We start from the raw sequence: 230,686 nt of genomic DNA, 5'->3' as shown, positions 1-230,686 counted from the left end.
CCGGGATTCGGGCTCGAGTTCGAGCGTCGAATCCTGTCCCTGCCCTACCGATCCGGCGAGATCGAGCTACCGGTGCACATTCTCTCCGTGGACGGGAGGTACGAGGATGCACCCGTCCTGTTGCTCAGCGGCGGCGTCGACGGCTGGAAGATGGACATGCATCCGTTGGTCAGTGCGTTCGCGAAGAACGCCGGAGTGACTGTTGTTGCCTTCGACCAGCCGGGAACTGGTGAATCACCGGTTCCTCTCGACGCTTTCGGTGACGAGGTGATCGACGGACTGGTGGCGACGGCTCGCGCCCTCGGCAATGGCCAGGTGGCACACCTGGGAGTCTCCTTCGGTGGCAACTTCGCCGTGCGGTCGGGGTTGACCGGCGCCGTCGATGCGGTGATCAACATCGGCGCCCCGGTCAAGGGCGCGTTCGAGACCGCGAACGCGGAGCGCCTGGTCTACGGCATGGGTGACATCGTCGGAAACGCACTGGGTTTCGATGCACCGGCAACCAAAGAGGCGCTGGTACAGGGTCTGCGTGCTTTCGATCGCAGTGTCTTGATGACCGCCGACGACGGCCGGACCCCGATGCTTGTGGTCAACGGGGCCGACGACGTTCACATCCCGCTCTCGGATACCACTCTCTTCGAGGAGCGCCCGAACACGCAGGTACACGTCATCCCGGATGCGGGGCACTGCGCAGTGACCAAGCTGCCCGAGTTGACGCCGATGATGATCGACTGGCTACGAGATGCCCTGTCAGGAACCGCTCCACGAACCGGTAGATGATCCGCCGCCGAAGCTGGCAAAACGATACGTCGCAAGAACGGCCTTGTGATCGGTCGGCCACGGCGTCGGTGAAGCGATGAAGTTGTCCTGGGAGTTCTCCTCCACTCTTTTGTTGTGCACGATCGTCTTTCGGGGTCCGATGATTCCTACAGATCCCAACTTCAGGTCGGAAGCGCGATCGGCGAAGATGTAGTCGATCCGATCGCGTTCGTCTGCCTCGGGTGCCCAGGTGAGCTGTGAGGTGTCGACGTCGGGATTGTCGGACGGCCAGGTGAAGCCCGGGTGTGTGGCCGGGTTCGGGTACTTACTGCGGTAAGCGTCGACGAATCCGGCTTGGTCGAGCAGGCGGGTGGATTCCCAAGGAACGACTACACCGTTGTGGTCGAACAGATTTCGCGTGCCGTCGGTCCAATCCAGGGCCGACGGTTCGTTGAAATCGCCACCGAGGATGACGGATCTGCCCTTGGCCCGTTCTTTTGCCGCATCGTCGACGAACGTCGAAATCGCCTTGGGTCGTCCCGAATTGATGTTCACGCGCTGAACCGTCTCGGGGTCCGTGACCGGACCGGACGGCATCTTGTTCCAGCCGAACTCGGAGAACTCTCCGGGCTTGGGAACACCCGCGCCGTATCCGCGCGGTAGATACGTCGCGTAGGACGTGTAGGCCAGATGTGCCGAGTAAGCAGCGATTTGTTTGCCGTCGACCGTCACGACTGCCTTGATCATCGAGTTCAGGTCGGCTGTTTCCTCGATCGGAAACTTGGAGAGAATCCCCACGTCGGAGGACGCTGCTCCGTAGAAGGTGGTTCCTGATTTGGTCAGCATGTCCGCCAATGCAGTTGTCGCAGTGCCGGCTTCCGACAGGAGAACTATCGACGCCTGTGTCGAGATGATCATGTCGGCGATCAGCTGCAGGCCACCGTTGATCTTGGTTCCGCCGTGCCAGGTGTTGAGGGAGAGCACTTTGATCTCCTGCGCGGGGCTCGCCCCCGCGACGGAGGTATTGGCACCCAATGTAAATGCGCTCGCGGTGACTGTGCCCGCGGCTACCGCCATCGCCTTGACCATCTGGCGGCGCGTCAATCCATTCATCAAATCCCGGCTCTCGTTGTCGTGTGCTCGAACCCCCGGAAGATGATTACCATCGCTACCTAAACGGACAGTTAACCAATTGTAAAATGGCAGATTTCCACAGAACGCCGTGCGGGCAATAGTCTTCTGATCGTGGTACTCAGTGAGCGTTTCCCCGGTAACAAGACCTTCGCGAAGGTTCGTGTCCTGCCGCCGGTGGTGAAGCTGCTCCTCCTCTCGATGGTGCTGTTCAACATCGGGTTCTATCTGGTTGTCCCCTTTCTGGCGGTGCACCTTTCGGAGGACCTCGGATTTGCGGCCTGGATTGTCGGCCTCGTCCTCGGATTGCGGATGTTCAGTCAGCAGGGCATGTTCTTCATCGGTGGAAGCCTCGCCGACAGGTTCGGCAAGCGTCCGATCATCCTGCTGGGCATAGCCGTTCGTGTAGTCGGTTTTCTGATGCTCGGTCTGGCAGAAAGCATGAGCGCCGTGATCGTCGGCGTGCTCCTGGTCGGCTTTGCTGCCGCGCTCTTCGCGCCCGCAGTGGAGTCGGCCAACGCGGAGTACGGACGCGAACTCGAGTCCGCCGGAGTTATGCGTCGTACCGATTTGTTTGCAGTGGAACAGATGTGCAGCCGCCTGGGAACAGTGATCGGTCCGGCGCTGGGAGCTGCTCTCCTGATGTTTCCGTTCTCGTGGACGGCGTCGAGCGCCGCGTTGCTCTTCGCGATCATGTGGGTCGGGTTCTTCATCTGGTTCCCCCGACCGGGCGATGCCCACGACGGCCCGGTGTCGACCTATACGCTGCGCGACGTCTGGCGAAGTGTCCTGACCAACAACAACTTTCTGCTCTTCGCGACGCTCTGCAGTTTTCAGCTGGTTGCGTACAGCCAGCTGTACCTGATGCTTCCGGAACAGCTCGAGCGCGGAATCGGTTCGCAGTCGGCGCTGGGATGGTTCTACGTGGGCGCGGCGGTGTTGGTGATCGTCGGGCAGGGACCGACGGTCGCGGTTGCCCACCGCATCGGGCATCGGCGCGCGATCACCTTCGGGCTTGTGCTCATTTCGGTGTCGTTCCTGGTTCCGCTGGTCACCGGCGTCGACTCCGCAGCTTCGGCGTCGACGCAGATAGTCGGTCTGGCGGTGTGGATCGGGCTGCTGCACCTGGGACAGATGTTGATGGTGCCGCCGATGCGAGACACCATCGCGATCCTCGGTCGTGAAAGCAACCTCGGAGCGCACTTCGGCATGCTCAACACGATCGGCGGTCTGCTCGCGCTCCTGGGAACCGTGGGAGTCGGATTCGCGTACGACCTCGTCGACAACGGCCACGCAGCGCCGGCGTCACCATGGGTGACCGTTGCGCTCTGCGTGGCCGTGTCGGCTGTGGTGTTGTGGGTGTGGTCAGGCCGAACGAAAGTTATCGACCCGCGATCGTCTGATTGATCTTTGCGACGAAATCTTCCAGCACAAACGGAATGGTGAGCGGGTTCGGCATGGACACCGCGTCACTGACGATGGGGTCCAAGCTGATCAGGCCTCCGGTCTCGACCACGTTCAGATTGGTGAACGCCGGCTGCGACTCCATCTCGGCGCGAGCCTTCTCGTAGTTGTCGAAGAGCAGGTAGTCGCACTCGAGAAGGTCGTAGTTCTCGGCGGAGATCTCGTAGTTCAGCTTGCCCGCGAACCGGTCCTTCAGTGCGGCAGGCGCCGTGAACCCCAGTTGCGTGAGCAGCTGAGCGCGCGCAGCCTCGGGGCTGAACGCTCGAAGATTTCCATCGCTCCAGCGAATGACGAGAGCTGCTGTCTTGCCTTCGAACTGGGGGTTCTCCGCGCGGGTGCGAACGATGAGGTCTTCGACTTCCTGGACCTCCTGCTTTGCCTGCGCGGGAACGCCCACAGCCGTACCGATACGGGTCGTGACTTCCTGCCAGGGCAGAACCCAATCCGTCTGATCGGCGGCGTGCAGCACCGTCGGCGCGATGGCGCTGAGCTGCTTGTACAGATCCTCGTCGATCGCGTTGTTGACGGCGATGATCAGGTCAGGCGCTGCAGCCACGATCGTTTCGATGTCGAAATCGGTGGTGGCGTTGGCCAATGGCGTCGGCTCGGCGCCCTGGACTGCGGAGTCGGCCCAGACGCCGATTCCGTCGTCGGTCGATCCCTTCCACACCGGGACCAGGACGGGCGTCAGCCCGAGGGAAAGCAAAACGTCCGCGTCGCCGATACCGACCGCTGCGATGCGGCTGGGTGCCTGCTCGATGGTGGTGGAGCCGAACTTGTGGTCGATCGTCACCGGGAAGGCGTTGACCTCGGCGTGAGCACCTTCGGTGCCGGGAGTGGATTCGTCTTTCGCACTGTCGCCGCAGGCAGCAAGGGCGAAACCGGCTGCTGTTGCGAAAGTGACGGACAGCATGGCACGGCGGTTCAACATAGGGTTCACGGCAACCTCGGGTTTCATGGTTATGGGACCCTAACCATAGTGGAGTTGCTGTGTCGGCAGTGTTTGTTAACCTCCGCCCATGACGGCGGTTCTCGACTACACATCAGCAGGATCGTTCACCCGCATCGACGGGGTGGACATGCTCGCCCTCGAGTCGCTCCCCACCGACCCCATGCAAATATGCCGGGTAGTGCCGTACCTGGTGGTCCAACCCACCGATGCTCAGTCGCTGAATCTGCCTGCCGACCGATTCGACGAAAACCAGATCCGGCCGGCAAGCGTTCTGCTTCAACGCCTGCTTGCGCTCGATCCGGCACCGGTGACCTCCGCCCGAGAACCCGACAAGCGGCTCGTCGGAACCTGTCGGCACTTTGCTGTTTTGAGTTGTGCGTTTCTGCGCTATCGCGGAATTGCCGCTCGCGTCCGCTGTGGTTTTGCCACCTACTTTCAACCGGGACAGGGCGTGGACCACTGGATCACCGAGTACTGGGACGACGCCGGCAAGCGGTGGATCCGCATCGATTCGGAGATCCTCGGACAAAACGTCCTTCCTCACGCCCATGATCTGCAGCCGGGAGAATTCCTCAGTGGTGGTGAGGCGTGGCTGGCGTATCGACGCGGCGTGATCGACGGGTCCCAGTTCGGGGTGTACGGCACCGAGAACTGGGGGCCGGCCGAGATCCGCGGCAACGCAGTGAAGGATCTTGCCGCGATGAACAAGGTCGAAACTCTGCCGTGGGACGAGTGGGGTCGTATGACGGACGCCTACGACGGAAAGACAGGCGCCGACTACGACCTACTGTTGGACGATGTCGCCGCGGTGTGCGCCGCCGACGATCCCGTTGCCGTGCGAGCACTGTACGAGCACGATGACTTGCGCGTGCCGGACAAGCTGATTCGTTTCTGAGATGCTGGTGCGATGAATCCGGAGCATCGCCAACTCGATTACGGACTTCGATTCGACTGGGGGTTGCGCGGCGCCGAAGCGATTGCTGCCGGCGTCGATGTGGCAGTGGTGGTAGACGTTCTCTCGTTCACGACGACGCTGAGCGTTGCCGCCGACGCGGGAATCGACGTACTTCCCTTTTCCTGGAATGACGAGCGCGCGTTCGATTACGCGCGTGATGCCGATGCGGTCCTGGCGGTGAGGCGAAGCGTAGCCGCGGAGGGTCAGATCAGTCTGTCTCCCAAGACGATTCGCGAAGCCGAGGTGCCGAGTCGGCTGGTGCTGCCGTCGCCGAACGGGTCGACTATCGCGTTTGCGTTGGCATCTCAGGTTGCGGTGTGTGTCGGCGCTTCGTTGAGGAACGCTTCCGCCGTCGCTGATTGGATTGTGCACGAACATGGTTCGAGATCGAGGGTTGCGATAGTCGCGTCCGGTGAAAAGTGGCCCGGTGGAGAGTTGCGTCCGGCGGTGGAGGATCTGTGGGGCGCCGGTGCGGTTGTCACGGCGTTGACCGTGACTGGTTGGGAAGGGTCCCCATCGCCCGAGGCGCAGATGGCGGCGACTGCCTGGACGGCGGTGTCGGATTCGTACGAGGAATGGTTACGGGACTGCGCCTCAGGGCGCGAGTTGATCGTCATGGGGTTTCCACACGACGTCGCCATCGCCTCGGAACTCGACGACAGCGACACCGTACCCGTTCTCGAAGATCGTGTGTTTCGAGGTCAGCGCACCGGGCGTCGGTTGAACAAACTCCGTGCCCAGAGGTAGGAGAGGAAGGTGATTGCGACGCACCATCCGATCGCGAGTATCGCGTTGTTTCCGATGGCTTCGCCGAGAAGAAGTCCTCGAAGAGTCTCGATGATCGGAGTGAACGGCTGATACTCGGCGAACCATCGCAACACGGTCGGCATCGAGTCGGTGGGGACAAAGCCGCTTCCCAGGAACGGCAAGAGGATCAACACCATTGGAAGGTTGCTGGCCGTCTCGACACTCTTGCTGACGAGGCCGAAGGCGACCGACAACCAGATCATGGCGATGGAGACCAGGACGAGGAGTGCAAACGTCGCGGCCCACTCCACGAAGCCTGCAGTGGGCCGGAAGCCGACGGCTATCGCTACGGCGATGACGACAACGAGGCTCACGATCGTCTGAAGGAGGCTGCCGAGAACGTGACCGGTCAGGACGGACGTGCGCGTGATCGCCATCGTTCGGAATCGTGCAATGATCCCGGCGGTCATATCGGTTGCGACGGAGATGGCAGTACCTTGTGCCGCTGATGCCACGGTCATCAGAATGATCGCCGGTGCAACGTAATTGACGTACTCGGCTCGACCGCCACCGCCACCGCCGGGGCCGAGGCCGTTCCCGAGCGTTCCGCCGAGCACGTAGACGAACAGCAGTAGGAAAACGACTGGCATTCCGACGAGCATCACCGTCATCGACGGATATCGAAGGATGTGTCGAATGCTGCGACGCAGCATGGTTTTCGAGTCCTGATAGGCAAGCGTCATGGTGGTCATCGCGCGTCGGTCCTTTCGGTGGCGGTCAGAGTCAGGAACACGTCGTCCAGGTCGGGTGTGTGCACGGAGAGTTCCTTGACGTCGATCGAGTGAGCGTCGAGTTGGTCGAGAAGAGAGCGCAGCGAGCGGACACCCCCGTCGCTGGGGACCTGGAGGACATAGGCGGCATCGTCACGTGATGATTCGTCGAAAACAGCTGCAGCAGAATCGAGCTGATCTCGGTCGAAGAAGTGAAGACGAATGTGGCCGCCGGGGATGTGCCGTTTGAGTTCCGCTGCCGTACCTTGGGCGACGATCCGTCCCTGATCGAGGACGGCGATGTGGTCGGCCAGTTGATCAGCTTCCTCGAGGTACTGGGTCGTGAGGAAGATGGTGACACCGCCCTCGACCAACTCCCGGATGATCTGCCACATGGTGCGTCGGCTCCGGGGGTCGAGGCCGGTGGTGGGCTCGTCCAGGAAGATGATCTCCGGTCGTCCGATCAACGTCATTGCCAGGTCGAGCCGTCGACGCATGCCGCCCGAGTAGGTCGACGCCAGCTTGTCCGCGGAGTCGATCAGATCGAACTTCTTCAGGAGTTCTTCAGTGCGCGTTCGACGTTCGTCCTTGCCGAGATGGTGCAGGTCGGCCATGAGGAGAAGGTTTTCCTCACCGGACAGATAGTCGTCGACTGCTGAGAACTGCCCGGTGACGCCGATGCGCGAACGCACCGCGTCGGGATCGTCGGAAGGGTTGTACCCGGCGATGCGGATGTTGCCGCCGTCTGCCGGAACGAGGGTCGAGAGAATTTCCACGATGGTGGTCTTGCCGGCGCCGTTGGGGCCGAGGAGCGCAAAGACGGTTCCGCGGTCGACGGAGATGTCGATTCCGTCCAGTACCGTCTTGTCGTCGTAGGCCTTCTTCAGGCCCGTCGCGGTGATGGCTGGTTTACGGGACATCAGCGTTCCTTTCGCTAGATCTTCTTGTTGGATTCTTCTCGGGGCTCCGAACGTCGAATGACGATGTCGCCGTAACTGGTGTGTGCCCGGACGTCTACCCGGCGTTCAGTGGAAGCCGGACCGTGCGTGGCATTCATCTGGTTGTCGACGCGGCCGAAGGACGTATGAGCGTCGAATCGTGCGGCGGTTCCGGATCGAACGCCGATATGGATTCGCCCGGCGGCCGTCTTGGCGGATACGACTCCACTCTCGATGGTCTCGAAACGGATGTCGCCGTTGGCGGTTGCGGCGCTCGCGTCGGATTCGGCGTGCTCGACGGCGACACTGCCGTTGGCGGTCTTCGCCTTCAGTGCGCCGGTGATCGTGCCGATGTTGATGTCGCCGTTGGAGTTCTTGACCTCCGCGTTGCCGTCGACGCGGCCGATGCGGATGCTTCCGGACCCGGTGCTCGTGTCGATGTCACCGGCCACGTGCTCGACGATGATCGCGCCGGCCCCGGTGCTGACGTTGAGCGGCCCGGTGGTTTCCAGTGTGCAATCGCCCGCGGAAACCTTCACCCGTGATCGTCCGAGAGTGCCTTCGCTACGGAGGTTGGCAACTGCGGCAGTGCCTTCGAGTTCCGAGCCGGAGGGAAGCTGAACGGAGATGTCCACAGATCCTGTCTTCCCGAAGATGCCGAGGCCGCGCTGTTTCGGAGTCTTGATCTGCAGCCGGCCACCTGCGAATTCGACGCGCGTTTGTTCGGCGACTCGAACGTCGACCTCGCGAGACGAGTTGCTGGGCAACACTTCCACGACAGTGTCGTTGCGGCTGCTCGCCGTGATCCGGATTTGTGCGACTGCCACGTCGAAGTTCAAGGTGATGGGGTCAGGTGTGCTGAATGTAGGCATGGTGATACTCCCGATGAGGTTGTCTCGGTTGATGAAAGAGGGTGGTGCGAAAGATGAAGCCGGTGTCAGTGCACCCAGCCGCTGAAGCTTTCGGAACCTTGGGACGTGCGCTGTCTCGGAGTGCTTCTGTTCGCGCCGCCTTCCAGAGCCGTTGCAGCCGAGCGAACCAGCCACGCGTTGACGGAGATACCGGCTTCCCGGGCCGCCGCCTCGATCCGGTCTTTGAGGTCTTGCCCCAGCCGCAAGTTGATTCGAGTCATCGAGGCGTCGTCGGACTCCGTGACGGGGCGCGGTGCCGGAGTCGGGTCCTCTTCGACGGGGGCTGGAACCGGTTCACTGATGGCTGGTGCCACCACGAATTCGGGTTCGCGTCCCCGCAGGCGCAGGTCCACCGAACCCGGGGCGAGGTCACGCGTGATCTCGGCGGCTGCCGCAGACAATGCGTCGAGAAGGGTGAGTCGCACTGCTGATTCCAGCGGTGCGGTCAAACGATCGGCGAGTGCCTTTGCGTCTTCTCCGCCTGCTTCGGCCGCCACCGCGAGTTCGTGGCGAAGGTTGTCTACGTACGGTGTCAAGTCCATGGCATCACTATGGCACCACTTTGGTGCCACCGCAATAGTTTGGTGGCACATTCGTGTGAATTTGGTGAGAATTGCCAGGTCATCGGGGTGGTTGGCGATTCGGTCCGCGGCAGGCTGGCACACTCGTAAGGGTGAGTCCTGCCGAATCGAACCGCCGACGCCGCATCGTGCTCTGGATTGCCGGGGTGCTCGGCGTCGTGATCGTGGTTGGGGTGGTGGTGGTCGCGATCGCACCATCGCGGTACCTGCCCTGGGACACGGCTGAGTTCCCGGCGGTGGACGCGAGTGCGCTCACGTCTGATCAAGGTCGGGTGCTCGAGCTACTGCAATCCGAGCATGAGCAGGACCGTCCGGGCACCTTCTATTCCGACGGCATCGACGAAGAGTGGTGCGCCGACTTTGTCAGCTGGATCATGAGGGAAGCGGGTCGACCGTTGTCCAACCCGAACTCCGGAAGTTGGCGCATCCCGGGGGTGTACACCTTGCAGGAGTATTACCAAGGGATCGGCGCGTACGCCGAGAACGGCAGCGGGTACACCCCGAACGTGGGTGATGTGGTGATCTACGACAGTTCGAGATGGGTCGGTCAGCACACCAACATCGTTGTGGCAGTGGACGGCAACTCTGCGATCACGGTTGGCGGCAACGAGTTCGGCAAGGTGCGGGTTCATGATCTGGACTGGCAATCCGACTCTGCCGTCGTGGGATTCGGAAAACTTCACCCCTGATCGCTGTTCTTCGGAGTCAAGGCGAACCACCGCGCCGACGCACGTGCCTCGTCGCCTGCGTCGATGTGCAGCGTGTTCGTGCCGGTTCGCACGCTCACCTGCTCACCTCTCTTGATGGGCTGGGTGTACTCGAGGATCGCGCGAAAGGGCCCGCTTCGTAATCTGTCGGGCAGCGCATCTTCCACGGGCTGCCAGTAGATTGCGTTGTTCACGTGATCGAAGGGGTCGAAATCGCTCGAGCGCAACGGGAACGGCGTATCCGCTGACGGCGTCGTGTCCGGGGTCGGGTCGATCCACCGACGCCAGTGAAGATGCTGGTCCACGGCCGTTGATGCCAGGGCAGCGGTGAACTTCTCACTGATGGATGCCGGCATTCCCGTCTTCGGGTCGATGTTGATCCAGAACGCCTCGGTTTCGATCAACCCGCCGCCATCGGATCTGATGCGAACTCGCATCGAACACCACTTGTTCGACAGGCCTGAACACCAGCGCTGTAGGTGAACTCGATCCGGCCAGACGACCGGTTCGAGTACATCGATCACCGTTCTTCGTACCATCCACAGCGGGTGTGTATCCATGGCGCCGCGGTCGACGAGATTGTCGAAGCCCGCGTCTTGGAGGTAGCGCGCGATCGCGTCGAGGCGCAGTTGTTTGTCGGTGTGGATGTCACCCGTACGCACCGGCCACGAGGCCTGGAAGATGCTTCCGGTTGTCGGTAGTTCGGCCATCGCTACGTGGTCGTCGACTTTTGTACGGTTCATCGGATGTGGGCTCCCGGTGTTCGCTTGGTTGGGTGGCTTCACGCTTGCGTTACCCGATGGTGGGATCTTGAACCATCGGAGTTCATCGTTTTCTGAATCCAGTTTTCGATGTACTGTCGCACGTATGGATATCGAGGGCGTAGATGTGGTGACCAACGTGGCGGTGCTTGCGAGGTTCGGGCATGCACTGTCCGACGAGACTCGGACACGGATACTGCTCGAACTGAAGACCGCACCGCGGTATCCGTCCGACCTCGCTGAAACGCTGGCTGTGACCAGGCAGAAGCTGTCCAACCATCTGGCGTGCCTGCGCGGTTGTGGCTTGGTGGTGGCCGTCCCGGAAGGGCGCCGGACCAGATACGAACTCGCCGATGTACATATCGGTCGGGCCCTCGACGACCTGCTCGGGGTCGTACTCGCGGTGGATCCGTCGTACTGCCCGGACAGCGAATCAGAGGGGTGCTGCTGATGGTTGCGCCCGTTGACGGTGTCGGGCTCTCGACTTACCGGCGTGCGCTCTTGTCGAGAAGAATTCGCATCTTCGTGGCGATCACGATCAGCTACAACGTCGTCGAAGCGATCATCGCGCTGGCGGAGGGCACACGGGTGTCGTCCGCAGCACTGTTCGGTTTCGGCCTTGATTCGGTGATCGAAGTGTCCTCGGCGGCAGCTGTTGCCTGGCAGTTCTCGGCGCCGGATCCGACGAGCCGTGAGAAGACGGCACTGCGAGTGATCGCATTCTCGTTCTTCGGGCTCGCTGCGTACGTCTCGTTCGACGCGATTCGGTCGCTGTTCGGTCTGGGGGAAGCTCAGCACACGAGCGTCGGAATAGTATTGGCTGCGGTGAGTTTGGCGATCATGCCGGCCCTGTCCTATGCGCAACGCCGAGCCGGTCGGGAGTTGGGTTCGCTGTCGGCGGTCGCGGATTCGAAGCAGACGCTGCTCTGCACTTACCTCTCTGCTGTCTTGTTGGTCGGTTTGCTGCTCAACTCGCTGCTCGGCTGGTCGTGGGCGGATCCGATTGCGGCACTGGTCATCGCCGTCATCGCGGTGAAAGCAGGCATCAACGCGTGGAAGGGTGATCCGTGCTGCCCGGTTGTGGCTGTGCCCGAGAGCGGTGACGAGTGCGACTGCTGCTGAGTGAACACAGGTTTTGTCGAGTGAGCACTCGCTGCGGTGCGTTAGAGCGGGTGTTCACTCGATGAAAGGCGTGCCGACTTCTGCGCGGCCCTTGATGTGCGCGGCGCGTTGCTCGAGAAGGCGCCGCAGATACGGGCCGACAGCCAACCTCAGTGCCAGGTGTCCGAGCACTCCGAAGGGGGCCGTAACCGTGAAGCGGTCATGCATCCGCGTCCACCCACCCGGCTGAACGTCGAAGACGTGCCGGAGAGCGATGACGAGTGCGACTACTGCTGAGTGGGCACAGGTTCAGCTGAGTGAACACCCCCACAAGTACGCCACAGCCTGTGTTCAGTCGAGGAAAAGGGTGTCAGGCCTGGTTTGCGATCCCGGCAAGCGGGTACGGGTCGGTGACCTGCGGTTCATCCGCGACGGGTGATGTTTTCGCCTTCCAGCCCCTCGAGACTGAGTAAGGGAAGTGCATTCTGTCGAAAGGAACGCTGATGACTGCTCCACCGCGGGAACCCGCGAATCACCCTGTCCGGCAGGGTTTCGCGGTAGGTACGACGTTTGCAGCAGCAATTCTGCTGCTCACCGCAGGCATTGTCGCTCTGCTTCAGGGCATCGCGGCCGTTGCCGACAACAATCTGTTTGTCGTGGGTATCAACTACACGTACAAGTTCGACATCACGACGTGGGGTTGGATCCACATCATCTTGGGCATCATCGGGATCGTGGTGGCCCTCGGCCTCTTCACCGGTGCAGTGTGGGCCAGGGCGGCGGCAATCGTCATTGCGTCGCTCTCGATCATCGCCAACTTCTTGTGGATGCCGTATTACCCACTGTGGTCGATCCTGGTCATCGCGCTCGATGTCGTTGTGATCTGGGCGGTCGCGACCTGGGACAGGGACAGAGTCTAGGCACCGAACAACCCGAGAGCAGTTGGTCCCGACCGAGTCGACTCGGTCGGGACCATCGCTCGTGCGTGGGACATTTCGACAGGGTGTGGCTCGGATCAGTCTGGGAGTCGACGCATTTCGGCGACGGTCAGGCCGAGGGAATCGAGACGGGCCATGATGCTCCGCATAGCCGTGTGGTCCGCGACGGGTCCGTACAAACTGGTGAACCCGCCGGCCGCACTGGCGACACTGAGTTCAGGAAATGCGGCCTTGACGCGGTCCGACACTTCGCCGTCGATGAGGAATTGATACCGAGTGGGAGCATTCATCAGTATCCGCTCCATTTCGTAGGGCCATGAGGTTCGAGAAGGCAGCGCTCCGAGCCTCGAAATCGCATGTCGTCAAGTGCAATCGGCGTCGCTGCCCGATCCAGGACTCCGCATCCGTGAGATCCAGTCTTACTCGCGTACGCGCTCGGGGCGTCATCCCCTACGGGTGAATGTCGTCGCGGGTCCGTTCATCCCTTTTGTGTGAGGCTCCGTAGAGTCGCCACCCCTAGTGTCGACCGGGAGAGAGAAGAGGTCGGCATGGGATCTGTCATCGGGGATCTGTTACCCCTCGCGGTCGGCGTTGCGGTATCGCCGATCCCGATCATCGCGGCAATCTTGATGTTGTTGTCCAAGCGTGCCGGCAGCACGAGCGTCGGGTTCGCGCTGGGCTGGATACTGGGAATCGTCGTCGCCACCGTGATCTTCGTGCTTCTGTCCAGCAAGCTCGGTGACTCCGAAGGTGATCCGTCAGCGACAGTGTCGTGGATCAAGCTGGCGTTGGGTGTATTGCTTCTTGCGTTCGGAGTCAAGCAATGGCGCGGACGCGGAGGCGAGCACGAAACCCCGAAGTGGATGCACGCCATCGATGACATGACCGCTGTCAAAGGCCTCGGCTTGGGCTTCGCTCTGGCTGCGATCAATCCGAAGAATCTGATGATGTGTATCGCGGCCGGAATCTCGATCGGATCCGCGTCATTGGGCTCCGGAGAAGTTGTTGTCGCCATTCTGGTTTTCACGATCATCGCGGCCTGCACAGTGTGCGTGCCCGTGATCGGCTACCTCGTTGCCGCGGAGCGACTGCGTGGTCCGCTGGCCAAGCTGAAGGTGTGGTTGCAGGAAAACAACGCCACGGTGATGAGTGTGTTGATCCTGGTTATCGGTGTTGTTCTCATCGGCAAGGGCATCGGCGGTCTCTGACAACTGGAGGTAGTTATGGGATCGCTGCTACTGCAACAGATCCCGCTGGCGCTCGGGATCATCATGAGCCCGCTGGCGGTTGTCGCCGTTGTGGCCGTACTGTTTTCCGAACGAGCGCGTATCAACAGCATTGCGTACCTGATCGGGTGGTATCTCGGAATAGTTGTCGCGCTGGCCGGTTCGTACGTCATCTTGACCGCACTCCAGGTTCATCAGCGCACACACCCTCCGCTGTGGGTGCCCATCATCCATCTCGTTCTCGGGGCAACTCTGCTGGCGGGTGCCTGGTTCGTCTACTCACGCAGTCGTCGCGGGGTTCAGGCGATGGCGGCTGCAGTTGCCCCTGGCGACGTTGTGGCTGCGGCCCCTCAGCTGCCGAAGATGCTGCAATCGGTTGAGCACTTCCAACCAATGCGATCCGGTGTGCTCGGTTTCGCGCTGTTCGTTCTCAACCCCATCGACATGTCGTGTGCCATCGCAGCAGCGATGAACCTTCGTCTCAGCACCGTGGCACCGACGTCGCAGATCGTCTCGGCCGTGATCTTCTCGTTGGTGTCCGTGACCTCGGTCGCGGTACCTGTTGCCCTCCTGCTGATCAAGAAGGACGAGGCAACCGAACCGCTGCTGAAGATCCGCACCTGGATAGCCACCAACACGCACTTGCTGAACGTCGGGCTCCTCGTCCTGATCGCGGCGATGCAGATCAGTAAAGGGGTGCAAGGACTATGAGTGCTCCGCACACGCGGACCTGGTGGGTCTTCGGATCGTTGTCCGACTATCAACGCGCTTGGCTTCGCCCCGACATCATTGCGGGCCTTACGGTGTGGGCTGTCCTTGTTCCGGAAGCGCTCGCGTACGCCACCATCGCCGGAGTTCCGCCGGTGGTCGGGCTTTATGCTGCGGTTCCGTCATTGATTCTGTATGCAGCAGCCGGCAGTTCGCGCCATCTGATCGTCGGGCCGATGTCGGCGACCGCAGCGTTGTCCGCGGCGATGATCGCGCCATTGGCTTCAGGAAACGACGGCCGATTCATCGCGCTGTCGGCGGCATTGGCGATCGTGACCGGGCTCGTCGGACTGCTCGCAGGATTCATGCGCCTCGGATTCATCGCGTCCTTCATCTCCGAGCCGGTTCTCAAGGGATTCATCGTCGGTCTGGCGCTCACGATCATCATCGGTCAAGTACCCAAACTCCTGGGCGTGGACAAGGGGGAGGGAAACTTCTTCGTCCAGACGTGGACAGTGGTGAAGGAACTGGGTGAGGTCGACCTACCGACCGTGATCATCGGATTGCTCAGCCTGGCAATGGTCCTGGGCGTCAAGCGATGGCTTCCGCTCGTACCGGGTTCGCTCCTCGTCGTGCTGCTGGGCATTACCGCAGTAGCGTTGTTCGGCCTCGACGATCGTGGCATCGACATTGTCGGACACATCGACGCGGGCCTGCCGTCGATGGGTCTGCCGAGTGGTGTGGGAGCCGAGGACTACCTCGACCTGGTCGGACCGGCGGTCGGCGTTCTGCTCATCGGTTTCGCCGAAGGTCTTGGCGCTGCAAAGACATACGCGGCCAAGGCCGGCTACACCATCGACGCCAATCGTGAACTGGCAGGACTGGGTGCGGCCAATCTCGGATCGGGTCTCTGCTCGGGAATGGTGGTCAACGGCAGCCTGTCGAAGACCGCTGTCAACGGAGGAGCGGGCGCCAAATCTCAGGTCAGCGGACTGGTGGTCGCGGCACTGACGCTGGTGACACTGCTGTTTCTCACCGGCCTGTTCGAGAAGTTGCCAGAGGCGACGCTCTCGGCTGTGGTCATCGCAGCAGTGATCGAACTGGTCGATTTCTCCTCTCTCGCAGCGCTGTACCGGGTGTGGACGAAGAGGTTGGGCAGTATCTACGGGCACGCTGCCCGGGCCGATTTCGCGGCGGCGATCGCGGCGATGTTCGGGGTTCTCCTCTTCGACACGTTGCCCGGTCTGATCATCGGAATCGCCGTCTCGATGTTGCTGCTCCTGTATCGGGTCTCCAAACCGCACGTGGCCGCTCTGGCCAAGGACGGCACGCGCTGGGTCGACATCAGTGGGCATCCTGATCTGACGACACTCGACGGCGTCGTAGTGGTCAGGGTCGAAGCGGGGATGTTCTTCGCCAATGCCGATCACGTGCGTGATCAGATCACCGGTCTGGTGACCGCCGGCACCACCATGGTCGTTCTCGACGCCGAGACGTCACCGTTCATCGACGTCAGCGCTGCGCAGATGTTGGCTCAGCTTCGAGATTCGTTGGCACGCAGGAATGTGAGCTTCCGAGTGGCACGCGACATCGGGCAGTTCCGCGACGTTCTGTCCGGTGCCGACCAGGGCGCGCTGAAGGTCGACGTCTATCCGACCGTCTCGCAAGCGCTTGCAGGTCGAGACAACACCTCAGCGTGATGTCCGTAGCCAGATTCCCAGGGGACCGGAATCTTTGGCCACTGATCCGACGATCGACGACGCGACAACCACGATGGCCGAGAAGATGAACAGCCAGCCGATGACGGTGAACATCACGCCCAGAAGACCGAACTCGTCCTGCGACGTCTTTGTCATTCGGGGGAGGAAAAGAGTGCCGGCCACGTGCAGTCCGGTCAGGCCCGTCGCGGTGAGCAATCCTGACCCGACGCACATTCGAGTGGTCATGCGATTGGCCGTCAGCAGCATGGGCACGGCTGTCCACACGAGTGCCCACACGACGTAGACCGCTGTGAATTCCAGGACTCTGCCCACTCCCGGAACGCCATTCAGTTCACGGCACAGGGCCGCACCGACCACCGACGCGGCCACGACGCACACTACCGCGAACCACCGCCACGCCTGACGGAGTGTCGCCGTCGGCACGCTCCAGATCCGTCCGTACATCCGGCCGAGAGCGCGAGCGTAGGACGTGGAACTGATCAGCAGCATGAGCAAGCCGACAATCCCGAACGCTGCCGCGGTAGAGGTACTGGTCAATACGGTGTCGGGGAGTTGGACGCCGAGGTCGTCTTTGGCGGCATCAGCCAACGGCTTCAGCTTCTCCAAGGTCGACGCTGCAATCATGACCGGGAGCAATGACGTAAAGGCCTGGGCCGCCAAAGTCATGGCGCTGTCCACGAGCCCGACTTCGAAGACCCCGATGGTTGCATCAGTCGCCAACCGTCGACTGGGTGTACGTCTCGCCCACACGGTCAATCGATCGCGCGTATCGGAATACAGCTTCGGGGGCATGGAAGCAGTCTTGCTCAGATGAGTCCGCCGCGTCGCGCAGCCTTGAGCGCGTCGCGTCGGTTGCTCACTTCCAACTTGCGATAGATCCCGCGAAGATGCGTCTTGATGGTGTTGACGGAAAGGAACAGCGTGTCGGCAATGGACTCGGTGGTGTCTCCGGAAGCCAGTTCACGGAGCACGGTGTATTCGCCTGGCGTGAGGATCGGTGCACTCACCAATTCTTGTGGGCGAATGCGGCTACGTACCTGTTCGGCAAATGCTTCCTGATCGCCGAAATGTCCACTGAACTCGTCGAACACCGGCCGCAGGGATGCGCCGTAGTCGAGGAAGGGGCGTAGCAGGCTACCGGCTTCCGCGGCGCGCAGCGCTTTGTGGAGGGAGCGAAACGACTTGCGCTCGTGACCTGTTGCAGCGTGGATCCCGGCTTCGAGTGTCCAGGCGTAGACGTGATGTGCGAGCAACGGGATTTCGGAGGACCCGAGAGCTTCGGAAACTTCGACGAGTGCTTCCGCGAACTTGTTGGACGAGAAGGCGACGGCACCCCGTGCGAGATGTATCTCCGACGTTTCTCCGAATTGATCGGCTGCGTCACGCACGAGTCTCGCTGCCCATTCCACCTCACCGACGGAAAGGCATGCGTGGACGACGGGTGGTAGAAGAGCCAAGGTCGCGAACGCGAAGGTACGTAATTCGATCGCGCTGAGCATCGCGTCGCGGACATCGGCGGCGGTCGAGCGTCGGTCGGTCGAGCCGTCGAGACTGTGAAGGCCGAAGGTTACGACGGAGTGCCACCCGAACACCGGCGCGCTGGCGCCGAGAACGTCTGTGCTCCGGTAGTTTCCGATTGTCGGGATGCGGTACGGGAGTTCGCTCGAAGCGCAGAGGTATGTGGCAAAGGCGGCCACCGACGCGGACAACTCGTACTCCGCAGTCGTCGTGATGCGATGTTCGACCGCGTAGTCGAGAGCGTAGACGGAGTGAGCCCTCATCGCCCCGATGTCTCCGCCGAGAGAAGCTACGTAGCCCAGTCCGGTCAGCGACTTCAAGACGAATCGCGCCCTGCCCCGTATTGTCCCGAGTGCGACGGCTTGAGTGTATTCGACAGTCGCCCTGTCGAACTCACGTCGCAGTAAGTGTGCCGTCGCCAATTCCATGTGTGCGTAGGCTTCGATGTCGGAGTGGGTGCTTTTCTGGCGCCGCTCCAGACGTGCCGCCAGCGGCTCGTTGTCGGAAGTCGCCGTAACGCAGGAGATTTCCAGGCTCATCGCCAGGAACAATGGATCTTCTGCAATCGGTGGATGAGTTGCCTCGAGAAGATCGAGGCACGTGGTCGCCGAGGTCACGTCACCGGAGTGGAGGGCGGCCGCCGCCAGCACCAGTCGGGTGATCGGGGATTCCGAAACCTGCGTCGACACCGATTCCAGGACTCGCACGACGTCCCCGCAGTGCCCGTCGAGTACGAGGCCCAGCCCGCAGCGTTCGAGAAACGCGAGAATGCGGTGTGGGTCTCCGATCGACACCTCGAGTTCGAGCGCCTCGAGTTCGAAGTGATTGCTTTCGAACCAGCTTGCTGCTCGCAGGTGTACGCGGTTTCTCTCGACGTGATCGACGCGACGGAACTCTGCCCGAAGGTGCTCGCGCAAGAGAGGGTGATAGCTGAACCACGTTGTGTGGTCGGCGGAATCGGTACGGGTCACGGGGAAGTTGAACTGAATCAGCGAGTCGATCTCGGATCGAGCGTTCGAGTCCGTCAGAGTTTCCGCCAGTTGGGCGGAGAAAGAATCGACTACCGATGTTCGCAACATGAACGAGGTGACATGTTCGGGCAAGGACGTCAGTACCTCGTCGACGAGAAAGTCGGCGATCGGGCGGGGTGTGTGCGTGAACTCGTCCAGCGCATCGCCGATGTCACTGCGGCCGGCCAGAAACGCGGCGGTCAGGCGAACGACGGCGCCCCACCCCTTGGTGAAGTTCTCGACGATTGCGAGTTCGTCGTCGCGCAGCGTGATGTCGTACTCGCCGAATATCGCGGTGATCTCGGAGCGATCGAAAGCGAGATCGGTGGATGCAAAGCGGGTGAGTCGGCCGTCGAGAGCCAGACGATGCCACGTGAGCGGTGGTTCGTAGCGGGCGGCAACGATAATCGACAGGTTGCCCGGGGTCTGTGTGAGTATCCGATCGAGGAGACCGATCGACATCGGATCGTGGAGGGTGTGAACGTCGTCGAGGATCAACGTTGTTCGGCGCTCGTGCGTTTCGAGGGTTTCCGCAAAGTGCGCGAGCCACTGCTCGACGGGCGGCCTGGATCCGGTCTGCACGGGGAGCCTCTGGCCGGCCGCATCGACGGAGGTCGCGATCGCCTCGGCGAGGGATTCACACAGTATCGACACGTTGTTGTCGCGCTCGGCCAACGTCAGCCAGGCCAGCGCAACATCAGGGGAGGCTCGAGAATATTCGCGAGCCCAATCGGCCAGAAGTAGGGTCTTCCCCGCACCGGCCGGAGCCGAGAGCAACCCGACAGGCCCGGGGCCTGAGCCTTTGGTGGCAGTGGATGCGGTGAGTTTGCGGTGCAGGCGCGGACGCGCGACCAGTCCTTTCACGGCAGTTGGCGGGTGAAAACGACCGTTGAGTGCGGCGCCTGGCACGTGCGCTTGCCCGACGCGGTGAGACGCGTCGAGCGTTACTGCAGCGGCATCACGAAATGGGCTGCTCATCCGACTCCTGTTCGACTGGCTGCACTGGACGTGACCGCTGGATCGAAATTTTGAACGAGTTAGATGATGTGAAACTACCCAATTCGGACACCAAATAAGCGTCCAAGTCGAAAATTCGGACCAAAGTCCCTGATTTAGTGGAGTGAATTTCGAACAATGAATGGTGTCGCCAGTTCTACCGCCCGAACGGCGGGGTGCGAGCAAACCTCGAATAGCGGTCGAATACCTTTTCCAGGCCCACGAGATCCGGATCTGACAACAAGGCTGCCAGAAGTACACGTGCCTGCCCGGCTCGAAGATCGGTGGAAAATACAGCGCCTGCGGCGATCAAGTCGTGCCCGCCACCACCGCCACCGTAAACCGGGGAGATTGGCCCCGAGGGCACCCGAGTTGTCACGGCTACCGGAATGTGAGCGCCGACGCAGTCTCGTACGGCCTCGACTATCGTCGGATTGGCATTTCCCGAACCGAGTCCGTCGAGAACAAGTCCCTGCGCCCCGGCGTGCACGCAGGCGTCGATCTGTACGCGGTCTGCCCCGGGATACACGGCGATGATGTCGACGCGGGTGTCCGAAATCGGATGCCACGGCAATGGTTCGGGAGTGCGCAGCAGGAGCGGATCGATGTGCACGCGGCGGAAGGCATCGAGTGCCGTCGTATCGGACTTTCGCGTACCTGCGGCTGGATGGACCGAACCGCCGAAGGCGATGAGGACACCACGCCCGTGTGACGAGATGTCCAGTCCGGCTGAGATCGCCGCGGCGAGATTCGAACGAGCGTCGGATTCGGGATGGTCGAAAGTGCGCTGCGCGCCGGTGAAGACCACCGGGCGTTGGTCGTCGTGGTGCAGGTCCAACAAGAACGCAGTTTCCTCCATCGTGTCGGTGCCGTGAAGCACGACCACCGAGTCGAGTCCGGGATCTTTCAATTGATCGGCTACGGCGTCGCGAACACGATCCATGTCCGCGAAGGTCATGCTCGAGCTGTCCTTCGACATCACGTCGACGACTCGAAGCTCGATGTCGGTCTGCTCGTTGCCGACCAGATCTGCACCGGTGATTGCGGGCCGGCTGATTCCATGCGCATCCCGGGTGCTGGCGATGGTGCCACCGGTAGTGACAACTGCGACTTTCGACACTGTGGTCCTTTCACGTCAAGCTGCGGGGTGGTGGATGGACAACTCGCGAATACGATTCCTGGCGGCGTACCAACCAATCATCAAGAGCGGTGCGATGATCGCGATGGATCCGACGGTCCACGTTCCAACAGGGTTGTCGAATGCCATCAACACGATAACGACCGCAAGAAAGACCAGTGTCGCGATCCCGGTGTACGGTGCGCCGAATACGCGGAAGGAAGGGCGAGTGACTTTGCCTTGTTTCGCAAGTTGCCAGAGCCTCAACTGGCACAGCACAATTACCGCCCATGCACTGATGATGCCCAGTGCCGCAAGATTGAGGACTATTTCGAAGGCTTGCGCTGGGACAACAGCATTGAGCCCGACGCCGAACAGGATGACCACGCCGGTGAGTGCGATTCCCCCGTACGGCACTCCGGCTTTGTTCATTCTGGCAGCGAAGGCAGGCGCCGAACCGGCCGTCGCCATCGAATGGAGTATTCGTCCGGTCGAATACAATCCGGCATTGAGGGAAGACAACGCCGCCGTGAGAACGACCAGATTCATGATCGCATCTGCGCCTTGGATGTTGATCGAACCGAAGAATGTGACGAATGGACTTTCACCGGCGTGGTATTCGGTGTACGGGAGCAACAGTGAGAGCAGCAGGACCGACCCCACGTAGAAGACGAGGATCCGAATGATCACTGTGTTGATCGCCTTGGGTATCACCTTCCGGGGATTTTCGGTCTCTCCAGCCGTGGTCCCCACGAGTTCAATTGAAGCGTAGGCGAACACGACGCCCTGAATCACCACGACTGCCGGCAGTATTCCGTTGGGGAACAGCCCACCGTTGTCGGCGATCAGGCTGAATCCGGAGGAATGCCCTTCGATGGGCGTGCCGAAGAGTACGAAATAGACACCGAACCCGAGGAATGCGGTCAAGGCCACGACCTTGATCAACGCGAACCAGAACTCCAACTCTCCGAAGACTTTCACGGACACGAGATTCAGTCCGAGAACCAGCAACACCGCGATCAGAGCGAACATCCACTGATCGATGTGTCCCAGTGGCGCCCAGTACTTTTTGAAGAAGTTCATGTACAACGCCACAGCCGTGACGTCGACCACGGCAGTCATTGCCCAGTTCATCCAGTACAACCAGCCCGCAGCGAAAGCCATCTTTTCGCCGAAGAATTCGCGTGCGTAGGAAACGAAGGATCCGGAGGTCGGTCGGTGCATCACCAGTTCGCCGAGTGCCCTCAGGATCAGGAACGCGAAGAATCCGCACAGCGCGTACACGAGAACCAAGGCCGGGCCCGCCTGTTGTAGTCGCCCTCCCGCACCCATGAAAAGGCCGGTTCCGATCGCACCACCGATCGCGATCATCTGAATTTGTCTGGGGCCGAGCGCTTTCTGATACCCAAGATCCTCCTCAGTCGCAGCTTCGGCGCGGCCTGTCTCTTCCCGTTCGACGGTCATCAAACCTCCTCCGCAACAGCGGTGGCATGAGGCTTCTCGCCCGAAACGCGGAGATTGGCGAGATGTTCGGGGCTGAGCAACCGATCGAGTTCCTCTCGGTCGAGCAGGCCGGCTTCGATTACGAGATCTGCGACGCGACGCCCGGAAATCAACGCCTCCTGGGCGATCCGAGTGGACGCGGTATATCCGATGTAGGGGTTGAGCGCGGTGACGAGGCCGATGGAGTCTTCGACTCGGGCGCGCAGCAGTTCGGTGTTAGCCGTGATGCCGAGTACGCACCGGTCCGCCAAAATGCGGCAAGCCGCACCGAGGTGTCGCATTCCTTCGGACAGTGAGTGCACGATGATCGGCTCGAAAGCGTTGAGTTGGAGCTGACCGGATTCCGCAGCCATCGTGATCGTCACGTCGTTGCCGATGACTTCGTACGCGACCTGATTGAGGACTTCGGGAATGACAGGATTGACCTTGCCCGGCATGATCGACGAACCTGCCTGCACCGGTGGAAGATTGATCTCGTTCAATCCCGCTCGCGGGCCCGAAGAGAGCAGTCGGAGATCGTTGCACACCTTGGACAACTTCACAGCGACCCGCTTGAGGACGCCGGAGAGGTGGACGAACTGGCCCACGTCTTGGGTCGCTTCGACCAGATCCGTTGCCAACACCAGCGGCAGTCCGGTCAGTGCGCCCAGGTCGGAACAGGCCACCTCGGCGTAGCCGGCGGGTGCGTTGAGGCCAGTGCCGATAGCAGTCGCGCCGAGGTTGATCTCGTGAACGAGAAGAGCGGCCTCAGCCAGACGCGCCCGATCCTCCTCGATCATGACCGCGTAGGTCCCGAACTCCTGACCCAGAGTCATCGGCACGGCGTCCTGCAGTTGGGTGCGTCCCATCTTCACTGTGTCGGCGAACTGAAGAGATTTGGTCGTGAATGCGTTCTGGAGTGTAAGAAGTGCATCCAGCAGGTCATCGATCGCGAAGATCGTCGAGATATTCACGGCCGTGGGGTAGACGTCGTTGGTCGATTGGCTCAGGTTCACGTGTTCATTGGGGTGAAGCCGTTCGTAGTCGCCGCGCTGGTGGCCGAGGATTTCCAACGCGCGATTGGCGATGACCTCGTTCGCATTCATGTTCGTCGACGTGCCGGCGCCACCCTGGATGACGTCCACCACGAACTGTTCGTGCCACCGCCCGTCCACGATCTCCTTGCATGCCTGTGAGATGGCCTCCGCGCGCGGGCGGTCGAGGATGCCCAGCTTTTCGTTTGCGCTGGCTGCGGCCCACTTGACGTAAGCGATGCCGCGGATCAGATGCGGGTTCGTGGAGATTGTTCGACCAGTGATCGGGAAGTTCTCCATTGCGCGCAAGGTGTGGATACCCCAGTACGAATCGGCTGGAACCTCGCGATCGCCGAGCAGATCGTGTTCTGTTCGCGTTTCGAGCACTTGATCAATTCCTCGTGTCTCTTCGCGCAAGCATCACTCTGCGCGGTGGGTGTATTTCGGGATCGCAGCGCTGACGGTCGAGTAGTAGTCCCGCCCTGCTATCGGGCTATCAGGCTGTCTGACAGGTGTAATTGTTACCTCGCTCACTCCGGCACGTCAACCCTTCATCAAGTGCGATGTTTGACGCGGGACTTCGGCAGTCGCAACAATGACGGCATGAACCTGTCAGACAGCTGGGCCACCAGGCGACCCGTCGCCTCGCGGGTGAGTGCTGCCGAGGCGGTTCTCGCCGACCTCCGTGCCGCAATAACCTCCGGCGAACTGGCAGTCGGAGAGCGTCTCCCGTCCGAGGCGTCCCTGGCCGAAAGACACGGGGTCAGTCGATCGGTCATCCGTGAAGCCCTGCGCTCGTGCCATGCCCTCGGGCTCACCGAGACGAAATCCGGGCTCGGCACCTTCGTCGTCAGCGATTCGATAGCGCGAGACCTCGACTTCGGCAGCTACGCGGCCAACGAGTTGGTCGAAGCGCGGCCGCATGTCGAAATTCCGGCCGCAGGGTGGGCTGCCCAACGGCACACAGTGGAGGAGTTGACGGCCCTCCGCGGACTGGTCCAGCAGATGCGTGACGAGGATGATCCGCTCGTATGGGTCGCACTCGATGCGCAGTTCCACGGACTGATTGCGAAAGCCAGTAGGAATCGGGTCTTCGAGTCGGTAATCGTCGATATTCGTGAAGCGTTGACAAGGCAGTCCGAGACACTCAATCTTGTTGCCGGTCGCCAGGAAAGGTCGAACGAGGAACACGAACGAATAGTCGAAGGAATCGCGTCCGGCAGTTACGACCACGCCTCCAGGGCGATGGCCGAACATCTGGACGCCGTCAGGATGACGCTCGAAACACTTGTCCAAGAAAGTGATTCGTTGTGATGGCGCGGCCGCGCAGGTCTGTCCTCGCCTGCGCAATCTTCGCGGCATCGGTGACCGGAGCGTTGGCTGGCTGCAGTTCGTCCGACACCCCGCTGACGCCGACAACCGCGGCGTCAGCACCAACAACGGCAGCTGTACCGCCTACGGGTGTAAATCCACCATCGACGCCGGAATCCGAACGCGCGCTCTTCGATGCTGTGGACCGCAATGATCCCGCAGCTGTTACCGCTGCCCTGACTGCCGGCGCGAACATCGAAGCGCGCGGCGAGGGCGAACGGACTCCACTCGTCGAGGCCACCAAGAACAACGCCGTCGCTGCGGCTTCTACGTTGATTCTTGCCGGAGCAGACGTGAACGCGAAGGATTCCATGCAGGATTCGGCCTTCCTGTATTCCGGAGCCGAGGGTTTGAACGAGATTCTGGCGCTCACGCTCGCCCACGGCGCGGACGTCGACAGCGTGAACCGTTACGGCGGTACGGCGCTGATTCCCGCGAGTGAACACGCGCATGTCGAGACCGTCCGGATGCTGATTGCTGCCGGGGTTCCGGTCAATCACGTCAACGATCCCGGGTGGACGGCGCTACTCGAAGCCGTTGTGTACGGCGATGGTTCGGCGCGCTATATCGACGTGATCACTCAGCTTCTCGACGCGGGGGCAGATCCCTCGATCCGGGATGCATCGGGGAAGACCGCGTTGGACAATGCCGAAAGTCGTGGTCAGTCAGACGTTGTGGCGCTGCTTCAATCGCGGAGCTGACGCCAACGAGTCGGGCTCAGCCCGTAGGCCTGTCGAAAGCGTCGGCTGAAGTGTCCGGCGTCGACAAACCCCGCCCGGTGCGCAACGGTCGCGATCGGCAGATCGACGGTAGCGGGTCGAGCCAGTTCGTCCCGAGCCTTCTGCAGGCGCTGGGTGATGATCCACTGTTCGATCCGAAAGCCGTTGTCCGAGCAGATCTTGTACAGCTGTCGCAGTGAGATGTTGTGGGCGTGAGCAATTCGTGCGGGATTCAGTGTCGGATCGTGAAGGTGTTCACGGATGTATCGACGGATCGAAGTCATGGCAAGGGCCGATCTCGGAGCGGATGCGTCAGGATTCGCATGTGCGATCGAAGCGACCAAAGCACGTGCGAGTTCGATCGAGGCCTCGCCCAATTGTTCGGCGGCAGGATCGGTCTCCAACAGAGCGGCGCTGCGGAACAATTCACGAACGTGCGCGATCATCACGGGGTACAGATTGCTGTGATGAGGCCGGGTAGCTGCGTCCCGCACGGTGTCGATCGGCAGTCCCAGCCGATCCATCGGAACGTAGAGGCACTGGGAAGCGCCCGTTCCCGGCCAGGAGAAATCGTAGGTCGACGTCAGGTCCGTCATCAACAGCTCACCGGCGGGCACTCTGCGTTGTTCGTCGTGCTGATCTAGATGGCCGATCCCGATCTCCTGCAGGGCAATCGCAAGGACGGGCATCGACGCGGACCGGACGTGACGTGGTGTTCGGGTCAACCGCATACCGGTCGACTCGGAGCGGAACAGTGATGCTGCACCGAGGTTCCACACGTTCATTCTCGCGCTCACCCGTTCCGGGTTCTCCAAGTGGATTGCACACGGGACCGAGGCACGACCCATCGCGTCGACAAAGGCGTCCGCGCGTTGGTCAGGCTCCAACACGGAAGTATCCAGGAGCAAAGCCATGCAGCCCTGATACCCCGCGATGCGGACGCTCAACCAGAAGTTCTGCAGTGTGAGCTCAAAAGTCTGCACGGACAGTCACGTCCGTCGCAGCAGGTATTTCTAGGATCGAAACGGGCGTGTCCCGGCCTACCGCAGTTTCTCGCTTTTCGACGAGAGTGAAGGAAACGCATGAAGATCTCACGTGTATTCACCGCAGTTCTGGCGTTACTCATGACAGTCGCGGCTGGAGTGATCTTCGGCTCCGGCGCTGCGGTGGCGAGCCCCAAGCCAACCGTCGTTCTCGTCCACGGCGCTTTTGCCGACGCGACCAGTTGGGACGGCGTTGCCGCCGACCTACGTTCGCGTGGCTATCGCGTCGTGGCGCCGGACAATCCTCTACGCGGGCCCGCTTACGACGCGTCCGTGATCGAGAAGACGGTTGCGGACATCGACGGACCTGTCGTGCTCGTCGGACACTCGTACGGCGGCGCGGTGATCACCAATGTTCACGACCCGAAGGTGCAGTCGTTGGTGTACATCGCGGCGTTTGCTCCGGTTCAGGGTGAGCCGGTGCAGATCACGATCGATCCCATCAGGTTTCCTGGCAGCCAATTGCTTCCTCCGGCTCTGGGATTGAAGATCGTCGACGATCCTCACGCGATCGGCGGGAAGAACGTCGACGGCTACGTCACGGACGAGTATTTCCATTCCGTCTTCGCTCAGGATGTTTCCGACGAGACAGCGGCAACGATGTTGGCGCATCAGAAGTCTGCGGCTTTGTGGGCGAACCTCGAGCTCGGCGGGCCACCGTCGTGGGCGAACACACCGAGCTGGTATCTGGTTGCCGGTGAGGATCGCGTGATCCCAGCATCGGCGCAGCGGTTCATGGCAAACCGGATGGGCGCGAACACCAGCGAACTCCCGACCTCGCACGCATCGCTGGTTTCCCGGCCAGGGGCAGTGGCAGACGTGATCGTGGCGGCCGCTCACGGGTGAGTGTGCGACCGCCACGAAAGTAGAACAGGGTCAGGCGGAAACGATTACCGAGGAGCCGTGTCCGAACAGACCTTGGTTGGCGGTGATACCGATGCGGGCGCCTTCGACCTGACGGCCTTCGGCCTGTCCACGAAGCTGCCAAGTGAGCTCGCACACCTGCGCAAGTGCCTGTGCGGGAACGGCTTCGCCGAAGCACGCGAGACCGCCGGACGGATTGACCGGGATGCGGCCTCCAATACTGGTGTCACCCGCACGCAGGAGGTGCTCGGCCTCGCCCCGCTTGCAGAGGGCAAGGTCTTCGATCCAGTCCAGTTCCACGGAGGTAGCGAGGTCGTAGACTTCGGCGACGTCGACGTCCTCGGGAGAGATCCCGGCCTCTTCGTATGCGGCGTAGCCGATGGATTCCTTGAACGTGCGCTCCGGAGCGGGAACGGCGGAGCTGGAATCGGTGGAGAAGTTCGGCATGTCCATGATCGTCTGGGGGAACGTCGGCGTGACCGTCGAAATAGCCTTGATGCGAACAGGTTCCGCGATGCCCATCTTGCGGGCGTATTCCATCGACGTCAGCAAGATTGCGGCGCCGCCGTCGGACGTCGCGCAGATGTCGAGCAGGTGAAGGGGATTGGACACCACGGGGGAGGCCAACACGTTCTCGACGGTGACTTCCTTGCGGTAGCGCGCATTCGGATTATTGAGTCCGTGCTTGGCGTTCTTGACCTTCACGTTGGCGAAGTCCTCCGCGGTGGCGCCGTAGAGGTCGATGCGACGACGCGCGTTGAGCGCGAAGTACGCCGGGTTGGTCATACCCATGAGGCGGAAGCGCAGCCAGTCCGGGTCGTCCCAACGCTCACCGGCGACGGGAGCGAGGAAGCCCTTCGGCGTGGTGTCGGCGCCGACGACCAGGGCAACTTCGCTGAGGCCGGCCAGGATTCGTGCGCGAGCGGTGTCGAGTGCCTGGGCTCCCGTCGCACACGCGGCGTACGACGTGGCGACGCGAGCGCCGTTCCAGCCGAGTGCCTGGGCGAAGGTGGCTCCGGCGACGTATCCGCCGTACCCGTTGCGGACGGTCTCGCCGCCGACGATGAAGTCGACATCCTGCCAATTCACACCCGAATCGGCGAGCGCGGCGCGAGCGGCCGCAACGCCGTATTTCACGAACGACTGCCCCCACTTGCCCCAGGGGTGCATACCGACACCGAGTACTGCGACGTCCTTGCTCATGACTGCAACTCCTGATCGGCGGCGACAGGCTTCCAGCGCCACGTCGTACGTACTCCGGTTTCGTCCGTGTACAGCGGCTCGACAACCAATTCGACGGTATTGCCGACCTTGAGATCGTCGACGCCGAATCCGTCGGCCACCTGGCCGAGGATGACGATGCCCTCGGGCAGTTCGACTGCTGCGAGAGCAAAAGGCTCGTACGGATCCGAGCGCGGGATGTACGGCGGCGGGGGCTGGTACTGCGCGTCGGTGTACGACCAGACAGTGCCGCTACGGGAGAGTTCCACATCGTCGAACTCCTCGCTGAAGCAGCTCGGGTTCTTGCAGAACGTCGCCTCACGAGGGAAGGAAATGGTGCCGCAGGATTGGCACTTCGTGCCGATCAGAGCAGGTTCGTCGCCGGTGGTGAACCAACCCTCTACTGCAGGCGTCACACTCCCGTTCGGCGCCGGCGTTGCAGTCTCGCTCATGCAATCCTCATCTGGTTGGCGAGCCTGATCCGGGGGATCGTGGGCCCGCTGTGCCGCTTACTGGAACAGGTTGCAGTATTACACGATTTCGGCCGCTGACGGGCAAAAATTTTCGCTGAGTGGGACGCTGCCGGAACGCAGACGGCCCCGCCGGGCAGACGAGTCTGCAGGCGGGGCCGTGTGCGTGAAAGTAGCTGTTTACCTGTAGCGGATCAGCGAGCGCGAACGGGTCGACCGAATCGACGCGCCGGTTTCACCCGGGCCGCAGCGTCGAGGATGGAGGTGATCTCGACCTGATCCAGAACCTTTTCGCGGACACGGTCGTGCGCAGCGCCGCGTTCCAGTTCCGCCTTGTCGATGGCATGCCAGCCCTCGCGGTCGACGACGTCGGACTGTCGCGCCCGGACCAGACGATCGACTGCGGAGTCGTCGGCGACCGGGTTGGTCAGGCGTCCGTCGTTGAAGTCGTCGACGAGCATCCTGATCGTTTCCTGCGCGCAGGACTTGTTGGTGCCGATGAACCCACTCGGTCCGCGTTTGATCCAACCGGTCGCGTAGACCCCGGTGGCGGGATCACCGTTCGGAGCTTCGAGGACTCGGCCGTTCTCGTTCGGAATGACCGACGCACGCTCGTCGAACGGGACGCCGGGGATGGGCACTCCGCGGTAGCCGATCGAGGTGAGGACCAAGCCGGTATCGATGGTCTCGGTATCGCCGGTTGCTTCGATCTGCACGGTTCCGTTCGCGTCGACAAGTGCGTTGCGAGCGAACTCGATTCCGCTGACCTGATCGTCGCCGGTGATCGAGGTCGGCGTGAGCAGGTAGCGCAACGTGATGCGCTTGTTGCCGACGTCGACGTGATCGCGGTTCTTCAGGGCTTCGAGGAGACGCAACTTCTGCTCGACGGCATGCGGGAGTTCGCCGCGTTTTGCCAGTTCTTCGGTGGCCGAGTCGAGAACCATGTCGTCGGGTCCGACAGAGAGTTCGATGTCCGGCAGTGCCATCAGGCCGGTGAACTCGGGGACCGTGAACGCGGACTGCGCGATTCCGCGTCGACCCACGATGACAACTTCTTCGACGCGACTCTTCCGCAGAGCGGCGAGTGCGTGAGCGGAGATGTCGGTACCGGCCAACTTCTCGGGATCGGCCGTCAGAATGCGAGCGACGTCGAGCGCGACATTTCCGTTTCCGATGATGACCGCGCGGCGATGTGAGAGGTCGAAGACGTCGTCGGCGTGATCGGGGTGGCCGTTGTACCAGGCTACGAAGTCGGTGGCCGAGGCCGTGCCAGGCAGATCAGCGCCCGGAATGCCGAGACCACGGTCGGACGAAGCGCCGACTGCGTAGAGCACCGCATGGTGATTTTCGAGCAGTTCGCTGTGCGAGATGTGCTTGCCGATCTCGACGTTGAGGTAGAACTCGAAACCCTTTTGTGCGGCGATCTTGTCGAACAAGCGAGTGACCTGCTTGGTCTTCTGATGGTCCGGAGCAACGCCGGCGCGAACCAAGCCGTAAGGCACAGGAAGGCGATCGAAGACGTTGACCTGCACGTCAGGCTGAGTCAGCAACTCGTCCGCGGCGTACATCGCCGACGGTCCGGAACCGACGATCGCAACGCGCAACGGCGGTCGGCCCTTGTCGACGTGGGCTGCCGGGATGACCTTGGCGAGAAGCGGCCTGGGTCGCTCTTCCTTGTAGAAGTCCGCATTGATGGACAGGAAGACTCGCTGCGGGTCGGTCAGCTTCGACTCGGGGACGATGGCGTCGACCGGGCAGGCCGAGACGCATGCGCCACAGTCGACGCAGGCCTGCGGATCGATGTGCAGCATCTCGGCGGTGAGGAAGTCCGGCTCGTCCGGCGTCGGATGGATGCAGTTGACCGGGCAGGCGTAGACGCACGAGGCGTCGCTGCAACAGGACTGCGTGACTACGTGTGGCATGGCGCTATGAGTCCGATCTCGACTGTCCGGGAGCTACGCGGCGGCGTTGTGCGAGCTGCGGTGAGGTTCGCTACGGAAGCGTGATGCGCGGCCGTCCATCTTGCAGGCCTTCCACACCAGGCGCGAGGCACGGTTCATCAGGCCGGTGTCGGTGGCCAGCATGCGGACGTCACCGAAGTAGTTGCGCAGGGTCTGGCGCGACTCGGGCAGATCCCAGAACAGGTCCTTCTTCACGGACTTCGGGATGTCGAACTGCTTCCAGAAGGACTTCGGCGGGATGACGATGGCGTCACAGAGAATGCGCATGACGATCGGGAACAGCAGCGAGAGGACAAACCGGTTCGGGCGTGACATCAGCGGGATGCGGCGGCTCAGAAGCTTGTGCGCGAACGAGATATGACGCGCTTCCTCGGCTACGTGGATGGCCATGACCGACTGCATGATCGGGTGGATCTGGCCGCCGGCGCGCAGGATGCTCTTCTGAATGTGGTCGATGGGCTCTTCACCTGCGAGGACACCGACGAAGAACAGTTCGGGGAACGGACCCGCAGCGAGGGGAATGAAGGGTGCAAGCATCTTCATCGGACGGCTCATCCCGGGAGCGTCGGCACCGATGCGGTTGACCATCTCCTGGAACATCATCGTGTGGTTGCACTCTTCGACCGACTCGTGCGTGCAGTAGCGCGCCTCGGCCGAATCGTTGGGCAGTGAGAAGACGTACTGCATCATGCCGCGGATCAGAATGTTCTCGAACTGGAGACCGACCTTCGCGACATTGGCCTGGCGCCACATGCCGATTTCGATCTGCCTGGCCTCGGACTGCGACTGATACCACGGGTGTGCACCCAGCGGGTCAGTCTCGGCCGGGAGGATCCAGCGGCGATCGTTCGGGACGACGGCAAACTCGGGGGAGTCCCAGTCGATGTCGAGGTACGGGTCGAAGTGCTTGTGCACCGAGCCCTCGGACAGGAGTCGAAGCGTCTCGTTGTACGAGTCGTCGGATGCTTCTCCGCGCTTGTCGAGCGGCGATGTGAGCGTCATGGCGTCTCCTCTTCGTTTCGGTCACCGCTGGTATTTCTCGCGGTGTTCGGTGGAATCGAGGGCCGGTTGTGTGATCGCTGGCACTCGGTCTGGATTTAATGTAACCCGAGGTATCAGGAAAAGCTAGTGGCAGATACTCCTGAATCCCGACGAATTCTTGACACGGCCGAAACGGCGCCATAACTTACTTTTGAGTAATTTCCGCGGTGCGTCCGAAGTGGGCTGTTCAGGGACGGGTTCGCACCGAATCGCACGCGAAGATCGAACCGAGGCCGACGTGATCAGATCGATTCTCAGCAATCTTGCATTGAGACCGCCGACGCGTCTGCGCTCCCTTGTTCCGTCTCGCGGCGTCACGCTTTCCGACAAGACCATCGTCCTGACGGGAGCCTCGTCGGGGATCGGTGAGGCGACAGCTCATCTATTGGCTCGTCGGGGAGCCGAGATGATCCTGGTCGCGCGCGGTGAGGAAAACCTCGAACACGTACGGGACGAGATTCACCGCAGGGGAGGATGGGCACACATCGTGCCTGCGGACCTCTCCCGCGGTGAAGCCGTTGACGAACTCGCGGAGACGATCGCGGATCGATTCGGGTCGGTCGACATCCTCGTCAACAATGCGGGTCGCTCGATCCGGCGCACCGCGTTGGATTCGGTCGACAGATTCCACGACTACGAGCGCACCATGGCGCTGAACTACTTCGGGCCGACAAGACTGACGTTGCGGCTACTGCCCGCAATGCTCGAGGCGAAGTCCGGACACATCATCAACGTCGGAACCTGGGGAGTCACTGCGGGCGTGATGCCCAGGTTCAGCGCCTATCACGCGTCGAAGTCTGCTCTCAGTGCATTCGGCCGAAGCCTCGGCGCGGAATGTCACGGCACCGGTGTCGATGTCACCACAGTGCAATTCCCACTCATACGAACACCGATGATCGCGCCGACGGCGGATTACGTGAGCCAGCCGGCGCTGACGGCCGATCAAGCTGCATCGTGGATCTTGAGGGCGATCAATACGCGTCCCGTCGAGCTGTATCCGCGGTACGCGGGGCTGTTACGAGCGATTGACGTTGTATCCCCTTCTGCCACTGACGCTCTCGTGCGAAGGGCTGGGATCTGAGGGGCTGGGATTTGAGGGGTTGGGATCTGACCAGAAACGTGCACCAGCACCGGGGCATGGTTCGTCCCCGGTGCTGATGTATTCGATTGCCGCGATTCACGCCGCTGTGGGTGGGCTGTTCCCGCCGATCGGCTGCTGATACGGATCGATCGACATCGGTGGATAGAACACCGTCTTTCGATCCGGTCCGATCTCCACCCGCCATTCCGTGTGGTGCAGTGTCCGGTGGTGATGACCGCACAACAAGATCAGGTTGTCGAGATCTGTTGGGCCACCATCGTTCCAGTGAACAATATGATGGGCATCGCACCACCCCGACGGAGTCCCGCACCCCGGAAACGCACAGCCACCATCCCGAACCGCAAGAGCCCGCCGCTGCGGAACGGTCGCCGTTCTCGCTTCCTTACCGCAGTCGAGCGGAACACCACTCTCATCCAGGAGGATCCGGGTGACTGTGCAGTCGCACGCCAACATCCGGGCGGTGTCGATGCTGATCGGGCCCACCCAATCCGTCCACGCAAATCCCAGCTCCTCGGTGGACGGCAACAGGTCTTTCAGAACTTTAAGGTCGGTCATGTCTTTCGCGGACGCGGTGACCGTGATGTGCGGTTTCACTCCGCCTTCGATCGGGCCCAACCCCGCCCGCTCGTACCGGCGCAACAACTCGCAAAACCCGTCCGCACGCCGTAATGCCGGAGTACGCGTGTCCTTCACGCCGTCCTTCTCCGGCGTCGGAGCCGACAGACTCGACAACAACGTGATCAACCGGGCCCCGTTGATCGCATCCAGATCACCCTTCACAGTGACCCGCCCGTACAAGCCTTTCGAGGCGTAGAACTCGTTACGTTCGGAATCCTCACCGACCGGAACCCCGTCCTCGCGCTTGCCGTACTGCTTCTCGATCCGCCGAATCGCCGCCCGCACCGCATCACAATCCGCAATGTTCTTCGACGCCAGGCCAAGCAGGATCCCGCGAGCCTTGTCCACATCCGCCAGGGTCATGTTCTTCGGCGGATGCTGACAAAACGACGCCACCTGACGCGCCTTCAACGCATCCACGTCACCGCGATGAAACGCATCCGCGACAACAGGTTCGAGCATCAACAACCGCGCCAACCCGACCAGCAGACTGCACTCACCGATCTCCAAATTCGTCGAACCATGCAACCACTGCGCGATCGCCCGAAAACCCTTCCCACCGAGAACCTCACGGGAAAACATCTCCACGATCAGCAACACCAACCGCGACTGCAACTCGTGCCGGACACGCACCAGATCCAGAACCTCCCCCTTGAGGCCCTCGCCATCCAGCTGCCACGCATCCCGACTGTCCATGCCGAAAGCATAATCGAACAAAGTTTCGAACACAAGAGAATGTGGATCGAAAATTGCTGCTATCAAATCGATTTCGACATTTCGGACAGTCGGTTATAGGCGGGTCGCCGACGAAGTCCACGTGCGCCGACGAGTGCGAGCGCCACCATCAACCCGGAGCGCAACAGCATCACGTCGGAATTGTCTGAGCCCCAGCACATTGTGTAATCGGCGTCGATCATGTTGCCGCCTGTCCCCGGCAAGCGCATGGGTCCAGCCGAGCACCAGGCCCAGGAGTGTCATCGCCAGCGTGATGGGAACGAAGACCACCAGGACCCGCAAGAAATGCCCTCGAACAAGGCTGGTGGATTCGCGAAGATCGACGAGTGGTGGAAGCGCAGGAAACGACGGACACCGATTTATTACTCATCGGTCTGGTGTCGAGTGCGCATCTGCAGTCCCGAGCCAAAACCAATCTTCAGCGCTTCCGGCGGCCGAACAATACGCCGACAGCCGAGATCATGATCAGCGCCACAAGAACGACGACGATGTACGACCTGTCCGCGGCCGGTGCCACCGTTTCGCTTTCTTTGGTCACTGCATCAGTGAATGTACAGCTTATGCCTGGAGGGAACCATCCCCAGAAGTCTGTAATTCCTGCCGCTACCCTCTCCGCCCGGCCGGGAAGGAGATAATTGAATCGTGATGGGATTCCATAGTGATCAATGCACCAGCTGGGCTGATGTTGGAGGCGCAAAGAAAATGCGTCCAACAAATAGACCAAGGTTAGTGCGATCAGCGATATTGCTAAAGACGCTTGGCTTGCTCGTAATAATCGAATCTTCACGACTCGCCCGCAACAGTCACGTCATCATGGGGTGACGATGGTATTGGTTGCTGCGATCCACCGAATCCAGCCGTGCTCAAAATTGACCTGTCGACTTTGGGAGTCGCCGAGCTCTCCTGACATCGGTAGTTCAAATCGACCATCCTCGCAGCCCTGCCTCCCATAGTCAGCAAAGATAGCACCGTGGACACTTTCTCCGTGCCGAGAAACAATCGATCGTGAGATCGGGGAAGTGGTTACTGCTAGTCCGCGACAAACAGCTCGCTATTCTCATCGAATGGATCAGGCAGTGTCGAACTCGCAGGCAACGAGAAGGTCCGGTGCTCTTCGTTGGGTTGTTTTGGTAAACGCACTTATCGCAGCGTCGGCGTCGGCGATGTATGTCGCAGCGAAATGCCATCTCGCCTGGCCCGAACCTGCGGATAGTGCACTCTCGATCGCCGGTGCGGTCGTTCTCTGGGTCCTCACGGCGAGTGTTGCAATCGTGCTGCTCGGAGTGTGCTGGTGGCAGCGACGCCGATGGTTGTGGTCCGATGTCGCTGTTCCGGTTCTCGTGGTGATCGCACTCGGGATCGCGGCCGCGGGGCAGCCACATTTCGATCAGTATCGGGCAGACTTCGAAACCGTTGCACAGCAACTACTTCAAGAACCTGACGATCCCTATTCCGATGGGTATCATCGTGATCTACGAATCGGCAGATTCGATATCTCCTATGCCAACGTCAGCAGTGAAGGCCACGTCTATTTCTATGACGCACGAGATGGATTGGACATCTTGGACAATCCCGGCTGGGTGTACGCACCCGATGGTGTGTCCGACAAGACCTTCAATCAGCTCCGGCTGGAAGACATCGGGGGCGGATGGTACCGATTCCCTCAACTTGTCGTTGACAGCTATTGAAACTCAAACCACCAGACCCTCCGCTCGAAGTCTCGGGCGAATGTGGTGACGCCGACCAGCATTCCTGAGGCGAACGGTAGTAGGAGTACGAGAAGCGTCGTCAAGGTGAGAGCGGTGTCGGCACGGCAACCGCCACCTCCGTCGTACCAGCGTGAGCAGATGTCGCCGAAGTCCCAACTCTCGCCCGAACGCTGAACGAACCAACCTGAAATCGCCGTTGTCAGGATCAGAAGGAATATCACCATCGATGACCATACGATCTGCCCTCGGCATTGCCGCCAGGTCGCGCACATCATCGGCGAATGCAGCTCGGTGAAGTGTGTATGCGTCTCATGATGAAACAATACTGTCCGTTTGACGATTCGCACTGATTGCGAAAGCCGATACCCCGGACCTGCTCCGAGGTATCGGCCTGAGGTCAGAGGCAGAAGAAACTGAGCGAACTGATTGCCGCGTTCTGCTCGAGCTGGCCTGCGTCTCCGACGTTGCCGGCGGCGACTGACAGATCTTGAAGGGAGAGAATAGCGTCCATTGTCATTTCCTTTGTTGATCGGCGTTCTTGCCGATGGATTTGATCGATCGAGTTTGCTTGCGGTGTTGATTTAATTCCAGGTTTTTCGCCTGGTACTTCTGTGCTCCAATCTGCCGTGGGTGATAACTTCCGAACAATTAGGCGATGTGGCAGTTCGACGCGCACATCAGTGGAAACGACTGTCGGGCAGTTGCCGATCCGGTATATCGGAGCAACGCCAGTATTCCTGCAGATCCGGTTGCCCAGTCTGTTGAGAGTCTCAGGTTCTGTTCACCTGGAAAGTGCAGGCCTCCTGCGTGATTGAGGCTGTGCAAGCCCAGAAGCTGAAACTGCTGTGCAAGCGTCTGTTCACAATCGGCGCCGGCGTATGGAGTCTTGGAGAGTTCGCTGAGAAACAGCATCAGCCCGGCTCGCCCGTTGAGTAGTCCGGCTTGGGCAGTGAATTCGACTGTGGCGGCGCGGGATATCGCACGCACCGCAGCTGCGTAACGCGGTTCGTCGACATGGCGCAGAAGTTGTAGAAGTACCAGGCCCACACCGACAGACCCGGATCCGAGATACGGCATCGTCCGGCGCTCCTCTCTCAGCTGCATCGACCCGTCAGGGCACATCGACATCACAGACAGATCGATGTCGACGAGCTGGCGTGCGTGTTCCAGCGATCGAGGATCACCACTCAGTTCGTAGTGGCGAGTCCAGAACAGTGCTTGTCCGCTCGGTCCCCGCATCAGCCCACCTCGGCCGGCCACTGCCCAAGGTGTTCCGCCGGCGTCGCGGACATGCAAGCGAGCAGCTGAAATTCGTTCGCGCAGAGTCTCGGTCACGACAGCGAGAGTGGGTGACACAGTCGGTCGTGAAACCGATTCCTCGAGTAGGAGGCAACCGATTCCGGAAAGGCCGCTGAAAAGGCTGGAGTCGATGTCGTCGAGTGGGGCTCGACGCAAAGTCTCGACCCACCTGTCGGCTGTCGAATGTCGCCCGTGATGCCGAAAGGTGTGCACCGCACCCGCGAGCCCGTCGAAGAAGCCGAACTTTGGTTGAGTATCCGAATCAACTTGATGTTCAGTCCATTCCAGAACTGACTCCAAGGTGTCTGCGGGAAGTACATCGGCGAGCAGGTTTCCGCACGAGCCGTGCGCAATGCCGTAGCCGTTCACCTCGAACTGGGCGATGTCGCCGGGAAAGAGTCGATCAGCGCGGGCGAGATCAAGCGAGGCGAGGATGCCGCAGCGCAATAGAGCGGCCGCCCGTTGCAGGTTTTCCCCGGGCGACGTGTCCCAACGATGCGGGCGATTCTTCGGCGCCGGCGCCTGTACGTCGAGCATCGAATAGAGCGAGGCACCGAAGGCGCGGGGAAGATCGAATCGAGACACCGCATAGTCGATGAGTTCGGGAATCTTGTTGCGATCGAGAGGGAACAATGTAGTAAGTGGAACAAAGAGTCCCAGCTCGATGCAGCCCAACGAGTATCGATCCGCCGCGATTCCTGTCAACTGTCGAGGTGCTGTGTATCCGGGGGCTCCGGTGGACCGGGGCGGATGCTCGTCGATGTTGTGGGCCATCTCGAAGTCGATGATCCGAATACCGGACGGTGAGCACATGACGTTGCCAGGGTGAAGATCGGCATGAACGATTCCGGCGTTGTGGAAGCTCTCGACTGCGGTAGTCAACTGTTGTGCAATGTCGAGTGCCCAGGTTCTGTATTCCGTTCGGGAACTGAGTGTCTGGTCCGCGCGTATCAGTGGGTGGCGGAGCGCAACTTCCTGATTCAGGGGAGTGCCGGCAGCGCGCTCGGTGACAAGGAAGTGGTGTCCCTCGCGCTCGAACAACCTGATCGCAGAAGGTGCGTACGGGTTGTCGGCAAGGTGGGTCAACTTGTCGTACTCGTTACGGATGCGGTCGATTGCGTACCGGCCGTTGGCGTCCGGGGCGGTAAAGGGACGGCCTTCTTTGATGACCAGATCGATGCCGGCGTCGTCGAACGCGGAGTAGATCCCCCCGCTGTTGCTGAAGTGCAGGGCTTCATTGATCGAATAGGGGAATTCGTCATGTGATTTCAGCTTGTCTTGCTGCGCGCGAACGAAGTCCGGGATTTGTACCCAGTCCGGAGTTCTGAAGGAAGTGCCGCGCACATCGGGTTCGAGCGATCCGTCAGGACGCCGAATTGCGGGGACGCGATCGCCGAATGAATCGTAGGTCTGCATGGGCAGATACGCGCCGTACCGTAAGTAGAGCGGTCCCCGGTTCCATCGCACATCGCTGAGGATGTACGGCCCGTCGGCACCGGTGACAAGCTTGTCCAGTTCGGTGATGACACGTTGTGTGGCAACACCATCCGCCGGATAGATCGTGATGAATTTTCCGCTGGAAGTTCGATTGGCCTGCTTGCTGTTGGACAACATGAGGTCTGCTGCCGTCCGAAGAAATTTGAACGGCACATGATTGTGACCGCAATACACGGAAACGGTATCGAGCAGCTCCTGCGCGTTGGCTTGGGTAGCGGAGCAGTGAATCTTCCATCCTTGTTCTGGCAGCAGACCGTCGGGCGGTTGGAAGTAGTTCCACGGTCCACTTTGGGGACCGCGCCGCCAGAGCGACCAATCCACCGACTTCGCGGGGATAAAGTGCTGGTCAGTTGATGTATCTGGTCGGGTGACCGTTCTGATTCGGTCGTAGAAATGCGGGTCGGCACGCGTGAAGGCAACGTATCGCAGGTCCACGCCAAACCTCCCAGTCAGTCCCCCTGCGGTTGTCATCGATTGGTGCCACGCCCCGAATCCCCTGTGGCTTGGATTGCTTGTGGCGGAAGGTTATCCGATTCCGGACATTTCGGGCGAAGATTGAAAACCTATCATTCGAAAGTACTAATGAATGGCGTGGGCCAGGCGAGGTCACTGATCGCCCAGCTTTTAGTCGGCCGCATTTGTTTCGAGTTCGGAGGCCCCCTCTTGACGAGAGGATCAAGTCGGTGGTAGTTCTTTAGCGAGCGCTAAGTCAGGGTGCTCCCTCGATCTCGGTCCGGTACCCGGCGCCACGAAACACGGGTGCCGGACCGCCCCAGCAATGCACGTCCTCGAAGGGAACGAAGATGACCAAGGCAGTGATCGTCGATGTAGTCCGGATCGCGTCCGGCAAGGGAAAGCCGGGCGGAGCACTGTCCGGGACGCACCCTGTCGAACTGATGGCCCACGTTCTGCGTTCCATCACCTCGCGAAACGGCCTCGACCCCGCCCTGGTGGACGACGTGATCGGCGGTTGCGTCGGCCAGGCCGGTGAGCAGGCGCTCAACATCACCCGCAGCGCGGTCCTTTCGGCAGGGTTCCCCGAGTCGGTACCCGCCACCACGATTGATCGCCAGTGCGGATCAAGTCAGCAAGCTGCGCACTTTGCGGCGCAGGGCGTGATCGCCGGGGCCTACGACATCGTGATCGCGGCAGGCGTCGAATCCATGAGTCGTGTCCCGATGGGTACCACGACGATGGGGAAGGACGCTTCCGGTCCGGGCGTCGCGGCTCGCTACCCCGAAGGCCTGGTCAACCAGGGAATCTCTGCAGAATTGATCGCCGCCAAGTGGAAGCTTGACCGCGACGCTCTCGACGCATTCTCCGCGCAGTCCCACCAGCGGGCAGCAGAGGCAGCGGCGAAGGGGCTCTTCGACAAGGAGATTCTGCCGATCTCGGTGACCAACGCCGCCGGTGAGACCGTCTCGCATATCGTCGACGAGACGGTTCGCGCGTCTACTACCGCCGAGGGACTCGCCGGTTTGAAGCCGTCGTTCTACTCGGAGAAGTACGCGCAGCGCTTCCCCGAGGCGCAGTGGTCGATCACTCCCGGTAACTCGTCGCCGCTCACCGACGGCGCGTCCGCAGCACTGATCATGAGCGAAGAAATGGCGTCGAAGCTGGGGCTGACGCCGCGAGCTCGTTTCCATTCCTTCTCCGTTGCGGGCGATGACCCGATCTTCATGCTCACCGCACCCATCCCAGCCACCCACAAGGTGCTCGCTCGCGCGGGTCTGAGCATCGACGACATCGACACCTACGAGGTCAACGAAGCCTTCGCTCCCGTACCGCTCGCCTGGGCTCACGAGTTCGGCGCCGACCCGGCAAAGCTCAACCCGTGGGGCGGCGCGATTGCACTCGGCCATGCCCTGGGGTCCTCGGGTACTCGCCTGCTGACCACGATGGTCAACCACCTCGAGGCCACCGGCGGACGCTACGGATTGCAGACCATGTGCGAGGGCGCCGGCATGGCCAACGCCACAATCATCGAACGCATCTGAAACACATAACCTTTCGAAAGGAACTCTCATGATCGTCAACGACAGCGTCGCCGTCGTCACCGGTGGAGCATCCGGCCTCGGCCTGGCCACCACCAAAGCCCTTCTTGCCGACGGCGCCAGCGTCGTCATCATCGACCTTCCGTCGTCCAACGGTGAAGCCATCGCCAAGGAACTTGGCGACCGGGTCCGCTTCGCGGCGGCAGACGTCACCGACGAGGCTGCGGTCACCGCGGCACTCGACGTGGCCGAATCCCTCGGACCCCTGCGCGTGGCAGTCAACTGCGCCGGAATCGGCAACGCAGTCAAGACGGTCAGCAAGAAGGGCGCTTTCCCGCTCGACGCGTTCAAGAAGGTCATCGACGTCAATCTGATCGGCACCTTCAACGTCCTTCGTCTTGCTGCGGAACGTATTTCGAAGACCGAGCCGATCGACGGTGAACGCGGCGTCATCATCAACACCGCTTCGGTCGCAGCGTATGACGGCCAGATCGGGCAGGCTGCGTACTCCGCGTCGAAGGGCGGCGTCGTCGGTATGACGCTTCCCATCGCCCGTGACCTCGCGTCGCTGCTGATCCGCGTCAACACCATTGCACCCGGCTTGTTCAAGACCCCGTTGCTGGCTGGACTGCCCGAAGCAGCCCAGGCGTCGTTGGGTCAGCAGGTGCCTCACCCCTCTCGCCTGGGTGATCCCAGCGAGTACGGCGCGCTTGCTGCGCACATCGTTTCCAACCCCATGCTCAATGGTGAGACGATCCGCCTCGACGGTGCAATCCGTATGGCACCGCGGTAATTTCGGCTATCACATGACTGGCGAGGTGGAGTCGGTGAGCTCGGTGGCAGTGGACTGGAGGTCCTTCCCGCCGCTGGTGATGACCGACATCCTGATGGCTTCGCTCGAGCTTTTCGACGAGAATGGTTACCACGGCACGACGGTGCGCCAGATTGCCAATCGTGTCGGGGTAACCGTTCCCGCGCTCTACTATCACCACGCGAACAAAGAGGCAATTCTCGTCGCTTTGTTCGAGGTCTCGATGAGTGAGCTGAATACCAGAACCGAAGCGGCAGAAGCGGAGGCCGGCGAAAATCCGGTACGACGCTTCGCCTTGGTGGTGGAGGCGATAGTTCTCTATATGACCCACCGGTCGCGGCATGCTGCGTTGGACACCGAGATCCGGCATGTCTCACCGGAAAGCCGAAGTCGATACGCCGCCAGTCGTAAGCGGCTCGAGTTGCTGATGCGCAGGATCGTCGACGACGGTGTGGCATCGGGAGATTTCGCGGTCACCGATACCGAAGAGACCGTCCGGGCAATACTCGGTATGGCGCAGTCACTGCCGCGTTGGTTCCAGACCGGCGGTCCGATGTCGCCGTCGCAATTGGCGCAGAAGTACGTCGACATCGCTTTTCGCACGGTCGGTTATCGTCCGTAAAGTGCATTGCTCGTTAAATTAAGGTGGGCAACAGAGTGAAAACCTGTTGCCCACCTTCAGTATTCATGCTTCAGCATTCACTCCGTGTCAGAGGCGAGTGACTTCGAGTCCGCCCTCGTGGTAGTCGGCGCGAAGGCGTTTCTTGTCGAACTTGCCGACGCTCGTCTTCGGAACTTCCTGAACCACAGCCCAGTTCTCGGGGAGCTGCCACTTGGCTACCTTGTCCGAAAGATATTGCTGGAGTTCGGACATCGTGGTCTCGGATCCGGCGCGCAGAACAACCGCGACCAACGGGCGCTCGTCCCACTTCTCGTCCGGCACGCCGATGACGGCAGCTTCGGTGACGTCAGGGTGACCCATGACGGCGTTCTCGAGGTCGACCGAGGAGATCCATTCGCCGCCGGACTTGATGATGTCCTTGGAGCGGTCGGACAGGCTCAGGAAGCCGTCGGCCGTGATGGATCCGACGTCACCGGTCTTGAGCCAGCCGTCGTTGAACTTGTCTTCCGCATCGACGCCGTAGTACGACCCGGTGATCCAGGGGCCGCGCACTTCGAGCTCGCCGACGGAAACGCCGTCGTGTGCAACAACTTTGCCGTCATCGTCGATGAGACGTGCCTCGACGGATGCCGGGAAGCGGCCCTGAGAGTAGCGGTACTTCCACATCGCGTCGCCGGTGACACCGGCCGGCGGGCGGGCGACGGATCCGAGTGGGGAGGTTTCGGTCATGCCCCAGGCGTGCAGGACGGAGACGTTGTGGTCGGCTTCGAATGCGTGCATGAGGGCCGGCGGTACCGCGGACCCACCGATCAGAACCTCGCGCATCGAGGAGATGTCCTGCGGGTTCTGCTCGAGGTAGAGGTGCAGGCCCTGCCAGATGGTGGGGACGGCTGCGGCGAACGTCGGCTTCTCGCTGGCGATGATCGCAGCCAACGGGGCAGGCTGGAGGAAGCGGTCGGGCATGATCAGCGAAGCACCGATCATGAATGCGGCGTAGGGAAGTCCCCACGACATGGCGTGGAACTGAGGCACCACGGCGAGTGCACGATCGCCCTGCGCGAGGTTGGGGCCGTCGCTCATGCAGACCTGCATGGAGTGCAGGTAGATCGAACGGTGGGAGTAGACGACGCCCTTGGGGTCACCCGTGGTGCCGGACGTGTAACACATTGCGGCAGCGCTCAGTTCGTCGACCTCGGGCCAGTCGAACTCGGTGGGCTGATCGGCGATCAAGCCCTCGTAGGTGTGAACCTGCACTCCCTCGGGAGCTTCGAGTCCTGCAGTGGAGGAGCCGGTGACGACGATGTGTTTGACGGTGGTCAGCGACGGAAGCTGCGGAGAGAGAAGCGGAATCAGGGACGGGTCGACGATGATCACGCGGTCCTCGGCGTGATTGGCGACATGGATCAACTGCTCGGGGAACAGACGAATGTTCAGGGTGTGGAGCACAGCGCCCATCGAGGGGATCGCCAGGTACGCCTCGAGGTGCTCGGAGTTGTTCCACATGAACGTGGCGACTCGCTCGTCGCCCTCGACGCCGAGCCCGCGCAGGGCGTGCGCGAGCTGAGCACAGCGCTTGCCGACGTCAGCGTAGGACACACGGCGCGGGCCGGACTCGGTCCACGTGACAACCTCGGAGGCGCCGTGAACGGAGGCACCGTGGCGGAGAAGTTGAGCAATGGAGAGGGGGGCGTCTTGCATGGTGCTCAGCATGGGCTGCTCCTGTGTGGTGTGTGAGACCGGTGCTTTTGCCCACGGGTCGTCACAAACGATGTGCTGTGGCTGCCAGATTAGTCACAGCCCCGAAGTGCTCGCTAGTGACCCACTGCACTGGCGAAGAACCACGCTATGAGTAGCGCTCCCGGATCGACTACTCCGCGAGCGGCTTCGCCCACATAACTTGCACGTCCGCGGTTCGCGAGCATGGTTTCGGTCGACTCCGCCCCGGCCGCTGCGGCTTCCGCTGCGCTCGCCAGCGCAGCATCTCGATCGGCTTCCGAGCTCACGGATTGCTCCAACGACTCGACCGCCGGAACTATCGCGTCGACCATCGTCTTGTCGCCGACGCGTGCGCCGCCGAGCGAGGTGATGTTGTCGAGTCCCGCTCGCGCTGCAGCCGCGATCGCGCCGAGGTCGAGTTCGGAGTCCGCCGAGTCTGCGGCCACGCGGAAGAAATGCCGGAACCAGATGCCGAACAATGCGCCGGAGGTGCCACCGGCGTGGCCGAGGTACGCCTGTGAGACTGCATCGAATATCGTTGCGGTGGAGTACGTGTCACGGATCGCCGAGATGTCGAGTTGATCCAGTGCGGCCACCATGTTGGTCCCGAAATCGCCGTCGCCCGCTCGTCGGTCGAGATCGGTCAGTGCCGGTTCCTGATCCAGTACCTTCTCGGCCCAGTCCGCAATCCAGCTTCCGACGAAGCTGCTTTCGGCGGTGCGTGAGGTGTCGGGTGTGAATGTGGGACCGAAAGATTCGCGCGTGCCCATGCCGGTGTACTCACGCGCTATAGCATTCGGCCAGGCGGGCGCTTTTGTTGGTGCGTCCCATAATTCGAGGATTTCTTTGTCTGTGCGAACAAGGGTGATGGACGCGCCTGCCATGTTCAATGCAGTGACGAAGGTTCCGATCAGTGTCCGCTCGATGTGAATTCCCTGTTCGTCCAGATAATCTCCGAGTTCGGCGAACAGAAGTTGCAACTCCAGCGGGTGGGTGGCGCCGAGACCGTTGACGACGGCGATGACGCGGTCGCCTTCGGCGAGACTCAGGGACTTGATGATCGGGTCCGTCAGCCGCCGCACCAATTCCGGTGCGGGCAGGGCGTCCACGCGTTCTGTGCCGCGTTCGCCGTGGATGCCGATACCGAGTTCCATCTGACCCGCCGGCAAGTCGAACGACGGCTCGTCAGCCCCCGGCAAAGTGCATGGGCGAAGGGCGACGGCCATGCTCCGAGCGGAGTGCGCGACGTGTTGTCCGATCCGGGTCACCTCGGCCAGGTCGTCGCCGCGGGCGGCGGATGCGCCGCAGACCTTCTCCACCACGATGGTTGCCGCAGTACCGCGTCGTCCCGGACCGCTGCCGTCTGCGCGTTCGGTCGCGACGTCGTCGTCGACCAGGACGACGTCCGTATCGATCTTGTCCTCGCGTAGCAACTCTCGGGCGATACCGAAGTTCATCACGTCGCCGGTGTAGTTCTTCACGATGTGAAGGACGCCGCCGCCGGCGTCGGCAGCCTTGGATCCCTCGTGGATCTGAAGTGCATTGGGTGAGCTGAAGACCAATCCGGGGCAGACGGCTGTGAGCATTCCTTCGCCGATGAATCCGGCGTGCATGGGTTCGTGGCCTGAACCGCCGCCGGAGACGAGCGCGACCCGTCCACGGGGAAGTGGCCTTGCGCGTGTGAGGTACCCAGGGTCGGGATTCCACGCGATGTCGTCGGTGGATGCGATCAACCCACGGAGTGCGTCGGGAACAAATGTCTTTGCGCTGCGCATGAACATCACTTCAGAGTAGGTCTAACGTCGACTTCGGGCACGGATCACGATCGACGAGAGGTGGACGGCGTGAAATTGGGGTTGGTACTTGCCGGTGGCGGCGTTGCGGGAATCGCCTGGGAAACAGGTTTTCTGTTGGGCCTTCAGGACAAATCACCGGACACTGCCGCTGCGCTGCTGACGGCGGACGTGTTGATCGGCACTTCCGCAGGTTCCACGGTGAGCGCTCAGATAGCGAGCGGCGTGACACTGCAAGAGCTTTTCGACGCACAAACAGCGGAGGCCACCGGGGAGCTCGACCCGAAGGTCGATGTCGAGGTACTCGGTCAGATGTTCGTCGACGCGATCGCAGGATCGCAGGACCGGGCCGAGCAGCTCCGTTTGCTCGGCGAAGCAGCGATGAGAGCCGATACCGTCGAACCTGCCGTGCGTCGCGCGGTCATCGAGGCGAGGCTGCCCAATCGGTTGTGGCCCGACCGGGAGTTGCGCATCCCGGCGATCAACGCACAGACCGGTGAGTTGAGGGTGTTCGGCAACGCTGACGGCGTAGAACTGATCGACGCAGTCGGAGCAAGTTGCGCCGTACCAGGGGTGTGGCCGGTAGTCGTGATCGAGGGCGAGCGGTACATGGACGGCGGAATGGCGAGTGGCTCGAATGTTCATCTGGCTGCCGACTGCGATGTGGTCGTGGTTCTTTCACCCGCAGCCGACCCCGCCCCGAATCTTCTGGGCGGCAGTCTACGAGAGGAAATCGACGTGATGACGCCCTTGCCCGTGCTGCCTGTCTTCGCCGACGACGCCGTCGTCGAAGCGATCGGAACGAACTCGCTTTCACCGACAACCAGGCGCCCCGCAGCCGAACTCGGCCGCGAACAGGGCCGTCGAACCGCCGACGAGATCGCCGCGTTTCTGGTGACGGCATGAGCGCCGCACGGATTGCCGTCGTCGTGCGCCCGGAGCAATCTCCGGAAGATCTGGTTCGACATGCCAGGTATGCAGACGAAGTCGGTATCGACGAGGTCTGGTTGTGGGAAGACTGCTTCTTCGGCGGAGGAATAGCCACTGCTGCAACTGTATTGGCTGAGACCGATCGCGTGGGTGTGGCGATCGGTGTGCTGCCGACCCCGATGCGCAACACCGCGATCACGGCGATGGAGATTTCAGCGCTGGCCAGAGTTCATCCGGATCGACTACGGGTTGGCTTCGGTCACGGCGTTCAGAGTTGGATGCGGCAGATCGGGGCCAAAGCCGAATCGCCGTTGACCCTCCTGCGGGAGCAGTTCGGAGCAGTCGAGCGGCTACTGGGCGGTGAGTCGGTGACGGTGTCCGGTCGATACGTGAATCTCACGGACGTCACGCTGGCGTGGCCACCGGAGACGGTGCCGCAGTTGCTCGTCGGCGCCACGGGGCCAAAGACTTTGGCGCTCAGTGGCGAGTTGGCGCAGGGCACCGTGCTCTCGGGTGGGACGACCCCGGACGGCGTGCGTCGGGCGATCGCTCACATCGGGGCGTCGGATCACGAGGTCGTCGTCTACGTCATCTGTGCTTTCGGTTCCGGCGGTCGTGAGCGCGCCCTTGCCGAGGCCGCAGCGTCCGGTAGCGAGTCGCCGGAGGATGCGATTGCCGTGGGCAACGCGGCCGAAGTCGCGGCAGCAGCACGGCGATGGGTTGCAGCAGGTGCAACCACCGTGGTACTCCAACCGACTGTTGACGAGCCGGATGTCCGCGAGTTCATTCGCTTTGTCGCGCAGGAGGTTCAACCCCTGGTGGCGTAGTTCAGAAGGTTACTCTGGACAGAACCGCGTCGATGTCGGCAGTGCTCACGTCGCGATGCGTCACGAACCGAACCTTCCCGGCAACGGTGACCGCGCCGACATCGACACCGGCGAGCTGAGCAACGGTGACCGACGGATCAGCTGTCGCGGCCAGAACGATGTTGGTGGCAGGTTCGTCGACGGCCCAACCGCGTTCACGAAGCCCCGACGCGAGGCGCTGCGCGTTGTCGTGATCGTCGGAGAGGCGAGCTTGCGAGCGCAACGCGACGATGCCGGCTGCGGCCAGCACTCCGCCCTGACGAACGCCGCCGCCGAGCATCTTGCGGATCCTTCGGGCTTCGGTGATCAATTCGGGTGATGCGGCGAGTATCGAGCCGACCGGCGCACCGAGTCCCTTACTCAGGCACACCTGTACGGTATCGGCGCCGGAAGTCAATTCGGTGGGCGAAACATCGAGTGCAACAGCGGCATTCCAGAGACGGGCGCCGTCGAGGTGAATCTTCAAGCCGCGTGATCGCGCTGCGTCGACCAGCTTCGTCCATTCGGTCGGATTCATGACGGCACCGCCGGCGAAGTTATGAGTGTTCTCGAGACAGAGCAGCGTGGTGTTCAACGCGAAGTACGGGCCGGGGGAGCCCGCCGCCTTCACGACAGTCTCGGGGGTGGGACGTCCGGGTCCGCCGTCGTGCGGCAACGCCATCGGCATTCCCTGGGCGAGCCAGGCAGCGGTGCCCAATTCGGAGCCCAAGACGTGAGAGTGTTCCGGTGCCAGGAACTGATCGCCGCGGTGAAGGTGCAGCATCAGCGCAATCAGGTTGCCCATCGATCCGCTCGGCACCCACAGTGCCGCCGGTAAACCCAGAGTGTGCGCCACCTCTTCCTCGAGCGCCGCCATGGTCGGGTCGTGATCGAGGACGTCGTCACCGACCTCGGCGTCGGCCATCGCCTTCCGCATCTCCGCATCAGGCTTGGTGACGGTGTCCGAGCGTAGGTCGATGTACGACGAAGTCATGGCTCATTCGATCAAGCCGCGTGTTCCGGCGTCAAACCGCGGTATTTCCAGGACGGCTCTTCCGGCCTGATAAATCGATATCGCTGAGGATGCCTTCCGTGTGATGATGAGCGTCGGCAATAGCCGGTGACGAGAACAAGAAGTGGAAGGGGACAGGCATGCGCGACTGGAAGCAAGCGTTGCACCTGCGCGGGCACTCACCCCGCGGTATTTCCCATCCCGCATTCGGGGAACAGAGCGGCGCTGGATATATGCCGTTCCCCATTTCTTGCATTTGCTCCTGACCCGTCTTCGTGTCCAGGAGTTTCACTCCTCGACACGAACTGAGAACTCTCATGCGGAACCCGAACCGCGCACTTGCTCACAGTTGGATGAACCGCCCCGTCCGGGTACTCAACGCCACGTACGAGTACCTCGGTGAAGTGAGCGCCGATCGTGCGGTCGTCCTGATCGCCACCGGCTCCGCGCAGTCCGCCGAAGACGTGACCCCGATATTTCCGGTGCGCTCCAAGCACGTCGAAATCCCACTTCCGAGGACGATCCTGCTCGCCGAGTACGTGTACGTTGCTCACCGGGTGACGGTCACCGATTCCAGTCGGGCCACTTTTGCCGGTGTCTTCGACCGGGACGGTCGTCAATGTGCGTACTGCGCCGCCCGGGCAACGACCATCGACCATGTCCAGCCGCGGAGCCGTAACGGGCCCAACACGTGGGGAAATCTGGTGGCGTGCTGCAGTTCCTGCAATCAGCGCAAGGCGGATCGCACTCCGGCCGAGGCCGGTATGCGGCTGCTGTGGGAGCCGAAGGCACCTCGGCGCATCGAGAAAGTGCAGCAGGAGATCTGGCGTGAATTGAGTCGGACGTGACAGTCGAAGGGAGCCAGTGATGTGCGCTGACGAAATCTCCAATTTGGCTGAGCTTTTGCCGATCTCGGACGACCGGACGTGGTGGCAGGCGGAATGCCGAGGAGACCCCGAGCCGGACCGGTGGTTTCCCTTTCCGTCCGAGGGATACGACTACGCGACCGACGTGTGCAACAGGTGCCCGATTGCGGAATCGTGTCGCGAATTCGCCTCTGCCACTGGCCAGACCGGAATCTGGGGAGGAGTGAAGTTCGAGCAGGGCAGGATCGTCGCGGCGTGAGGGATCAGATTCCCGGCTCCGCGGCGATCGTACCGGCCGATACCGCCCGGCACAGAGCGTCGTGGTCACGTTCGGTTTGATCGGCGTAGAGCCGAGCAAACCGGGTGAGGGCGGTATCGACCGCGTCCGAGGTTCCCAGGTAACCGGAAATCAGTGACGCGCCACTGGTTCGTGCGTGTCCCTTGGCCAGTAGGCGACCGCAGATCGCGACATAGTCGGTCAAGGCCGCTGCATCGATATTGTTCAGGTCCACAGAACCTTTCATGTTCCGGAACTGACGGACGTAGTACTGGCGGTCGTCCACGGTGCACCACCCGAGCAGTGGATCACTGACCGTCTGGAGAGCCTGCTGGTATTCCGCGACGCGTCGTCCTTGATGGTCGTGCCAGGCCGAGTCACCGTGCACGAAGGGTGCAACGACGGATCGGCGAGCCTGCTTGAGCTGCAAGAAGATGACGTCGTCCGGGATGCTCCCTTCGCACAGGGCCACATAGGCGCGCAGAGCGACACTCCCGACTCCGACAACCCGGTGCGCGACGTCGATGACGTTGTATCCCGAGACGACTCGGCGCCAGTGTGGTGCAAGGGTTTCGAGATACTCGTCCAGACCCTCCAGGAGGAAGTCGGTGTCCTGCGGCGTGAGTCGTGTTGTGAGCGGCGGGTTCTCGACCAACTGGCGCCGTCCGTGATCCTCGACGGTGAACCGCGGCACCGCATGGTCACTCGTACGCCGCCGGGCGCGCTCCGCGGCGCGCCTGATCTCGGCCAGCAACCCAGGATCGGTGACGTGGTCGGTGAGTCCGTCGAGATCGACCCGGTCGAAGGAGCGATCGAACAGCGGACGCTCGGAGAGCTTCGCCAAGTGGAGGCGATACGCGGACACACACGAGGTTGTTGCTGTTTCGCATTGAGCTTCGGTGAGACCGTTCTGCCGACCGGCCACCCAGATGCTCGCAGCCAGCCTTCGTAGATCCCATTCCCAGGGGCCGGGATGTGCTTCGTCGAAATCGTTGAGGTCTATGACAAGTTCGCGTTCCGGAGATCCGTAGAACCCGAAGTTTCCGACGTGCGCATCTCCACAGATGACGGGAGTGATGCCGGTGGACGGCAGCTGCGCCATGTCCTCTGCCATCAATCCGGCGGTACCGCGCAGGAATCCGTATGGCGAAGCGACCATTCGCCCCACACGGATCGGAACCAACCAGTCGAGTCTTCCCTCGTGTGCCGTGTTGACCTGATCGACCGGGTCACGTCGATCGGATGGGGGCGTCCAGTCGCCGAGCGACGATCGCGCCACTCGCTTGCGCAGGCCTTTCCCGATCTTGCGACGCTCACTGCGGGGCGTCTGACGCGCCCGCAAAGTCGCCCTGCCGTCCGGTTCGTTCTCGAGAGCCAGCTGACCGGCAGGCCTGTTCAGCGGGTCCATGTCGGGCTCTCTTTCGTCGGGCGTGCGAAACTCGCGCTCGATCTTATGCCCGCCGGATTGTGCGCCGCGCGACGAGTTCCTTAACTACCCGCCTGGGCAATCAACTCGACAGCGCGGTCGGCGCACAGTTCAGGATCCGGCATTCTCCCGATACCGAGGCATTCGACAACGGCGAACGACGTATCCGGTGTCGTTTCCACGCCGAGCGCCCACCCGAAGTAGTGATTCCAGGCGAGTACGGCTCGGTGGCCACTGTGCTGCGGAATCTCGCTGCCCAGAACGAGTACTGCGTCGAACGCGGGGCCGTCGCACCAGATGACCGATTCGGCGAAGGTGGAGCTGGCGACGGCGACTACGTACCTGTGACAAGTCGATTCACTCGGAATGGCGATGTGTGCACGCATGGTCGCTCCTCCGACTCGGTTGCGATCGGAGGGTTCCCCGTTGCCGGCGCGGAAAAAACGCTTGTCAGATTACGTCCCGGCCACAGATCTACGACGCAGACGGTGCCTGAGATGTTTTTGTGCTGCCCGCGCGACCGAGCGAGTCGAGAGATACTGTTCGGCCGGTATCAACCGGGAACCGAACAAGTAGAACCTTCGGGCTTCGTCGTGGTCGTGGGTGGCCGCGGAGATGAGCAGACGTTCGATCGCGGTGAACTTTCGCCCACCGGCGTAACCGCTCATGTAGTCGATGTGATTCGTCATACTTGCTCTGGCGCTACGGTATTCGGTCAATGCAGCGGTCACGTTCCGATGTGAGTCGAGTGTGTCTGCCGGCGTCTCCGTCAGCATGTGCGCGGTCGCATCGACCAGCATCTGAGCGGTCTCGAGTGCCCACGAGCATCCGATACCCCACAACGGGTCGTTGGTTGCCGCAGCGTCGCCGATGAGTGCGAACCCGTTACCTACGGGTTCGGTGAGGGTTGTGGAGAAGTGTTTGGTACCAACGATCTTCCCGACGATGTGCTCTCGCCGAACAAGCGGAGCGCCGGGTAATGCGTTGGCGTACTCGAGGAAAGCAGTAGACAGGTCGTCAGCGAACGAGCCGAGCTTGTCGAGGGCAGGGAAGACCACCAGCACGCTGATTCCGCCGTCGTTGGGGAGCAGATAGGCGACGTCGGGATCCATGAACCACGACAATGACGTTTCTCCGCCGGGTCGTTCAAGTCCGGAGAGTTGGGCGAAATAGCTGAAACGCCCGTTGGATGCAGTCACGGAGTCGCAACGAGCGGATCGTGCGACGGTCGAATCCTTGCCGTCCGCTCCGACGGTCAATCGTGCTTCGACAGTGAAGGCCGAACCCTGTTCGGTGCCGTAGACGCCTGCAGTAGTGCCGTTCTCGGTCAGCAGTCCGGAAACGCGATACCCGAGAAGAAGGTCGACGTTCGGGTAGTCGTTCGCGAGTTGGTGCAGTAGGGGGTCGAGAGTTTCCCTTCGGACGTTGAACCCAGGTGGCGGTGAGTTCTCTGCCGCGTCAGGGGTGATCACTCCCCACGGGGTCCAGAATGTCGGAACGGTTTCCACCATTCCCAGGGCGAGGAGTTTTTCCGTGGCGCCGAGTCGTTGCAAGATCGGGGCACCGCACGGTTGCAGGTGGTGAGTGCACAGGACTTTGTGCGCCCGGATGTCGGAGCGAGCGTCGAGAAGCGCTATCCGCAGACCTTGCTGGGCGTACATGATGGCGGCCGCGCATCCCGCGATGCTCGCGCCGACAATCACAACGTCATACTTTTCCCGTGCCTTCGAAGTCACTCGATCAGCTTAATGCATAAGGTTATAACTTAAATATGACTGGATTCAGTCATCGTGTTCGGGCGTTAAGTCCCGAACTGCGGCCCGGATGGACTGTTCACGAAGCTCGTTCTCTCTGCGCAGTTCACGACGCCGTCGCCCGGCCTCGAATCGCTGCCTGGCGATTGTTCCGGTCGGCCGGAGTTGGGGTACCTCAGCCGGTTTCCCGTCGCTTCCCATCGCCACCATCGTGAAATAGCAACTATTGGTGTGGCGAGATTTTCCGAGAAGAATGTCTTCGGTTTCGACTCGAATTCCGATTTCCATCGAGGTGCGCCCGGTGTAATTGACGGAAGCGCTGAACGTGACGAGTTCGCCGACATGCACCGGTTCGCGGAACACCACACGATCCACCGACAGAGTCACGACGTAGGTCTGGGCATATCGACTCGCGCACGCATAGGCAACCTGGTCGAGAAACTTCAGAATCGTTCCGCCGTGCACGTTGCCCGAGAAGTTTGACATGTCCGGCGTCATGAGGACGGACATGGACAAGGTTTGTTTCGATGCTTGCTGCGATGCTTGCTTCAATTCAGGTAGGGAGTTCGATTCAGACATCAAGCGGGCCTCTTCGGTTCGGTGGACGGTGAAGAGACCGTATCCGGCCAAGAGGGTTACCCGCGCGTTCGGAAGAGCGCGGTGTCAGAGTTCGGGACAGTGCCCGTGTGGAGGACGTATTCGCTGGTGGCGACGGGGCCGGCCGCGCTCGACCTGAGATAGGCCTCGAGCGTCGAGCGGAGGTGCGCTGACATCAAAGCCCAATTCCCTGTGCTTCGAACGGCCTCGCGAAAGTTCTTCAACGCCGGTGCCTGGTCGCACAGTTCCTCGACGGGATCCGATCCGGCTGGTAGTTGCCACTCGAGCAGGTGCGAGGCCGAGCTCACCGACTCCAATCCGGCTGCTGCCTTCTCGAATTCGCTCGAGCTCGACCATGTCGTCGGTAGTGGTGTGATGCCATTCCACGCCGAGGCGGCCTCCCGGCGGAGTGCTGCTGCCCACCCGTTCTCCGACCACGTTGCGACGCAGATCTTTCCGCCTGGCCGGGTCACCCGCATCATCTCTGCGAGGGCAATCGAGGGGTCGGGACAGAAGATGATCCCGAAGATGCTGACGCAGGCGTCGGCACTCGAATTCGGCCAGGGTAAAGACTGCGCATCGCCGATCGTGAAGTTGGGTTGGGTAGTGCCGGGGTGGGGAATCCAGCGTTCGCGTGCGACCTCGAGCTGGCTGGCGGAGAGGTCGAGTGCGTGGACCGTCATGCCTGACTGAGCTGCCGGGAGCGCAAAGTTCCCGGTTCCGGCGCAGACGTCGTACACCGTGCTCACATGCCCGATCGAGCGCAGTGCCTCCGTCGATGCCGGTGAGAGTTGCTCGGCAAGAGGCGAATAGGTCGTACCGTTCCAGTTTCCCCGATTCACGCCAAGCTCCTTTCGACGGCGTCGATGACCGTGTCGAGCGCTGCGCCTGCCGCGTGCGCTGCTTCGTCGGGGTTGCGTTCCTCGATGGCTGCGATCAAGGGTCGGTGCTCGTCGACGTGGAAACCTGGACCGACACTGACTGCGGACAGCGAATCCGTCACGGCGGCAAGGACTCCCCGGTAGACGTCGATCAGTGCGGAATTGTGGGACGCCTCGACGATCGAAAGGTGCAGGGCCATGCCGGCTTCGACAGTGAAGCCGCCGACATGACCGGGGTGGGCATTCCAGGCTGCATGTATCCGCGCGAGATCTTCGGGGGTGTGGCGCTGCGCTGCAAGTCGCGCGGCTTCGACCTCGAGTCCGCGTCGCAGGCTCAGTACGTCGAGAACGTCACCTCTGGCGAGCCTGCGCCCGAGTAGTCCTTCGACCGGCGACGTCGCCATGACGTACACGCCGCCACCGTGACGAACGGACAGAACTCCGGCGTGTGCAAGCGCCCGTACCGCTTCGCGCATGGTGTTTCGGGCGACTCCCAATTCCTCGACCAGTGCGGTCTCCGGCGGGAGTTTTGATCCGACGGGCCATCGGCCGGTCGAGATCGCCTCCTCGATCGCCGCGGCGACGATGTCTACCTTGCGTCCGGAATCGGCCATGTATGTCACCTCGGATAAGTGGGTCAATGACTTGATCGAGGTTAGCGTGCCCGACCAAGTGGGTCAATGACTCGGAAATTACCCGCGTACGTCCAGGCTGCGGGCGTAGTGCTCCTTGAATACCTCGAGATGTGCCCAAGATTCCAAGCCGCTGACACCGTCGATCCCGCGGATTCGTTCGGACAGCGCATGCAGGTCGCTCGAGGAGTTGGCGGCAACCGTCGCGATCACGTCGTATCGTCCGAGGGTCCGGGCGAGGAATTCGATTCCGGGCAGCGACTCGATCTCCGATACCGCGTTGTCGTCCCGTGAGCCCAGATTGACGCCGATGCCCATCGCCAGCGTTCGGCCACCACCTCGCCGCTTGACGACAGCGCCGACGCGCAGTGCCGTGCTCGCGATCAGATGATTGACCCGGTTGCGCACGGCGCTCGGCGACAGTCCGGTGTGTTCGGCCAGCTTGAGAAAGGGCATTCGCCCGTTGCGCTCGAGCAGTTCGATCAACGCGACATCTGTCGAGTCGAGTCGGATATCGGCTTGTAAAGCGGTCTCGGGCATGAAGATTCCCTTGATGACGTCGACGTAGACCAGCGTGCTCACGGATCGAACGCCACGTTGTGAGCGGAGTTCGGCGATGGCACGGTACAGATCGTCGTGACTGGGCACCCGAAGTTCCGCAATCACGTTGTACTGCCCGCTGACTGCCGAGATGTAGACGGCGGCCTCGGATGCGATCAACGCGTCCAGCACCGGGGTCATCGGTCCGGACACTGCGATCGAGACGTGTGCAAGCGCCTTCAGCCCGAGAAGTTCGGGGTGCGCGACGGCCACTACGGACACCGTTCCCGAGTCGAGTAGCGCCTGCACTCTGGTGGACACCGCCGCTCGTGGGGCGTCGACCGCCACGGACAGTTCGCGGTACGTCGCTCGCCCGTTGCGCTGAAGTGCGGCAATGAGCTTGGAATCGAGATCGACCGTCATGGTTGCCCCAACTTTTCCAGAGATTTTTCTGTATGAGCTTCCTATTAGAACAGTCGCATGTGGCCATGGATGATGTGGATAAGTGCAGAAATGCTCAAGAACTCATACAAAAAAGTTGTATACCGCCTGGTCTGAAACTTTGATGCATTGCATAGCTCCAGGTCAGGGCGTAGTTTTCGCTCAACACGCAGTGACCTGCACCACCATCTCGACGAAGGACCACCATGCGCAAGTTGCACACGCACGAAGCCTCGCCTCTCGACGCCACTGGCACGATCTTCACCGGCGCCAAGATCCACACCGTTGACGACAGCACGGTGGGAGCCGAAGCGTTCCTGGTGTTCGGAAACCGCTTTGCAGCGGTGGGAACGCTCGAGGAATGCCGCACCGAGGCGCGTCGGCTGAGCACTCGCACAACCGCGGTGGTCGAACTCGACGGCGCCACCGTCGTCCCCGGCTTCGTCGATCCACATGCACACCCGTTGATGTACGGGCAGATGCTCAGCTGGGTGGACTGTGGGCCGGAGAAGGCACATTCCATCCCCGGAATCATTGCGCTACTTCAGGAAGCGGCGCTCACAGCACCTGCGGGCGTCCCGATTCGCGGATACGGCTACGAGCACCGCAACCTGATCGAAGGGCGTCACCCGCTCAAGGAAGAGCTCGATCAGGTGGCCACCGATCGCGAGGTCTACCTCATGAACGCGAGCGGTCACGGCGGCGTCGTCAACTCCTTCACTTTCGACAAGCACGGTATCGACGCGAGCACCGAGAATCCGGCCGGTGGCGAGTTCTTCCGAGATGAAGACGGCGAACTCACCGGTGAGCTCTCCGACGCCGCGTGCAACATTCTCACCAGCGTCAACGGAGTGAAGGTCGGCCATCACGGCCCCAACTTCCATCTCGAGGACGAGCCGGAAGAGCACCTTCGCCAGCTGTCGGTCGCTCAGGACAAGTTCCTGGCCGGTGGCGTCACCACCATCGGTGACTGCCAGGTGACCCGGCGTGAATTCGACATGTACCTGCGTCTGGCCGAGCAGGATCAGCTCAAGACCCGCGTCAGCATGTACATGCTCAGCCACCTCCTCGATCACGTCATCGACACGGGAATGCACGGAGCCTTCGGCAATTCGCGGCTCGCGTTCGGCGGCATCAAGTTCTACGCCGACGGCACACTCGGAGGCTGGACCGCATACTTCCCCGACGGCTACGTGGGCGACCCGTGCCGCACCGGGCAGCTCTACCACGAGCCGGCGGACTACTCGGAGCTGATTGCCAAGGCACATTCGGTGGGTCTGCAGACCGCCACGCACGCTCAGTCACCGACCGCCATCGACATGGTGCTCGATGCCATCGAAGCTGCGCAGAAGGCTCACCCCGACGCCGACGCTCGTCACCGCATCGAGCATTGCGGACTCCCGACGGCCGAGCAGATCGCAAGGATGAACCTGGCCGGTGTCTACCCGGTGAACCAGCCACAGCACTACTACAACTGGGGCGAGGGCGTCACCGCTGCGATCGGCACTCCGGGCGAGCGGTTCAACCCGCTCGGCGAGTTCATCGCTGCCGAAGTTCCCGTGACCATCAGCTCCGACGCCCCCGTCGCAGAGCCGAAGCCGCTCGAAGCAATTCAGGCAGCCGTTACTCGTGTGACGCGTCAGGGCCATCAGCTCGGCTCCGATGCACTCCGCATCACCGCCGACCAGGCATTGCAGGCTCACACCCTCAACGGTGCGCGTGCGCTGGGCCGCGAAGCAGAGCTGGGCAGCATCTCGGTCGGCAAGCGGGCCGACTTCGTCATTCTGGGCGCGGATCCCCTCGAGGTTCCGGCCGACGCGATTGCGCAGATCGAGGTCCGAGAGACCTGGATCGACGGCGAACTCGCACATTCAGGTCATAACCACCTATTGTCGAGCACTTCGACCACCGAGGAAAAGTAATGAACCGAGAGCAACAGATCGTGAAGGCCCGCAAGGCGGGATTCGCAGCCTTCGTCGGTACAACTATCGAGTGGTACGACTTCTACGTGTATGCCACGGCAGCAGCCCTGGTGTTCGGTGACATCTTCTTCCCACCTGGAACCGATCGCCTGACCGGCGTTGCGGCGGCGTTCGCGACATACGCCGTCGGTTTCTTCGCTCGCCCGCTCGGCGGAATCGTGTTCGGCCATGTCGGTGACAAGATGGGCCGACGCACCGCATTGGTTGTGACTTTGACGCTGATGGGTGCAGGCACGTTCCTCATCGGCATGTTGCCCACTTACGCGTCCATCGGGTTCTGGGCGCCGTTACTGCTGGTACTGCTCCGCTTCGTCCAGGGCTTTGCCGTCGGCGGCGAATGGGGCGGCGCGGTCCTGATGGCCGTCGAGCATGCACCCGAGGACAAGAAGACCTTCTACGGCGGTTTCGCTCAGCTGGGCAACCCGGCCGGCGCGCTCCTGGCCACAGGTTTCTTCAGCATTCTCTCCACCTTCGGCGACGACGCTCTGCGCGAGTGGGCTTGGCGACTGCCGTTCCTCTGCTCGGCGCTGCTGATTCTCGTCGGCTTGGTCGTTCGCCTGAAGGTCGAAGAGTCCCCGGTTTTCGAATCCGAGGTGAAGTCCGCGGACGTACCGGAAATGCTCCCGCTCAAGTACGCGCTGGTGACCAACTGGCGCCCGATCATCCTGGGCATCGGCATTCTGCCCGTCGCAGTCGGCGGCTACTACCTCGTGACGACCTTCATCACGGCATACGCAACCGACCCCGATGTCGGATTGTCGGAGACGTTGATTCTCAACGCGCTGAGTGTCGCTGCAGTGGTCGAATTGATCGCGACTCTCGGCGTGGCGTGGCTCGGCGACAAGGTGGGACGCGTCCGCGTCGTCATCTGGGGCCTTGCGGCAGTCGCGATTCTCGCAGCGCCGCAGTTCCTGGTGCTGAAGTCCGGATCCGTGTTCCTGATCTTCCTGACCTTCGCCGTCATGCGACTGGTGCTGGCGGCCACGTACGGCCCGATCGCCGCCGTCCTGTCGCAGATGTTCAAGCCGCAGGCCCGCTACACGAGCATTTCGTTGGCGTACCAGGGTGCAGGCGCGATCTTCGGTGGGTTGTCTCCGCTGGTGTCGACGCTGATGTACAAGGCAACCGGCAGCATCTGGCCGGTCATCGCACTGCTGATCGGCATGTGCGTCCTGAGCATCGTGTGCCTGCTCTTCGCTCCGCAGCACGTGGACGAGGCGACCGATACCGACAGTGCTCAGCAGGGACTGAACAAGGAATCGGCTTCCGCCTGATTGCCGAGAGTCGGCTTCCGCCTGACTGCCGAGAGTCGGCTTCCGCCTGACAACTGAAAACACGACAGCCGGGGCAGTACACGATTTCCGTGTACTGCCCCAGCTGTCGTTTCAGGTCAGTTGTCGTTCAGCGCCGGTTACGCGCCGACGAGATGGCGATGAAAATGATCGCTGCGTCGGTGGGCCTGGCTGAGATTTCTGATCTCACGCAGCCAGAAGTGAGACGCCAGCGTGTTACTGCTTCCGTAACCAGTGCCGGACGTGTCTTCGTCGATCAGGGCGACAAGCGCTTTGATCAGGCTGGTGACCTTGAGGTTGTTGGTCTGAGAATGTCGGAGCAACAGCTCGGCGGCTTCGTCGGTGCTGCAACGGTAGAGGGTGCAGACGATTTCGATACCGCGCTCGCGGATCCGGCCCGAAGTAGTCGGGATCCGTAGACCGTTCGTCGAGTTGCTGTTCGTCTGGTTGTTCGTGTCGTCGGGGTGAATCATGGTGTTGATCAAGGTATTCCTTTGAACCGCAGGGTCTTTGGGCCCGTGCGGTGTGTAGCGCATGTTGATACTGGTGCAGTCGGTACGCGATTGGCGGCGGACTCCGTCGGAGCCTTCGGCCTGGTCAACAATCTGCGGGACTGATGAAAGTGCGTAGTGATCAAAGGCGCGGATTTGCACCGAACTGGAAGTCTGCCCCTGGAACGAATACTGGAACTGTTGTTCCGGGCGAAGCGACCGGCTGCCTGACTGACGGCTGCCCTCTGATAACCCCACCGTACGTCATCGTTGGAGTTTCAGCTAATTCTATTTCGAGCGGCTGAGAGCACTGTGGCCCGTATTACCTGCTCAAGAGGCGTTTACGTGGCCGATTATTGCTTGCTTGGTGATAGCCCAGGCGTCGGTCGTCGGGTTGCCGAACTCGCCGTGGCCGACGCCGGGAAGTTCGATCAGATCGACCACATCGCCTGCTGCTCGGGCGGCACGGGCATAGCGCCGACTCTGTTCGACCGACACGACCTTGTCTCCGAGTCCGTGGATCACCGTGACGGGGAGGCCGGTGGGGAGGTGCTCGATCGGTGATGCGATGCGGTAGCGATCGGGATGATCGGTAGGCATGCCGCCCAGAAGATTTCGAACAAATCGATCTTTGCCCGCGGTTGCGGCGAGCGTCATGTCGAAGACGCCGGCCATGATCGTCGTCGAGCGAACCGGCACCGAGAGGTTTGGTTCCGGGGCGTCTGCACCCTGTTGGGATCGCGATGCGACCCAGGCGGCAAGTTGTCCACCCGCGGAGTAGCCGGCGATGTGTACACGGCTCAAATCCAGTCGCCCGGAGGCCTTTTCCTGAACGATGCCGGCCAGGGCGTTGGTGGCCGTAACGGTATCGGAGAGCGTGGTCGGCCAACCACCCTGACCGCCGACGCGTCTGTATTCGATGTTCCAGACCGCAATTCCGTACGGGGTCAAGGTTTTTGCCCACGCGCCCGCGTACTCGAGATTGCTCTTCTGGGCCCATCCGCCGCCGTGGACGAGTACGACGACCGGCAGGTCGCCGTCCGATCCTTCTGGAAGATACAGATCGCCGAAAGTGTCTGCGGCCGCGGCGTAGGCGATGCGGACCGGAGCGACATCGCGGTCGAGGCCGGTCGCACTGCTGACAGATGTGAGGAGGGCGAGTGCACAGACGAGCACTACGGCGAGATACCCGGCCAAGCGGTCGCGGGAGCGGTGCGCGATGACCTGATTCCTCTCGGCAGGCGACGGACGATAATTCGGAAATCAGTCTATCGGTGCCAGGTGAATTTATGGTGTGAGCGAATGGGCCGTGCTCGCGCGCACGCGGAGTTCGCTACGCGTATAGCTCTGAACTGGGGGTTCGTCACCGTTGACCAGGGCCAACAGTGCATGCACGGCCGCTGCCGCCTGTTCTTGGGGGAAGAAGTCGAAGGCAGTGATCGGGGGCTGGGAAACCAGCAGGGCAGGTTCGTCGCTGTCCTGTGCAATCAAGACGTCACCCGGAATCGACAGCCCGAGATCGAGGGCCGCTCGCGCCGCTGCCGGGGCGCAACCGAGAATCAACGACAGGATCGCGTCAGGCGCAGTCGGGGAGTCGAGGGCCTCGCGGGTGGCCGCATACGCGGCGCCGATGAGGCCTCCGACGGTGCTGGCGCCCGCAAACGACGTCAAATCCTCGCTGGTGCGTGGTGCCACTCCCCGGGCGCGGCACCATTCGAAGTAAGCGAAAGTCGTTGCGCGGGTCCACTCCGAATGATCTCCGGCGGTCAGGACGAAAATGTCCCTTGCGCCACGTTCGGCGAGGTGGTTCAGAAGGGTTTCCGTGGTGGAGGCGAGGTCCGGTGAAGCGGAGTATCCGAACTGCCCGGAGTGTCCAGGACCCACTGCGACAGAGGGGATTCCGATCTTCTGCAGAACCTCGACGCGTGGGTCGTCGACCATCGGGTCGACGACCAGTACGCCGTCCATCTCGATGCGCCGCAGTCCGTTCGGATCTTTCATCGACGGCAGTAGTAGGAGTGAGTGATCGGCGTGGAATGCGGCCTGGGTCGCGGCGGTCGCCACGCGCCCGTACCAGTCGAAATTGAGGTACTCGGCCGATGACAGTTGGTCGGGAGCGGGGAGCATCAGTCCGAGGGTGGCAGTCCGACCCGACCTGAGATTCTGGGCCGACCGATTGGCACGGTATCCAAGGCGGTCGGCAACCTCTTGAACCCGAGCGCGAGTGGCCGCGTCGACCCGGCCCTTGCCGTTGAGTGCATAGGAGACGGTGGACACCGCGACGCCGGCGGCGTTGGCGACATCACGAAGCGTCGGCGAAACAGGGGTAGCCACTGCGGATCGTTTCTACTCGTTGGTCGGTTTGTCTCCAGCCTATCGATGAATCGTTTCGGCATGTTGCGTGCACCGGTGCAGGGGCACCTCAAAGCAAACCGTCGAATCGTTTCAGCGCAGGTATTGACACTGATGAAACGATTCGGCACTCTTTTAGGAACACCGGGCGAACGTCGAGAGAAATTCGGGCGAACCTCGGGAAACCTGACCAGGCAGGCGCATACTTGCCTTAACTCGCGGAGCCTTCCCATGACCGAAAAAACCGACCCTCCCGGTGCAGGAACGCATTCTGAATCCGGTGCTCCCACGTCATCCTCGGGCCTGCGCGCCGGAACTATCAATAGCCGTCATCTGGTCTTCTTCGTCATCGCCGCAGCGGCGCCACTGACGATCCTGGTGGGATTCGCGCCACTGGGCCTGATGGTTTCCGGCGCTGCGCTTCCGGTGGGGTACGTCGTTCCCGGGATCGTCTATCTACTGTTCGCCGTCGGCTTCACGGCGATGAGCAGGCATATCCGCGGCGCGGGCGCGTTCTACGCCTACATCACCGAAGGGCTCGGAAAAACAGTCGGCGCAGGCGCCTCTGTGCTGGCTTACATCGGCTATCTCGGTGGCCAGATCGGATTCGTCGTCGCTTGCGGCATCTTTCTCTCGTCGACGATCGAGTTGTTCTTGGGAGTAACCGTTTCCGTCTACACCTGCGCATTGGCGGTCGCAGTTCTGGTCGTGGTGGTGGGATATCGCAGGGTCGATATCGGCGCGAAGGTGCTGGCCGTTTTGATGGCGCTCGAGCTCGGCGTCCTCGCAGTCTTCTGTGTGGCGGTTCTGTTGAAAGGCGGCCACGAAGGACTGTCGCTCGACAGTTTTTCGCCGTCGACCTTCATGACAGCCGGACTGGCGAGCGTCTTCGTGTTGACCTTCACCTCCTTCGTCGGTTTCGAGCAAACGGCGATCTACAGCGAGGAAGTTGTCGATTCCAAACGCACAGTGTCGCGTGCGACCTACACAGCAGTCACTGTTCTGGCTGTGGTCTACGCATTCTGTGCTTGGGTGATCGTGCAGGCCGTCGGCCCGAGTCGGATGGGCGACCTACTCGGCGGTGACCCGTCCGAGCTGATCTTCGATCTCAACAATGAATTTGCCGGCTCCATGATGACCGACATGATGCATCTGTTGATCGTCACGAGCTTCTTCGCGGGTTGCCTTGCCCTCCACAATGCTTGCAGTCGCTATCTGCTCACCATGGGGCGCGCGAGAGTCTTTCCTGCCGCGCTGGCACGGGTTTCGCCGACCACTGGAACGCCGAGCGTCGCCGGAATCACACAAGGCGCACTGGTATTCGCGGCAATCGCCGGCTTTGCGCTGACGCCCGCAGACCCGTACACCCAAGTAGTCGTGTGGACGAATACACCAACGATCATCGGTGTGCTGGTGTTGCAGGTTCTCACTTCCGTCGCCGTGCTCAGGTTCTTCTCGCAGGATTCTCGCGGTGAAGGTCTGTGGCAGAGGTTGATTGCACCCTCGCTCGCTGCAGTGGCGTTGATCGTCGCGCTCGGATACCTCTTGATGAACATGAGAGACCTGACCGGGTTGACCACCGCGCAAAACTTCTTGTTGGCAGCGCCATTGCTGTTGGCTTTCGCATTCGGCGTGGTCCGCGGGATGCGCGTACGTGAACACTCGGTCGAGGAGTTGTCGGCATGAGCGAATACGCATGGTCGGTCCCCGGAGGGTTGGTCGAACGTCCCGGAATTGTTCCGGGCGCTCCAGAGATATGGGTCTATGCGGACAGGTTCTCGTACTTCGGTGGTGACACCGTCTCGATCCGAGTGCATACCACCGCAGAAGAATACGACCTCGAAATTGTTCGAGACGGCGCCCGGCCGCAACAGGTCGCGCAATACGTCGGTCTGCCGGGCAAGCAGCAGCAGACGCCTGCCGACGCGTACGCAGTGGGCTGCGACTGGGCGGAATCCCTTGCCGTCGAGATAGATCCGAAATGGACGTCCGGCATGTACTTGGTTCTGGTCCGGATGCTCCACGAAGGGGTGACTATTGAGCGGGAGGGCTTCTTCGTCGTCAAGGCGCGCGAACCCGAGCATGCCGACTTCGTACTCATTCACACCACCAGCACGATGTTGGCCTACAACGACTGGGGTGGGGCAAACCACTACCGAGGTGTTCCGGACGGCTCCGGCGATGTGCCGACACCGATTTCCTCGACGCAGCGTCCCGTCGCGCGGGGGATGTTGCGCAAACCCGAGGGTGCAGCACGCAACATCCACACCGACACACCGGGAATCGGATGGATTCCCCGTCACCCGCCGTACGAATGGGCGTGGGTGAACGGCTACTCGCGTCACCATGCGGACGCCTTCTGGGCCACTTACGAGAGACCGTTCACGGTCTGGGCGGAAGAGCAGGGGTTCCGCGTCCACCACGTGACACAACACGATCTGCATAACGATCCGTCGGCGCTGCAGGGATATTCATGCGCAGTTGTCGTCGGTCACGACGAGTACTGGTCCTGGGAGATGCGTGACCGCATAGATGATTTCGTCGAAGAGGGTGGTGGTCTGGCGCGATTCGGCGGGAACTTCCTGTGGCAGGTACGCCTCGAAAACGACGCACAAGTCTGTTACAAGAATCCGTTCGACGATCCGATGCGAGAAGTCGACCCGACCCGGGTGACGACGGCGTGGGATTCGCCCGAGGTTGCCCGACCGGGAGCGTGGACGATGGGATTGACCGGCATGGCCGGTGTCTACAATCGTTACGGTGCAACAACTCCCAGGTCTTCGGGCGGTTTCACGGTATACCGGCCGGATCATTGGGCGTTGAACGGAACCGACCTGTACTACGGAGACAACTTCGGGATCGCCCCGATCTGTGTTGCCGGATTCGAGATGGACGGCGTGGATTTCACGTTCCGGAAGGGCCAGCCGTATGCGACCGGCGTCGACGGCGCTCCCGAGGATCTGGAGATCATCGCGATGGCGCCGGCAGTTTCGGGTTCGCGGGACAAATGGAACGGGAAAGTTCCGATCGGTGCGCCTTTCGCCGAAGTGCAGGGAATCATCGAATGCTTCTATGGCAGTGAGCCTCCAGATCACCTTCGTGATCTCGAATACGGATCGGGAATGGTCGCCTGTCACAAGCGAGGTCTCGGCTCCGTGTTCAACGCAGGTTCCACCGAATGGGTGAACGGGTTGATCCATCACGATCCGTTCACCGAACGAATAACTGCAAACGTACTGAATCTGTTTGCTGCACGAATTTCCAGCTCCAACACGAAGGAAAAATGACATGAGTGTCAACGACATTCGAATGTTCGGGCCAGGGCAGGGGACGCGGTTCATCCCGGAGTGGGGTGACGACGCGAGCCCGAACTGGTCGGAATCCGAATGGAGGTCATTCGGAGATCCGAACGGGGCATACTTCGGCGGTGGTTGGGAAGGCGAGCCCGGCACGCTCTTGTGCGACCCGTATCCGTACGACGAGGTCTGCATCATGATCAGCGGCCGGGTGGCGCTGATCGACCTCGATGGAAACCGTCGCGAATTCTCTTCTGGGGAAGCATTTTTCGTGCCGCAGTCGTTTCGCGGTACCTGGGAGACGGTTGAGCCGTCGAAGAAGTTCTTCGTCGCGCTCCCCGGATCGCGCTCATGACGGTGGAAACTTCGATGACTGTCGCAGCGTTTGGTCACGTGGTCAACGGAACGTGCGAGAGCCCGGCAGGTAGACTTTCCGTGCTGGTCGATCCGGTGACCGACAATGTATACGCCCGTGCTGCCGTCGGTTCCGCCGATGACGTCGACCGAGCCTGCCGTTCGTCCGAGAAGGCTGCGCGGTCCTGGCGCCGGTCCACCCCTGCGCGCCGTCAGGAGTTGCTGCTGGCCCTCGCGGACGCGCTGGAAGCAAACGCGAAATATTTCCTCGAGGTCGAATGCCGCAGTACCGGCAAGCCTCTCAGGCAGGTGCGAGACGACGAGATCCCGCAGTGTGTTGACTTTCTGCGGTACTTCGCGGGTATTGCCCGCTCTCTGCCGGGCGTTGCCGCAATGGAGTACACGGAGGGTGCTACGTCTTATGTCAGACGTGAACCCATTGGCGTGATCGGTGCGATCGCTCCTTGGAACTACCCGTTGATGATGGCGATCTGGAAGATCGCGCCGGCACTCGCGACGGGAAACACCCTCGTGCTCAAGCCGGCCGAGGAGACGCCGGAAACTGCGGTGATGCTGGGAGTGCTTGCAGCGCAGATCTATCCGCCCGGGGTGTTGAACGTAGTGTGCGGCGATCGCGATACCGGAGCCGCGCTCGTCGCTCATCCGGTTCCTCGGATGATTGCGCTGACGGGATCGACGAGAGCGGGGATTTCGGTCGCAAAGGCCGCATCGGAAGACGTCAAGCTGTTGCATCTCGAACTCGGAGGCAAGGCACCCGCCGTTGTTTTCGCCGACGCGGACCTCGACGGCGCAGTCGCGGGGATTGTTGCCGGGGCCTTTTACAACAGCGGTCAAGATTGCACCGCTGCGACGAGGATTCTCGTTCAAGAGGAGGTTGCGGAGGAGTTCACCGAGAAGTTGACGGCTGCGGCCGCGGACTTGAGGTTGGGCGGACCGGAATCGGGTGATTGTCTCGGCCCCCTGGTCAGCCGCGCTCACCGTGATCGAGTGGCGGAGTTGGTAGAGAGACGCTCAGCAAATACGAACGTATGTATTGGCGGGGGAAAGCCAGCTGGACCAGGGTTTTTCTATCTGCCGACTGTTATTTCCGGGGTGCAGCAGGAAGATGAGCTGGTCCAGGAAGAGATATTCGGGCCGGTTGTCACCGTACAGACGTTCTCCACCGAGGCTGAAGCGATCGAACTTGCGAACGGGACCAAGTACGCTCTCGCGTCGAGCGTGTGGACGTCCGACCACGGCACCGCGATGAGGATGACGGCTGAACTGGACTTCGGCTGCGTCTGGGTGGGAGCCCACGGAATGCTCGCCGCTGAGATGCCTCACGGTGGCTTCGCTGGGTCGGGTTACGGCAAGGATCTGTCGGAGCTCGCACTGGCGGAGTACACGAGGGCCAAGCACGTCATGCATGTGACGAGCGTCTGACTCCTCGGCAATATCCAACGACGGCCATCTGCCCGCGCTGCGGGCAGGTGGCCGTCGTCGTGCCTCGGTGGACCTGCAAGATGCTGTTTGAATATGTTGCAGTGCAACATATTTGGAGAGAATTTTCGTTGATCCGGGTCGCGAATGCCGGTAAAGTGACGTGTGCAACATTGCGCACTTCGGCGCACATTCAACCCCACTTTCAATTCTGACTCCAGGAGACTGCCATGGGTTCATCCGACACCGATCTCAAAGCGCTCGACAGCGTTATCACCGTCGCCGGTGCATTGGCGGCGATATTCGGCGGAATCGCCGGAGTTGCCGGGCTGGCCACTTTTCTCGGAACCGGCGGCGGTTCTTAGGTTTTCAGCTGACATCAGTGAGGCTCGGACCGTTCGATTCTGACGATCAGATCCGCGCGTGGCCTGACTGCGCTGATCAACTCGGCGTTCGGCTGATCTACCCGTTTCACCCACTCTGCAGCCGCTTCGGAACTCTTTCCGAAGCGGCTGTGGCGTTTCACCAAGCGCTTCGTCCGAGTTTCCTCCGGAACGTCGAGATACCAGACCTCGTCGAGTGCTGCTCGCACTTCCTGCCATCCACCACTGGGTAGGAGGAGATAGTTCCCCTCGGTGACTATCAGCGGTGTACATGGGTCGACAGCCGTTGTGCTGCCTATTGATTCGTCGAACTCGCGATCGAAGGCCGGAGCATAGACCGTCGAGTTCGAGGCTCGGAGTCGGCGTAGTAGAGCCGCGTAGCCGTCGACGTCGAAGGTGTCCGGTGCGCCTTTGCGTTCATGCCTGCCGAGTCGGTCGAGTTCCCGATTGGCAAGATGAAAACCGTCCATCTCGACGATGGAGCAACGAGAACCCAATTTCCGCACAATTGCCTGTGACGCCGTCGATTTTCCGGCTCCCGGTGCGCCCGTGATGCCGAGGATTCTCCGACCGTCGTCGGTGATCAGGGAAGCAGCGCGTGAAGCAAGTTGGTCGAGCGTCAGCGAGACGGTCGGCGGTGAGGTCGTCACGTGTTGCTCCGATCAGTCCGAAGGGCCGGTGCATCGAGAGTACGCCGGAGGCTTTCGGCCATTGACAGTCTGAATGGACTGTGAAACTGTGAGCCATGCCACTCGAGAAGTTGGAGGTGAGACCGTGACCCTGCGCGATGCGCAGCGCGAAGCGACGCGCCACCGGATTCTCGATGCGGCAACGGATTTACTGATAGCGGACGGTTATTCATCTCTGACGGCGCAGTCGGTGCAAACCGCTGCCGGAGTCAGTCGGGGCGCTCTGCTGCACCACTTTCCGAACATGCAGGAGCTCACTGCGGCGTTGGTGTCGAACATCGTCGTACGGAACGAGGTGGCGGTAAGAGCTGCCATGTCTCGGCAGGATTCGTCGGTTGACACGATCGAGAACTCGATCTCCGCTCTGTATTCGGCGTTGACTCAGCCGCCATTTCAAGCGGAACTCGAACTGTGGTCCGCAGCGCGGACGGATCCGGTGTTGGCCGAGGTGCTCCGGGAATCGGAGCGAATCGCCGGACGGGATCTGCGGCGAGTTGTCCACGACGCTTTCGGTCCCGAAATTGTTGCTTCCGAGAACTATTCGCAGATTGCAGATCTGACGGTGCTGATGCTCCGTGGTTTGGCGCTGTCCCGGGCAGTGCAGAAGAGCGACGCGTCTGCGCGTCGTTCGATCAGTCAATGGGCAGGCATCGTTCGCCTGCTCCTCACCCAGAACTAGCGTAACTCGTTCCGAGCGAGGCGCGCTCTGTCGACAGGACCGATGATGACGGATTTTGCGACCCTGAAGTACGAGACGTCCGGCGGTAAAGCGTATATCACGCTCAACCGCCCCGATCGGCTCAACGCGATCGACGACCGGATGCCGTCTGACATTCGAAACGCGGTGGCAGCAGCCAATGACGACGACGAGGTCCGTGTGATCGTCTTGCAAGGTGCGGGCAAGGCATTTTGTGCCGGGTACGACCTCAAGAAGTTTGCCGAAGGTGACCTTGACGGAAAGTGGAACCAGGGCCCGGTCTGGGACCCCATCAAGGACTTTCGCGGGATGAAGCAGAACACCGACGACTTCTTCACGCTCTGGCGATCGCTCAAGCCGACGATCTGCAAGGTTCAGGGATATGCGATTGCCGGTGGAAGTGACATCGCGCTGTCCTGCGACATGCTGATCATGGCCGACGACGCTCGCATCGGATACCCGCCTGCGCGTGTGTGGGGTTGCCCGACGACGGCGATGTGGGTGTACCGGCTCGGCGCCCAGCGTGCCAAGCGAATGCTGTTGACGGGAGACACCATTGACGGTGTCACTGCGGCTGACTGGGGATTGGCGCTCGAAGCGGTGCCGGCCGACGAATTGGACTCGGCGGTGGAAGCGTTGGCGGATCGCATCGCCGGTGTTCCGCTCAATCAGTTGGCCATGCAGAAGATGATGATCAACCAGGCGTACGACAACATGGGATTGCAAGGCACCCAGGTACTGGCAACCCTGTTCGACGGAATTACGCGTCACTCCCCGGAGGGGCGCTGGTTCAAGGATTTTGCCGAGCGCGACGGATTCCATGCCGCGGTTCAGTACCGCGATTCCGGACGCAAGATTCCAGACGGAGGCGGGCCGCTCCCCGCGTCCGACACCCCTCCTCGATAGAAAGTGGATGTGAGATGAGCAGTGTTCTCGAAACGTCGTACTTCCCCGCTGACGTGTCTGACCCGATAGAGGAGCAAACGGTGGGTGGGCTGCTGCGAGAGTGCGCCGCGGACTCGCCGAATCTGATTGCAATCAGAGAAGTGGTTCCGACGCAATCGCATTCGCTTTCCGGGGCGGCTGAAACCGATCGCACGTGGACCTTCGCGGAGCTTCTCGACGAAGCAGAGGGGTGTGCGCACTACCTCTTGTCTCAATTCGACTGCGGAGATCGGATCACTGTCTGGGCTCCGAACGTTCCGGAATGGATGATTCTGCAATACGGCGCCGCGCTCGCCGGGATGGTTCTGGTGACCGCCAATCCTGCGTTGGGTGCGGAGGAGCTGGCGTACGTCTTGTCGCAGTCCCAGTCTCGGGGGCTCTTCCACACCGGAAAGTTTCGCGGTGGCGATATGGCAGCGGTTGCATCCGAGGCGATTTCGATTTCGGGAGAAGAAGTTCTCGCAGTCAACTTCGAGGAGTGGGATCGCCAGGTTCGAGGTTGGGCGGGCGAACGGGGCGCTCTGCCGGAAGTCTCGCCTGACGACAATGCGCAGATCCAGTACACGTCGGGAACCACCGGAGTTCCCAAAGGTGCTCTGTTGCATCACCGCGGATTGGTCAACAATGCCGATTTTGTGAGTCGGAGAGGCCGATTCCCTGAGCGGGGTTCGGTTGTGTCGGCCATGCCGCTGTTCCACACCGCCGGGTGCGGCATCCTGGTTCTCGGCGCCGCGCAGCGAAGAATGTCCATCGGCCTGATCCAGTACTTCGATCCGACTGCGGTTCTCGATGCGGCGGAACGCTTTCACGCTGACGTGGTCAGTGGAGTGCCGACGATGCTGATCGCGATGATCAACGACGCCAGCTTCGCGAGCCGCGACTTCTCGGCCTGTTCGGTGGTCGTATCCGGCGGGTCGTCGGTCCCGCCCGAACTCGTCAGCACGGTGGAGTCGGCCTTCGGGGCGGGGTTCAGCATCGTCTACGGACAAACCGAGGCCAGCCCCGTCATCACACAGACCAGCCCGGCCGACACCCCCGAGGACAAGTCGGAGACGGTCGGACTCGCGTTGCCGCAGGTCGAGGTGAAGATCTCCGACGTCGTGACCGGGGGCAGCGTGCCGCTCGGCGAACAAGGCGAGATCTGTGCGCGCGGGTACCTCGTCATGACCGAGTACTTCCGTAATCCGGAGGCTTCGGCCGACACCGTGGACAAGGACGGTTGGTTGCATACCGGCGATTTGGGGACGATGGACGAACGTGGATACGTCCGGGTTACCGGCCGCCTCAAGGACATGATCATCCGCGGCGGTGAGAACATCTATCCGCGTGAGGTCGAGTCCGTGATCTTCACACATCCGAAGATTCTCGACGTGGCGGTCGTGGGTGTGCCCGACGAGGTGTGGGGTGAGCGAGTTGTCGCCGTTATCCGCTGGAAGGACGAGTCCGACCAACCTACCGCCGCCGAGCTGGTCGAGTTCTGCACCGAGCGACTGGCGCGCCACAAGGCGCCCAAGGAGTGGTTCAGCGCGGAGGCGTTCCCACTGACAGGGTCGGGCAAGATCCAGAAATATCGAATTGCGAGCCTGGTCGGCGAAGGCGTGTACGGCGTCGTCAACTGATCGGTGCTCATAGCACGTCGGAGCGATTCTGTCTGGGTTATCCCCGTAAATCGCTTCGACGTGCCCTGTTTATCCTGGTGCCGTGAGTTCAACCTTCGGTGAGACCGGACACAACGCCACCTCCAACCGCATTCGCGCCACAGCGTTTGCGTCTAAGGTGATGTCCGCGTCCGACGCCGTGAAGTTCATCAACCCGGGCGACACCGTCGCGATCAGCGGTTTCGCGAGCGCCGGTACACCCAAGGTTGTCATTCCGGCCCTGGCCGAGCGTATTCACCGGACCCGCGGCAACGGATCGAACTTCACGATCAATCTCCTGACCGGCGCTTCTGTGTCCACCGAGACCGAAAGGCTGCTCGCGGAGGTCGACGGAATCGCGCTGCGCATGCCGTATCAGTCCGAGGCCACCGCACGTCGCCGGATCAACGACGGTCGTATGGACTACGTGGACATCCATCTCTCCCACGTGGCTCAGCAGGTGTGGGAGGGCTACTACGGCAACGTAGACGTCGCGGTGGTCGAGGTCGCCGGTATCACCGAATCAGGGGAGTTGATTCCCTCCGCGTCGATTGGCAACAACAAGACCTGGCTGGACGTCGCCGACAGGGTCATCCTCGAAGTCAACTCGTGGGTGCCCGAGGCGATGGAAGGTATTCACGACGTCTATTACGGCACCGCGCTGCCGCCGCATCGCAAGCCGCTCGAGATCATTCGTGTCGAGGACCGGATCGGCCAGACCACGTTCCGAGTGGATCCCACGAAGGTTGTGGCCGTTGTCGAGACCAACTGCCGTGACAGCGCGAGCCCTCTCACTGCACCCGACGCCGTCAGTGAGGCGATCGCCGGCCACGTCCTGGAATTCTTCGACTTCGAGGTGCACGCCGGACGGATGCCGGCCGATACGTTGCTTCCGCTGCAGGCGGGCATCGGCAATGTCGCCAACGCGGTGCTTGGAGGGCTCGATCGGGGGCCGTATCGCGGCCTGACCTGCTACTCCGAGGTCATCCAGGACGGGATGCTGAAGCTGATCAAGGACGGAACCGTCGCGCATGCGTCGTCGACGGCTTTGGCGCTCACCGAAGAGGGCATCGAAGAACTGACCGCGAACATCGACTTCTACCGCCACCACATCACGCTCCGTCCGCAGGAGATCAGCAACCACCCGGAGGTGGTGCGCAGGCTCGGAATCATCGCCATGAACGGCATGCTCGAAGCCGACATCTACGGCAACGTGAACTCGACGCACGTCATGGGGACGAAGATCATGAACGGAATCGGCGGCTCGGGGGACTTCGCCCGCAACGGCTACGTGTCCATGTTCCTGAGCCCGTCGACGGCCCGCGGCGGTGAGATCTCGGCGATCGTGCCGATGGTTCCGCACGTCGACCACACCGAGCACGACACTCAGGTGTTGGTGACCGAGCAGGGGTTGGCGGATCTGCGCGGTCTGTCGCCGCGGCGACGCGCGCGCCTGATCGTCGACAAGTGTGCTCACCCGGAATTCCGGCCACTGCTCCACGATTACATCGCTCGCGCCGACGCTCAACCGGGTGCGGGGCAGACGCCGCACATCCTGGGCGAGGCATTCTCGTTCCATCAGCGGTACATCGACACGGGTTCGATGCGCCTTTCGTGAAGCCAGGCAATGCTGCCGGCAGTGAGAGAATGCGAGGGTGAGCCGAACCGGGGTACCTGACGACGCCATACGCCGGGTTGCCGCGGCGGGGGCCGATGACGCCGGTGGCCTGCCCGTCGAACTGCTGGGTGATTTCCTCGACGTGCTCAGCGACGCTGTCTGTGAAGGGAAACCGCTGCAGCGTCGCCAGCTGCACCGCTTCCGCGCTCGCGGGGAAGAAGCAGCGCAGCAGGGTGTCGCCCTGCGAGCCCTGCTCGATCTGTATCTCTCCTCGGCCTGGCGTCTGTGGCGTGAACTGCCTGCTGTTATTGCGGCACAATCGGATCCGAATGCCGTCGTCGCGGCCGGCGAAGTGATGCTGCGTGCCGTCGACGATGCAGTCGCCGAACTGGCCGAAGGTTTTCAGTTGGCCAGGCGTTCTCTGGTCCGCTCGCAGGTATCGGCACGCCGCGAGTTCGTCGACGACTTGTTGACCGGCGGCGCTGACGTCGTCGGATTGTTGGATCGCGCTTCAGGATTCGGTCTCCACCTCAGTGGTCCGCATGCCGTGGCGGTAGTGACCGCCGCCCGTGAGTTCACCGACGACAACCCTTTGGTGCGCGCCGTCGAACGTGCCGTTCTGGGTAGCAAGGGTGACGCCGATGCGTTGGTCGCCAGCAAGAGCGGCAAACTGGTGGTCGTTTTCGCGGCGCCGGATCGCGATGCCGTCGACCACGTGCTGGCAGGGATTCGGTCGGCTCTCGGGCCGGGGACCGATGACGACGGGCGAGTGCAGTTGCAGCGGCGTCCTTTGGACGGCACGTGGCAGATCGCTGTCGGGCGCCCTCGAACCACCGCTTCGGGCGTGGTGGCGTCGTACCGGGAGGCGCTGGACGCACTGGACCTGGCGCAGCGCCTGTCGTTGACCGCACCGATCATCGATGCTCGTGACCTGCTGGTCTACCGGGTTCTGGTCAACGACAGACCGGCGGTCACCGACCTGATCCACACCCTTCTCACACCGCTGCTCGAGGCGCGTGGTGGCGCTGGACCGATGATCGACACACTGCTCGCGTACTTTTCCGCCGGCGGCAATACGGCTAAGACCGCCCGAGACCTGCATTTGTCCGTCCGCGCCGTGACGTACCGGTTGGACCGCATCCGTGAACTCACCGGTCAGAACGTCAACGATCCCAACGACAGCTTCGCGCTCCACGCTGCCGTACTGGGTGCGAAGCTGCTCGACTGGCCGGCCACCGAGCTGACCTGATCAGCTTGCGCGGGCGCGTTCTTCGTAGGCAGCACGTGCCGCGGTGTCGACGTCGCCGAGAAACTGCGTCTCGACGCCGAACAGTCGGCTCAATGCCTCGTACGGCCGCCGGGGGAAGAAGCCCTGTGCCTGCACGAGCAGCCCGGACACCCGCGTAATACGTACGCGTGGACGCGGTTTGGTGATCAAGCCGACGACGGCTTCGGCGATTTCCTCCGGCTGAACCTCTCGGAATCCCTTCATTCCCGAAGTGCCCGAGGTGAGTTGGGTGTTGGTGAGCGTCGGCAGCACGGACGAGATGTGAACTCCGGTGCCACGAACTTCCTTGCGGACAGAATCGGTGAAGCCCAACACCGCATGCTTGGCGCCGCAGTACGTCGACAAACCGGGGCACGGGAGTTCGCCTGCAAGCGAAGCGATGTTGATGACGTGTCCACGTCCGCGCGGAAGCATCCGTCGCAATGCGAGCTTGGTTCCCGTGATCACGCCGAGGACGTCGATCTCGATGATGCGTCTGGTCACGGAGTCGTCCTCGTCGACGATCCGTCCGACCGGCATGATGCCCGCATTGTTGACCAGCACGTCGATCGGGCCGAGTTCACCTTCGACGGTGTCGAGGAAGTCGAAGAACGAGGCGGGGTCGGTGACGTCGAGGCGCCCGAACGTGCGGATGCCCAAATCCTTGGCTGCTCGCGCGAGAGTGGCTTCGTCGATGTCGCCGATCGCGACCGTCGCACCCAGGCTGATCAGCCGCTTCGCGGTGGCGTATCCGATGCCCCGGGCGCCGCCGGTGATGACCACTACCTGACCGTCGAAAGGTTTGTTCATTTACTCCAGCGTCTCCAAAGACAGGGGTTGGTTGCAGTGAGATGAATCTGCAGTGAGATGTGATTGTGGACCAGTCGAAACCGGGTTGCTAGGGCTTCTTGGCCGAAGTGAGACGATAGATTTGTGACTAAGTCACAATCAGGATGACAAGTCGGGGAGGCGCCATGGACACATCGGAGTTGGACGGCTGGATTGCAAATCTCGCGCCCATCTATCTCCAGCCGGAGGTGATCGACGGTTTCGTTCAACGCATCGACGACGCCATTGCGGTGGCCAATCCTGAAGTGGCGGGTGATCGGGAGCTACGACGCGATGTGGATGCGAGCACTGCGGCGCAGCTTCGCGTCATCGTGGCCGCGATCGCGGGCGGTTCCCAGGAGGTCACGCCGCCGCCGGAGTCGGTTGCGCTTGCACTCACCGTTGCCAGGCGCGGTATGGATCTTCGAGTCCTGCTCAAGATCTACGGTGCCGGACGCCTCGCGATGCTGGGCTTCGTCGACGAGTCGATAGAAGCACTTCCGATCGGTCCGGAACTCAAGCGCGCACTTCTGGTCCGAGTGTGGGGTTCGGCGATGAGATGGCTGGAAGTGACCACCGAATTGTTGGTGGCAACGTATGCGAAGGAGCGTGAGAGCTTGGCGCGCGGCGCTTTTGCGCGTCGGTCCGAGACGGTGCACGCGATTGTCGCAGGCGAAGCACTTCACTCCGATGAGGTGTCGCAGATTCTCGACTACCCGATGCGGCGCCACCACACTGCGTTTGTTCTCTGGACGGACGACACCGATCCGGCCGCCGACGTATTGGCCCGATTGGACTCGTATGCGCGTTCCTTTGTGGACGAGTCGAATGCCGAGCGCGTGCTGACGCTGCCTTCGGGGGCGCGCGAGGTGTGGTCGTGGGTCGCGCATTTCGACGACCATGAGTGGGCGGCGCTCGATCGTGCTCGGAATTCGGACCTCCGTGTCGCGGTGGGGGCCAGCGGTTACGGAATGGAAGGATTCGCGCGCAGTCACCGCGAGGCTCTCGCCGCGCAGCGCATCGCGGTCCGTTCGACGGGTTCGCCGGGGGTCACCGTCTACGAAGATGTTCAGGTTCCCTGTCTGCTCACCGAAGATCTGGACGAACTGCGTGCGTTGGTGGCCCGGGAATTGAAAGGACTCGCCGGCGCAGACGGTGTCACGACGCGTATCCGTGACACCGTTCGGGTCTATTACGAGAACAATTGCACTGCAGCCGCTACCGCCGTGGCGCTCGGTCTGCACAAGAACACCGTGCGGTATCGACTCGATCAGGCCGAAAAGCTGTTAGACCGCAGCGTGGACCAGCGTCGGCTGCCAACAGAGTTGGCGCTCATCGCGCTGGAGAGCTACGGAGCCGCCCTCCTGGCGAACCCGTGACTCGCTACTGCATGTCGTCGAGCCCGGGGAGCGAATAGCCGGAGCTGTCATCCCAATCGGCGGGGGTGTCGTCGAGTGAAACGTCCCAGTCTGCGTCGGGCACCGCTCGCCGGAGTTCGGTCAGAGCGTTGAACCAGTAGACGAGCGAAGGAATTACCTCGGTCGGGTCGCTCGAGATCTTTGTCGAACCGTTGAGCAGAGTGTCGGGGATATCCGACGGATAGAGGTCCAGGACCTCGTAGTCGAACGGAAATTCGTCGTTGTGGACGGCGATGAGTCGGTCGACTTCGGCCTTCTCGTCGTCGGTCAGCGGTGTGGTGCGGACAGCGGAGTAGTACAACGAGGTGCTCATGCTTGCCAGGCTAGAACAAGATGCCGTCCAGCGGCGGTTTCGGACGCAACACCCTCAGATTGCATGGTTTCGGCAATTTCAGGTGTGAAAGTCGTCGATATTTCGACCGGGATGGATAGAAGTCGGCAAGGAACACTGGAGAAGACGGCGAGACGGCCGTCCGAACCCAGTGAAGGAGCTCCCCGTGACCGCAGTCATCAGTGCCATTCGGGTAGGTGGTCAGCGATGAACGTTCCCATGTGGGCGTGGGCCGCGTTCGCCGCAGTCATCGTCGTCATGTTGCTCATCGACCTGCTCGCCCACCGCGGCGCGCACGTCATCGGCTTCAAGGAAGCGGCCTGGTGGAGTGCACTCTGGGTCGGTTTGTCTCTCGTATTCGCGGTGGTCGTCACCCTGACCTTGGGGGTGAACTCGGGCGTCGAATTCACCACGGCCTGGCTGTTGGAGAAGAGCCTCTCCGTCGACAACCTCTTCGTGTTCGCCCTGATCTTCGGTTACTTCAAGGTGCCCCGTGAATACCAGCACCGCGTGTTGTTCTTCGGTGTCATCGGCGCCCTGATCTTCCGCGGTATCTTCCTCGCCGCCGGCGTTGCCGTGGTCAGCAAGTTCACGGCCGTGCTGTTCGTCTTCGCCGCCATCCTGCTCTACAGCGCCTACAAGCTGCTCAAGGACGACGACGAGAACTTCGATCCGGGAACCTCGCTGGCGGTTCGCTTGCTGCGCAAGATCATGCCGGTCCGTGAGGAATACGCAGGAACCAAGTTCTTCGTCAAGGAAGCCGGAAAGCGCGTCGCAACACCACTGTTCGCCGTCGTCGTCGCCATCGAAGCTGCCGACCTCGTGTTCGCAGTCGACAGTGTCCCGGCAGTGCTGGCAGTGAGTGACGATCCATTCATCGTGTACTCCAGCAACGCGTTTGCGATCTTGGGTCTGCGTGCCCTGTACTTCCTGCTCTCGGGCCTGCTCGAGAAGTTCCACTACCTGTCCAAGGGTCTGTCGATCATCCTCGCCTTCATCGGCGTGAAGCTGATCATGCAGGCCAGCCACAAGGTGATCAGCACGTCGATCCCCGAGATTCCCTCACTGGTCAGCCTCGCGGTGATCATCGTGGTGTTGGCAGGCTCGATCATCCTGAGTCTCAAGAAGCCGCTACCGGAAGAGCCTGAGGCCGAAGAGGTTGCGACCGGTGATGCACCGATCGACCTCGAGAAGTCAGGTCCTGACGGCAGCATCGAGAAATCCGGCGTCCAGCTCGCAACCGGCGAGCGCGACGACGATGACGACAAGGTAGATGCTCGGCCCAGAGGCTGACGCCTGATCGGCTGAACGAATCGAAAAGGGAGACCACACAACGACGTGTGGTCTCCCTTTGTCAAATCATCACCAACTGCTTCCCCCGGTTGTGCCCCGAAAGCTGCCCGATCAAGGCCGCTGGGGCATTTTCGATGCCCTCGGTGACATCGTTGCGGTAGCGCAGTCCACCTTCGGCGATTCGAGCGGACGCCCACGCCCGGTACTCCGGGTACCGGTCGTAGTGGTCGTAGCAGATGAACCCTTCGATGCGTAGACGTTTGCGTAGTACAGGGCGTAGGGGAGGCCCGACTTCGCTTTCATCCTGGTTGTATTCGCTGATCATTCCGCACACGACGACCCTTCCGAAATCGGCCATGCGATCGAAAACCGCTCGCGTGATCGAGCCTCCGACGTTGTCGAAATAGACGTCGACGCCCTTCGGGCACAATTCGTCCAACTGCTCGCCGATGTTCGCCGTCTTCCTATCTATGCAGGCGTCGAACCCCAATTCCTCCACAACGTATTCGGTCTTCTCACCCCCGGCGATTCCGATCACCCGGGCGCCCGCCAGCTTCGCGATTTGGCCTGCAACCATGCCGACTGCTCCGCCGGCCGCCGAAACCACGACTGTGTCTCGCTCTCGGACGTCGGCGACCAACCGCATTCCGCAGTGTGCGACAAATCCTGGCTGTCCTAGAATTCCGAGTTCATCTCCTAGGGAAGCTCGATTCTCCCTCGGTATGCGGTCCAGGGCAGCGCCTTTGATTGTGTGATAAACCTGCCAGTGCGTGCCGCCTCGAACCAAATCACCTGCCGCAAAGTCAGGATGCCGCGAAGAAATCACTTCGCCGACTGCGATGCCGTCCAAACCGGAGTGCGCAGGCACTACTCCAGCCAAGACGACGTCGCCGATACCGGCAACAGCTCCCAACGGCCCGGGGGCAGAGCTGGTGGACGGTAGGCGTCTTCGTATCGCCGGATCGATCGAAAGATAGTGGGCGCGGAACAGAACTTCGCCGTCCGCGGGCGGCCGGATCGGAACCTCGTCGATCCGAAAATCTTCTACGACAGGCAAGCCGCGGGGAGCTCGAACGACTCGCACAGCGCGGTTCACATATTCGGTCATGCGCAATTTCCAATCTGCTTCGACACCGGTTCGCATCACTTCTCGGGACGATTGCCCGGAATTGATCTCGCCGCCTTACTGATTCACGGCGAAGACGTCTGGGAATTCTGTCCTCGAGCAGCAAGGAGCGCACCTTCCCGCCCGCTCAGTGAGAATGTGGCAACCCGACGTCCGGAGCGCGACTTCATTTCCCATACAGCGGGCGGTTTGTTGGTTGCCTCGTAGTCCGACTGTGAAGCTCTGCGCAGTTCAGTTCAGCGCAGCGCTGACGCTCGTCACCAGTGGTATTCGGCTGTGGATTTTTACGAGGGCGTCAATGATCTGCCAGATCTTGTGTGAGTGATTTTGTCGAGGACGAGAGGTTGACTATGACTTCGCCGGTGGGTTCGGAGCGTGCGGTTCATGACACAACGGATTGGCTCAGAACGGGATTGGTCGATCCAACGGAGCCAGGCTTCCTGTCCGATCCGTACGCGCGGTACGCGATTGCGCGAGAAGTTGCTCCGGTACAACAGCATTCGAATGGCGTATACATGCTTTTCGCCTACGACGACGTGAAACGCGCACTGGCGGACAAGTCGCTGAGTTCGTCGGAACAGTATGCACTCGAGGCACCGCGCAATATGCGGATCAAGGCGGCCGGTGGTAGCGACGCCTACTTGTTGCGCCCATCGTTGTCGAAGCTGGATCCGCCGGACCATCTGGCATTGCGCAAGCTACTGGCGCGCCCGTTCACGCCCAGGGCAATCAAGCGTTACGACGCGCGGGCGAAGGAAATCGTCGACGAGTTGCTTGCCGATCATGGACGGGGCTCCGAGATCGAGCTGGTGACGGAAGTTGCTCATCCGCTACCGATTCGCCTTGTCTGCGAAATTTTCGGTATCCCCGTACCTGCCGACACCGATACGATGTTCGAGTGGACCCGTAAGGGACTCAACCTACTCGATCCGTTTCTGACTGCCGAGCAGACCAGCGACTACATTTCCGCTCAGCGTGATTTCTCGGCACACCTTCAGGACGTTATCGCTTGGAAGCGCAACAATCTTGGCGACGACATCCTGTCGGACTTCATCTCCGCCGGCGACGAAGGCGAGATAATCGGGCCGGATCAAGTTGCCGCAACCGTGCAGACTTTGGTCATCGCCGGACTGGACACCACAGTCAATCAGGTCGGTCTCACCATGAATGCACTTATGGGCCATCGTGATCAGTGGGAACGACTCGTCGACGACAGGGCACTGCTCGATCACGCGGTAGAAGAAGTCCTGCGCTATGAGCCGACGGCGCAGTTGATGATTCGCATTGCTCCCGAGGATTACGCGGTGGGAGATGCGGTGATTCCGGCCGGAAATCACATTGTGACGTGGCTGGCGTCGGCAAACCGCGATGAAACTCGATTCGGTCCGAACGCGGACAGATTGGACTGGTCGAGGTCAAATGTCCGGGACCACATCACGTTCGGTCACGGTGCGCACGCTTGCCTCGGTGCGTGGTTGGCCCGGCTGGAGATCAAGACCATCCTGAATGCGTTGATCGACAAAGCGCCGAAGACCGAGCTCGTCGACGGTGGAGTGACGTGGGGTGGCACGGCCTTTATCCGCGGTGTCTCCGAACTGCGATTGAACCTTTTCTGATTGCACGAATTCGTGAACAGACCACTCGGTGGGCAAGTCGGTGTCAGATGGTCGACGTCTTGTTAGTCTGGGCCGGTGCCTGATCCCGCAACTGCGTGTTACCCGGCATTGCCCGCGACAAGTTGGGCAGTGCTGGGAATGCTCACATTCGGAGAAGAACTCAGTGGCAGCGATCTGAAAAGCTGGGCCGACTGGAGCATCGGGTTCTATTACTGGAGCCCGTCGGTGAGCCAGGTCTATACCGAGCTCAAAAAGCTGGAAACGCTGGGATTCGTCAGTTCGCGGGAGGTTTCGGAATCGGGTGGGCGTCGTCGACGAGTGTTCACGATAACCGAATCCGGTATCGAGGCTCTCAGATCATGGTCACGCCGATCGGAGATCGAAACCCCCGTTCTCAAACATGGAGTGATGTTGAGACTGTGGGTCGGCCACCTCAACGACCCCGATCAGCTCAAGTCGATAGTGCTCGATCACATCGACAACCTCGAGGCAAAGAAGCTCAAGGCAATCGAACACGCCGATAACTCGGAGAATGAACCCGCCTGGGCATTTACCGAGATGAGTCTGCGATGGATAGGCCGCCATTTTCAGATGGAGATCGACCTCGCCGCTCAGTTGCTCGATGACATCGATGAGGCCGCCGCTCGATTCGCGCAAGGCGACGCCAACGCTCTCGGCTTGCCGCAGCCCGTCAATGCCGGTAGTTGGAAGTTGATCTGAGCGTGCGGAGGTACAACTCTCCAGATTCTGCCCCACGCCAATAGAATTGTGCTGTCGAGGTTTTCGTGCCCAGTCTTCGTGCCCAGTCTTCGTGCCTAGTCTTCGTGCCTACTGAGCTCGCATGCTTTCGGTGGTCCGGACGCCCGCATTTCGCCACAGGGAAGCGGCTGTTTCCCGAAGAAGCCCGGTGAGAGGCGAGTTCCGCTCGTCGAGCGGCATTTGTCGGAGCGGTCCGCAGATCGACAGCGCGGAGGTCGCGACGCCGATCGGGCCGATCGGAGTGGCGATCGTGCCGAATCCGTCGATCGGCGTGTCACGGCCGTATCCCACGCCGGTTTTTCGGACCTCGTCGGCCGCCTCTCCTCGCTCGTTGTTGAAGGTGTGGAGGACCCTGCCGACGAGAGTTCCGTCTGCGCGCGTGCTGAAACCGATCCGATTCGGAATCATGCTGGCGAAACGACCTGCCATGTGGGCGCGGCACACCACATTTGAGCCGTCGAGAATCGTCATCTCGACGATCAGTCCGGTACGCCGGTGCAATTCGTACAGGTGCGGATGCGCAGCTGAGTGAAGTCTGTCCTGGTACACGGCCAACGAGCCGAGTTCCACGAGCCGCAACCCGAGCGTGTAATCGCGGCCGCTGCGGTGCAGCCACCGAAGTTGGACCAGATGGTCGAGTATGCGGTGGGCTGAAGACCTTGGAAGCCCGGTTCGTCGGACAATCTCGGCGAGGGTGAGACGATCTCGACCGCCGAACGCATCCAGTAGCAGAGAGACTCGGTCGAGGAAGGCGTTCGGCGTTGCGGGATCGACCTCGAGCTGGAGCGACATGTGTTCCCTCTGCTATCCCGTAGTCAAGTTGGACAACTGCCCTGGACAAGGCTATTTCGATTAGGAATGATGACATGTTTTTTCTGCTTTGTGAAGAAGGCCACCCTGTGGATCGGACGCCTCCGGTGCTCGTCGGCGGAAACGGACCACTGATCGGGAGAGCGGGTTCCTTGCTTGGTGGTGGGCGATCTACGTTGACGTGATCACACGCCAAGTGGACAAACGCGGATGCCGGCGCAGACGTAGCGCCACCCGCCGGGCTGAGAGACCAGGAGACGATATGACGATTCAAGCGGAAGTCACCACGATGCTCGCAACCCTCAACGCTGGATTCCCGGATGTCACCAGTGTCCCGCCGTCGGAGCTACGAACTCTGATTCGGAACCGACGTGCGCCGCTGACGGGTCTTCCCGACATGCTTTCAGTCGAGAATCACGTAATCGACGGTCCCGGTGGAGATCTGGCAATTCGCGTCTTTCGTCCGCATGGAACCTCGAACGACGTTCCTCTCGTGGTCTTCGCTCACGGGGGCGGTTTCGTGTTCTGCGATCTGGACAGTCACGACGAATTCTGTCGATCGATGGCGCAGGGAGTCGGCGCAGTAGTGGTTGCCGTCGACTATCGGTTGGCGCCGGAGCATCCGGCACCGGCAGCCCACGACGACGTCTACGCCGCGGTGGCGTGGGCCAGCGAGCATGCTGCCGAATACGGTTCCGACGCAGGTAAAATCGCACTTGTGGGCGACAGTGCGGGAGGGAACCTCGCGGCGACCGTGGCTATTGCCGCTCGGGATCGGGGTGGTCCGGAAATCGCCCTTCAGGTTCTCATCTACCCCGTGATCGACGACGACTTCGAAACCGAGTCGTATCGGCTCTACGGCACGGGTCACTACAACACCACCGCAGCGATGGAATGGTACTGGCAGCAGTACGCGCCTGAAGGTCGCGACGACGCCCGTGTGATTCCTACGCGTGCGGAGACGCTCGCCGGTCTTCCGTCTGCTGTCGTCGTGACAGCCGAACTCGATCCGCCGTGTTCGTCAGGTGACGCGTATGCGCAGATGCTCGCGACGGCTGGCGTTTCGGTGCGCCATCATCGCTTCGAAGGATTGTTCCACGGCTTCCTCACTATCCCGTCTTTGTCACTGACCGAGCCTGCGCGACAGAAGCTTTGGGCGATGACGCGCGAGGCGCTCGGTAGCGAGTAGGCAGATCACTTCACTGTCAGGAGTCTCTCGGTGAGATTGCCGAACGTGTGACAGATTCTGTCGTGGACCACGGCCTCGGGACATTCGGGGTCGAACCACCGGTCCACCACTGCCCAGTGAATCGGATGATCGAGGTACTGGGTCTGCAGTGAGCCGAGGTCGGTGAACTCCTGCTCCCAGACATGAGTCCATGGTGTGTGCCCGATCGCTGCGTCGACTCGGCTGAGACGCCAGGCGCAGATCGACGAGATATGGGTAGGCATCCTGAGCAGATCCCGTTCGAATTCCTCGAGTACGTCCTGGGGTGTGCCGGGGGATACCCGGATGAACAGCGCTCGGTACACCTGACCGGCGGCGTCGGCGCCGGAACGTCCCGTGGTCCCGGACGAGTACTCGGCACCGTGGAAGTGGTCGACGGCGGCGCAGCGCAGGCTGTCGTCGACCGCATCTCGGGCTGTCTGCCAAGCCATCTCGTCTTCGAACTGAAGATGGACGATCAGATCTCCGCCGTTGATGACGCCGGGAAGTGTCGTACAGACGAGACGACGCAGCGCGTTCGACGATTCGGCAACTGCGGCAATGTTCTTCACTGCATCGGTCCACTCGTCGGCGCCCGCCCCGTTGGCGGCGTGCACGACTCTTGTCACGTTATACATTGCTCAGTCCTTCGATGTCCTTTGCTGCGGCGGCCATGGAGCGACTCCGTTCGATTATGAGCGGAGCCATTGCATCCCACCACTGCCTGAGGGTGGAGTCTCTGCGGCCCTGGCGCGTCATCGACCACCAGCCGGCCGTGCCGTCGACCGTCCAGGTGACGGTCAAGGTGTTCGGGTCTTGATCGCACCACAACGGAGGGCTGACGAGTACGTCGGCGAGTGTCATGCCGCGACGCTGTGCACTCGGCAAATACTGGTCGAGTAGCGCGTCGACGAACTGTCGACCGCATCCCGGTTTCGTGACTATCCGATCGATCACGTAGAGCGTTTCATCTGCCATTGGTGAAGATTACTTTCCCCTAACTCGTTGTGATGCTTTCGATCTCACACAGCGGGAGATAGCGGATTTGGTCATGTGCCCGGCATTTCGACACCTCCCGTCAGGCGGGAATCGTTGCTGTGCAACAGAATCGGATGATGCAACATGGCGGACAACGATTGCGTGAAATGCAGTCGAACTCAGGTCGAACACATACGTCATGTGTTCGATGTCGTGAAGTGGAAGAGCCTTGGAGGAGCAGTTGAATCACTCGCTGGTAGGGAAGACCGCGCTGGTGACCGGGAGCAGTCGAGGCATCGGCAGGGCGATCGCCAGGCGACTGGCGGCAGAGGGGGCAACCGTGGTCGTCACCGCACGGTCGGCTCGGCCTACCGCGGCAGTCCGTGCCGACAGTAATGTCGTCATCGGCGGTACGTTGTCCGAGACCGTCGAGATGATCGAGTCGCAACACGGTCGTGCACTTGCCATTCCGGCCGATCTCGAGGATTCCGAGGCTCGCGACGGATTGATCGAGAAGGTCGTCTCGCGGACCGGAGGTATCGACATCCTCGTGAACAATGCCGGGTTTGCCGACTACGCGCCGATCGAGAAGATGTCGCTGGCGACGTTCGATCGGACCCTCGACCACTACATTCGCGCGCCGTTCGCCCTGTCGAAGGCAGCCATCCCCTACATGCGAGAGCGCGGCGCAGGCTGGATCGTGAACATCGGTTCCTCGACGGGACTGAATCCGATCAGGCCCTTCCGCGACTACAACAAGACGTCGGGTGACGTGATTTACGCGTCGATGAAGGCAGCACTGCACAGGTTCACACAGGGCCTCGCCGCGGAGGTGCTGGACGACAATATCGCGGTCAACTCGGTGGGGCCTTCCACTGCGATCTCGACTCCCGGCGCCGACGCACTCATTCCGGATGGATACGAAACCGAGCCCGTCGAGTATCTTGCCGAGACGGTACTGGCCATGTGTTCTCTTCCCGCGGCCGAGCGGACCGGCCTTGTAGCCTTCAGTCTTCATTTTCCCTGGTATCAGGATCTGGTCGTGAAGGCGCTCGACGGGCAAGGGCTGATGCCCAGACGTGAGCCACCGACGTGGTGCAATCCCAACATTCTGCCCGAAGGAATCTGAAGTCTTTGTCGAGCAATAGTTTCGGCGACACAACCCGAGGAGTGGAGATGTCCCACGCTGAACGCCGGTTCGGTACCGGCACGGCCGTCGTGACCGGTGCGGGGGCCGGTATCGGTGCAGGGTTCGCCCGTCACCTTGCGCGGCTGGGAATGACGGTGGTCGTTGCCGACATCGACGAGGAGCGTGCGTCGCTCGTCGCCGAGGACATTCGCGCGGCCGGTGGGAGAGCTGACGTCCATGGGGTGGACGTAGCGGATGCCGATGCCGTGAAGAGGATGGCGGACAATGTGTTCGATCGTCACGGCAGCGTCGAGTTGCTGGTCAACAATGCCGGAGTGGAGACGGCCGGGTTGCTGTGGGAAGTCAGTGGTGCGCGGTGGAGACGGTTGATGGAGATCAACGTCGACGGCGTCTTCTATTGCCTTCGTGCTTTCGTGCCATTGATGTTGAAGGTGGGTAAGCCGGCGTGTGTGGCCAATCTGTCTTCTGTCGGCGGGATCAACAGCGCCGCGGTGCAAGGACCGTACATCGTCAGTAAGTTCGCGGTGCTGGCGATGACCGAGAGCTTGCACCAAGATCTGTCGTTGGTCGACTCTCCGATTCAGGTCAGTGCTGTTGTTCCACACTCGATCCGGAGTGAGATCTTTCGTGCGGCCCAGCGTGACGCGCCGACTACGAACGTCACGGCAAACGCTGTCTTCGATGCAATGCAACAGGCGAACGTCGAATCCGGACTCGACCCGCTCGATGCCGCCGAGCACATGACCGAAGCAATAGCGCGTGGGGACTTCTGGGTGTTCTCCGACGACGACGCGTGTCGGCAGTTCACCGACCGCCGAGCCGCTCAGCTTCGAGACCTGCTACCTCCCGCCGATCCTCGCACAATGCTCACACGCATGGGCATCTCGTGAATGCGGAGCTGTTCGGAGCAGGCCTGTTCACGCGCTGCCGTTGACAGACGTCGACGCACTCTTGGGGAGGCCTGACCAACCCACCAGGCCGACCAGAGCGAAAGCTACGGCGGCAGTGACGAAGGTGACGGTGAAGGCGGATTCGCTGGGCAGAGCGGATACGCCCTCTGGCAGGTTCGCGATGGTCATCGAGGCGAGAATCGTAGTCACCACTGCACTGCCCATGGCGCTGCCGGTGGAACGGGAGATCGAGTTGATGCCGTTGGCTATTCCACTCTGGTGTCGCGGAACGCTCGACATGATGATCGCGGGCATGGCCGCGTAGCCCAGGCTCACGGCGGCGCCGATCACGATGCCGGCACCGATGACCGACGCGGTGTGCGTGTGGTCGTACGCGAGCCAGGCGAACGGCACCGCACCACAGATGGCGGTGAGTCCCAGGACGAAGCGTGGCCCACGCACTCTGATGAGCCGCCCACCGATCGGTGCTGCGATCAGCGAGGCAATCGCACCCGGCAGCAGGAATTCCACCGACGCACGCAGAATGCTGGCGTCGAATCCGTATCCCGTGAGGGCGTGGGGAAGCTGCACGAGATAGGAGATGCCCAGGAAGTTGGCGAACATTCCGAAGCCCAGCATGACCCCCGCCAGATTCGCCATCATCACGGGCCGGTGGACGAACATTCGCATGTCGACCAGTGGTTCGTCGACGATCTTCTCGATCCAGACCCAGACTGCGAACATCACGATCGAGCCCAGGAAAACACCGATGGTCACGGGTGAGAACCAACCCCATTGGTGGCCTTGCGAAATCGACAACAGGAGCAGAAGGAGTGCAGCGCCCAGGCTCAGCGCGCCGATGACGTCGACGCGCCCGCCGCTCTTGTGCTTGGTTGCCGGAACCAGCGTGATGACGGCGACGAGGGCAAGCAACGCGAACCCGGTGGCCATCCAGAAGGCATTGCGGTAGTCGGCATCCGGAGCCGATGTGAGAAGTCCGGTGGCTACGAGGGCGAGCCCGCTGCCGAATGCGAGAGTTCCGCTGACCAATGCCATCGCGCCGGGAAGCTTGTGTGGGCGGACCTCTTCGCGCAGGACCGACAGAGCCAGCGGGAAGATGGCGGTGGCGGTCCCCTGGAGGACGCGTCCGAGGATGAGAAGTGGCAGATTGTGTGCCAGTGCGGCGACGATCGAACCGATGACCATGACGACCAGAACGCCGACCAGCGTGCGCTTCTTGCCGTGCTGATCGCCGTAGCGGCCCAACAGGGGAGTGAAAACGGCGGCCGACAGCAACGTCGCCGTCGTCACCCAACTGATGCCGGCCGCGGATGCGCCCAGATCGGACTGAATACGCCCCAAAATCGGGACGGGCAGTGTCTGCATCATCGAGACGATCATCGCGGCCAGGCTGAGCGCCCCGATGATGACGGCCTCGCGGCGCGGCGATGTTACGACGGATACATCCGGGGTGTCGTGGACCGTTGGCTGCGCAGCGCTGTCGGTCGTCACTGAATTCGTCAAGTGGGTCCTTCTCGGGAATTACAAGAGAAATTGCTTAATGTGCCGAAGTAATTTTCTCTGGATGGTAAGTCCGCGAGATCGATCCCGTCAATGCTGGTCAGTGAGCCCCTGGGGTCAGTTCGGTGTATTCAGGACCAACTCGGCGTGTTCCGGACTAGAAGGGGTAGACCGGGAGTGCGCTCTGCGCAGTCACCCACTGCGTTTCGGTGAAGGCGTCGAGGTTTGCGCCGATACCGCCGACGCGGCCACCGTTACCCGAAGACGCCATACCGCCGAACGGGATGACTGCTTCGTCGCCGACGGTCTGATCGTTGATGTGTACGAGGCCGGTGGGGATTTGTTGGGCGAGCTCGAGCCCGCGCATGGCGTCGGAGGTCAGAATGCCCAGTGACAGTCCGTACTCGGAATCGTTGGCTATGGCGACGGCCTGTTCGACGGTGGCGAAGGAGGTGACCGGTGCGACTGGCCCGAAGACTTCGTCGGCGAATGCCGGCGCGGTGAGTGGGGTGTCGGCCAGCACGGTGGGCCGGTAGAAGAGATCTTCGTAGGTGCCGCCGGCCGCCAGTTTTGCTCCGGCCGCGATGCTTCCGGTGACCAGGGAGTGGATGTGGTCGCGTTGTCTGGAGTCGATGATGGGTCCGAGTGCGACCTGACCGGTGAACGGGTCGCCTACCGGAAGCTTGTCGGCGTGTTCGGCAAGGAGTGCGGTGTAGTCGGCGGCGATACTTCCGTGGACGAGTTGGCGGCCGGTGGTCATGCAGATCTGCCCCTGGTGCATGAAGGATCCGAAAGCGCCTACAGATGCGGCCTTTTCGAGGTCGACGTCGTCCATGACGATCAGTGCGTTGTTTCCCCCGAGTTCGAGGTGTGCTCGTTTGAGATGGCGGCCCGCCAGTTCACCGACAGCGCGTCCTGCCCGGGTCGACCCGGTGAATGCGATGACGCGAACGCTCGGATGAACCACGATTGCCTCACCGGCGTCAGCGCCACCCGGCAGCATGCCGAACACTCCGGCAGGCAAACCGGCTTCTTCGAAGATGCGGGCAAGAACCACACCGCCACAGATCGCCGTGCGCGGATCAGGCTTGAGGATCACCGAATTGCCCAGTGCCAGTGCGGGAGCGACTGCACGGATCGACAGAATGATCGGGAAGTTGAACGGTGCGATGACGCCGACGGTGCCGACGGGGACGCGACGGGAGAAGCTCAGCCGCGGTTGCTCCGAGCGCAGCACCTCGCCGATGGGGTGTGCGGCCAAAGCTGCTGCGTTGTAGCACTCTTCGGCAGCGGTGTGGGTTTCCAGTCCGGCTTTGGCGGGAATGCTGCCGGCCTCGCGGATTACCCATTCGCCGATTTCGTCGGCGTACCGCTCGAACAGTTGACCGGCGCGGCGTAGAACGGCGGCTCGTTCGGTGTACGGCCTTGCTGCCCAATCCTTCTGAGCGGCAGTAGCTTTTGTTGCAGCGGCTGCCACGTCGTCTGGTGTTGCCATGCCGACCGTCGTCAACTGCTTGCCGGTGGCCGGCTCGACGACAATACGATCGTCGGCGCTACCGCGAACCCATTCGCCGTCGAAGATCTTCGATTCCCACACAGGTTCGCTCAGCAAACGCGTCATGGCCGCTCCTCGGTAAAGGGATGCAACCGCGCGCCGCATCACATGGTTGTGGACCACGTTGCTCCGTGAGGGGAGTCGATCGCCATCGCACTTTCACTCAGTGAAAGACGGATTCATGGCGTCCTTGAGCGCTTGGATCAGATCGGCGAACTCGGTCGAGTGGGTGGCGCCGCTGCGGGTCACTCCCGAGACGGGAATTCGCAAGCGGCCGTTCGATTCTCGCATGAAGCTGATGCCGGCGCGTGGAGATTCGCCTGCGGTGATCGAATACAGCAGGGTCCAGGCGCGCGGGTTGGTGATCACGTCCAGCGTGGCTGTGTGATCGCTCGGAATTGCTGGGCCCAGTTGGACGCGTCGATCTATCTCGCGGAACGCGTCCTCGACCACCTTGTGAATGAGCACCTGGCTTTGGCGCGGCGGCAGGAGCAGGGGGTATGCGGCCAGATCATTGAGGTCGACGCTTTGCTGGCCGGCCAGGGGGTGCCGGCTCGACATTACGACCAGCAGATCTTCGACGCCGAGATCCAAGGGTTCGAGTCCGGGGCGGTCGACGCCGCCGCGAATCAGCGCGATGTCGGCGTCACCGGAGGCCACGGCGTCCATGCGGTGGGCAAAACTCTTGATGACGAACTCGACGTCCAGGTCCGGATGAAGTTCGCGCACGTGTGCGATGGCGTCCAGCGTCTGAGCGGCGAAGCTCATGTTTCCGGTGATCCGGATCCGGGCTCGTGGGTCGCGTGCGACGGAGTATGCCATCGTTTCGAGGCTGAGGACTTGCTGCGCGATGGGCACGAGTCGCGATCCTGCCGGGGCAAGGCGAACGGCTCGGGTCGAGCGTTCGAAGAGTGTCGCGCCAAGCTCCTTCTCCAGTCGGGCGACCTGATGGCTGATCGCCGACTGCGAGATGAAGCAGCGCTCGGCAGCGCGACTGAAGCTCAGTTCCTCGCTCACGACGAGGAAGTACTTGAGTTGGCGGAAGTCCATGAGGACAGCTTACTTATGAGCAATCGAGATAACAGTCTTGCGAATACTCCAGCTAGCTGGACCCGACCCATGATCAGTCCATACCGTAATAGTCATACTTTCAATTTGGTTGAGGAGATTTGTTGTGGATAGAACAGCTGCGGGTCGCGCTGACATCGACGCGACTGGACACGAGCAGACTCAGGTAGTCATCGTCGGTTCGGGATTCGGAGCCCTCGCCGCGGCCAAGACCCTCGCGAAGTCCAAGACGCCGTTCGTCCTCATCTCCGCCACCACCGAGCACCTCTTCCAGCCGCTGCTCTACCAGGTGGCGACGGGCGTTCTGTCGGCAGGCGAAGTTGCTCCGCCCATCCGCACGATCCTGCAGAAGTACCCCAACGCCGACGTGCGTCTCGGTCGCGTCGTCGAGGTCAACGCCGAAGAGAACACCGTCGTCTACGAGGCTTCGGGCACCCGCCACACTCTCGGATACCGCTCGCTCATCGCAGCCACCGGTGCCACCCAGGCGTACTTCGGTCATGACGAGTTCGAAAAGGTCACCTACAAGCTCAAGACCGTCGAGGATGCCGAGGTCCTGCGTAAGCAGATCCTGCGTTGCTTCGAAGAGGCTCACACCACCAACGACGCGCTGGTTCGCCGCAACCTGCTCAGCTTCGTTGTCGTCGGTGCAGGCGCGACCGGCGTCGAGCTCGCCGGACAGATCAAGGAACTGGCGCGTCGCTACTTCGCCAAGTCCATCAACAACATCAGCGCCGACGAGGTCACGGTCACCATGGTCGAGGGCGCGGGCGTTGCGCTTCCGGCCTTCGGCGGCAAGCTCAGTGAGTACACACAGGCCTCGCTCGAGAAGTCGGGTGTCGAGGTTGTTCTCAACACCATGGTCACCGCCATCGACGAGCACGGTGTCACCGTCTCTTCGGCAAAGACCAAGGAAGAGAAGCGCATCGACGCCGAGACCGTCATCTGGTCGGCCGGTGTTCGAGCCAACGACTTCGCCGCAGTGCTCGGCGAGGCGACCGGTTGTGAGAGTGACCGTGCAGGTCGTCTGCTCATCAATCCGGACTTGACCGTCGGCGGGTTCGCCAACGTCTTTGCCATCGGCGACATGACTTCGCTGAACGGTCTGCCGGGTCAGTCGCCCGTTGCAATGCAGGGTGGCCGTCACGCAGCGAAGACTGTGAACGGAAAGGTCAAGGCCGGAACGCCTTTCAAATACTTCGACAAGGGCAGCATGTCGATCATCAGCCGATTCAGCGCTGTGTGTCGCGTCCGCAAGGTCGAGTTCAAGGGCACGATCGCCTGGTTCATGTGGCTGGCCGTGCACGTGATGTATCTGGTGGGCTTCCGCAACCGGTATGTCGCTGTGATGTCGTGGTTCGGTTCGTTCATCGGTCACCGTCGTCCGCACTTCCACTACGCGCAGGAGCCGATGAAGATCGAGGCCACGCCGCCGGTGACCGAACGCGAACCGGAATTGGCGCACTCCGCGTAGCTCCGCACCGCCTGAACACGTTTCGCCTGATGTCAGTCACACTGTGTGAATGGCATCAGGCGAGCGTTCGTTGATCGGCCGGGCATTTATCGTGCTCGGTGCCTTCGACGCGAAATCGCCGCGGTTGACGCAGTCGGAGATCAGTCGTCGCAGCGGTTTGCCTCTGCCCACCGTCCACCGACTGTGTGGGCAGTTGGTGGCTGAGGGCGCACTCGAGCGTCGGAGTGACGGCAAGTACCAGGTCGGAGTCCGGTTGTGGGAGATCGGCGCTCTTGCTCCCGGCGCTCACGGCCTACGGCAGGTGGCGTTGCCGTTCCTCGAGGACCTGTACGAGGTCACCCGAGAGAACGTGCAGTTGGTCGTTCGTGAGGGCACCGAGGCTCTGTACCTCGAGCGCTTGTCCTCGCGTAGCGCCGTCACCGTGGTCGGCCGTGCCGGCGGAAGATTGCCGTTGCACGCGTCCAGCGGTGGATTGATTCTCCTTGCGCACGGCGGAACCGAGCTTCTCGACGACGTCCTTCGCGCCGGCCTCGAGTCGTTCACTCCCAAAACCATTACTTCCGAGCGGATTTTGCGAGCAACTCTCGACGAGATCAGGCGCGCCGGATTCGTGGTCTGTCGTGAGTATCTGAACGTCGGAACCCTTGCCGTCGCCGCTCCTGTCCGCGAAGCCGGGGGCAGTGTCGTGGCAGCGGTCTCGACAGTTGTTCCGGTGGAGCAGGATCCGGCTCCTTTACTGCCGGCGTTGGTCGCGGCCGCCCGTGGAATATCACGCGGGCTTGGTAGCGGTGGGTTTCGATAGCTCGTTTCGGTCTTTCACTGAGTGAAATTGCAGCTGTTCAGAGGAGTGATCGTGGTCGAGGGTGGTCTCAATCGTCACTCACCTCAGGAGCTCTCTGTATGTCTTCTTCACGCACCCAGGTCGGAATCGTCGGTGGTGGTCCCGCCGGGTTGATGCTCTCGCATCTGTTGCATCTGAAGGGAATCGATTCGGTTGTCCTGGAATGCCGCACCCGCGAAGAGGTAGAAGGCACCATTCGTGCCGGGGTGCTCGAACAGAACACGGTTGATCTCATGGTCGAGACCGGACTCGGTGATCGACTGAAGCGGGAGGGCCTCGAACATCACGGAATCGAGTTGCGATTCGGTGGACGAGGGCACCGAATCGCGTTCGACGAACTGACCGACGGGCGAGCAGTCACGGTGTATCCGCAACACGAGGTGCTCAAGGATCTGATCGCGCGGCGTCTCGCTGACGGCGGGGACATTCGATTCGGAGTGTCCGACGCGCAAGTACACGATCACGAATCGGATCGCCCGAGTATCACTTTTGTCGACTCGGACGGAAATGATCAGAAGCTCGAGTGCGCCCTGGTGGCCGGTTGCGACGGTTCACGCACCGGAACGCGAAAGCTGATTCCCGAACCGTCGATCCGAACGGATCATTTCCGCCAGTATCCCTTCGCGTGGTTCGGCATCCTGGCCGAGGCGCCGCCGTCGTCCGAAGAACTGATCTATGCCAACCATGAGCGCGGGTTTGCACTGATCAGCACACGGACGCCCGAGGTACAGCGTCATTACCTTCAGGTCGATCCGGACGACTCCGTGGACAACTGGTCCGACGATCGAATCTGGGACGAGCTGCACATGCGCGTCGACGGTGAGGGGGCGGAGATCAAGGACGGCAGGATCTTTCAGAAGTCGATCCTCCAGTTCCGCAGCTTCGTGTGTGAGCCGATGCAGCACGGCAACCTGTTTCTTGCAGGGGATGCGGCGCACACCGTGCCGCCGACCGGCGCGAAGGGAATGAATCTCGCGATCGCCGACGTCTACGCACTGGCGAAGGCAATGGACGGTTTCTTCACCTCGTCCGACCGAAAGATGCTGGACGGGTACACCGAAACGGTGTTGCCGCGTGTGTGGCGGACGCAGCACTTCTCGTGGTGGATGTCGTCGATGCTCCATCGCTTGCCAGACGACAGCGGTTTCGGGCATCGCCGACAGTTGGCCGAGTTGGACATGGTCACGCGTTCGGTGGCCGGACGAACGCTGATCGCCGAGAACTACGTCGGAACTCCCTTGCATCAGTAGGCCGATTCGCAGGTTGCACGGTGCGAAATCAGGGGGAGTGGGGTGCCAGGTGTCACCAGGACCCCGAAGTTCTTGGTATGTGTCCGCCTGGCGGGAAGCCGCCGAGCCGAAGTAGCGGGAGCTTTGTAACCTCGAACACGTCCTTGTCCAACCGAGGGTGGCTGATGCTTCGACCGCACTGCGGGGGAGTTGTCGTATGACTGAGCGTTGCAAGAAGTGACTGTTCAGGATCCACTGTCTCCCAAGCCGATCGGTGCGAACCGACTTCGAGCTCATCGAGGCACTTCAGTCGCTCCGGTCAACTGAACAGAGGGATCTTCCGATGAAGTTCAGCCTCGCCGTGGCGATGATTCCCCTCTCTCAACTCGTTGCACTTGCGAAAGTGGCCGAAGAATGCGGCTTTTCTTCGATCACGATGCCCGACTCACTGTTCTTTCCCGAGCGGGGCGCTACTGGGTATCCGTATACCGCTGACGGTGTGCGGATGTGGGACGCGAAGACACCATTTGTAGACCCCATGATTGCCGCGGCCTTCATGGGACCCGGAACGTCGAAGATTCGCTTTTATCCGCAGGTGCTCGAGCTCAGCTCACGCAATCCTCTGCTGCTGGCAAGCCAGGTGGGGTCGGTCGCGAATCTGACAGGAGGCCGCTTCGGTCTCGGGGTCGGTGTGGGCTGGGCGCCAGAGGAATTCGAGTGGTGCGGCGCTTCCCCCAAGGATCGAGGCCCGCGAGTCGACGAGATGCTCGAGGTACTGCGACTGGTTCTAGGCGGCGGTATGGTCGAACATCACGGCAAGTTCTTCGACTTCGACAGGCTGCAGATGAGCCCGGCGCCGGTCGATCCCGTCCCCATCTACATCGGAGGACATTCCGCGGCCGCATTGCGCCGTGCAGCGCGAGTGGGTGACGGTTGGACCTCGGCTACAGTCTCTTTCGCTGATCTGCAAGCTCTCATCGCGAGGATCGGCGTCCTGCGGGTCGAGTACGGGCGCGCCGAGTCCCCGTTCGAAATTCAGGCCGTCTGCGCCGATCGCTTCGGTCTCGACGGCTCCCTGGAACTGGCCGATAGCGGAGTGACGGAATCGATCGTCATTCCTTGGGCCATGTACGGCCTCGGGTTCGACTGCGACCTGGAAGCGAAGAAAGATTCGGTACGCAGGTTCTCCGAGGAAGTCATCTGCAAATTCTGAATTCACGTAGCGCACCCGTGCTGCAATGACCCGTGTGCGGGGATCAATCCGTATGCGGGCGTTGCGGCTCCAACATCCGTTCGCGCAGACTGTCGTAGATAGGTGCCGACCCTGCCGACGTGGTGACGAATACCGCTGCCGCAGTGGCAGCGAGCATCGGGACCAGCGTCGACGTCACCGCGGTCATTTCGACCACGATCACGATGCCGGTGAACGGTGCGCGTACTACGGCGCCGAAGAAGGCCGCCATACCGACGGTGGCCATGGTGACCGTGAGCCCAGCGTCCACTCCGGGCACGAAGCTCGACAGTCCGGTGAAGATCGACCCCCAGAGCGCGCCGAGAGCGAGTAAGGGAGCGAACAGTCCGCCGGGAGTTCCAGCGGCATACGAGAGCGGGCCGGTGAAGAACCGAACCACCAAGTACAGCAGCAGGATCGGCAGTAGGAAGGTCCTTCCGCCGACGATCATCTGTGCAAGAACGTCGCCGCCCCCACTGGCCAACGGGTCGAGGAACAGCGTCAGGCCGATGACGGCGCCGATCGTTGCGCCGATGACAGTCGGTGGGATCTTGTCGAGCCGTGCCACGATGTCGAGTAGTCCTAGAATCAGGCGGTTGTACGCAATACCCAGTAGCCCCGTGAGGATTCCGAAGACGACGAACAGTGGCAAGAATGCGAGTTGAGGTGTCGGGACGGTGCCGACTTCGAAATCGGGTTGATCACCGATGACGATCCGTGCACAGCCCACCGCCACTGAAACACCGAAAAGCGTTGGCAGCACGGTGCGCAGCCGGAACGAGTGCGTCACCTCCTCGCAGACGAACAGTGCTCCCGCGATCGGCGCGTTGAATGCGACAGCGAGTCCTGCTCCGGCCGTGGATGTTTGCAGCATGGCGACGTCGGGTTCGGTGAGGCGGGCTCGCCGTCCCGCTTCTGCTCCGATCGCCGCACCCATGTGTACGGTGGGGCCTTCACGACCGAGAACCAGACCGGAGCCGATCGCCAAGAGGCCGCCGATGAATCTGGCGGGCACGAGATTGATTCCCGGCGGTTTCGCTTCACCGCGGGACACCGCCTCGACGTGCTGGATGCCGCTTCCCTTTGCGAGGGGCACTCGTCTGACGATCAGTACGGCAAGTACGGTGCACAGGGCCACCAGGAGGACCGGCACGAGCCACCCGACGTACGGAACGTGATGCGCCCAGTTCACGATCGCCTGACGAAGTTCGTCGGCCCTGATCAGACACCAACGGAACGCGCCGCCGACAAATCCGACCCCGACGCCGGCGACCGCAGCGAGTAGACACAGCAAACCCAGTCCGCGGTCGGAGTCACGCGGTTCGGTGCCGCCATCGTCCTCGGTCATCGTGATCAGCCCTACCTGATGGTCACAACTCGCGACAGGTGAATTGAGCTTCCTCACCTTGGACGGTAACCCATCGCGCTACCCGCAGGGTCGGATCGAGGTTGTGCAGCCTGGTCACAATTCGACAAGCAGGCTGATTCCGAGAACTGCCATCATCACGGCGATCAGAGCATCGAGAACCCGCCACGCGTTGGGTTTCGCAAAAAGCGGCGTCAGCAGACGTGCGCCGTAACCGAGGGCGCCGAACCAGACCACACTTGCCGTGATGGCACCGGCGGCAAACCACCAACGTCCGATCTCGCCGCGACCGTTGGCGATGGAACCCATGAGCACGACGGTGTCGAGGTACACGTGTGGATTGAGCCAGGTGAGAGCCAATGCCATCGTGACGGCGGCAAGCCTCGACCCGTTGCCATGTCGATCCGGTGCCAACGTCTGGGGGTGAAGTGCCCGCTTGGCGGCGAAGAGCGAATAGCTGAGGAGGAAAACGGCGCCGGCGATACGAACGAACGTGATCATCGACGGTGCGTGTTCGAGGAGGGTCCCGATTCCGCTGACGCCCGCGAGGATCAGAATTGCGTCTGACAACGCGCACACTGCGACGATCGGGAGTACGTGCGATCGCGTCAGGCCTTGACGAAGAACAAACGCATTCTGGGCGCCGATTGCGACGATCAAAGACAGTCCGACCCCGAAACCGACGAGGGCCGACGCAGGGTCGTTGGTGCTGAGCATGTTGTCGAGCCTGCCGCGCAGATATCATTCAGTCCAGCTAATGATTCTAAGGACACATCAGAGTAGCTTCAGATTATGTTGGATTTCGAGCAACTGAGGGCATTGCACGCCGCGGTCGACGAGGGAACCTTCGAGGCGGCGGCGCGGAAACTACACATCACGCCTTCGGCGGTCAGCCAACGAATCAAAGGTCTCGAGACCTCGGTTGGCCGGATCCTGGTGCAGCGCACCAAACCCGTCCAGGTCACCGATTCCGGGAGAGAAGTCCTGCGTCTTGCACGTCAGATAGACGCTTTGTCGCGTGACACCGTGCGAGAGCTCGGCCTTGAAAATGGTTCAGGGATGTTTGCGCGTGTCTCGATCGCGGTCAATGCCGATTCGCTGTCCACCTGGGTTCTCGGGGCCCTCGCGGAGTTCACGCAAGAAGTCAGTTTCGATTTTCATCTCGACGATCAAGACCACACCACCGAACTGCTGCGCGACGGTTCGGTCATGGCTGCCGTCACGTCTGTTGCGTCACCGATTCAAGGGTGTACCTCCAGTCGGTTGGGCATCATGCGGTATCGGCCGATGGCGAGTGCAGAGTTCTGCCGTCGTTGGTTCGCAGACGGTGTCACGGCCGAATCCCTTTCGGAGGCGCCGCTGGTGGTGTTCAATCGCAAGGATCTGCTGCAGGATCGGTACCTCGATCAAAAGGTCGGCCACCCCGCCGATCCGCCCCGTCATCTTGTTCCTTCATCGGCAGACTTCGCGGACGCCGTCAGGCGGGGATACGGCTGGGGATTGATACCGGACCTGCAGCGCGGCGACGACGATCGTTCCGGCGTGCTGATCGGATTCGATCCGGACTTCGTGGACGACGTTCCGCTGTACTGGCAGCAGTGGAAACTGTCGTCACCTGTCTTGCGCCGGATCTCCGAGGTGGTGACCAGACGCGCCCACGAGGTGTTGCATCAGCCGTCTAGCTGATGTGCACCGCACGTGCGGTGTTGTGCTCGGGCGGTGTTGTGCTCAGGGAACAAAGAACCTGGACAAGTTGATCCCCTGGGACCGTTTCTTCGGCCGCAGGACGCCGATAGTGTTTTGAGTCACACACGAATGAAAGGTGCTGACTCTCGTGGCGAACATCGGATATCTGGCTTGGGATCTTGCAGAGAAGTACGGGCAGAAGCCGTGCTTGCGGGACGACCACGTCGAACTCACGTATGAAGAGTTCGCAGATCGCACGGAAGCTGTTGCCGCGCAATTGGCTGGACTCGGAATCGGCCTCGGTGACGTGGTGGCGATCATGCTGCCCAATCGCGTCGAGTTGCTGATCGCGATCATGGCTGCCTGGCGCATCGGTGCTGCCGCTACACCCATCAATCCGATGTTCACCGCGAACGAAGCGGACTACCAGATCGCGGACTCCGGGGCCGAGTTGGTCATCACCGCCACTGCCGACGCACCCTCGGGCGGCCGCGCAGTGTTGGCCGTCGAGGATCTGGCGACAGTGCCGCCGACCGATCCCCGACCCGGAATCGATGTTGCAGCAGACGATCTGGCGTTGCTCATCTACACCAGCGGCTCCACCGGACGGCCCAAGGGAGTGATGCTGACTCATGCCAACCTGCAGTTCATGGCTTCGTCGATGGGCAAGAACATCGGTGTTACCGGCGCGGATCACTGCCTGCTGATTCTGCCGCTGTTCCATGTCAACGCGATCTGCGTCAGCGTCTTGACGCCCTTACTTGTCGGCGGACAGGTGAGTGTCACCGGGAAGTTCTCGGTTTCGAGATTCTTCGACGACGTCGCGCGGCTTCGCCCCACGTATTTCTCGGCGGTGCCGGCAATCTACGCGATGCTGACCTCACAGCCGGAAGACCCTTCGATCGACACGTCGTCCTTGAGGTTTGCCGTGTGCGGTGCGGCGCCGATCAGCAAGGAACTCCTCGAACGCGCTGAGCAGCGTTTCGGTTTCGTGATCGTGGAAGGTTACGGACTCACCGAGGGGACCTGTGCGTCGGCCTGCAATCCTGTGGACGGCGTGCGCAAACTCGGTACGGTCGGCCCGGCGTTGCCCGGCCAGCAGATTTCCATTCTTGCCGAGGACGGAACCTTTGCGCCCGCCGGGACTGCCGGAGAGGTGGTCATCAAGGGTGGCAACGTGATGCGTGGCTATCTGGGTAAGCCGGAGGAGACTGCGAAGACCGTCAAGGATGGTTGGTTGCATACCGGTGACGTCGGAGTCCTCGACGAGGACGGCTACCTGACCCTGGTCGATCGCATCAAGGACATGATCATCCGTGGGGGAGAGAACATCTACCCCAAGGAGATCGAAAACTCGCTCGCTACACATCCTTCCGTGCTCGAGGCAGCCGTCATCGGCGCTCCGCACCAGGTCTACGGAGAGGTGCCAGTTGCCTATGTTGTCGCCTACCCCGATGCACCCGTCACCGAAGACGAACTGCTCGAACATGTCACGGCCTTGCTCACCCGAGTAAAGGTGCCAGTGGCGATCTACGTCGTCGATGCGCTTCCCCGAAACCCGGTGGGCAAGATCGACAAACCTGGAATGAGACGAGCTTTGAGCGCAACTCCCGCTCACTAGTCACTTCCCCGTAATACCAGCACAGCTCGACGACGTCCGTCGAGTCGATCCGTCATGCCCACATTCCGTATTTCAGGAGCACATCATGGGATTCAAAGAAGGAAACTTCCCTCCCGTCGATCCGGCAACGTTCATGGACAAGCCGTTTCTCGAGCGTCTGCGTGACATGTCCACGCACTGGGTGGATTACGGCTTCGGTACGCCGAAGATGGTCCACACCGTCTACATCATGAAACTGTTGTTCCTCTACCTGGCAGCTGGAACAGCCGTTGCCACTTTGACTTCCGGCCTCTCGTGGTTCGACATCGGATCGTGGTGGAACCAGCCGATCGTCTACCAGAAACTCATCATCTGGACGATGATGCTCGAGATGCTGGGCTTGGCAGGATCCTGGGGGCCGCTCGCCGGCCACTTCAAGCCGATGACCGGTGGAGTTCTCTACTGGCTCCGCCCCGGCACCATTCGTCTGCCACCGTGGCCGGGCAAAGTGCCGCTCACCTCGGGTGACACCCGCACGGTGTTCGACGTCTTCATCTATGTCGCCGCAGTCGCCAATCTCCTTGTTGCCGCTGTTCTCCCCGGTGTTCACACCACAGGAATCGACTCGGCAATCGCTGACAATGCCGGACTGGTGCGCCCGACGGTCTTGTACTCCTTCCTGGTACTCATGGTGATTCTCGGGTTGCGGGACAAGGTGCCCTTCATCGCTGCCCGTAGTGAGCAGTACCTGCCGGCGATCTTCTTCTTCACATTCCTGCCGTTCGTCGACATGATCCTGGCGCTCAAACTGCTGATCGTCATGGTGTGGATCGGTGCCGGTGTCTCGAAGTTCGGTCGCCATTTCTCGCTGGTGGTTCCTCCGATGCTCAGCAATACCCCGTGGATCCCGTCGAAGAAGATCAAGCGCGCCCACTACCGGAATTTCCCGGAGGATCTGCGGCCTTCACACCTGGGCGGCGGCGTCGCACACGTGGCCGGAACGATGGTCGAAATCGTCACCCCGTTGATACTGCTGTTCTCGACGAACAAAACCCTCACGATCCTCGCCGTGATCCTCATGGTCGGATTCCATCTGTTCATCGCGTCGACCTTCCCGCTTGCCGTCCCACTCGAATGGAATCTTCTGTTCGCCTACGCCTCGGTCTTTCTGTTCCTGGGATTCCCGGCATGGGACGGCTACGGACTCGGCGCCATGTCCTCACCGTGGATTACCGCGGGAATTGTTGCAGCCCTTGCCTTCTTCCCCATTCTCGGAAACCTTCGACCCGATCTGGTGTCCTTCCTGCCGTCGATGCGCCAGTACGCCGGCAACTGGGCATCCGCGACGTGGGCATTCGCGCCGGGCGCTGAAGCCAAGATCGACCAGTTCATCAAGCGTCCGTCGCCGGATACGCGCAATCAGTTGATGACGATGTACCCCGAAGATGTGTCCGATGTCGTTCTGCATCAGCTGTTGGGCTGGCGTTCCATGCACAGCCAGGGGCGTGCGCTGTTCTCTCTGATGATCAGGCACCTCGGCGACGACATCAACACGTACTCACTGCGGGAAGCAGAGTTCATGTGCAACTCCATCGTCGCCTTCAACTTCGGTGACGGGCACCTGCACGACGCGAAGTTGATCGCAGCCATTCAGCGTCGCTGCAATTTCGCACCCGGTGAGTTCCTGGTGACCTGGATCGAATCGCAGCCCATCCACAAGGGAACGCAGGAGTACCAGGTGATCGATGCCGCTCTCGGTGTCATCGAACGAGGTACTTTCAAGGTCGCCGACGCAGTCGCCGAACAGCCGTGGTTGCCGAACGGGCCCATTCCGTTCGACGTTCAGTGGACACTGGACGTACGGGCCGACCGCGCGGCAACGGATCCGCAGGTTGTCTCCGAACCGAAGATGCGTACGAGGGTCAGCGGTAGCGAGCAAGAGGTGAGTAAGTGACAAAGGCCGTAGTCGTCGGCAGCGGGCCCAATGGGCTCGCTGCCGCGGTACACCTCGCACGTAGCGGTGTGGACGTGCAGGTGCTCGAGGCTGCCGACCAGATCGGCGGAGGCACCCGCTCCGGTCCGATCGACGTGCCGGGGTTGATCCATGATCACTGCTCGGCGTTTCACCCGATGGGTATCGGCTCGCCGTACCTGTCCAAGCTGGACCTCGAGCGATACGGGCTGATCTGGAGATGGGCAGAGGTGGACTGCGCGCATCCGCTCGACAACGGGGACGCCGGGGTTCTGTACCGCTCGCTGGAGCAGACGGCTGCGGGACTCGGCGCTGACGGGCCTCGATGGCAACGCATGTTCGGTGACTTGTCGACTGGGTTCGATGCGCTGGCGTCCGATCTGATGCGCCCGATCGTCAATGTTCCGCACCATCCGCTGCGGCTCGCAGCTTTCGGTCCGCGAGCGCTGCTTCCGGCAACGGTGACCGCGAAGTTGTGGAAGACGGACAAGGGGAAGGCGCTGTTCGGCGGGGTTGCCGCACACGCCTTCTATCCACTCACCCGTCCGGCCACCTCGGCGGTGGGATTGATGATCACTGCTGCTGGTCACCGCTACGGTTGGCCGGTTGCCGAGGGAGGTTCGCGGTCGATCACCGACGCGATGGCTGCGATGCTCCTCGATCACGGCGGCAAGATCGACACCGGCGTTCGGGTTCGTACGGTCTCCGAGATTCCGGACGCCGATGTTGTTCTGCTGGATGTCAATCCGGGGGGTGCGCTCGAAATTCTGGGCGATCGACTCCCTGGTCGAGTGGCGAGGGCCTATCGAAAGTTCAAGCAGGCTCCCGGAGCATTCAAGGTCGATTTTGCGATCGAAGGTCATGTGCCGTGGACCAATCCGGACTGTGGTCGGGCCGGAACTGTGCATCTGGCAGGTGGTTTCGACGAAATCGTGGCCGCTGAGCGTGAGACGAATTCAGGCCGTATGCCGGACCGGCCGTTCGTGCTCCTAGGTCAGCAATACCTGGCTGATCCCACCCGATCTGCCGGGAACGTTCATCCGCTGTATGCCTATGCGCACGTGCCTCACGGTTACGCCGGCGACGCTACGGAGGCGATCATCCGTCAGATCGAGAGGTTTGCGCCAGGATTCCGGGAGCAGATCGTCGCGACGTCGAGCAGTGGTACAGCTGACCTGGCAGAGGACAATCCGAATCAGGTAGGCGGCGACATCATCGGAGGTGCCAACACCGAACTGCAGGTTGTCTTGCGTCCGCGCGTCGCAGTCGATCCGTACAGCACGGGGATCGCGGGCACTTACCTGTGCTCGGCCTCGACCCCGCCGGGTGCCGGAGCACATGGAATGTGCGGGTACAACGCAGCCGAATCGGCTCTGAAGTACCTGCGACGAAAGGGTGCGGAAGTTCTGTGAGTAGTCCATCGCACAAGGAGCGAGGCGCCGGTGCGATGCGGCGCCTCGCCCGAGTGCCTGCAGCCGCGGAGCCGGAAGTGCTTGCGGTGGTTGCCGAGTTGGCACGACGACTCGACGAGCGCAGCGCCGACATCGCGCGTGAGATGGCCTTCATGATGGCTCACGAAATCGACCAATTGGATGCAGACGCCAAATTGCTCGAAATGCTCGAGGCCAGCGTGCAGGGAAACATCACGACGATCATCCACGTATTGGCCAACGACATTCCGATCGATCATCTCCAACCCACCACTGCTGCAGTGGAATACGCTCTGCGTCTGGCGCAGCGGGATGTCCCGTCCAACTCCCTTGTCCGGGCCTATCACATGGGCCAAGGCGATCTGATGCGGATCTGCCACGACGAGATCAGCACACTGGATATTCCGGCGCGACTCACTTTGGCTGTCCTGAAACACACTTCGGACGTGGTCTACAGCTACATCGACTGGATCACGCTCTACGTCTTCGACGCGTACGAGCGGGAACGCAGTCGATGGATGGCAGCGCAGGGAAACCTCCATTCGGCCGCAATCCACGCCCTCCTGTCCGGCACCAACGCAGATACCGCTGCTTTCGAAGCGGAGACAGGGTACCGCCTCGGTCAGAACCACGTCGCCCTGGTGGTCTGGTCGACGTGGGATGCCGACGTCATGGGCATCAATACGCTGGACCGACTCGTACGTGATCTCGGCGCAGCGGCGGGAGCGGACAAGCCGCCGATCATCACCGCCATCGATCGACGCACGGTGTGGGCGTGGCTGCCGTTCGGTCGCCGGGTGCCTGCGCCGGATCCGGAGGTTCTCGCGGCGGCAGTGCCGTTGGACGGCGGGGCGCGGGTGGCAATCGGACTGCCGGGGTCAGGGGTCGACGGTTTCAAACGGTCCCACGAACAGGCAACCGCCGCCTATTCGGTTGCTGCCGTCCCGGATACACCGCAGCGACCTGTGGTGAGCTTCGGAGACCGCGGCGTCGCTGTGGTTTCACTTCTGTCCGAGAACATCGATTCGACGAAGTCGTGGGTCTGGGAGGTGCTTGGCCCGTTGGCGGAAGATACGCCCTCTGCTGCATCCTTGCGGACGACGTTGAGTGTGTACTTTGCACATGGTGAAAGTCATCTGCACACTGCCAATCACATGAATCTGCACCGGAATACGGTGAAGTATCGCATCAACAAGGCGCTCGGCGATCCAGTTGCTGCCGGCCGAGACAAGTTGGATCTTGCTCTGGCCCTGCAGGTTTGTGAGTTGTTGGGTAGATCGGTCTTGCGCCCGGCCAAATCGTCGTGAGTCGTGGATGCGACACGGCCTGTGGGCTCCGTATCGGGGTTTGATGTCCGATGCGGAGCCTGGCCGTGTTCTGTTGTCGCCAAAGAGGTTTGACCCCTCAGGTTTTGAAGGTGGTGTTCGCGGGCCGTGGGTGCTGGCCGGGGTCGATCGAGGGCGGCGGGACGAACCAGGGTTTGTTGTCGGCGCCGATTCGGATTTCCCATTTGCCGACGAACCCGGATTTCCGGTGCATCAGTCGGTGATGTGAACGGCACAGCAGGACCAGGTTGTTCATCACCGTCGGGCCGCCGTTCGCCCAGTGCCGGATATGGTGCGCATCCGTCCAGGCAGGCACACATGAACACCCCGGGAACGCGCAGCCTCTGTCTCGGGCGATCAACGCCACTCGCTGTTCGGGGGTGACCAATCGTTTTCCGGGTTTCGCATCGAGCGGTGCGCCGTGATCGTCGAGCAGGACGGTGGAGAGGAAGCAGTCGCAGCCGAGGAGTCTGGTCTGTGACACGGACAGTGGTCCGAGCCAGGGCATGTGCCCGACATCAAGATCGGCCAGGTCCAGAGAGTCGTCATCACCCGAATCCGAAGACTGTGCGGCACAATCCCGATGCTCCGCCAGATCCCGAGCATTGATGTGCACGTTCACATGCGGACGCTGACCACCATCGGTACCGGTTTTCGCGCAGTCCAGATACCGGCGGATCAGTTCGGTGAACCCGTCCGCGGTGCGTTTCGCCGCCGACCGGGCATCCGGGGTTCCATCCGGTGCTGGGGTCGGCATCGTCAGACTCGACAACGCCGACAGCAACATCTCACCGGTGAGGGCGTCGAAATCACCACGCACCACCACTCGACCGTTCAAGGTCGACGCGATCCGCAACTCGTTGAGATCGACATCTTCGGCGGGCGGGATCTCATCCGATTCGAACAACCGCTCCAAGGTCGCGATCACGTTCCGCACCTTCGTCGTCGTCGCCTCCACCCCCGACGCAGCAGCGAGCAACAAATCGATGCACTTCGGTAATGCCTCCTCCGGCATGCCTTTCGGCGGTGACTCGCAGAACGCCACGATCAACACGGCATGATCGAACGAGCAGTCCCCGCCATCGAACCGAGCCGCCACCGCCGGAAACGGCCGCAAAGCAGCACCCAACGCGGCGATCTTCTTCCCGTCCCGAACCTGCAGCATCGTGTTGGCCGCCAACCAGGACCCCACTCCGCGGCTGGCAATCACCTGATCATCCGGCCGCAACGACAACTCGTCCACCACGGCCACCCGCACGGCTTCCAGGCGCAGAATCTCCGCACTCGCCTCGACAGCAGCAGCGCGCAACTCGGCAGCAGTCAACCGCCACAACCGTCCGCGTAACCCCACCGCAGAACCCGACACCACGTCCGACAACAAGACACTCATTGAATCCCCCGATCCCCTCCCCAAATCATATTCGAATATGTGTTCGAGTCAAGGGGTAATTCACCAACGAATCGGCCTGGCTCTGTGATGTCAGCGGGTTGTCATACTGTGGTCGAGTGACTTCGCCGTGGACAGCTGGGCAGGTGGCGTCGGTAGCTCCGGACGCCGCATCGCTGGCCGCTGCGCGCAAGTTGGGTGGTACGTGGAGCCATGCCGGCAACAGGGGTCTCGCGCTCTGGGGGCTGTGTCAGGGCAGCGGCTCGAAGCCGTATCAAGCAGTGGTCGACCTGAGGGGCCCTGCATACAAGTGCTCGTGCCCCAGTCGAAAGTTTCCGTGCAAACATGCTCTGGGGCTGCTGGTGGAATGGTCGGAAGGGCGTGTGCCGTCGACGGACGAGCCCGCCGACTTCGCAGCAGAGTGGTTGTTGCGCCGCGAGGAGAAGGCCGAGACCCGCGGCGAAAGGGCTGAGACCGGCGACGAGGCCCCCAAGAAGGCTCCCGACCCGGCGACAGCGCAGAAGCGCGCCGACCGCGTTGCGAGCGGGCTCGTCGAATTGGACCTGTGGATCACCGATCAGATCCGCAGTGGTCTGGCAGCGATGGACACATCCTGGGCGGGCTTCGACGCAGTAGCTGCTCGAATGGTGGATGCTCAGGCGCCTGGTGTCGCAGGCACACTTCGAGCCTTGGCGGGCACCGTTGCGTCTACCGAGAACTGGCCCGAGAAAGTCCTCGACGAGTTGGCTCGGTTGCACCTGCTGGTTGCTGCGCATCAGAAGCTGTCCGAGTTGCCGGAAGATCTTGCCTATTCGGTGAAAGCACACGTCGGCTATCCGGTCTCAACCGAGAGTGTGATGGAATCGATTCCGGTGAAAGAGAACTGGATGATTCTCGGTTCGGGGATCACCGAGGAGAAGCGACTGTTCACCCGAACGGTGTGGATGCTCGGCAGGAATTCGAAGCGGTGGGCCATGCTGCTCGACTTCTCCCACGGGTCACCAAATTTTGCCACCGAAACGCCGCCAGTCGGGTTTCTGCTCAACGCCGATGTTCATTTCTATCCTGGTGCCGCGGCATTGCGGGCTCGGATAGGGGTCACGCACGGAGAACCGGAGCCCTTCACAACCATGCCGTTCGGAAGCATCGACACTGCGTTGCAGCAGTTTACCGATGCCCTCGCCGCGGATCCATGGTTGCGCTCGTGGCCGGCAGTGATCAGTTCGGTGGTCCCGTCGTTCGTCGACGGATCATGGTTTGTCGTCGACGAATCGGGCACAGCGCTTCGGGCAGAGGGTAATTCGGATCTTCTGTGGAAGTTGCTCGGCATTTCCGGCGGTTACCCGGTCACAGTCTGCGGAACGTGGAACGCGCTGGCTCTTACTCCGATCTCGGTTTTCACGGGAGGGCAGGTGATCGTGCTGTGAGTACATTGATCTCAGCGGCGCTCCTTGGGACAGCCAGAACAGCAACAACATTCGAGGAGTTGCCGGCTGAAGTGCGTGGCTACGCTCGCGAACTCGACGGCGATCCTGCCGAGATGCTTCTCGCAGGAGCAGCGTTGGAGAGGGTGTACCGCCGTGGTGGTGCGGGCTCCACCACGGCGGCGGTGCCGACACCTGCGCCAGACGATGTTCGATTCACGCTGCCGGAATCCTCATCGGCGCATCTGCTGTCGATGCTCGCGGCCAAGGCGACCTTGCTCGACGAATGGTTCGCAGTCGCGTTGGAGCACAATTACCGTGCGCCTGATCATCTGGTCGCCGAGTTGCTTTCTTTTGCACGTGCAAGTGAAGCTCACCGGGAGAGCATCCTGCAGATTGTCGGCGAGCGTGGTCGATGGCTTGCCGCGCAAAACCCCGAGTGGAGCAAACTCGTCCGAACCAGGGATGCCAACCCGGACGTGTGGCGTCACGGAAGTTCGTCGCAGCGCACACAGTGGCTGATAGACACTCGTCGAACAGATCCCGCGCTGGCGCTGGCCGAACTGCGAAAGTCCTGGGCCACCGAGCGGGGCGAACAGAAGGCTGCCTTCGTCGCGGCGCTGGCAAACGGACTGAGCGCGGATGATCAACCATTGTTGGAGGAAGCCCTCGACGACCGTCGCAAGGACGTGCGACGCGCGGCAGTGGAAGTACTCGGACAACTCCCCGAATCGGAGTTCGTGGAGAGAATGGCTGCTCGGGTTCGGAAATGGGTGCGGGTGGAACGGAAACTCGTTCGGTCCACGCTCGTCATCGTCCCGCCTGAGGAAGTCGATTCAGCGGCGAGGCGAGACGGCATCGAAGACCGGCCGAATCCACACACCGACTATCGTGCCGAGTATGTGCGTCAGGCGATCAGTTCTGCGCCGTTGTCTCTGTGGAACAACATGATCGGTGGACCAGGCAAGGTCTTGGGGATGGGCGTTGACGAAAGCTGGGAGCCGATCCTTCACGACGCGTGGTCCACCGCCGCAGTCGCGCAGAACAATACGGAATGGGCGCTGGAACTCTTTCGGATGCGCGGCACCGCCACCGATCGACGCGTGCTCCCGTTGGTGCCGGCCAAGGCGCTGGCTGATCTGTTGAGGTCCGGAAACGGCGACGCCAATGTTCTGCACCCGGGCCGGGCAGCGATCTACGACGCTCTGCGAGGTCCATGGCCCGAGGACATCACCCGGGCAGTGGTGGCCCAGTGGGAACGAGTTGCGGCCAGACGTGCCGACGGAGGCGCCAAGGCCGGCGAATTCTCACGCTACAAGTACGTCGCATCGCTGCGCCTGGCCGAGACTCGATTTCCTTACAGCGCAGTAACTTTGCTGGAGCGTGCTGCGGAACGTGCACGTGACCCGGACTGGCGGCAGACCTTCGCCAGAACTGCCAGCGTCATCACCCACCGCAAGACCCTGCTCGAGGAGCTCACATGACTGACAGCGTAACCGTGCCCACCACGGAACCGGAAAAGCTCGCGGAACCGGAAAAGCTCGCGCAACCGGCAAAGCTGATGCGGCCCCACGCAGAGCAGGAGTACGCGCTCGAACTCGAAGCACTGGCCGCGCAGGATGCTCGTCCGCGTCCACCGTCGTGGAACTTGTCGCCCTGGGCCGTCGTGACGTATCTGTTGGGTGGCACTCTCGACGACGGAACCGTCATTTCGCCGAAGTACGTCGGTCCACGGAGGTTGATGGAAGTGGCCGTCGCAACTCTTGCCACCGACCGGGCGCTACTGCTGTTGGGGGTTCCCGGTACGGCCAAGACCTGGGTCTCCGAACATCTTTCGGCCGCAATCTCGGGTGCGTCGACGCTCCTGGTCCAGGGCACGTCGGGCACGCCCGAGGAAGCTATCCGCTACGGCTGGAACTACGCACGTCTTCTCTCCGAGGGGCCGACCGCCGGTGCGCTGGTGCCTTCTCCCGTGATGACGGCGATGGAAACCGGGAAGATCGCCCGCGTCGAAGAGTTGACGCGTATTCCGGCCGACGTACAGGACGCCCTCATCACCATTCTCTCCGAGAAGACGTTGCCGGTGCCGGAGCTGGGCATCGAGGTGCAGGCAGCCAAGGGCTTCAACCTGATCGCTACCGCCAACGATCGCGATCGCGGTGTCAACGACCTGTCGTCCGCACTGCGTCGACGGTTCAATACCGTAGTCCTCCCTTTGCCGGCCAGCGAGGAAGACGAGGTGGCCATCGTGGCACGTCGAGTCGAACAGCTGGGCGCAGCACTGGAATTGCCGACAACCCCCGCAGCAGCCGAGGAAATTCGCCGGGTCGTCACCGTGTTCCGGGAACTGCGATCAGGCGCGACCACCGACGGCCGCACCAAGTTGAAGTCCCCGTCCGGAACTCTGTCGACGGCGGAGGCGATCTCGGTGGTCACCAACGGTTTGGCGTTGTCTGCGCATTTCGGGGACGGCGTACTGCGGGCATCCGACGTCGCTGCCGGAATCCTGGGTTCGGTGATCAAGGATCCGGTCGCAGACAAGGTGGTGTGGAACGAGTACCTCGAGGCAGTAGTGCGTGAACGCGGCGAGTGGTCCGACTTCTACCGGGCGTGCCGCGAGGTCACCGGGTGACCATCGTGATTCCGGACCTGCGTGTCCGGGTCTTCGGTATCCGTCACCACGGCCCGGGATCTGCTCGTTCGGTTCGGCAGGGTCTGGAAGAGTTCTCGCCTGACGTCGTCCTGATCGAAGGGCCTTCGGACGCAGACCCGTTGGTGATGCTGGCGGCGTCGGAATCGATGAAACCGCCGATTGCGTTGCTCGCGTACGCCACTGGCGAGCCGTCGAAGGCGGCCTTCTGGCCGTTTGCGGTGTTCTCACCCGAATGGCAAGCGCTGCAGTGGGCTGCGAAGAACGGTGTGCAGGCACGGTTCTGCGATCTGCCCGCCTTCAACGTGTTGGCGGATCAGGGGATTCGTACTGTCCGCGAGGGCGATCCTCTGTCGGAACTGGCCGCGGCCGCGGGTTTCGACGACACCGAACGCTGGTGGGATTCGGTGATCGAATCGAGCTCGGGCGCAGATTCTTTCGATGCGATCACCGAGGCGATGGAGGCGCTGCGTGAGACAGTGCCGATCGACGAGGAGACAGCGCATCGCGAAGCGTATATGCGTCAGGTGCTGCGAAAGACGTTGAAAGATGGCGCTGAGCGGGTAGCGGTCGTCTGCGGAGCCTGGCACGCGCCGGCGTTGGTCGGAGCCTTGGGGCCGGCGGCGCCCGATGCTCGCATCCTCAAAGGAATGTCCAAGGTCAAGACCTCGCTGACGTGGGTTCCCTGGACTCACTCACGTCTGGCATCGGCATCGGGTTACGGCGCCGGAATTACCTCGCCGGGCTGGTATCACCACCTGTTCACCGCGAACGACAAGACGATCACGCGGTGGCTCACCAAAGTTGCGCGGGTGCTCAGGGACGAGGACCTTCCGATCTCGAGTGCTCACGTCATCGAAGCTGTCCGGTTGGCAAATACGTTGGCGGCACTGCGTTCTCGACCCTTGGCGGGATTGTCGGAGGTCACCGAGGCAACGAGGTCGGTGATGTGCGACGGGAACGACGTTCTTCTGGATCTGATCACGCGAAGATTGGTTGTGGGCGAAGCGCTGGGCGCGGTGCCCGAAGAAACTCCGACGGTTCCGCTCGAAGCAGACCTGCGAGCACGTTCAAAGACTTTGCGGCTCAAACAACAAGCGGGAGCCAAGAATCTCGATCTGGACCTGCGACGCGATATCGACGTCGAGCGTTCCCAGTTCCTGCACCGACTGGGGATCCTCGAGATCGATTGGGGGACCCCGGCCGACAGTGAGGTCCGTTCCACCGGAACGTTCCGGGAAACTTGGGCGCTGCAATGGAAGCCCGAATTCTCGGTCTCGGTGATCGAGGCGTCGCTGTGGGGCACGACGGTGGCTGCAGCGGCAACATCACGCGTCGTCTCGAAGATCAACGAGCCGGACATCTCTCTCGCGTCACTGATCGGACTACTGGAGAACTCGCTCCTGGCGAACCTGCCGGCAGCGTTGTCCGCTGTGCTGAAAAGTGTGAAAACGGTTGCGGCACTAGATCATGACGTGTCGCACCTGATGGCGGCGCTGCCCACGCTGACGCGAACGCTGCGGTACGGCGATGTGCGCGGAACCGACGTGTCGGCATTGGTCGACGTCGCCGACAGCCTGTTGATCCGCATTTGCACTGGCCTCGCAGTCGCCGTCACGGGCCTGGACGATCCCAGTGCCGAGGAGTTTCGCGAACACCTCGACAAGGTTCACTCGGCAGTCATGGTTCGTGACGATCGCGATGCGAGCGCACGGTGGCTGCAGGCCATGGCCGGCGTGATCGACCGTGACGACGTCAACGGATTACTCGTCGGCCGGATGGTGCGGCTACAGCGCGACAGCGGTTCGATCACGGAAACCGCTGCAGCCCAGCGCTTGTCTCGGGCCCTGTCCGTGGGAAGCACGCCGACCGCCAAAGCCGGGTGGGTCGACGGGTTTCTCGGTGGAGGAGGGCTTGTGCTCGTTCACGATCGAGCGTTGCTCACGCTGATCGACACGTGGGTTCGCCAACTTCGTGAGCAGGACTTCATCGACACGCTTCCACTGCTTCGACGTACGTTCGGAGCGTTCGAGGCGGGGGAGCGTCGAGCGATCGGTCGGGCGGTCAGAGGCGGCCGACGCGTCGAAACGACAGTGGAGACCGATGCTCGACGCGGCAGAGCGGCAATGGCGGTCGTTGCGGACATCTTGGGGGTGGGCGCATGAGCGACGACGATCAGCGCCTTCGACGCTGGAGACTGATGCTCGGGGAATCCGCCGAAGAATCGACGGGTGGGCTGGGCCAACCGGGCGAGCGTCGAATGGATGCAGCTCTTGCCGCACTCTACGATTCGTCCGGCCCGACCAAGGGGCGACGCCGCTCAGCAGGATTGGGGGCGTCGGCTCCGTCCGTCGCCAGATGGCTCGGCGATATCCGGACGTACTTTCCCAGCACGGTGGTGCAGGTGATGCAGAAGGACGCGATCGACCGACTGGGTTTGGCGCAGTTGCTGCTCGAACCGGAACTGCTCGATGCCGTCGAGCCCGATGTGCATCTGGTCGGGACGCTGCTGAGCCTCAACCAGGTCATGCCGGAGGCCAGCAAGGCCACTGCTCGAATGGTCGTCGGCAAGGTGGTTCGGGAAGTCGAAGAGCGAATCGCGCAGAAAACGAAGGCCGCAGTGACCGGGGCACTCAATCGTTCGGCCAGAACGTCGAATCCGAAGTTGCGTGACATCGACTGGGACCGAACCATCCGAGCAAATCTGTCGCACTACCTTCCGGAGTATCGAACCGTCGTCCCCGAGCGGCTCGTCGGATACGGCCGCAAGTCGAAATCCGTGCAGCGCGACGTAGTCCTGGCGATCGACCAATCGGGTTCGATGGCGTCCAGCGTCGTCTACGCATCCGTGTTCGGCGCGGTGTTGGCGTCGATGCAGGCGCTGAAGACTTCGCTCGTGGTTTTCGACACTGCCGTCGTCGACCTGACGGACAAACTGTCCGATCCAGTCGACGTCCTTTTCGGGACCCAACTTGGTGGGGGCACGGACATCAACCGCGCAATCGCGTACAGCCAGTCACTGATCTCGCGTCCTGCCGAGTCGATGTTCGTTCTGATCTCGGACCTCTACGAGGGCGGTATTCGCAACGAGATGTTGCGCCGGATGGCCGCCATGAAGAACTCCGGCGTTCAAGTCGTGGTTCTACTGGCACTCTCGGACGACGGGGCACCGTCGTTCGATCACGACAATGCAGCGTCGCTGAGTGCCCTCGGGATTCCCGCGTTTGCGTGCACGCCGGACAAGTTTCCGGAACTGCTGGCGGTGGCTCTGGAACGCGGGGACGTGTCGGCTTGGGCGGATCAGCTCAGCCTCGAACAGCACTGACCGGTCTGCTTCGAGGACCTGAACACCGGGTACACCCGCACGATGGGTGACGGACAGGTTGCTGGTTCGACGACGCAAGCGGGTTCAGGACTGGTTCTCACGGTGTTGGCATCCAGCCAATTCCTGATGACCTTGGACAGTTCGGTCATGAACGTTTCGATGGCAACCGTCGCCGAGGACGTCGGCACGAGCATCACCGGTATTCAAACCGCGATCACGCTGTACACCCTGGTCATGGCGACGCTGATGATCACGGGCAGCAAGCTGGGGTCGATGATGGGTCGTCGCCGGGCCTTCGCGCTCGGCTTGATCATCTACGGCGCAGGTTCTCTGACAACGGCGCTCGCTCCCAATCTTGCGGTCCTGCTGATCGGATGGTCGTTCCTCGAAGGCGTCGGTGCGGCACTCATCATGCCCGCGATCGTCGCGCTCGTCGCCACCAACTTTCCGGCGCAGAAGCGCCCGGCTGCCTACGGTCTGGTCGCTGCCGCCGGCGCGATGGCCGTGGCGGTCGGGCCGCTGATCGGCGGCGCCGCGACGACATTTGCGTCATGGCGTTACGTGTTCGTCGGCGAAGTCGTGATCGTTGTCCTGATCTTGCTGGTGCTGAGCAAGGTGGTCGACGTCCCACCGTCGAAGTCGCGCCTCGACTACGTCGGATCGATCTTGTCCGTGGTCGGGCTGGGCATGATCGTCTTCGGCGTACTGCGCTCGAGCGAGTGGGGTTGGGTGCAGGCCAAACCCGACGGACCGCAGTTGGTCGGGCTTTCCCCGGTGGTGTGGCTGCTGATCGCCGGGCTCCTGGTCGTGTACGGATTCCTGCGCTGGGAGGGACGCCTGGCCGCTGCGGGGAAGGAGCCGTTGCTTGATCCGGCGATGCTGCGAAACCGCGAGCTCAGTGGCGGGCTGTCGATGTTCTTCGCGCAGTTTCTGGTCCAGGCGGGCGTGTTCTTCGCGGTCCCGTTGTTCTTGTCCGTAGTTCTGGAGCTCAGTGCCCTGGAGACGGGAGTTCGCATCCTGCCGTTGTCGGCGGCGCTCGTCGTGGCGGCGATCGGTATTCCGAAGCTACGGCCTACCGCGAACCCGCGACGCGTGGTCCGAGTCGGATTGTTGGTCATGGTCGTCGGCATTCTGATGCTCGTTGCAGGCATGGACCCCGGCGCCAATGCGGCGATCGTGATGATTCCCATGCTGTTCATGGGTTTCGGCTTGGGGTGCCTGTCTTCGCAGCTCGGAGCCGTCACGGTGTCCTCGGTCCCGGACGAGCGCAGCACCGAGGTCGGCGGGTTGCAGAACACCGCCACCAACCTCGGCGCTTCCTTGGGAACTGCCCTGATCGGATCGGTTCTCATTGCCACTCTCACGACGTCGGCGATCGCCGGAATCGAAGACAATCCGGCGGTTCCGACATCGGTGCAGCAGCAAGCGAGCACCGACATGGCCTCGGGCGTGCCGTTCCTGTCGACGACGCAACTCCGATCCGCTCTCGATGACGCCGGCGTCGCCGAGTCCACGGCGGATGCGATCGTGGACGTGAACGAAGAAGCCAGGCTGGACGCGTTGCGTGTCGCTTTTGCCGTGGCAGCGCTGCTCGCAATCGCCGCGTTGTTCCCGACCGCTCGAATCCCCCGCGTCGCGGTCGGCGACAAACGTGGTTCGAGCTAAGAATCAGCAATCGCGGATCGACCTGGACGATCGACGGAACGACCTCTGGATATAGTGATCTGCGCACAATCGATTCGTCAGATGGCTACCGTTGTGAAGGAAACAAGCAGCGAGTCTGAAACACTGACGTTTCACCGGATAAGGGTTCGGTGGGGAGCCAGGGGAGGTTCGGATGGCCAGGCGAGCGGATTCGACGCCCGCTGATGGCGCCTGCGCAGATGTCGGGATGCCTCGCTGATGAGCCGTCCGAGTCGATTGGGCAGGCAAGATCCTGCTTCGGAGGCCGACTGCAACAGCCTGTTTCGCCGTCAGATAGACGAAGCTGCAGCCGTCGCGCCGTTCGCCAATCTTGCGTACATGGCGAGTTTGGTCGTGATTCTGACCTACACCGTCCCGCCCGGACGTCAGACGCTCAGGTGGTTGGGTGGCGCCCTCATCTTTCTCGTCCTCGCGAATTCGATCCGAGTATGGATTCCCCTTCGCTGGCGGCCGTCGAAGCACACCCCGCGCTACGACTACGTGGGTCTGCTCGTCGAAGTGATCGTGGTCGCGACCCTCGACGTCACACTTTTCGCTCTGCTCTTTCACGACATGGACGTCTTCCGCGACTTGGTTCTGATCGCGACGATGGCCGGGATCATGGGCGCCGGGACCGTGACGTTCTCGAGTCTGAGATCGGTGAGCCTGACCTGGATCTACATTCACGGCCTCGGCGTCTTCACTGTTCTCGTCGTCCACGCCGAACCCCACTTTCGCATACTTGCGATTCAGTTGTGCATCTACATGTTTGCGCTCACCGTAGGGGCGGTCTATCTGTCGGCCTCTTTCCAGAGACGTTGTCTCGCAGAGTTTCAGGCGGAATCCGAGCGTCAGACTGTGGCGTTGTTGCTCGACGGTTTCGAGGGCGGTTCCCGCGACTGGCTGTGGGAGTGCGACACCAACGGCCGGTTCTCCCACACCTCGGCACGTCTCGCCGAGGTCGCAGGTATGACGGTGGACGAGTTGCAGCAACTCACCTTCGGACAACTCCTCACCAGACTCCAGATCGCATCGAGTCCGGAGGGGCGTGCGGCCGCGGCCCAGATGATCGACAAACTCGAATCGAGTGCTCCCTTCCGGGACACTGTCGTGCCGGTGCATGTCGACGGTAGGCGACGCTGGTGGTCTCTTTCCGGCAATCCACGGGTCCTTGAATCCGGCGTGATTCTGGGTTGGCGCGGTGTCGGTTCCGACATCACGGAGAGGTATGTCCACGAGCAGGAGATCCTTCGCCTTGCGGCCACCGACTCGTTGACCGGGTTACCGAACCGTCGTGCGTTCGGAGTGGCGCTCGAGGAAGCGATCGACTCCCGCGCGCCGGAGAAGCAGGTTCTCGTCGGGATTCTCGACCTCGACAACTTCAAATCGGTGAACGACACCCTTGGCCATCCGATCGGGGACCAATTACTTCTCGAAGTCACGAAACGCCTTCGCGACGTGATCGGTTCGGACATGTGCTCGCGGATGGGCGGTGACGAATTCGGGCTGATCGTCTGCACCTCTTCGCGCGACGATCCCGGTGTGATCTTCGATCGGTACCTGGAAGTGCTGCACGAACCATTCTTCGTCGAAGGCAATCGGATCGAAGTGCGGGCCACGATCGGTTACTCGAGCGCGCCCGAGGATTCGACGGACGCCGACGGATTGGTGATGCTGGCGGATCTGGCTCTGTACGAGGCGAAGTCGACGGGACGCAATCGAGTGGGTAAGTTCTCACCGCTGCTGCGGGCGAGGGCATCGGCGCGGGCGACGGCGTTGCACGAGCTGGACAGAGGGATCGAGGAAGGGCAGTTCGATCTCCATTACCAGCCTCAGGTCGACACTCAGACCGGTGAAGTGGTGGCCTTCGAGGCTCTTCTTCGGTGGAACCATCCCAGCCGCGGCCTCATCGGGCCCAGCCAGTTCATCTCGGTGGCGGAGGAAACCGGAATGATCATTCCCCTCGGCGCGCAGGCAATGGCGATGGCGACCGCCGCTGCTGCGGGGTGGCCGACCGGAATTGGCGTCTCGGTCAACGTTTCACCAGTGCAGTTGGTGTCGCGAGAGTTCGGTGCGATGGTGAAGAAAGCGCTGACGGATTCGGGCTTGCCTCCGCAACTGCTGCAGCTCGAAATCACCGAGACAGGTGTTGTGGACGATCGCGCGATCCGGGATCTCTACAAGCTGCGTGAGCTCGGGGTCACCGTCGCACTCGACGATTTCGGCACCGGCTATTCGTCCTTTGCCACGCTCCAGAGACTTCCAATCGACGTTCTTAAGATCGATCGCATGCTGGTCACCGACTCGGACGATCCGAAGATGTCCGTGGTGAAGTCCATTGTCGAATTGGCCGCGGCCCTCGGTATGAAATCGTTGGCCGAGGGCGTGGAGACCATCGAGCAGTTCCGCCGCGTCCAGTGGGTCGGGTGTGACCTGGTCCAGGGTTACCACATCAGCAAGGCTCTGACCGCTGAGCGCGTCGATGTGTATCTTGCCGCGACGGACACGGAAACTGGGCGCAGCGTCCACCCACTTACGTGGCTGTGAATCAGATCTGAGCCGAGCGGATCGTATTACCGCCTGCCGCTTTCGCTTGATACATCATCGAATCCGCGACATTTGTCGCCGCCAGGATTGCGGAAGCACCGCCGCTCCACGCCTTCGATTCGGCGGTCATCATCACCGCTCCGACGCTCACCGTTGTGGGGATCGCGTCGGAACAATCCGACAGCGCCGCGTTTATCCCTTCGATCAACAGGGTTGTCGATTCGGGATTGCCGGCGATGACGGCCAGGTATTCTTCCCCGCCGGTTCGAGCGATGACTCCGCGTTCGCCGAGATGTGTGCTCAATCGGTTCGCGGTTCTCCTGATGACATGATCGCCTTCGGCATGACCGTGAAGATCATTCACCGTTTTGAATTTGTCGATATCGACGACGATGAAGGCGAGAGATGAAGAATCGTCTCGGGCGCTCTCGAAGAGATCGCCGACTGCCCCTTCCAGTCCCCGACGGTTGAACAGTCCAGTGAGGGGATCCCGGTCCGAATACTGGGCATCGCGGTAGAGAGTGCGCCAAGTCAGGTGCGCAAAAATGGGAACGAGTGTGACAGCTCCGAAAAGAACGGTGCCGCGGGCCAGAAGCGTCGTGATATCGACGTCGCCTTCCAGATATGCAAGAACGAAAACGGTAGTAGTGACGGTCGTCGACCAAACGACATGAGCGACAAGCCACTTTGCGCTGACAAAAAGCGTCGCAAAGGTTCCGGTGACCGCGAAGACGATGCAACCGAACGTCCCGGACGAGCGATCCGGCACCAGGAGGACGGCAGCCGCGATCCCGAGATCTGCGAATATTCCGAATGCAAGCAACCCCCGGCGTCCGGGAAACGGTTGTGTGAACCAGCATGCGGCGATTCCCACACACGTACAGATCATGAAAATCGAAAGAGCTTTGCCAGGGGTGGTCGGCGGCGTATCCGGACCGATCAATTTGTAGAAAGCGGACAGTCCGAAGATGATCGTCATCATTCCGAGCAAGGTTCGGAAGATCGGAATGATTGCCCGGCCGGACCTCTGGTGCTTTATCCACTCGTAGTCGTGTGGTTCGTTGAACCATTCGTGAAGTGTTCGCCAAGAACTGTGCCCCTCGGAGGCGATGACAGGGCTCGGCATGCTGTCCATTTTGCCTTGAATTTAGGTAAAGAGAAAATCTATGTTCGACCGCTTCCATCGGATCGGCTCTTTTCGGGGAAGAGGTTCAATTATCGAGTCGAGTGCTTACTCGATGCTTGTTTCAAGCCTTCTTCGAACTGCTGTGTGCGTTGTTCGAGCCGGTCGCGAACGATACGACTTTTCGCGTACGAGACTTTCTCACGCCGTAAGCGGCGAGGATGACCCCCAGCGCGACCAGGCTTTGGACGAATTCCGCGCGCGTGGGTTCGTTGAGCCCCATTCCCACCAGGATCACGAGAATCAGACCAGTGACCACTATCGGCAGGCCGGGATACAACCAGACACGGAATTTCAGAATCTCGGGGCTTTCGCGTTCCCATCGGCGTCGGAGGCGTAGTTCGGATACACAGATCAGGATGTAAACGAACAAGCAGATCGCGCCCGACGAATTCACGAGGAACAAGAAAATCGTATCCGGCCAGATGTAGCCGGCCGCGATACAGAAGTACCCGGCCACGGTGCAGGCGAGTACGCCCTTCACCGGCACGCCGCGGCTGTTGGTCCGTGTCATCCAGGCCGGCGCGTCGTTGTAGACGGAGAGTGCGAAGAGCATCCGCGACGCCGTGTACAGGCCGGAATTGAGGCAGGACAGCACCGCGACCAGAACCACGAGATTGAGAATGTCGGCGGCGCCGGGAATTCCGAGCAGGTCGAGTGCGGAGATGAACGGAGAATCGCCGACGACGAACGAATCCCACGGCAGCATCGTCACGAGGAGGAAGGTGGCGACAACGAAGAAGGCGAGAATGCGGAAGACGACCGTGTTCGTGGCCCGCCTGATCGCTCCGGCAGGTTCGGCGGATTCCGCTGCGGCGATCGTGACAAGCTCGGCTCCGGTCATGGAGAAGATCACGGCGACAACGCCCACCAGTACGGGGGTGAAGCCGTTCGGCAGAAATCCTCCGTGGCCGGTCAGATTGCTGAAATCGACTTCACTGCCGGGCCAGATGCCGAAGACGAACAGACTGCCGAGCACGATGAAGCCGATGATGACGGCGACCTTGATACCCGCAAACCAGTATTCAGCCTCGCCGAAGTTGCTGACGGAGAGAAGATTGACCCCGGTCATCACCAACAGGAGTACCGCTGACATGAGCCAGAGCGGGACACCATGGATCCACCGGGAGAGCAAGGTTGCTCCGACGACGGATTCGATGCCGACGACGATCACCCAGAAATACCAGTAGAGCCAGCCAGTGGTGAAACCCGCCCAGTCGCCCAACGCCATGCGGGCGTATTCGGTGAACGATCCCGTACATGGCTTGGCCACGGCCATTTCGCCGAGCATGCGCATCACCAGGAACACGATGATGCCGCAGATCGCGCACGTGATGACTGCGCCGGGGCCGGCCTGGTTGATGATTCCGCTCAGCCCGACGAAGAAACCGGCGCCGATGACGCCGCCCATGGAAAGCATGGTCAGGTGACGCTTCTTCAAGCCTGTTTTGAGTGTCGAATGAACGCTGGCGGCTTCGGCTGTTTCGGTGCTGCTGTCGGGCATCTGGGCTCAGCTCCTATTGCATGACGCGATCAGTTCTTTCGGAGAGACGCTAAGCTCATCGTGTGATCCAGAACATGGACTTGATGTACAAATCTGAACTGGAAACTGTCAGTTCTGTCCACTGCCTTTCTATTCACTGCCCTCGGAGGTTCCGGTAATGCCGATGACTGTCCGGCGCCTGGCGGCCACCACCTCGCTCGGCCTCACGATCGTTGCCGGTCACGACGACGTGGATCTGTCGATCAGCTGGGCGCACGCAATCGAATTGCAGGATCCGACCCGTTGGCTCGCCGGTGGAGAGCTTGTCATGACGACGGGGCTGCATCTACCGCGTTCGGCGACAAAGCAATACGAGTACGTCGAGCGCATCGCGCAGACCGGTGCGGTGGCACTGGCGTTCGACACCGGCACCGTGCACGAGAGGGTGCCGGACGCGATCATCAGGGCCGGCGACGAACTGGGTTTTGCCGTGCTTTCCGTCGCCAAGGAGACGCCGTTCATCGCCATTTCGCGGGCCGTGATCGACGAACTGACCGCCGACCAGATACGAACGGTGCAGGCGGTGGTCGACGCGCAGGAGAAGTTGGCGCGTGCCCTGCTCGACGGGGTGCCGGCTCTGATCACTGCCCTGGGTCGAGCCGTTCACGCAGCAGTCTGTGTTCTCGATCGGGACGGCGCGGTGCTGGCTCTGACGGAAGGTGCGAGTTCGTCTCTGCCCGAACGCATCAGGGAGCGATCAGGTAAGGAGCGCAGCCGGATCGTGGTGGACGACGACGGCCACCTGGCCATTCACCGCCTTGCTGTGAGCGGCACGCTGGCCGTGGCGTCCGAGGCCGCCTTGGATCAGTCCGAGCGATTGTTGGTGGGCCACACGGTGTCGCTGTTGACCATCGAGCTTGCCAAGCCGTTGCGGGTTGTCGATGCCGAACAGCGGCTGAGGTTGGCCGTTACGACGATGGTGCGCCAGGCCGGCGGTGACGTCGACGAAAGTCTGTTGCGGTACTTCGGATTCGAATCCGAAACCACGGTGGTGGCAACCGCCTTGACCGATGTCGGACCTTTGCTTGCGGCCACCGACATCACTTCAGCGGCCCTGGAAGAAGAGTCGGTGCCGTACCTGTTGGCCCCGCTGAATGACGGAACCGGTGTGTGGTTCGTCGTGAAAAGTGAAGTTGCGGAGAAGGTCACACGCAGTGTGTATGCGAGAGTACGGGAGAATTCACGCCGGAGTATCAACGGTGGAATCGGTGGCGTCCGGCCGATGAGCGGTGTTGCGGCCAGTCTGCGCGAGGCCGTCTCTGCTGCCAAAGTGGGGCAGGTCGAAGGACACACGCTCGTTCCGTTCTCAGAACTCGGGACTTTCAGTCTCTTGTTGAGTGTGCAGTCGAGCGAAGTTCTGCAGTCGATCGCGGCCGGAGGTCTCGGTGTGCTGGAAGGCTACGACGCCGAGAACGGTTCCCGTCTGGTGGACTCGATCGAAGCGTTCCTGCACCACAATGGTCAATGGGAATCCGCTGCAGCGCAATTGGGTGTTCACCGGCACACGCTGCGTAACCGCATGGACAAGGCTGCCGAGTTGATCGGGAGAGATCTCGATTCCGCCCACACCCGGTCCGAGTTGTGGATCGCACTCAAAGCTCGTGAACTGCTGCAGGCGGAATCGAATTCAGATCACGCTCGGCCGCCCCTGAGATCGACGGTGGTGGTGTGAGTGAAGAACTCTCGCGCCGCGTCGCCTTGTTCCTTGGGTCCGTATCCACTCCTCTTCGCGCCGCCGAAAGGTACGTGGGGATCAGCGCCCGCCGATTCCGAATTGACGTGCAGGATCCCCACGTCCAGATCGTCGATACCGGCCAGTGCACTGGTCAGGTCTTGCGTGAACAATGCTGCGGACAAACCGAATTCGCCCTCGTTCGCCAAGCGGAATGCGTCTGCGGTTGTTGCTGCCCGCTGCACCGCCAGTACCGGGCCGAAGAGTTCCTCGAACCACAGTTCGGTGCTCGACGGTAGTTCCAGCACTGTCGGTTGGACGTAGTAGCCCGACTGCGGCGCTTCGGCGGTGGCCACAACCCTGGCGCCGCCGTCGACGGCTCGATTGATCCCCTCGATGATCGACTGCTGCGCGTATGCGCTGACCACGGGACCTGTCGTGACGTCGGGATCGAGTGGATCTCCGACTCTCAGTTGCTTGACTTCAACGGTCAGCCTGGCCAGGAATTCCTCGGCGATGGATTCATGGAGCACCAGACGTGAAGTGGCCGTGCATTTCTGGCCGGTTGACCGAAATGCGCCCAGCATCACCTGCTCGACCGCAAGCTCGAGATCTGCGTCGGCAAGTACGACGGCTGCGTTCTTTCCACCCATTTCCGCCTGTACCGGAATTCCGCGCGCCGCAGCAGATCCCGCGATCTTTCGGCCGACGCCGGTGGAACCGGTGAAGGTGACGGCGTCGAGGTCCGGGTGATCGACCAGCGCTTCACCGGCCGCGCTGTCGGCGAGGATCATGTTCAGGACTCCGTCGGGTAGGCCCGCTTCGGTCAGTGCCTGCGCGAGACGGAAGGCCAGAAGGGGCACCGCGGCAGCCGGTTTCCAGACGACGGTGTTTCCGTACACCAAGGCAGGCGCAATCTTCCATGCCGGGATCGCGATCGGGAAGTTGAACGGCGTGACGACGCCTACCACGCCGAGAGGTTTGCGAGTGACGAGAATCTGCTCGCTGCTACGTGGGGAGGAATACACCGTTCCGGTCTCGCGGTCGGCGGCGTTGCCGTAGTAACGCAGAATCTGCGCTGCGCGGCGCACCTCTCCGATACCCTCGGCCAGCGTTTTCCCTTCTTCGCGGGTGAGTTCTTCGCCCCAGGCCTCAGCGTTGGATTCGATGATTTCCGCTGCGCGAGTGAGGTATGCGCCGCGTGCGGACATCGGCAGGCGGGCCCAGTCATTCGCGGCGATGCGGGCGACGCGAACACCGGTCGCCATTTCGGAGGCACCGGCGCGGCCTCCGGTGGCGACAACCTCGTCGGGACGGGCCGGGTTGGTGTCCGTCAGTGTGCCGTCGCTGCCCGTGACCCAAGCTCCGCCGATCAAGCTGCGCACTGCGACGCTCATCGGACTGCGGCCACAGCGTCGCGAAGAATACCGAGTCCTTCGGTCAGCAACTCGTCGGAGATGCTCAGCGGCGGGAGGAAACGGACGACGTTTCCATAGGTGCCGGCGGTGAGCAGAAGGAGACCGTGCGTGTGGGCGTAGCTGACGATCTGGGCGACGGCCTCGCGATTCGGAGCCTTGTCCTCGTCGTGGACGAGTTCGATTGCAATCATGGCGCCGCGTCCACGAATGTCGCCGATTATGTCTGTGTCCGAAGCGATTTCGGACAAACCTGTGGTCAGAATGTCGCCGATGTCCTTGGCGCGGTCGAGGAGCCCTTCCATCTCGATCGTCTCGAAAACTGCCAGGGCGGCCTCGCAGGCAACGGGATTGCCGCTGTACGTACCGCCGATACCACCGGGATGCGCGGCGTCCATGACGTCGGCACGGCCGGTCACGGCGGCGAGTGGCATTCCGCCGGCGAGACCTTTTGCGGTTGTGATGATGTCGGGGACGAAGTCCTCACTCTCGCTGGCGAACCAGGATCCGGTTCGTGCGATACCGGTCTGGACCTCGTCCGCGACGACGAGAATGCCGCGCTCACGGCAGAATTCCGAGATTCGCTTCAGGAATCCCGGAGCGGGAACGATGAAACCGCCCTCACCCTGAATCGGTTCCACGACCACAGCGGCTACCGATTCGGCGCCGATCTGAGTGTCGATCGCAAGACGGAACTGGGCGAATGCTTCGTCGGCCGCGTTTTCGGGGCCGCTCGGCCAACGGTAGGGGTATGCCATCGGAACCCGGTAGACCTCTGGTGCGAACGGGCCGAATGTGGCCTTGTACGGCTGGTTCTTGGCTGTCATCGTCATGGTCATCAACGTGCGACCGTGGAATGCGTGGTCGAAGACGACAACTGCCGGGCGACCGGTGGCGGCACGTGCGTATTTCACGGCGTTCTCGAGCGCTTCGCTGCCGGTGTTGAACAGCGCTGTTCGCTTCTCGTGATCTCCCGGGGTCAGGCGGTTGAGCGCTTCGCAGACCTCGAGGTACCCCTCGTAGGGGTTTGCGAGGAAACACGTATGGGTGAACTGACCGAGCTGGCGCGTGGTGCGTTCGACCACGCGCGGCGCACTGTTTCCGACGGTGGTCACGGCGATGCCGCTGCCGAAGTCGATGAACGAGTTGTCGTCGACGTCGACGACAACTCCTCCGCCCGCTGCGGCAACGTAAATGCTGGATCCGCTGGTCAGCCCGGCCGGCAGTGCGGAGCTCCGGCGCTTTGCCAAAGCGCGCGAGTTGGGGCCGGGCACTTCGGTGACGAGGCGTCGTATCTGGGGAAGGGTCGGTCCACCGATGCACGTTTCCGTGCCGTGCTCGAGAATGGTCATCGCAGTGCCTCCAGTCGTTTTCCGAACTGTAGGACGGCGATGAATGATCCGGACATGGCCGGATTGTCGAGTGGCTTCTATCTCATAGGACGCCGCGTCCAGCAGGTTGTCCAGCAGGTTACTGTGCGAAACTGCCGAGGAATCGTTGCAACAGTGGGTTGTACACCTCAGGGGCTTCCCAGAACGCTGCATGCCCCACACCGGGAATCACGTGATACGTGCCCTCCCAGAGATTCGCGAAGGTCAACGACGCGACATACGACGTGTTCACGAACGGGTCCTCGGCGCCGTCGATCACCGCGAGAGGCACAGACGCCGTTGCAACCAGAGCCTTCTGATCCGATTCGCGGCCCGCGCCGAATGCGTCGAACATGATCTTGCGAGCGCGTCCGTCCGTGCGTATCGCGGCGTCGAGGGCAGCCTGCTCGAAGGGAACGGCGGTCATTCGTGCGTAGAGTTCGGCTTCTTGCGCGGTGATGACCTCGGTGCCGCCGATGGACAATCCGTCGCCGGCATTGAAGGCGTCGCCGAGCGTCTCGGGATTTGCCGGCGGCGTACCGGTGATGACGATTCCGGTGAGCCCGGGGAATTTCGCGATCAACTCGAGAGCGATGTGTCCGCCGAGCGACCAGCCGACGACAACGGCTCTTTCGACGCCGAGTTCGGTCAGAACATCGACGATGGCGTCGGCGTAACCGTTCTGCGTGTATGCGGCTTCGGGATCGCTCGCGTCCTCGGAGTCGCCGTGGCCGAGTAGGTCCAGAGTGATCATGCGGTAGTCGCCGGCCCAGTCGGCGTCGACCTGATGACGGAAGATGGAGCGGCTGGCCGAGTTCCCGTGGATGAAGACAACCGGAAAACCGTCGGTGGCACTGTCGTCGACTGCCATGACGCCATGCCGGGTTTCGATCTTGGTGGTTGTCATCGGAATCCTCATCGTTCGAAGTGCACGGTCAGCGGGTATCCACGCTACCGGGCATATGCGGCATAGAGTTCACCCGTGGACTTCGCATTGCGCTCGTGCAGTTGGCACGGTCACGAGACCTACGCTCCGGACGAACCTGAGCTGCGGGATCGACTACATGTGGATACTGCGGTGGGTCAGGCGTGGCGGTGCCTACGTTGCGGCAACTTCGTCCCGGGAGCGCCCCGAGCATCGGGACCGGCGGACGCCGCCCCCGAGGTTCCGCGGGGGAGGCTGCTTCGCGACCGGTTGATCATGCGACTTCTTGCCACCGAGAGAATGTTCCGCGCTCTGGGTTTGGTTCTTCTGGCGATCGGTGTGTTCGAACTGAGATCGTCGAAGGGTCGCGCCGAGGACGCCTTCGAGAACGAATTGCCGTTGATCAGGCCACTTGCCCGTCAATTGGGCTGGAACATCGACGATTCCAAACTGGTCCATCACATCGAGCAGGCGTTTTCGTTGTCCGCTACGACGCTCACCTGGATCGCAGTCGGGCTGTTGGTCTACGCCGGCCTTCAAGTGATCGAGGCAGTCGGCCTGTGGATGGTCGAACGCTGGGGCGAGTACTTCGCGGTGGTGGCGACCAGCTTGTTCCTGCCCCTCGAAATCTACGAATTGACCGAGAAGATCACGTGGTTGAGGGCCGGGTTGCTGCTGGTGAATATCGCTGCCGTCGTATGGCTGATCTGGAGCAAGCGACTCTTCGGTGTCCGCGGCGGCGGCGCGGCGTATCACGCCGAACATTCGGAGGAGAGCTTGCTGACGGTGGAGAGGGCCGCGGTCAAGCAGGCTTCGTGAGACCAGCTTTCGACGCGGCAGCACCCGCCAGCGTTGCTGCACCGATCGTGATCATGGCGGCGAGGAGGATGGCTGCGGGTTCACCGTCGCCCATCACCCCCAATTGAGTGCCCACCGTAACTGCGGCAACCGGTACTCCCAGTTGTGCGGCGGACAGCACGCCGAGAGGGAGCGGGAGACCGAGGGCGCGTATCGCGGCGTGAACCACGAGAGTTGCTCCGCCCAAGACCAATCCGAGCCAGATGGCGGACGGATGGGTGACGAGGTCGCGCAGATTGATCGCCGCTCCCAACCAGACGAAGAAGAGGGGAGCGAAGAAGCCGTCGGTGATGGCGAAGAGCTGTTTGGCGAGGCGGCGGGGTTCACCGATCGCGGCAAGAACGAGCCCGAAGGCGAAGCCCGCGAGCATGATCGACACGTGAGTGCTCGACGCCAGCGCTGCCAGAGAAAAGAGGATCACCAGATTGATCCGGAGTTCGAGTGCAAACTTTCGTTTCTCCGAGAATTTGTGGAGCCTTCGCCAATGGCCGGACCGGTGGAAGGCTCGCAGTACGAAGAACAAGGCAACCGCACACGCCGCCACAGCCAGTGCGCCGACACCGGCACGAGGGGCATTGTCCGGATCGATCACCAAAGGCAGCGCAACAATGCAGACGGTGTCCGCGATCGCGACCTGGGCAGTCATCTGCAGAACCGAGGTTCCACCGAGCCCCAGCGAATCGACGATGGGGAGAATCAACGCCGCGGACGACGACGCGATCAGGACCGCGTACAGCGCGGCGTGACCGGTGCCGAATGCCGTCGCCGCACCGTAGCCGGCAACAACCGACAGAAGTCCGACGACAACCGAGCGAACGGCACCCTTGCCGATGGCCGCACGGACTGCCGGATCGCGAACCGGGACGTGTGAGCCGGCCACCATCATCGTGAGCGCGAATCCGATATCGGCCAGGAAGGTGAAAGTCCGGTTGGAAGAGTCCAGCAGCCCGAAACCTGTGACACCGAAGACGACGCCCGCGGCAAGTTCGCCGACCACCACGGGGACATGCCAACTGACGCGAGCGCCGAGCAGCGGGCCGAGAATGCCGGCCAGCGCGACGAGGGCAAGGATGCCGAAGGTCATCGACGACCTACGACGTCACTGTCGAGGGAGCGATCTTTGCAGGGATGCCGGTGTTCTCGTCCACGTGGTAGCTCGCACACACACGGTGGTAGCCGTCGGCGATCTGCGCCGGTACTCCGGCGCGGAAGTCTCCCTGCACCAGCAGGATCGGCGACAGCGCGATCCCCTTACGGATCTTCAACAGGTCGGCAGCCACGTGTGGGTTGTCGACCGGAAGCAGAGGGAGCCCAGCAGCCCGCAGGATGTCCTTGGCCTTCTTCGAGACCAGCGTCGCCGTCTTGAGGGCGTACACGAGAGCTTGGACCTGAACCGGCGTCGCGCCCAACTGGAGGTAATCGCGGGCTGCCGGGTAGTCGTGCTCGTCCGGCAGGTCCTTCCAGAGGACTGCGGGCGCCTTCGCCGCGGGTGCTTTTGACGCTACCGGCGCCTTCGTCTTGGCTGCCTTCGACGTTTTGCTCTTGGCCATCTGTGCTGTTTCCTTCAGTGTCGGTCCGCGAGTGGAGCTGGTGCAGAAATCGTGCACTATCAGCGCCGCAGGCACCACATCGGAGCTGTTTGGCCCCCTAGGCGGCGGGTAATCAGCAGACTGCGGGGGAACGAGCAGGAGGCGAAGCAATGAAGCGGATTCTCGCAGTGCTCGCAGCGCTGATCCTGGCGGTGTTCGCACTGACCGCGTGCAGTGACAACAACGATTCGTCGGACAACGATTCGGCCGATCACGACGGCATGGCGATGACCAGTATGCCGATGACCAGCATGCCGACCAGTATGTCGATGCCGAGCATGCCTCTGGGTATGTCGACGCCGGGAGCGTCGTCGATGGGAATCGTGATCAGCGGCTTCGAGTATTCGACACCGGAGTCGGTGATGCCTGGTCAGGTACTGACCATTCAGAACAACGACACCGTCGAACACTCGGTCACGTCCGATACGGCAGGACTGTTCAGTGAGGACATCGAGGCCGGCGAGACGGAAACCATCACGGTGCCGAACGAGCCGGGAACGTACACGTTCCACTGCACCTATCATCCGAGCATGCGCGGCACCTTGACGGTCAAGTAGAGGTCGGCTCGGTCTGGCGTGACTTTCGCGAGAAAACGTTGGCGGCACGCGCCGGATTGAGCTGGTGGAGAACAGATCCGGGTGTACGGTTTTCAGGTGCGCCGGAGAACAGCGATCAGTGTCGTCACGCTCGTGGTTTGCGCCCTCGGCTTTTCGCCGCCGGCGCTCGCGGATTCACCGAACGGCTCGTATTCGTCACAGCTGCTGTACTTCTCGGTGGATGTCGGGCCTGAACTCTCGACGCCGTGCACCGTCGTCGGTGAACTCTTTGTTCCCGATGGCGTCGACGCTGACAACCCAGCTCCCGCGATCCTGACCACCAACGGGTTCGGCGGTTCGTACAAGGACCAGATTCCGGCCCTGCAGAACTTCGCCGAGAACGGGTATGTCGGACTGACGTATTCGGGATTGGGTTTCGGCGGCACGAGTTGCAAGATCACACTCGACTCTCCCGCATACGACGGTGTCGCCGCTTCCCAGTTGGTCAGCTTCCTCGGCGGCCAAGAAGGGATTGCCTTCACGGATCAGGCTCTGACGCAGCCCTATCCGGCGCTCACCACGGTCGTTCAGGACTCCGTCGATCACACCGGTGCACCGTCGACGAACGACCCGCGGGTCGGAATGACGGGTGGCTCTTACGGCGGCGGCATTCAATTCGCCGCCGCGAGTGTCGATCCCCGCATCGACACCATCATCCCCATGATCACCTGGAACGATCTCTCGTATTCTCTGGCGCCCAACAGCACCGGGACCATCTCCGGAGTGTCGACTGCGGAGCCGGGAGCAGCGAAGGTGCTCTTTGCATCGCTGCTCTTCGGCGCGGGCATCGCGAATCCCGGTGTGGACGGTTACATCGCAGATCCCGCACGGCTACCCGGCTGCCCGAACTACGTCCCTTACATGTGCAACGCGATCGCCGAGGCAGTGGTGACCGGCGACATCGGACCGCAAGTAGTGAGTGAGCTACGAGCGTCATCGGTCTCGTCGTTCGTCGACCGGATCAATATCCCGGTACTGCTTGCTCAGGGGCAACAGGACACCCTGTTCGATCTGAACGAGGCAACCGCGACTTACGACGCGCTGAAGGATCGTGGCGTCGATGCCAAGATGATCTGGCATTCGTGGGGGCACAGCCACTTGGCCGCTGCGCCGGGCGAGTTCAGCTTCTCCGCACCCGACGAGGATACCCAGTACGAGACCGGTCGCTTCATGGACTGGTTCGATCACTACCTCAAGGACGAGAACACCGAGACCGGCCCGGAATTCGCGTATTTCCGCAACTGGATCGACTACGAGGGAAACGCGGCACCGGCCTACGCGACGTCCGACACCGTCGATGTCGGGACCGCTCGCGCCTTCCATCTGTCCGCTGACGGGGGACTGCTACCGGACGGCACGCCGGTGATACCGGGTTCGAAGACGATCGTCACCGCACCGGCTGGGCTGCCGACGGGCGTAGAGCCACTCAATATCAATCCGGCCGGAAACATTCCGAATGCACAGATTCCGGGAACCGAGGCGCTCTGGACCACTGCGCCGATGACCGAGGCTATGGACGTGGTGGGAGCCCCCACTGTGACGCTGCGTGTTGCGGCGCCCGGACAGCCGGTGGTGTTCGCGAAACTCTACGACGTGGCTCCGGACGGAACTTCCTCGCTGATCAACGGACTCATCGCGCCCATACGCATCAGTGATCCGTCGCAGCCGGTGCCGGTGACGATGCCGGCGATAGTGCACCGATTCGAGCCAGGGCATTCCGTGCGTCTCGCGATCACCGGTGGCGACATCAGTTTCCGTGGGGGACTGCAAGGTATGCCGGTGACGATCTTTGCCGACGGTTCCGGCCCCCTCGAACTTCCCGTCGTGGGCTGATACACCGTGGGCTGATACACCGTGGGCTGAATTTCAGCGGGTGATGGTTCGACTGTCGCCGCGGAACTCGGCCACGACGGTGTCGCCATTGCGAACGGTCACGTCGTAGATCCCACTTCGGCCGCCTCGAGCCTTCTCGGTGGCGATCGCGGTCAAGGTGTCGCCCAGACGGGTCGGACGCAGAAATCTGATGTCCGCGCGCGCTGCAACGGCTGAATCCTCGTAGCCGTTGCAGGCGAGCGCAAACGCGGTGTCCGCGAGCAGGAAAACATAACCGCCGTGTGTGATTCCGTGACCGTTCACCATGGTTTCGCCCACGGTGACGGTCACGGTTGCGCTACCGGGCGCCAGCTCGGAAATCTCGATACCGAGTGCCTGCGATGCCTGGTCCGCGTCGAACATCTCTCTGGCGGTGATGCTTCCTGTACTCACGAGACAACTCCTGTGTGATCGGGAAATTGCAGGGGTCTAGAGGACCGAGACAACTTCCTGGACATACATGTCGACCGTGCCGGTGGCAAAGTTTGCGACATCTTTTCCAGCGGCGCCCATCTCCGGGGACTTCAGGCCGCTCTGCATAGTCTCGAGATCGGGAAACTCGAGGTTGGCGACGGCATAGAAGACTGGATCGGAGCCGTCCAGCGTCGAGCACTTGCTGAACGTGAAGTCCGAGAGCCCTGGCACTGCGCTGGCGAGCGGGACGTGGATCTCGTTGTAGTACTTGTCGAAAGCCTCCGGATCGGTGGGGCGTCCGTAACACACTGCTACTCGATAGGTCATGTGCTTTCAATTCCCTTCGGGGCGAGTCTTGGCTACCAGAGTCAGGACGTCGTATGTCGCGACCGGATCGTTGTCCTGGTTCGTCACCACGGCGTCCCAACGAACCTCACCGTAGTCGGCGCTGCTGCGAGGTGTGATGGTCTTGGCTGTGAGGGTGACCGTCAGGCTGTCTTCGGCTTTGACCGGAGTCAGGAACCTGAGGCTGTCCACGCCGAAGTTCGCGAGAACCGGGCCGGGAGCCGGGTCGACGAACAGGCCCGCAGCGAGTGAGACAACAAGATAGCCGTGCGCGACGATGCCGCCGAAGAGTGGATTCGCCGCAGCGGCCACCGGATCGGTGTGAGCGTAGAAGGTGTCACCGGTGAACTCTGCAAAATGATCGATGTCTGCGAGTGTGACCTGGCGCGGACCGCCGACAACAGTGTCACCGATCTTCAACTCGGCGAGACTCTTTCGGAATGGATGTTCGGATCCGGTCGTGCGCTGCGATCCGGTGAACCAGCGCTCGCCGACTGCGGTGAGGACGTCGGGTGTGCCCTGTACGGCGGTCCGCTGCATGTGGTGCAGAACTCCGCGGATGCCACCCAGCTCCTCACCGCCGCCGGCACGGCCGGGACCGCCGTGTACGAGGACTGGAAGGGGAGAGCCGTGGCCGGTGGATTCCTTGGCGTCGTCGCGGTTCAGGACGAGCACTCTGCCGTGAAAAGCTGCGAGGCCCAGCACCAGTCGACGTGCGATGTCGGTGTCGGCAGTGACCACCGAGGCGACGAGGCTTCCCTCGCCATGGGCCGCGAGTTCGATCGCATGATCGATGCCGTCGTATCCGATGACGGTGCTGACGGGTCCGAAGGCCTCCAGTTCGTGTACCTCGTGCGCATTCTCTTCCGCCCGGAGAAGGACTGGGGAAAGGAAGGCTCCTGACTGGCCGTCGGCACCGACCACGTCGACGTTGTCCGGGTCTCCGAATACGATAGTTGCCGACTTCGTCAGACCGCGAATGGATTTCAAGACCTCGTCACGCTGTTCGATGCTGGCGAGAGCTCCCATAGTGACGCCATCAGCATCGGGGTGTCCCACGACCACTTTGTTCAGTCGCTCGGATGCGGCATCGACAACGGCGTCGACCAGCGAGAGCGGGACCAGGGCGCGCCGGATCGCCGTGCACTTCTGGCCCGCCTTGACCGTCATCTCGGTGACGAGTTGTTTGACGTACAAATCGAATTCGGGCGTTCCTGGTACGGCGTCCTCGCCGAGGATCGACGCGTTGAGTGAATCGGCTTCGGCATTGAAATGGACGCCCTTGCCGACGACGTTCGGGTGAGCACGCAGCGTTGCGGCGGTGTCGGCGGATCCGGTGAATGCCACTGAGTCCTGCCCGCCGAGGTGATCGAGGAGGCCCCGTGCACTACCGGAGAGCAGTTGGACGGAACCCTCCGGGAGCAAGCCTGATTCGATGATGCGCCGGAAGACGAGTTCGGTGAGATATGCCGTGGAACTGGCAGGTTTGACGATGGACGGCACCCCCGCGATGAATGCCGGTGCCAGCTTCTCCAGGAACCCCCACACCGGGAAATTGAAGGCGTTGATCTGCACGGCGACGCCGCGACGTGATGTATAGATGTGTTGCCCGAGGAAGGTTCCGCCTTTGCCGAGAGGCTCGACGTTTCCGTCCAGAAAGACTGTGCTGTCGGGCAATTCGCGCCGAGCCTTGCTCGCGTAGCTCAGCAGGGTCCCGAATCCGCCGTCGATGTCCACCCCGGAATCTCGCGTCGTCGCACCGGTGGCAGTGGAGAGTGTGTAGAACTCGGCTTTTCCTGCCATCAACGTGAGGGCGAGAGCCTTGAGCGCGCCGGCACGTTCGTGGAAGGTCATCGCGGACAGTGCAGGCCCGCCGACCTCGCGTGCATACGTAACCATCTCGGCGAGGTCGACGCCGGTTGCGGAGATCCGGGCCACCTCCGATCCGTCCACTGCGCTCGGCAACGGGGTACCTGCGTCCGGTGCGGCGTACCACTGACCGGCCACATAGCTTTCCAACAGTCTGCTCACGACAACTCCATCTCACCGTACGTTCGGTCGGTAATTACGATCGCCCGGTAACGCCGCGTTGTCAAGGATTCGGCAGAACTGCCTGGAGTCAGGCCTTGCGAAGTCCGTCGAAAGTGACGGCGACGACCGCGTCGGCGATGTCGGAGACGGACTCACCCGCTCGGGGTTTGTACCACTCGATCAGTGAGTTGACGGTGCCGAACATCAGCTTGCTGGCGAGGGCTGGTTCGATGTCCGGGCGCAAGTCTCCCTCCGCTGCGGCGGACGCGACGAGACCTCCGACGAAGTTGTCGAATTCGCGTCGACGAGCTAGCGCGGCGCGCTCGACCGTCGTGTTGCCGCGGACGCGCAGGAGCAGGGTGACGTATGGAAGCTCTGCGACCAGCACCTCTACGCTGCGCCGGACCAGGTATTCGAGCCGGTCGATGTACGGACCGGTGGTGGCGCCCTCTTCGGTCGTGACCGCAAACAGGGCGTTGAGTGCACGCGAAAGGGCGAGTTCGAGAAGTTCTGACTTTCCGGACACATGGTGGTAGATCGAGGACTTCGTGATGCCGAGTTTCTTGGCGAGCACCTCCATGCTGGCGCCGTCGTAGCCCTTGTCGTTGAACACCTTCACGGCCACGGCCAGGAGCGAATCGAGGTCGTAGCCGGGACGTCCGGGGAGGCCGGTGCGTCGAGTGGGGCGTGCCGTAGTCATGTCCCCATCTTCTCAGTTCGGGCAAAGCTGTGCACCATCCTCGTTCTCACCCTTGCCAAACGACCGAATGTTCGGTTACTAATGGAGAAGAGCGAGAAGGAGCGAATGTGAACACCCTGCACGTGGACGAGCGCGAGGATCGCGTCGTGGTCACCCTCGACAGGCCCGCGCAACGCAATGCGATCAACGCGGAAATGATCGACGAACTGCATCAGGTTTGTGGACGCCTCGAACGGGATCCGAAGCTGCTCCTGCTTGCGGGGCGCGGCGACCACTTCGCAGGCGGCGCTGACATCGCGGAGCTCCGAGAGCGCGGACGAGAGGAAGCGTTCGCGGGTATCAACCGCACGCTGTTCGACCGAATCGGAAAGCTCCCGCTTCCCACCGTGGCCGCCGTGAGCGGCTACGCGCTCGGCGGTGGGGCAGAGTTGACCTACGCCTGCGACCTTCGCATCGCGACAACGACGGCGGTCTTCGGGAATCCGGAGCCCAATCTCGGCATAATGGCAGCCGCCGGCGCCAGCTATCGACTGCCGAAGCTCGTCGGCGTCTCGATCGCGAAGCAGGTGCTCCTCGGTGCCAGGAACCTCGACGCCGAGCAGGCGCTACGAGCGGGCCTGGTTGTCGAGGTAACCGAACCGAACTGCCACGTCGACGCAGCGCATCGGCTGCTCGACCGCATTTCCCGACTGTCCCCGCTGGCACTGCGATTGACCAAGATCATCGTCGATGCGCCGGGATCGCATCCGTTTGCCAACGACATCGCCCAGGCCGTCCTGTTCGAGAGTTCGGACAAGCGCGATCGCATGACGGCCTTCCTGGAGAAGAAATCATGACTGAAGCAGTTGCACCGAAGACCGTCGGAGTCATCGGCGGTGGACGCATGGGTGCGGGTATCGCCCAGGTGTTCGCCAGTCTCGGCGGGGCGGTCACCATCGCGGAGAGTGGCGACACCGCGGCCGCGTTGCAGCGTGTTTCCGCCGGCCTCGACAGAGCTCACGAGCGAGGGAAACTCGACGACCAGGACCCCGCGACGGTGCTGGCGCGCGTGAGCACCGTGGACGCAGTGACCTCGTTGCCACCGTCGCTCGACCTGATCGTCGAGGCGGTCCCGGAAATTGCGGCCCTCAAGGTCGAGGTGCTCGCCGCTGCGGAAACCGTTGCCGGAGAAAGCACCGTGATCGCCAGCAACACCAGTTCCATGTCGATCGCCGAACTCGGCGCAGCGCTGACGGATCCGGGCCGGTTCATCGGTATGCACTTCTTCAATCCAGTCCCGGCGTCGCTGTTGGTCGAGATCGTCCGGGCGCCTCAGACCCGCCCCGAGGTTGTCGACTCGGTACGAGCATGGGTGTCGATGCTCGGCAAAGCCGAGGTGCTCGTCAACGACTCACCTGGTTTTGCAACCAGCCGACTTGGTGTCGGTCTCGGGCTCGAAGCCATCCGCATGCTCGAAGAGGGTGTGGCGGACGCGGAATCGATCGACCGAGCAATGGAATTGGGGTATCGGCATCCGATGGGCCCGCTGCGTTCGACAGATCTGGTCGGGTTGGATGTGCGCCTGGCGATCGCCGAACACCTCGCGAGCACGCTCGGTGATCGATTTGCACCTCCAGCACTGCTGCGAGAGAAGGTGGCTCGCGGCGAGTTGGGGCGCAAGACGGGACAGGGTTTTCACACATGGAGCTGAACCGAACTGCCTGCGAAAGGAACATCGATGACTGACGTGATTCGCTTGGAGATCGAGCGAGGTTTGGCGACAATCACTCTCGACCGACCCAAGGCCGCCAATGCCGTCAACGGCGAAATGAAGTCTCAGCTGCTCGAAGCGTTGCTGCAGGTTCACGCGGACGCAGAGGTTCGAGCGGTGTTGATTCTCGCCGAAGGCAAGAACTTCTGCGTCGGTCAGGATCTGGGCGAGCACGCCGCAGCGTTGGATGCTGATCCGGCGCACGCGATGGATACCGTCGAGGCGCACTACAACCCCATCGTCACGGCGCTGTCGACGCTCTCTGTCCCGGTGGTGGTGGGTATCGGCGGAGCCTGCGTCGGGGCCGGGTTGGGAATCGCGTTGGCCGGAGACATCCGTGTCGTGGGGGCTCGCGCGAGCTTTGCGACGGCATTCACCGGCATCGGTCTGGCCAGTGACTCCGGGCTCAGTCATGCGCTCGTGCACGCGCTCGGACCTAGCCGCGCCAGTGGCCTGATGTTGCTCGGCGACAAGTTCGACGCGCAGAGCGCGCTGGAGTGGGGCTTGGTTCATCGCGTGGTGGCCGACGAGGACGTCGCAGCTGAGGCTCGGGTACTCGCGCGTCGGCTTGCCGACGGACCCACCGCGGCCTTCGCCCACGTGAAATCGCTGATCCGTGCCGTTGCTCCTGGGCTTTCCCAGACGCTGGCGGCCGAGGCGAACGCACAGGTGGAGCTGGGTTCCACGGCAGATCATCGAGGCGCAGTCACGGCTTTCCTGTCGAAGCAGAAGCCGGTTTTCGAGGGTCGCTGATTTCTGGTGCGGCGAAAGATTCTCTTGTGTGCTGGGACACCTCGGTGCATACTAGTTACCAACCGATCATTCGGTAATAAAAGGTAGGTACGATGACCAACGTGGAAGCTCCACAAGACCTGCAGAACCTGTTCGACGAGACGATCGCGGCAGACCAGCGCATCGAGCCTCGCGACTGGATGCCGGACGGCTACCGCAAGACTCTGATCCGCCAGGTCGCCCAGCATGCGCATTCCGAGATCATCGGAATGCAGCCCGAGGGAAACTGGCTCACCCGTGCGCCTTCGTTGCGACGCAAGGCGATCCTGATGGCGAAGGTCCAGGACGAAGCCGGGCACGGTCTGTATCTCTACTCCGCGGCCGAGACGCTCGGTGCCGATCGTGGCGATCTGACCACCAAACTGATCGAGGGAAAGCAGAAGTACTCCTCGATCTTCAACTATCCGACGCTGACATACGCCGACGTGGGTGTGATCGGCTGGCTGGTCGACGGAGCTGCCATCTGCAATCAGGTTCCGCTGTGCCGCAGCTCCTTCGGGCCGTATGCGCGCGCGATGATCCGTGTGTGCAAGGAGGAATCGTTCCATCAGCGGCAAGGCTTCGAGCTGTTGGCGACGATGATGCGCGGCACGGAAGCTCAACGGGCAATGGTGCAGGAAGCCGTCGACCGATGGTGGTGGCCCGCTCTGATGATGTTCGGACCGCCGGACGACGAATCGCCGAACACCGAGCAGTCGATGAAGTGGCGCATCAAGCGGCACACGAACGACGAACTGCGGCAACGATTCGTGGACATGTCGATACCGCAGGCCGAGATACTCGGTGTGACCTTCCCTGATCCCGACCTGCGCTGGAACCCCGAGCGTGGCGCACACGATTTCGGCGAGCCGGACTGGAGCGAATTCATGGACGTGGTCCGCGGCAACGGAGCGGCGAGCGTCGAGCGGATCACCAATCGGAAAGCCGCACACGACAACGGGGCCTGGGTTCGCGACGCCGCGTACGCCTTTGCACAGCGCGAGAGACTCGCGCACGATCGCACGACTGGGGAAACATCATGAGCGAGAACGATCAGGTACAGGGCGATCAGGTGCGGGGCGAATGGCCTTTGTACGAGGTATTTCTGAGGGGAAAGCGCGGACTGAACCACGTGCACGTCGGATCCCTGCGCGCGGCAGACGACCAGATGGCGTTACGCCACGCGCGCGACGTCTACACCAGACGTAACGAAGGCGTGAGTATCTGGGTCGTGCCATCCGCGAAAATCGTGGCTTCGAGTCCGGCAGAAAAGGATCCGTTCTTCGCGCCGAGCGGCGACAAGGTCTACCGGCACCCGACTTTCTACGACATCCCGGACTCCGTTCCGCACATGTGAGAATCACTTCGACTTCGAGGACCAACAGATGAACGATCACGACAGTGCCTACGACGGCCTGGTCGACGGTGACGGCCACGGTCAGTGGGCGTTCGGAACGAGCTTCGACGACCCCCTCGCCGGCGTCGACACCACGGTGCCAGGCGATGTCGATCTCGGTGCGCTGGCGCGCTACTGCCTCATGCTCGGCGACGACGCGCTCGTCAGTTCGCAGCGACTCGCCGAATGGTCGACGCGGGCACCGGAACTCGAAGAAGAGGTAGCTCTCGCCAACGTCGGCCTGGACTTGATCGGGCAGGCCAGGCTGCTGCTGGCTCGCGCGGCAGCAGCCGATTCCACTGTGGTTCCGTTCATCTCCGATACGTCACCGGTGCCGGCTGAAGATGCGCTTGCCTTCTTTCGTGATCAGTTCGGTTTCCGCAACGTGAGACTGGTGGAACTCGCCAACGGCGACTTCGCGCACACGGTCGTTCGGCTACTCGTGTTCTCGACCTGGCGGCTGGCGCTGTTCGATCGGCTGCGCATGTCGCGCGATCCGGTTCTCGCAGCTGTGGCGAACAAGGGCGTCAAAGAACTGACCTATCACCGCGACTACGCGGCAAGATGGGTCGTCACCTTGGGCGCCGGCACGGCAGAATCCAAGCGTCGGACGGCCGACGCCTTGCTCGAGATCTTCCCGTTCGTGGACGAACTCTTTGTTCCCACTCAGGACGAACTCGTCTTGGCAGAAGTTGGCGTCGGAGTGGACCCGCGTACTGTTCGGCCGGAGTTCGACGCTGTTCTTGCCCAGGTCCTCCATGCAGCCGAAATGGAAGAGCCCCCTTCGCGTTTCTCCGGTTTCGTCGGCGGCCGCGGCGGGCGTGCCGGACTGCACACCGGGGCACTGGGGCTACTTCTCGCCGAAATGCAGAGCGTCGCTCGGGAGCATCCGGAAGGGGTGTGGTGACCGTGACTGCCGCTACCGTCTCTTCCGCGCAGGAGATCGTCGCCTCGGTGATGGATCCGGAGATGCCACTGTTGACCTTGGCCGATCTCGGCGTCATCCGATCGGTCGACGTCGAAGCGAACTTGGTCTGTGTGACAATCACTCCCACCTATTCCGGGTGTCCGGCGATGGCGACGATGCGAGACGACATCGAGCACAAGCTGACCGACGCGGGGTACGGCAGCGTCCAGATCAAGACTCAACTGTCGCCGCCTTGGAGTTCGGATTGGATCAGCGAAGAGGGGCTCGCGAAACTTCGGACGGCCGGGTACTCGGTGCCGGGGGCCGCGCCGCGTCGCACCTCCGGCCCGATCGCCTTGACCTTGACGGCCAAGCCGCGCGACATCCTGTGCCCCCAGTGCGGTTCGGCAAACACCAGACTGAGTTCGGAATTCGGTGCGACCCTGTGCAAGGCGCTCTATCGCTGCCTCGACTGCCTCGAGCCGTTCGATCACGTGAAGGAGATCTGAACAGATGAGTACCGCAACGACGAACCGGAACAAACCATTTCACCCGTTGACGGTCGCCGGTGTCGAATCACTGTGCGACGACGCAGTTGCCGTCACCTTCGACGTGCCTGCCGATATCGCCGATCAATTCGACTTCGGCGCCGGGCAGTCACTGACACTGCGGCGGATGATCGACGGCGTCGAACACCGTCGCTCCTACTCGATCTGTGCACCGGTAGGGGCGTCTCCACGGGTGGGGGTTCGCGAAGTAGCAGACGGACTCTTCTCCTCCTGGTTGGTGCGAGACGTCAAGGCCGGGGATCGAATCGACGTCCAGGGCCCATCTGGCAATTTTGTCGCCGATCCGGCATTGGGTGGACGGCACGTTCTGATCGCGGCGGGCTCCGGAATCACGCCCATGTTGTCCATCGCTGCAACACTGCTGGTGAACCCCGAGGCCGATGTCACCCTGCTGTACGGGAACAGGCGCACCCGTTCGGTCATGTTCGCCGAAGAAATCGCCGACCTGAAGGACCGGTACGGTGCACGCCTGGACGTTATTCATGTTCTCTCTCGCGAGCCGCGCGAGGTCGAGTTGTTCTCGGGCCGTCTCGACGCCGACCGGTTGCGTGAGATCTTCACCTCTCTCGTTCCGTGCGACCAGGTCGACGGCTTCTGGTTGTGTGGTCCGTTCGGGATGGTCAACGATGCCCAGGAAGTACTGGCCGGCTTGGGAATTGCCAAGGATCGCATCCATCACGAGCTGTTCTACGTCGACGACGTCGCTCCGCCGGTTGCAGTGCATCGTGAGCGCGGAATTGTCGGACCGAGCAGCGAGGTGACTATTACTCTCGACGGTCGATCGACCACCGCGACACTTCCGCGAGACCAGTCGATTCTCGATGCAGCGGAACAGTACCGATCGGATCTGCCCTTCGCGTGCAAGGGCGGGGTCTGTGGAACGTGTCGCGCCAAGGTCACCTGCGGTGACGTCGAGATGCGCAGGAACTACGCACTCGAAGACTACGAAGTCGACGCGGGTTTTGTACTGACCTGCCAGACCTTCCCTGTCGGTGAACAGATAACAGTCGATTTCGACGCTTGACCGCCCGCACAGCGCCCTCACTGAGCCCACCGGAGACAATCATGACCGAACTCGCCACTGCTACATCGCAAGACATCGAATTTGCCAGTCGGGACCGCATTTCGACGCTCCAACTCGAGCGGATGCAATGGTCCCTGATGCACGCGTACACCAATGTTCCGCACTACCGCAAAGCTTTCGACGACGCCGGCGTCCACCCGAGCGACTTGAAGGATCTGAGCGATCTCGCGAAGTTCCCCTTCACCACCAAAGCGGATCTACGTGAGAACTATCCGTTCAAGATGTTTGCAGTGCCCCAGGACCGGGTCTCGCGAATTCACGCGTCTTCGGGGACCACCGGTCGCCCGACGGTGGTGGGGTACACGAGCAACGACCTGAACAACTGGGCCGATCTCATCGCGCGCAGTCTCTCGGCCGGCGGCGTGCGGTCTTCGGACAAGGTTCACGTGGCTTACGGGTACGGTCTGTTCACCGGTGGATTGGGAGCACACTACGGTGCGGAGCGCTTGGGCTGCACGGTCATTCCCATGTCCGGTGGCATGACCGAGCGGCAGATTCAACTGATCGAGGACTTCGAGCCCGACGCCATCATGGTGACTCCGTCGTACATGTTGACCATCGTGGATGCGATGATCAAGAAAGGCATCGATCCCTCGAAGACCTCACTGAGGGTGGGAGTTTTCGGAGCGGAGCCGTGGACCGAACAGATGCGTACCGAGCTGGAACAGCAACTCGACATGCATGCGGTCGACATCTACGGACTCTCCGAGATCATGGGCCCGGGTGTGGCAATGGAATGTGTGGAAACCAAAGACGGGCTCCATATCTGGGAAGACCACTTCTACCCGGAGATCATCGATCCGGTCACGGGCGAAGTGCTGCCGGACGGTGAAGAAGGTGAGCTGGTTTTCACCTCTCTCACCAAGGAAGCGCTGCCCATCATTCGCTACCGAACCAGGGACCTGACCCGTCTGTTGCCCGGTACGGCGCGCTCGATGCGTCGGATGCAGAAGGTCACCGGCCGGACCGACGACATGATCATCCTGCGTGGGGTCAATCTGTTCCCCACACAGATCGAAGAGCTGATCCTGACCGTCCCCGCCCTGGCACCCCAATTCCAGTGTGTGCTCGAGCGTCCGGGCCGGATGGATACTCTGACAGTGCGCGTCGAGGCTCGCCCTGACGCGGCAATTTCCGATCATGCGGCAGCGTCTTCGGCGTTGCAGAAGCTGGTGAAGAACAAGATCGGTGTCACGGTCGAGGTGAGCGTTCTCGAACCCGGCGGACTCGAACGCTCGATCGGCAAAGCGCGTCGTCTGATCGACCAACGTCCGAAGGACTGAAACTACTCCAGGGCCATGCGGGTGGCGAAGATTCCGAGAATGCCACCAGCTAGCCATTTCTGAGCCCGCATCCACACCGGACGCGCCATGAGGAAGGTCGACACGGCTGCCGCACAGCACACGATCAACGCGTTGACGGTGACTGCGACCAGGATCTGCACGCCGCCGAGTACGAGTGCCTGTTGCCAGACCGGACCCGCAGTGGGATCGACGAACTGGGGGATCAGGGCCGCGTACATCAGCGCAATCTTGGGATTGAGCAGATTGGTGGTCAACCCCATCCCGAACAGACGGCCGCTACCGTGGCGGTCGACCTCGCCCACCTCGAAAGCGGACTTCCCACCTGGTCGGAGTGTCGACCAGGCGAGATAGGCCAGGTACAGGGCACCACCGATTTTCACCGCGGTGAACACCGTTGGTACGGCGAAGAGAACCGCCGTCAGCCCTGCACACGTGGCGGTGAGGTAGACCAGGAAACCGGTTGCGACTCCGCCGAGCGAGATCAAACCCGCCCGGCGGCCCTGGCTGATGCTGCGGGACACCAGATAGATCATGTTGGGGCCCGGTGTCAGAACCATCGCCAGGGCGATCAGCGCGACTCCCGTCATCGACGCTGACGTGATCATGTCGGTCTCCCACTACTCGATGCGTATGTTTCGTCGAGTACACAAGGGTTTGCAGTCGCGCGCCAAGGTCCAGTTCGCAGGCAGTGGTCCGCTCAGGTGTTGGCCCAGCTGTCGGGCCCGAAGACCTCGTAGTGGATATTCTGTGCCGGGACGTCCCGTTCGAGCAACGATGCGCGCATCGCCAACATGAACGGCATCGGCCCGCAAAGGAAGGCTTGGGTATCGGGCTCCACTGCAATACCTTGCAAATCCGCCCGTCCTTCGTGAACCGATCCGAACGCAACGTGCGTGCCGAGATCCTCGTACCAACGGTGCAGGGTTGCGGCGGGAATCTGGTCGACGAGTGTGCTGAGTTCTGCGCGGTGCGCGTGATCCGCAATGGATCGATCCGCATGGATGACAGATACCGGACGGTCAGCGCCGGTGTCCACGAGATGATTGAGCATCCCGATCATCGGTGTGCAACCGATTCCGGCCGACGCGAGCAGGAGCGGCGAGTTGTCGTCCGGCATGGTGAGATCACCGAAAGGTGTGGTGACGGAGAGTTCTTGGCCTTCGAATACGTTGTTGTAGAGGAAGTTCGACACTTCGCCATCGGGAGTTCCGGAGATTCGCTTGACGCTGATCCGCCAGTCTGCGCTGCTCGGTATCGAACACAGGCTGTATTGGCGGATCTGGCGGGCGCCGTCGGGCAGCGTAACCCCGACCGAAAGATACTGTCCGGGAGCGAAGGTGGGGAGTGCACTGCCGTCGAGCGACGTGAGCGTCAGTGAGACGGTGTCGGCGGACTGAAGAACTCGTTCACTGATCCTGACTGTGCGCCAGACGTCACCGGCGTCCACGCCGGCGAGTTGGTAGAGGCCACGCTCCATCGTGATGAGGGTTTCCGCCATCAGCCAGTAGACCTCGTCCCAGGCTGCTGCGACGTCTGGAGTGACTGCATCGCCGAGTATTTCGACGATCGCGGCAAAGAGGTGTTCGTGCACGATTGCGTACTGGTCGGGCGTGATTCCCAGCGACGCATGCTTGTGGGCGATACGTGAAAGTATGAGATCGACCTTGGCGCTGTCCGGCTCGAGCTGAAGCGTCGCGAATGCCGCGATGGCGCCGGCGAGAGCCTTCTGCTGTTCGCCCTGCTTCTGATTGCCGCGATTGAACAAATCGCGTTCGAGTTCAGGATGCGCGTCGAACATCCTGCGGTAGAACAGGGTTGTGATATCGCCGATGGCAGCGCCGACCACGGGAAGGGTGGCGCGAATGACCTCGGTTGACTGTGGGGAAAGCATGAGCTGCTCCGTTCGGTCGAAATTCGATTGATCAGCCTGCTTCGTCGCTCCGGGTGGTGAGGCGTAGCAGGACAGTTTTGGACGGCTGCCGGATGACGTCTTCGATCGTGACCGTGTCGAGTGAAACGAAGAACGCTTCCTGTGCTTCGCGCAAAGCGCTCCGAAGGAGGCAACCTCCGCGCAGTGGGCACGGTTTGTCGCCTTCGCAGTCGACGACTTCACCCGGGCCTTCGAGGCGTCTGGCCAGCCAGCCGATGGTGGCGGTGCGGCCGAGTTCGGTGATGGAAAGCCCACCGCCGCGGCCGCGCCTGGTTGTCACGATGCCGAGCTCACCGAGCCGTGTAACCACCTTGGTGGCATGGGAATACGACACGTTGAGCTGCTGCGCAACATCCCGAGTGCTGGGGGAGGCATCCGCGTCGAGTACGGCCAACCGCATGACGACGCGCAATCCCAGATCGGTGAACTGCGTCAGTTGCATGATCTGAACCTACATAATTCGCATCTGAGATGACTATTTATGTGAGGGGGATCTCGAGGTACCCCAACCAGGGCGAACGGTACGTTCGGCGCCTCCAGTGCGCTGAACGTGCCGTTCGCTCAGAGACGGGCGGCCGAACCCCCGGCAACGACGCCGAGAAAGTGTGGTGCTCGCCAACCTCGCGCCGCAAAGTCGCGGCTCACCGATGCGATGACCTCCGCTCCGCTTCCTTCCGGAACCAGCGCGATGGCCGAGCCTCCGAATCCGCCGCCGGTCATCCGCGCACCGATCGCGCCGCCGCGTCGTGCTGCGGCAACGGCGACGTCGAGTTCTTCGCACGAGACCTCGAAGTCGTCGCGCAACGAGGCGTGCGAGTTGTCGAACAGCTCGCCGACGTCACTGAATCTGCTGTTGCGCAGAAGTTCTGCGGTCTTCCGCGTCCTCTCGATCTCGGTCACGACGTGCCGTGCCCGCGCCCGGAGGATCGGGTCTCGCACTGTCTCGGCCTGGCCTGCTGTAGCCTCTCGCAAGCTGCCGACGCCGAGAGCTGCTGCTGCAGCGACGCATTGAGAGCGCCGCATTCCGTACTGTCCGTCTGCGAGTGAGTGTTTGACCCGGGTGTCGATGACGATCAGGTCGTAACCTGCACCGTGGAGTTCGAAAGGTATGGGTTCGGTGGATCCGTCCTGGCAGTCCAGCAGGAGCGCAGTCGAGGGCTGAGCAAAGAGGGCAATGGTCTGATCCATCCCTCCGGTCGGTGCGCCGACGCCGTCGTTCTCGGCCTGGATGCACACCTGTACCAGCTCATCGCGGGCGAAAGGTGAATCATGAAGTTCGTTGACGGCCAACGCAACCGAACAGGTGAGGGCAGCGGAGCTCGACAGCCCGGCCCCGACCGGTACCGACGAGTCGACGGCAAGATCGATTCCTTCGATCGGGAGGCCTCTGCGCGCAAGAGACCACAGAACGGCTGTGGGGTAGGCGGCCCACCCTGTGGCGATGTCGCCGACGGGCCCGGTGTACGTCTCGGCGGATTGCCGACTGTGCACGCGGACGACCCCGTCGCTGCGCAGTGCGACGGCAACCAGTGTTCGCTGCTCGAGAGCGACCGGTAGGCACAATCCACCGTTGTAGTCCGTGTGTTCACCGATCAGGTTGACTCGACCGGGTGCCGCCCACACTCCGGTTGCCGGATAGCCGTAGGTGGCGTGAAACTGTTGGAGCACAGAATTGTTCGAGACCGTATCCACTATTTCAACTCCCGTAGGCGGGCCGCGACTGCCTCGGGAACGGTGTCGTTCACCCAGGCGCCCATGGCGGACTCGGACCCGGCGAGGTATTTGAGTTTGCCCGGTGCGCGCAAGATCGAGAACAGCTGAAGATGCAGTCGGCCCAGAGGTCGGTCGATGCGGACGGGAGCTTGGTGCCAAGCCGCGATGTACGGTACCCGGTCGACGCCCGGATAGAAGCGATCGATACGGCGTAGGAGATCTTGGTAGACGACCGCAAGCTCGTCGCGCTCTTGGTCGTTCAGCGAGGGAAGGTCCGGGACGTCTCGGTGCGGTGCCAGGTGAATCTCGATGGGCCATCGTGCGGCGGTCGGGACGTAGGCGCTCCAGTGATCGCCGTCGTAGATCAACCGGGCCTTGTCCTCGCGCTCGAACGCCAGAACATCGGCGAGTAGTGAGCGACCGGTGCGCTCGAAGTGTTTGTGCGCCTGCGTCAGCATCGATCGGGTGCGTGGCGTGACATACGGGTATGCGTAGATCTGTCCGTGTGGATGGGTGAGTGTCACCCCGATTTCTTCGCCGCGGTTCTCGAAGCAGAACACTTGTTCCACAAGCGGATCCGCCGACAACTCTTCGGTCCGAGAAATCCAGGCACCCACAATCGTGCGCATGCGTTCGAGTGGAAGCTCGGCGACGGACGCCGTGTGATCGCTCGAGAAGCACATCACTTCGCAGTGACCGGCCGCTGGGCGATCGCCCGCACCGTCTCCGGGACTGTCAATGGCTTCCTCAGGCGCCGCGGCAAAGCTCGGAAACCGATTCTCGAACACCGCGACGTCGTAGTCTCCGTCGGGTATCTCTGTGGGCGTGCGTGTTTCGTCGGTCGGGCACAATGGACATTCGGCGGCGGAGGGGAGATGTGTCCGTGTCATGCGATGCGAAGCCATGGTGATCCACTCCCCGGTGAGAACGTCGAATCTCATCCGAGACGAGTGGTCGAGAGCCGGCAATTCGCGGGAATCTCGCGCAGAGTGGGCGCGGGCACTGCCGGCATCGTCGAAGTAGAAGATCTGACGCCCGTCGGCGAGGGTGCGACGGGTCGGATCCTGCTTGGGTGTCATGCGTCGACTTCCCATTCCAGAACACCCTTGCTGACAACGGGTTTCCACACTCCGATCGTTGATCCTGTTTCCAGCGCTACGGCATGGGCGGCCAGCATTACCGAGATGGACGCCCAGATCGGACCGCCGTTGTCAGTGGCGTCCGACGCATACTCGGTCACACAATGGTGGAGTGCGCCGCTGCGGGTGTCCACGAAGTAGTGGTACTCGTCCAGTCCGGCAAAGGGAACGAACGAGGGGATGAACATGGTTGCGGCAGTGCCTGCGTCGCGTTGATCGTGTCGATCCATCTCGTCATCGGCGTAGAGGTCTGGATTCTCGTAGATCGTCTCATCCCACGTTTCGAGCAGAGTGAGACGAACTTCTGTTGCGACGTCGATGGGGTAGAAGAATTTGTCCGGGAGCACGCTGCCGAGAAAGAGGCCGGTCCGGTCGTCGTGGGTCAGGCTGCCGTTGTGGACCCGATACAGGTCGCGAAGTTCCTGGGGCCACGTGACGCCGGTCGAGGCTTCGAATTCCTTGATAACGGCGTCACCGAGTCCTGGTTGAAACGCTGCAGCCGTCACCGGTGCGTTTGTACGGCACCACGCTTCGATTCGGCTCCATTCGTTTGCAACGCTCATGGGCTTTACGATACGTCCGAGTCAGGACCCGTGAATCAGGTACTGCAGTGTGTCCACGAGCTTTCGGTCCGAAGCCTCGGACTTTCGGCCGGTGATTCCCGATCGGAGAATTGCGGAACCCTCGAGCAGGCTCACGATGGTCTGCGCTGTCGCGCCAAGTTCAGTCGCATCCAGCTCCGGTTGTGCACACGCGACTGCGCGCTCTACGTGTGCGATGTACTGGGCGTAGAAGTCTCGAAGCACGACCGCGACTTCTTGGTCCGCCGCTGCAATGGCCCATACTTCGACGTACAGACGCACAGTGGCCTGGTCGTCCTGTTCTCCGAGCAGGACTCCGATGAAGTGTTCGGATTCCTCGCGGGAAAGGCTCTGATCCGTATCGGGGACGACGGCAAGGCGATCCAGTGAGCGGGTCAATGCACGTGACATCACTGCGCGTATCAGATCTGCACGGGTGGGGTAGTAGTGCTGCAGATGTCCTACCCGCACTCCGGCCGCGGCTGCGAAATCGCGCATTGCCGAGTTGGCATTGCCCTGAGTAGTGAGGACCTGTTCTGCTGCGTCGAGAAGTGCTGCCGCACGGGCGGCGCCCTTGGAGAGGGTCATGGTCGCAATACTGCCACCCCGAAGCTCTCCAACTCGGAGACGGTGCGGCGAGGGTTCGGAAGCGATTCGGGGAAAGTGACTCCAGGCCGGGCATCGTCGGCCAAGGCTCGTCTGACGGCCAGCGCGCCGCCCACCGCGGTGAGGTGAGCCTGGCCCTGCCGGTCGACGATTGTCGCGCTTGTCGTGCCGCTCGGGCCCGTGACATCGATGCGTACTTGCGCGCTCCCGCCCTTGCCCGGCGAGTACAGGAGTCCGCGTCGTAGCGGTGTGAAGCGGTCGCCGCGACCCCAACGGAACAGACCCACCTTCTTGGCGGCGAGCAGCGCAGTTGTGGATGCATTCGAACTGAAACCTATTCGAGTGCTGGCAGTTTCGGCGCCCAGGGTCATGGGGAACGTGAATTGTTCCGGAGTGTCGATTCTTCCGACCTTGGTGCGCGATCCGGGGAAGTCGACCCAGCGTGTATCCGTCAACGGGCTGACGGTGATCGGGTTTCCTTGCTGAATCACCTCGAAATCCTGCCCGAGCCGATCGATGAAGTCGACGGAGTCGAGCCCGGCAATGTCGTTGACGTCGTAGCGAATCGAGACGTCGATCGTGCTCGCGCCACCCAGTTCCTCGGCCAGCGCTGCGGCGACGATATTGGTGACTCCGCCCATCCATCCGGACGACAGGTACACCGGTGCGCTCGGCGACTTCTGACCCGCCAGAGTAGCGGCGCGAGCGACGCGGGTTGTCCAGCGGGTGATGTCCACGTACGGAATGCCGGCCTCGACGGCGGCGGACAGGACACGATCGTGGGGATCGTTGACCGTCGACACGACCGCGCGTACGGACGCGTCGAAGGGTGTCGGGTCGAGGAGGTCCCAGCGGCGGACGGAAGCGCCGTGACGGCCGGCCAGTTCGTCGCCTCGCTCGGGGGTGCGTCCGGTGAGGAGTAGTGGGAAGTCGGGGGCGAGCAACGCAGTCAGGGCGCTGCCCACGGTTCCGTATCCGCCGGCCACGAGGATCGGGCCGTCGGCTGAATACTGCAATGAATCGGTCATGCACCTAACTCTAGGTCAAATGACCTAAAACGTCGAATGGGGTTCTTTCCGCTGCTCAGTCCCGGTGTCGCACGATGTTGACGACGTTGCCATCGGGTGCCCGGACGAGGAATCGGCGAACACCCCACTCTTCGGTCGTTATGGGGTGCACGATTTCGTAGCCGAGCCTGCGGGCCTCTTCGTAGGCGCCGTCGACGTCGTCCGTGTGGACTGAGATGACCGAGTCCTCGGCCGCAGTGGCGTCGTGCGTGACGAGCTGTACGTTCGCGCCGGTGTCGGGAGAGGTGTAGCGAGCGACCCACCCCATGTTGAACTCTTCGGTGCTCAGGCCGAGAAAGTCGGAGTAGAAGCTCTTGGCGGTTCCGATATCGGCGACTTTGAGATTGGCGGTGATGCGTCGAGCGCGCATGTGGTTCTCCTACCTTCGGCAACAGATGCGCTCGATGATCGTCCGAAAGCGGAGCCATGTCGACTGTGCCGTCCGAAGATGCAGGCCGCCTGGTTGATTCGATCTGTCACTGCGGATCGAACGAGGTCACAGTTCCCCACCGTGAGAAGGGAAGGACGATCAATTGAACCTTGCCGATGACATTGTCGATCGGCACCGTTCCACTGTGTTCGTCATCGAGATGGAAACGTGAATCCTTCGAATGGGCGCGGTTGTCGCCCATCACCCACAGGTTCCCGTCGGGAACCGTGACCGGCCCGAAATACCTTCCTTGGCAAGAGGTACCGTTGCCCGGAATGCGCTTGTCGATGTACGGCTCGGTCAGCGGCTTGCCGTTCACTCGAAGCCCCTCTTCCTCGGACAGGCACTGTACGGTTTGGCCACCGACCGCGACTACCCGCTTCACGAGGTCGTTTTCGTCCGGCGGGACCAAGCCGACGATGGACCCGAGTCCCTGAAACGCGCGAACAATCGAATTGTCGGATCGAATGGATTTGTACTCGTCGTTCCAGGACTCGGGTCCCTTGAACACGACCACATCCCCAGGCTGTGGATCCCCGAATCGATAGCTGATTCTGTCGACGAAAATCTTGTCTCCCGTGCAGCCGGTGCATCCGTGAAGTGTCGGTTCCATGGACTCCGACGGGATCAGAAAAATGCGTCCGACGAAGTTCTGAATGACAACACTCAGGACGAGTGCGACGACAAAGAGGATCAGAATCTCACGCCACAGTGGACGTTTCCTCGGGTGACCGGCCACTTCCGATTCAGTGGAGTCGGTCGAGTCCTCGTGGGCGTCGGATTCCGTCACATTCCCGACAATAGATGGCGCAACCACTCGTCGGCCCGATACGAATCTTCTCGGTTCGTGGGTCTGTCTGTCGGCTGACATGCTTCGGAATTGGATCACATCACGCGCGAAGATCCGGTCGAGGTCGGCAATCCGCGCAGTCCTGACCCAAACATCTTGCCGACGAATACCTTTCGCAGAAGCAGGTTGAACAACTCTCGGAGATTCAAGCGTGCAGCACGCCCGCGCCTCTGTTGATCGATTGGCACAATCTTTTGCGAGATGGGCATTCTCCCACTGAAGCGTCGGTGCGAGACAGCGCCTCGTAAGGACGACTGTACTTCTGGGCATTTTCTCTCGAACTTGGATTGACCGCACGAAAACCTGATGTTTGGGGGACAATCATCTGGGGCGATCACCTGGGGCGACAAGTCGAGGAGATGCAAATGTCCGAGGCCAAATCCGAAAGCACTGAGTCTTTTTCTGAGACGACACCGCCGGCGGAGCCGTCGAAACAATCGGTGCTCAGGCGGTACTACCCGGCTGCGGTGCCCGTCGTCCTCGGCTTGATCATCTATTTCATGCCTGTTCCGGACGGTGTGGATCCCAAGGGCATGCACATGCTCGGAATCTTCGTCGGCACCATCGTGGCGTTGATCTTGCAGCCTCTGCCGACGGGTTCTGTGGCGCTGGTAGGCCTGTCGATCGCCATGATCACCCAGACCGAGACGCCGACGGAAGCGTTGTCCGGCTTCAGTAACACCACGATCTGGCTGATTGTCGCATCGTTCTTCATTGCCGAGGGCTTTCTGGTCACCGGACTCGGCAAACGGGTTGCGCTCATGTTCGTGACCAAACTCGGCAAGTCGAGTCTCGGATTGTCCTACGGAATGGCGTTGACGGACTTGATACTTGCTCCGGCGACGCCGTCGAACACCGCCCGTGCGGGTGGCGTCGTCTATCCGATCATCGTCTCGCTGAGCAAGTTGGAGGACTCCAATCCCGAGCCCGAGGACTCTCGCAAGAAGCTCGGAGCATATCTGCTGCTCACGTCGCTGCAAGTCAACGTCGTGACCTCCGCGATGTTCATCACCGCCATGGCGGGTAACCCTGTGGCCGTCGATGCGGCTGCCAAGATCGGCATCGACATCTCGTGGGGCAAATGGGCGCTGGCAGCATCGGTTCCGGGAATTGCGAGTCTCATCGCGATCCCGTGGGTGATGTCGAAGATCTTCCCGCCCACGATGTTGAAGACTCCGAAAGCACCCGAGCAAGCCAGGGAGGAACTGCGCAAGGCAGGTCCGATCAGCCGCAACGAGAAGATCATGGCCGCCACCTTCGTTCTGCTGCTGGTGCTCTGGTGCCTGGGCTCGCAGCTCAACGTCAATGCCACTACAACAGCATTCGTCGGAATCGGCATCCTGTTGGTGACCAAGGTGCTGACGTGGAACAACCTGGTCCACGACACCGGGGCGTGGCAGACGCTCGTGTTCTTTGCCGTTCTGGTCGGTATGGCAAGCCATCTCGAAGAACTCGGCGTGATCTCGTGGATCGGAACCCAGGTCTCCTCGAGCGTCGACGGTTTGCCGTGGATCTGGGCTTTTGCGATCCTGACCTTGGTGTACTTCTACGCGCACTATCTGTTTGCGTCGAACACCGCGCAGATCGTCGCGATGTACGCGGTGTTTCTCGGCGCGGCGGTGGCAACCGGTGCACCGCCGCTGTTCTCGGCCCTGGTGTTCGGCTTCATCGGCAGCCTGTTCGGCGGTATCTCGCACTACGCGTCCGGTCCGGCCGGAGTGATCTACGGTTCCGGATACATCAAGACCTCGGAGTGGTTCCGAATCGGTTTCGTGATGAGCGTCGTGATCATCCTGATCTGGACGATCATCGGCGGCGCGTGGATGAAGCTGATCGGCGCCTGGTGACGATCAGTTGTCCTTGCGCCGCAATCCGAATCGCATCGATTCTTTGTTGACAGCGGCAATCGCGGTCAGCGGTATCTCCGCGGGACACACCTGCGCACATTCACCGTAGGTCGAGCACGGCCCGAAATCGGCCTCCATCTGGTGCGACATCGCTCGGGCCCGCTTGCCACGTTCGTTGCGGCCCTGCGTGACGAGAGACAGGTGGGTCAGTTTGGACCCGGTGAAGAGGTGCGCGGCACCGTTCGGGCAGGCTGCCACGCAAGCGCCGCAGCCGATGCACGCGGCGAAGTCCAGTGCAGCTTCGGCACTTTGATGCGAGAGCGGCTGACTGTCTGCGTCCGGCGCGGTTCCTGCATTGACCGAAACGTATCCACCGGCTTCGAGCACCCGGTCGAGCGCAGAGCGATCGACGACGAGGTCGCGGACCACTGGAAAGGCTGCGGAGCGGAACGGCTCCAGTTTGATTCGGTCACCGTCGGAGAAGCTACGCAGGTGCTGACGGCACGTGGGAGTGTTCGCAACCGGTCCATGGGGAACATTGTCGACCGTGATGCCGCAGGACCCGCAGATCCCTTCTCGGCAGTCGGAATCGAAGGCGATGGGTTCGTTGCCGCTCTCCACGAGTTGGTCGTTGAGTCGGTCGAGGAGCTCCAGCAGCGACATCTCCACCGTCGCGTCGTCTATTTGGTAGGTGTCGAATGCGCCGGACGACTCAGGTCCGGATTGGCGCCACACGTCCACGGTGATTTTCATACGTAGTTCCTCGTCTGCAGTGGAACAGCGGTGAAGGACAACGGCTCGTCGTGTCGAACGTGTCTGCCGTCCTGGGCGGTTTTCCACGCGGAGACGAAGCACCAGTCCTGATCGTTTCGCTGCGCTTCGCCGTCGGGAGTCTGATGTTCGGCACGAAAGTGCGCTCCACAGGACTCGTCACGATCGAGAGCATCGACGCACATCAGTTCGGCGAGCTCGAGGAAATCGGCTACCCTGCCGGCCCTTTCCAACTCCTGGTTGAACTGGTTTCCGCTGCCGGCAACTCGCAGGTTCGACCAGAAATCGGTTCGCAGTGCGCGGATTTCGGCGATCGCCTTGGTCAAGCCCTCGGCCGTTCGGGTGACACCGCAACCCGCATAGAGGATCTCGCCCAGTTGTCGATGGAACCTGTCGGGGCCGTGTGTTCCGCCGACCGAGAGCAGCAGGTCCACCCGACCCCTCACGTCAGTGAGCGTCGACGTCACAGCGGGATCGGACAGTTCGAGTGGAGTGGATCCGAGTAGCGGTGCAAGATAATTCGGAATCGCGTACGGGAGGGTGAACCAGCCGTCGACGCATGCCGAGAGCAACGAATTGGCGCCGAGGCGGTTGGCCCCGTGGTATCCCCAGCCTGCCTCACCACCGACGAACAAGCCGGGGATGGAGGTCATCTGGTCGTAGTCGTTCCACAGTCCTCCCATGGTGAAGTGGGCTCCGGGGGCGATGCGCATCGGCACCGTATAGGGGTCTTCGCTGGTGGCGTCGCGATACATCGAGAACAGATTTCCGTATCGCTCCTCGATGGTCTTGCGGCCGAGCCGTGCCAACGCATCGCGGAAATCCAGGTACACACTGTTTTTCAGAGGGCCGACGCCGTGACCGGAGTCGATTTGCTCGCGGGCGGCCCGTGAAGAGACGTCGCGGGGAGAGAGGTTCCCGAACGCCGGATATTTGCGCTCGAGGTAGTAGTCGCGTTCGTTTTCGGGAATGTCGCCGGGCTCACGATCGTCTCCGGGCTTGGCCGGTACCCAGATCCGGCCGTCGTTGCGCAGGGATTCGCTCATCAGAATGGTTTTCGACTGCCACTCGGAGTTGACGGGAAGTGCCGTCGGATGGAATTGGATGAACGAGGGTGAAGCCATCAACGCACCGCGTCGGTGCGCTCGCCAGGCGGCCGTGGCGTTGGAATTCTTCGCAAGTGTGGACTTGTGGAATACGGTTCCGTAGCCGCCGGATGCCAGTACGACGGCATGGCCTGTGGTGGCGCCGATCTCACCGGTCACGAGATCGCGTGTGACTATCCCTTGTGCTCGCCCGTCCGAAACGATGAGATCGAGCATCTCGGTTCGGGTGTGTAGGTTGACCGTTCCGGCTGCGATCTGACGTTGCAGTGCCTGCGACGACGCTATCTGCAACTGCTGGCCTGTCTGCCCGCGCGTGTAGTACGTGCGCGACACCTGAACGCCGCCGAAGGATCGGGTGGCCAGAGTGCCGCCGTACTCGCGAGCAAACGGTGCCCCGATGGCATTCATGTGATCGATGACGCGTACGGATTCTTCGGCGAGACGGAAACAGTCGGCCTCACGGCCCCGGAAATCACCGCCCTTGACGGTGTCCTTCACGAAGCGGGCGAGACTGTCGTTGTCCACTTTTCGAGCGCGAGCAGCGTTGATGCCTCCTTGCGCGGCGACACTGTGTGCACGGCGGGGTGCATCGTGGAAGGTGAAGGACTCGACGTGGTAGCCCAGTTCACCGAGGGAGGCGGCGCAGGCCGCGCCGGCGAGGCCGGTACCGACGACGATGACCGTGAACTTGCGCCGGTTGAGTGGGCTGACGAGCTTGTAGTCGAGTTTGCGAGTGGGCCAGGCCGTCGCCGGATCGCCGGCCGGGACCTTACCGTCCACCGGTGTCCCGATGCTGCGCAGATCGTCGAGTTCGAAGCTGTTCACTTATGACGCTCCTGTCTTCGAGATGGCGCCGGTCATGACCGCGATGGGGATCGACATGTTTCCGACCATCACGACGAGCGCAAAGATTCCGGAGAGTGCAACGCCAATCTGGCGCAGTCGTTGGCCGGTCACGCCGAGATCGTTGACCGCGCTCCAGAGTCCGTGTGCGAGGTGCATTGCCAGCAGAGCCATCGCGACGATGTAGAACGCTGCCACCAGCGGACGCTCGAAGCTGGCAATCAGATTGTCGTATGCGTAACTCTGTGTGCGCGTGGCCGCTTCGTACTCGCTGCTGCCGATGGGTCGGGTTCCGGTCGTGAGGTCGAGTATGTGGAAAATGACGAACAGCAGCAGCACAGCTCCGGTGACGGGCATCGTGCGCGCTGTAAAGGACTTGATTCCCAGACCTTTACGTCGAAATTTTCCTCGAGCTCGGCGTCCGCGGACGGTGAGCAGCCAGGCACACCAGACGTGTGCGACCAATGACGCGAGCAAGACGATGCGAAGAATCCACAGAAGTCCCTCGTAGGGCAGGAAGGGTTCGAACACCGTTCGTAGCCAGTGTGCGTAGTCGTCGAAGTGATCGGCACCGGTGTAGACCTTCAGGTTTCCGATCATGTGGACGAGAACGAAAGCGGCGAAGATCAGTCCTGTCACGGCCATCAGAATCTTGCACGTGATGTTGGACGGCCGCGGTCGAGCTTGGAGTGAATCGCCGGTAGCTCGCGATACACGGGTCGGAGCACTCACAGACAAACCTCCCACGCCAGACTTGCCGGACAGGTGCCGTCAGCCTAAGCCCGATCGGGGTTTTCGGCCAACGGATGGGTGCCCGACTTGTCTGTTAATGCAGGTGAATGGGAGTGTAGGGGTGCTCATTACCCGAAAGTAAGGAACTCGTGAACGATGTTTGACTCGACGTGGCGACGGTGGTCATGGCGCGCCGGAACGGCATCGGCCCTGGCAGTGGCCTTGTTTGCGGTGGGGTCGCCGGCTGGTGCGCAGGAGACCGTCGACCTGGCCGACGTGTTCAATCCGTTGGTCGTGAAGGCACTCCAAGGCGCTGACATTTCCACCGAATTGACTCCACTCGGGCTCTCGTCCGATGATCCGTGGTTCGACGAACCCGAAATCGAGCCGGGTACCGCCCCCGGCACACTTCTCAAAGCGCGTCCGGTCAGCGTGCAGGTCTACCAGGTCCGCCCCGACGTGGTCTCGGCTCATCAACTGATGTACACCACCACTGATCACTTCGGTCGGCAGGTGATCAGCACCGGAATTCTGATGATTCCCGAGGACGGAACTGTGCCAGGTGATCGCAAGATCATCGGATACGCCGAGGCGAACGACAGCCTCGGCGCGAACTGCGCACCAAGTCACCAGTGGACCGGCGGCAATCAGAGCGACCCGGCGATGTTCTCGGCGCTCGGCCCGGTGGCTCAGATGTTCGGCCACGGCTGGGCAGTGATGATGAGCGACGTCGGCAACGACGGCGACACTGCTCCCCATCCGTTCTCGATCGGACAGTTCTCAGGGAAGGCAACGCTCGACGGCGTTCGGGCAGCACTCGCGCTTCCGGAAGGTGGCCTCGAATCAGACACCCCTGTCGGCATCTACGGTGTCGCCGGAGGCGGTGTCGCAGCGGGCTTTGCCGCGGAACAGGCCCATGAATATGCGCCGGAACTGAACGTCCAGGCCAGTGCCATTCAGGCGATGATGATCGACCCGGCAACGTTCGAGGAAACAGCGGCCGGTGGGATCGGTTCCGGATTCGTCTTCTCGAGCATTCTCGGATTCGACGCGGGCTACCCCGACGTTCGGCTCGACGACCATCTGACTCCGATCGGTCACAACGTCGCCGCAGCCTTCCGCGCGTCCTGCCAGGCGCTCTACCTCGGACTCCCATTCGTTCCGTTCGACGTCCTACTCACCAACCTTTCGCCCCGAACGATCCCTGCGCTGGCCGCGGCGTACGCGGACAACACGTTGGGAAAGCAGGCGCCGGCTTCCAAGCTTCTGATTTCTTCCTGTGAGGACGACTTTCTCGTTCCCTTCAGTGAGGCAGAGCAATTGGCGCAGACATATCGAGCAGACGGCGGCAACGTGGACCTGCTCCCGTCGCAGTGCGGGCCGCTCGATTACGTGACCAACCTGTACAAGACGGTGACCGATCAGCTGGGTATGCAGGACATCGCCTGGCTGGCAAAGACGTTCGACGAAGCCGAGGGACGATGAGCTTGCGGAAGTCTCTGACGCGCAGGGATTTTGCGCGCACGGTTCTCGTTGCTTCGGCAGGTATCGGCGGTGCCGTCGTACTGGGAGGCAGGGCGTCCGCGGGTACTGGTGAGCTCGACAGGTACCTCGACCTGGAAGCAGTGAACGCAAACGCCGAAGCCACGGGCGGCCTGCATCCTTCTCTGCCATCGGATTCCGCACCGCTGCGGTCTTTGGTGGATACCGCCCGAGCCTCGGGAGTGGATCCGCATCGCTATCAGACACTGCTCAAGCAGTACTGGCTCGCGGTCGGGACGGAGTCGGCAGGTATCGATCTCGCTTCGTGGACTCCGTTCGACGGTGTGCACGCGAATCTCGGAAACCTCACCAACACTTTCCAGTTCTACGAGCGACTCCAGCTCGAGCATCGAGAGCTGCAGTGGGCAGGTATGGGAGGAATGGTCGGGCCCGCTTTCGCCGGTGGACTCCTCGACTTGGACTACGGGCGGGTTGTGCTGGAAGTCCAAGCGATCAGCGAGGCGATGGCACTGGTCTGGCGAGAGATCGACCGCATCGGGTCGCCGGTTGCATCGTCGATGGGAGCACCCGAGGACATTGCGGCACTTCTCGAGGTCGGCCACGAGATTCGCCCCGAGGACGTGATGTGGTTCCAGGGGAAAGTGATTGCGATGAGCAAACACATCTTCTCGGACCTGATTCCCATGCACATGGCGTGGGTTCACGACGGTGTCGACGGCATCGCCGAACTCGATCGCGCAGGGCTGCTCGACGAGAACGCCCGTATCGCGTGGAACAACATTGCTTCGGGGACACCGGAATCGGTCTTCGACGGCAATGTGCGTCTGCTGCGAAGGGAGCAGTACCAGTCGGTGGGTGATCAGTGGGACGAGGCGAAGGCCTACCGCGGCAGCGTTGGTCGCTCGTTGACTTACCTGACCACCTTCGCCGCATCACCGTCGATGCCTGGCGTCGTGCCGCCACGCGAGTCGAACCCGCTCTCGTTCGCGGTGGGCAATGCTGTTGTGCAAACGCCGCTTCCGGACTTCAACTGGGCGGACCGGGATGGTCGTTGGACCTACATCAACGATCAGTTGCTCCCGGTCTACAACAACCTGATGAAGAATCAACCGGAACTGTGGCGAGCGACGCTGGCCGCGCCCGTCTCCGTTCGGATAACCGAGCAGCGAATGATCGCTCGCTTGCCGGACATGTTGCGGTCCATGTTGTCGACTCTGGCGATTACGGTCAACTGAACTCGGCGGTGGCGGGGCCTCAGGGTCCCGCCACCGCCCGTGAACTTGTCGGTCAGGCCTGGCTCAGCTCCGCTTGCATGCGCGCGGAGTCCTTGCCTACAGTGCGGGTAGCCAGGTAGATGAATACCGCGGTGAGTGCCAACATGATCGGCACGAGATACATGGCCGAGTTCAACCCGTCGCCGGCGTACTGAGCCAACTTCCCGGTACCGGCATCTGCAAGCGCACGCTTGGCGAACCAGTCCGAGATCGCTCCAACGGCAACCGGTCCGGAGAATCCGCCGAGAAGGTACATGGCAGCGAAGAACAGCGCCGTCGCAGTGCCGCGGAGCCTGGGAACCACGACGTCGTGAATGGCAGGGTAGACGCTGATGTAGAAGCCGTAGGCCAGAAGCCACCCGGCCGAGAACAAGAGCGTGAACATCACGACGTTTCCGCCGTGTTGCAACAGTGCCAGCGCCGTCAAAGGTGCCGCCAATGCCGAGGTTCCGACACCGATCATCAACCGTGCGCGCGGTGAGCGTGCGCTGGCCTTGTCCGCGTAGCGAGCGCCGAGAAGCAATCCGATCAGGCCCGTGATTCCGACGATGATGCCCGTGACCGATGCCGCCGCAGTCAGCTTCAGGTGGTACTGGCGCATGAGCAGTGGGACGACAAACGAATTCACTGCGTAGGCGGCGAAGTTGAACGTCAGCCCGGCAAGGATGAGCCAACGAAGCGTGGGAATTGCGAGCAGGCGACGGATCGGGCGGGTGATCGGTGCCTGTGAAACAGCGGCTGCGCGGGCCTCCGGACTTTCGGAACCACCACGAACCGGATCTGCCATGCGGTAGAGCACGACTGCAAGCAGGACACCGGGAATCGCCGCGAGGAAGAACGGTGCACGCCAGCTGTCGAATGCCTCGGCGATCTTGCCGACGGTGAAGTAGGCGAGCATGAGGCCAATCGGCAAACCGAGCATGAAGACACCAAGTGCGCGTGAGCGTCGTTCCGCCGGGTAGATATCACCGATCATCGAGTTGGCTGCAGGTGTGAAGGTCGCTTCGCCCACACCGACGCCGAGACGCGCGAGGATGAACAGCACATAGCTGCCGGCGGCACCGGTTGCTGCCGTCAGTCCGCTCCACACCAGGAGTCCGATCCCGATGATCTTGGGACGGTTCTTCGTGTCGGCCAACCGGCCCAGAGGCAGTCCTGCGACTGCGTAGACGAGGGTGAATGCAGAGGTGATCAATCCCAATTGCAAGTCGCTGAGCGAAAACTCGTTCTTGATCGGCTCGGCAACGACCGAGGGGATCGCCCGGTCGAAGAAGTTGAGCATGTTCGCGAGAAACAGTGCGACGAGTGTGCCGCCGAGAAGTTTGTCACGTGTTCCGACAGGGGCGCCGTCGACGGACGGCAGCGGCGGAGCGTCTCGTTGAATTGACATGATTGTTCCACCCTTTTCGCGAGTGCTGAATGAATTGTGCTGGGGGAGAAGCTCAGGACAGAGCGTCGGCGACCGTTTTCCCGATCGCCTGCATCCCGGCCGCAGTGGGATGCAGTGGAACCGCCGGCTGGGTAGGGACGATTCCCGTGTAGTAAGCAGTGGCAGGGTCCGTGCAGATGTCATGCCCGGCAGTGGTTTCGGTGATGTCGATGTACTCGACGCCGTGACGGGCCGCAGTTGCTGCCATGACCGTGTTGCCGTAGTCGATCACACTCTGGAGATAGTCGGCGTCGCGCGGCCAGAACGGCTGAGTGCCGGGGCAGCCGCCACTACGGATGTATGTTCCGTATCCGACCACGACGATGCGCGCCGACGGTGCTCGATCCTGCGCGACTTCGATCATGGAACTCCAACCTGTGGACGCATTTTCGATCATCTGTCGCTGTTGATCGACGCCACCGGAGGTGAACTTGTCATGGCAGGACGTTCCGGCGGGTTCGGGGAGTGGATTGACGCAGCTCAGAACTGTCGGGAACAACGAGATGTCGTTGGCACCGATGGTGATGGTGACGAGGTCGGTATCAGGCCCCAATGCTGTTGCCTGCGGTGATACTTGACCGGAGAACGTCGATTGTGCGGTGTCCGTGACGTTGGCGGATCGCGCCGACGAGCAGGTCATATCCGTGAGTTGAGCGCCGAGTTCTCGCGCCACCACGGACGGGTAGTTGTCGAGTGATCGTAGACAGCCCGGTGACGACGAGTCCTGCGCGGTGACCAGTGGGCCGGCCGCCGCGGAATCGCCGAGTGCGACGTACTGGATAGTGCTGACCGGTGTCTCGGCACTCGACACACCGGTCCCGAGAGCCGCGATCGAACCGGCAGCCACGACGCCTGCCAGAATGGCTGCGCTGCGCGTTTTCCACGTCACTCGAGGCTCCTCTTGGTCGAAGGTGGGACTTCCAGTTACGCCGCTGATTGTGAATTCGTGAGTGGCGTGGGTTACATAGTGATAGGAAAAAGGCAGGTCGGCCTTGTGGTGGCAATTCAATTCTGTGGAGGGTTTTGTGTCAGGAAACAAAGATCTGCCGTTCGAGCCGATCCTGGTTGGTGGCAGATCTCTGGCCGACCGACTGGCGCAACGCACCCATCCACTGGTCATTGAGACAGTCGATCTGGTCCACCGCGACGTCACCTTCTACCGGTTGCTCCCTGACGAGGCATTGCGTAACGACGTCACCACCATCGTGAGGCGCAATCTGGAACTGTTCATTTCGATGCTGCGGACCGGCGCCGATCTGGCGCCCGAGTTGCTCGCCGACATCAGCGAATCGGCTCGCCAACGGGCTCAGGAATTGGTTCCGCTCGGTGAGGTGCTGCGGGCATATCACCTGGCAGCCGGGCTGTGGTGGGAGACCATCAGCGAATGGGCGGTCCCGGAAGACGGTGTCGCACTTGCCCGCACCGGACGACTCTTGAATGCATACACCGCGGCTTCCGCGTCGGCGGTTCTTGCCGGCTACGGTTCCGACCATGCCACCCAGACGGACGAGGATTCTGCGCGAAGGTCAATGTTCGTAGCACTTTCGACGGGTGTCGATGTTGATCGGGTCTCCGACGATGTGGGAATCAGGTTGGCGCGCCTGTACTGGGTGGTGGCGCTGCACGTCGAACGGAATGACGACGAGTCCTCGACCGAGGTGGACACTGCCGTCGCCGAGCGGAGAAAGGTGCGCCACCTGCAACGAGAGCTCGATCAGGTGGGGCGTGACAAAGCGCTCGGGGTGCTCGGGAGCAGTGGCGGAGCCGTGCTGATTCCTATTGTGGAATCGGAACCCGCTGAGGGGAACTGGGCGTCGAGTCCGCAATATCTTTCATTGTGTCGACGATTGGGTGATCTCGAGAAGGTCATCGGTGCATCGACGGTTGCCGCCGTACATGTCGCGGCACCGCCGGCAATTCCGGCAGCGGTGTCGCAGGCGCGCGAGGTGCTGAACGTTGCCCGAAAGTACGGCCGTACAAGTGGGGTCGTGCGTCTCGAGGATCTTGCAGTCGAGTATCAACTGACCCGCCCGAGCGCTGCGCTGCCGATCCTCGCAGATGTGTTGTCGCCGTTGGAGTCCGATCCTGCCGTGCTCGAGACGCTCGAATCTTTCATCGACTCCGGATTCGATCGAGCTACCACCGCTCGGCAGTTGCACGTACACCCGAACACGGTCGTGTACCGCCTGCGTAAAGCGAGTTCCCTGACGGGACTTGACCTGTCGTCACCGAAAGATCTTGTGCAGGTCACCATGGCGCTGGGAGCGCGTCGCGCAATCGGCATGGAGGCGGACTCTTCCCAAACGTGATGCGTCTGTGGTTCTCTGTGAACGTGTCTGATTCTCGCGGTTTTCGCCGCGCACTTTTGATTCCCCTGTTCGGTGCATTGCTTGCCGGTTCAGTCGTGGCTCCTGCCGGGGCAGCCCCGGCCTCTTGTGAGAATCCCGGTACGGCTGGGGAATTCACTCAAGTACCGGCAGCAGATCTGGGGTTCGATGCGGCGACGCTGCAACAAGCCGTCGACTTCGGTACAGCCAAGGCGTCGACGTCGATACGGATTCTGCGGCATGGATGCCTCGCGGCGTCCAACGCCGACGGCGCCGCCGATGCGATTCCGTTCCCGTTGGCTTCGTCGTCGAAAGGCGTAGTGGCTCTCGCTGTCGGGCGGGCGATCACTCTCGGACTGTTGGGACTCGATGATCGTGTCGGTGAGCACATCGGGGGCATCGATCAGGAGCACGCGGACATCACTGTGCGTCAGTTGCTGACTCAGTCGTCCGGTCTCGACTTCTCGTGGGGCGCGGATATCGCGGGCTACTACACGGACGCGGTGCAACAGACGCTGCACCTTCCGTTCGTGGCCGAACCCGGAACCAAGTTCGCGTACGGACAGACCACTGTCACGGTGCTGACTCGGATCGTCCAGAATGCTGCGGGCCGGGACTTTCAGGATTTTGTGCAACAAGAGTTGTTCGGCCCCTTGGGGATTCCGCGTGACCACTGGGTGTGGGTGCGTGATCGTTCCGGTGACACCATCGGAGCCGGTGGATTGGCAATCCGGCCGGGGGACATGGCCAGACTGGGGCAGCTGATGGTGCAACGAGGCGCGTGGCGTGATCAGACGTTGATCGACTCCGCCTACCTCGACGAGTTGTCCGCGCCCTCTCCGTCCAATGGGGGGTACGGCTTCTTGACCTGGGTGAACGCGGGCGAGGACTTCCACTCCGTGAATGCGCCGGTGAGCAAGTATGTTTCGCATCCGGTGTGGCAGAACGCGCCTCGGGTTCTCTACGGTTTCGTCGGAATGCTCGGGCAGTTGATCATCGTGGTGCCCAGTCGTGACCTGGTCATCGTGCGGGACGGATTGACGAGCTACTTCGACCCCGCTGACCCGTCTGCGGGACTGACAGGCGAATCGAATCCTGATCTCCAGGAGTTCTTGCGGCTTGTCGTCGCTTCGATCGTGGACGTTCCACCGCCGCCGTACGTCGGGACTCCCGTGCATGGGTCGGGTGGTCCGCTCATCGACGATCCGTCACAGCTCGTCGGCTTCGCGAACCCCGAATTGATCTTCGACACGATGGTCGGGACGGGGCGAGCAGGAACACCCGGATGCAACATCGTGATCTGCAACAACGAATTGTTGCCGTTCAGTGGCGCCGACCTGCTCGGGGATGCTGCAGCTCAGATCGGTAACGCGGCAGGCGCGTCGATTCGAGATGCTGGTAGATGACGGTTTCGAACCCGAATTGTTGCCCAATATTTATGTTTAATCTGTGTGACGGTCAGTGAACAGTAAATTTGAGTCAAATGATGCAATCGCGACGAAATGTTCGTTACCGTGGGCTGGACAATCGACAATCTGGGGGTTCGGCTACATGGCAAATGTTCGTAGGTCTCTGACGAAGGGATTGATTGCTGCTTCGGTAATCGCCGCAGCCGGAGTGGGATTGACGCCGGCGACAGCGAGTGCCGACATCACTCCGACGACGGTCGTCAACGGCATCCTGTCGACGGTGGGCGGCTGCCAAACACCGGTGCGGTCTCTCATTCTCGCGTGCACGAGTGCTGAGACGCTGACACGCCAGTCGCCCGTGCTGCTCGACCTCAACCCCGTGGGCACGAACATCGTCGTCTTGGGTGCCGGCCTCTTCGACGACGGCACGATGCGTCCGATGTTGGTCGACCGGCTTCAGGCGGCGCTCCAGCTGGCCCGTCAGTACCCGCAGTCTCCGATCATCACAAGCGGTGGGGCTCCGAAGGCCGGAGTAACGGAAGCCAGGGCGATGCGCGAATGGCTCGTTGCCAACGGCGTCAACCCGGGCCGGATCACCGAAGAGGGAACTTCGTGGTCGACGGTCGAGAATGCGATCAACTCTGCGCGGATTCTCGCCGATCGAGGCGCGACCGGCGTGGTTGTGGTCTCGAGCGCCAATCACGTGGAGCGCGCGATGGTGGACTTCCGCGTTGCAGTTCTCGGCCGGATCCCGGTCGCAGGCGTAATCGCTGCGACCTGACGTCAGTGATTGTGGGAGTTGGACTTTCGCCAGTTCAACGGCGAGGCGGCGAATCGTCGACGGAAGGCGCGGCTGAACGCGGCATCGGATTCGTAGCCGACAGTTATCGCAATGGTTCCGACCGGCTCGGTGGTTTGCACGAGTAGTTCGGCGGCACGGTCGAGTCGGCGCTCGGTGATGTAAGCGCCGGGCGTCTGGCCGACCAGTCGCGAGAAGCGCTCCGCAAAAGACGATCTCGACAGGGTGGACAGCGTCGCCAGTTCGTCGATGGTCCAGTTGCGTGACGGGTCGTTGTGGACGGCCTCGAGGGCCTGCCCGATTCGTGGATCCATTGCTGCGGTCAACCATCCGCCGTTCGATCCGTCCGCTCGAGCCCACGCTCTGAGGATCTGGACGAAGAGAAGGTCGAGAATCCGGGAAACCATCACGGAGGAACCAGGTTTCGGATCGTCCACCTCGGCGCCCAACAGTCGGCTGCTCACCTCGAGCCACTCGACCGGGGTTCCTTGTGTCGCGCGCAGTTCGACGAAGTCCGGCAGAACGGACAGCAGTCGCTGCGCTGCGACGTCGTCGAGTGTGAAAGTACCGAAAAGCCAACATGTTTCGTTTTTCGTGTGCATCGGCATCGCATTCTCGATCGTATGAGCATGCCCATGGGGTAACAGTACGAGTTCCCCGGGGCCGAGTTCGATCGGGGCTTTGCCCTGCGTTCTGATCACGATGTCACCGTGCTCGGCAATGTGAAGTGCTCGCACCCCCGTGGGTACCTCCACGGTGAAGTTCTCGCCGTGGACGCAGCGATGAATCTGATCACCGCGAAGGTGGACGACTTCGAGAACGTGCGAGAGGGTGTCCCGGGTTCGAGTCTCGTCGGTGGTGGGTGCGTACCGCTGTGATGATGTTGTCCTCATGGATCGATCACTCCGATGTCTCGAGCATTCGGCGTTTCTGCACAAAAACTTGGCAATCTGGTCATGGTTATTGATCCAGGATCCCCTTAACGTGGGTAACAGGCAAGGTCTGGGTTTCGAAGGCTTGCCGATCGTCGGAGTATTCGTCGCACTGCGTATCTGGAGGAGTTGGTCATGACAGAGAAGGTAAACATCGTTCTGGTGCATGGAGCCTGGGGAGACGGTTCTCATTGGCGTCACGTCATACCCACCCTGCACAACGCCGGGCATCGAGTGGTTGCGGTCCAGAATCCGCTTACTTCGCTCGCCGACGACGTGGACCGGACCAGGAAGTTGGCCGAATCGATGGACGGCCCGACCCTGCTGGTCGGACACTCGTACGGCGGCGCGGTGATCACAGGCGCGGGTCATGCGGAAAACGTTGTGGGACTGGTATATATCGCTGCCTTCGCGCCGGACGAGGGTGACAGCCTGGGAAGTATCTTCGCCCGCACGGATCAGCCGGCGGGCGCGGCGAACATCGCGCCGGACGCCGAGGGCTTCTTGTGGATCGCCCCGGACAAGTTTCAGGAGAGTTTCAGTCAGGATCTCGACGACACGGAAGCATTGGTCATGGCGCTGACGCAGAAACCCATTGCGGGTCAGTGCTTCTCGGACCCGTCAGGGCCGCCGGCATGGCGTGGGAAGCCCAGTTGGTATCAGGTTTCAGGGCAGGACCGAATGATTCCGCCGGAAACCGAGCGATGGATGGCAGAGCGTATCGGTGCCCGCGAGATCGAGGAACTCGACGCAGGCCATGCATCCTTGGCGTCCCACCCGCACGAGGTCACCCAGTTGATCCTGCGTGCTGCTGCAGAATTGTCGTGACGGCGTAAATCGTCCGGCTGTTCGAGTGGGCTGCCCATCACGACTAATTTGTCGTCAGTCCTCGGAACTGCCCAGTCGGTGAAGCAGCGCTGTCAGCGTGGTGATGTCGTCCGTATCCCATTTCGCGAGTCGAGCGCGCCAGCGATCTATCTGGTGATTGCGGATGGTCGTGAGCTTCGTTCGCGCCTCAGGGGTCAGAGCTACCAACTTGGCGCGAGCGTCGTCGGGATCGGGGATTCGTTCCACCAGGCCGAGTCGAGCTGCGGCGTCGATTTGCCTGGTCAAGGTGGACTTCTCGATATCGAGGGTGCAGATCAGGTCGGACATCCGCACCGCATCCGAACGGTTCAGGATGACCAGAACCGGGTAGAGCGCCGGATCGAGTTTGGGATGAATTGCGCGCGCATAGGTGCGCGCCTGGGCGCGTCCTCGTTGCCACATGTCGGCAAGTTCCATCTCCAGGCCCGTGATCGGATCTGAAACCACTGTCGTTTCCCCTTTGGTGCGATTCGTTCGGTGTTCATCAAACCAGAAGGGGGGCCGAAGTGATTTGGGTGAAGTCACGCTGAGCGAAAGGTACGTTCGGCGTACTGAAGGCGCCGGGCGTACCTTTCGCTCGCAAAAGTGCGTGGGTCAAGCCACCGCATACGCCCGCACACACGTGTTCAGGTCGCGGGTGAGATCGGCCGCGGTACTGGTCGGAGAACCGAATTTCACGACGGACCCGTCGCTCCCGTGGAACAACAGCGTCGGAAACGAAGTGGCGCCGAGCCTGCGTGCTCGGACGAAATCAGCGCGGGCAGCATCCTTCGAGGCGGCGGTGAACAGGGAAGACACCGCGGCAGATGGGTCGAGTTGGAGGGATTCCGCGATGGATCGGTACGTCTCGGGATCGGAAAGGCTGCGACCGTCTCGGTAGAACGCGATCTGCATGGCCTCCGCGATGTCGAGGGCGCGTGTCGGATCTTGCGCGCGCAGTGCGGCGAGTCCGATCGCTGCATCCGTCGAATCCATGACGAACCGCCCATCAGTCACCAGTTGTGAATATCCGTCACCGAAGACAGCGCCGGTCTGGGCGGCGATGGTCGCGTTGGCTGATTTCAGGTACGGAGCCGAAGACATGGGCGCGACGCGCTCACCGGTGAACAGTCCGCCGCTGACCACGGACAAGTCGATGGAATCGGCATTTTGACGGACGAACTCCGTCAACGCAGGGCCGAAGCCGAAACACCACCCGCAATAGGCGTCGAAGACGTAGGTGAGTTGCGTCTTGCCTGCTGTTTCCGAGCGTGATGTCTGCACTGGAAGATTCCTATCCGAGCGTGAACTGATTGATACTCTGACGGTATGTCGCATTCGGGTATTCGGTCACGGTGAAGATGAGTCCCGAACTAGTGAAAAACAGACAAGTACCCGTCCGGGACGTCGGGTACGCATCGTCGGTGGCAGATGCGACCGAGATCGAAGTACTCAGCCTGGACACCATTCGCATCAACGGGGGAAGCGCAGAGTTCGTCGGCCCCCAACGTCCGCAATTTCACTTGCTCGCGTTGGTGACCGAGGGCTCGGCGCTACACACCATCGACTTCGTGAACTACGCGGTGAGCCCGGGGACCGTGTTCTGGGTCAGACCGGGGCAGGTGCAACAGTGGGGGCGAATCCAGGACTTCGAGGCGACGGTTGTTCTGTTCACGCCCTCGTCGCTCGATGCCGTCAGCCAGCAGTTGTTGGACGGGAACGCTCGCAGTCGGCAGGCAGCGTGGCAGTTGTCCGGCGAGAACCTCGAGACCATCAGCACGGGTATGAAACACCTGAACCTGAACTACGGCTGCCCGGATACTTCCGCGCCGGTCGTTCGCGCGGCCATTCTGCGGCACACGCTGACAGCAATTCTGTTGAAACTGACCCATCTCGGTGGACAGGAACAGAGTTCCGTGCTGGCGCACAATGACGTGTTCGAAAGGTTTCATGCCGTTGTCGAACGTGACTTCGCTACGGTCCGTTCGGTTTCGGAGTACGCCAACAAGATCGGGTACTCCGAGAAGACTGTGCTGCGGGCCACCCGAGCCGCTGCCGGGATGACGGCAAAGCAGTACATCGATCAGCGTGTGGTTCTCGAAGCGAAACGTCTGCTGTCTTTCGGCACGGACACGGTCACCCAGGTGGCGTCGAAGTTGGGGTTCGACGATTCTGCGAACTTCACGAAGTTCTTCGCCACCCGGGTGGGTGTTTCTCCGCTGACCTTTCGTCAGGACGTCAGAGCGCGCTGAATGCCGCCCATCGCGCGTCGGCGCTGTCGAGGGTTCCGATACTGTTCTGCCCCTTGCCATGTGCGATGCCGTCCAGATCCTGGATGATCCAGTAGATGGCAAAAGGATGGCTGCCGAACCAGAGATCACCGCTGACGTCCAGAGCGTGCGCCGGATCGGGTGTCAGGTTGTCGAACAGTGGAGTGTTTCGCACGATGGATGCGTCGTACTGCTGCCCGGAAAGTACGGCGACGGTCTGCGCCGCATGCTCGGGTAGGAGTTCCGGCGAGACGGGGGAAATCGTGCCGGTGTCTTGATTGTTGGTCGCGTTGACTTCCGATGCCGGCCTGGTGAATCCGGCCTCGGTGACCAGTGTGGAGATGGGAGTGGTCGGTGGCACGGTGAACAGGTTTCCGCTGTAGCCGAGAAGGATCGCAAGGCTCTGGCCGGCAGCCGCGGACTTGACGCCTTCGAGGCCGGATTCCAGCTTTCCGATCATGGCGGTAGCTTCGCTGCCTCGATCGAGCTGTGCCCCAGCGTGTTCGAGCACATCACGCCACGGCGCCGAGTACGGGAGGACCAAGGTTGGCGCCACGGAATTGATCTGCGCGAACAGGCTCGGTAGTGGACCGGCATTGCTCATCAAGATCTCGTCGGGTTCGACGGACGCGATCTCCTCGACGGCGGGGTTGGCGAAGAAAGTCGGCTTGTCGAGAACTTCGACGCCCTGCTCGCGCAGAATCGACTTGGCGACGTCCGATCGCAGGGTGCTGTAGACGACGGTGGGCTTCACGCCGAGTGCGAGTGCACTCAACCCCGCGTACTCGTCGAGCGCGAGAATGCGCTGCGGTGAGGCCGGAACTTCGACGGTGCCGAGTTCGTGGGTGACGGAGCGAGTTGCAGAGGCGGTGTCGGACTCGGCGGAGCTGCTGCACGCGCTTGCGCCGGCGACGGTCAGGAGAAGCGCCGAGACGATGCCGAATGCGGTTCGGGTGGTGAACATCTGAGGTCAACGATCCATTCGTGGGAAGAAGAAGGACAGGAGGGTACCGGCCAGCAGTAGGCCGGAGCAGACGAAGAGGGCCTGGGAGTATCCGGAAACCAGTGCTTCGGTCGGCGCGCTGTCCGAACGTGCCGTCGAGGAAGCGGCGACGCTCACGAGAACGGCTAGTCCGAGTGAACCGCCGATCTGACGCGATGTACTCAGTAGCCCGGATGCCATGCCGACTTCTTCGGGGGGAGCGTCGGCGGTGGCGACGTTACTGAGCGGCATGAACGACAGACCGATGCCGATGCTCGCCAGAAGCGAAGGCACCAGGATGACGGCCCAGAAGGGACTGTCGAGGTTCATGGTCGAAAACATGAAAGTTCCGATTGCGGCGACTGCTGTCCCGACTACGAGCAGCGGTCGAACTCCGTAGCGCGGAAGGAGTTTGGTGGACGCGAGGATGCCGATCACCAGGCCGAAGCAGAAGGGCAGGAAAGCCAGACCGGTGGTGGTCGGTGAATAGCCCAGCCCGCGTTGCAGGAAGAGTGAGACGAAGAAGAACGCGCTGAACTGTGCCGCGCACACCAGGCACATGATGGCGTTGGCCAGTCCGATTCGGGGTCGAAGCAGGGTGGACAGTCGTACCAGTGGTGTGGCGCAGCGGCTTTCGACCACAACGAAAGCAGTGAGCAGCGCGATCGTGAGCGCGAATCCACCCAGCACGTAACCCGAAGTCCAGGAATGTGATTCCGTGGCGATCACTGTGCCGACAAGGGCGGTGATTCCGGCCGTCGCCAAGATGGCTCCGGGGAGATCGAGAGAGCCGCCTCTGGCGGCTTGGCCGGCCGGCAGGCCGCGGGCACCGGCAACTGCGGCGATCAGGGCCACTGGTGCGCCGGCGAACATCACCCATCGCCAACTGAGCCCTTCGGTCAAAATGCCGCTCAGGACGACACCGAGTGCGCCGCCCAGTGCTGACGACATTGCGCCGATGCCGAATGCCTTGGCCCTGGCGCGTCCGGTGGGAAAGGCCTGACTGAGGGCGGCGAGCCCGGCCGGCGCGATCAGTGCAGCGCCGACGCCTTGAAGCGCCCGAGCTCCGACAAGCATTTCGGCGGACACGGAGAAGGTGCCGACGATGCTGACGAGGGCGAACAGCAGAAGCCCGGAAACCAGAACTCGACGAGTGCCCATCACGTCGCACAGACGACCGCCGAGAAGCAGCAGTCCGCCGAAGGCGAGGGCGTACGCGTTGACGACCCAGGACAACCCGGCGTCGGAAAAGTTCAGCGATTCCTGAATGTCGGGCAGTGCGACGTTGATGACCGACATGTCGAAGGCCACCAGGAACTGCGCTGCCGCGGCGGCTGTGAGGACCAGAGCCGGTGCGGCTACCGCTCGAGTTGTTGTTGTCATTGCAGGTACCTAATTTGTATACGCGTTCTCATAAGTAGTTAGGTTTACCTTGCTGGCGACTGAGATGCAAGGGGTTCCCCGGGCGAGAGCGTCGTAGCAGGGGCGCGCACAATCGACGGATGGCCGAAAAGATGGAACCGAGATCACCGCGGCTCGGACGTCCCCCGACGATCACGTCGGAGCAGATAGTCGACGAGGCGAAACGGCAGCTACAGACCGGCGGCGCCGACGCGTTGAGCATGCGAGCGTTGGCGAAGTCGCTCGGCACCACGCCGATGGCGCTGTACCGGCACGTGGGCGACAAGGAACAGCTGATCAGCGCGGTGCTCGATGTGTACTCACAAGATCTCGGCGCGCTGGTCCTGCCGCAGGATCAGGTCGAACGGTTTCGCACGATCTTCACCGCGATCTTCGAAACGCTGGCGTCGGAGCGCTGGATCATCGAGTTGCTTCAGCGCGGTGGCCGTGGTGGGAGCGGCGCTGTGGTCTTGGTCGATCGGGCGATGGCCGCGTGTGTCGAACTCGGTATGTCACCTCGTCGCGCACTGTTGGTCTATCGAGCGCTGTGGAACTACACACTCGGCGCATTGCTCAACATCTACGACACCACTACGCGACCGGAAGGCAGCGTGTCACCTCTCGCGGTCAAGATCCGAGAAATCGGGCCCGAGAAACTGCCGGTGCTCAGTGAGGTGCTCGAGGACTGGCCGGGAGGGACGACGACTGAGAGCTACTTGGAAGGACTGGAAGTCTTGATCAGCGGATATATGAACTCCGACTGAGTGTGTTCACAGCAGTCCGTGCCGCGGTGGGATTGTCCCGGACAGTGTCCACCGGCCGATGTGCTGGACCTTCCACCTCGTCGGATCGTGCAGGGTGTGCGTGCGCGCGTCACGCCAGAACCGCGAGAGGTTCGCCGATTCGCCCGCGCTTCTGGTGCCACCGATCTCGAACAAAGTGCTCGTGGCCGCCAATGACGCCCTGGCGCCGACCACTTTGGCAGTTGCAGCGTCGATGGATGCTCGGGCCGTGGAGTCCTCGGTGGGATCACGACGCGCCACGTCGATCGATCGCGCTGCTTCCGCCAAGAGGGATCTGGCAGCGCGAACCTCGATTGCCGCTTCGCCGGCGAGTTGAACGAGCAGTGGATCCTCCACCGCTGTATCGACTTTCGCCTCGAAGAAGGGACGCGCCTTTGCTGCGAGTTTCACGGATTCACGCAGTGCAGCCGACGCGATGCCGGTGTCGATCGCGGCGTGCAGGATCTGGGCCTGTGCTCCGTAGGTGGTCGGGTGAGTGAAGAGCGACGTGAAGGGTACGACATTGAACTGCGGTACCGAAACGGATTCCAGGGTCACGGTTCCGCTTGCAGTTGTCTTCTGTCCCATGCCGTCCCAGTCGTCGACGATCGACAGTCCGGGAGTATTCCGGGGTAGGTAGACCGCGGATTTCACCTGTGCGCCGGTCTCGGTGAATTGATCCGCATTGGCGGCACGCACCACGATCCAATCTGCGAAAAGCGCTCCGGTGCAATAGAATTTTCGACCTTCGAGCACAAAGTCTTCCCCGTCGGGGGTGAGAGTGGTGCCGTCGATGTCGATGGTCTGGTTGCCGCGCTCGCTCTGGGCGTTGGCGAACTGCTTGCCCGACAATGCTTCGGCGTAGAAGAACTGCTTCTGCTCGTTAGACCCCTGGTACCGGAGCGCTTCCAGGAAAGTGAAGTGGCTGTGCGGAATCTGCGCGATGCTGGGATCGCCCTCGGCGAGTAGGCGGAAGACCTCGGCCAACGTCTCGGTGCTTGCGTCGATGCCACCGAACTCCTTCGGCACCGAGAGTCCGAGCAAGCCGGACCGCGCCAGGGTGCGAACCTCGTCGTGGGGAAGGAGGCGCTGCGCATCGCGGACTCCGGCACCTGCCGCGAACTCGTCGGACAGCTGTGACGCCACCGAGAGCGCCTCGTCCTCGCTGGTGATGCGGTGCGCGATCTCCTGAATGTCCACAGCAGTCATGCTGCCACCGTTTCACAGTCGCAGCACCCACCCAACACTTACAACCTGTGTGATCGCTACCCTGGAAACCACTGGGAACTGCATGTTTGCTGGGTTTCATGTCTACTGAACGTATCGCCGACGAGATCAAGTTCGCCTACTGGGTGCCCAATGTCAGTGGTGGTCTGGTCACCTCCGACATCGAGCAGCGGACCAGCTGGGACTACGAGTACAACAAGAAGCTGGCGCAGACCGCCGAGAACAACGGCTTCGAGTACGCCCTGAGCCAGGTACGTTACGAGGCGAGTTACGGGGCCGAATTCCAGCACGAATCCACGAGCTTCAGCCTTGCGCTTCTCCTGGCCACCGAGAAGCTCAAGGTGATCGCCGCGGTGCATCCGGGACTCTGGCAGCCGGCCGTGTTGGCGAAACTGGGCGCTACCGCCGATCACTTGTCGAACGGTCGTTTTGCCGTCAACGTCGTCAGTGGTTGGTTCAAGGACGAGTTCACACATCTAGGCGAGCCATGGCTCGAGCACGACGAGCGTTATCGGCGTAGCGCCGAGTTCCTTCAGGTTCTTCGGAAGATCTGGACGGAGGACGACGTCGATTTCCGCGGCGACTTCTACCGCATCCACGACTTCACGTTGAAGCCGAAGCCTCTCAACACTCCGGAGCGCCCCAATCCCGAACTGTTCCAAGGTGGTAACTCGGCGGCAGCCCGTGAGAACGCGGGCCGGTATTCGGATTGGTACTTCAGTAACGGCAAGGACTACGACGGCGTCACCGAACAGTTGGTCGACGTTCGCCGTGTTGCTCGTGAGAACGATCGGGAGGTCAAGTTCGGGCTCAACGGATTCATCATCGCCCGCGACACCGAGGCGGAAGCAAAGGACACACTGCGCGAGATCATCGCCAAGGCCAACCGCCCTGCGGTCGAGGGATTCAAGAATGCAGTCCAACAGGCCGGCGCATCGACCGCGTCCAAGGACGGGATGTGGGCGGATTCGACGTTCGAGGACTTGGTTCAGTACAACGACGGTTTCCGCTCACAACTGATCGGCACGCCGGAACAAATCGCGCATCGGATCGTCGAATATCGCCGTCGCGGTGTCGATCTGATTCTCGGCGGATTCCTGCATTTCCAGGAGGAGATCGAATACTTCGGGGCCAAGGTGCTTCCGCTGGTTCGTGAACTCGAAGCAGCCGACAGCGACGAGCAGGTGCTCGTCACCGCCGGCTGATCGCCTGATCTCTCAGGACTTCGCGTGGCGTTTCGCCAGCATCCAACGTGAGATCTTCATGTCCCTGGCTTTTCGCTCGATGGTCAGCAGGTCCAGCGGAGCGTTGAACTTCTGAACGGCCAGTGATTTCACACTGCTGAACTCACGCAGCCCATCGGCTCCGTGGATACGGCCGAATCCGGAATCGCCGACCCCGCCGAACGGCAGGGCGGCGATTCCGGCGAATCCGAGAACCGAATTAACCGTGACGACACCGCAGTCGAGCTTTTCGGCAATTGCTCGACCCTTCGACGAACTCTTGGTGAACACCGAGGCGCCCAAGCCGTACTTCGAGGCATTGGCGCGCTCGATCCCCTCGTTCATGTCGGCGACCTTGTTCACCACGACGCTCGGGCCGAACGTCTCCTCGGTGATCGCCGTGGAATCCTCCGGAACATCCGTCAGGATGATCGGATCGATGAACGGACCGTTGAACGAATCAAGTCCGCCGAGTACAGCTTTCGCGCCGCGACTGAGAGCGTCTTCGATCTGGCCCCGGACTATCGCAGTCTGCTTACCCAGCGTCATCGGCCCGTAGGTCGAGCTGTCGGTGGCGCCGGCGTGGGCGTCCCGAAGCGCGGCGGTGAGCTTGGACAAGAAGGCGTCGTACACGGGCGCTGCGACGTAGATTCGTTCGACGCCGGCACAGGTTTGTCCGCCGTTGCCCACTGCCCCGAATGCCGCGAAGCTCACGGCCGCATCGAGGTTGGCATCGGAGTCCACCAGCATGGCGTCCTTGCCACCGCATTCGGCGACCAGGGGAGTGAGGGTGTCCGCGCAGGCGGCCATTACGCGCTTTGCGGTAGCGGTCGAACCGGTGAATGCGATCTTGTCGACGCCGGACGAACACAGAAGTGCTCCGGTTTTGCCGTCGCCGGTAATGGTCTGCAGGACAGGGTGTCCGGGTGCCGCGATGTCCCACAGCCGGGCCAATTCGACGCCGACGCCTGGTGAGAGTTCGCTCGGTTTGAACACGACGGCGTTACCGGCGGCCAGTGCGTAGCCGATCGACCCCATCGGTGTGTACAGCGGATAGTTCCAGGGGCCGATCACGCCGACGACGCCCATCGGCCGGTAGCCAACGGATGCAGACTGGTTGGCGCTGATCAGTCCTGCACCGACGCGTCTGCGGCGCAACACTTTCTGTGCGTTGCGTGCCGCCCAGTCGAGATGTTCGACGGCCAGCATGACTTCGAGTAGTGCGTCGTCGCTGGGTTTTCCGGTCTCGGCGGAAATGATCGCCGCCATCGATTCGGCGTGAGTGGCGATCGCGGCGCGGAAATTGCCGAGCACCTTCCGGCGGCCTTGGAATCCGAGTTGATCCCACCACTTCGACGCCGTGCGTGCTGCGGCGACCGCTTTCTCGATCTCTCGCTGGTCAGCAATGGGGTGCTGCGCGACCACGGAATCGTTGCGAGGGTCGAGGCTCGCGAAAGTGTGATCGTCCGATCTCGGATCTGTCGACGTGGACGTGCTCTGGCGGCCGAGCTGTTCTGTCATGTTCTTCAGATCCTCCACATGTCGGTGCATCACATATATGTGATGTGATTTACTGTGCTGGTAGTCACAGTATGCGTCGGACCGAGCTCCGACAAGCCTCCAGCCTCATCTCACTCGGGAGTTTTCGATGTACATGGATTTCACGCAGGAGCAGTCTGATTTCGCCAAGTCGGTAGCGTCGTTCTGCAAGAAGGAAAGTGGTACCCGTGAGCAGCGAGACCTGCTGACCGATCATGGCGCCCATAACCACAACCAGGCGTTCTACGAGAAGATGGCGGAATTGGGATGGCTCGGGCTGACTGTCCCGGAGGAATACGGCGGATCCGCCGGAAGCACGGTCGACCTGTGCATCTTTCTGGAGGAAGCCGCCAAGGGCATGGCGCCGATCGGTGGACTCGGCCCGACCGTCATCACCGGGGCTGCATACGAGAAGTTCGGCAGTCCGGCCCAGAAGGAGGCAGTGCTCGGCGGGATCGTCCGTGGCGCGTCTCAGTCGATCTCGATGTCCGAACCCGAAGCGGGCTCCGACGTGGGAAATCTGAGTTGCCGCGCCGAGAAGGTCGACGGTGGGTGGCTGATCAACGGCCAGAAGACGTGGTGTTCCAACGCGCACTTCGCCGAGAACATCCTTCTGGTGGCTCGCACATCCCGAGGTGAAGGCAAGCATGAGGGCCTGACGATGTTCCATGTCCCGGCCGACATCTCCGGATTGAAGATCAGTGGAATCGACACCATGGGCGGCAAGGAGGTCAACGATCTCTACTTCACCGACACATTCCTGCCCGAGGACGCGGTGGTTGGGGAAGTCGGCAACGGCTGGCGTCAACTCATGGCCGGACTCAACATCGAACGCCTCATCCTCGCGGCGATGATGCTCGGGACCGCGCAGCGCGCTTTCGACGACACCCTCGAATTCGTCACCACGCGTAAGCAGTTCGGCCGTCCGGTCGGATCGTTTCAGGCGCTTCGCCATCGGATCGCGGATCTCGCCACGGAGATCGAATGCGGCCGTCTGCTGGTCTACAGCGTGGCCAGGATGGTCGACGCCAACCCGACCAAGATGTTCCCGCGGGAAGCGTCGATGGCCAAGCTCAAGCTGACCGAGACCGCCAAGAAGGTCGCGCTCGAGGGGATGCAGATGATGGGTGGGTACGGTTACGCGACTGAGTTCGACATGGAGCACCATGTGCGAAAGACTCTTGTGTCCTCCATTTATGGTGGTACCAACGAGATTCAGCGAGACATCATCGGCAAAACGTACGGACTGTGAGGATCGGTTGTGGCAACGTCTGCACGCACTCGGAGAGCGACATCTGAGCTGAGGAGACGGCCACAGTTGTCGGAGGACGTGGCCAACCACGTTCGCAACCTGATCATGTCCGGCTCGGTCCGTCCGGGCGAGTTCGTCAGGCTGGACGAAACCGCGGCCGACCTCGGGGTCAGCGTCACGCCGGTGCGAGAAGCCCTCGTCGCATTACGCGGCGAGGGGATGGTCGAGTTGGTTCCGCATCGCGGCTATCTCGTCTCGCCCCTCAGTCGCCAGGACATCGAAGACATCTTCTGGTTGCAGGGGCAGATCGCGGTCAAGCTGGCGTTGCGGGCGATGGACAGCATCACCGCTGATCAACTCGCGGAACTCACGGAACTCAATGCCGATTTGCGAGCGGCGGTCGACGCTTCGGATGCAGCTGCGATCGAGCAGTGCGAATTCGAGTTCCATCGCCTGATCAATCGCGCTGCGGGTGGTGCGAAGTTGGCATGGTTCCTGTTCGGCGCGATTCGGTACACCCCTGCTCGTCTCTACGCGACGGATCCAGGCTGGGGTGAGCTTGCGGTATCGAGCCACGATGCTTTGATCGCGGCGTTCGAGAAGCACGATCGAGAACAGGTGGACGCGCAGATGAGTCTGCAGTTCTCCGACGGCGCTGCTCGACTTCTCGCTCACCTCGACAACATCGGGATCTGGGACTGAATGCAGGAGCTCAAGACGGCGGCAGGGCGGGTGCGAGCAGGATCGCCGCACATTCGGCGACCAGTTCTTCTTCCGTCACGTCGATGTACCCGTCGAGCCATGCACTGAGGGTCTGCGCCAGGCCGCCGACCAGGAACGTGGCCGTCAGGGTCAGATGACCGCTGTCGTTCAATCGGTAGAAGGTCTTCGCGTTGGCGGCCAGGAGACCGATGAATATCGTCGTCGACGCTTGGCGTTTCTCGGCCAGGACAGGGCTCGTCAGGGCGCTGGAGAACAGTAGACGTCCGCGACGGGGATCGTTCGCGATAGTGCGGACGATGTTCGCGATTCCAGCGAGCGCCTTGCCGCGTTCGGTCTCGGCGGCGTCCACTGCAGCCTGGGTTGAAACGGCGATGTCCGTGATGACGGTGTCGTAGACGGCCGACATCAGAGCATCACGATCGGTGAAGCTCTCGTAGAAGTACCGCGCCGCGACACCGGCCTTCTTGCACACTCCGCGGACCGTCAGTTCGGGCTCGGCGGAGCCCATGAGTTCCAGACCGGCCTCGATCAGCGCACCCCGTCGTTGGGCTACGCGGAGCGCGCCGTCGACGCCACCGTACGAACGCGGTTGGTCATTCATGAAGACCATCTTTGCATCCAGAGATTGCTTGACATCTCGGCATTTCGGCGTTTCACTCATCTGAGAACATGCGTTCGCAGATATCGACTCGAAGGGGTTCTGCCATGACGGTGAGTAGGGATTCGACGGGCGGGCGCGAGGAAGCGGTGGCAGGCGGCATCGGAGCGGTCGGCGTCCAGGCGGTCGACATCGACGCCGAGGTTGAAAAGGCGATGTCCGGGCTCGGACTGTTGGCCGCAGGCGCCAACGTCATCATGCAGTTGGCGCGCCCGGCGGTGGGGTACGGCGTGTATGAGAGCAAGGTCGAGACGGGTCGGTTGGATCGGCATCCGGTGAAGCGAACCCGGACGACGCTGACGTATCTCGCCGTCGCAAGCCTGGCGACGGACGAAGAAAAGAAGCTGTACCGACGCGCAGTCAACGGCTCTCACAAGCACGTTCGCTCCGATGAGAACAGCGCGGTCGAATACAACGCGTTCGATCCCGAACTGCAGTTGTGGGTAGCCGCCTGCCTGTACCGAGGCTTCGAGGACGTCTACAAAATCTTGTACGGGGATCTCGATCCGGTCACCCGGGATGCGTTCTATCAGCGCAGCGCCACGTTCGGTACAACCCTTCAGATGCGACGCGACATGTGGCCGGCGGACCGGGATGCGTTCGAGGTCTACTGGAACGAGAACCTCGACAAGGTGGCGATCGACGAGACGATTCGTGAGCATCTCTACGGGATCGCGTCGGCGACCTTCACTCCGAAGTTGTTGCATCCCGTGGTCGGTCCGCTCAACCGATTTGTCACCACCGGGTTCCTGCCCCAAGCCTTTCGTGACGAAATGCGGCTCCCGTGGTCAGTGCGTCAGCAGCGTAACTTCGACCGATCCATGCGCGTCGCCGCGCTGGTCAATCGGTTCAGTCCGAAGATTCTGCGGATGTTTCCCTACAACTTCTATCTCTGGGATCTGCGTCGGCGCATCGCCAAGGGAATCCCGTTGGTTTGAGCCGACTCTGGCACTTGAAGTGATTGACACCACAGGTGAATCGGACACATACTCGACATAGTTGAAGTTGACGTCAAGTTTCATCATTCCTGTGGAGGCTGTCAGTGGCGAACATCGAAGGCGTATGTGACCAGCGATTCTCTGGCTTGAAGGAGGCGCTGGCACGCAATCTCGATTCCGGCGAGGACGTCGGGGCGGCGATCGCACTGACGATCGACGGCGAATCCGTCGTCGACATGTGGGGCGGTTGGGTCGACGTCGAGCACACTGCTCCTTGGTCTCGCGACACCGTTACCAATGTCTGGTCCTGCAGCAAGACCGTGACCGCACTGGCCGCGCTCATGCTCGTCGACCGCGGGTTGCTTGATCTCGACGCCCCGGTCGCGCAGTACTGGCCGGAATTCGCAGCAGCGGGCAAGGACCGAATTCGGGTCCGGCAACTGTTGTCGCACACCTCGGGTGTGTCGGGGTGGGATCAACCGTTCACCCTCGAGAACATTTGCGACGACGAATATGCCACCGCCCGGTTGGCGACGCAGGCTCCGTGGTGGGAACCGGGTACGGCATCCGGATACCACGCCCTCAACTACGGCCACCTGATCGGCGAGGTCGTCAGGCGCATCGACGGACGAACCCTCGGTAGCTTCATCGACGAGGAAATCGCCGGCCCGCTCGACGCTGATTTCCGCCTGGGCTTGCCGAAGTCGGAATACGGGCGAGTCTCGAATGTGATTGCGCCACCGCCTTTGCCGATCGACATCGCGGCACTCGGGATGGACAACATCATGGTGAAGACATTCACCGCGCCGCCCGCTGACGCTACAGGTTCGTGGACCGACGGGTGGCGCGCCGCCGAGATCGGTGCGGCCAACGGTCATTCGAATGCGAGGGCACTCGCAAGGATCCAATCGGTGATCGCGTGCGGTGGCAAGGTCGGTGACGTTCGCTTGCTGTCGGAGGAAACGATCGACAAGATCTTCGAGGAGCAGTCGTACGGGGTCGACCTCGTCCTCGGCGTGCCGGTTCGCTTCGGTGTCGGATTCGGATTGCCGACGCCCGAGTCCGTCCCGTTCATTCCGGAGGGGCGAATCTGCTTCTGGGGAGGTTGGGGTGGCTCGCAGATCATCATCGACACCGAGAAGCGCATGACGTTCTCGTACGTGATGAACAAGATGGGGCCGGGTCTGCTCGGTTCCGAGAGATCGGCGCAGTACGTATCGGCGGCCTACGACGCTTTGAGTTGATCGACCGATTCAAATCCGGCAGAACGGTTTTGTCTGTCGCCGCTGACTATGCTGCCGGATATGCCAGTGTGCTCCGGGGGGAAATCAGCGAGTCCGTTTCGTCGAAGTACGCCCAAAAGTTGCGGAGCTGCATCGGCTGATCGGCGATGAACGGTTTGGTCGACGTCGTCATGCGCTGGTGGCAGTTGCCGGACCAGTTCCACAGTTTCAGCAGGTACCTCCAGGACCGCGGGTTCTTGACTTCCTGCCGGGCGCTGGTCGGCGGAACAGCATTCTGGATGGGGCTGGTGTTGCTGTCGGCGCGATTCAGTGACGTCGGTCCGCAAGGTACGTTCTGGCGAGCGGTCAATCTGGCGGTCATCGCGCTGTGCCTCGGCGCGGCCCTGATCTGGTGGCTGTTTCCGCCTACGCCGCTGTGGTCGTACACCTTTGTCGTGGGTTCCGACGTCGCGATTGCGGCGGCGGCCGCAACCGACTCGGAACCGCTGGGACGACTCATCGCGTGCGTCGTTTTCGCGTCGATCGGCGGCTACATCGCGTTCTTCCACAATCCGAAACTCCAAGTCGGTCACTTGGTCTTCGCCTCGACCGTCACGGTGCTTTCGGGGTGGACTTTGTTGTTCGGGCCAGCAGCGGACGTCGGCTTGGGGCTGGCGAAGATCTCGGTTGTGCTGGCTACGATCATCGTGATTCCTGTTGTGTCACAGATTGTTCTGGCGGTCCTGGGTTCGGATGCCACTACCTCCGACATCGACCCGTTGACCGGACTGCTCAACCGTCGCGGATTGGCGCGTCGGGTGAACGACTTGATGGGCGCTCCGGTCACCGAAGCGGATGCACTGCTCGTAGTGGTGATCGACCTCGATCGCTTCAAGACGATCAACGACGTTCACGGCCATGACGTAGGAGACAGCACGATCATGCGAACTGCACTGCGCATCCGTTTGTGGACAACCCAGTCCGCCTTGACTGCTCGTATGGGCGGTGACGAGTTCGTCGTGGTCGAACGGGTACCGGTCAGCGTGATCTCCAGGCTGGAAGGACAGATCCGCTCCGCCATGGACGGAGCGAACGATGACCCTCCGACGAGCGCGAGCATCGGAATGGCGGTCCGCACCGCGCCCCGGAATCCGGGTGAGTCCGTCGACGCTGCTTTTGCCGAACTCTTCCGCGTCGCGGACTCGGTGATGTACGAAGCGAAGCGCGAAGGTGGCAACCAGGTGCGGGCGAGCTTGGTCTGATGTGAGAGCTCAGTCGGCGAAGCTCAGACCACGTTCGGCGAGTGCTTCGCGCAGAATCCTCAAGGCCTTCGGTCCCATCCCGTGCAAAGCGCCGAGTTCCTTCTCGGACACGGACGTCAGCTGCGCGAGATGGGTGTAACCCGCTGCGATCAGCGCGCGCTGTGCGGGAGCTCCCGTCTTCGGGAAGTCGGTTTCCACTGTGCCCGGATCCGGTTCTGTCACTGGCCAACTCCTCCGTGTGGGTTTCTCACAGTTTAGCGAGCGTCGTGAACGATTTCGGGGCTGCCGATTTTGTCGGTCGTTCGCGGAAGTGCGCGAGCTGCCACGGCAATGCCGATGATCGAGACAGCGGCGAAGGTGAAGAGAAGCAATTGCGCAGAACGAAGCGTCGACGGTTCGCCGATGTTGACCAGCACTCCGGCCAGGGCTGCACCGAAAGCATTGGCGATCAGCTGAACGGTGTTGATGGCAGCCGAGGCACGCGCACCTTCTCCGGGATCGGTGACCGAGGTCATCGCCCCGACTGCAAGATGAGGCCAGGCGATGCCGATTCCGACGCCGGCGAACAGCAGTCCGATCACCCACGCGACCATCGCACCGGCGCCGGCGTGTTCGGTGAGAAATGCTGCCATGATGCCCAACCCGATCGCGACGAGGATCGGACCGCTGACAACGATTCGTCGCACGATACGAGGGGTCGTGGCCGAGGCGCTCGGGATTTCGCCGAGAGTCCAGCCGAGAGCGAGTGCGGCCCCGAGGAATCCGGCCGCGAGAGGCGCCAGGCCGGCAAGTCGTTGCCCGAAGAGTGGAATGAACGTCTCGACGGTCGACGCGACGGCGAGGACGACGATGGTCAGGTACACCCATTTGAGAGATGACGCGTTGAACGTCGACGGCGGTAGTACGCCGTGGCGCGAGCGACGGTCAGCGGCGACAAAAGCGATCAGTAGCAGCACAGCGGCGAGAACCATTGCGGCGGTCACGGCGAGGTTGGACAGAATGCCGGCAACGCTGACCAGCAAAGCTGCCGCAGTCAGCAATGCCAGCGAGAGGACCGGCACCGGGCTACTGGTGGTGCTGCCCGGTTCATGTGCCGGTAGCGCGCTGGGGACGAGAGCGGCGACTGCGATCGTCGCGATGGCCAGGACGCCGAAAGCCCATCGCCAGGCTCCGAACTGAGCAAAGACACCGCCGATTGCAGGGCCGGCGAAGGTGCCGACTCCCCACATCGCCGAAACCAGCGCGGCCCCGCGAGTCCACAGATGTCTGGGGAGCGCGGCATTGATGACGGCGTAACCGAGACCGGCCAGCAGGCCACCGCCCGAACCCTGGATCGTGCGGCCGACCAACAGCAATTCCATCGTCGGGCTGACCGCACAGACAACGGTGCCGAGCGCGAAGATCGCGAGGCCGATCAGGTAGGCCCCGCGCGGTCCCCTGGCGGCGAGGACGTTGGTGACCAACATCGAAGAGATGACGGAAGCAATGAGGAAGACCGTCGCGGTCCAGGCGTAGTACTGCTGACCGCCGATGTCGTCGATGGCAGTCGGAAGCAGGCTGGTCGTCAGGTAGACGTTGGTCGCGTAGAGCGCAACGCCGCCTGCGAGGACGGTAGCGGTGCCGAGGTATCGACCGCTCAGGAGTTGCCGCCAGGTTCCGGCGGGAGCATCGGTGGGGGAGTGCATGTTGTCGAAGGTAGAATCTCGAGTGCGCTTCAGGTCAATGTCGCGCAGCCATTGGGAGGCAGAATGATCCGTAAGAGTGACGAACTTCTCTCGATCGGTGAGGTATCGGAGCGCACCGGCGTCGCCGTGTCGGCGGTGCGCTACTACGAAACACTCGGTCTGGTTCCTGCGGAGCGGACGGCAGGAAATATGAGGAAGTTCCCGCGGCACTCGATCCGGCGGGTGTCGCTGATCCAGTTGGCAGTCAGATTCGGGATACCCCTGGCCGAAGTTGCCGAAGTATTCGGATCGTTGCCGCAGGGGCGAACTCCGACGAAGAAGGACTGGCGCAAGATTTCCACGGAGTGGAATCAGCGCCTCGAGGATCGCAAGCAGGCCATCAACCGGATGCAGGACGAACTGACGGGCTGTATCGGCTGCGGGTGTCTGTCACTGAAAACATGCAACCTGCTCAACCCTGGAGACGAACTGGGCCGGGAGGGACCCGGCGCCAGGCGTCTCTGAAACTACTGTCGGTCAAACTCTTTCGCGTGGCCGCGACTGGGCATTCCACCGACCACCACGACGCTCGATCTCGATGGGATGCGAGAAGCACTCGCTGATGTTCTGGGTGGTGATCACGTCCTCGGCGAGGCCGCTGGCGGTCACGACGCCGTCCTTGATCAGAAGAGCATGTGTGGTGGTGCTGGGGATCTCCTCGATGTGGTGCGTCACGAGGATGCTGGCAAGTGACGGGTTCTGATTGCGGAGGTCGTCCAGTGCCGTCAAGAGTTGTTCGCGTGCAGCAAGATCGAGCCCGGTCGCCGGTTCGTCGAGCAGAAGCAGGCGCGGTTCGACCATGAGTGCGCGGGCGATCAGGGCTCGTCCCCGTTCGCCTTGGGACAAGTTGGGCCACAGTGCGTCCGAACGCGGACTCATTCCGAGTAGATCGATCAGTGCGTCGGCGTGAGCCTCTTGCTCCGGCGTCGGTGACCAGCGCGGCATCACCTCGGTGGTGTTGGTGAGGCCGGTGATCACGACGTTGCGGACCGTGATCGGAATTCCGATCGTGTGACGAGGGTTCACGTGCCCGATGTCCATCCGCAGTTCCCTCATGTCGACGCGGCCCAACTTGTGGCCGAGGACGTAAACGGAACCGCGAGTCGGGTGGGCGGTTGCTCCGAGCAGGCTCAGAAGCGTGCTCTTGCCCGCGCCGTTCGCGCCGAGGAGGACCCAGTGTTGTCCGGGTTCGATCGAAATGTTGATGTCTTTCAACAAGTATCGGCCGTCGCGGACGAGATCCACGTGTTCGGTCGACAGAACTGTGCCGGTGGGGTGTTGCACGAGAACTAACCTCTCTTAGGCGTCGAGCACACGCAGTCGTCGTAGGACGGTGTCGATGTTTGCTCGAGTTGCCGCTACCGCGGCTTCTGGGTCGGCGTCTTGAAGGGCCTCGACCAACTGATCATGGGCATGTGAGGTGTCGGGGACGCCGGCCTCGTGGGCCATCATCTCGACGAGGGATTCACGAAGGAGTGGACGCACCGACGTGAAAAGCGAGAGCAGAACTGCGTTTCCGGACAGCCGAACGACTTCGGTGTGGAAGTCGAGGTCGACGTCGACGAACTTCTCGACATCACCCTCGAAATGACTGTGTCGCATGGTCAGTCGCCGCCGCAGGCCGTCGAGGTCCTCGGGTTGTACCCGCTCCGCGGCCAGTCTGGCGGCCTCGATCTCGAGTGCGCGACGGACTTCGAAGACCTCGAGGATCCTCGAGCGTCGAAGAAGTTTGGTGAATTCGTCGACGTGCTCGAGTTCGGACGCGGCAGCCACGAAGGTTCCGACGCCGTGTCGGACTTCGAGTAGTCCGTCGCGAGCGAGGAGGCGGATTGCCTCGCGAATCGAGGAACGCCCGACGCCGAGTTCGACGGCGAGGGCCGCCTCGCTCGGTATGCGCTCGGACGGCGCCCACGTTCCATGCATGATTCGCCCGCGCAGCAACTGTTCGAGTTGCGGTACCAGCGGACCACTGCGAAGTGTGAATCCTGTGTGGTCGTCGGACACGGCTCGCCTCTCGGGTGGGTACCGAAAGAGTAACAACTCATCAGACGTCTGAGGACTCGGGTGGCCGGTGTGTCGCCGTAGTGTTCACGCGGTCGACGCGTGTCAGTTGCGGGTGACGCCGAGGAGCAGTGCGATCAGGTCGAGGGCCGTCTCGATCTCGGCCTTTTCTCGGCCGAGCAGGGGGGCGTAGAGGTGTACGTCGCAGATGCGAACGAGGGCTTCGCCCAGCACTTGCGGCGAGAGCGTGATCGTCAGTTGGCCGGCGTCGACCTGGGACTGCAAGATTTCGGCGGTGATGGAGGCGGAGATCGATTCGATGGAGCCGGGCATCATCGCGAGTTTGATGAACACCATCGGTTCGCGTTTGGTCAGCGCGCGCAGTTCTGTCGACGATTCCACCGATCGCATGACGCGGCCGAAGACGTCGAGAATGTACTCCGGACCTTGCCCCGACGCCTGTGACATCGCCTTTCGGTATGTCCGTTCGGTGGCCTCGGCCAGCACTGTTCCGAGCAGTTCGTCGCGGTTGCCGACCCAGCGGTACAGCGTCGCGCGGCCTACGCCGAGACGTTCGGCGAGCAGTGACATGTCGAGTGGTTCCTCCGCGAGGTACATGCTCGCGGCGGTGTCGATCGCGCGTCGGCGTTCGAGGTCGGTAGGCATCGGGACATTCTCTCCGGTTGTCCGGTACTGCACAATTTCGGCCGTTGAAAAATGGTGAGCCTCGGGGGATCGAGCCTATTGACGAACCTGGCCACGTGAGACACACTAGCTCATTGTCTCATGTTAGTGATGGCGATCACAGTCAGGGGTTCGATCGATGAGTTCAGTACAAACCGTTCGTGGGCCGGTGGATACAGCCGATCTGGGAAAGGTGTTGATGCACGAGCATGTCTTCGTTCTGGGTGAGGAGTTGCGCCAGAACTACCCCGACTACCCCGAACCCTGGGACGAGGAAGTACGGGTAGCGGACGCGGTGGCAAAGCTGACCGAGGTGAAGTCCCGCGGAATCAGCACGATCGTCGATCCCACGGTGATCGGCCTCGGCCGGTACATTCCGCGCATCGTCCGGATCAACGAGCAGGTCGATCTCAACATCATCGTTGCTACCGGCATCTACACCTACAACGACATTCCCTTCCAATTCCATTACACCGGACCGGGATTGCTGTTCGACGGCCCCGAGCCGATGGTCGAACTGTTCGTCAAGGACATCAGGGAAGGAATCGCCGGAACCGGTGTCCGAGCCTCCTTCCTGAAGTGCGCCATCGAGGAGCCGGGCCTTACCCCCGGCGTCGAGCGGGTCATGCGCGCGGTCGGACAGTCGCAGGTGGAAACGGGAGTGCCGATCACCGTGCACACCAATCCGCACACTGAATCCGGGCTGGTCGCGCAGAAGGTTCTGGCCGAAGAGGGTGCGGATCTGACCAAGGTGGTCATCGGTCACTCCGGCGACACCACCGATCTCGACTATCTGTGTGCGCTGGCCGATGCCGGTTCGCTACTGGGGATGGACCGTTTCGGTCTCGAACCGTTCCTGTCGTTCGAGGATCGTGTCAACACGGTGGTGGAGATGGCCCGTCGCGGTTACGCGGAGAAGATGGTTCTGGCACATGACGCGTCGTGTTTCATCGACTACTTCCCCAGTGCTGCAAGAGAAGCGGCACTTCCGAACTGGAACTACACCCACATCAGTGATGATGTCATTCCGGCGCTGCTCGAACGTGGTGTCACCGAAGACCAGGTCAAGGCGATGCTGGTGGACAACCCACGTCGGTACTTCGAGAGCTGAGATATGACCAACGTGTACGAGAGCAAGCCCTGGCTCGCCAATTACGACGCCGACACTCCGCCGAACGTAGACATCGAGCACGTCGACGCCCTCGCGATGTTCCGTGCTTCGCTGGAGCGCGATCGCACTGCCCCGATCATCAGGTACTTCGACAGGACCGTCAGCTTTGCCGAGCTCGACGAGATGTCGGATGCGCTTGCCGTAGCCCTCGCCAAGGATGGAATCGGGTTCGCAGACAGAGTTTCCTTTGTCCTGCAGAATGTTCCGCAGTTCGTGATCGCGACAGTCGCGGTCTGGAAGCTCGGTGCCGTCGTCGTTCCGGTCAATCCGATGTACCGCGACCGTGAGCTGTCCACCGTACTGGCCGACAGCGGAGCGGTAGCAGTCATCTGTCTCGAGTCCTCGGCCGAGACCGTGGCGACTGCGTCCGAGGGCACCGAAGTGCGACGGGTCATCACTACGTCGGAACGGGATTTTCAGTCGCGCGACGATGAACGGATCTTCGGTTCGGCGTCCAGGATTCGTCATGATGGATTTCCGGACCTACTGGAACTGATCGAGGCTCATCGAGGACAGAAGCCCGAGAAGGTCGATCTGTCCCCGGAAGACCTTGCCTACCTTCCTTATACGTCGGGGACGACCGGCCCGCCGAAGGGGTCGATGAACACGCACTCAAATGTCGTGTTCGCAGCGCAGATCTATCGGGACTGGCTGGGGTTGCGCCCCGGCGGCGCGATGTTCGCGGTGGCGCCACTGTTCCATATCACCGGGTTGATCGGGCACGTCGCGGCTCCACTCCTGGCCGGCGCGCCCACGATTCTGACCTGCCGATTCCATCCCATCGTTGCAGCGGAGTCAATTTCGGAGCATCGGGCTACCGCGATCATCGGAGCGATCACGGTATTCATCGCGTGGACGGACAGCGCCGCAGTCTCGAAGGAATCTTTGAGCTCTCTCGAGTCGGTGTATTCAGGTGGCGCGCCGATCCCGCACGCGGCGTTGGAAGCGTTCCGGTCGAAGTTCGGTCACTACATTCACAACGGCTACGGGCTGACCGAGACGAACAGCCCGGCAATCGTGGTGCCGAATTCGCGTGAAGCGCCGGTAGATCCGGCGTCGGGGGCCGTTGCTGTCGGCGTACCGGTATCGAATACGTACGCCGAGGTGGTGGACGAGAACGACAAGCCGGTACAGGTCGGGGAGTACGGCGAGATCGTGGTCTCCGGTCCCCAGGTTGCACTCGGATACTGGAACAAGCCGGACGAGACCGCACATGCCATGCCGGACGGGCGTTTTCACACCGGCGACATCGGATTCATGGACGGCGACGGTTGGTTTTACATCGTCGACCGGATGAAGGATCAGATAAATGCGTCGGGCTTCAAAGTGTGGCCACGCGAAGTGGAAGATGTTCTCTACGAACACCCCGCCGTACGAGAGGCTGCTGTCGTCGGTGTCATGGATCCGTATCGGGGCGAAACCGTGAAGGCCTTCGTGTCCTTCAAGGACGGTGCCGAGGCGACCACCGAGGATCTGGTCGAGTTCTGCAAGGAAAGGCTTGCAGCATACAAGTATCCACGCATCGTCGAGGTAATGAATGACCTCCCGAAAACAGTGAGCGGCAAGATTCTTCGTCGTGAACTGCGGGTACCGAACTAGATCTGCCTGACAAACGAATTGCCGGCCGCCGACAAGGTGAGCCGGCCATTCGTCGTGGTGGCTGACGAGCATCGGTAGGGGATTTAGTCCCCTATGCGGCAATGCATTTCAGTGATTGACATCACTCTTTTTGTATCGCAGACTGATCGCAACGCCACAGAGTTGAAGTTGGTGTCAGTTTCTACTTCTGGCCCGGTTCCGCTTCTCAACTCCCGGCGCGACGAGCGTCCGACCCATCGAGGAGTAACCCATGACGAGATCGGCAGTGGATTCGAACACGCAGGCAGGGGGCCTGTCCGATCAGGAACGGAAGAAGAAGAAAGCGCACCGCAAACTTCTCGGCGCGGGACTGCTCGGCAGTTCCATCGAGTGGTACGACTTCTTCTTGTACGGAACGGCTGCGGCACTGGTCTTTCCGCATGTGTTCTTCCCCGATTCATCCGCACTGATGGGCACATTGCTCTCGTTCAGTACGTTCTGGGCCGGCTTCGTTGCCCGCCCCATCGGCGGTTTGGTCGCCGGACACTTCGGCGACAAGTATGGGCGTAAGCCCGCTGTCGTCACCTGCCTGTTGCTGATGGCCGTCGCGACGTTCCTGATCGGCGCGATCCCGAGTGCGTCGGCAATCGGCGTCGTCGCTCCGATTCTTCTGGTGACACTGCGATTCATCCAAGGTCTCGCCTGCGGTGGCCAGTGGGGCGGAATCGTCCTTCTCCTCACCGAATCCGCGAGTCCCAAGAAGCGCGGATTCTCAGGCACTTTCGGTCAGATGGGTGTCTCGTTCGGTGTAGTGCTGGGCAACCTGGTCTTCCTCGTCGCGACCGCGACCATTTCCAATGATGCATTCCTGAGCTGGGGTTGGCGAGTTCCGTTCTTCGCCAGCGCGCTGCTCTTCCCTGTGGTTCTGTACATCCAGACGAAGGTCGAGGACACGCCGGAATTCCTCGAGTTGCAGGAAGACGCCAAGAAGAACCAAAAGGACGTCGTCGTTCAGGCTCCACTGGCGCAGGCGCTCAAGGATCACTGGCGCAAGATTCTGCTCGGTTGCGGACTTCTGGCCGCCACCAATGCACTGTTCTACATCAGCATCGCCGGCGTGCTCAGCTACGGCACAACCGAACTGGGGTTGAAGCGGAACTCACTGCTCATCATCTCGCTCCTGAGCGCGTTGCTGACAGTCGGCGTGGTGCTGTGGTCCGGGAAGATGTCCGACAAGATCGGTCGTCGTCCGATGATCCTAATCGGCGCCGCGGCGATCGTGGTCTGGGCATTCCCGTACTTCTGGTTGATCAACACCAAGTCCCTGCCGCTGTTCTTCATCGCGGTGACGGTTGGCAGCGTGTTCCAGTCGATGACCTACGGGCCGATCGCGGCATACATGGGTGAGCTGTTCGCACCCAACGTGCGCTACTCGGCAGCATCGTTGGCCTACCAGTTGGCTGCGATCACGGTCAGCGGTGGCACTCCGTTCATCATGACAGCACTTATCGCGAAGACCGGAACCACGACATGGGTTGCCGTGTTCGTGGCACTCATGGGCTTGGTGACCTTCTTCAGTGCCTGGGTGCTGAAAGAGACCAACCCGAAGGAAGTTCGGGACGATCCGAACGCAATTCCGGGCGCGCACCTGTACGCCAAGTAACTCTTTCGGTTTCGAGCAGACGCCCGCTATCGGTCACCGGTAGCGGGCGTCTGACGTATAACTGGAGCATGGCTGCAGCACGCACAGGCTCCGAAGATGCTTCGTCGACAGTGTCACGGGAACTCCCCTCCACTCAGCGTGGCTTGCGTACGCGGCGAGCGTTGATCGATGCGGCCCGCACCGTTTTCGAACGGTCCGGCTATCTGGACTCGCGGCTGATCGACATCACTGTGGAGGCGCAGTGCTCGGCCGGTACCTTCTACACCTACTTCGCGAGCAAAGAAGAGATCTTCGCGGCAGTGATGGAGTTGGCACGCGAAGACATGATGCATCCGGGTATGCCGCACACTCCGAAAGGCGCGGATCCTGCTGAGGTCATCGCGGCGAGTAACCGCGCGTACCTCGAGGCGTACCGACGGAACGCGAAGCTGATGGGACTGCTCGAGCAGGTAGCAAGCATCGATCCGGAGTTCCGGGTTCTCCGCCTCGAGCGTGCTGACGCGTTTGTTCGACGCAACGCGCGCAGTATCGAGAAGCTGCAGAAGGCCGGACTGGCGGACGCGAATCTGGATCCGCTACTGACGTCTCGGGCACTCTCCGGGATGATCAGTCGACTTGCGTTCGGGTACTTCGTATCCCGCGGCGGCGAGGACGGCGCCGCCGGAGTGACCTTCGACGGTCTGCTCGATACCGTCAACCGGTTGTGGATCAACACTTTGCAATTCTCGCTACGCCGAAATTGATGTTGACGCCGGGTTCATGTTTGGTGTCTGATGGAGCAATGACACCCACGCGTACGGCAGTGCTCGTCGATTTCGGTGGAGTTCTCACCTCCAGTGTGCTGCGAGCCTTCGAAGATTTCGGAGCCTCGCTTGGGGGCGACCCACGACTTCCGTTGACCCTGCTCTCCCGCGACGACGTCTCGAAGCGACTGCTCTCCGATCACGAATCCGGAAAGATCGACCAGGAGGCCTTCGAAGCAGGATTCGGGGAACGGCTACGAGCGCACGGCGCCGTCGTGGACAGCGAAGGATTGGTCGACCGTATGCAGGCCGGGCTTGTCCGAGACGAAGAGATGGTGCGACTGATTGCGGACGTCCGAGCGGCGGGTCACCCTGTTGCGCTCGTGTCCAATGCTTTCGGGCGTGATTGCTACGCGGGTTTTGTGCTCGAGGACCTCGCCGACGAAGTGGTGATCTCCTCGGAAGTCGGGATTCGTAAGCCCTCTCGTCAGATCTACACCATCGCGTGCGAGCGGCTGGGTGTTGCGCCCGAAGGCGCCGTGATGATCGACGACCTGCAACAGAACCTCGACGGCGCGGCACGATTGGGGATCGCCGGCATTCTCCACACCGATGCGGAAAGCACTCGCAGTCAGTTGGAATCGACGTTCGGACTACTGCCCATGCAGTGAAACTGTAGGTTCTCGGTAACACTCGAATACTGCTGGAACACTTTTGGAGGAATGAATGATTGCTGTCATCGCGGATATCACCGTCAAAGACGGAAGCGGCGAACAGTTCGAAGCCGTAGTCGCCGAACTTGCCGAGAAGGTGCGCACGGAAGAGCCCGGAACGGTTCTGTATCAACTGATCCGCTCGAAGACGGATACGAATTCGTACAAGTTCATGGAGCTGTATCAAGACAGTGCTGCGATCAAGGCCCATGGATCGTCCGAGCATTTCCAGGCCGCGGGAAAGGCGATGGCGCCCTTCCTCGCAGGCGCCCCGCAGATCGAGTACTTCGACGCACTCTGAGCGCATGGACAGGGCACTCTGAGCGCATGGACAGGTGAACCCCGGCGAAATCTCGCCGGGGTTCACCTGTGTTTTCAGTTCTGCTTCTGGGCGAGGAGTTCGGTGCGGTCGATCGATCGCTTGAGGATCTTTCCCGTCGAACCCTTCGGGAGCGCGTCGATGAACTGGACGACCCGCGGAATCTTGTAGGCGGACAGACGTTCCCGAGCCCACGAGGTGACGTCATCTGCTTCGAGGTCGGAGCCTGGGCGCACGGCCACCACCGCCGCAACCTCCTCGCCGTAGTAGTCGTCGGGTATACCGATCACCGCGGCCTCGATGATGTCGGGGTGCTGGTAGAGCACCTCTTCGACCTCGCCTGGATAGACGTTGTATCCACCGCGGATGATGAGGTCCTTGACGCGGTCGACGATGCGAAGGTCACCGTCGGCGTCGGTCTCGCCGAGGTCTCCGGTGCGGAACCATCCGTCGTCGGACAGGACGGCGGCCGTGTCGGCCGGGCGCTTCCAGTAGCCCTTCATGACCGTCGGTCCTTTGATGAATACCTCGCCCACTGTGCCTGCCTGGCAGACATTTCCGTCGTGATCACGGACCTCGACCTCGGTGCGCGGTACGGCGCGGCCGGTGTATCCGATCTTTGCGACGCGGTCGATGCTGTTGAAAGTTCCGAATGCGCTCGTCTCGGTCAGGCCGTAGCCCTCGAGGATTGTGCAGTTGAACCGTGCTTCGAAGGCGCGAGCGACTTCACCGGGAAGTGATGCGCCACCGGAGATTGCGATCCGCAGTTGTTCGAAGTCGGAGCTGTCCACGTCGGCTGCGGCGTGCAGCATGGCATTCCACATGGTGGGGACGCCCGCCATGATGGTGAGCTTGTCCCGACGCACCAGGTCGAGCATGGCGGCCGGGTCGAACCGGGCGAGCAGGGACAGTGATCCGCCGCCGGTGAAGGTTGCCATCATGACCGAACCCTGGCCGAAGATGTGAAAGAGCGGCAGTCCGGTACCGGTGCGGTCCGAGGGATTTCCGCGGCTGCTCTCGGCGCCGATCTCACCGGCAGACAACAGATTCCCGACTGTCAGCTGAGCTCCCTTCGGACGTCCGGTGGTACCGGAGGTGTAGAGAATCGCCGTGGTGTCCGCTGTGTCGCGGTCGACCACCGTTGCCGGTGGATGGTCGGCCTTCGCCGATTCTTCGGTGAGCGTCCACACCGGGACGCCGCGCGCACTCCCTGCATCCTGAACTGCGGGACCGAGCTGGTGCCAGGCGATCGCCAGCGAAATCTCGGCGTCGTCCAGTACGTACTCGACTTCGGGTTGCGCCGACATCGTGTTGATGGGCACCACGACACAACCTGCAGCCTGAATCCCCATGTACGCCACGATGAATTCAGGCACCGACGGCGCCGCGAGCAGAACCCGGTCGCCGATGCTCAACCCTTCGTCGCGAATGCGGCCGGCAAACGCCAGAGACGCGTCGTGAAGCTGTCGGTATGTCCAATGACTATCCGTGCCGCGAATTGCAATATTTTCCGGAGTGGCTTCCGCGTGACGGGTCACCGGGTCGAGAACGCTAACCATGGTTCTGCCTTTCGGGAGGAATCGACCGATTGTGTGTCCTGGGTCTCACCAGAGCGTACACTTGAATCCGGCGTCAACATCGAGTCTGCTGGGATTGTCCCGAAAATGATGTTGATCGGAAGGATGAGGAGCGCACCGTGCTCGACGACGAATCGCGAATTGCCGCCTTACCGGTGGCTCCGCCCGCGCTGCTCCGGGATCGACCGACCACCGAGCGGGGGACACGCACGCGTGCGGCATTGGTTGCTGCTGCCCGTAAGGTTTTCGAGCGCAGTGGCTATCTCGATGCACGTTTGATCGACATCGCAAAAGAAGCCGGTTGCGCGACGGGATCGTTCTACACGTACTTCGCGAACAAGGAAGAGGTGTTCGCCGCCGTCCTCGAGGTCGCGCGAGACGACATGATGCACCCGGGCATGGGACGCGTTGCGAGCGCGGACGATCCGTACGCCGTGCTCGAGGCAAGTAATCGAGCGTATCTGGCCGCGTATCAACGCAATGCGAAGTTGATGGGGCTCATGGAGCAGGTAGCTCACATCGACCCGGAGTTCCGGAAGTTCCGCAGCGAGCGTGCCAATGCGTTCATACGCCGTAATGCCCGCGGGATCGCAGATCTGCAGTCCCGCGGCATCGCGGACACGGCGCTGGATCCGATGACGGCGTCGATTGCTCTGTCCGGCATGGTGAGTCGACTCGCCTACAGTCTGTTCACCCTTCGTGAGGGTGAGGTGGACGGGCGTTCACCGGAGTTCGATCAGATTGTCGCCACTGTGACCGATCTGTGGGCGAACGCTCTGAAGTTCCCCGACCGTCTCTGACGAGGTGGGCCGCCCCGGCTGCATCGATGTTCGAGCGGCCGGGCGTCCCAGTCTCGGTTCAGCTCTTTTCGGTTCAGCTCTTTTCGACGACGCGAGCGACGGATTCGGCGACCACGACGGGCTTGTCGGAACCCTCGCGCTCGACCACCTGGCTCATCTTCACTTGGATTCCGCCGGGCAACTGCTCCGCGGACACGACGGTTGCGCGCATCCGGACCCGGGATCCCACGGGAACGGGAGCGGGGAAGCGAACCTTGTCGTAGCCGTAATTGAGGCTGTGGGCGAAGCCGTCGAAGTGGATGAGTTGGTAGGAGAACTGGGGTCCCAGTGAGAGGCTGAAGAGTCCGTGCGCGATCGTGCTGCCGAGCGGGCTCGATGCGGCTCGTTCCGGGTCGACATGAATCCACTGATGATCGTTTGTGGCTTCGGCGAACGCGTTGATGCGCTCCTGGGTGATGTCGTACCACTCCGTCGGGCCAAGTTCCTGGCCGATGAGCTTCTCGAGCTCGGCGAAGGTGGACGGGCGGACGGGCAATTGGTTTTCAGTCATCGTTATCCCTTTACTCGCAGTTCAGGAGGACGGAACGGGCCGTTCGGGTGACCGTCGCGATTCGACGGTTGAAACTGACGCCGGATTCAACTATACATGAGGGGAGACGTGGATCACTGTCAGCGCGTAGGTATGACGCAAGCGAGAGGAATCGCTCATGAAGGTTGCCCAGAAGGTAGCAATTGTCACCGGTGGCGGCGGGGGAATCGGCGGTGCACTGGCCGAGCGACTGGCTGCCGAGGGTGCTCGCGTCGTAGTGGCTGACCTGGACGGGGCAGCAGCTTCGGCAGTAGCAGAGGCGATCAACGCGGAGCGTCCCGGAGCGGCCGTGTCTGCCGGTGGCGACGTCTCCGACGAGACGGTCATTGCGGGCCTGATCGCGCAGGCGGAAAAGGAATTCGGCCCGGTCGACCTCTACTTCGCCAATGCCGGCGTTACCGGTGGCATGGGCCTCGACATCAGTGAAGACGTCTGGGACACGACGATCGACGTCAACGTTCGCGCCCACATTCGCGCTGCCAGGCTCCTCGTCCCCGGCTGGACGGAGCGCGGGGAGGGCTACTTCATCAGCACGGCCTCTGCGGCCGGCTTGCTCAGTCAGGTCGGGTCCGCCGCGTACTCGGTGACCAAACATGCCGCGGTCGCGTTTGCCGAGTGGCTCTCGATCACCTACGGAGATCAGGGTGTTCGCGTCAGTTGCTTGTGCCCGATGGGCGTCAACACCAAGCTCCTCTACGAAGGTGAGAACTCCGGCGATCCGGTCGGCAAGGCCGCAACCGGAGCCGTGCTTGCGGCAGGCAATGTTCTCGAGCCTGCCGAATGCGCCGAAATCGTTCTTGCGGCAGTGGATGCCGAAGAATTTCTCATCCTTCCGCACAAGAACGTGCTGGACATGTACCGGCAGAAGGGCGCCGACTACGACCGTTGGCTGCGCGGGATGCGCCGGTACCAGGCGTCGCTCCTCGCGGGAACACGATGACCGAGGAACTCGTCCTCTCCGAGCAGAGAGGAGCGGTGCTGGTTCTGACATTCAATCGGCCCCGCGTTCTCAACGCGTGGACCAACGAGCTCGAAGATCAGTACTACGACTTTCTGGCCGTGGCAGACGAAGATCCCAGTGTCCGAGCAATTGTTGTCACCGGCTCCGGCCGAGGATTCTGCTCGGGGGCTGACCTCGGCAATTTGAAGAACGTCGGCGAAGTCTCCGAAAGTGATCTTGTCCGGCCGCGAGACCGTCATTTCCCGACCACCATCCGCAAGCCGCTGATCGCCGCCGTCAACGGCGTCGCTGCCGGGCTCGGAATGGTCGAGGCTCTGTACTGCGACGTTCGTTTCGGTTCGAGCGCAACACGATTCACTACCGCGTTCGCGCGTCGAGGCCTGATTGCGGAGTACGGCATCTCCTGGATGTTGCCCCGCTTGGTCGGGCACAGTCGAGCAGTCGATCTTCTGCTTTCCAGCCGGATGGTGGACGCCGACGAGGCGTACCGCATCGGTTTGATCGACCACCTGGTCACCGGCGGTGACGTTCTGGATGCGGCGATTGCTTACGCCGAGGACATCGCGGCGAACTGCTCGCCGACGTCCCTCTCCGTCATCAAATCTCAGATGAGTGTCGATGCGCACTCGACCTTCACCGATTCCGCCAGGCGTGCGGAATCGCTGATGCTGAACGCATTTCACGGCCCGGATGTCGTCGAGGGTGTCAACAGCCATCTCGAACATCGAGCCCCCAATTTTCCTTCCCTCTCTGTCAGGAGTTCACATGTCAGTGTTTGAGTTCTCGGATCGCACCAAGAAGTACCAGGCCGAACTGCTCGATTTCATGGACAAGCACGTTTACCCGGCCGAAGCGGTCTACGAAGAGCAGATGCGTGAGTCCGGTAACCCGCACTTTCAGCCGCCGATCATCGACGACTTGAAGAAGGAAGCCAAGGCCCGCGGGCTGTGGAACCTCTTCCATCCCCATCCCGAATGGGGCCCCGGCCTGACCAACCTGGAATACGCACCGCTCGCGGAGATCATGGGCCGCAGCCACCTGGCCTCCGAGGCCACCAACTGCGCCGCTCCGGACACGGGAAACATGGAGGTGCTCACGCTCTTCGGCACCGACGAGCACAAGGAGAAGTACCTCAAGCCGCTTCTCGAAGGCGAAATTCGTTCCGCTTTCGCGATGACCGAGCCCGAGGTTGCCAGCTCCGACGCCACCAACATCCAGCTCCGTATGGACCGTGACGGCGACGAGTACGTGCTGAACGGCCGTAAGTGGTTCGCTTCCAACGCCTTGCACCAGAACTGCAAGGTTCTGATCGTCATGGGTAAGACCGACTTCAATGCCGCCACCCACCGTCAGCAGTCGATGATGGTCGTGCCGATCGATGCTCCCGGCGTCACGATCCTGCGCAACCTGCCGGTTTTCGGCTACCAGGACCGCGAAGGACACGGCGAGATCACTTTCGAGGACGTGCGCGTCCCGGCCAAGGACATTCTCGCCGGTGAGGGTGAAGGATTCGCGATCAGCCAGGCCCGCCTCGGCCCCGGCCGCATCCACCACTGCATGCGTGCAATCGGAATGGCCGAGCGCGCACTGGAACTGATGTGCAAGCGCGCATCCACCCGCATCACCTTCGGGAAGCCCGTCAGTGACAACGCGAATATCCAGGACTGGATCGCCGAGGCTCGTATCGACATCGAGATGGTTCGACTCCTCACGCTCAAGGCCGCACACATGATGGACACGGTGGGCAACAAGGAAGCGCGCACCGAGATCGCAGCCATCAAGGTTGCGGCACCGAACATCGCGCTCAAGATCATCGACCGCGCCATCCAGGTTCACGGCGGTGGCGGCGTCACCGACGACTTCCCGCTCGCGATGGCTTACGCCCACATGCGCACCCTTCGCCTGGCCGACGGCCCGGACGAGGTGCACAAGCGCGCCATCGCCAAGCAGGAACTGCGCAAGTACCGCGAAGTCAAGGCGAACTGACATGGCAGGACTGGATCTCACAGGTAAGACGGCAATCGTCACAGGCGCATCGCGGGGCATCGGCCTCGCGACCGCGCAGGCGATTGCGGCGGCGGGCGGAAACGTCGTACTGACTTCGCGCTCACAGGAATCCGCAGATGCGGCTGCCGCGCAGGTGAACGGCAACGCGATCGGCGTCGGCGCTCACGCGACGGACGAGGATGCTGCACGCAAGTGCGTCGAGCAGACGATCGAGCGTTTCGGCAGTCTCGACATCTTGGTGAACAACGCGGGCACCAACCCGTCGTTCGGGCCGATCATCAACCAGGATCACTCGCGCTTCGCCAAGACTTTCGACGTCAACGTGTGGGCTCCAGTCCTGTGGACCGGCCTCGCAGCGCGGGCCTGGATGGGCGAGCACGGTGGTTCCGTGGTCAACACCGCTTCGATCGGCGGCATGGCGTTCGAGGCGGGAATCGGTACGTACAACGCGTCGAAGGCTGCTCTGATCCACATCACCAAGCAGTTGGCGCTCGAGTTGTCACCGAAGATTCGTGTCAACGCCGTTGCGCCGGGAGTGGTGAGAACCAAACTCGCCGAAGCTCTGTGGAAAGAACACGAAGAAGCGGTGTCCGCGTCGACTGCTCTCGGACGCATCGGTGAACCCGAGGACGTGGCCGCTGCCATTGCCTTCCTGGTTTCGGATGCAGCCCAGTGGATCACCGGCGAGATCATGACCATCGACGGTGGCCAGTTGTTGGGTGACGCACTCCCGTTCCGGCAGGGAGCGTCCGTCGGTGGCTAGCGTCGGAGTAGTGGGACTCGATACCGAAGCGGTCACCGGGTGGATCGCAGGCCTGGGGATCGACTTTTCCGGGCCGTTGTCCTTCGATCGAATCGGCTTGGGGCAGTCGAATCTCACGTACCTGGTTCGCGATCAGGACGGCAATCGCTGGGTGCTACGACGCCCACCGCTGGGGCATCTGCTGGCCTCGGCTCACGACGTGGCGCGTGAGGCTCGAATCCTGAGCGCTCTCGAATCCACCGACGTGCCTTCGCCGCGAGTATTCGGGTTGACCGAGGATCCTGCCGTCACCGAAGTTCCGCTGCTCCTCATGGAATTCGTGGACGGCGAAGTGGTGGACCGAATGCCTCTTGCGGAGGCGTTGTCGGAAGATCGTCGTCGGGCAATCGGCATCTCGCTGGCTCAGACGTTGGCGAAGATACACGCCGTGGATCTGAAGAAGGCCGGCCTCGACGACCTGGCGAGCCACAAGCCCTACGCTGCACGGCAGTTGAAGCGTTGGGGAGGTCAATGGGAACAGTCGAAGACGCGGGAATGCCCTGATCTCGACGATCTCACCCGACGCCTGATTGCAGCCCAGCCGGATCACACTGAAACCACGTTGGTGCACGGCGACTTTCACCTACGCAATGTGATCACCTCGGCGAGCAACGGCGAAGTTGTCGCGGCCCTCGACTGGGAACTGTGCACACTCGGTGATCCGTTGGCGGACGTCGGAAGCTTGTTGGCGTACTGGCCGGCGGCTGGTGAGAATACCGGCGGCGATTTCCCGGCGTCGGCACTCCCGGGATTCCCCTCGCGAGAGGAGATCTCCCGGATCTATCTCGAGGCCACCGGACGGGACCCTGCTGCGCTGAAGTTCTGGCACACGTTGGGACTGTGGAAGATTGCCGTGATCGCCGAGGGCGTGATGCGTCGCGCCCGCGACGAACCGCAGAATGCCGCCGAGAGCGGAACTCCCACCGTGGAACGTATTGACGCCTTGGTCGCCAAAGCCAGGGAAATTGCAGATCAGGCCGGGATCTGACGAGATCGTCCGGTGTCCGTCGAATCACGAAAGTATGGAGGGCCAGTGAGCCAGGAACGTAGAACCGCAATTGTCACGGGTGCAGCACGCGGAATCGGTGCGGCAGTAGCGAAGCGACTGTCGGAAGACGGTTTTGCCGTCGCCGTGCTCGACCTCGACGAAGCGGCGTGTGCCGGAACCGTCGACGCGATCAAGGCCGCAGGCGGACAGGCACTGGCCGTCGGCGCTGACGTCTCCGACGAGGCTTCGGTCGCTGCAGCAGTGGATCGTGTTGCCGCAGAACTGGGTGCACCTACCGTGCTGATCAACAATGCCGGCATCACTCGCGACAACCTTCTGTTCAAGATGAGCGTTGCCGAGTGGGATTCGGTGATGAACGTCCACCTGCGCGGAGCGTTCCTCATGTCGCGTGCGGTGCAGAAGTACATGGTGGAAGCGAAGTTCGGCCGCATCGTGAACCTCTCGAGCACGTCGGCTCTCGGCAACCGCGGACAGGTCAACTACTCCGCGGCGAAGGCCGGAATGCAGGGCTTCACCAAGACATTGGCCTTCGAGCTGGGCAAGTTCGGCGTGACCGCGAACGCTATTGCCCCCGGATTCATCGAAACCGAGATGACCGCCGCAACGGCCGAGCGCATGGGCGTCGGCTTCGAGGACTTCAAGACCGCTGCCGCTTCGCAGATTCCGGTCAATCGCGTCGGACAGCCCGAGGACATCGCGCACACCGCGTCGTTCTTCGTCAGCGAAGGCGCAGGCTTCGTTTCCGGTCAGGTCGTCTACGTCGCCGGTGGACCGAAGGACTGACCGTCCGCTCACCGCTCGAACCGAAGGAATGGGCATGGCTTTCGACGAAGAGGCAGTATCGCGTGATCTCACCGAGAAGGTGAACACGCTTCTCGCGGAGAACGATCCGAACAGCGTGTCGGTATCGGACTTCCTCGGCGCACGATTCGACGCCGGACTGGCGTGGGTTCATTTCCCCGAAGGTCATGGGGGGCTCGGTGTACCGCAGAGCTTTCAGCGTCAGGTGAACGCTCAGCTGGAGGCCGCCGGTGCACCGGGCCCGGCCACCGGCAAGAACGGGATCGGACTGGGCATGGCGGCACCGACCATCGCTGCCTTCGGCACCGAGGAGCAGAAGCAGAAGTTCCTGCGCCCGTTGTGGACTGCGGAGACGGTCTACTGCCAGCTGTTCAGTGAACCGGGCGCAGGTTCGGACCTCGCGGCCGTCGCTACCCGCGCCGTCCGCGACGGCGACGACTGGATAGTCAACGGGCAGAAGGTATGGACGTCGGGCGCGCAGAATGCGCAGCTGGCGATTCTCGTGGCCAGGACCGATCCGTCACGTTCCAAGCATGCGGGTCTGAGCTACTTCATCTGCGACATGACCGATCCGGGCGTCGATGTCCGGCCGCTGCGTCAGATCACCGGCGAGGCCGAATTCAACGAGGTATTCCTCACGGACGTCAGGATTCCGGACGCCAATCGCCTCGGAGCCGAAGGCCAGGGGTGGAAGGTTGCGACCACCACCCTGAACAACGAGCGTGTTGCCATCGGTTCGGGCGCACCGCGTGAGGGAGGCATGATCGGAAAGGTCGCTCAGGCCTGGCGTGACGAGCCCGAGCTGCGTAACCCGGCGATGCACGACGAGTTGATGCGGCTCTGGACCGAATCCGAAGTTGCGCGTCTGACCGGGGAGCGACTGCGCCAGCAGCTCGCCGCCGGCCAGCCCGGCCCCGAAGGCTCGGGAATGAAGCTCGCGTTTGCCGGTTTGGCTCAGCAGATTTCGGGTTTCGACCTCGAGCTGCACGGCGAAGCCGGTCTGCGCTACGACGACTGGACGCTGCGTCGACCGGATTCCGTCGACTTCACCGGGCGTGAACCCGGATACCGGTACCTGCGAGCCAAGGGCAATTCGATCGAGGGCGGAACGTCGGAGATCCTGCGCAACGTCATCGCAGAACGTGTACTCGGGTTGCCGCCCGAGCATCGCGTCGACAAGGACATCGCCTGGAAGGACCTACCCCGATGAGCGCCGATCTGCTGTACTCCGAGACCGAACAAGATCTGCGAGCCAGCGTCAGACGACTGCTGAGCGAGCGGGCCGGCGCCGACACCGTGGTCACGGCGTACGACGACGTGTCCGCCGACTTCACCGGGCTGTGGAAGTCGCTGGCGTCGGAACTCGGTTTGGCGGGACTGCTGGTACCCGAGGAACTGGGCGGGGCAGGTGCGTCGACGCGTGAGGCGGCGGTCGTGATGGAGGAGATCGGACGTGCGGTCGCTCCCGTTCCGTTCTTCACCAGCGCGGTGCTGGCGACGACGGCGTTGCTGAAGGCCGGCGAGACCGAGGTGCTCGGTCAATTGGCAGCGGGGGATTCGACGGCTGCTCTGGTCGTCCCGTTGTCCACTGCACCAGGAACTTTCACACCTACTGTCAAGGCAACGGCGAGTGGACTCGTCGGCAGCGTCACGACGGTTGCCGGCGTCGCCGAGTCCGATGTTCTTGTTGTTCCGATTGCCGGTGAGAGCGGCCTGGAGCTGCACACCGTTCGGATCGCCGACGCTACCGTCACGCCGGTTCTGTCCCTGGACATGACGCGCCGATTGGCGGACGTCGAGTTCTCGGGTTCGTCGTCGGTCCGTGTCGACAGCGGCAATGCGGCGCAAGCGGTTGAGGAAGCGTTGCTCTGCGGAAGCGCACTTCTGGCGTCCGAACAGTTCGCTGTAGCTCAGTGGTGCCTCGAAACGACTCTCGCGTATGTGAAGGAGCGCAAGCAGTTCGGCCGGGCGATCGGTTCGTACCAGGCGATCAAGCACCGCCTCGCCGATCTCTGGCTCGAAGTCAGCTCTTCGGGCGCGGCAGCACGCTATGCGGCGGACACCTATTCACGCGGCGACGCCGATGCGGCGATCGCAGCGACGGTGGCCCAGGCATTCTGCAGCGGCGTCGCGGTTCATGCTGCGGAGGAGTGCGTCCAACTTCATGGTGGTATCGGAATGACGTGGGAGTATCCGGCGCACCTGTACCTCAAACGGGCGAAGAGCGATCAGCTGTCGCTGGGAACCGCGTATCAGCATCGGGCACGCCTCGCCGAGTTGGTCGACCTCCCGATCTCGTCCTGAAACTCACCCACTATCTGTCTGGAGAATTGCTGTGAAGGCTTGGCGCGTCAACGAACTCGGTCAACCCCGCGATGTGCTCGCGTTGGAGGAGACCGCGGATCCCACCCCGAATGCGACGGAGATGTTGGTCAAGGTGCTGGCAGCTCCGGCCAACTTCCCCGACGTCCTCATGTGCCGGGGTGAGTACCAGATCAAGCCGCCGCTGCCCTTCACACCCGGTGTCGAACTGTGTGGTGAAGTGGTCTCGGTCGGTGAATCGGTGACCAAATTCGCAGTGGGGGACCGGGTGATCGGTAATCCGAGTCTGCCGTCCGGCGGATTCGCCGAGTACTCGGTACTGGATCAGAACAACACGTTCCCGGCGCCGTCGGCTCTCGACGACGCGGAAGCATCCGCTCTGAGCATCGGCTATCAGACAGCGTGGTTCGCTCTGCATCGCCGCACCCAACTGCTCGAGGGTGAGACATTGTTGGTCCACGCTGCTGCGGGTGGTGTCGGTAGTGCGGCAGTGCAACTCGGCAAGGCGGCAGGCGCCAAGGTGATCGGTGTCGTCGGCGGCCCGGACAAGGCCGAGTACGCGCGCAAGCTCGGCGCCGACCTCGTCGTAGACCGTCACAGTGAGGACTTCGTGGCAGCGGTCAAGGAGTTCACCGGCGGCAAGGGCGCCGACGTGGTCTTCGATCCGGTCGGCGGCGACGCATACGCGAAGTCCACCAAGTGCATCGCCTTCGAGGGACGGATCGTCATCATCGGCTTCGCCGGTGGCACGATCCCGCAGCCGGCACTCAATCACGCTCTCATCAAGAACTATTCGATCATCGGACTGCACTGGGGGCTGTACAAGGCCTACAACCAGCAGGCCATCGACGACTGCCACGTCGAGCTCACCAGGCTCGCCGATGCCGGCTTGGTCAAACCACTGATCAGTGAGCGGTTGTCGTTGACGGACGTTGCCGACGGTATCGGTCGCCTCGGCGACGGCACCACGGTCGGTCGCGTCGTGTTCCAGCCCTGATTCTTGCTGTGCGCCTTTATTAACCCCCGGTGGTTAATAAAGGCGCACAGCACTTCGTGTTCGACGAAAGGATTCCCCGATGAGGCAAGCTGTCATCGTTTCCACCGCCCGTACCCCGATCGGTAAGGCGTACCGCGGCGCGTTCAACAACACTCAGGCTCAAGAGCTTGCTGCACATGCCATTTCGAATGCAGTTCAGCGCGCGGGCCTCGAGGGCGGCGAGGTCGAGGACGTCATCCTCGGCGCTGCGCTGCAGCAGGGCTCTTCCGGCGGCAACGTCGCACGGCAAGCGGTGCTGCGGGCCGGGCTTCCGGATTCGGTTTCCGGAATGACGATCGACCGTCAGTGCTCGTCCGGTCTCATGGCCATCGCAACCGCAGCCAAGCAGATCGTGGACGACGGAATGCAGATCGCGGTCGGCGGCGGAGTCGAATCGATCTCGTTGGTCCAGAACGATCACATGAACAACTTCCGCGCGGCTGATCCGTGGCTGAAGGAAAACAAGCCGTCGATCTACATGCCGATGCTGCACACGGCCGAGATCGTCGCCGAGCGCTACGGAGTCACCCGCGAGCAGCAGGACGAGTTCGCGCTCGTCTCCCAGCAGCGGACCGCAGCGGCCCAGGACGCAGGTCGGTTCGATCTCGAGATCGTCCCGCTGCCCTCGATCAAGCAGGTGCAGGACAAGGAGACCGGTGAGATCCGCAGCGAGTCCGTGACGCTGACCCGCGACGAAGGCAACCGCGCTTCCACCACGTTGGAAGGGCTGTCGAGTCTGCGACCGGTTCTGGCCGACGGGACTGTCAGTGCTCATTCGTCCATTACTGCGGGCAACTCGTCTCAGCTCTCCGACGGCGCTTCGGCGTCGGTGCTGATGGAGGCAGGCGAGGCGCAACGCCGCGGGTTGGCTCCTCTCGGTATCTACCGTGGCATGGCTGTCGCGGGTTGCGCTCCCGACGAGATGGGCATCGGACCGGTGTTCGCGATTCCGCGTCTGCTGGATCTTCACGGCCTGAAGGTCGACGACATCGATCTCTGGGAACTCAACGAGGCCTTCGCCTCTCAGGCCCTGTACTGCCGCGACAAGCTCGGGATCGATCCCGAGAAGTACAACGTCGACGGTGGCGGTATCTCCGTCGGCCATCCGTACGGAATGACGGGCGCTCGTCTGGTCGGCCATGCTCTTCTTGAAGGAAAACGGCGCGGAGCCAAGCTCGTGGTGGTGACCATGTGCATCGGCGGCGGTATGGGCGCTGCCGGGCTTTTCGAGGTCGCATGAGCTTGATCGAGGGACTGTTCGACGTCAGTGGCAAGACCGTTGTGGTCACCGGTGGATCACGCGGCATCGGATACATGATCGCTCGCGGGTTTGTCGAAGGCGGAGCGACGGTCGTCATTTCGGCCCGAAAAGCCGAAGCCTGTGACGAAGCCGCGCGAGAGCTTTCGGAGTTCGGCACCTGCATTTCGCATCCGGCCGATCTGTCCACGGACGAGGGGGTCGAGAGCCTCGCTGCGAAGGTCGCCGAGATTTCGCCGACGCTCGACGTACTGGTCAACAACGCCGGTGCCACGTGGGGAGCTCCCGTCGACGATTTTCCGGCCGCAGGCTTCGACAAGATTTTCGACATCAATGTCAAGGCGATCTTCCTCCTGACGCAGAAGCTGTTGCCGCAGTTGCGGTCTGCAGCCACGGCGGAAGATCCCGCGCGCGTGATCAATATCGGATCGATCGACGGACTCGTGGTGTCGGGTTCGGAGAACTTCTCGTACGGAGCCAGTAAGGCTGCGGTGCACATGTTGACGCGCAAGCTCGCGGCAACGCTTGCGGGGGAACAGATCACGGTCAATGCCATTGCGCCGGGCCCGTTCCCGTCGAAGATGATGGCATTCCTCCTCGAGGACGAGCAAAGTGCAAAGGCTGTGGCGGACTCGGTCCCGTTGGGCCGGGTCGGAACTCCCCAGGATGCTGCAGGTCTTGCCATTTTCCTGGCTTCACGTGCCGGGGCTTATCTGACCGGCGCGGTGATTCCACTCGACGGCGGTGCGAGCGGAGCGCGCTGACCTACTGACTGATCTTCTCTGTCCGAAAAGGCCTGAAAGTCTGAACTACTATGACTTTCAGGCCTTTTCGCGTCTTTGTCTGATTGGGTTGTCTGTGACTGCAGTTGCTAGATTGTCCGAGGTTCGGGGGGAACGACGACGACAACACCAACAATCCCGGCCATGGGGGAGTCATGTTTCGCGCGGGGAGATCGTTGGGGGTGTTCGGGGTAGTTGCTGCTCTGGCAGCTGCTGCCGTCACGGCGGTGGCTTCGCCGGCGGTGGCTGCGCCGGGCTGCGTCGGAGTCAGTGGCGTCGGTAGTAGCGGTGGTCCGGCCAATGCGGCGCCGTGGCTCAACGGCAACACCGGAGGGTTGCCAGGTCTGTCCGGTCGTACTACCGCGATCGAAAAGGTCACCGGCACATACAGTCCCAACAAGACAGTTGATCGCTTCAATGTCCTGGGTACCGACCTCGGCATCATGTGGGACAACGGTGCGGGGCAGATTCTGACCGCTTTCGGCGATACCACCGGGCTCAGTCGTAACCCCGGCTGCGACGGTTTGGTGGGCGAGTGGCGAAGCAATGTACTCTTCCGCAGCTCGGATCGGGTACTGGCCGACGGTATGCGCATCGACAGCGCGCCGATGGACGGCACAGCTCAGGCGCGTGAGATCATTTCCGGTCTGAAGATTCCGGGCGTCGAGGCCTCCAGCATCCCCACGAGCGGCATCGCAGTGAACGGTGTGCAGTATCTGAGCTACATGTCGGTGCGCAACTGGGGCGAGGCCGGGCAGTGGAGTACAAACTACTCACAGATTGCCACCTCCTCGGACAACGGCGAGACGTGGACCACTCGTCCGGAAACTCTGCGCCCCAACATCGGTGGGGTTCTTCCCGCGGGTGTCGCCCCCGTCGCCGGTAGCGAGAACTTCCAGATGAGCTCGATGGTGAAGGACTGCGGGTTCGTCTACAACTACGGAACCCCCGCGGGACGATCCGGCGAGGTTCGACTTTCTCGCGTGCCCGAGGGGGCGATCCTCGATCTTTCCGCCTACGAGTACTGGAACGGAAACGGCTGGATCCTTGCCGATCCCGCTGCGGCCGTACCCGTCATGGACGGCCGCATCGGTGAGGTCTCCGTTCAGTACAACGAGTTCCTCGGCAAGTTCGTGGCGATGTACGCCGACGCGTTCAGTTCGATCGTGATGCGAACCGCTCCCAGTCCGGTCGGTCCGTGGACGGCACCGGAGACACTGGTCAATCTGGTCGAGGTTCCCGGTATCTACGCCGCATACATCCACCCGTGGTCCAGTGGTTCGGATCTGTACTTCCTTGCCACCACGTGGGCCGACTACAACGTCATGTTGATGCGTACGACGCTCGTTCGCTGATCCGGCTCACGCTTGCGTTTGCTGGAGGTACACGATCTCCTCGGTGATCGGCGCGTCGTCATCGGCGTCGGTCGGCGGTTCTTGTCGGCGGCGCCACCAGATGGTGAACAGGACGGCTCCGATCACCAAGGCAGCCAGAGCGATTACCGCCACCCAGAATTTCGGGCCGTAGTATCCGACAAGGACCATGCGCATGGCGTTGCGCGCCCACGTGAGTGGCATCAGAGCGTGCAGCCACTGCAGAACCGTCGGCATCTGTTCGATGGGGTATACCGCGCCGAAGGCGAAGATCTGAATCATCAAGGCGCCCAGAGCGATGAAGGTTCCGTTGACGGCACCGAACACAACGGTGAAGAGCCTGCCCGAGCTGACCGCGGCGGCACCCACCAGGATTATCACTGCGATCATCGCCAGAACACTAGGTGGTTCGACGTTTGCCACGGTCAGTGACACCACCGACAACACGAGCGCCGCGACCAAGGTGACCAGGGCGGGAATGCGGTAGCGGCGCAGCCCCTCACGTACCACGCTGGTGTGCGAGTTCAGTGAACGTCCGCGTCGTGGGCGGACGACGAACCACGTGAGAATTCCGCACAGGAACAGTGCCACCGAGATCACGGCAGGTACGGCTCCCGGCCCGAAACCGGCTGCGGGATAGTTGTTCCGCGCGTCGACGGCAACCGGGGAGGAGAGGAGATTGGCCGTGGTGGCGCGCTCGTCGTCCGTGAACTGCGGTACCTGGGCGGCACCGTCGGACAAACCGGTGGCGAGTTCCGCGCTGCCCGCGTCGAGCTCGCCGACGCCGGCCGATAGCTGCCCGAGACCGTCACGGAGCGCAATACTTCCAGTGTCCAACTGCCCCAGCCCGGTGGAGAGTTCCTGTGCACCGGTAGCGAGTTGGCCTGCGCCGTCGGACAGTTGGCCCAGGCCGGTGTTGAGTTCACCTGCACCGGCCGCGGCGGCAAGGAGCCCACCACGGTAGTCGCTGCTCGGATCAGTGAGCTGCCGCGAGATTTCCCGCGCGCCGTCGCGAAGCTGGCCGAGCTGACCGATCACGTCGTCGTCCGACGGTTGTGCAGTCAGGGAAGCCCGCAGTCCAGCCAGGGCTTCGACGAGTCCGGCGGAGACCGGATCGGCCGAGTTTCGAAGCATCGACGTGAGGGCGTCGACCTGACCGACGACGGCGTCCGAGGACCCCGCGAGGTCGAGTACCGGGGTGGTGACCATGTCGACCACTTCGCTGATCTGTCGGGCGCCTGCGCCGAGTTCGTCGGTGCCCCCGACCAACTGGTTGAGTCCGCTGCTCAGCTCGCCCGAGCCTGCAGCAGCTTCGCCAGCTCCGGCAGCCAGCTCGCCGGCTCCGGCGGCCAGCTCCTTGCCGCCCTGATTTGCTTCGCCCATGCCGGTGGCGAGTTCCTTGCTTCCAGCGTAGAGCTCGTTGGTTCCGGCAAGCGCTTCGGAGGATCCGTCGGACAGCTGTTGCGCTCCTGCTGCTGCTTCACCGAATCCTGTTCCGAGTTCACCCAACCCGACCAGCACCTGGTCGATGGACTGCTCGCCGATCGACTCGGAGACCGCCGAGCGCACCTGAGCGATGATGCTTTCACCGACCGGGCCGGCGACCAGACTGTTGTAGTCGTTGTACAAGACGTCGAGTTCGGCCTTGCGGCCCGAACCCGATGCGGCACTGGCCACATCCGCGCTGAAAGTTTTCGGAATGACGACCGAGAAGTAATAGGTGCCGTCGTTGACGCCGTCGGCGGCTTCCTTTTCCGAGACGACCTTCCATGCAACGTCTCCGCTCTCGACGAGCGCGGCAACAACTTCATCGCCGGCTTGCAGACGTGTTCCGTCGAGTTCTGTGCCCGCATCGGCGTTGACGATGGCGACGGGCAAGCGGTTGACCGTGTCGCCCGGATCCCACAGTGCCCACATGTAGAACGCCGCAATCGACAGCGGTGCGATGACGAGGACAGCGAGAACTGTCCGGATGATGTGCGTTCGTCGCGTCGTGGCCGCGTTGTCGACTACGGGTTGTGGCGCCATGTGGAGCTCTCTTCTCGTGGACCGAAGCAGGTGTGGCACGAAAGGAAGCCACCAAAACTGCTGGACATACGTCCAGCTCGGTCACGATACAAAGCTAACGGCCATCCTGTGACCGTTTTCGAAGAATTGGGCGTTATCGGCCGCCGTGCTCTGCCTCGATCTTTGCCCACGCCCACCCTCGGAAGTTGGCCAGACGAAGCTCCTCTGCTTCGTCGAAGGTGTACCACTCGGTGCTCGGCGCATCAGGGAGAGTGCCGCGCAAGTATTCGCCCAGGTAGTGAAGTGGGCCTTCCCAGCCGGTTCCGACGCCGTAGCAGCCGGTGTCCGGGTCGTTACGGAAGACATCGGCGACGGAGGCGTGCTCCAACTCGAGCCAGGTGGCGTCGGGGCCGTCGGCAGTCAGCCGGATCTCGACCTGATCGCTGTATCCACGATCGCCGGGCGGTGTCCACTGCAGTCGCAGCAGGTGTGGGGCGTCGCAGGCCAGGATCTCGCCACTTGCCTGGCCTTCGAAGGCGTACGAGCCGCCCACCTGGAAGTTTCCGCTCACCGGAAGGAAGAAACGGTTGATGCGGTCAGGGGTCGTGATGGCATCCCAGACGTCGTCGACCGACGCGTTGTAGCGGCGCTTGAGTACGGCAGTTCGAGCCGAACCTTCTGCGATGTCGCGGTTACCCATGCTCCGCTCCACCGCGGTGAGGCTGGTGTCCTGGTTCGCGATCTCGGTCATTGTGAGTCTCCTTCGTCGGAAGAATTCGATTGTGAAGATCTGCTCCGCTTCGAGCCGCGTCGTTTCCCGCGTGCGAGTTCTGTGGCCAATGCGTCGAGAGGGCCGCTCCAGAACTGCCGGAATCCGTCGAGCCATTGGTCCACTTCTTGCAATGGCGCGGGCTCGACGGCATAGAGACGCCTGGTGCCTTCGCTGCGGACGGTGGCGAATCCGTTTTCTCGGAGTACTCGCAGGTGTCCGGACGCGGTCGGTTGCGAGATTCCGAACTCCGCTGCCACGACTTCGGCGATCTGACCCGCCGAGCGCTCGCCGCCGGACAGGAGTTCCATGATTCGTCGCCGCACTGGGTCTCCGAGAACGTCGAATGCATGCACCAGTCATTTATATCGGCAATGACCAATATAGGCAAGCGCCGAAACTTGTACCCGGACTCGGTCAGTCCGAGAGCGCGAACTCGTCGGCGTCGAAAAGTTCGCCGATCAGCCCGCCGAGATGGCGTCGATGTTCGGCTGACAGCGTCGCTGCCGCCTCGGCATCGTGGTCTGCGCACAGCTCGATCAGCCTGTTGTGATGATCGACGGAGTCCTGGCTCCCGAGGAGGCTCGAGAACTTGCGGTAGTAGATGCGGTGAATTTGTGGGTGAACCTGGTGAATCAGCTTCTTCAACAGCGGATTCGCCGCAGCATCGATGATGACGCTGTGTAGGCGATCGTCTGCGGTCAGGGCTCGGCCTATGTCGTTTCGCTTGACGGCGGCAGCGAAGTCCTTGTTGGCCGAACGCATCGCCCCGATCATCTCGTCGGTGAGATTCGGTACAGCGGTGACGACGGCCAGTTGGTCGAGAGCTTCGATGACTGCGAGTGTTGCCTCGACGTCACCGCGGTCGAGGGTGGTGATGCGCGTGTACGCACCGGGTTTCGCTTCCACGAGTCCGGTGTCGACCAGCCTTGCGAGCGCTTCGCGGACCGGAGTTCTGCTCAAGCCCAGATACTCGGCGAGTTCGCTGTCCTTGATCTTCGAGCCCGGCGCCAGTTCACCGGTGACGATCGCTTCGCGAATGCGTTCGAGAGCGATGTCGCTCATTCGTGCTCGCTCAACCGGTTTACCGCCACGCAACATACTGGATATCGTACTCTGCAGCCTCCCTGCTGCAGGTCAGCCCGAAACGACCATCGAAGGGTGTCTCCGGGCATCTGCAACCCGCCGGAGCAGAGCGCGGGCGAGAATTGTTGCCGGATCGATGATCTGACAGGTTGTGGCGTCGGCGGGCAGTCCGAGCGGAATCTCGGTGCATCCGGCCACGACGACCTGCGCGCCCGATTCGACGAGAAGATCAGCGGCCCTGACGAGCTTGTCGGTGGTCTCGTCTCCGACGTTGCCGCTCTTGATTGCTCGGATCGCCGGCATCACCAGTTCGTCCTGGATCGCAGGTCCGGGCACCAGGACGTCAATCGAGTGTTCCGACAGCCATTGTTGATACAACCCGGTGCGGACCGTCCCCGTGGTGGCCAATAGTCCGACGGATGTGACGGCGGGTGAGAGCGTCCGGATGTGCCGAGCGACTTCGTCGATCATGTGGACGACGGGAAGTCCCAGTTGGGACGAGATGGCGGGCAGGAAGGCGTGGGCGGTATTGCATGGGATGGCGAGCGTCGTCGCGCCCGACTCTCGGAGAACGCGCGCACCGCGGATCAGCCACGGAGTGGGGTCAGGGCCGTTCTCGGTGAGTGCCAATGTCCGGTCGGGAACGGTGGGATCGGCCCAGATGACAACTTTGGGGTGCTCCTGATCCGTCGAACCTGGTGTCAGCGCAACGAGTTTGGAGTAGAAGTCGGCAGTAGCGGCGGGCCCCATGCCTCCGAGTATTCCGATGACGGGGTCGCTCATGGACGCCGGAGAGCTGGCGCTCTGCCGTATTCGTGGCACCTTCATGCTGCAATCCAACCTTTCGCATCCAATATATTGGATACTCGTAATGTTGACTACAGTGAAGGAGGTCGGAGGTAGTTGTCAAGTAAGGCGCAGTGTTCCCGGAATTGCGAAGTTCGAGAACTCAGCCGATCAGCAGGGGTTCGGTTCGCCGATCTTCACGGCCGAGAGCACGGCTTCGATTTCCCCGAAAGGACTTCCGGCAGAGGGTGTCTGATCGACGACAATCCAGTTGGAATCGACCAGTTGGCGTCGACCCGCGCCGGTTGCGTCAGCACTTCTGGAGAAGAAGACTCCGGCCGACTGAATGGTGTCCTGTGCGTCTTGAAGATTCATGCACACGACGTTGGGCATGACCGCGGGAGCTGCAGCGGGCGTCACTTCCGCGGCGACTGGGGTCGTGGCCAGTGGAGAATTCGTCGTACCGATCACCGAGGTGGTCAATGGAGCCTGAGTCGTCGTGGGTTGAGTTGTCGAGGTTGCAGTGGTGGTCGCGGTGGATGTTGATTCGGCCTCGCTGTCGGTGCTTGTTCCTGAGCACGCGGCAAGTGACGCCAAGGCGAATGCGCTGAGTCCGATGCGAACGGCAGTTGAGGGCGGGCGAATCGATGTCGAAAAGAGGTGTGGTGCGCGCACAGACGTTCCTTGTCGGTAAAGGGGCGATGAAAGCGGAGATTCGAGCGCAGAGCACATCCGACGCCGTCGATGTGCCTTATGTCGAATAGAACCATAGGCTTTCGGCACCGGATTCGAGAGGAATTGCCTACATGCATTTTCTGGAACTACGACACGCGCAGTGTGAACCCCCAGCGGCGTATTCGCCTGTCCTGGAGAGCTACGGAGACGTGCAGACTGTTCTTCTGGGCACCGACCCGCTTCCGGCACATCGACGGTTCGACGCCGTGATCGTGATGGGCGGGCCGATGGGCGTCGGCGATCAGGGCGAGGTCGAGTGGTTGGCATCCGAGATCGAATACATTCGCGATCTGGTCGAGAGCGACGTCCCGGTGTGGGGAGTGTGTCTGGGTTCGCAGTTGCTCGCCGCGGCGCTGGGTGCTCGCGTCTACACGGGCGCTGTGCCTGAAGTCGGAGTTGAGGAGATCACCTTGACTGTCGAGGGCCGGCAAGATCCCGTGTGGGGAGATCTGCCCTCCACATTTCCTGCAATGCAATGGCATTCGGATACCTTCGACATTCCGAACGGCGCGGTGCGGCTCGCTGGTTCAGCCAAGTATCCGAATCAACTCTTCCGATACAAGCAGAGTTACGCCGTTCAGTTTCACCTCGAAGCGTCCTCCGCGGTGGCGCGCGAGTGGATGGAACTGGCCGAGTACCGCGATTCGCTGCATGCTTCGCTGGGAGCGGACGGTCCGCGCATCTTCATGCAGCAGTTGAGTGCAGCCGAGTCGCAGGGGGTCGAGATTGCCGCAGCCGTGATGGAGAAATGGTTGAAATCCATCTCCACCGAATAAGCCCGTTTTGTCCTGATTGACCGATTTACCTGTTACCTTGTGTTCTCGTGGGTGGATGAACCGATCCGGTCGAGCAACACACCTCGTAGAGTCCGGATCTCCCCCGCGAAAGGGGAGCGATGCGCCGGATGCGGAAGATATCGACAGCAGCAGTGACGTGTGTACTCGCGTCGACCGCGGTCTTGGGGGCGACCCAGGCCAATGCATCCCCGTGGGATTGCAATGTCACCGGGAGCTTGGATCAATCAGGTGGGCCGACCAATCCGATTCCCTGGCTCAACGGCACGGATGGCAAACTGCCGGAATTGCAAGGCCGCACCTCGGCGGTCGAGTACATCACGGGCGCGCTGAGCCCCAACCAAACCGTCGAGCGGTTCAACGTTCTCGGCACGGATCTGGGCATCATGTGGGACAACGGCGCAGGTCAGGTCCTGACAGCTTTCGGTGACACCGTCGGTATCGGATCTGACCCTCTGTGCTCCGGGGTGGTCGGCGACTGGCGCAGCAACGTCCTGTTCCGTAGCTCGGACGGAAATCTGTCCGACGGCATGAACATCGACTCCTCACCGACCGACCGACCGAATCACTCGCGCGAGATCATCGGAAGTCTGAAAGTCACCGGCGTCGAAACCAGCAGCATTCCGACGACGGGTATCTCCGTGGGCGGCGTTCAGTACGTCAACTACATGTCGATACGTTCGTGGGGAGGGTCGGGCGAGTGGGTCACCAACTTCTCGCAGATCGCGTCCTCGCACGACAACGGTGAGACCTGGCAGATCGAACCGGCCTCGTCCCGGCCCAATCTGCCGTTGACAGGTAACGACAACTTCCAGATGGGGTCCTTCGTCAAGGACGGTGGTTACGTCTACAACTTCGGCACCCCCGCCGGACGCTTTGGCGAGGGGCGTCTCTCGCGAGTCAAGGAAGCCTCCATCGCGGACGTCGCGGCGTACGAATACTGGGACGGAAAGGCATGGGTCCCCAACAATCCTGCTGCCGCTGCAGTAGTTCTCGACGGGGATGTCAGCGAACTGTCGGTGCAGTACAACAACTATCTCGGAAAGTTCGTCGCGATGTACTCCAACGAGTGGGGAGCGCTGGTGCTGCGGACGGCCTCGGACCTGACCGGCCCGTGGAGCGCACCGGACGTCGTGATCGGCACCGACGCGGTTCCGGGACTCTACGGCGCGTACATGCACCCCTGGTCGCAGGGGCAGGACCTCTACTTTCTCGCCACCACGTGGTCCGACTACAACGTGATGCTCATGAAGACCACGCTGCACCAGTGAACCGGATGGTTATCGTTGAACGGTGAGCACCACCGACAATGCGCTACTGATCACCGCCCTTCGAGACGTGTTGGTGGGACCACTTCCCGAAATCGGCCGACGATTTTCGACGTTGATCGCGGACATGGCGCCGCACACTTCCCTGGTGATCTTCACCCGTGAATGCACCGGTAGGCCGCGCAAGGTCGCTGGGGATCCAGCCGTCGTCGATCGTGTGACCATCGCCGAACTCGACCGTATCCGTACGGATCTCACTGTCGGACAGATATTTCGGGGAAAATGCGCTATCGCCGGCCGGGATCGTGAAGTGCTTGCGATGCTTGATCGAACCGATACGCTTCTCGTTTTGACACCGCACCCCGTACCGGTGAAGACAGCATCCCTCGAATTGATCCAGGCACTGTTCGCAGTGACTTCAACCGGAATTCAGCTCCAGGTCCGGAACGCGAGCCCGGCATATCTCGCCGAGTCGCGGGCAGCGTCGTCCGAGCGTGCACGCACCGTGGCAGAGATGACGGAGGTGCATGCGGCCACCCTCGAGACGATGCTGGCGACGCTGCGCTCGGCGGATCTCGACGACACGCGTGCTCGAACCTCGGCCAGGGAGACTGCGGCTTCGGCCCTGATCGGCCTGCGTTCGGCCGTCGACGTGCACCGCGAGTTGGCCGAGGAGTCGACCACCACCGCTTTTGCGCGGATGCGTGGGGAATTGCGTTCGCTGCTCAAGCATCGGGAAATCGCGTTGGAGTTGGTGGAGCCACCCGTCGACGGGCGTGGGTTACCCGGTGAAGTGGCGCACGGCGCCCGCGCGGTCGTCCGCGGCGCGGTCTTGGCCTTGTCGGATCAGCAGACGCTCTCGCGAATCCGGGTGGCCTGGACCCTCGACGCGGCTTCGCTCTCGATCGACATCCGCGACGACGGTGGTGGTGAAGCCGACGTGATCGACGTGGAACGCCAATTACGTTCGAGGGTAGAGACTTTGGGTGGAACCGTCGAATCCGAGTCGACGCCCGGGTGGGGGAACCGGATCAGCGCAACCATCCCGCTCGACGCCCCAGTCGCGCTGCCGAACCGCGACGTACTCACCGAACTGGCACCGCGGGAGTTCGAGGTACTCGAGCATCTGGTGGCCGGACGGCGCAACAAGGCAATCTCGGAGCGACTCGGCGTCAGTGAGAGCACAGTCAAGTTTCATGTTGCGGGGGTCCTGCGGAAATTGGGCGTCGAGAGTCGGGGTGCGGCGGCCGCCGCGGGCGCCGAGGCCGGCGTGAAGCCTGCACCCTAGTCCTTTCGGCCAGGTCGGTCAGTCAGTTCGACCAGGGTTGCGGGCACCTACTTCGGGCTAACCTTTCAACGAGTGCACATATCGCAATGTGAAAACACGGCGCCATGTGACGACACGTCCTCAATCGCACGAAGCCAGGAGCAAAGCCATGCCACAGCAGGTACGCGGCGTCATCGCCCGATCCAAGGGTGCCCCCGTCGAAATCGTCCCCATCACGATCCCCGATCCCGGCGCCAACGAGGTAGTGGTCGCCATTGCAGCGTGCGGTGTGTGCCACACCGACCTGACCTACCGCGACGGCGGAATCAACGACGAGTACCCGTTCCTGCTCGGGCACGAGGCGTCGGGCATCGTCGAGAGCGTCGGCCCCGGTGTCACTCACGTCGAGGTGGGCGACTTCGTCGTGCTCAACTGGCGTGCCGTATGCGGGCAGTGTCGTGCGTGTAAGCGTGGCCGCCCGCAGTACTGCTTCGACACGTTCAACGCCGAGCAGAAGATGACGCTCGAAGACGGCACCGAACTGACGCCGGCACTCGGCATCGGCGCATTCGCAGACAAGACGCTCGTTCACGAAGGCCAGTGCACCAAGGTCGACGCCTCGGCCGATCCGGCTGTCGTCGGACTGCTCGGTTGCGGCGTCATGGCCGGCATGGGTGCCGCGATGAACACCGGCAACGTCGGACGCGGTGATTCAGTGGCCGTGATCGGGTGTGGCGGGGTCGGCGACGCAGCGATCATGGGTTCACGCCTGGCCGGTGCCAATACCATCATCGCCATCGACCGGGATCCTCGAAAGCTGGAGTGGGCCACGGAACTTGGTGCCACGCACACGATCAATGCCACCGAGGTCGACGACGTCGTCGAAGCGGTCCAGGAGCTGACCGGAGGTTTCGGCGCCGACGTGGTTGTCGACGCAGTCGGCCGTCCCGAGACCTGGAAGCAGGCGTTCTACGCCCGCGACCTCGCGGGAACCGTAGTGCTGGTGGGAGTTCCGACGCCGGACATGAAGCTGGAAATGCCGCTGGTGGACTTCTTCTCGCGCGGCGGAGCCCTCAAGTCGTCGTGGTACGGCGACTGCCTGCCCGAGCGTGACTTCCCCGTTCTGGTCGACCTGTACCAGCAGGGGCGTCTGCCGCTCGAGAAGTTCGTCAGCGAGCGCATCAAGCTCGACGAGGTCGAGAAGGCATTCGAGACGATGCACCGCGGCGAGGTCCTTCGTTCGGTGGTGGTCCTGTGACATTGCGAGTCGATCGCGTCGTCACCTCGGGTACGTTCAGCCTCGACGGCGGAACATGGGACGTCGACAACAACATCTGGCTGATCGGTGACGACAACGAAGTGGTGATCGTCGACGCAGCTCACACCGCGCAGCCGATCATCGACGCTGTCGGTGGACGCAAGGTGATCGGAATCGTCTGCACCCACGGCCACAACGACCACGTTACCGTTGCGCCGGAGCTGGCCGAGAAACTCGACGCTCCGATCTACCTGAACCCGGCCGACGATGTCCTCTGGGAGATGACTCACCCCGGGGTGAAGCATCTGAGCTTGGAAGATGATCAGCGTATTGCTGTGGCGGGTACGGACATTCTGGCCATCCACACACCGGGCCATTCCCCGGGGTCGACCTGCCTCTACCTGCCCGAGGCGGGGGAACTGTTCAGCGGCGACACCTTGTTCTCCGGTGGACCCGGCGCAACGGGGCGGTCGTACTCAGACTTCCCGACCATCATTGGGTCCATTCGCGACAAGCTGTTCGCGCTCCCCTCCGAGACCAAGGTTCACACCGGTCACGGCGACGGCACGACGATCGGTACCGAGGCGCCGCATCTCGAAGAATGGATCCGCGCCGGATCCTGATGTGATCGGAAGCGAAGTGGGGACGCCGGTACCGGCGTCCCCACTTTTGTCACAACGCTGATGCCCAACCGGCGGTGTCGTTCTCACCCGGGATTGCCATCAGGCCGTGCCACAGTTCGAGGATCTCGAACCATTCTGTCTCGGATCGGCTGAGGGGACGGACGGATTCGTAGCCGGCGCGCAGGCTCTGCCGTACCGCGATCGGTGTCGGTCGCCAATCGGTGAACAGGGTGCCCAGATAGACGCTTGCCTTGGCCAGGTCGCTCACCCGGTGGTCGATCACCACGTCGTCGAAGTCGAGTACTCCGGTGGTCCGAGAGTTTCGAGTCAAGATGTTGGCTGCACGGAAGTCGTTGTGTACCAGTTGAGTTTGGTCATCGAGCTCGGACGCACGCGCCAGGAGGCCCACGAGCCTACGCGTTGCCTCAGGCGCGAACCCGCGGTCGAAATTCTCGAGCCAACCACCGATGCGCTCCTTCAACCCGGTGCTGCGCGACGAGAAAACCGATCCGTCGACATGGGTGGCGCCGAGCGTTCGGTGTATTTCTGCCAGACATGCTCCTGCCGAACGGACCGCCACGCGGTCCTGCACGTCCAACCAATCTCCCGCCAACTCCGGCAGTACGGTGAATGACACTGCGCACGAAGGCCCTTCCAGTGTTTCCCGGTCCAGCAGTGTTTCCCGGTCCAATCCGTTCAGGGACGTGATTGGTGACGGAACGGGCACGCCCTGCGCGGCGAGTGCGCTCAGCAGGCGCGTCGACGCCTCCAGGTTCGCGAAGCGCTCTGTGGCGCGCGACCACTTCACCACCAGCCCACCTCGGTCGCTCGCAACCCACACAATCGCGTTCTGGTCACTGATCGCCATTCGCGAGCACTCGAGGGCCGTCAACCCCCAAGTCTGCTCGAGTACCGCCGAGACCCAATGGGTGGCTGCGCCAAAGCTGTTGAATCCGAATCGCTCCTCCAGAGCGGCTTCCGGCTCCACCGACTCCCAGAGCATGGACAACCCGAGTGGCAACATGCTGTCCGACTTTAGTGGGATGAACACAGTCATCTCATGCGTCAGGAGCAGGTTTGCCCGATTGTGTAGCTGCGTTTTCGAGCATCTCGATTCGGTTGTTGAGCCGCTCGATCGTCATACGCACACTCCAGATGAGTTCGACGAGGCTTTCCTGCATGACGGGGATGCCCATGATGTCCGACAACTGGCGCCACAGCGCCATAGTCGACTTTCGATGGGAATCGTATGTGACTTGTAGCGCCGCCAACTGCACCTCTGCGGGTACTTGATCCTTGACATGCGAACCGAAGGGTGGGGGTTCCTGGTCAACCCACGGCGACCATCGCGATTGGACTTCTGCCTCCGTCATCTTGGACAGTCTTTCCAGTATCTCGCGGCATGCGGCGGGTGAGGAGAACACCGTTTCGAGGCATCGGTGGTAGTCCGGGGGTTGCATTTGCTTGTGTTCCGACATTGATCAGCGCTCCGCGTACTCCGTCCGGAGACGTAGGTTACGAGAGTACACCGAATCGGCCTTGGCGACAGCTGCAGTTCAGCCGCCTTGACTCAGTTCGCTGAAGATCAGGTTGGTCTGGGTATTGGCGATGGCCGGATCGTTGAGGTGCGCGCTGACGAAATCGCGAAGCCGAGTGGGGGATTCACACGACACGTGCACCAGGAGATCACGGTCCCCACTCATCAGGAACACTCGCTGAACGGAATCCAATCCGCTCAGGTGCTCGGCAATTTCCGTCATCCGGCTCCTGGCGTGGGAGTGAATCAGAATCGACACCATCGCCGAGATCTCGAGGCCGAGTAGCTCGAGGTCTATGTCTGCGTGAAACCCCTTGATGACGCCCGATTCGCGTAGCGCGCGCATCCGCGCCAGAGCGGTCGACGGCGCTATCCCGACCTTCTCGGCGAGTGCGTTGTTGGGGATGCGTGCATCCCGGACGAGTTCGCGGAGAATCGCTGTATCGACGTCGTCGAGCCGAACATGATTCGGCCGAGCTGCGGCAGCTGCCCGTTCGATCGCATTTATCATCCGATTTCTCCCTGCCGTCGCGAAAATATTCAGCATCTATTGACCGCGCCCGTCGATGATCCTAGCTTTTGCCAAACACATCGAATTATCAAACGGTCGAGATCTACACAGTCGACTGTTGCGACGAAGGGGTCCGGATGGTTCCGAGGATCGGCCGACACACGGGCGATTCGGGGGCGCGGTTGATCGACATCAGCCCGCCGATCTCCGAATCGACGCCCGTGTGGCCAGGTGATACCGCCTTCAACCGGGCTGTCACGTCCGACCTCGGCGGCAGTGACGCCGTCACCATCAACCGAATCACCACCACTCCTCATATCGGTGCTCATGCCGATGCGCCGGCGCACACTCGCATCGACGGCGCGACCATTGGTTCCGTTCCCCTCGAGCCCTATCTCGGCGAAGCACTGGTGGTCGACATGACGGGGGTCGACGGTGCCGCCTGCATCAGGCCCGTCGAAGAGACGGTGGAGCGACTCGGCGGCCATCTGCCGCAACGGCTGATTCTGAGGACGTACCCGAAGTACCCACGCGAGTGGGACAACGACTTCGCCGGTGTATCTCCGGAGCTGACCCACTGGTTCGCCGACCGCGGTGGAGTTCTGATCGGAATCGACGGCGCCTCGTTCGATCCGATGGACAGCAAGACCATGGACGGGCACCACGCGGCAAGCGATCGTAGCGTCGCGATCCTCGAAGGACTTTGCCTCGACGACGTCGACGAAGGCTACTACGAGTTGATCGCACTGCCGCTGAAGTTCCTCGACCTCGATGCCAGCCCGGTACGGGCCGTGCTCCGGACTCTGCCTTCATCACCCTCAACGCCGACACATGCAGGAGAAGAATCGTCATGACATCGACAACCACACTTTCGTTGGAAGACTGCGTCAAGGCCGACGCAGTGGATCCCCTGAGGGAGTTCCGCCGCGAGTTCGCGATTCCGGAGGGCGTTCTCTACTTCGACGGAAACTCGCTCGGCGCGCGTCCCATTGCCGCGCAGGAATGCGCCGCGAGAGTGATCGGCGACGAGTGGGGCAACGGCTTGGTTCGCAGTTGGAACGAGGCTGGATGGTTCGACCTCCCGGTCCGCCTCGGTGACAAACTTGCCCCGTTGCTGGGAGCAGGTGAAGGCGAAGTGGTAGTAACGGATTCGACGTCGATCAACCTGTTCAAGGCATTGGCCTCCGCGCTGTCCATCGCGGCTGCACAGGATCCCAGCCGGAAGGTGATCGTCTCCGAGCGCGACAATTTCCCCACTGACCTCTACATTGCGGAGGGCATCATCTCGCTGCTCGATCAGGGATACGAACTACGCCTGATCGACCAACCGGGCGACCTCACCGAAGCAGTAGGACCGGACACCGCCGTAGTGATGTTGTCGCACGTCAACTACCGCACCGGAAACCTGTATGCGATGACGGAAGTCACTGCAGCAGTGCAGGAACGTGGCGCCCTCATGATCTGGGATCTCGCACACTCGGCCGGCGCCGTCACTGTCGATCTGAGCGGTGCCGACGCCGACTTCGCGGTCGGGTGTACGTACAAGTACCTCAATGGCGGTCCGGGTTCACCTGCATTCATCTGGGTCAACCGTCGCCATCAGAACACCGGAATCCAGCCGCTGTCCGGGTGGTGGGGGCACGCGCGACCGTTCGCGATGGAGTCGGCCTACGAACCGGGCGCAGGAATACGACGGTTTCTGAGTGGTACTCAACCCATCACGTCGTTGTCTCTCGTCGAATGTGGTCTCGACATCATGCTCAAAGCTGACATGGCCGACATCCGCAGCAAGTCGCTCGCGCTGGCCGATCTCTTCATCAGCCTCGTCGAGGAGCGTTGCGCTGCCTACGGTTTGGAGTTGATCACGCCGCGCGAGCACGAGCGTCGTGGCTCGCACGTGAGTTTTGTTCATCCCGAGGGCTATTCCATCATGAAGGCTCTCATCGCGCGGGGCGTCATCGGCGACTACCGCGAACCAGGAGTGCTGAGGTTCGGTATCACTCCGCTCTATCTCGGATACGCCGACGTGTGGAACGCCGTCGACGTGTTGCGAGGCATCCTCGAGAACAAGTCCTGGGATCGCCCCGAATTCCGCGAGCGCGACGCAGTCACCTGATTCTTCCAAGTTTCCGCGGACCGGGAGGTACCGCCTTTCGCAAGGAGCTTTCATGAGTGATTTCAAAAACATTCAGCAGCGAGAATCAGGTCTCAAACGCGAACTCGGCCCCAAGCAGATGAGCATGATCGCGCTCGGCGGTGCAATCGGCACCGGACTCTTCCTCGGCAGTAAGTTCGCCATCGGATTTGCCGGCCCGAGCGTCATCATCAGTTACGCGATCGGCGGGTTGATCGCCCTCCTGCTGATGGGTGCCCTCGCCGAAATGACTGTTGCACATGCGACATCAGGTTCGTTCGGTGCGTACGCAGAGTTCTACGTCGGACCGTTGATCGGCTTCCTCGTTCGCTATCTCTACTGGTCGTGCATCGTCCTCGCGGTCGGTACCGAGGTCACCGCAATCGGTGAATATATGCAGTTCTGGTTCGCCGACGTACCGTCATGGCTGTGGATCGTGTTGTTCTCCGGAGTGCTGATCGGCGTGAACATGTTCAACGTCAAGGCCTTCGGAACGATGGAGTACTGGTTCTCGACGATCAAGGTCTTCGCGATCGTGGCGTTCATCGTGATGGCAGCGTACGTAGTGTTCGGTAGCGGGAACCCGGACTACGGATTTCACAACTACACGGCCGGTGGCGGATTCTTCCCGAATGGTTTGTCCGGCATGTGGTTTGCCGTGATCGTATCGATCTTCAGCTACTTGAGCATCGAGATGATCGCCATTGCAGCCGGTGAGGCGGAAAACCCCGCGGTGGCGGTGAAGAAGGCGTTCCGTGTGACGATCGTCCGACTGTTCGTCTTCTACATCGCAACGCTTGCCCTGATTCTGGCAATCGCTCCGATGGACAAGATCTTGAGCGGCGGAAGTCCCTTCGTCACGGTGATGCAGGTTGTGAAGATTCCGGGCGCAGACAGTGTGCTGAACTTCGTGGTGATCATCGCCGCGTTGTCCGCGATGAACAGTCAGCTGTACGTGTCTTCGCGAATGATGTTCTCGCTCTCCCGTGCTGGTGACGCGCCGGCCATTCTCGGCAAGGTCAGGGCCAACGGCTCACCGGTCAATGCCTTGCTGCTGTCGACGTCGGGTATCGCCGTCGCAACCATCGTCTACGTGCTCTTTCCCGAGCAGGCATTCACCTTGATGATCTCGCTGTCGATGTTCGGGGCGATGGCGACGTGGCTGCTGATCTTCGTGACGCACTGGTTCTTTCGCAAGCGGATGGCAAGCGAAGGACGAACCCTCTCGTTCACGATTCCGTTCTTCCCGGTGGGGACGATACTGGGTGGTGTCCTCATGGTCGCGATCCTCGTCACGACATTGTGGGTCGAGGATTTCAAGATGACCTTGGTGTTCGGGGTGCCGTTTGTTCTTGCCGTGATCGGCATCTACTACTTCACCCGATCACGTCGGGCGCAGAGTCGAGCGGTAACGGCTGAACAGGTTCAGGACGAGATCACCGGCACGGTGGTCAAGCGGGTTCCCTGACTTACATTGGCAATCACAGGGTTTCGGCGAAAAACTCCATAGTGCGGGTCCAGGCGAGGGCAGCAGAATCCGGGGCGTAGTGGCTGGTCGAAGTGTCGTTGTTGAACGCGTGGCCGGCGTCGGCATAGCGGTACACCCGGGCGAGATCGGACGCGGTTGCGCGCAATTGCTCGACGCTCTCCGGCGGGATACTCGGATCGAGGTCGCCGTAGTGACCGAGCCACGGGACCTGCAGTTGCGCTGCAAGTTCGGTGCCTGCGGCAATCCCATCCCATCGGGCTTCTGCAACGCCGCCACCGTAGTACGTGACAGCGGAATCGACGAGGGGTACGGCGGCACACCACAGGGATGCGGTGCCGCCCATGCAGAATCCGAGGGAGCCGACTTTGTCTGCTCCCTCGGATCGGCTGTAGTCGACGGCGGCACGTACGTCGTGGCCGATGCTTGTGCTGTCGAGTGCCATGAGCGCATCCTTCGCGGACGGGAAGTCGGTGAAGGAGGTCTGTGCGCCGCGGTGGTAGAGATGCGGGGCGACGGCAAGGTAGCCGGCATCGGCGAGGCGTTCGAGGATGCTCTCGATGTGTTGGTTCACGCCCCACGCTTCTTGGAGAACTACTACCGCATGTCTCGGTTCACTCGGCGAATCCGGTCGGCTGACGGTCAGCGGTACATCACGTGTGGTCGTCGTGAAAGTTCCCATGTCCCGACTGTATGCGAGCCCAGCCTGTAGGTGCACGGTCGAACTAGACTCGTCAAATGTTGAGTTCCGCCGTTCCGCCGATCAGCTTGGGCAGTTGGCCGACGCCCGTCGAACCTCTGGCGCGTTGCGCGCAGGCACTCGGATTGGGGCCGGAAGATCTGTGGATCAAACGTGACGACGTCACTGGCCTGGGCGGCGGCGGCAACAAGATCCGAAAGCTGCAGTACACCTGCGCTCAGGCTTTGGCCGTCGGCGCGACGACTCTGATCACTACCGGTGCACCGCAAAGCAATCACGCTCGCTTGACTGCGTCGGCAGCAGCCCGTTTGGGATTGCGTTGTGTGCTGGTGCTCGGTGGTGCCGAGCCGGAATCCGCGCAGGGAAATCTCGTTCTGGATGCACTCGCGGGCGCTGAGATCGTCTGGGCCGGTGCGGACACGGCATCCGCGCTCGACGCCGCGGTGCAGGCCGTCGCGGACTCGGGCGGTGTACCTTTTGTCATTCCCTTCGGTGGTACCAGCGCGGTGGCTGCGCAGGGATACGTGGACTGCGCACGCGAGATCGAACAGCAACTCGCCGGCGTCGATCGCGTCGTGGTTGCACTCGGATCGGGTGGAACGATGGCAGGCCTTGTCGCGCATCTGGGCGTCGACAGAGTTGTGGGCGTCGACGTCGGGGCTGTTGCCGACCCGGTGTCGACTGTCGCTGGGTTGTTGGACGAGATGCCTGGTCCGACCGCGCGAGCCGCAGATCTTCAGATCCTGCGAAACCAAGTTGGACAAGGATATTCGACGCTCACGGAAGCATCAGCCGGCGCGATCCGATGTTTGGCTCGTACTGAGGGCATCTTCCTCGACCCGACGTACACCGGCCGAGCCTTTGCGGGATTGATCCAACTCATGAAGGACGAAGCCATCACGGCGGGATCAAAAACGGTCTTCCTGCACACCGGTGGGTTGCCTGGCCTGTTCGGACATCCCGAACTGTCGACGCTGCGGTGAGCGAGCAGATCGACTACCCGATCAGCAGTCCGCTCGACGAACTGTCCGAGTGGCAACGCGTCGTTCGACCGCTGCGCGTCAGTGCCGACGGGTACTTGCGGTTGGCGACCAATCGGCTGGCCGTCGATTCCGACTTCACGTGGGAGATGCACCGCCACAGCGATCACGAATTGCTGTGGGCGATCGACGGTGTTCTCGAGGTCCGTACTCCGGAGACTGTGTACACGGTGCCGAGCGGAGTCAGTCTGTGGATCCCGTCCTTTGTTCCCCACGAGGTGACGGCGCGCAGCGGCACAGAATTGTCGTGCACGTGGTTGGTGGCATCCGATGTGACCGGGTTGGATCGTGTGGTGGCCTTGTCCACCCCTCCACTGCTCGAACAAGTACTCGATCACCTCACCCGAGACGACTTGACGGACGCGGCGCGTCGGCGAGCCGAGGCGTTTGCCATCGATCTCGTCGAACCCGTTCCACGACTGATTTTCGATGTACCGCTGCCGACGACGCCGTGGCTTCGGCAGATCGCAGACCAGTTGGTTGCCAGCCCGGCCGACACCCGATCGGTCGAGGAGTGGGCCACCGACGCAAAAGTCAGTACGAGGACTCTCACACGACGGTTTCCGGCCGAGACCGGATTGACCTTCTCGGAATGGCGTATGCGATTGCGGGCTCATCACGCGATGCAACTTCTGGCACTCGGTCGAAGCATCTCGTTTGTGGCGCGGAAGACGGGTTTTCGTTCCGAAAGCGCGTTCGGTGCGGCTTTTCGTCGAACGATGGGCGTGACACCGGGGGAGTTTGCAAGCCTGATCGATCATCCGCGCGCGCCAATGACCGATTGGCTACAGGACTAGTCCGAACAGCGACTCTAAGCGCCTCGATCGGACTTGTGCCGTGCCGCAGAATGAACTTAGGGTTGGCTAAACAATCACCCTGTAGGAGTTCTGCGTGCGCGCAATTCGATCATTTTCTTTCGGTTCCAGAGTCATCGCAGCGGCGGCGGTTGCCGTCGTAGGTGCGATGGTGGTGACCGGCTGTTCCTCGTCGTCGGCCGACTCCGAGCAGACGGACGTCCGGACCGTCGCGTCGGCGTACGGGGACATCGAGGTGCCGGTTTCACCTGAGCGCGTCGTCGCCGCGTCGTACGACACTCCTTGGCAGCTCATGTCTCTCGGAGTGAAACCGGCTGCTGTGCAGGACTACGGCAAGTGGATCAGTGAATTCACGCCGGAGCAGCAGGCCTTCGTCGACGGGCTCCCGACCATCGGGCCTTTCGGGGAAATGAACTTCGAAGCGATCGCTGCGGCGGATCCCGACATCATTGTCGGCGACGCCGACGAGGTGGACCAAGCGGCGTTCGACCGTCTGTCCGGCATTGCACCCACCGTCATCGTCAAGGGAGAGAGCCGAGGCGACTGGAAGAAGATCACCACCGAGCTTGCTGAGGCAATTGGCAAGACCGACGTGCTCGAGTCGACGCGGACTGCTTACGAAGAGAATCTCGAACGTGTCCGTGGCGAGTACGCCGACGTGATCGCGACCAACAAGTGGATTCACATTTCACTCGGAGACGCGCCCGGCGCTTTCTCGGTTCAGCAGCCCACCGGTGCGATCGGCAATTTGGTGGTCAACGAACTCGGATTGGCGTACGGGCCCGGTGTTCCGACCAATTACACCGATGCCGGATACGCGTCCTATCCGATGGAACAGTTGGCCGACATCCTGAACGGCGTGACGGTCGTGCTGTATCCGCTGAACGCGGACGGGTCGACCAGTGCGGCGGTTCAGGCGGTCCTCGACGACAACCTCTTCACGAGGCTGCCGGCGGCGCAGGCCGGGCACGTCTTCGGATTGCAGTCGAGCGTCACAGACTTCGTGACCGCGAACGGTTGGCTGAACGAAGTGAAAACGAAGGTGTTTGCAACGCTCTGACGCTTGCTCACCTTTTCGCTGCGTGCCCGCAACTGACCAGTTGAGGGCGCGCAGTCTTTTTGGTCGCCACTACGAGCGGAAATCCTGTCCTCTGCTTATGATTTCTGTCACTGCCGGTTACCGTTACTTCGACGAGGGCGACGCGGTTCGACCTTGCCTTGGCAGGGATCATCGATCCTCGGCGACGTGCGGAGGTGGTCGCCATCCCCGCAGATCCGTGGGGTATTTTGTCCGTATCTACTGTCGGGGTGAGCAGTGATGTGCGGGGGAGTTTTTGGTGAGTACAAGCGCTCGTGCCGTCTTTCGAGCAGGGCGCTCTGGATTTCGGGACCATACCCGTCCGGACATTAGTTCTGGTTTGCTGAGCGTGAACGGTGCGTGGGGCGAATCGTTCGAGGGGACGAAAGGCGAGATCGGCGAATGACAGCGACTTCCGACGCACGGCGTACCGAATCGAACGCTGTCCAGAACACCGACTCGCCGTCCGGCGAAAATCCGCGCTGGCGCGACCGCAAGAGGTACCTGTGGCCGCTCGGATTGCTGATTCCACTCAGCCCGTTCCTCTCCTGGATTCTCGTCGACAACCTTCGTCTCGGATTGTTCTGGGCGACCGGCGCGTGGCTACTGGTCATCGTCATCCCGATCATCGACATGCTGGCCGGTGAAGACGGCGAAAGTCCGCCGGACGATGCGATCCCACGACTGCAGAAGGACCGCTACTACCGCTGGTGCACTTACGCGTTCCTCCCCTTGCAATACGCCGGTCTGGTCTTCACCTGCTGGTGCTGGATCAACGCTCCGATGGGAATCGCGGAGAAGATCGCGATGTCGTTCACGGTGGGCGTCGTCGCCGGCGTCGGTATCAACGCGGCCCACGAGCTCGGCCACAAGAGCGAGAAGATCGAACAGTGGCTCGCGAAAGTGGCGCTTGCGCAATCTCTCTACGGGCACTTCTACGTGGAACACAATTTCGGCCACCATGTGCGTGTAGCTACTCCGCAGGACCCGGCCAGCTCACGGTTCGGTGAGAGCTTCTGGAGGTTCTTGCCACGAAGTGTGTTCGGCGGGCTGCGTTCGGCATGGCGCATCGAGAGCGCTCGACTCCAGAGGAAAGGCAAACGAACCTGGAGCTTCGAGAACAATATTCTCAACGCTTGGGCGATGAGTGTTGTCCTCTTCGCGACGCTGATCGGTATCTTCGGTTGGGAGGTCGCGCCCTGGCTCCTGCTGCAGGCAGTTGCCGGATTCACCTTCCTCGAAGCCGCGAACTACCTCGAGCATTACGGCCTGCTGCGTGGCAAGCGTGCCGACGGCTCGTACGTTCGCGCCAGCCCCGCTGACAGTTGGAACAGCGATCACGTCGTGAGCAATCTGTTTCTCTACCAACTGCAGCGGCACAGCGATCACCACGCCAACCCGAAGCTGCGGTACCAAAGTCTGCGTAGCGCGGCCGAAGCGCCGCAACTTCCGGCCGGCTACGCAGTGATGATCGTGATCGCGTGGATTCCACCGCTGTGGCGCCGGGTGATGGATCAGAGATTGTTGGACTACTACGACGGCGACACAGAACGAATCAACGTCGGCTGATCCGCATCCCTCTCTGAACTGTTCGGAGTTGTCGTCTCAGCGACCGTCGTCCCACACGGTGTTGCCGCTTGCAGTCGTCGACGGGTAGTCCTGGACGGCGTCCCAATGCTCGACGATTTTGCCGTTCTCGTCGAATCGGAAGATGTCCATCGAGCCGCTGCCGGCCGTTCCCTCACCGGACGAAGCGAAGGTCTGAACAAAGACGAAGTCGCCCTCGGCTACCGTCCGTGGAAACTTGGTGGCCTTGTCTCCGGTAACGGGTTCGATCCCGGCCAGTGCGGTGACAAATGCGTCCTTGCCGTCAGCGAACGAGGGGTTGTGCTGGGTGTAGGTCGGACCGACCAGCTGGTCGGCAGCCTCGGAGGCTTTGCCTTCGTTGAAGGCGAGCTGCAGGAACGTCAACGCGTTGGCCGTGTTGCGCTCCAAGACTTCTGACGACTTGGACGGCGACGAGGTGGGTCCGTCGAACATCGTGTTCGGATTCGCGGACGTTTCCGGCACGTCTTGAATGGCATCCCAGTGTTCGACGATCTTGCCGTTGTCGACGCGGAAGATGTCGAATACCGCCTGGCCGCGGTCGCCGGGTGCAGACGTGGTGTGGGACTGGAGGGCAACCAGATCGCCCTCGGCGAAAACGCGAGTGATCTCGGCATGCAATCCGGGTGTGGCCTCGACGTAACCGCCTATGCCGCTGACAAATCCGGCTGCCCCATCGGCGGCGGTGGGGTTGTGTTGGATGTAGACGTCGCCAAGGTACCGGTCGGCGGCTTGCTGTACCTGACGGCCGTTGAACGCCAGTTCGTAGAAGTCCGTGACGACGGTCTTGTTGGATTCGAGTTGATCGCCCTGTTCGGCAACAACGCTCGTGGACGTCGTAGAACTGCTGGGCGTTGCGGATTCCGCGTCGTTGGAGCACGCGGTGAGC

At 61.8% G+C, this 230,686-nt stretch carries 218 protein-coding genes (2 of these 218 running past the window's edge); 118 read left to right on the top strand and 100 right to left on the bottom strand.

Annotation, left to right across the window (positions count from 1 at the left end; genetic code table 11):
- Positions 1-780: the 3' portion of an alpha/beta fold hydrolase gene (locus BH682_RS27455; protein ID WP_064075056.1), read on the top strand. The gene continues 300 nt to the left of window position 1, outside the view; the window shows 780 of its 1,080 coding nt (coding positions 301-1,080); the start codon falls outside the window, past its left edge; the stop codon is at positions 778-780.
- On the opposite strand, the gene BH682_RS27450 is transcribed toward BH682_RS27455, so the two are convergent.
- On the bottom strand, positions 751-1,872 hold the full coding sequence (locus BH682_RS27450; RefSeq protein WP_075834751.1) for an endonuclease/exonuclease/phosphatase family protein: 1,122 nt from the start codon (positions 1,870-1,872) through the stop codon (positions 751-753). The two genes, BH682_RS27455 and BH682_RS27450, sit on opposite strands and share 30 nt — an antisense overlap.
- Positions 1,873-2,004: 132 nt before the next feature.
- Here BH682_RS27450 and BH682_RS27445 point away from each other — a divergent pair, with 132 nt between their 5' ends.
- Complete coding sequence (locus BH682_RS27445) at positions 2,005-3,297, top strand: MFS transporter (RefSeq protein ID WP_075834749.1); 1,293 nt, start codon at positions 2,005-2,007, stop codon at positions 3,295-3,297.
- Here the strand turns inward: BH682_RS27445 and BH682_RS27440 are convergent.
- Complete coding sequence (locus tag BH682_RS27440; RefSeq protein WP_223304471.1) at positions 3,272-4,285, bottom strand: ABC transporter substrate-binding protein; 1,014 nt, start codon at positions 4,283-4,285, stop codon at positions 3,272-3,274. The two genes, BH682_RS27445 and BH682_RS27440, sit on opposite strands and share 26 nt — an antisense overlap.
- 88 nt (positions 4,286-4,373) lie before the next feature.
- On the opposite strand from BH682_RS27440, the gene BH682_RS27435 reads away from it, so the two are divergent.
- A complete protein-coding gene (locus tag BH682_RS27435; RefSeq protein WP_065351574.1) occupies positions 4,374-5,201 on the top strand; it encodes a transglutaminase domain-containing protein in 828 nt (275 codons plus the stop codon).
- Positions 5,202-5,213: 12 nt separating this feature from the next.
- Positions 5,214-6,008: a 2-phosphosulfolactate phosphatase gene (locus BH682_RS27430; protein WP_063315501.1), complete on the top strand. Its 795-nt coding sequence runs from the start codon at positions 5,214-5,216 to the stop codon at positions 6,006-6,008.
- Here BH682_RS27430 and BH682_RS27425 read toward each other — a convergent pair.
- The 4 genes from BH682_RS27425 to BH682_RS27410 form a co-directional block, all read right to left on the bottom strand.
- On the bottom strand, positions 5,963-6,760 hold the full coding sequence (locus BH682_RS27425; RefSeq protein WP_075834744.1) for an ABC transporter permease: 798 nt from the start codon (positions 6,758-6,760) through the stop codon (positions 5,963-5,965). The two genes, BH682_RS27430 and BH682_RS27425, sit on opposite strands and share 46 nt — an antisense overlap.
- Complete coding sequence (locus BH682_RS27420) at positions 6,757-7,698, bottom strand: daunorubicin resistance protein DrrA family ABC transporter ATP-binding protein (RefSeq protein WP_007730361.1); 942 nt, start codon at positions 7,696-7,698, stop codon at positions 6,757-6,759. The genes BH682_RS27425 and BH682_RS27420 overlap by 4 nt, the downstream gene beginning before the upstream one ends.
- Positions 7,699-7,712: 14 nt before the next feature.
- Complete coding sequence (locus BH682_RS27415; RefSeq protein WP_075834742.1) at positions 7,713-8,588, bottom strand: DUF4097 family beta strand repeat-containing protein; 876 nt, start codon at positions 8,586-8,588, stop codon at positions 7,713-7,715.
- 65 nt (positions 8,589-8,653) lie between these two features.
- Entirely contained in the window at positions 8,654-9,169 is a 516-nt protein-coding gene (locus BH682_RS27410) for a toxin-antitoxin system HicB family antitoxin (protein WP_007730367.1), read from the bottom strand.
- A 131-nt stretch (positions 9,170-9,300) separates the two neighbouring features.
- On the opposite strand from BH682_RS27410, the gene BH682_RS27405 reads away from it, so the two are divergent.
- Positions 9,301-9,897, top strand: coding sequence for a CHAP domain-containing protein (locus BH682_RS27405; protein ID WP_030536161.1), 597 nt, complete (start codon positions 9,301-9,303; stop codon positions 9,895-9,897).
- On the opposite strand, the gene BH682_RS27400 is transcribed toward BH682_RS27405, so the two are convergent.
- Complete coding sequence (locus BH682_RS27400; protein WP_075834740.1) at positions 9,888-10,658, bottom strand: acyl-[acyl-carrier-protein] thioesterase; 771 nt, start codon at positions 10,656-10,658, stop codon at positions 9,888-9,890. The genes BH682_RS27405 and BH682_RS27400 overlap by 10 nt on opposite strands.
- 124 nt (positions 10,659-10,782) lie before the next feature.
- Between BH682_RS27400 and BH682_RS27395 the strand changes: the two genes are divergently transcribed.
- Positions 10,783-11,127 (top strand): ArsR/SmtB family transcription factor, encoded by a 345-nt coding sequence (locus BH682_RS27395; protein WP_007730375.1) that lies wholly within the window; start codon positions 10,783-10,785, stop codon positions 11,125-11,127.
- Complete coding sequence (locus BH682_RS27390; RefSeq protein WP_190287600.1) at positions 11,127-11,798, top strand: cation transporter; 672 nt, start codon at positions 11,127-11,129, stop codon at positions 11,796-11,798. The genes BH682_RS27395 and BH682_RS27390 overlap by 1 nt, the downstream gene beginning before the upstream one ends.
- 54 nt (positions 11,799-11,852) lie before the next feature.
- Here the strand turns inward: BH682_RS27390 and BH682_RS27385 are convergent, their stop codons facing one another.
- Positions 11,853-12,005 (bottom strand): cyclase/dehydrase, encoded by a 153-nt coding sequence (locus BH682_RS27385; protein WP_065456526.1) that lies wholly within the window; start codon positions 12,003-12,005, stop codon positions 11,853-11,855.
- 275 nt (positions 12,006-12,280) lie between these two features.
- Here BH682_RS27385 and BH682_RS27380 point away from each other — a divergent pair, with 275 nt between their 5' ends.
- On the top strand, positions 12,281-12,697 hold the full coding sequence (locus tag BH682_RS27380) for a DUF7144 family membrane protein (protein ID WP_003943077.1): 417 nt from the start codon (positions 12,281-12,283) through the stop codon (positions 12,695-12,697).
- A 95-nt stretch (positions 12,698-12,792) separates the two neighbouring features.
- Here the strand turns inward: BH682_RS27380 and BH682_RS27375 are convergent, their stop codons facing one another.
- On the bottom strand, positions 12,793-13,005 hold the full coding sequence (locus tag BH682_RS27375) for a hypothetical protein (protein WP_003943015.1): 213 nt from the start codon (positions 13,003-13,005) through the stop codon (positions 12,793-12,795).
- Positions 13,006-13,263: 258 nt separating this feature from the next.
- Here BH682_RS27375 and BH682_RS27370 point away from each other — a divergent pair, with 258 nt between their 5' ends.
- Genes BH682_RS27370 through BH682_RS27360 form a run of 3 tightly spaced genes read left to right on the top strand, consistent with a single transcriptional unit; the run spans position 13,264 to position 16,349 of the window.
- Entirely contained in the window at positions 13,264-13,923 is a 660-nt protein-coding gene (locus BH682_RS27370; RefSeq protein WP_007730384.1) for a GAP family protein, read from the top strand.
- Between the two features lie 15 nt (positions 13,924-13,938).
- On the top strand, positions 13,939-14,652 hold the full coding sequence (locus BH682_RS27365) for a GAP family protein (RefSeq protein ID WP_042451601.1): 714 nt from the start codon (positions 13,939-13,941) through the stop codon (positions 14,650-14,652).
- Positions 14,649-16,349 (top strand): SulP family inorganic anion transporter, encoded by a 1,701-nt coding sequence (locus BH682_RS27360; RefSeq protein WP_075834736.1) that lies wholly within the window; start codon positions 14,649-14,651, stop codon positions 16,347-16,349. The genes BH682_RS27365 and BH682_RS27360 overlap by 4 nt, the downstream gene beginning before the upstream one ends.
- On the opposite strand, the gene BH682_RS27355 is transcribed toward BH682_RS27360, so the two are convergent.
- From BH682_RS27355 to BH682_RS27335, 5 genes are all read right to left on the bottom strand, one after another.
- The gene (locus tag BH682_RS27355; RefSeq protein ID WP_003942972.1) at positions 16,341-17,162 is read right to left on the bottom strand and encodes a hypothetical protein; all 822 of its coding nucleotides are present in this window, start codon (positions 17,160-17,162) and stop codon (positions 16,341-16,343) included. The genes BH682_RS27360 and BH682_RS27355 overlap by 9 nt on opposite strands.
- 14 nt (positions 17,163-17,176) lie before the next feature.
- Positions 17,177-19,876: a helix-turn-helix transcriptional regulator gene (locus BH682_RS27350; RefSeq protein WP_075834734.1), complete on the bottom strand. Its 2,700-nt coding sequence runs from the start codon at positions 19,874-19,876 to the stop codon at positions 17,177-17,179.
- 175 nt (positions 19,877-20,051) lie between these two features.
- Entirely contained in the window at positions 20,052-21,014 is a 963-nt protein-coding gene (locus BH682_RS27345) for an asparaginase (protein WP_007730395.1), read from the bottom strand.
- 15 nt (positions 21,015-21,029) lie between these two features.
- Positions 21,030-22,475, bottom strand: coding sequence for an amino acid permease (locus BH682_RS27340; RefSeq protein ID WP_075834732.1), 1,446 nt, complete (start codon positions 22,473-22,475; stop codon positions 21,030-21,032).
- On the bottom strand, positions 22,475-23,914 hold the full coding sequence (locus BH682_RS27335; RefSeq protein ID WP_058038379.1) for an aspartate ammonia-lyase: 1,440 nt from the start codon (positions 23,912-23,914) through the stop codon (positions 22,475-22,477). Before BH682_RS27335 ends, BH682_RS27340 begins: the two co-directional genes overlap by 1 nt.
- Positions 23,915-24,130: 216 nt before the next feature.
- Here BH682_RS27335 and BH682_RS27330 point away from each other — a divergent pair, with 216 nt between their 5' ends.
- Together BH682_RS27330 and BH682_RS27325 are read left to right on the top strand one after the other, a co-directional pair.
- A complete protein-coding gene (locus BH682_RS27330; protein ID WP_075834731.1) occupies positions 24,131-24,841 on the top strand; it encodes a FadR/GntR family transcriptional regulator in 711 nt (236 codons plus the stop codon).
- A complete protein-coding gene (locus BH682_RS27325; RefSeq protein ID WP_075834729.1) occupies positions 24,841-25,599 on the top strand; it encodes an ankyrin repeat domain-containing protein in 759 nt (252 codons plus the stop codon). The genes BH682_RS27330 and BH682_RS27325 overlap by 1 nt, the downstream gene beginning before the upstream one ends.
- Here the strand turns inward: BH682_RS27325 and BH682_RS27320 are convergent.
- Complete coding sequence (locus tag BH682_RS27320) at positions 25,584-26,600, bottom strand: helix-turn-helix domain-containing protein (RefSeq protein WP_223304470.1); 1,017 nt, start codon at positions 26,598-26,600, stop codon at positions 25,584-25,586. The two genes, BH682_RS27325 and BH682_RS27320, sit on opposite strands and share 16 nt — an antisense overlap.
- A 99-nt stretch (positions 26,601-26,699) precedes the next feature.
- Here BH682_RS27320 and BH682_RS27315 point away from each other — a divergent pair, with 99 nt between their 5' ends.
- The gene (locus tag BH682_RS27315; RefSeq protein WP_064075045.1) at positions 26,700-27,506 is read left to right on the top strand and encodes an alpha/beta fold hydrolase; all 807 of its coding nucleotides are present in this window, start codon (positions 26,700-26,702) and stop codon (positions 27,504-27,506) included.
- Between the two features lie 30 nt (positions 27,507-27,536).
- Here the strand turns inward: BH682_RS27315 and BH682_RS27310 are convergent, their stop codons facing one another.
- The 4 genes from BH682_RS27310 to BH682_RS27295 form a co-directional block, all read right to left on the bottom strand.
- Positions 27,537-28,727 (bottom strand): lipid-transfer protein, encoded by a 1,191-nt coding sequence (locus tag BH682_RS27310; RefSeq protein ID WP_020909545.1) that lies wholly within the window; start codon positions 28,725-28,727, stop codon positions 27,537-27,539.
- Positions 28,724-29,197, bottom strand: coding sequence for a Zn-ribbon domain-containing OB-fold protein (locus BH682_RS27305; protein ID WP_075834727.1), 474 nt, complete (start codon positions 29,195-29,197; stop codon positions 28,724-28,726). Before BH682_RS27305 ends, BH682_RS27310 begins: the two co-directional genes overlap by 4 nt.
- A gap of 212 nt (positions 29,198-29,409) precedes the next feature.
- A complete protein-coding gene (locus tag BH682_RS27300; protein ID WP_064113617.1) occupies positions 29,410-31,137 on the bottom strand; it encodes an FAD-dependent oxidoreductase in 1,728 nt (575 codons plus the stop codon).
- A gap of 33 nt (positions 31,138-31,170) precedes the next feature.
- Complete coding sequence (locus tag BH682_RS27295; protein WP_003943163.1) at positions 31,171-32,178, bottom strand: AurF N-oxygenase family protein; 1,008 nt, start codon at positions 32,176-32,178, stop codon at positions 31,171-31,173.
- A 277-nt stretch (positions 32,179-32,455) separates the two neighbouring features.
- Here BH682_RS27295 and BH682_RS27290 point away from each other — a divergent pair, with 277 nt between their 5' ends.
- Entirely contained in the window at positions 32,456-33,298 is an 843-nt protein-coding gene (locus BH682_RS27290; protein WP_074447109.1) for an SDR family oxidoreductase, read from the top strand.
- A 96-nt stretch (positions 33,299-33,394) separates the two neighbouring features.
- On the opposite strand, the gene BH682_RS27285 is transcribed toward BH682_RS27290, so the two are convergent.
- The gene (locus BH682_RS27285; RefSeq protein WP_075835517.1) at positions 33,395-34,633 is read right to left on the bottom strand and encodes an HNH endonuclease signature motif containing protein; all 1,239 of its coding nucleotides are present in this window, start codon (positions 34,631-34,633) and stop codon (positions 33,395-33,397) included.
- A 1,103-nt stretch (positions 34,634-35,736) separates the two neighbouring features.
- Here BH682_RS27285 and BH682_RS27275 point away from each other — a divergent pair.
- On the top strand, positions 35,737-36,360 hold the full coding sequence (locus BH682_RS27275) for a hypothetical protein (protein WP_075834725.1): 624 nt from the start codon (positions 35,737-35,739) through the stop codon (positions 36,358-36,360).
- On the opposite strand, the gene BH682_RS27270 is transcribed toward BH682_RS27275, so the two are convergent.
- A complete protein-coding gene (locus tag BH682_RS27270) occupies positions 36,354-36,605 on the bottom strand; it encodes a hypothetical protein (RefSeq protein ID WP_075834723.1) in 252 nt (83 codons plus the stop codon). The genes BH682_RS27275 and BH682_RS27270 overlap by 7 nt on opposite strands.
- A gap of 424 nt (positions 36,606-37,029) precedes the next feature.
- A complete protein-coding gene (lanKC, locus tag BH682_RS27265; protein WP_075834721.1) occupies positions 37,030-39,612 on the bottom strand; it encodes a class III lanthionine synthetase LanKC in 2,583 nt (860 codons plus the stop codon).
- A gap of 368 nt (positions 39,613-39,980) precedes the next feature.
- Here lanKC and BH682_RS27260 point away from each other — a divergent pair, with 368 nt between their 5' ends.
- The 3 genes from BH682_RS27260 to BH682_RS27250 are packed head-to-tail and all read left to right on the top strand — an operon-like array spanning position 39,981 to position 42,604.
- Entirely contained in the window at positions 39,981-41,174 is a 1,194-nt protein-coding gene (locus tag BH682_RS27260) for a thiolase family protein (RefSeq protein WP_030536138.1), read from the top strand.
- Positions 41,175-41,202: 28 nt separating this feature from the next.
- Entirely contained in the window at positions 41,203-41,964 is a 762-nt protein-coding gene (locus tag BH682_RS27255; protein ID WP_003942978.1) for a 3-hydroxyacyl-CoA dehydrogenase, read from the top strand.
- Between the two features lie 13 nt (positions 41,965-41,977).
- Entirely contained in the window at positions 41,978-42,604 is a 627-nt protein-coding gene (locus BH682_RS27250) for a TetR/AcrR family transcriptional regulator (RefSeq protein WP_050656998.1), read from the top strand.
- A gap of 87 nt (positions 42,605-42,691) precedes the next feature.
- Here the strand turns inward: BH682_RS27250 and BH682_RS27245 are convergent, their stop codons facing one another.
- Positions 42,692-44,314, bottom strand: a complete 1,623-nt coding sequence (locus tag BH682_RS27245) for a long-chain fatty acid--CoA ligase (RefSeq protein ID WP_003943212.1) — start codon at positions 44,312-44,314, stop codon at positions 42,692-42,694.
- A gap of 101 nt (positions 44,315-44,415) precedes the next feature.
- Positions 44,416-46,101, bottom strand: a complete 1,686-nt coding sequence (locus BH682_RS27240; protein ID WP_039973156.1) for a dihydroxyacetone kinase family protein — start codon at positions 46,099-46,101, stop codon at positions 44,416-44,418.
- Between the two features lie 54 nt (positions 46,102-46,155).
- On the opposite strand from BH682_RS27240, the gene BH682_RS27235 reads away from it, so the two are divergent.
- Positions 46,156-47,019, top strand: a complete 864-nt coding sequence (locus tag BH682_RS27235; RefSeq protein ID WP_058038372.1) for a patatin-like phospholipase family protein — start codon at positions 46,156-46,158, stop codon at positions 47,017-47,019.
- Positions 47,016-47,870, top strand: a complete 855-nt coding sequence (locus BH682_RS27230; protein WP_047269366.1) for an LLM class flavin-dependent oxidoreductase — start codon at positions 47,016-47,018, stop codon at positions 47,868-47,870. Before BH682_RS27235 ends, BH682_RS27230 begins: the two co-directional genes overlap by 4 nt.
- A gap of 1 nt (position 47,871) precedes the next feature.
- On the opposite strand, the gene BH682_RS27225 is transcribed toward BH682_RS27230, so the two are convergent.
- Positions 47,872-48,882: a threonine aldolase family protein gene (locus tag BH682_RS27225; RefSeq protein ID WP_058038371.1), complete on the bottom strand. Its 1,011-nt coding sequence runs from the start codon at positions 48,880-48,882 to the stop codon at positions 47,872-47,874.
- A gap of 335 nt (positions 48,883-49,217) precedes the next feature.
- Here BH682_RS27225 and BH682_RS27220 point away from each other — a divergent pair, with 335 nt between their 5' ends.
- Both BH682_RS27220 and BH682_RS27215 read left to right on the top strand, forming a co-directional pair.
- A complete protein-coding gene (locus BH682_RS27220; RefSeq protein WP_087503805.1) occupies positions 49,218-49,748 on the top strand; it encodes an HNH endonuclease in 531 nt (176 codons plus the stop codon).
- A gap of 19 nt (positions 49,749-49,767) precedes the next feature.
- Positions 49,768-50,025 carry a WhiB family transcriptional regulator gene (locus BH682_RS27215; RefSeq protein WP_003943196.1) on the top strand — a complete coding sequence of 86 codons (258 nt, stop codon included), beginning with the start codon at positions 49,768-49,770 and terminating at the stop codon, positions 50,023-50,025.
- A gap of 4 nt (positions 50,026-50,029) precedes the next feature.
- Here BH682_RS27215 and BH682_RS27210 read toward each other — a convergent pair whose 3' ends face one another.
- The 7 genes from BH682_RS27210 to BH682_RS27180 all read right to left on the bottom strand — a co-directional run bounded on the left by BH682_RS27210 (position 50,030) and on the right by BH682_RS27180 (position 56,296).
- A complete protein-coding gene (locus tag BH682_RS27210; RefSeq protein ID WP_047269369.1) occupies positions 50,030-51,451 on the bottom strand; it encodes a DUF2252 domain-containing protein in 1,422 nt (473 codons plus the stop codon).
- 80 nt (positions 51,452-51,531) lie between these two features.
- Positions 51,532-51,855: a DUF6292 family protein gene (locus tag BH682_RS27205; protein ID WP_019745820.1), complete on the bottom strand. Its 324-nt coding sequence runs from the start codon at positions 51,853-51,855 to the stop codon at positions 51,532-51,534.
- A gap of 69 nt (positions 51,856-51,924) precedes the next feature.
- Entirely contained in the window at positions 51,925-53,205 is a 1,281-nt protein-coding gene (locus BH682_RS27200; RefSeq protein WP_223304469.1) for an NAD(P)/FAD-dependent oxidoreductase, read from the bottom strand.
- A 45-nt stretch (positions 53,206-53,250) separates the two neighbouring features.
- Complete coding sequence (locus BH682_RS27195; protein WP_042451572.1) at positions 53,251-53,802, bottom strand: acyl-CoA thioesterase; 552 nt, start codon at positions 53,800-53,802, stop codon at positions 53,251-53,253.
- 56 nt (positions 53,803-53,858) lie between these two features.
- The gene (locus BH682_RS27190) at positions 53,859-54,662 is read right to left on the bottom strand and encodes a class I SAM-dependent methyltransferase (RefSeq protein ID WP_075834719.1); all 804 of its coding nucleotides are present in this window, start codon (positions 54,660-54,662) and stop codon (positions 53,859-53,861) included.
- The gene (locus BH682_RS27185) at positions 54,659-55,315 is read right to left on the bottom strand and encodes a FadR/GntR family transcriptional regulator (RefSeq protein ID WP_075834718.1); all 657 of its coding nucleotides are present in this window, start codon (positions 55,313-55,315) and stop codon (positions 54,659-54,661) included. Before BH682_RS27185 ends, BH682_RS27190 begins: the two co-directional genes overlap by 4 nt.
- A gap of 78 nt (positions 55,316-55,393) precedes the next feature.
- On the bottom strand, positions 55,394-56,296 hold the full coding sequence (locus tag BH682_RS27180; protein ID WP_075834716.1) for an Lrp/AsnC family transcriptional regulator: 903 nt from the start codon (positions 56,294-56,296) through the stop codon (positions 55,394-55,396).
- A 224-nt stretch (positions 56,297-56,520) separates the two neighbouring features.
- Between BH682_RS27180 and BH682_RS27175 the strand changes: the two genes are divergently transcribed.
- Both BH682_RS27175 and BH682_RS27170 read left to right on the top strand, forming a co-directional pair.
- Positions 56,521-58,236, top strand: coding sequence for an amidohydrolase (locus BH682_RS27175; protein ID WP_075834714.1), 1,716 nt, complete (start codon positions 56,521-56,523; stop codon positions 58,234-58,236).
- Positions 58,236-59,570 (top strand): MFS transporter, encoded by a 1,335-nt coding sequence (locus BH682_RS27170; RefSeq protein ID WP_075834712.1) that lies wholly within the window; start codon positions 58,236-58,238, stop codon positions 59,568-59,570. Before BH682_RS27175 ends, BH682_RS27170 begins: the two co-directional genes overlap by 1 nt.
- A gap of 137 nt (positions 59,571-59,707) precedes the next feature.
- On the opposite strand, the gene BH682_RS27165 is transcribed toward BH682_RS27170, so the two are convergent.
- From BH682_RS27165 to BH682_RS27155, 3 genes are all read right to left on the bottom strand, one after another.
- Complete coding sequence (locus tag BH682_RS27165; protein WP_007730475.1) at positions 59,708-60,073, bottom strand: hypothetical protein; 366 nt, start codon at positions 60,071-60,073, stop codon at positions 59,708-59,710.
- 336 nt (positions 60,074-60,409) lie between these two features.
- A complete protein-coding gene (locus BH682_RS27160) occupies positions 60,410-61,276 on the bottom strand; it encodes an alpha/beta hydrolase family protein (protein ID WP_223304468.1) in 867 nt (288 codons plus the stop codon).
- Between the two features lie 90 nt (positions 61,277-61,366).
- Complete coding sequence (locus tag BH682_RS27155; RefSeq protein ID WP_063315523.1) at positions 61,367-62,413, bottom strand: LacI family DNA-binding transcriptional regulator; 1,047 nt, start codon at positions 62,411-62,413, stop codon at positions 61,367-61,369.
- Positions 62,414-62,662: 249 nt separating this feature from the next.
- Here BH682_RS27155 and BH682_RS27150 point away from each other — a divergent pair, with 249 nt between their 5' ends.
- The 5 genes from BH682_RS27150 (at position 62,663) to BH682_RS37115 (ending at position 67,886) form a co-directional block, all read left to right on the top strand.
- Positions 62,663-64,117, top strand: coding sequence for an APC family permease (locus BH682_RS27150; protein ID WP_063316010.1), 1,455 nt, complete (start codon positions 62,663-62,665; stop codon positions 64,115-64,117).
- Positions 64,114-65,718 (top strand): N,N-dimethylformamidase beta subunit family domain-containing protein, encoded by a 1,605-nt coding sequence (locus BH682_RS27145; RefSeq protein WP_042921484.1) that lies wholly within the window; start codon positions 64,114-64,116, stop codon positions 65,716-65,718. Before BH682_RS27150 ends, BH682_RS27145 begins: the two co-directional genes overlap by 4 nt.
- A gap of 1 nt (position 65,719) precedes the next feature.
- On the top strand, positions 65,720-66,082 hold the full coding sequence (locus tag BH682_RS27140; protein ID WP_063315524.1) for a cupin domain-containing protein: 363 nt from the start codon (positions 65,720-65,722) through the stop codon (positions 66,080-66,082).
- 14 nt (positions 66,083-66,096) lie between these two features.
- Positions 66,097-67,524 (top strand): aminobutyraldehyde dehydrogenase, encoded by a 1,428-nt coding sequence (locus tag BH682_RS27135; RefSeq protein WP_165638427.1) that lies wholly within the window; start codon positions 66,097-66,099, stop codon positions 67,522-67,524.
- Positions 67,525-67,751: 227 nt separating this feature from the next.
- Entirely contained in the window at positions 67,752-67,886 is a 135-nt protein-coding gene (locus tag BH682_RS37115; protein ID WP_003942853.1) for a hypothetical protein, read from the top strand.
- A gap of 14 nt (positions 67,887-67,900) precedes the next feature.
- Here BH682_RS37115 and BH682_RS27130 read toward each other — a convergent pair whose 3' ends face one another.
- A complete protein-coding gene (locus tag BH682_RS27130; protein WP_063315526.1) occupies positions 67,901-68,554 on the bottom strand; it encodes a nucleoside/nucleotide kinase family protein in 654 nt (217 codons plus the stop codon).
- Positions 68,555-68,678: 124 nt separating this feature from the next.
- Between BH682_RS27130 and BH682_RS27125 the strand changes: the two genes are divergently transcribed.
- The 5 genes from BH682_RS27125 (at position 68,679) to BH682_RS27105 (ending at position 74,739) form a co-directional block, all read left to right on the top strand.
- The gene (locus tag BH682_RS27125; protein ID WP_063316011.1) at positions 68,679-69,272 is read left to right on the top strand and encodes a TetR/AcrR family transcriptional regulator; all 594 of its coding nucleotides are present in this window, start codon (positions 68,679-68,681) and stop codon (positions 69,270-69,272) included.
- 45 nt (positions 69,273-69,317) lie between these two features.
- The gene (locus BH682_RS27120; RefSeq protein WP_223304467.1) at positions 69,318-70,196 is read left to right on the top strand and encodes a crotonase/enoyl-CoA hydratase family protein; all 879 of its coding nucleotides are present in this window, start codon (positions 69,318-69,320) and stop codon (positions 70,194-70,196) included.
- A 14-nt stretch (positions 70,197-70,210) separates the two neighbouring features.
- Positions 70,211-71,854 carry an AMP-binding protein gene (locus BH682_RS27115; RefSeq protein WP_075834708.1) on the top strand — a complete coding sequence of 548 codons (1,644 nt, stop codon included), beginning with the start codon at positions 70,211-70,213 and terminating at the stop codon, positions 71,852-71,854.
- A gap of 82 nt (positions 71,855-71,936) precedes the next feature.
- The gene (locus BH682_RS27110; RefSeq protein ID WP_075834706.1) at positions 71,937-73,490 is read left to right on the top strand and encodes an acetyl-CoA hydrolase/transferase family protein; all 1,554 of its coding nucleotides are present in this window, start codon (positions 71,937-71,939) and stop codon (positions 73,488-73,490) included.
- A 37-nt stretch (positions 73,491-73,527) separates the two neighbouring features.
- Positions 73,528-74,739, top strand: a complete 1,212-nt coding sequence (locus BH682_RS27105; protein ID WP_007730515.1) for a PucR family transcriptional regulator — start codon at positions 73,528-73,530, stop codon at positions 74,737-74,739.
- Here the strand turns inward: BH682_RS27105 and BH682_RS27100 are convergent, their stop codons facing one another.
- Positions 74,740-75,567 carry an SDR family oxidoreductase gene (locus tag BH682_RS27100; RefSeq protein ID WP_003942902.1) on the bottom strand — a complete coding sequence of 276 codons (828 nt, stop codon included), beginning with the start codon at positions 75,565-75,567 and terminating at the stop codon, positions 74,740-74,742.
- A gap of 164 nt (positions 75,568-75,731) precedes the next feature.
- On the opposite strand from BH682_RS27100, the gene BH682_RS27095 reads away from it, so the two are divergent.
- Positions 75,732-76,964 (top strand): PucR family transcriptional regulator, encoded by a 1,233-nt coding sequence (locus BH682_RS27095; RefSeq protein WP_042451555.1) that lies wholly within the window; start codon positions 75,732-75,734, stop codon positions 76,962-76,964.
- Between the two features lie 4 nt (positions 76,965-76,968).
- Here the strand turns inward: BH682_RS27095 and BH682_RS27090 are convergent, their stop codons facing one another.
- A complete protein-coding gene (locus tag BH682_RS27090; RefSeq protein WP_030536118.1) occupies positions 76,969-77,316 on the bottom strand; it encodes a hypothetical protein in 348 nt (115 codons plus the stop codon).
- Positions 77,317-77,541: 225 nt separating this feature from the next.
- Between BH682_RS27090 and BH682_RS27085 the strand changes: the two genes are divergently transcribed.
- Positions 77,542-78,627: a TerC family protein gene (locus BH682_RS27085; RefSeq protein WP_064075031.1), complete on the top strand. Its 1,086-nt coding sequence runs from the start codon at positions 77,542-77,544 to the stop codon at positions 78,625-78,627.
- Positions 78,628-78,688: 61 nt separating this feature from the next.
- On the opposite strand, the gene BH682_RS27080 is transcribed toward BH682_RS27085, so the two are convergent.
- The gene (locus tag BH682_RS27080) at positions 78,689-79,735 is read right to left on the bottom strand and encodes an NADP-dependent oxidoreductase (protein ID WP_042451682.1); all 1,047 of its coding nucleotides are present in this window, start codon (positions 79,733-79,735) and stop codon (positions 78,689-78,691) included.
- 368 nt (positions 79,736-80,103) lie between these two features.
- Between BH682_RS27080 and BH682_RS27075 the strand changes: the two genes are divergently transcribed.
- Together BH682_RS27075 and BH682_RS27070 are read left to right on the top strand one after the other, a co-directional pair.
- Positions 80,104-81,369 (top strand): cytochrome P450, encoded by a 1,266-nt coding sequence (locus tag BH682_RS27075; protein ID WP_007730518.1) that lies wholly within the window; start codon positions 80,104-80,106, stop codon positions 81,367-81,369.
- Between the two features lie 138 nt (positions 81,370-81,507).
- On the top strand, positions 81,508-82,089 hold the full coding sequence (locus tag BH682_RS27070; RefSeq protein WP_050656919.1) for a PadR family transcriptional regulator: 582 nt from the start codon (positions 81,508-81,510) through the stop codon (positions 82,087-82,089).
- Positions 82,090-82,197: 108 nt separating this feature from the next.
- Here BH682_RS27070 and BH682_RS27065 read toward each other — a convergent pair whose 3' ends face one another.
- Positions 82,198-82,920: an IclR family transcriptional regulator gene (locus BH682_RS27065; RefSeq protein WP_007730520.1), complete on the bottom strand. Its 723-nt coding sequence runs from the start codon at positions 82,918-82,920 to the stop codon at positions 82,198-82,200.
- Between the two features lie 280 nt (positions 82,921-83,200).
- Between BH682_RS27065 and BH682_RS27060 the strand changes: the two genes are divergently transcribed.
- On the top strand, positions 83,201-84,127 hold the full coding sequence (locus tag BH682_RS27060; protein WP_007730522.1) for an alpha/beta hydrolase: 927 nt from the start codon (positions 83,201-83,203) through the stop codon (positions 84,125-84,127).
- Positions 84,128-84,132: 5 nt separating this feature from the next.
- Here the strand turns inward: BH682_RS27060 and BH682_RS27055 are convergent, their stop codons facing one another.
- Both BH682_RS27055 and BH682_RS27050 read right to left on the bottom strand, forming a co-directional pair.
- Entirely contained in the window at positions 84,133-84,783 is a 651-nt protein-coding gene (locus tag BH682_RS27055) for a Dabb family protein (RefSeq protein ID WP_075834703.1), read from the bottom strand.
- A complete protein-coding gene (locus BH682_RS27050; RefSeq protein WP_007730530.1) occupies positions 84,776-85,123 on the bottom strand; it encodes a hypothetical protein in 348 nt (115 codons plus the stop codon). The genes BH682_RS27055 and BH682_RS27050 overlap by 8 nt, the downstream gene beginning before the upstream one ends.
- Before the next feature lie 241 nt (positions 85,124-85,364).
- Between BH682_RS27050 and BH682_RS27045 the strand changes: the two genes are divergently transcribed.
- Positions 85,365-86,252, top strand: a complete 888-nt coding sequence (locus BH682_RS27045) for an SDR family NAD(P)-dependent oxidoreductase (RefSeq protein ID WP_058038475.1) — start codon at positions 85,365-85,367, stop codon at positions 86,250-86,252.
- A gap of 47 nt (positions 86,253-86,299) precedes the next feature.
- On the top strand, positions 86,300-87,163 hold the full coding sequence (locus BH682_RS27040; protein WP_007730535.1) for an SDR family NAD(P)-dependent oxidoreductase: 864 nt from the start codon (positions 86,300-86,302) through the stop codon (positions 87,161-87,163).
- Positions 87,164-87,190: 27 nt separating this feature from the next.
- On the opposite strand, the gene BH682_RS27035 is transcribed toward BH682_RS27040, so the two are convergent.
- From BH682_RS27035 to BH682_RS27025, 3 genes are all read right to left on the bottom strand, one after another.
- Positions 87,191-88,687 (bottom strand): MFS transporter, encoded by a 1,497-nt coding sequence (locus tag BH682_RS27035; RefSeq protein WP_202426560.1) that lies wholly within the window; start codon positions 88,685-88,687, stop codon positions 87,191-87,193.
- Positions 88,688-88,841: 154 nt separating this feature from the next.
- Positions 88,842-90,305 carry a benzaldehyde dehydrogenase gene (locus tag BH682_RS27030; protein ID WP_075834701.1) on the bottom strand — a complete coding sequence of 488 codons (1,464 nt, stop codon included), beginning with the start codon at positions 90,303-90,305 and terminating at the stop codon, positions 88,842-88,844.
- Positions 90,306-90,398: 93 nt separating this feature from the next.
- Complete coding sequence (locus BH682_RS27025; RefSeq protein WP_058038355.1) at positions 90,399-91,289, bottom strand: LysR family transcriptional regulator; 891 nt, start codon at positions 91,287-91,289, stop codon at positions 90,399-90,401.
- A gap of 124 nt (positions 91,290-91,413) precedes the next feature.
- Between BH682_RS27025 and BH682_RS27020 the strand changes: the two genes are divergently transcribed.
- The 4 genes from BH682_RS27020 to BH682_RS27005 all read left to right on the top strand — a co-directional run bounded on the left by BH682_RS27020 (position 91,414) and on the right by BH682_RS27005 (position 96,064).
- Positions 91,414-92,781 (top strand): NAD(P)/FAD-dependent oxidoreductase, encoded by a 1,368-nt coding sequence (locus BH682_RS27020; RefSeq protein ID WP_003942969.1) that lies wholly within the window; start codon positions 91,414-91,416, stop codon positions 92,779-92,781.
- Positions 92,782-92,830: 49 nt separating this feature from the next.
- The gene (locus BH682_RS27015; RefSeq protein WP_003943227.1) at positions 92,831-93,583 is read left to right on the top strand and encodes an IclR family transcriptional regulator; all 753 of its coding nucleotides are present in this window, start codon (positions 92,831-92,833) and stop codon (positions 93,581-93,583) included.
- A 98-nt stretch (positions 93,584-93,681) separates the two neighbouring features.
- The gene (locus BH682_RS27010; RefSeq protein WP_007730544.1) at positions 93,682-94,872 is read left to right on the top strand and encodes a 4-hydroxybenzoate 3-monooxygenase; all 1,191 of its coding nucleotides are present in this window, start codon (positions 93,682-93,684) and stop codon (positions 94,870-94,872) included.
- Between the two features lie 322 nt (positions 94,873-95,194).
- Complete coding sequence (locus tag BH682_RS27005) at positions 95,195-96,064, top strand: TIGR03619 family F420-dependent LLM class oxidoreductase (protein WP_065352786.1); 870 nt, start codon at positions 95,195-95,197, stop codon at positions 96,062-96,064.
- 43 nt (positions 96,065-96,107) lie between these two features.
- On the opposite strand, the gene BH682_RS27000 is transcribed toward BH682_RS27005, so the two are convergent.
- Both BH682_RS27000 and BH682_RS26995 read right to left on the bottom strand, forming a co-directional pair.
- Positions 96,108-97,430 (bottom strand): ClC family H(+)/Cl(-) exchange transporter, encoded by a 1,323-nt coding sequence (locus BH682_RS27000; protein ID WP_075834699.1) that lies wholly within the window; start codon positions 97,428-97,430, stop codon positions 96,108-96,110.
- Between the two features lie 114 nt (positions 97,431-97,544).
- On the bottom strand, positions 97,545-98,165 hold the full coding sequence (locus tag BH682_RS26995; protein ID WP_003943198.1) for a LysE/ArgO family amino acid transporter: 621 nt from the start codon (positions 98,163-98,165) through the stop codon (positions 97,545-97,547).
- A gap of 75 nt (positions 98,166-98,240) precedes the next feature.
- Here BH682_RS26995 and BH682_RS26990 point away from each other — a divergent pair, with 75 nt between their 5' ends.
- From BH682_RS26990 to BH682_RS26970, 5 genes are all read left to right on the top strand, one after another.
- Positions 98,241-99,134: a LysR family transcriptional regulator ArgP gene (locus BH682_RS26990; RefSeq protein ID WP_007730552.1), complete on the top strand. Its 894-nt coding sequence runs from the start codon at positions 98,241-98,243 to the stop codon at positions 99,132-99,134.
- Between the two features lie 148 nt (positions 99,135-99,282).
- Positions 99,283-100,755, top strand: a complete 1,473-nt coding sequence (locus tag BH682_RS26985) for a class I adenylate-forming enzyme family protein (protein WP_054826947.1) — start codon at positions 99,283-99,285, stop codon at positions 100,753-100,755.
- A gap of 85 nt (positions 100,756-100,840) precedes the next feature.
- Positions 100,841-102,688 (top strand): DUF3556 domain-containing protein, encoded by a 1,848-nt coding sequence (locus BH682_RS26980; RefSeq protein WP_042451545.1) that lies wholly within the window; start codon positions 100,841-100,843, stop codon positions 102,686-102,688.
- Positions 102,685-104,118: a phytoene desaturase family protein gene (locus BH682_RS26975; RefSeq protein WP_075834697.1), complete on the top strand. Its 1,434-nt coding sequence runs from the start codon at positions 102,685-102,687 to the stop codon at positions 104,116-104,118. The genes BH682_RS26980 and BH682_RS26975 overlap by 4 nt, the downstream gene beginning before the upstream one ends.
- A 35-nt stretch (positions 104,119-104,153) precedes the next feature.
- Positions 104,154-105,443 carry a PucR family transcriptional regulator gene (locus BH682_RS26970; RefSeq protein WP_063315534.1) on the top strand — a complete coding sequence of 430 codons (1,290 nt, stop codon included), beginning with the start codon at positions 104,154-104,156 and terminating at the stop codon, positions 105,441-105,443.
- Between the two features lie 97 nt (positions 105,444-105,540).
- Here BH682_RS26970 and BH682_RS26965 read toward each other — a convergent pair whose 3' ends face one another.
- A complete protein-coding gene (locus BH682_RS26965; protein ID WP_075834695.1) occupies positions 105,541-106,851 on the bottom strand; it encodes an HNH endonuclease signature motif containing protein in 1,311 nt (436 codons plus the stop codon).
- 116 nt (positions 106,852-106,967) lie between these two features.
- Here BH682_RS26965 and BH682_RS26960 point away from each other — a divergent pair, with 116 nt between their 5' ends.
- From BH682_RS26960 to BH682_RS26930, 7 genes are all read left to right on the top strand, one after another.
- A complete protein-coding gene (locus BH682_RS26960; protein ID WP_075834693.1) occupies positions 106,968-108,275 on the top strand; it encodes an SWIM zinc finger family protein in 1,308 nt (435 codons plus the stop codon).
- On the top strand, positions 108,272-109,756 hold the full coding sequence (locus BH682_RS26955) for a DUF5691 domain-containing protein (RefSeq protein ID WP_075834691.1): 1,485 nt from the start codon (positions 108,272-108,274) through the stop codon (positions 109,754-109,756). The genes BH682_RS26960 and BH682_RS26955 overlap by 4 nt, the downstream gene beginning before the upstream one ends.
- 77 nt (positions 109,757-109,833) lie before the next feature.
- Positions 109,834-110,904, top strand: coding sequence for an ATP-binding protein (locus tag BH682_RS26950; protein ID WP_030536085.1), 1,071 nt, complete (start codon positions 109,834-109,836; stop codon positions 110,902-110,904).
- Complete coding sequence (locus BH682_RS26945; protein WP_075834689.1) at positions 110,901-113,087, top strand: DUF5682 family protein; 2,187 nt, start codon at positions 110,901-110,903, stop codon at positions 113,085-113,087. Before BH682_RS26950 ends, BH682_RS26945 begins: the two co-directional genes overlap by 4 nt.
- Positions 113,084-114,247, top strand: a complete 1,164-nt coding sequence (locus BH682_RS26940) for a VWA domain-containing protein (protein ID WP_047269390.1) — start codon at positions 113,084-113,086, stop codon at positions 114,245-114,247. Before BH682_RS26945 ends, BH682_RS26940 begins: the two co-directional genes overlap by 4 nt.
- Positions 114,248-114,289: 42 nt before the next feature.
- Positions 114,290-115,912 (top strand): MFS transporter, encoded by a 1,623-nt coding sequence (locus BH682_RS26935; RefSeq protein WP_042446444.1) that lies wholly within the window; start codon positions 114,290-114,292, stop codon positions 115,910-115,912.
- Between the two features lie 237 nt (positions 115,913-116,149).
- On the top strand, positions 116,150-118,477 hold the full coding sequence (locus tag BH682_RS26930) for a putative bifunctional diguanylate cyclase/phosphodiesterase (protein WP_042446441.1): 2,328 nt from the start codon (positions 116,150-116,152) through the stop codon (positions 118,475-118,477).
- Position 118,478: 1 nt separating this feature from the next.
- Here BH682_RS26930 and BH682_RS26925 read toward each other — a convergent pair whose 3' ends face one another.
- The gene (locus BH682_RS26925; RefSeq protein WP_064113656.1) at positions 118,479-119,603 is read right to left on the bottom strand and encodes a GGDEF domain-containing protein; all 1,125 of its coding nucleotides are present in this window, start codon (positions 119,601-119,603) and stop codon (positions 118,479-118,481) included.
- 121 nt (positions 119,604-119,724) lie between these two features.
- Positions 119,725-121,164, bottom strand: coding sequence for an amino acid permease (locus tag BH682_RS26920; protein WP_054187531.1), 1,440 nt, complete (start codon positions 121,162-121,164; stop codon positions 119,725-119,727).
- Positions 121,165-121,327: 163 nt separating this feature from the next.
- Between BH682_RS26920 and BH682_RS26915 the strand changes: the two genes are divergently transcribed.
- The gene (locus BH682_RS26915; RefSeq protein WP_223304554.1) at positions 121,328-122,875 is read left to right on the top strand and encodes a PucR family transcriptional regulator; all 1,548 of its coding nucleotides are present in this window, start codon (positions 121,328-121,330) and stop codon (positions 122,873-122,875) included.
- Here BH682_RS26915 and BH682_RS26910 read toward each other — a convergent pair.
- From BH682_RS26910 to BH682_RS26900, 3 genes are all read right to left on the bottom strand, one after another.
- Entirely contained in the window at positions 122,836-124,272 is a 1,437-nt protein-coding gene (locus BH682_RS26910; RefSeq protein ID WP_075834685.1) for an aldehyde dehydrogenase family protein, read from the bottom strand. The genes BH682_RS26915 and BH682_RS26910 overlap by 40 nt on opposite strands.
- Positions 124,269-125,642, bottom strand: a complete 1,374-nt coding sequence (gene gabT, locus BH682_RS26905) for a 4-aminobutyrate--2-oxoglutarate transaminase (RefSeq protein WP_075834683.1) — start codon at positions 125,640-125,642, stop codon at positions 124,269-124,271. The genes BH682_RS26910 and gabT overlap by 4 nt, the downstream gene beginning before the upstream one ends.
- 118 nt (positions 125,643-125,760) lie before the next feature.
- Positions 125,761-126,567 (bottom strand): alpha/beta fold hydrolase, encoded by an 807-nt coding sequence (locus tag BH682_RS26900; protein ID WP_003942939.1) that lies wholly within the window; start codon positions 126,565-126,567, stop codon positions 125,761-125,763.
- A gap of 75 nt (positions 126,568-126,642) precedes the next feature.
- On the opposite strand from BH682_RS26900, the gene BH682_RS26895 reads away from it, so the two are divergent.
- A complete protein-coding gene (locus BH682_RS26895) occupies positions 126,643-127,404 on the top strand; it encodes a DUF2127 domain-containing protein (protein WP_003943067.1) in 762 nt (253 codons plus the stop codon).
- On the opposite strand, the gene BH682_RS26890 is transcribed toward BH682_RS26895, so the two are convergent.
- Together BH682_RS26890 and BH682_RS26885 are read right to left on the bottom strand one after the other, a co-directional pair.
- Positions 127,388-128,527: a cation:proton antiporter gene (locus tag BH682_RS26890; protein WP_075834681.1), complete on the bottom strand. Its 1,140-nt coding sequence runs from the start codon at positions 128,525-128,527 to the stop codon at positions 127,388-127,390. The genes BH682_RS26895 and BH682_RS26890 overlap by 17 nt on opposite strands.
- Before the next feature lie 7 nt (positions 128,528-128,534).
- Positions 128,535-128,993 (bottom strand): hypothetical protein, encoded by a 459-nt coding sequence (locus BH682_RS26885; protein ID WP_223304555.1) that lies wholly within the window; start codon positions 128,991-128,993, stop codon positions 128,535-128,537.
- 149 nt (positions 128,994-129,142) lie between these two features.
- Between BH682_RS26885 and BH682_RS26880 the strand changes: the two genes are divergently transcribed.
- Both BH682_RS26880 and BH682_RS26875 read left to right on the top strand, forming a co-directional pair.
- On the top strand, positions 129,143-129,589 hold the full coding sequence (locus BH682_RS26880; RefSeq protein ID WP_054187525.1) for a cupredoxin domain-containing protein: 447 nt from the start codon (positions 129,143-129,145) through the stop codon (positions 129,587-129,589).
- A gap of 81 nt (positions 129,590-129,670) precedes the next feature.
- Positions 129,671-131,461 carry a CocE/NonD family hydrolase gene (locus tag BH682_RS26875; RefSeq protein WP_075834679.1) on the top strand — a complete coding sequence of 597 codons (1,791 nt, stop codon included), beginning with the start codon at positions 129,671-129,673 and terminating at the stop codon, positions 131,459-131,461.
- Positions 131,462-131,494: 33 nt separating this feature from the next.
- Here the strand turns inward: BH682_RS26875 and paaI are convergent, their stop codons facing one another.
- The 4 genes from paaI to BH682_RS26855 form a co-directional block, all read right to left on the bottom strand.
- The gene (paaI, locus tag BH682_RS26870) at positions 131,495-131,863 is read right to left on the bottom strand and encodes a hydroxyphenylacetyl-CoA thioesterase PaaI (RefSeq protein WP_050794025.1); all 369 of its coding nucleotides are present in this window, start codon (positions 131,861-131,863) and stop codon (positions 131,495-131,497) included.
- 66 nt (positions 131,864-131,929) lie between these two features.
- Entirely contained in the window at positions 131,930-132,241 is a 312-nt protein-coding gene (locus BH682_RS26865) for an EthD family reductase (protein WP_007730606.1), read from the bottom strand.
- Positions 132,242-132,247: 6 nt separating this feature from the next.
- Complete coding sequence (paaZ, locus tag BH682_RS26860) at positions 132,248-134,290, bottom strand: phenylacetic acid degradation bifunctional protein PaaZ (protein ID WP_075834677.1); 2,043 nt, start codon at positions 134,288-134,290, stop codon at positions 132,248-132,250.
- Between the two features lie 88 nt (positions 134,291-134,378).
- Positions 134,379-134,990 (bottom strand): TetR/AcrR family transcriptional regulator, encoded by a 612-nt coding sequence (locus BH682_RS26855; protein ID WP_007730612.1) that lies wholly within the window; start codon positions 134,988-134,990, stop codon positions 134,379-134,381.
- A gap of 107 nt (positions 134,991-135,097) precedes the next feature.
- On the opposite strand from BH682_RS26855, the gene BH682_RS26850 reads away from it, so the two are divergent.
- The 9 genes from BH682_RS26850 (at position 135,098) to paaK (ending at position 142,750) form a co-directional block, all read left to right on the top strand.
- On the top strand, positions 135,098-135,826 hold the full coding sequence (locus tag BH682_RS26850; RefSeq protein ID WP_075834675.1) for an enoyl-CoA hydratase/isomerase family protein: 729 nt from the start codon (positions 135,098-135,100) through the stop codon (positions 135,824-135,826).
- The gene (locus tag BH682_RS26845; protein WP_007730617.1) at positions 135,823-136,680 is read left to right on the top strand and encodes a 3-hydroxyacyl-CoA dehydrogenase family protein; all 858 of its coding nucleotides are present in this window, start codon (positions 135,823-135,825) and stop codon (positions 136,678-136,680) included. The genes BH682_RS26850 and BH682_RS26845 overlap by 4 nt, the downstream gene beginning before the upstream one ends.
- Positions 136,681-136,707: 27 nt before the next feature.
- Positions 136,708-137,493: an enoyl-CoA hydratase-related protein gene (locus BH682_RS26840; protein ID WP_029256503.1), complete on the top strand. Its 786-nt coding sequence runs from the start codon at positions 136,708-136,710 to the stop codon at positions 137,491-137,493.
- Between the two features lie 92 nt (positions 137,494-137,585).
- A complete protein-coding gene (paaA, locus tag BH682_RS26835; RefSeq protein WP_007730621.1) occupies positions 137,586-138,554 on the top strand; it encodes a 1,2-phenylacetyl-CoA epoxidase subunit PaaA in 969 nt (322 codons plus the stop codon).
- Positions 138,551-138,868 (top strand): 1,2-phenylacetyl-CoA epoxidase subunit PaaB, encoded by a 318-nt coding sequence (gene paaB, locus BH682_RS26830; protein ID WP_020909477.1) that lies wholly within the window; start codon positions 138,551-138,553, stop codon positions 138,866-138,868. Before paaA ends, paaB begins: the two co-directional genes overlap by 4 nt.
- Before the next feature lie 28 nt (positions 138,869-138,896).
- Positions 138,897-139,814, top strand: coding sequence for a 1,2-phenylacetyl-CoA epoxidase subunit PaaC (paaC, locus tag BH682_RS26825; RefSeq protein WP_007730623.1), 918 nt, complete (start codon positions 138,897-138,899; stop codon positions 139,812-139,814).
- Between the two features lie 2 nt (positions 139,815-139,816).
- On the top strand, positions 139,817-140,323 hold the full coding sequence (paaD, locus tag BH682_RS26820) for a 1,2-phenylacetyl-CoA epoxidase subunit PaaD (protein WP_037130654.1): 507 nt from the start codon (positions 139,817-139,819) through the stop codon (positions 140,321-140,323).
- A gap of 4 nt (positions 140,324-140,327) precedes the next feature.
- Positions 140,328-141,407, top strand: a complete 1,080-nt coding sequence (gene paaE, locus BH682_RS26815; protein WP_064687859.1) for a 1,2-phenylacetyl-CoA epoxidase subunit PaaE — start codon at positions 140,328-140,330, stop codon at positions 141,405-141,407.
- A gap of 41 nt (positions 141,408-141,448) precedes the next feature.
- Positions 141,449-142,750, top strand: coding sequence for a phenylacetate--CoA ligase PaaK (gene paaK, locus BH682_RS26810; protein ID WP_042446417.1), 1,302 nt, complete (start codon positions 141,449-141,451; stop codon positions 142,748-142,750).
- 2 nt (positions 142,751-142,752) lie between these two features.
- On the opposite strand, the gene BH682_RS26805 is transcribed toward paaK, so the two are convergent.
- The 10 genes from BH682_RS26805 to lepB all read right to left on the bottom strand — a co-directional run bounded on the left by BH682_RS26805 (position 142,753) and on the right by lepB (position 151,027).
- The gene (locus BH682_RS26805) at positions 142,753-143,376 is read right to left on the bottom strand and encodes a LysE family translocator (protein ID WP_007730629.1); all 624 of its coding nucleotides are present in this window, start codon (positions 143,374-143,376) and stop codon (positions 142,753-142,755) included.
- Between the two features lie 92 nt (positions 143,377-143,468).
- On the bottom strand, positions 143,469-144,662 hold the full coding sequence (locus BH682_RS26800) for a globin domain-containing protein (RefSeq protein WP_075834673.1): 1,194 nt from the start codon (positions 144,660-144,662) through the stop codon (positions 143,469-143,471).
- 31 nt (positions 144,663-144,693) lie between these two features.
- Entirely contained in the window at positions 144,694-145,143 is a 450-nt protein-coding gene (locus tag BH682_RS26795) for an RrF2 family transcriptional regulator (protein ID WP_075834671.1), read from the bottom strand.
- A gap of 119 nt (positions 145,144-145,262) precedes the next feature.
- Positions 145,263-146,393, bottom strand: coding sequence for a galactokinase (gene galK / locus BH682_RS26790; RefSeq protein ID WP_075834669.1), 1,131 nt, complete (start codon positions 146,391-146,393; stop codon positions 145,263-145,265).
- Entirely contained in the window at positions 146,393-147,493 is a 1,101-nt protein-coding gene (galT, locus tag BH682_RS26785; protein WP_065455024.1) for a galactose-1-phosphate uridylyltransferase, read from the bottom strand. Before galT ends, galK begins: the two co-directional genes overlap by 1 nt.
- The gene (locus tag BH682_RS26780) at positions 147,490-148,116 is read right to left on the bottom strand and encodes an SMI1/KNR4 family protein (protein ID WP_075834667.1); all 627 of its coding nucleotides are present in this window, start codon (positions 148,114-148,116) and stop codon (positions 147,490-147,492) included. The genes galT and BH682_RS26780 overlap by 4 nt, the downstream gene beginning before the upstream one ends.
- Positions 148,117-148,137: 21 nt before the next feature.
- Positions 148,138-148,722 carry a TetR/AcrR family transcriptional regulator gene (locus BH682_RS26775; protein ID WP_007730752.1) on the bottom strand — a complete coding sequence of 195 codons (585 nt, stop codon included), beginning with the start codon at positions 148,720-148,722 and terminating at the stop codon, positions 148,138-148,140.
- On the bottom strand, positions 148,719-149,768 hold the full coding sequence (locus BH682_RS26770; protein WP_054781013.1) for a saccharopine dehydrogenase family protein: 1,050 nt from the start codon (positions 149,766-149,768) through the stop codon (positions 148,719-148,721). The genes BH682_RS26775 and BH682_RS26770 overlap by 4 nt, the downstream gene beginning before the upstream one ends.
- A 55-nt stretch (positions 149,769-149,823) precedes the next feature.
- Positions 149,824-150,177, bottom strand: coding sequence for a glyoxalase superfamily protein (locus BH682_RS26765; protein WP_007730761.1), 354 nt, complete (start codon positions 150,175-150,177; stop codon positions 149,824-149,826).
- 106 nt (positions 150,178-150,283) lie between these two features.
- Entirely contained in the window at positions 150,284-151,027 is a 744-nt protein-coding gene (gene lepB / locus BH682_RS26760; protein ID WP_075834665.1) for a signal peptidase I, read from the bottom strand.
- 425 nt (positions 151,028-151,452) lie between these two features.
- Here lepB and BH682_RS26755 point away from each other — a divergent pair, with 425 nt between their 5' ends.
- Entirely contained in the window at positions 151,453-152,934 is a 1,482-nt protein-coding gene (locus BH682_RS26755; RefSeq protein WP_042446385.1) for an anion permease, read from the top strand.
- Positions 152,935-152,937: 3 nt separating this feature from the next.
- On the opposite strand, the gene BH682_RS26750 is transcribed toward BH682_RS26755, so the two are convergent.
- From BH682_RS26750 to BH682_RS26740, 3 genes are read right to left on the bottom strand one after another with little or no spacing between them, the layout of a single operon-like run.
- A complete protein-coding gene (locus BH682_RS26750) occupies positions 152,938-153,687 on the bottom strand; it encodes a succinate dehydrogenase/fumarate reductase iron-sulfur subunit (protein ID WP_003943253.1) in 750 nt (249 codons plus the stop codon).
- Entirely contained in the window at positions 153,684-155,636 is a 1,953-nt protein-coding gene (locus BH682_RS26745; protein WP_075834663.1) for a fumarate reductase/succinate dehydrogenase flavoprotein subunit, read from the bottom strand. The genes BH682_RS26750 and BH682_RS26745 overlap by 4 nt, the downstream gene beginning before the upstream one ends.
- A complete protein-coding gene (locus BH682_RS26740) occupies positions 155,637-156,386 on the bottom strand; it encodes a succinate dehydrogenase cytochrome b subunit (protein ID WP_047269404.1) in 750 nt (249 codons plus the stop codon).
- A gap of 156 nt (positions 156,387-156,542) precedes the next feature.
- Here BH682_RS26740 and BH682_RS26735 point away from each other — a divergent pair, with 156 nt between their 5' ends.
- Both BH682_RS26735 and BH682_RS26730 read left to right on the top strand, forming a co-directional pair.
- Complete coding sequence (locus BH682_RS26735; RefSeq protein ID WP_075834661.1) at positions 156,543-157,871, top strand: lipase family protein; 1,329 nt, start codon at positions 156,543-156,545, stop codon at positions 157,869-157,871.
- Positions 157,868-159,124 carry a Tat pathway signal protein gene (locus BH682_RS26730; protein ID WP_075834659.1) on the top strand — a complete coding sequence of 419 codons (1,257 nt, stop codon included), beginning with the start codon at positions 157,868-157,870 and terminating at the stop codon, positions 159,122-159,124. Before BH682_RS26735 ends, BH682_RS26730 begins: the two co-directional genes overlap by 4 nt.
- A 52-nt stretch (positions 159,125-159,176) precedes the next feature.
- Here BH682_RS26730 and BH682_RS26725 read toward each other — a convergent pair whose 3' ends face one another.
- Both BH682_RS26725 and BH682_RS26720 read right to left on the bottom strand, forming a co-directional pair.
- Positions 159,177-160,553 carry a spinster family MFS transporter gene (locus BH682_RS26725; RefSeq protein WP_003942962.1) on the bottom strand — a complete coding sequence of 459 codons (1,377 nt, stop codon included), beginning with the start codon at positions 160,551-160,553 and terminating at the stop codon, positions 159,177-159,179.
- Between the two features lie 52 nt (positions 160,554-160,605).
- Positions 160,606-161,481, bottom strand: coding sequence for an SGNH/GDSL hydrolase family protein (locus tag BH682_RS26720; protein ID WP_075834657.1), 876 nt, complete (start codon positions 161,479-161,481; stop codon positions 160,606-160,608).
- 136 nt (positions 161,482-161,617) lie between these two features.
- Here BH682_RS26720 and BH682_RS26715 point away from each other — a divergent pair, with 136 nt between their 5' ends.
- Genes BH682_RS26715 through BH682_RS26705 form a run of 3 tightly spaced genes read left to right on the top strand, consistent with a single transcriptional unit; the run spans position 161,618 to position 165,109 of the window.
- Complete coding sequence (locus tag BH682_RS26715; RefSeq protein WP_075835511.1) at positions 161,618-162,901, top strand: PucR family transcriptional regulator; 1,284 nt, start codon at positions 161,618-161,620, stop codon at positions 162,899-162,901.
- Between the two features lie 23 nt (positions 162,902-162,924).
- A complete protein-coding gene (locus BH682_RS26710; RefSeq protein ID WP_190287622.1) occupies positions 162,925-164,325 on the top strand; it encodes a serine hydrolase domain-containing protein in 1,401 nt (466 codons plus the stop codon).
- A 55-nt stretch (positions 164,326-164,380) separates the two neighbouring features.
- Positions 164,381-165,109, top strand: a complete 729-nt coding sequence (locus BH682_RS26705; protein WP_054781017.1) for a YdcF family protein — start codon at positions 164,381-164,383, stop codon at positions 165,107-165,109.
- 2 nt (positions 165,110-165,111) lie between these two features.
- Here the strand turns inward: BH682_RS26705 and BH682_RS26700 are convergent, their stop codons facing one another.
- On the bottom strand, positions 165,112-166,020 hold the full coding sequence (locus BH682_RS26700) for an AraC family transcriptional regulator (protein ID WP_075834653.1): 909 nt from the start codon (positions 166,018-166,020) through the stop codon (positions 165,112-165,114).
- Between the two features lie 174 nt (positions 166,021-166,194).
- Here BH682_RS26700 and BH682_RS26695 point away from each other — a divergent pair, with 174 nt between their 5' ends.
- On the top strand, positions 166,195-166,887 hold the full coding sequence (locus BH682_RS26695; protein ID WP_007730784.1) for an alpha/beta hydrolase: 693 nt from the start codon (positions 166,195-166,197) through the stop codon (positions 166,885-166,887).
- Between the two features lie 54 nt (positions 166,888-166,941).
- On the opposite strand, the gene BH682_RS26690 is transcribed toward BH682_RS26695, so the two are convergent.
- Complete coding sequence (locus BH682_RS26690) at positions 166,942-167,373, bottom strand: MarR family winged helix-turn-helix transcriptional regulator (RefSeq protein WP_003942924.1); 432 nt, start codon at positions 167,371-167,373, stop codon at positions 166,942-166,944.
- 147 nt (positions 167,374-167,520) lie between these two features.
- Positions 167,521-168,189, bottom strand: a complete 669-nt coding sequence (locus BH682_RS26685) for a DsbA family protein (protein WP_007730785.1) — start codon at positions 168,187-168,189, stop codon at positions 167,521-167,523.
- Between the two features lie 140 nt (positions 168,190-168,329).
- Here BH682_RS26685 and BH682_RS26680 point away from each other — a divergent pair, with 140 nt between their 5' ends.
- A complete protein-coding gene (locus BH682_RS26680) occupies positions 168,330-169,157 on the top strand; it encodes a helix-turn-helix domain-containing protein (protein ID WP_030536057.1) in 828 nt (275 codons plus the stop codon).
- On the opposite strand, the gene BH682_RS26675 is transcribed toward BH682_RS26680, so the two are convergent.
- Both BH682_RS26675 and BH682_RS26670 read right to left on the bottom strand, forming a co-directional pair.
- Entirely contained in the window at positions 169,144-170,139 is a 996-nt protein-coding gene (locus BH682_RS26675) for an ABC transporter substrate-binding protein (protein WP_007730787.1), read from the bottom strand. The genes BH682_RS26680 and BH682_RS26675 overlap by 14 nt on opposite strands.
- A 6-nt stretch (positions 170,140-170,145) precedes the next feature.
- Positions 170,146-171,540, bottom strand: a complete 1,395-nt coding sequence (locus tag BH682_RS26670; protein WP_003942889.1) for an MFS transporter — start codon at positions 171,538-171,540, stop codon at positions 170,146-170,148.
- Between the two features lie 119 nt (positions 171,541-171,659).
- On the opposite strand from BH682_RS26670, the gene BH682_RS26665 reads away from it, so the two are divergent.
- The gene (locus tag BH682_RS26665) at positions 171,660-172,322 is read left to right on the top strand and encodes a TetR/AcrR family transcriptional regulator (protein ID WP_083954724.1); all 663 of its coding nucleotides are present in this window, start codon (positions 171,660-171,662) and stop codon (positions 172,320-172,322) included.
- Positions 172,323-172,328: 6 nt separating this feature from the next.
- On the opposite strand, the gene BH682_RS26660 is transcribed toward BH682_RS26665, so the two are convergent.
- Positions 172,329-173,549 carry an SfnB family sulfur acquisition oxidoreductase gene (locus BH682_RS26660; RefSeq protein WP_075834651.1) on the bottom strand — a complete coding sequence of 407 codons (1,221 nt, stop codon included), beginning with the start codon at positions 173,547-173,549 and terminating at the stop codon, positions 172,329-172,331.
- A gap of 98 nt (positions 173,550-173,647) precedes the next feature.
- Between BH682_RS26660 and sfnG the strand changes: the two genes are divergently transcribed.
- The gene (gene sfnG / locus BH682_RS26655) at positions 173,648-174,772 is read left to right on the top strand and encodes a dimethylsulfone monooxygenase SfnG (RefSeq protein ID WP_007730790.1); all 1,125 of its coding nucleotides are present in this window, start codon (positions 173,648-173,650) and stop codon (positions 174,770-174,772) included.
- A 12-nt stretch (positions 174,773-174,784) separates the two neighbouring features.
- On the opposite strand, the gene BH682_RS26650 is transcribed toward sfnG, so the two are convergent.
- Positions 174,785-176,311, bottom strand: a complete 1,527-nt coding sequence (locus BH682_RS26650; protein WP_075835507.1) for an aldehyde dehydrogenase family protein — start codon at positions 176,309-176,311, stop codon at positions 174,785-174,787.
- A gap of 127 nt (positions 176,312-176,438) precedes the next feature.
- Here BH682_RS26650 and BH682_RS26645 point away from each other — a divergent pair, with 127 nt between their 5' ends.
- Together BH682_RS26645 and BH682_RS26640 are read left to right on the top strand one after the other, a co-directional pair.
- The gene (locus tag BH682_RS26645) at positions 176,439-177,581 is read left to right on the top strand and encodes an acyl-CoA dehydrogenase family protein (protein WP_007730792.1); all 1,143 of its coding nucleotides are present in this window, start codon (positions 176,439-176,441) and stop codon (positions 177,579-177,581) included.
- Between the two features lie 9 nt (positions 177,582-177,590).
- Positions 177,591-178,283 carry a GntR family transcriptional regulator gene (locus BH682_RS26640; RefSeq protein WP_003942905.1) on the top strand — a complete coding sequence of 231 codons (693 nt, stop codon included), beginning with the start codon at positions 177,591-177,593 and terminating at the stop codon, positions 178,281-178,283.
- Between the two features lie 10 nt (positions 178,284-178,293).
- On the opposite strand, the gene BH682_RS26635 is transcribed toward BH682_RS26640, so the two are convergent.
- Positions 178,294-178,914, bottom strand: a complete 621-nt coding sequence (locus tag BH682_RS26635; RefSeq protein WP_030536050.1) for a TetR/AcrR family transcriptional regulator — start codon at positions 178,912-178,914, stop codon at positions 178,294-178,296.
- 95 nt (positions 178,915-179,009) lie between these two features.
- Between BH682_RS26635 and BH682_RS26630 the strand changes: the two genes are divergently transcribed.
- The 3 genes from BH682_RS26630 (at position 179,010) to BH682_RS26620 (ending at position 182,385) form a co-directional block, all read left to right on the top strand.
- Complete coding sequence (locus tag BH682_RS26630; protein ID WP_223304557.1) at positions 179,010-179,900, top strand: oxygenase MpaB family protein; 891 nt, start codon at positions 179,010-179,012, stop codon at positions 179,898-179,900.
- A 104-nt stretch (positions 179,901-180,004) separates the two neighbouring features.
- Entirely contained in the window at positions 180,005-181,144 is a 1,140-nt protein-coding gene (locus BH682_RS26625; RefSeq protein ID WP_064687848.1) for a serine hydrolase domain-containing protein, read from the top strand.
- A gap of 146 nt (positions 181,145-181,290) precedes the next feature.
- Positions 181,291-182,385 (top strand): GGDEF domain-containing protein, encoded by a 1,095-nt coding sequence (locus BH682_RS26620; RefSeq protein ID WP_042446343.1) that lies wholly within the window; start codon positions 181,291-181,293, stop codon positions 182,383-182,385.
- Positions 182,386-182,394: 9 nt separating this feature from the next.
- Here the strand turns inward: BH682_RS26620 and BH682_RS26615 are convergent, their stop codons facing one another.
- Both BH682_RS26615 and BH682_RS26610 read right to left on the bottom strand, forming a co-directional pair.
- Entirely contained in the window at positions 182,395-182,607 is a 213-nt protein-coding gene (locus BH682_RS26615) for a hypothetical protein (protein WP_007730800.1), read from the bottom strand.
- A gap of 32 nt (positions 182,608-182,639) precedes the next feature.
- Positions 182,640-184,070 (bottom strand): MFS transporter, encoded by a 1,431-nt coding sequence (locus BH682_RS26610; protein WP_075834650.1) that lies wholly within the window; start codon positions 184,068-184,070, stop codon positions 182,640-182,642.
- 63 nt (positions 184,071-184,133) lie between these two features.
- Here BH682_RS26610 and soxR point away from each other — a divergent pair, with 63 nt between their 5' ends.
- Entirely contained in the window at positions 184,134-184,574 is a 441-nt protein-coding gene (gene soxR, locus BH682_RS26605; RefSeq protein ID WP_003943238.1) for a redox-sensitive transcriptional activator SoxR, read from the top strand.
- 12 nt (positions 184,575-184,586) lie between these two features.
- Here soxR and BH682_RS26600 read toward each other — a convergent pair whose 3' ends face one another.
- The 3 genes from BH682_RS26600 to BH682_RS26590 all read right to left on the bottom strand — a co-directional run bounded on the left by BH682_RS26600 (position 184,587) and on the right by BH682_RS26590 (position 186,776).
- A complete protein-coding gene (locus BH682_RS26600) occupies positions 184,587-185,393 on the bottom strand; it encodes an ABC transporter ATP-binding protein (protein ID WP_003943111.1) in 807 nt (268 codons plus the stop codon).
- 15 nt (positions 185,394-185,408) lie between these two features.
- On the bottom strand, positions 185,409-186,113 hold the full coding sequence (locus BH682_RS26595; protein WP_003943086.1) for a FadR/GntR family transcriptional regulator: 705 nt from the start codon (positions 186,111-186,113) through the stop codon (positions 185,409-185,411).
- Positions 186,114-186,215: 102 nt separating this feature from the next.
- Positions 186,216-186,776: a QsdR family transcriptional regulator gene (locus BH682_RS26590; RefSeq protein WP_003943195.1), complete on the bottom strand. Its 561-nt coding sequence runs from the start codon at positions 186,774-186,776 to the stop codon at positions 186,216-186,218.
- A 157-nt stretch (positions 186,777-186,933) separates the two neighbouring features.
- On the opposite strand from BH682_RS26590, the gene BH682_RS26585 reads away from it, so the two are divergent.
- From BH682_RS26585 to BH682_RS26560, 6 genes are all read left to right on the top strand, one after another.
- A complete protein-coding gene (locus tag BH682_RS26585) occupies positions 186,934-187,905 on the top strand; it encodes a phosphotriesterase family protein (RefSeq protein WP_030536044.1) in 972 nt (323 codons plus the stop codon).
- A 3-nt stretch (positions 187,906-187,908) separates the two neighbouring features.
- On the top strand, positions 187,909-189,564 hold the full coding sequence (locus tag BH682_RS26580) for an AMP-binding protein (protein ID WP_065455013.1): 1,656 nt from the start codon (positions 187,909-187,911) through the stop codon (positions 189,562-189,564).
- 250 nt (positions 189,565-189,814) lie between these two features.
- Positions 189,815-191,206: an MFS transporter gene (locus tag BH682_RS26575; RefSeq protein ID WP_058038323.1), complete on the top strand. Its 1,392-nt coding sequence runs from the start codon at positions 189,815-189,817 to the stop codon at positions 191,204-191,206.
- Positions 191,207-191,274: 68 nt separating this feature from the next.
- Positions 191,275-191,949, top strand: coding sequence for a TetR/AcrR family transcriptional regulator (locus BH682_RS26570; RefSeq protein ID WP_007730817.1), 675 nt, complete (start codon positions 191,275-191,277; stop codon positions 191,947-191,949).
- Between the two features lie 38 nt (positions 191,950-191,987).
- Positions 191,988-192,620 carry an HAD family hydrolase gene (locus tag BH682_RS26565; RefSeq protein ID WP_007730818.1) on the top strand — a complete coding sequence of 211 codons (633 nt, stop codon included), beginning with the start codon at positions 191,988-191,990 and terminating at the stop codon, positions 192,618-192,620.
- Between the two features lie 55 nt (positions 192,621-192,675).
- Complete coding sequence (locus tag BH682_RS26560; RefSeq protein ID WP_007730819.1) at positions 192,676-192,963, top strand: putative quinol monooxygenase; 288 nt, start codon at positions 192,676-192,678, stop codon at positions 192,961-192,963.
- A 74-nt stretch (positions 192,964-193,037) separates the two neighbouring features.
- Here the strand turns inward: BH682_RS26560 and BH682_RS26555 are convergent, their stop codons facing one another.
- On the bottom strand, positions 193,038-194,540 hold the full coding sequence (locus tag BH682_RS26555; protein WP_063315559.1) for a class I adenylate-forming enzyme family protein: 1,503 nt from the start codon (positions 194,538-194,540) through the stop codon (positions 193,038-193,040).
- A gap of 137 nt (positions 194,541-194,677) precedes the next feature.
- Here BH682_RS26555 and BH682_RS26550 point away from each other — a divergent pair, with 137 nt between their 5' ends.
- Positions 194,678-195,358, top strand: a complete 681-nt coding sequence (locus BH682_RS26550; RefSeq protein WP_054187502.1) for a TetR/AcrR family transcriptional regulator — start codon at positions 194,678-194,680, stop codon at positions 195,356-195,358.
- Between the two features lie 73 nt (positions 195,359-195,431).
- Here the strand turns inward: BH682_RS26550 and BH682_RS26545 are convergent, their stop codons facing one another.
- Complete coding sequence (locus tag BH682_RS26545) at positions 195,432-195,908, bottom strand: MaoC family dehydratase (RefSeq protein ID WP_003942878.1); 477 nt, start codon at positions 195,906-195,908, stop codon at positions 195,432-195,434.
- Between the two features lie 157 nt (positions 195,909-196,065).
- Between BH682_RS26545 and BH682_RS26540 the strand changes: the two genes are divergently transcribed.
- The 12 genes from BH682_RS26540 (at position 196,066) to BH682_RS26485 (ending at position 208,280) form a co-directional block, all read left to right on the top strand.
- Positions 196,066-196,887, top strand: a complete 822-nt coding sequence (locus tag BH682_RS26540; protein ID WP_003942864.1) for an SDR family oxidoreductase — start codon at positions 196,066-196,068, stop codon at positions 196,885-196,887.
- Positions 196,884-197,687: an enoyl-CoA hydratase-related protein gene (locus tag BH682_RS26535; protein ID WP_075834648.1), complete on the top strand. Its 804-nt coding sequence runs from the start codon at positions 196,884-196,886 to the stop codon at positions 197,685-197,687. The genes BH682_RS26540 and BH682_RS26535 overlap by 4 nt, the downstream gene beginning before the upstream one ends.
- Positions 197,674-198,894 carry an acyl-CoA dehydrogenase family protein gene (locus BH682_RS26530; protein ID WP_019745701.1) on the top strand — a complete coding sequence of 407 codons (1,221 nt, stop codon included), beginning with the start codon at positions 197,674-197,676 and terminating at the stop codon, positions 198,892-198,894. Before BH682_RS26535 ends, BH682_RS26530 begins: the two co-directional genes overlap by 14 nt.
- Position 198,895: 1 nt before the next feature.
- Positions 198,896-199,678 carry an SDR family oxidoreductase gene (locus tag BH682_RS26525; RefSeq protein WP_007730827.1) on the top strand — a complete coding sequence of 261 codons (783 nt, stop codon included), beginning with the start codon at positions 198,896-198,898 and terminating at the stop codon, positions 199,676-199,678.
- A complete protein-coding gene (locus BH682_RS26520) occupies positions 199,671-200,705 on the top strand; it encodes a phosphotransferase family protein (RefSeq protein WP_047269452.1) in 1,035 nt (344 codons plus the stop codon). The genes BH682_RS26525 and BH682_RS26520 overlap by 8 nt, the downstream gene beginning before the upstream one ends.
- A 45-nt stretch (positions 200,706-200,750) precedes the next feature.
- Positions 200,751-201,509 carry a 3-oxoacyl-ACP reductase FabG gene (gene fabG, locus BH682_RS26515; protein ID WP_020909429.1) on the top strand — a complete coding sequence of 253 codons (759 nt, stop codon included), beginning with the start codon at positions 200,751-200,753 and terminating at the stop codon, positions 201,507-201,509.
- A gap of 34 nt (positions 201,510-201,543) precedes the next feature.
- A complete protein-coding gene (locus BH682_RS26510; RefSeq protein ID WP_003943047.1) occupies positions 201,544-202,737 on the top strand; it encodes an acyl-CoA dehydrogenase family protein in 1,194 nt (397 codons plus the stop codon).
- Positions 202,734-203,831 carry an acyl-CoA dehydrogenase family protein gene (locus tag BH682_RS26505; RefSeq protein WP_075834646.1) on the top strand — a complete coding sequence of 366 codons (1,098 nt, stop codon included), beginning with the start codon at positions 202,734-202,736 and terminating at the stop codon, positions 203,829-203,831. The genes BH682_RS26510 and BH682_RS26505 overlap by 4 nt, the downstream gene beginning before the upstream one ends.
- 31 nt (positions 203,832-203,862) lie before the next feature.
- Positions 203,863-204,846: an NADPH:quinone oxidoreductase family protein gene (locus tag BH682_RS26500; protein ID WP_003943088.1), complete on the top strand. Its 984-nt coding sequence runs from the start codon at positions 203,863-203,865 to the stop codon at positions 204,844-204,846.
- A 79-nt stretch (positions 204,847-204,925) separates the two neighbouring features.
- On the top strand, positions 204,926-206,125 hold the full coding sequence (locus BH682_RS26495; RefSeq protein ID WP_003943187.1) for an acetyl-CoA C-acyltransferase: 1,200 nt from the start codon (positions 204,926-204,928) through the stop codon (positions 206,123-206,125).
- The gene (locus tag BH682_RS26490) at positions 206,122-206,907 is read left to right on the top strand and encodes a RhlG family 3-oxoacyl-ACP reductase (RefSeq protein ID WP_007730838.1); all 786 of its coding nucleotides are present in this window, start codon (positions 206,122-206,124) and stop codon (positions 206,905-206,907) included. Before BH682_RS26495 ends, BH682_RS26490 begins: the two co-directional genes overlap by 4 nt.
- A gap of 173 nt (positions 206,908-207,080) precedes the next feature.
- Positions 207,081-208,280 carry a DUF4185 domain-containing protein gene (locus BH682_RS26485; protein ID WP_075834644.1) on the top strand — a complete coding sequence of 400 codons (1,200 nt, stop codon included), beginning with the start codon at positions 207,081-207,083 and terminating at the stop codon, positions 208,278-208,280.
- A 6-nt stretch (positions 208,281-208,286) separates the two neighbouring features.
- Here BH682_RS26485 and BH682_RS26480 read toward each other — a convergent pair whose 3' ends face one another.
- The 6 genes from BH682_RS26480 to BH682_RS26455 all read right to left on the bottom strand — a co-directional run bounded on the left by BH682_RS26480 (position 208,287) and on the right by BH682_RS26455 (position 213,621).
- Entirely contained in the window at positions 208,287-210,326 is a 2,040-nt protein-coding gene (locus tag BH682_RS26480) for a YhgE/Pip domain-containing protein (RefSeq protein ID WP_075834642.1), read from the bottom strand.
- Between the two features lie 133 nt (positions 210,327-210,459).
- Positions 210,460-211,056 carry an SRPBCC domain-containing protein gene (locus BH682_RS26475; RefSeq protein ID WP_075834640.1) on the bottom strand — a complete coding sequence of 199 codons (597 nt, stop codon included), beginning with the start codon at positions 211,054-211,056 and terminating at the stop codon, positions 210,460-210,462.
- Positions 211,053-211,430 (bottom strand): ArsR/SmtB family transcription factor, encoded by a 378-nt coding sequence (locus BH682_RS26470; protein WP_003942971.1) that lies wholly within the window; start codon positions 211,428-211,430, stop codon positions 211,053-211,055. The genes BH682_RS26475 and BH682_RS26470 overlap by 4 nt, the downstream gene beginning before the upstream one ends.
- A 61-nt stretch (positions 211,431-211,491) precedes the next feature.
- The gene (locus BH682_RS26465; protein WP_075834638.1) at positions 211,492-212,175 is read right to left on the bottom strand and encodes a GntR family transcriptional regulator; all 684 of its coding nucleotides are present in this window, start codon (positions 212,173-212,175) and stop codon (positions 211,492-211,494) included.
- Between the two features lie 36 nt (positions 212,176-212,211).
- Positions 212,212-212,988 carry an aspartate/glutamate racemase family protein gene (locus BH682_RS26460; RefSeq protein ID WP_223304559.1) on the bottom strand — a complete coding sequence of 259 codons (777 nt, stop codon included), beginning with the start codon at positions 212,986-212,988 and terminating at the stop codon, positions 212,212-212,214.
- A 129-nt stretch (positions 212,989-213,117) separates the two neighbouring features.
- On the bottom strand, positions 213,118-213,621 hold the full coding sequence (locus tag BH682_RS26455) for a PASTA domain-containing protein (RefSeq protein ID WP_030536029.1): 504 nt from the start codon (positions 213,619-213,621) through the stop codon (positions 213,118-213,120).
- A gap of 131 nt (positions 213,622-213,752) precedes the next feature.
- Here BH682_RS26455 and BH682_RS26450 point away from each other — a divergent pair, with 131 nt between their 5' ends.
- The 5 genes from BH682_RS26450 to BH682_RS26430 all read left to right on the top strand — a co-directional run bounded on the left by BH682_RS26450 (position 213,753) and on the right by BH682_RS26430 (position 218,891).
- Positions 213,753-214,457: a type 1 glutamine amidotransferase gene (locus tag BH682_RS26450; protein WP_058038316.1), complete on the top strand. Its 705-nt coding sequence runs from the start codon at positions 213,753-213,755 to the stop codon at positions 214,455-214,457.
- Between the two features lie 119 nt (positions 214,458-214,576).
- Entirely contained in the window at positions 214,577-215,746 is a 1,170-nt protein-coding gene (locus BH682_RS26445) for a DUF4185 domain-containing protein (protein WP_050655976.1), read from the top strand.
- A 22-nt stretch (positions 215,747-215,768) separates the two neighbouring features.
- Positions 215,769-217,031 (top strand): helix-turn-helix transcriptional regulator, encoded by a 1,263-nt coding sequence (locus tag BH682_RS26440; protein ID WP_047269429.1) that lies wholly within the window; start codon positions 215,769-215,771, stop codon positions 217,029-217,031.
- 148 nt (positions 217,032-217,179) lie between these two features.
- Entirely contained in the window at positions 217,180-218,268 is a 1,089-nt protein-coding gene (locus BH682_RS26435) for an S-(hydroxymethyl)mycothiol dehydrogenase (protein WP_007730860.1), read from the top strand.
- Positions 218,265-218,891, top strand: a complete 627-nt coding sequence (locus BH682_RS26430) for an MBL fold metallo-hydrolase (RefSeq protein WP_065351520.1) — start codon at positions 218,265-218,267, stop codon at positions 218,889-218,891. Before BH682_RS26435 ends, BH682_RS26430 begins: the two co-directional genes overlap by 4 nt.
- A gap of 49 nt (positions 218,892-218,940) precedes the next feature.
- On the opposite strand, the gene BH682_RS26425 is transcribed toward BH682_RS26430, so the two are convergent.
- From BH682_RS26425 to BH682_RS26415, 3 genes are all read right to left on the bottom strand, one after another.
- Complete coding sequence (locus BH682_RS26425) at positions 218,941-219,915, bottom strand: phosphotransferase enzyme family protein (RefSeq protein ID WP_075835505.1); 975 nt, start codon at positions 219,913-219,915, stop codon at positions 218,941-218,943.
- 34 nt (positions 219,916-219,949) lie between these two features.
- Complete coding sequence (locus tag BH682_RS26420; RefSeq protein WP_139120551.1) at positions 219,950-220,264, bottom strand: hypothetical protein; 315 nt, start codon at positions 220,262-220,264, stop codon at positions 219,950-219,952.
- Positions 220,265-220,447: 183 nt separating this feature from the next.
- Complete coding sequence (locus tag BH682_RS26415; RefSeq protein ID WP_007730865.1) at positions 220,448-220,939, bottom strand: Lrp/AsnC family transcriptional regulator; 492 nt, start codon at positions 220,937-220,939, stop codon at positions 220,448-220,450.
- A gap of 137 nt (positions 220,940-221,076) precedes the next feature.
- On the opposite strand from BH682_RS26415, the gene kynB reads away from it, so the two are divergent.
- The 3 genes from kynB to BH682_RS26400 are packed head-to-tail and all read left to right on the top strand — an operon-like array spanning position 221,077 to position 224,541.
- A complete protein-coding gene (gene kynB / locus BH682_RS26410; RefSeq protein WP_075834634.1) occupies positions 221,077-221,793 on the top strand; it encodes an arylformamidase in 717 nt (238 codons plus the stop codon).
- The gene (kynU, locus tag BH682_RS26405; protein WP_063315571.1) at positions 221,790-223,055 is read left to right on the top strand and encodes a kynureninase; all 1,266 of its coding nucleotides are present in this window, start codon (positions 221,790-221,792) and stop codon (positions 223,053-223,055) included. The genes kynB and kynU overlap by 4 nt, the downstream gene beginning before the upstream one ends.
- A 52-nt stretch (positions 223,056-223,107) precedes the next feature.
- Positions 223,108-224,541, top strand: a complete 1,434-nt coding sequence (locus tag BH682_RS26400) for an amino acid permease (protein WP_003943087.1) — start codon at positions 223,108-223,110, stop codon at positions 224,539-224,541.
- A 13-nt stretch (positions 224,542-224,554) separates the two neighbouring features.
- On the opposite strand, the gene BH682_RS26395 is transcribed toward BH682_RS26400, so the two are convergent.
- Positions 224,555-225,241: a dienelactone hydrolase family protein gene (locus tag BH682_RS26395; protein ID WP_019745675.1), complete on the bottom strand. Its 687-nt coding sequence runs from the start codon at positions 225,239-225,241 to the stop codon at positions 224,555-224,557.
- A gap of 56 nt (positions 225,242-225,297) precedes the next feature.
- On the opposite strand from BH682_RS26395, the gene BH682_RS26390 reads away from it, so the two are divergent.
- The 4 genes from BH682_RS26390 to BH682_RS26375 all read left to right on the top strand — a co-directional run bounded on the left by BH682_RS26390 (position 225,298) and on the right by BH682_RS26375 (position 229,761).
- Positions 225,298-226,242 (top strand): D-cysteine desulfhydrase family protein, encoded by a 945-nt coding sequence (locus BH682_RS26390; protein WP_075834632.1) that lies wholly within the window; start codon positions 225,298-225,300, stop codon positions 226,240-226,242.
- Complete coding sequence (locus BH682_RS26385) at positions 226,239-227,096, top strand: helix-turn-helix transcriptional regulator (RefSeq protein ID WP_054782041.1); 858 nt, start codon at positions 226,239-226,241, stop codon at positions 227,094-227,096. Before BH682_RS26390 ends, BH682_RS26385 begins: the two co-directional genes overlap by 4 nt.
- A 94-nt stretch (positions 227,097-227,190) precedes the next feature.
- On the top strand, positions 227,191-228,174 hold the full coding sequence (locus BH682_RS26380; protein WP_030536016.1) for an ABC transporter substrate-binding protein: 984 nt from the start codon (positions 227,191-227,193) through the stop codon (positions 228,172-228,174).
- Positions 228,175-228,594: 420 nt separating this feature from the next.
- On the top strand, positions 228,595-229,761 hold the full coding sequence (locus BH682_RS26375) for an alkane 1-monooxygenase (RefSeq protein ID WP_075834631.1): 1,167 nt from the start codon (positions 228,595-228,597) through the stop codon (positions 229,759-229,761).
- A 36-nt stretch (positions 229,762-229,797) separates the two neighbouring features.
- Here the strand turns inward: BH682_RS26375 and BH682_RS26370 are convergent, their stop codons facing one another.
- Positions 229,798-230,686: the 3' portion of a nuclear transport factor 2 family protein gene (locus BH682_RS26370; protein ID WP_075834629.1), read on the bottom strand. 59 nt of this gene lie beyond the right edge of the window; the window shows 889 of its 948 coding nt (coding positions 60-948); its start codon lies beyond the right edge, outside the window; it ends in the stop codon at positions 229,798-229,800.

This window comes from Rhodococcus sp. YL-1 (assembly GCF_001942025.1).
GTDB lineage: Bacteria > Actinomycetota > Actinomycetes > Mycobacteriales > Mycobacteriaceae > Rhodococcus_F > Rhodococcus_F qingshengii.
This window is presented reverse-complemented; position numbering and strand designations above follow the sequence as displayed.

Coding starts and splice junctions, on each gene's coding strand:
- BH682_RS27450 (WP_075834751.1), bottom strand. CDS start 1,872: ATGAATGGATTGACGCGCCGCCAGATGGTCAAGGCGATGGCGGTAGCC.
- BH682_RS27440 (WP_223304471.1), bottom strand. CDS start 4,285: ATGTTGAACCGCCGTGCCATGCTGTCCGTCACTTTCGCAACAGCAGCC.
- BH682_RS27435 (WP_065351574.1), top strand. CDS start 4,374: ATGACGGCGGTTCTCGACTACACATCAGCAGGATCGTTCACCCGCATC.
- BH682_RS27430 (WP_063315501.1), top strand. CDS start 5,214: ATGAATCCGGAGCATCGCCAACTCGATTACGGACTTCGATTCGACTGG.
- BH682_RS27425 (WP_075834744.1), bottom strand. CDS start 6,760: ATGACCACCATGACGCTTGCCTATCAGGACTCGAAAACCATGCTGCGT.
- BH682_RS27420 (WP_007730361.1), bottom strand. CDS start 7,698: ATGTCCCGTAAACCAGCCATCACCGCGACGGGCCTGAAGAAGGCCTAC.
- BH682_RS27415 (WP_075834742.1), bottom strand. CDS start 8,588: ATGCCTACATTCAGCACACCTGACCCCATCACCTTGAACTTCGACGTG.
- BH682_RS27410 (WP_007730367.1), bottom strand. CDS start 9,169: ATGGACTTGACACCGTACGTAGACAACCTTCGCCACGAACTCGCGGTG.
- BH682_RS27400 (WP_075834740.1), bottom strand. CDS start 10,658: ATGAACCGTACAAAAGTCGACGACCACGTAGCGATGGCCGAACTACCG.
- BH682_RS27395 (WP_007730375.1), top strand. CDS start 10,783: ATGGATATCGAGGGCGTAGATGTGGTGACCAACGTGGCGGTGCTTGCG.
- BH682_RS27390 (WP_190287600.1), top strand. CDS start 11,127: ATGGTTGCGCCCGTTGACGGTGTCGGGCTCTCGACTTACCGGCGTGCG.
- BH682_RS27385 (WP_065456526.1), bottom strand. CDS start 12,005: ATGCATGACCGCTTCACGGTTACGGCCCCCTTCGGAGTGCTCGGACAC.
- BH682_RS27380 (WP_003943077.1), top strand. CDS start 12,281: ATGACTGCTCCACCGCGGGAACCCGCGAATCACCCTGTCCGGCAGGGT.
- BH682_RS27375 (WP_003943015.1), bottom strand. CDS start 13,005: ATGAATGCTCCCACTCGGTATCAATTCCTCATCGACGGCGAAGTGTCG.
- BH682_RS27370 (WP_007730384.1), top strand. CDS start 13,264: ATGGGATCTGTCATCGGGGATCTGTTACCCCTCGCGGTCGGCGTTGCG.
- BH682_RS27365 (WP_042451601.1), top strand. CDS start 13,939: ATGGGATCGCTGCTACTGCAACAGATCCCGCTGGCGCTCGGGATCATC.
- BH682_RS27360 (WP_075834736.1), top strand. CDS start 14,649: ATGAGTGCTCCGCACACGCGGACCTGGTGGGTCTTCGGATCGTTGTCC.
- BH682_RS27355 (WP_003942972.1), bottom strand. CDS start 17,162: ATGCCCCCGAAGCTGTATTCCGATACGCGCGATCGATTGACCGTGTGG.
- BH682_RS27350 (WP_075834734.1), bottom strand. CDS start 19,876: ATGAGCAGCCCATTTCGTGATGCCGCTGCAGTAACGCTCGACGCGTCT.
- BH682_RS27340 (WP_075834732.1), bottom strand. CDS start 22,475: ATGACCGTCGAACGGGAAGAGACAGGCCGCGCCGAAGCTGCGACTGAG.
- BH682_RS27330 (WP_075834731.1), top strand. CDS start 24,131: ATGAACCTGTCAGACAGCTGGGCCACCAGGCGACCCGTCGCCTCGCGG.
- BH682_RS27325 (WP_075834729.1), top strand. CDS start 24,841: ATGGCGCGGCCGCGCAGGTCTGTCCTCGCCTGCGCAATCTTCGCGGCA.
- BH682_RS27315 (WP_064075045.1), top strand. CDS start 26,700: ATGAAGATCTCACGTGTATTCACCGCAGTTCTGGCGTTACTCATGACA.
- BH682_RS27310 (WP_020909545.1), bottom strand. CDS start 28,727: ATGAGCAAGGACGTCGCAGTACTCGGTGTCGGTATGCACCCCTGGGGC.
- BH682_RS27305 (WP_075834727.1), bottom strand. CDS start 29,197: ATGAGCGAGACTGCAACGCCGGCGCCGAACGGGAGTGTGACGCCTGCA.
- BH682_RS27300 (WP_064113617.1), bottom strand. CDS start 31,137: ATGCCACACGTAGTCACGCAGTCCTGTTGCAGCGACGCCTCGTGCGTC.
- BH682_RS27295 (WP_003943163.1), bottom strand. CDS start 32,178: ATGACGCTCACATCGCCGCTCGACAAGCGCGGAGAAGCATCCGACGAC.
- BH682_RS27285 (WP_075835517.1), bottom strand. CDS start 34,633: ATGGACAGTCGGGATGCGTGGCAGCTGGATGGCGAGGGCCTCAAGGGG.
- BH682_RS27275 (WP_075834725.1), top strand. CDS start 35,737: ATGGATCAGGCAGTGTCGAACTCGCAGGCAACGAGAAGGTCCGGTGCT.
- BH682_RS27270 (WP_075834723.1), bottom strand. CDS start 36,605: ATGGTGATATTCCTTCTGATCCTGACAACGGCGATTTCAGGTTGGTTC.
- BH682_RS27260 (WP_030536138.1), top strand. CDS start 39,981: ATGACCAAGGCAGTGATCGTCGATGTAGTCCGGATCGCGTCCGGCAAG.
- BH682_RS27255 (WP_003942978.1), top strand. CDS start 41,203: ATGATCGTCAACGACAGCGTCGCCGTCGTCACCGGTGGAGCATCCGGC.
- BH682_RS27250 (WP_050656998.1), top strand. CDS start 41,978: ATGACTGGCGAGGTGGAGTCGGTGAGCTCGGTGGCAGTGGACTGGAGG.
- BH682_RS27245 (WP_003943212.1), bottom strand. CDS start 44,314: ATGCTGAGCACCATGCAAGACGCCCCCCTCTCCATTGCTCAACTTCTC.
- BH682_RS27240 (WP_039973156.1), bottom strand. CDS start 46,101: ATGTTCATGCGCAGCGCAAAGACATTTGTTCCCGACGCACTCCGTGGG.
- BH682_RS27230 (WP_047269366.1), top strand. CDS start 47,016: ATGAGCGCCGCACGGATTGCCGTCGTCGTGCGCCCGGAGCAATCTCCG.
- BH682_RS27225 (WP_058038371.1), bottom strand. CDS start 48,882: ATGACTTCGTCGTACATCGACCTACGCTCGGACACCGTCACCAAGCCT.
- BH682_RS27220 (WP_087503805.1), top strand. CDS start 49,218: ATGCGGAACCCGAACCGCGCACTTGCTCACAGTTGGATGAACCGCCCC.
- BH682_RS27215 (WP_003943196.1), top strand. CDS start 49,768: ATGTGCGCTGACGAAATCTCCAATTTGGCTGAGCTTTTGCCGATCTCG.
- BH682_RS27210 (WP_047269369.1), bottom strand. CDS start 51,451: ATGGACCCGCTGAACAGGCCTGCCGGTCAGCTGGCTCTCGAGAACGAA.
- BH682_RS27205 (WP_019745820.1), bottom strand. CDS start 51,855: ATGCGTGCACACATCGCCATTCCGAGTGAATCGACTTGTCACAGGTAC.
- BH682_RS27195 (WP_042451572.1), bottom strand. CDS start 53,802: ATGTCTGAATCGAACTCCCTACCTGAATTGAAGCAAGCATCGCAGCAA.
- BH682_RS27185 (WP_075834718.1), bottom strand. CDS start 55,315: ATGGCCGATTCCGGACGCAAGGTAGACATCGTCGCCGCGGCGATCGAG.
- BH682_RS27180 (WP_075834716.1), bottom strand. CDS start 56,296: ATGACGGTCGATCTCGATTCCAAGCTCATTGCCGCACTTCAGCGCAAC.
- BH682_RS27175 (WP_075834714.1), top strand. CDS start 56,521: ATGCGCAAGTTGCACACGCACGAAGCCTCGCCTCTCGACGCCACTGGC.
- BH682_RS27170 (WP_075834712.1), top strand. CDS start 58,236: ATGAACCGAGAGCAACAGATCGTGAAGGCCCGCAAGGCGGGATTCGCA.
- BH682_RS27150 (WP_063316010.1), top strand. CDS start 62,663: ATGACCGAAAAAACCGACCCTCCCGGTGCAGGAACGCATTCTGAATCC.
- BH682_RS27145 (WP_042921484.1), top strand. CDS start 64,114: ATGAGCGAATACGCATGGTCGGTCCCCGGAGGGTTGGTCGAACGTCCC.
- BH682_RS27140 (WP_063315524.1), top strand. CDS start 65,720: ATGAGTGTCAACGACATTCGAATGTTCGGGCCAGGGCAGGGGACGCGG.
- BH682_RS27135 (WP_165638427.1), top strand. CDS start 66,097: ATGACTGTCGCAGCGTTTGGTCACGTGGTCAACGGAACGTGCGAGAGC.
- BH682_RS37115 (WP_003942853.1), top strand. CDS start 67,752: ATGGGTTCATCCGACACCGATCTCAAAGCGCTCGACAGCGTTATCACC.
- BH682_RS27120 (WP_223304467.1), top strand. CDS start 69,318: ATGACGGATTTTGCGACCCTGAAGTACGAGACGTCCGGCGGTAAAGCG.
- BH682_RS27115 (WP_075834708.1), top strand. CDS start 70,211: ATGAGCAGTGTTCTCGAAACGTCGTACTTCCCCGCTGACGTGTCTGAC.
- BH682_RS27100 (WP_003942902.1), bottom strand. CDS start 75,567: ATGAACAAACCTTTCGACGGTCAGGTAGTGGTCATCACCGGCGGCGCC.
- BH682_RS27095 (WP_042451555.1), top strand. CDS start 75,732: ATGGACACATCGGAGTTGGACGGCTGGATTGCAAATCTCGCGCCCATC.
- BH682_RS27090 (WP_030536118.1), bottom strand. CDS start 77,316: ATGAGCACCTCGTTGTACTACTCCGCTGTCCGCACCACACCGCTGACC.
- BH682_RS27085 (WP_064075031.1), top strand. CDS start 77,542: ATGAACGTTCCCATGTGGGCGTGGGCCGCGTTCGCCGCAGTCATCGTC.
- BH682_RS27080 (WP_042451682.1), bottom strand. CDS start 79,735: ATGACCGAATATGTGAACCGCGCTGTGCGAGTCGTTCGAGCTCCCCGC.
- BH682_RS27075 (WP_007730518.1), top strand. CDS start 80,104: ATGACTTCGCCGGTGGGTTCGGAGCGTGCGGTTCATGACACAACGGAT.
- BH682_RS27070 (WP_050656919.1), top strand. CDS start 81,508: ATGCTCACATTCGGAGAAGAACTCAGTGGCAGCGATCTGAAAAGCTGG.
- BH682_RS27065 (WP_007730520.1), bottom strand. CDS start 82,920: ATGTCGCTCCAGCTCGAGGTCGATCCCGCAACGCCGAACGCCTTCCTC.
- BH682_RS27060 (WP_007730522.1), top strand. CDS start 83,201: ATGACGATTCAAGCGGAAGTCACCACGATGCTCGCAACCCTCAACGCT.
- BH682_RS27055 (WP_075834703.1), bottom strand. CDS start 84,783: ATGTATAACGTGACAAGAGTCGTGCACGCCGCCAACGGGGCGGGCGCC.
- BH682_RS27050 (WP_007730530.1), bottom strand. CDS start 85,123: ATGGCAGATGAAACGCTCTACGTGATCGATCGGATAGTCACGAAACCG.
- BH682_RS27040 (WP_007730535.1), top strand. CDS start 86,300: ATGTCCCACGCTGAACGCCGGTTCGGTACCGGCACGGCCGTCGTGACC.
- BH682_RS27030 (WP_075834701.1), bottom strand. CDS start 90,305: ATGACGCGTTTGCTGAGCGAACCTGTGTGGGAATCGAAGATCTTCGAC.
- BH682_RS27025 (WP_058038355.1), bottom strand. CDS start 91,289: ATGGACTTCCGCCAACTCAAGTACTTCCTCGTCGTGAGCGAGGAACTG.
- BH682_RS27015 (WP_003943227.1), top strand. CDS start 92,831: ATGGCATCAGGCGAGCGTTCGTTGATCGGCCGGGCATTTATCGTGCTC.
- BH682_RS27010 (WP_007730544.1), top strand. CDS start 93,682: ATGTCTTCTTCACGCACCCAGGTCGGAATCGTCGGTGGTGGTCCCGCC.
- BH682_RS27005 (WP_065352786.1), top strand. CDS start 95,195: ATGAAGTTCAGCCTCGCCGTGGCGATGATTCCCCTCTCTCAACTCGTT.
- BH682_RS27000 (WP_075834699.1), bottom strand. CDS start 97,430: ATGACCGAGGACGATGGCGGCACCGAACCGCGTGACTCCGACCGCGGA.
- BH682_RS26995 (WP_003943198.1), bottom strand. CDS start 98,165: ATGCTCAGCACCAACGACCCTGCGTCGGCCCTCGTCGGTTTCGGGGTC.
- BH682_RS26990 (WP_007730552.1), top strand. CDS start 98,241: ATGTTGGATTTCGAGCAACTGAGGGCATTGCACGCCGCGGTCGACGAG.
- BH682_RS26980 (WP_042451545.1), top strand. CDS start 100,841: ATGGGATTCAAAGAAGGAAACTTCCCTCCCGTCGATCCGGCAACGTTC.
- BH682_RS26970 (WP_063315534.1), top strand. CDS start 104,154: ATGCGGCGCCTCGCCCGAGTGCCTGCAGCCGCGGAGCCGGAAGTGCTT.
- BH682_RS26965 (WP_075834695.1), bottom strand. CDS start 106,851: ATGAGTGTCTTGTTGTCGGACGTGGTGTCGGGTTCTGCGGTGGGGTTA.
- BH682_RS26950 (WP_030536085.1), top strand. CDS start 109,834: ATGCGGCCCCACGCAGAGCAGGAGTACGCGCTCGAACTCGAAGCACTG.
- BH682_RS26940 (WP_047269390.1), top strand. CDS start 113,084: ATGAGCGACGACGATCAGCGCCTTCGACGCTGGAGACTGATGCTCGGG.
- BH682_RS26935 (WP_042446444.1), top strand. CDS start 114,290: ATGGGTGACGGACAGGTTGCTGGTTCGACGACGCAAGCGGGTTCAGGA.
- BH682_RS26930 (WP_042446441.1), top strand. CDS start 116,150: ATGAGCCGTCCGAGTCGATTGGGCAGGCAAGATCCTGCTTCGGAGGCC.
- BH682_RS26925 (WP_064113656.1), bottom strand. CDS start 119,603: ATGCCGAGCCCTGTCATCGCCTCCGAGGGGCACAGTTCTTGGCGAACA.
- BH682_RS26920 (WP_054187531.1), bottom strand. CDS start 121,164: ATGCCCGACAGCAGCACCGAAACAGCCGAAGCCGCCAGCGTTCATTCG.
- BH682_RS26915 (WP_223304554.1), top strand. CDS start 121,328: ATGACTGTCCGGCGCCTGGCGGCCACCACCTCGCTCGGCCTCACGATC.
- BH682_RS26910 (WP_075834685.1), bottom strand. CDS start 124,272: ATGAGCGTCGCAGTGCGCAGCTTGATCGGCGGAGCTTGGGTCACGGGC.
- gabT (WP_075834683.1), bottom strand. CDS start 125,642: ATGACCATTCTCGAGCACGGCACGGAAACGTGCATCGGTGGACCGACC.
- BH682_RS26900 (WP_003942939.1), bottom strand. CDS start 126,567: ATGACAACCACCAAGATCGAAACCCGGCATGGCGTCATGGCAGTCGAC.
- BH682_RS26890 (WP_075834681.1), bottom strand. CDS start 128,527: ATGACCTTCGGCATCCTTGCCCTCGTCGCGCTGGCCGGCATTCTCGGC.
- BH682_RS26885 (WP_223304555.1), bottom strand. CDS start 128,993: ATGGCCAAGAGCAAAACGTCGAAGGCAGCCAAGACGAAGGCGCCGGTA.
- BH682_RS26880 (WP_054187525.1), top strand. CDS start 129,143: ATGAAGCGGATTCTCGCAGTGCTCGCAGCGCTGATCCTGGCGGTGTTC.
- paaI (WP_050794025.1), bottom strand. CDS start 131,863: ATGTTCGACGCGGACCAGGCATCGCAGGCACTCGGTATCGAGATTTCC.
- BH682_RS26865 (WP_007730606.1), bottom strand. CDS start 132,241: ATGACCTATCGAGTAGCAGTGTGTTACGGACGCCCCACCGATCCGGAG.
- BH682_RS26855 (WP_007730612.1), bottom strand. CDS start 134,990: ATGACTACGGCACGCCCCACTCGACGCACCGGCCTCCCCGGACGTCCC.
- BH682_RS26845 (WP_007730617.1), top strand. CDS start 135,823: ATGACTGAAGCAGTTGCACCGAAGACCGTCGGAGTCATCGGCGGTGGA.
- BH682_RS26840 (WP_029256503.1), top strand. CDS start 136,708: ATGACTGACGTGATTCGCTTGGAGATCGAGCGAGGTTTGGCGACAATC.
- paaA (WP_007730621.1), top strand. CDS start 137,586: ATGACCAACGTGGAAGCTCCACAAGACCTGCAGAACCTGTTCGACGAG.
- paaB (WP_020909477.1), top strand. CDS start 138,551: ATGAGCGAGAACGATCAGGTACAGGGCGATCAGGTGCGGGGCGAATGG.
- paaC (WP_007730623.1), top strand. CDS start 138,897: ATGAACGATCACGACAGTGCCTACGACGGCCTGGTCGACGGTGACGGC.
- paaE (WP_064687859.1), top strand. CDS start 140,328: ATGAGTACCGCAACGACGAACCGGAACAAACCATTTCACCCGTTGACG.
- paaK (WP_042446417.1), top strand. CDS start 141,449: ATGACCGAACTCGCCACTGCTACATCGCAAGACATCGAATTTGCCAGT.
- BH682_RS26805 (WP_007730629.1), bottom strand. CDS start 143,376: ATGATCACGTCAGCGTCGATGACGGGAGTCGCGCTGATCGCCCTGGCG.
- BH682_RS26800 (WP_075834673.1), bottom strand. CDS start 144,662: ATGCTTTCCCCACAGTCAACCGAGGTCATTCGCGCCACCCTTCCCGTG.
- BH682_RS26795 (WP_075834671.1), bottom strand. CDS start 145,143: ATGCAACTGACGCAGTTCACCGATCTGGGATTGCGCGTCGTCATGCGG.
- galT (WP_065455024.1), bottom strand. CDS start 147,493: ATGACACCCAAGCAGGATCCGACCCGTCGCACCCTCGCCGACGGGCGT.
- BH682_RS26780 (WP_075834667.1), bottom strand. CDS start 148,116: ATGAGCGTTGCAAACGAATGGAGCCGAATCGAAGCGTGGTGCCGTACA.
- BH682_RS26775 (WP_007730752.1), bottom strand. CDS start 148,722: ATGACCCTCTCCAAGGGCGCCGCCCGTGCGGCAGCACTTCTCGACGCA.
- BH682_RS26770 (WP_054781013.1), bottom strand. CDS start 149,768: ATGACCGATTCATTGCAGTATTCAGCCGACGGCCCGATCCTCGTGGCC.
- BH682_RS26765 (WP_007730761.1), bottom strand. CDS start 150,177: ATGCGCGCTCGACGCATCACCGCCAATCTCAAAGTCGCCGATATCGGA.
- BH682_RS26755 (WP_042446385.1), top strand. CDS start 151,453: ATGTCCGAGGCCAAATCCGAAAGCACTGAGTCTTTTTCTGAGACGACA.
- BH682_RS26750 (WP_003943253.1), bottom strand. CDS start 153,687: ATGAAAATCACCGTGGACGTGTGGCGCCAATCCGGACCTGAGTCGTCC.
- BH682_RS26735 (WP_075834661.1), top strand. CDS start 156,543: ATGTTTGACTCGACGTGGCGACGGTGGTCATGGCGCGCCGGAACGGCA.
- BH682_RS26730 (WP_075834659.1), top strand. CDS start 157,868: ATGAGCTTGCGGAAGTCTCTGACGCGCAGGGATTTTGCGCGCACGGTT.
- BH682_RS26725 (WP_003942962.1), bottom strand. CDS start 160,553: ATGTCAATTCAACGAGACGCTCCGCCGCTGCCGTCCGTCGACGGCGCC.
- BH682_RS26700 (WP_075834653.1), bottom strand. CDS start 166,020: ATGAGGACAACATCATCACAGCGGTACGCACCCACCACCGACGAGACT.
- BH682_RS26695 (WP_007730784.1), top strand. CDS start 166,195: ATGACAGAGAAGGTAAACATCGTTCTGGTGCATGGAGCCTGGGGAGAC.
- BH682_RS26675 (WP_007730787.1), bottom strand. CDS start 170,139: ATGTTCACCACCCGAACCGCATTCGGCATCGTCTCGGCGCTTCTCCTG.
- BH682_RS26670 (WP_003942889.1), bottom strand. CDS start 171,540: ATGACAACAACAACTCGAGCGGTAGCCGCACCGGCTCTGGTCCTCACA.
- BH682_RS26665 (WP_083954724.1), top strand. CDS start 171,660: ATGGCCGAAAAGATGGAACCGAGATCACCGCGGCTCGGACGTCCCCCG.
- BH682_RS26660 (WP_075834651.1), bottom strand. CDS start 173,549: ATGACTGCTGTGGACATTCAGGAGATCGCGCACCGCATCACCAGCGAG.
- sfnG (WP_007730790.1), top strand. CDS start 173,648: ATGTCTACTGAACGTATCGCCGACGAGATCAAGTTCGCCTACTGGGTG.
- BH682_RS26650 (WP_075835507.1), bottom strand. CDS start 176,311: ATGACAGAACAGCTCGGCCGCCAGAGCACGTCCACGTCGACAGATCCG.
- BH682_RS26645 (WP_007730792.1), top strand. CDS start 176,439: ATGTACATGGATTTCACGCAGGAGCAGTCTGATTTCGCCAAGTCGGTA.
- BH682_RS26635 (WP_030536050.1), bottom strand. CDS start 178,914: ATGGTCTTCATGAATGACCAACCGCGTTCGTACGGTGGCGTCGACGGC.
- BH682_RS26630 (WP_223304557.1), top strand. CDS start 179,010: ATGACGGTGAGTAGGGATTCGACGGGCGGGCGCGAGGAAGCGGTGGCA.
- BH682_RS26620 (WP_042446343.1), top strand. CDS start 181,291: ATGAACGGTTTGGTCGACGTCGTCATGCGCTGGTGGCAGTTGCCGGAC.
- BH682_RS26610 (WP_075834650.1), bottom strand. CDS start 184,070: ATGCACTCCCCCACCGATGCTCCCGCCGGAACCTGGCGGCAACTCCTG.
- soxR (WP_003943238.1), top strand. CDS start 184,134: ATGATCCGTAAGAGTGACGAACTTCTCTCGATCGGTGAGGTATCGGAG.
- BH682_RS26590 (WP_003943195.1), bottom strand. CDS start 186,776: ATGCCTACCGACCTCGAACGCCGACGCGCGATCGACACCGCCGCGAGC.
- BH682_RS26585 (WP_030536044.1), top strand. CDS start 186,934: ATGAGTTCAGTACAAACCGTTCGTGGGCCGGTGGATACAGCCGATCTG.
- BH682_RS26580 (WP_065455013.1), top strand. CDS start 187,909: ATGACCAACGTGTACGAGAGCAAGCCCTGGCTCGCCAATTACGACGCC.
- BH682_RS26575 (WP_058038323.1), top strand. CDS start 189,815: ATGACGAGATCGGCAGTGGATTCGAACACGCAGGCAGGGGGCCTGTCC.
- BH682_RS26570 (WP_007730817.1), top strand. CDS start 191,275: ATGGCTGCAGCACGCACAGGCTCCGAAGATGCTTCGTCGACAGTGTCA.
- BH682_RS26565 (WP_007730818.1), top strand. CDS start 191,988: ATGACACCCACGCGTACGGCAGTGCTCGTCGATTTCGGTGGAGTTCTC.
- BH682_RS26560 (WP_007730819.1), top strand. CDS start 192,676: ATGATTGCTGTCATCGCGGATATCACCGTCAAAGACGGAAGCGGCGAA.
- BH682_RS26555 (WP_063315559.1), bottom strand. CDS start 194,540: ATGGTTAGCGTTCTCGACCCGGTGACCCGTCACGCGGAAGCCACTCCG.
- BH682_RS26545 (WP_003942878.1), bottom strand. CDS start 195,908: ATGACTGAAAACCAATTGCCCGTCCGCCCGTCCACCTTCGCCGAGCTC.
- BH682_RS26540 (WP_003942864.1), top strand. CDS start 196,066: ATGAAGGTTGCCCAGAAGGTAGCAATTGTCACCGGTGGCGGCGGGGGA.
- BH682_RS26535 (WP_075834648.1), top strand. CDS start 196,884: ATGACCGAGGAACTCGTCCTCTCCGAGCAGAGAGGAGCGGTGCTGGTT.
- BH682_RS26530 (WP_019745701.1), top strand. CDS start 197,674: ATGTCAGTGTTTGAGTTCTCGGATCGCACCAAGAAGTACCAGGCCGAA.
- BH682_RS26525 (WP_007730827.1), top strand. CDS start 198,896: ATGGCAGGACTGGATCTCACAGGTAAGACGGCAATCGTCACAGGCGCA.
- BH682_RS26510 (WP_003943047.1), top strand. CDS start 201,544: ATGGCTTTCGACGAAGAGGCAGTATCGCGTGATCTCACCGAGAAGGTG.
- BH682_RS26505 (WP_075834646.1), top strand. CDS start 202,734: ATGAGCGCCGATCTGCTGTACTCCGAGACCGAACAAGATCTGCGAGCC.
- BH682_RS26495 (WP_003943187.1), top strand. CDS start 204,926: ATGAGGCAAGCTGTCATCGTTTCCACCGCCCGTACCCCGATCGGTAAG.
- BH682_RS26490 (WP_007730838.1), top strand. CDS start 206,122: ATGAGCTTGATCGAGGGACTGTTCGACGTCAGTGGCAAGACCGTTGTG.
- BH682_RS26485 (WP_075834644.1), top strand. CDS start 207,081: ATGTTTCGCGCGGGGAGATCGTTGGGGGTGTTCGGGGTAGTTGCTGCT.
- BH682_RS26480 (WP_075834642.1), bottom strand. CDS start 210,326: ATGGCGCCACAACCCGTAGTCGACAACGCGGCCACGACGCGACGAACG.
- BH682_RS26475 (WP_075834640.1), bottom strand. CDS start 211,056: ATGACCGAGATCGCGAACCAGGACACCAGCCTCACCGCGGTGGAGCGG.
- BH682_RS26465 (WP_075834638.1), bottom strand. CDS start 212,175: ATGTTGCGTGGCGGTAAACCGGTTGAGCGAGCACGAATGAGCGACATC.
- BH682_RS26460 (WP_223304559.1), bottom strand. CDS start 212,988: ATGAAGGTGCCACGAATACGGCAGAGCGCCAGCTCTCCGGCGTCCATG.
- BH682_RS26450 (WP_058038316.1), top strand. CDS start 213,753: ATGCATTTTCTGGAACTACGACACGCGCAGTGTGAACCCCCAGCGGCG.
- BH682_RS26445 (WP_050655976.1), top strand. CDS start 214,577: ATGCGCCGGATGCGGAAGATATCGACAGCAGCAGTGACGTGTGTACTC.
- BH682_RS26435 (WP_007730860.1), top strand. CDS start 217,180: ATGCCACAGCAGGTACGCGGCGTCATCGCCCGATCCAAGGGTGCCCCC.
- BH682_RS26425 (WP_075835505.1), bottom strand. CDS start 219,915: ATGTTGCCACTCGGGTTGTCCATGCTCTGGGAGTCGGTGGAGCCGGAA.
- BH682_RS26420 (WP_139120551.1), bottom strand. CDS start 220,264: ATGACGGAGGCAGAAGTCCAATCGCGATGGTCGCCGTGGGTTGACCAG.
- BH682_RS26415 (WP_007730865.1), bottom strand. CDS start 220,939: ATGATAAATGCGATCGAACGGGCAGCTGCCGCAGCTCGGCCGAATCAT.
- kynB (WP_075834634.1), top strand. CDS start 221,077: ATGGTTCCGAGGATCGGCCGACACACGGGCGATTCGGGGGCGCGGTTG.
- kynU (WP_063315571.1), top strand. CDS start 221,790: ATGACATCGACAACCACACTTTCGTTGGAAGACTGCGTCAAGGCCGAC.
- BH682_RS26400 (WP_003943087.1), top strand. CDS start 223,108: ATGAGTGATTTCAAAAACATTCAGCAGCGAGAATCAGGTCTCAAACGC.
- BH682_RS26395 (WP_019745675.1), bottom strand. CDS start 225,241: ATGGGAACTTTCACGACGACCACACGTGATGTACCGCTGACCGTCAGC.
- BH682_RS26390 (WP_075834632.1), top strand. CDS start 225,298: ATGTTGAGTTCCGCCGTTCCGCCGATCAGCTTGGGCAGTTGGCCGACG.
- BH682_RS26375 (WP_075834631.1), top strand. CDS start 228,595: ATGACAGCGACTTCCGACGCACGGCGTACCGAATCGAACGCTGTCCAG.